The sequence below is a fragment of the Friedmanniella luteola genome, from assembly GCF_900105065.1.
Classification (GTDB): Bacteria; Actinomycetota; Actinomycetes; order Propionibacteriales; family Propionibacteriaceae; genus Microlunatus; species Microlunatus luteolus.
Genome location: NZ_LT629749.1, coordinates 1 through 226,983, shown reverse-complemented (window position 1 = coordinate 226,983; position 226,983 = coordinate 1). Strand labels below are relative to the sequence as shown.

The 226,983-nt window shown below is 72.0% G+C and carries 206 protein-coding genes, 6 tRNA genes and 3 pseudogenes; 106 read left to right on the top strand and 109 right to left on the bottom strand.

What is annotated here, in order from left to right:
• Nucleotides 1–107: 107 nt before the first annotated feature.
• The 3 genes from BLT72_RS01060 to BLT72_RS01050 are packed head-to-tail and all read left to right on the top strand — an operon-like array spanning nt 108 to nt 1,430.
• Nucleotides 108–704: a helix-turn-helix transcriptional regulator gene (locus BLT72_RS01060; RefSeq protein ID WP_091416392.1), complete on the top strand. Its 597-nt coding sequence runs from the start codon at nt 108–110 to the stop codon at nt 702–704.
• A complete protein-coding gene (cutA, locus tag BLT72_RS01055; RefSeq protein WP_231930259.1) occupies nt 701–1,057 on the top strand; it encodes a divalent-cation tolerance protein CutA in 357 nt (118 codons plus the stop codon). Before BLT72_RS01060 ends, cutA begins: the two co-directional genes overlap by 4 nt.
• Nucleotides 1,044–1,430, top strand: a complete 387-nt coding sequence (locus BLT72_RS01050) for a VOC family protein (protein WP_091408925.1) — start codon at nt 1,044–1,046, stop codon at nt 1,428–1,430. The genes cutA and BLT72_RS01050 overlap by 14 nt, the downstream gene beginning before the upstream one ends.
• A 1,257-nt stretch (nt 1,431–2,687) precedes the next feature.
• Here the strand turns inward: BLT72_RS01050 and BLT72_RS22020 are convergent.
• The 3 genes from BLT72_RS22020 to BLT72_RS01035 all read right to left on the bottom strand — a co-directional run bounded on the left by BLT72_RS22020 (nt 2,688) and on the right by BLT72_RS01035 (nt 12,660).
• Entirely contained in the window at nt 2,688–9,182 is a 6,495-nt protein-coding gene (locus BLT72_RS22020; protein WP_157720217.1) for a hypothetical protein, read from the bottom strand.
• Between the two features lie 745 nt (nt 9,183–9,927).
• Nucleotides 9,928–11,430, bottom strand: coding sequence for a hypothetical protein (locus BLT72_RS22015; RefSeq protein ID WP_157720215.1), 1,503 nt, complete (start codon nt 11,428–11,430; stop codon nt 9,928–9,930).
• 636 nt (nt 11,431–12,066) lie between these two features.
• The gene (locus tag BLT72_RS01035) at nt 12,067–12,660 is read right to left on the bottom strand and encodes a class I SAM-dependent methyltransferase (protein ID WP_091408915.1); all 594 of its coding nucleotides are present in this window, start codon (nt 12,658–12,660) and stop codon (nt 12,067–12,069) included.
• Between the two features lie 257 nt (nt 12,661–12,917).
• Between BLT72_RS01035 and BLT72_RS01030 the strand changes: the two genes are divergently transcribed.
• Together BLT72_RS01030 and BLT72_RS01025 are read left to right on the top strand one after the other, a co-directional pair.
• Nucleotides 12,918–13,460, top strand: a complete 543-nt coding sequence (locus BLT72_RS01030; RefSeq protein ID WP_091408912.1) for an NADPH-dependent F420 reductase — start codon at nt 12,918–12,920, stop codon at nt 13,458–13,460.
• A 66-nt stretch (nt 13,461–13,526) separates the two neighbouring features.
• The gene (locus BLT72_RS01025) at nt 13,527–14,477 is read left to right on the top strand and encodes a quinone oxidoreductase family protein (protein ID WP_091408908.1); all 951 of its coding nucleotides are present in this window, start codon (nt 13,527–13,529) and stop codon (nt 14,475–14,477) included.
• Here BLT72_RS01025 and BLT72_RS01020 read toward each other — a convergent pair.
• On the bottom strand, nt 14,467–14,970 hold the full coding sequence (locus BLT72_RS01020; RefSeq protein ID WP_157720214.1) for a MarR family winged helix-turn-helix transcriptional regulator: 504 nt from the start codon (nt 14,968–14,970) through the stop codon (nt 14,467–14,469). The genes BLT72_RS01025 and BLT72_RS01020 overlap by 11 nt on opposite strands.
• Before the next feature lie 182 nt (nt 14,971–15,152).
• On the opposite strand from BLT72_RS01020, the gene BLT72_RS01015 reads away from it, so the two are divergent.
• Nucleotides 15,153–18,161: a hybrid sensor histidine kinase/response regulator gene (locus BLT72_RS01015; RefSeq protein WP_091408901.1), complete on the top strand. Its 3,009-nt coding sequence runs from the start codon at nt 15,153–15,155 to the stop codon at nt 18,159–18,161.
• 34 nt (nt 18,162–18,195) lie between these two features.
• Here the strand turns inward: BLT72_RS01015 and BLT72_RS01010 are convergent, their stop codons facing one another.
• Nucleotides 18,196–18,618 (bottom strand): response regulator, encoded by a 423-nt coding sequence (locus BLT72_RS01010; RefSeq protein WP_091408897.1) that lies wholly within the window; start codon nt 18,616–18,618, stop codon nt 18,196–18,198.
• 242 nt (nt 18,619–18,860) lie between these two features.
• Nucleotides 18,861–19,148: a hypothetical protein gene (locus BLT72_RS01005; protein WP_091408894.1), complete on the bottom strand. Its 288-nt coding sequence runs from the start codon at nt 19,146–19,148 to the stop codon at nt 18,861–18,863.
• A gap of 323 nt (nt 19,149–19,471) precedes the next feature.
• Between BLT72_RS01005 and BLT72_RS01000 the strand changes: the two genes are divergently transcribed.
• The 3 genes from BLT72_RS01000 (at nt 19,472) to BLT72_RS00990 (ending at nt 23,401) form a co-directional block, all read left to right on the top strand.
• The gene (locus BLT72_RS01000; RefSeq protein ID WP_197677150.1) at nt 19,472–20,539 is read left to right on the top strand and encodes a glycoside hydrolase family 172 protein; all 1,068 of its coding nucleotides are present in this window, start codon (nt 19,472–19,474) and stop codon (nt 20,537–20,539) included.
• Between the two features lie 76 nt (nt 20,540–20,615).
• Complete coding sequence (locus BLT72_RS00995; RefSeq protein ID WP_091408892.1) at nt 20,616–21,962, top strand: MFS transporter; 1,347 nt, start codon at nt 20,616–20,618, stop codon at nt 21,960–21,962.
• A complete protein-coding gene (locus tag BLT72_RS00990; RefSeq protein ID WP_091408889.1) occupies nt 21,959–23,401 on the top strand; it encodes a pyridoxal phosphate-dependent decarboxylase family protein in 1,443 nt (480 codons plus the stop codon). Before BLT72_RS00995 ends, BLT72_RS00990 begins: the two co-directional genes overlap by 4 nt.
• Before the next feature lie 39 nt (nt 23,402–23,440).
• Here BLT72_RS00990 and BLT72_RS00985 read toward each other — a convergent pair whose 3' ends face one another.
• Entirely contained in the window at nt 23,441–23,635 is a 195-nt protein-coding gene (locus BLT72_RS00985) for a hypothetical protein (RefSeq protein WP_091408885.1), read from the bottom strand.
• A 374-nt stretch (nt 23,636–24,009) separates the two neighbouring features.
• Between BLT72_RS00985 and BLT72_RS00980 the strand changes: the two genes are divergently transcribed.
• Complete coding sequence (locus BLT72_RS00980) at nt 24,010–24,234, top strand: hypothetical protein (protein ID WP_091408881.1); 225 nt, start codon at nt 24,010–24,012, stop codon at nt 24,232–24,234.
• An 81-nt stretch (nt 24,235–24,315) separates the two neighbouring features.
• On the opposite strand, the gene BLT72_RS00975 is transcribed toward BLT72_RS00980, so the two are convergent.
• A complete protein-coding gene (locus BLT72_RS00975; protein ID WP_091408879.1) occupies nt 24,316–26,010 on the bottom strand; it encodes a helicase HerA-like domain-containing protein in 1,695 nt (564 codons plus the stop codon).
• 58 nt (nt 26,011–26,068) lie between these two features.
• Here BLT72_RS00975 and BLT72_RS00970 point away from each other — a divergent pair, with 58 nt between their 5' ends.
• Complete coding sequence (locus tag BLT72_RS00970) at nt 26,069–26,362, top strand: type II toxin-antitoxin system VapB family antitoxin (RefSeq protein ID WP_091408876.1); 294 nt, start codon at nt 26,069–26,071, stop codon at nt 26,360–26,362.
• Nucleotides 26,363–26,479: 117 nt separating this feature from the next.
• Nucleotides 26,480–27,007: a LytR C-terminal domain-containing protein gene (locus BLT72_RS00965; RefSeq protein ID WP_091408873.1), complete on the top strand. Its 528-nt coding sequence runs from the start codon at nt 26,480–26,482 to the stop codon at nt 27,005–27,007.
• Nucleotides 27,008–27,014: 7 nt separating this feature from the next.
• Here BLT72_RS00965 and BLT72_RS00960 read toward each other — a convergent pair whose 3' ends face one another.
• The 3 genes from BLT72_RS00960 to BLT72_RS00950 all read right to left on the bottom strand — a co-directional run bounded on the left by BLT72_RS00960 (nt 27,015) and on the right by BLT72_RS00950 (nt 30,254).
• Nucleotides 27,015–28,517, bottom strand: coding sequence for a potassium/proton antiporter (locus tag BLT72_RS00960; RefSeq protein ID WP_231930258.1), 1,503 nt, complete (start codon nt 28,515–28,517; stop codon nt 27,015–27,017).
• A gap of 64 nt (nt 28,518–28,581) precedes the next feature.
• Complete coding sequence (locus tag BLT72_RS00955; protein ID WP_091408865.1) at nt 28,582–29,232, bottom strand: prepilin peptidase; 651 nt, start codon at nt 29,230–29,232, stop codon at nt 28,582–28,584.
• On the bottom strand, nt 29,232–30,254 hold the full coding sequence (locus BLT72_RS00950; RefSeq protein ID WP_091408860.1) for a LacI family DNA-binding transcriptional regulator: 1,023 nt from the start codon (nt 30,252–30,254) through the stop codon (nt 29,232–29,234). The genes BLT72_RS00955 and BLT72_RS00950 overlap by 1 nt, the downstream gene beginning before the upstream one ends.
• A 118-nt stretch (nt 30,255–30,372) precedes the next feature.
• Between BLT72_RS00950 and BLT72_RS00945 the strand changes: the two genes are divergently transcribed.
• From BLT72_RS00945 to BLT72_RS00935, 3 genes are read left to right on the top strand one after another with little or no spacing between them, the layout of a single operon-like run.
• Entirely contained in the window at nt 30,373–31,707 is a 1,335-nt protein-coding gene (locus tag BLT72_RS00945) for an MFS transporter (RefSeq protein ID WP_091408857.1), read from the top strand.
• 4 nt (nt 31,708–31,711) lie between these two features.
• On the top strand, nt 31,712–33,994 hold the full coding sequence (locus BLT72_RS00940; RefSeq protein ID WP_091408853.1) for a glycoside hydrolase family 3 C-terminal domain-containing protein: 2,283 nt from the start codon (nt 31,712–31,714) through the stop codon (nt 33,992–33,994).
• Nucleotides 33,991–34,353 carry a universal stress protein gene (locus BLT72_RS00935; protein WP_091408849.1) on the top strand — a complete coding sequence of 121 codons (363 nt, stop codon included), beginning with the start codon at nt 33,991–33,993 and terminating at the stop codon, nt 34,351–34,353. The genes BLT72_RS00940 and BLT72_RS00935 overlap by 4 nt, the downstream gene beginning before the upstream one ends.
• A gap of 51 nt (nt 34,354–34,404) precedes the next feature.
• On the opposite strand, the gene BLT72_RS00930 is transcribed toward BLT72_RS00935, so the two are convergent.
• Nucleotides 34,405–35,496 carry an SGNH/GDSL hydrolase family protein gene (locus BLT72_RS00930; RefSeq protein ID WP_091408847.1) on the bottom strand — a complete coding sequence of 364 codons (1,092 nt, stop codon included), beginning with the start codon at nt 35,494–35,496 and terminating at the stop codon, nt 34,405–34,407.
• Nucleotides 35,497–36,219: 723 nt separating this feature from the next.
• On the opposite strand from BLT72_RS00930, the gene BLT72_RS00925 reads away from it, so the two are divergent.
• From BLT72_RS00925 to BLT72_RS22910, 8 genes and pseudogenes are all read left to right on the top strand, one after another.
• Nucleotides 36,220–37,206: a LacI family DNA-binding transcriptional regulator gene (locus BLT72_RS00925; protein ID WP_197677149.1), complete on the top strand. Its 987-nt coding sequence runs from the start codon at nt 36,220–36,222 to the stop codon at nt 37,204–37,206.
• 181 nt (nt 37,207–37,387) lie between these two features.
• A complete protein-coding gene (locus BLT72_RS00920) occupies nt 37,388–38,209 on the top strand; it encodes a sugar phosphate isomerase/epimerase family protein (RefSeq protein ID WP_091408844.1) in 822 nt (273 codons plus the stop codon).
• Nucleotides 38,210–38,351: 142 nt separating this feature from the next.
• Nucleotides 38,352–39,512 (top strand): substrate-binding domain-containing protein, encoded by a 1,161-nt coding sequence (locus BLT72_RS00915; protein WP_091408841.1) that lies wholly within the window; start codon nt 38,352–38,354, stop codon nt 39,510–39,512.
• A gap of 38 nt (nt 39,513–39,550) precedes the next feature.
• On the top strand, nt 39,551–41,068 hold the full coding sequence (locus BLT72_RS00910) for a sugar ABC transporter ATP-binding protein (protein WP_231930257.1): 1,518 nt from the start codon (nt 39,551–39,553) through the stop codon (nt 41,066–41,068).
• A complete protein-coding gene (locus BLT72_RS00905; protein ID WP_091408838.1) occupies nt 41,065–42,042 on the top strand; it encodes an ABC transporter permease in 978 nt (325 codons plus the stop codon). Before BLT72_RS00910 ends, BLT72_RS00905 begins: the two co-directional genes overlap by 4 nt.
• 2 nt (nt 42,043–42,044) lie before the next feature.
• Nucleotides 42,045–42,713 (top strand): gluconate 2-dehydrogenase subunit 3 family protein, encoded by a 669-nt coding sequence (locus tag BLT72_RS00900; protein ID WP_157720213.1) that lies wholly within the window; start codon nt 42,045–42,047, stop codon nt 42,711–42,713.
• 2 nt (nt 42,714–42,715) lie between these two features.
• Nucleotides 42,716–43,549 (top strand): annotated as a pseudogene (locus tag BLT72_RS23440) (FAD-binding protein); the annotation flags it as partial.
• Between the two features lie 143 nt (nt 43,550–43,692).
• Nucleotides 43,693–44,349, top strand: coding sequence for a GMC oxidoreductase (locus BLT72_RS22910; RefSeq protein ID WP_231930255.1), 657 nt, complete (start codon nt 43,693–43,695; stop codon nt 44,347–44,349).
• 355 nt (nt 44,350–44,704) lie between these two features.
• Here BLT72_RS22910 and BLT72_RS00890 read toward each other — a convergent pair whose 3' ends face one another.
• The 4 genes from BLT72_RS00890 to BLT72_RS00875 all read right to left on the bottom strand — a co-directional run bounded on the left by BLT72_RS00890 (nt 44,705) and on the right by BLT72_RS00875 (nt 49,228).
• Nucleotides 44,705–45,889 carry a S1C family serine protease gene (locus BLT72_RS00890; RefSeq protein WP_091408831.1) on the bottom strand — a complete coding sequence of 395 codons (1,185 nt, stop codon included), beginning with the start codon at nt 45,887–45,889 and terminating at the stop codon, nt 44,705–44,707.
• Nucleotides 45,890–46,056: 167 nt separating this feature from the next.
• On the bottom strand, nt 46,057–47,838 hold the full coding sequence (locus BLT72_RS00885) for a carbohydrate-binding domain-containing protein (protein ID WP_091408829.1): 1,782 nt from the start codon (nt 47,836–47,838) through the stop codon (nt 46,057–46,059).
• Entirely contained in the window at nt 47,835–48,626 is a 792-nt protein-coding gene (locus BLT72_RS00880) for a polyphosphate polymerase domain-containing protein (protein WP_091408826.1), read from the bottom strand. Before BLT72_RS00880 ends, BLT72_RS00885 begins: the two co-directional genes overlap by 4 nt.
• Complete coding sequence (locus BLT72_RS00875; RefSeq protein ID WP_091408823.1) at nt 48,623–49,228, bottom strand: DUF4956 domain-containing protein; 606 nt, start codon at nt 49,226–49,228, stop codon at nt 48,623–48,625. The genes BLT72_RS00880 and BLT72_RS00875 overlap by 4 nt, the downstream gene beginning before the upstream one ends.
• 253 nt (nt 49,229–49,481) lie before the next feature.
• Between BLT72_RS00875 and BLT72_RS00870 the strand changes: the two genes are divergently transcribed.
• Genes BLT72_RS00870 through BLT72_RS00855 form a run of 4 tightly spaced genes read left to right on the top strand, consistent with a single transcriptional unit; the run spans nt 49,482 to nt 53,533 of the window.
• Nucleotides 49,482–50,438: a phosphodiester glycosidase family protein gene (locus BLT72_RS00870; protein ID WP_091408820.1), complete on the top strand. Its 957-nt coding sequence runs from the start codon at nt 49,482–49,484 to the stop codon at nt 50,436–50,438.
• An 11-nt stretch (nt 50,439–50,449) separates the two neighbouring features.
• Nucleotides 50,450–51,511: a bifunctional glycosyltransferase family 2/GtrA family protein gene (locus BLT72_RS00865; protein ID WP_091408816.1), complete on the top strand. Its 1,062-nt coding sequence runs from the start codon at nt 50,450–50,452 to the stop codon at nt 51,509–51,511.
• Between the two features lie 5 nt (nt 51,512–51,516).
• Nucleotides 51,517–52,272, top strand: a complete 756-nt coding sequence (locus BLT72_RS00860; RefSeq protein ID WP_157720212.1) for a phosphatase PAP2 family protein — start codon at nt 51,517–51,519, stop codon at nt 52,270–52,272.
• A 55-nt stretch (nt 52,273–52,327) separates the two neighbouring features.
• Nucleotides 52,328–53,533, top strand: a complete 1,206-nt coding sequence (locus BLT72_RS00855) for a pyridoxal phosphate-dependent aminotransferase (protein WP_091408810.1) — start codon at nt 52,328–52,330, stop codon at nt 53,531–53,533.
• A 74-nt stretch (nt 53,534–53,607) separates the two neighbouring features.
• Here the strand turns inward: BLT72_RS00855 and BLT72_RS00850 are convergent, their stop codons facing one another.
• From BLT72_RS00850 to BLT72_RS22905, 10 genes are all read right to left on the bottom strand, one after another.
• On the bottom strand, nt 53,608–56,079 hold the full coding sequence (locus BLT72_RS00850) for an HAD-IC family P-type ATPase (protein ID WP_197677146.1): 2,472 nt from the start codon (nt 56,077–56,079) through the stop codon (nt 53,608–53,610).
• Between the two features lie 170 nt (nt 56,080–56,249).
• On the bottom strand, nt 56,250–57,665 hold the full coding sequence (locus BLT72_RS00845) for a HupE/UreJ family protein (RefSeq protein WP_157720211.1): 1,416 nt from the start codon (nt 57,663–57,665) through the stop codon (nt 56,250–56,252).
• Nucleotides 57,666–57,709: 44 nt separating this feature from the next.
• Complete coding sequence (locus BLT72_RS00840) at nt 57,710–58,909, bottom strand: DUF3500 domain-containing protein (RefSeq protein WP_197677145.1); 1,200 nt, start codon at nt 58,907–58,909, stop codon at nt 57,710–57,712.
• A 483-nt stretch (nt 58,910–59,392) separates the two neighbouring features.
• Nucleotides 59,393–60,580, bottom strand: coding sequence for a HupE/UreJ family protein (locus BLT72_RS00830; RefSeq protein WP_197677144.1), 1,188 nt, complete (start codon nt 60,578–60,580; stop codon nt 59,393–59,395).
• A gap of 154 nt (nt 60,581–60,734) precedes the next feature.
• Nucleotides 60,735–61,742: a DUF3500 domain-containing protein gene (locus BLT72_RS00825; RefSeq protein WP_091408792.1), complete on the bottom strand. Its 1,008-nt coding sequence runs from the start codon at nt 61,740–61,742 to the stop codon at nt 60,735–60,737.
• A 279-nt stretch (nt 61,743–62,021) separates the two neighbouring features.
• Nucleotides 62,022–63,428, bottom strand: a complete 1,407-nt coding sequence (locus tag BLT72_RS00820; RefSeq protein WP_091408789.1) for a ferredoxin reductase family protein — start codon at nt 63,426–63,428, stop codon at nt 62,022–62,024.
• Nucleotides 63,425–63,787, bottom strand: coding sequence for a hypothetical protein (locus BLT72_RS22010; RefSeq protein ID WP_157720210.1), 363 nt, complete (start codon nt 63,785–63,787; stop codon nt 63,425–63,427). The genes BLT72_RS00820 and BLT72_RS22010 overlap by 4 nt, the downstream gene beginning before the upstream one ends.
• 185 nt (nt 63,788–63,972) lie before the next feature.
• A complete protein-coding gene (locus tag BLT72_RS22620; RefSeq protein ID WP_091408786.1) occupies nt 63,973–64,311 on the bottom strand; it encodes an SHOCT domain-containing protein in 339 nt (112 codons plus the stop codon).
• 55 nt (nt 64,312–64,366) lie between these two features.
• Nucleotides 64,367–65,161 carry an FAD:protein FMN transferase gene (locus BLT72_RS00810; RefSeq protein WP_231930254.1) on the bottom strand — a complete coding sequence of 265 codons (795 nt, stop codon included), beginning with the start codon at nt 65,159–65,161 and terminating at the stop codon, nt 64,367–64,369.
• A complete protein-coding gene (locus BLT72_RS22905) occupies nt 65,158–65,388 on the bottom strand; it encodes an FMN-binding protein (protein ID WP_231930253.1) in 231 nt (76 codons plus the stop codon). Before BLT72_RS22905 ends, BLT72_RS00810 begins: the two co-directional genes overlap by 4 nt.
• 40 nt (nt 65,389–65,428) lie before the next feature.
• Here BLT72_RS22905 and BLT72_RS22900 point away from each other — a divergent pair, with 40 nt between their 5' ends.
• A complete protein-coding gene (locus tag BLT72_RS22900; RefSeq protein ID WP_231930252.1) occupies nt 65,429–65,608 on the top strand; it encodes a hypothetical protein in 180 nt (59 codons plus the stop codon).
• 64 nt (nt 65,609–65,672) lie between these two features.
• Here the strand turns inward: BLT72_RS22900 and BLT72_RS00800 are convergent, their stop codons facing one another.
• Nucleotides 65,673–67,082: a ferredoxin reductase family protein gene (locus tag BLT72_RS00800; RefSeq protein WP_091408783.1), complete on the bottom strand. Its 1,410-nt coding sequence runs from the start codon at nt 67,080–67,082 to the stop codon at nt 65,673–65,675.
• Between the two features lie 316 nt (nt 67,083–67,398).
• Between BLT72_RS00800 and BLT72_RS00795 the strand changes: the two genes are divergently transcribed.
• Nucleotides 67,399–68,613, top strand: coding sequence for a sensor histidine kinase (locus BLT72_RS00795; protein ID WP_157720209.1), 1,215 nt, complete (start codon nt 67,399–67,401; stop codon nt 68,611–68,613).
• On the top strand, nt 68,610–69,269 hold the full coding sequence (locus BLT72_RS00790; protein WP_091408777.1) for a response regulator: 660 nt from the start codon (nt 68,610–68,612) through the stop codon (nt 69,267–69,269). Before BLT72_RS00795 ends, BLT72_RS00790 begins: the two co-directional genes overlap by 4 nt.
• A 410-nt stretch (nt 69,270–69,679) precedes the next feature.
• On the opposite strand, the gene BLT72_RS00785 is transcribed toward BLT72_RS00790, so the two are convergent.
• Together BLT72_RS00785 and BLT72_RS00780 are read right to left on the bottom strand one after the other, a co-directional pair.
• The gene (locus BLT72_RS00785) at nt 69,680–70,750 is read right to left on the bottom strand and encodes a Gfo/Idh/MocA family protein (protein ID WP_091408775.1); all 1,071 of its coding nucleotides are present in this window, start codon (nt 70,748–70,750) and stop codon (nt 69,680–69,682) included.
• A 6-nt stretch (nt 70,751–70,756) separates the two neighbouring features.
• Complete coding sequence (locus BLT72_RS00780) at nt 70,757–71,644, bottom strand: sugar phosphate isomerase/epimerase family protein (protein ID WP_091408773.1); 888 nt, start codon at nt 71,642–71,644, stop codon at nt 70,757–70,759.
• 223 nt (nt 71,645–71,867) lie between these two features.
• On the opposite strand from BLT72_RS00780, the gene BLT72_RS00775 reads away from it, so the two are divergent.
• Nucleotides 71,868–72,902 (top strand): Gfo/Idh/MocA family protein, encoded by a 1,035-nt coding sequence (locus BLT72_RS00775; RefSeq protein WP_091408770.1) that lies wholly within the window; start codon nt 71,868–71,870, stop codon nt 72,900–72,902.
• 20 nt (nt 72,903–72,922) lie between these two features.
• Here BLT72_RS00775 and BLT72_RS00770 read toward each other — a convergent pair whose 3' ends face one another.
• The 9 genes from BLT72_RS00770 to iolB form a co-directional block, all read right to left on the bottom strand.
• Nucleotides 72,923–73,975 (bottom strand): zinc-dependent alcohol dehydrogenase, encoded by a 1,053-nt coding sequence (locus BLT72_RS00770; protein WP_172826002.1) that lies wholly within the window; start codon nt 73,973–73,975, stop codon nt 72,923–72,925.
• Nucleotides 73,976–74,024: 49 nt separating this feature from the next.
• Nucleotides 74,025–74,435 (bottom strand): universal stress protein, encoded by a 411-nt coding sequence (locus BLT72_RS00765; protein WP_091408763.1) that lies wholly within the window; start codon nt 74,433–74,435, stop codon nt 74,025–74,027.
• Between the two features lie 150 nt (nt 74,436–74,585).
• Nucleotides 74,586–75,356, bottom strand: coding sequence for an SDR family oxidoreductase (locus tag BLT72_RS00760; RefSeq protein ID WP_091408760.1), 771 nt, complete (start codon nt 75,354–75,356; stop codon nt 74,586–74,588).
• Between the two features lie 37 nt (nt 75,357–75,393).
• Complete coding sequence (locus BLT72_RS00755; protein ID WP_091408756.1) at nt 75,394–76,209, bottom strand: ATP-binding cassette domain-containing protein; 816 nt, start codon at nt 76,207–76,209, stop codon at nt 75,394–75,396.
• Nucleotides 76,210–76,211: 2 nt separating this feature from the next.
• Nucleotides 76,212–77,276: an ABC transporter permease gene (locus BLT72_RS00750; RefSeq protein WP_091408753.1), complete on the bottom strand. Its 1,065-nt coding sequence runs from the start codon at nt 77,274–77,276 to the stop codon at nt 76,212–76,214.
• A 68-nt stretch (nt 77,277–77,344) separates the two neighbouring features.
• A complete protein-coding gene (locus BLT72_RS00745) occupies nt 77,345–78,331 on the bottom strand; it encodes a substrate-binding domain-containing protein (RefSeq protein ID WP_231930251.1) in 987 nt (328 codons plus the stop codon).
• 68 nt (nt 78,332–78,399) lie between these two features.
• Nucleotides 78,400–79,878, bottom strand: coding sequence for an NAD-dependent succinate-semialdehyde dehydrogenase (locus BLT72_RS00740; protein WP_091416367.1), 1,479 nt, complete (start codon nt 79,876–79,878; stop codon nt 78,400–78,402).
• 5 nt (nt 79,879–79,883) lie between these two features.
• A complete protein-coding gene (gene iolD, locus BLT72_RS00735) occupies nt 79,884–81,758 on the bottom strand; it encodes a 3D-(3,5/4)-trihydroxycyclohexane-1,2-dione acylhydrolase (decyclizing) (protein WP_172826001.1) in 1,875 nt (624 codons plus the stop codon).
• 51 nt (nt 81,759–81,809) lie between these two features.
• Nucleotides 81,810–82,652, bottom strand: coding sequence for a 5-deoxy-glucuronate isomerase (gene iolB / locus BLT72_RS00730; RefSeq protein WP_157720208.1), 843 nt, complete (start codon nt 82,650–82,652; stop codon nt 81,810–81,812).
• Nucleotides 82,653–82,849: 197 nt separating this feature from the next.
• Between iolB and BLT72_RS22895 the strand changes: the two genes are divergently transcribed.
• The 14 genes from BLT72_RS22895 to BLT72_RS23435 all read left to right on the top strand — a co-directional run bounded on the left by BLT72_RS22895 (nt 82,850) and on the right by BLT72_RS23435 (nt 97,307).
• Nucleotides 82,850–83,443: a Gfo/Idh/MocA family protein gene (locus tag BLT72_RS22895; protein WP_231930250.1), complete on the top strand. Its 594-nt coding sequence runs from the start codon at nt 82,850–82,852 to the stop codon at nt 83,441–83,443.
• A complete protein-coding gene (locus tag BLT72_RS00720; RefSeq protein WP_425349254.1) occupies nt 83,337–84,038 on the top strand; it encodes a Gfo/Idh/MocA family protein in 702 nt (233 codons plus the stop codon). The genes BLT72_RS22895 and BLT72_RS00720 overlap by 107 nt, the downstream gene beginning before the upstream one ends.
• Before the next feature lie 77 nt (nt 84,039–84,115).
• Nucleotides 84,116–85,063: a transketolase gene (locus BLT72_RS00715; RefSeq protein ID WP_231930248.1), complete on the top strand. Its 948-nt coding sequence runs from the start codon at nt 84,116–84,118 to the stop codon at nt 85,061–85,063.
• Nucleotides 85,060–86,001: a transketolase family protein gene (locus tag BLT72_RS00710; RefSeq protein WP_091408733.1), complete on the top strand. Its 942-nt coding sequence runs from the start codon at nt 85,060–85,062 to the stop codon at nt 85,999–86,001. The genes BLT72_RS00715 and BLT72_RS00710 overlap by 4 nt, the downstream gene beginning before the upstream one ends.
• A gap of 45 nt (nt 86,002–86,046) precedes the next feature.
• Nucleotides 86,047–87,063 carry a Gfo/Idh/MocA family protein gene (locus BLT72_RS00705; RefSeq protein ID WP_091408730.1) on the top strand — a complete coding sequence of 339 codons (1,017 nt, stop codon included), beginning with the start codon at nt 86,047–86,049 and terminating at the stop codon, nt 87,061–87,063.
• Entirely contained in the window at nt 87,060–87,965 is a 906-nt protein-coding gene (locus BLT72_RS00700) for a sugar phosphate isomerase/epimerase family protein (protein WP_091408727.1), read from the top strand. The genes BLT72_RS00705 and BLT72_RS00700 overlap by 4 nt, the downstream gene beginning before the upstream one ends.
• Nucleotides 87,962–88,960, top strand: a complete 999-nt coding sequence (locus BLT72_RS00695) for a Gfo/Idh/MocA family protein (protein ID WP_091408724.1) — start codon at nt 87,962–87,964, stop codon at nt 88,958–88,960. Before BLT72_RS00700 ends, BLT72_RS00695 begins: the two co-directional genes overlap by 4 nt.
• Before the next feature lie 261 nt (nt 88,961–89,221).
• Complete coding sequence (locus BLT72_RS00690) at nt 89,222–90,001, top strand: IclR family transcriptional regulator (RefSeq protein ID WP_091408720.1); 780 nt, start codon at nt 89,222–89,224, stop codon at nt 89,999–90,001.
• Nucleotides 90,001–90,741, top strand: a complete 741-nt coding sequence (locus BLT72_RS00685) for an IclR family transcriptional regulator (RefSeq protein ID WP_091408716.1) — start codon at nt 90,001–90,003, stop codon at nt 90,739–90,741. The genes BLT72_RS00690 and BLT72_RS00685 overlap by 1 nt, the downstream gene beginning before the upstream one ends.
• Before the next feature lie 623 nt (nt 90,742–91,364).
• A complete protein-coding gene (locus BLT72_RS00680) occupies nt 91,365–92,159 on the top strand; it encodes a pyruvate, water dikinase regulatory protein (protein WP_280949267.1) in 795 nt (264 codons plus the stop codon).
• Between the two features lie 27 nt (nt 92,160–92,186).
• Entirely contained in the window at nt 92,187–94,601 is a 2,415-nt protein-coding gene (ppsA, locus tag BLT72_RS00675; protein ID WP_091408711.1) for a phosphoenolpyruvate synthase, read from the top strand.
• 62 nt (nt 94,602–94,663) lie between these two features.
• A complete protein-coding gene (locus tag BLT72_RS00670) occupies nt 94,664–95,221 on the top strand; it encodes an adenylate kinase (RefSeq protein ID WP_091416364.1) in 558 nt (185 codons plus the stop codon).
• A 37-nt stretch (nt 95,222–95,258) separates the two neighbouring features.
• Complete coding sequence (locus BLT72_RS00665; RefSeq protein WP_091408707.1) at nt 95,259–96,665, top strand: NAD-dependent malic enzyme; 1,407 nt, start codon at nt 95,259–95,261, stop codon at nt 96,663–96,665.
• Nucleotides 96,666–96,854: 189 nt separating this feature from the next.
• A complete protein-coding gene (locus tag BLT72_RS23435) occupies nt 96,855–97,307 on the top strand; it encodes an IclR family transcriptional regulator (protein ID WP_091408703.1) in 453 nt (150 codons plus the stop codon).
• An 810-nt stretch (nt 97,308–98,117) separates the two neighbouring features.
• Here BLT72_RS23435 and BLT72_RS00655 read toward each other — a convergent pair.
• The 7 genes from BLT72_RS00655 to BLT72_RS00630 form a co-directional block, all read right to left on the bottom strand.
• Nucleotides 98,118–98,579: a hypothetical protein gene (locus BLT72_RS00655; RefSeq protein WP_091408700.1), complete on the bottom strand. Its 462-nt coding sequence runs from the start codon at nt 98,577–98,579 to the stop codon at nt 98,118–98,120.
• Nucleotides 98,580–98,831: 252 nt separating this feature from the next.
• On the bottom strand, nt 98,832–98,960 hold the full coding sequence (locus BLT72_RS23240) for a hypothetical protein (RefSeq protein ID WP_280949240.1): 129 nt from the start codon (nt 98,958–98,960) through the stop codon (nt 98,832–98,834).
• 140 nt (nt 98,961–99,100) lie between these two features.
• Nucleotides 99,101–100,012, bottom strand: a complete 912-nt coding sequence (locus tag BLT72_RS00650) for a sugar phosphate isomerase/epimerase family protein (RefSeq protein WP_231930243.1) — start codon at nt 100,010–100,012, stop codon at nt 99,101–99,103.
• A 35-nt stretch (nt 100,013–100,047) separates the two neighbouring features.
• Nucleotides 100,048–100,464: a hypothetical protein gene (locus BLT72_RS00645; RefSeq protein WP_172825999.1), complete on the bottom strand. Its 417-nt coding sequence runs from the start codon at nt 100,462–100,464 to the stop codon at nt 100,048–100,050.
• A gap of 124 nt (nt 100,465–100,588) precedes the next feature.
• Nucleotides 100,589–100,676 (bottom strand) — tRNA-Ser (locus tag BLT72_RS00640).
• Between the two features lie 52 nt (nt 100,677–100,728).
• Nucleotides 100,729–101,157 (bottom strand): tRNA adenosine(34) deaminase TadA, encoded by a 429-nt coding sequence (gene tadA, locus BLT72_RS00635; protein WP_091408696.1) that lies wholly within the window; start codon nt 101,155–101,157, stop codon nt 100,729–100,731.
• 44 nt (nt 101,158–101,201) lie between these two features.
• The gene (locus tag BLT72_RS00630; RefSeq protein WP_091408693.1) at nt 101,202–101,840 is read right to left on the bottom strand and encodes a tRNA adenosine deaminase-associated protein; all 639 of its coding nucleotides are present in this window, start codon (nt 101,838–101,840) and stop codon (nt 101,202–101,204) included.
• Between the two features lie 121 nt (nt 101,841–101,961).
• Here BLT72_RS00630 and upp point away from each other — a divergent pair, with 121 nt between their 5' ends.
• The gene (gene upp, locus BLT72_RS00625) at nt 101,962–102,603 is read left to right on the top strand and encodes a uracil phosphoribosyltransferase (RefSeq protein ID WP_091408689.1); all 642 of its coding nucleotides are present in this window, start codon (nt 101,962–101,964) and stop codon (nt 102,601–102,603) included.
• 311 nt (nt 102,604–102,914) lie between these two features.
• Here the strand turns inward: upp and BLT72_RS00620 are convergent, their stop codons facing one another.
• From BLT72_RS00620 to BLT72_RS00575, 10 genes are all read right to left on the bottom strand, one after another.
• Nucleotides 102,915–103,826 (bottom strand): 1,4-dihydroxy-2-naphthoyl-CoA synthase, encoded by a 912-nt coding sequence (locus BLT72_RS00620; RefSeq protein ID WP_091408687.1) that lies wholly within the window; start codon nt 103,824–103,826, stop codon nt 102,915–102,917.
• A gap of 20 nt (nt 103,827–103,846) precedes the next feature.
• The gene (locus BLT72_RS00615; protein WP_231930242.1) at nt 103,847–104,254 is read right to left on the bottom strand and encodes a VOC family protein; all 408 of its coding nucleotides are present in this window, start codon (nt 104,252–104,254) and stop codon (nt 103,847–103,849) included.
• Complete coding sequence (locus BLT72_RS00610) at nt 104,178–104,756, bottom strand: DedA family protein (RefSeq protein ID WP_231930241.1); 579 nt, start codon at nt 104,754–104,756, stop codon at nt 104,178–104,180. The genes BLT72_RS00615 and BLT72_RS00610 overlap by 77 nt, the downstream gene beginning before the upstream one ends.
• A 27-nt stretch (nt 104,757–104,783) precedes the next feature.
• Entirely contained in the window at nt 104,784–105,689 is a 906-nt protein-coding gene (locus BLT72_RS00605) for a hypothetical protein (RefSeq protein ID WP_091408680.1), read from the bottom strand.
• Nucleotides 105,690–105,817: 128 nt separating this feature from the next.
• Nucleotides 105,818–106,561, bottom strand: coding sequence for an SDR family oxidoreductase (locus BLT72_RS00600; RefSeq protein WP_091408676.1), 744 nt, complete (start codon nt 106,559–106,561; stop codon nt 105,818–105,820).
• Nucleotides 106,562–106,647: 86 nt separating this feature from the next.
• Complete coding sequence (locus tag BLT72_RS00595) at nt 106,648–107,442, bottom strand: sugar phosphate isomerase/epimerase family protein (protein ID WP_231930240.1); 795 nt, start codon at nt 107,440–107,442, stop codon at nt 106,648–106,650.
• Nucleotides 107,439–108,497, bottom strand: coding sequence for a zinc-dependent alcohol dehydrogenase (locus BLT72_RS00590; protein WP_091408673.1), 1,059 nt, complete (start codon nt 108,495–108,497; stop codon nt 107,439–107,441). The genes BLT72_RS00595 and BLT72_RS00590 overlap by 4 nt, the downstream gene beginning before the upstream one ends.
• A 72-nt stretch (nt 108,498–108,569) precedes the next feature.
• On the bottom strand, nt 108,570–109,475 hold the full coding sequence (locus BLT72_RS00585) for a carbohydrate ABC transporter permease (protein WP_091408670.1): 906 nt from the start codon (nt 109,473–109,475) through the stop codon (nt 108,570–108,572).
• Nucleotides 109,475–110,365, bottom strand: a complete 891-nt coding sequence (locus BLT72_RS00580; protein ID WP_157720205.1) for a carbohydrate ABC transporter permease — start codon at nt 110,363–110,365, stop codon at nt 109,475–109,477. The genes BLT72_RS00585 and BLT72_RS00580 overlap by 1 nt, the downstream gene beginning before the upstream one ends.
• 31 nt (nt 110,366–110,396) lie before the next feature.
• The gene (locus BLT72_RS00575; RefSeq protein ID WP_157720204.1) at nt 110,397–111,695 is read right to left on the bottom strand and encodes an ABC transporter substrate-binding protein; all 1,299 of its coding nucleotides are present in this window, start codon (nt 111,693–111,695) and stop codon (nt 110,397–110,399) included.
• Nucleotides 111,696–111,882: 187 nt separating this feature from the next.
• Here BLT72_RS00575 and BLT72_RS00570 point away from each other — a divergent pair, with 187 nt between their 5' ends.
• Nucleotides 111,883–112,929, top strand: a complete 1,047-nt coding sequence (locus BLT72_RS00570; protein ID WP_172825998.1) for a LacI family DNA-binding transcriptional regulator — start codon at nt 111,883–111,885, stop codon at nt 112,927–112,929.
• A gap of 22 nt (nt 112,930–112,951) precedes the next feature.
• On the opposite strand, the gene BLT72_RS00565 is transcribed toward BLT72_RS00570, so the two are convergent.
• Nucleotides 112,952–114,475 (bottom strand): MDR family MFS transporter, encoded by a 1,524-nt coding sequence (locus BLT72_RS00565; protein WP_091408656.1) that lies wholly within the window; start codon nt 114,473–114,475, stop codon nt 112,952–112,954.
• A 253-nt stretch (nt 114,476–114,728) separates the two neighbouring features.
• On the opposite strand from BLT72_RS00565, the gene BLT72_RS00560 reads away from it, so the two are divergent.
• Entirely contained in the window at nt 114,729–115,181 is a 453-nt protein-coding gene (locus BLT72_RS00560) for a (deoxy)nucleoside triphosphate pyrophosphohydrolase (protein ID WP_091408653.1), read from the top strand.
• Entirely contained in the window at nt 115,178–116,272 is a 1,095-nt protein-coding gene (locus BLT72_RS00555) for an alpha/beta hydrolase family protein (RefSeq protein WP_091408649.1), read from the top strand. The genes BLT72_RS00560 and BLT72_RS00555 overlap by 4 nt, the downstream gene beginning before the upstream one ends.
• Nucleotides 116,273–116,289: 17 nt before the next feature.
• On the opposite strand, the gene BLT72_RS00550 is transcribed toward BLT72_RS00555, so the two are convergent.
• Nucleotides 116,290–117,573, bottom strand: coding sequence for an alpha-amylase family glycosyl hydrolase (locus tag BLT72_RS00550; protein WP_091416356.1), 1,284 nt, complete (start codon nt 117,571–117,573; stop codon nt 116,290–116,292).
• 125 nt (nt 117,574–117,698) lie between these two features.
• On the opposite strand from BLT72_RS00550, the gene BLT72_RS00545 reads away from it, so the two are divergent.
• Both BLT72_RS00545 and BLT72_RS00540 read left to right on the top strand, forming a co-directional pair.
• Nucleotides 117,699–118,484 carry a maleylpyruvate isomerase family mycothiol-dependent enzyme gene (locus tag BLT72_RS00545; RefSeq protein WP_091408645.1) on the top strand — a complete coding sequence of 262 codons (786 nt, stop codon included), beginning with the start codon at nt 117,699–117,701 and terminating at the stop codon, nt 118,482–118,484.
• 98 nt (nt 118,485–118,582) lie between these two features.
• Nucleotides 118,583–118,777 (top strand): hypothetical protein, encoded by a 195-nt coding sequence (locus BLT72_RS00540; protein WP_091408642.1) that lies wholly within the window; start codon nt 118,583–118,585, stop codon nt 118,775–118,777.
• A 9-nt stretch (nt 118,778–118,786) separates the two neighbouring features.
• Here the strand turns inward: BLT72_RS00540 and BLT72_RS00535 are convergent, their stop codons facing one another.
• On the bottom strand, nt 118,787–119,725 hold the full coding sequence (locus BLT72_RS00535) for a lysozyme (RefSeq protein ID WP_231930239.1): 939 nt from the start codon (nt 119,723–119,725) through the stop codon (nt 118,787–118,789).
• Between the two features lie 151 nt (nt 119,726–119,876).
• The gene (locus BLT72_RS00530) at nt 119,877–120,419 is read right to left on the bottom strand and encodes a hypothetical protein (RefSeq protein WP_091408638.1); all 543 of its coding nucleotides are present in this window, start codon (nt 120,417–120,419) and stop codon (nt 119,877–119,879) included.
• 344 nt (nt 120,420–120,763) lie between these two features.
• Between BLT72_RS00530 and BLT72_RS00525 the strand changes: the two genes are divergently transcribed.
• The 5 genes from BLT72_RS00525 to BLT72_RS00505 all read left to right on the top strand — a co-directional run bounded on the left by BLT72_RS00525 (nt 120,764) and on the right by BLT72_RS00505 (nt 126,929).
• A complete protein-coding gene (locus BLT72_RS00525; RefSeq protein ID WP_091408635.1) occupies nt 120,764–123,451 on the top strand; it encodes a S8 family peptidase in 2,688 nt (895 codons plus the stop codon).
• 57 nt (nt 123,452–123,508) lie between these two features.
• Nucleotides 123,509–124,351, top strand: a complete 843-nt coding sequence (locus BLT72_RS00520; protein WP_091408631.1) for a sugar phosphate isomerase/epimerase family protein — start codon at nt 123,509–123,511, stop codon at nt 124,349–124,351.
• A gap of 170 nt (nt 124,352–124,521) precedes the next feature.
• Nucleotides 124,522–125,307, top strand: coding sequence for an aquaporin Z (aqpZ, locus tag BLT72_RS00515; protein ID WP_091408627.1), 786 nt, complete (start codon nt 124,522–124,524; stop codon nt 125,305–125,307).
• A gap of 297 nt (nt 125,308–125,604) precedes the next feature.
• Nucleotides 125,605–125,829, top strand: coding sequence for a DUF1918 domain-containing protein (locus BLT72_RS00510; protein ID WP_091408623.1), 225 nt, complete (start codon nt 125,605–125,607; stop codon nt 125,827–125,829).
• Between the two features lie 377 nt (nt 125,830–126,206).
• Complete coding sequence (locus BLT72_RS00505; RefSeq protein WP_091408620.1) at nt 126,207–126,929, top strand: GAF domain-containing protein; 723 nt, start codon at nt 126,207–126,209, stop codon at nt 126,927–126,929.
• Nucleotides 126,930–127,076: 147 nt separating this feature from the next.
• Here BLT72_RS00505 and BLT72_RS00500 read toward each other — a convergent pair whose 3' ends face one another.
• From BLT72_RS00500 to BLT72_RS00470, 6 genes are all read right to left on the bottom strand, one after another.
• Nucleotides 127,077–127,814, bottom strand: coding sequence for a GAF and ANTAR domain-containing protein (locus tag BLT72_RS00500; RefSeq protein WP_197677143.1), 738 nt, complete (start codon nt 127,812–127,814; stop codon nt 127,077–127,079).
• A gap of 1,141 nt (nt 127,815–128,955) precedes the next feature.
• Entirely contained in the window at nt 128,956–129,600 is a 645-nt protein-coding gene (locus tag BLT72_RS00490) for a GNAT family N-acetyltransferase (RefSeq protein WP_091408612.1), read from the bottom strand.
• 201 nt (nt 129,601–129,801) lie between these two features.
• The gene (locus BLT72_RS00485) at nt 129,802–130,185 is read right to left on the bottom strand and encodes a hypothetical protein (protein ID WP_091408608.1); all 384 of its coding nucleotides are present in this window, start codon (nt 130,183–130,185) and stop codon (nt 129,802–129,804) included.
• 263 nt (nt 130,186–130,448) lie between these two features.
• Nucleotides 130,449–130,973: a cupredoxin domain-containing protein gene (locus BLT72_RS00480; protein WP_157720203.1), complete on the bottom strand. Its 525-nt coding sequence runs from the start codon at nt 130,971–130,973 to the stop codon at nt 130,449–130,451.
• Between the two features lie 1,034 nt (nt 130,974–132,007).
• Nucleotides 132,008–133,270, bottom strand: coding sequence for an RNA polymerase sigma factor (locus BLT72_RS00475; RefSeq protein ID WP_091408601.1), 1,263 nt, complete (start codon nt 133,268–133,270; stop codon nt 132,008–132,010).
• Nucleotides 133,267–133,623, bottom strand: coding sequence for a YciI family protein (locus BLT72_RS00470; protein WP_091408598.1), 357 nt, complete (start codon nt 133,621–133,623; stop codon nt 133,267–133,269). The genes BLT72_RS00475 and BLT72_RS00470 overlap by 4 nt, the downstream gene beginning before the upstream one ends.
• A gap of 667 nt (nt 133,624–134,290) precedes the next feature.
• Here BLT72_RS00470 and BLT72_RS00465 point away from each other — a divergent pair.
• Genes BLT72_RS00465 through BLT72_RS00435 form a run of 7 tightly spaced genes read left to right on the top strand, consistent with a single transcriptional unit; the run spans nt 134,291 to nt 142,331 of the window.
• The gene (locus BLT72_RS00465) at nt 134,291–134,518 is read left to right on the top strand and encodes a hypothetical protein (RefSeq protein ID WP_091408594.1); all 228 of its coding nucleotides are present in this window, start codon (nt 134,291–134,293) and stop codon (nt 134,516–134,518) included.
• A gap of 5 nt (nt 134,519–134,523) precedes the next feature.
• Complete coding sequence (locus BLT72_RS00460; protein ID WP_091408592.1) at nt 134,524–134,976, top strand: hypothetical protein; 453 nt, start codon at nt 134,524–134,526, stop codon at nt 134,974–134,976.
• Entirely contained in the window at nt 134,976–137,777 is a 2,802-nt protein-coding gene (locus BLT72_RS00455) for an ATP-binding protein (RefSeq protein WP_091408590.1), read from the top strand. Before BLT72_RS00460 ends, BLT72_RS00455 begins: the two co-directional genes overlap by 1 nt.
• Nucleotides 137,774–139,885: a hypothetical protein gene (locus tag BLT72_RS00450; protein ID WP_091408587.1), complete on the top strand. Its 2,112-nt coding sequence runs from the start codon at nt 137,774–137,776 to the stop codon at nt 139,883–139,885. Before BLT72_RS00455 ends, BLT72_RS00450 begins: the two co-directional genes overlap by 4 nt.
• Nucleotides 139,872–140,444, top strand: a complete 573-nt coding sequence (locus BLT72_RS00445; protein WP_091408584.1) for a hypothetical protein — start codon at nt 139,872–139,874, stop codon at nt 140,442–140,444. Before BLT72_RS00450 ends, BLT72_RS00445 begins: the two co-directional genes overlap by 14 nt.
• A gap of 4 nt (nt 140,445–140,448) precedes the next feature.
• Complete coding sequence (locus BLT72_RS00440) at nt 140,449–141,969, top strand: M23 family metallopeptidase (RefSeq protein WP_157720202.1); 1,521 nt, start codon at nt 140,449–140,451, stop codon at nt 141,967–141,969.
• Nucleotides 141,966–142,331 (top strand): hypothetical protein, encoded by a 366-nt coding sequence (locus tag BLT72_RS00435; RefSeq protein WP_091408579.1) that lies wholly within the window; start codon nt 141,966–141,968, stop codon nt 142,329–142,331. Before BLT72_RS00440 ends, BLT72_RS00435 begins: the two co-directional genes overlap by 4 nt.
• 115 nt (nt 142,332–142,446) lie before the next feature.
• Here BLT72_RS00435 and BLT72_RS00430 read toward each other — a convergent pair.
• Nucleotides 142,447–142,522 (bottom strand) — tRNA-Arg (locus BLT72_RS00430).
• Nucleotides 142,523–142,812: 290 nt separating this feature from the next.
• Here BLT72_RS00430 and BLT72_RS00425 point away from each other — a divergent pair.
• Nucleotides 142,813–144,027: an inorganic phosphate transporter gene (locus BLT72_RS00425; protein ID WP_091408575.1), complete on the top strand. Its 1,215-nt coding sequence runs from the start codon at nt 142,813–142,815 to the stop codon at nt 144,025–144,027.
• Nucleotides 144,024–144,245: a hypothetical protein gene (locus tag BLT72_RS00420; protein ID WP_091408572.1), complete on the top strand. Its 222-nt coding sequence runs from the start codon at nt 144,024–144,026 to the stop codon at nt 144,243–144,245. The genes BLT72_RS00425 and BLT72_RS00420 overlap by 4 nt, the downstream gene beginning before the upstream one ends.
• A 36-nt stretch (nt 144,246–144,281) precedes the next feature.
• Here the strand turns inward: BLT72_RS00420 and BLT72_RS00415 are convergent, their stop codons facing one another.
• The 5 genes from BLT72_RS00415 to BLT72_RS00395 form a co-directional block, all read right to left on the bottom strand.
• Nucleotides 144,282–145,868 (bottom strand): N-acyl-D-amino-acid deacylase family protein, encoded by a 1,587-nt coding sequence (locus BLT72_RS00415; protein WP_091408568.1) that lies wholly within the window; start codon nt 145,866–145,868, stop codon nt 144,282–144,284.
• On the bottom strand, nt 145,865–146,644 hold the full coding sequence (locus BLT72_RS00410) for an SDR family NAD(P)-dependent oxidoreductase (protein WP_091408566.1): 780 nt from the start codon (nt 146,642–146,644) through the stop codon (nt 145,865–145,867). The genes BLT72_RS00415 and BLT72_RS00410 overlap by 4 nt, the downstream gene beginning before the upstream one ends.
• A 26-nt stretch (nt 146,645–146,670) precedes the next feature.
• Nucleotides 146,671–148,026 carry a type III PLP-dependent enzyme domain-containing protein gene (locus tag BLT72_RS00405; RefSeq protein WP_231930238.1) on the bottom strand — a complete coding sequence of 452 codons (1,356 nt, stop codon included), beginning with the start codon at nt 148,024–148,026 and terminating at the stop codon, nt 146,671–146,673.
• 1 nt (nt 148,027) lies between these two features.
• Nucleotides 148,028–148,429 carry a RidA family protein gene (locus tag BLT72_RS00400; protein ID WP_091408563.1) on the bottom strand — a complete coding sequence of 134 codons (402 nt, stop codon included), beginning with the start codon at nt 148,427–148,429 and terminating at the stop codon, nt 148,028–148,030.
• Between the two features lie 124 nt (nt 148,430–148,553).
• Nucleotides 148,554–148,647 (bottom strand) — tRNA-Ser (locus BLT72_RS00395).
• Nucleotides 148,648–148,823: 176 nt separating this feature from the next.
• Between BLT72_RS00395 and BLT72_RS00390 the strand changes: the two genes are divergently transcribed.
• On the top strand, nt 148,824–150,407 hold the full coding sequence (locus tag BLT72_RS00390) for an LCP family protein (protein ID WP_091408560.1): 1,584 nt from the start codon (nt 148,824–148,826) through the stop codon (nt 150,405–150,407).
• A 36-nt stretch (nt 150,408–150,443) separates the two neighbouring features.
• Here the strand turns inward: BLT72_RS00390 and BLT72_RS00385 are convergent, their stop codons facing one another.
• A complete protein-coding gene (locus BLT72_RS00385) occupies nt 150,444–150,920 on the bottom strand; it encodes a hypothetical protein (protein ID WP_091408558.1) in 477 nt (158 codons plus the stop codon).
• A 241-nt stretch (nt 150,921–151,161) separates the two neighbouring features.
• Between BLT72_RS00385 and BLT72_RS00380 the strand changes: the two genes are divergently transcribed.
• Together BLT72_RS00380 and BLT72_RS00375 are read left to right on the top strand one after the other, a co-directional pair.
• Complete coding sequence (locus tag BLT72_RS00380; protein WP_091408555.1) at nt 151,162–151,464, top strand: hypothetical protein; 303 nt, start codon at nt 151,162–151,164, stop codon at nt 151,462–151,464.
• Nucleotides 151,461–151,670 (top strand): hypothetical protein, encoded by a 210-nt coding sequence (locus tag BLT72_RS00375; RefSeq protein WP_091408552.1) that lies wholly within the window; start codon nt 151,461–151,463, stop codon nt 151,668–151,670. Before BLT72_RS00380 ends, BLT72_RS00375 begins: the two co-directional genes overlap by 4 nt.
• 41 nt (nt 151,671–151,711) lie before the next feature.
• Here the strand turns inward: BLT72_RS00375 and BLT72_RS00370 are convergent.
• Nucleotides 151,712–151,798: transfer RNA gene (locus BLT72_RS00370), tRNA-Ser, on the bottom strand.
• A 74-nt stretch (nt 151,799–151,872) separates the two neighbouring features.
• Between BLT72_RS00370 and BLT72_RS00365 the strand changes: the two genes are divergently transcribed.
• The 3 genes from BLT72_RS00365 (at nt 151,873) to BLT72_RS00355 (ending at nt 155,032) form a co-directional block, all read left to right on the top strand.
• Nucleotides 151,873–152,847, top strand: coding sequence for an NAD(P)H-quinone oxidoreductase (locus BLT72_RS00365; protein ID WP_091408550.1), 975 nt, complete (start codon nt 151,873–151,875; stop codon nt 152,845–152,847).
• Between the two features lie 81 nt (nt 152,848–152,928).
• Complete coding sequence (locus BLT72_RS00360) at nt 152,929–154,281, top strand: HNH endonuclease signature motif containing protein (protein ID WP_091408546.1); 1,353 nt, start codon at nt 152,929–152,931, stop codon at nt 154,279–154,281.
• A 25-nt stretch (nt 154,282–154,306) separates the two neighbouring features.
• The gene (locus BLT72_RS00355) at nt 154,307–155,032 is read left to right on the top strand and encodes a Type 1 glutamine amidotransferase-like domain-containing protein (RefSeq protein ID WP_091408543.1); all 726 of its coding nucleotides are present in this window, start codon (nt 154,307–154,309) and stop codon (nt 155,030–155,032) included.
• A gap of 131 nt (nt 155,033–155,163) precedes the next feature.
• Here BLT72_RS00355 and BLT72_RS00350 read toward each other — a convergent pair whose 3' ends face one another.
• Nucleotides 155,164–155,448, bottom strand: a complete 285-nt coding sequence (locus tag BLT72_RS00350; protein WP_091408541.1) for a zinc-ribbon domain-containing protein — start codon at nt 155,446–155,448, stop codon at nt 155,164–155,166.
• Between the two features lie 72 nt (nt 155,449–155,520).
• The gene (locus BLT72_RS00345) at nt 155,521–155,985 is read right to left on the bottom strand and encodes a hypothetical protein (protein WP_157720201.1); all 465 of its coding nucleotides are present in this window, start codon (nt 155,983–155,985) and stop codon (nt 155,521–155,523) included.
• A 124-nt stretch (nt 155,986–156,109) separates the two neighbouring features.
• On the opposite strand from BLT72_RS00345, the gene BLT72_RS23630 reads away from it, so the two are divergent.
• From BLT72_RS23630 to BLT72_RS00320, 5 genes and pseudogenes are all read left to right on the top strand, one after another.
• A complete protein-coding gene (locus BLT72_RS23630; protein ID WP_091408535.1) occupies nt 156,110–156,679 on the top strand; it encodes a molybdopterin-binding domain-containing protein in 570 nt (189 codons plus the stop codon).
• A gap of 12 nt (nt 156,680–156,691) precedes the next feature.
• A pseudogene (gene fdh / locus BLT72_RS00335) lies at nt 156,692–159,520 on the top strand (formate dehydrogenase); the annotation flags it as partial.
• Complete coding sequence (locus BLT72_RS00330; protein WP_091408528.1) at nt 159,517–160,671, top strand: 4Fe-4S dicluster domain-containing protein; 1,155 nt, start codon at nt 159,517–159,519, stop codon at nt 160,669–160,671. The pseudogene fdh and the gene BLT72_RS00330, both read left to right, overlap by 4 nt.
• Nucleotides 160,668–161,978: an NrfD/PsrC family molybdoenzyme membrane anchor subunit gene (nrfD, locus tag BLT72_RS00325; RefSeq protein WP_231930237.1), complete on the top strand. Its 1,311-nt coding sequence runs from the start codon at nt 160,668–160,670 to the stop codon at nt 161,976–161,978. Before BLT72_RS00330 ends, nrfD begins: the two co-directional genes overlap by 4 nt.
• 7 nt (nt 161,979–161,985) lie before the next feature.
• Entirely contained in the window at nt 161,986–163,299 is a 1,314-nt protein-coding gene (locus tag BLT72_RS00320) for an L-lactate MFS transporter (RefSeq protein ID WP_091408524.1), read from the top strand.
• Between the two features lie 78 nt (nt 163,300–163,377).
• Here the strand turns inward: BLT72_RS00320 and BLT72_RS00315 are convergent, their stop codons facing one another.
• The 3 genes from BLT72_RS00315 to selD are packed head-to-tail and all read right to left on the bottom strand — an operon-like array spanning nt 163,378 to nt 165,886.
• Nucleotides 163,378–164,025, bottom strand: coding sequence for an MSMEG_6728 family protein (locus BLT72_RS00315; RefSeq protein ID WP_172825996.1), 648 nt, complete (start codon nt 164,023–164,025; stop codon nt 163,378–163,380).
• Between the two features lie 36 nt (nt 164,026–164,061).
• The gene (locus tag BLT72_RS00310; protein WP_091408521.1) at nt 164,062–164,871 is read right to left on the bottom strand and encodes a DNA-formamidopyrimidine glycosylase family protein; all 810 of its coding nucleotides are present in this window, start codon (nt 164,869–164,871) and stop codon (nt 164,062–164,064) included.
• Between the two features lie 16 nt (nt 164,872–164,887).
• Entirely contained in the window at nt 164,888–165,886 is a 999-nt protein-coding gene (selD, locus tag BLT72_RS00305) for a selenide, water dikinase SelD (RefSeq protein ID WP_091408517.1), read from the bottom strand.
• Nucleotides 165,887–165,923: 37 nt separating this feature from the next.
• Between selD and BLT72_RS00300 the strand changes: the two genes are divergently transcribed.
• The 3 genes from BLT72_RS00300 to selB all read left to right on the top strand — a co-directional run bounded on the left by BLT72_RS00300 (nt 165,924) and on the right by selB (nt 169,250).
• A tRNA-Sec gene (locus tag BLT72_RS00300) sits at nt 165,924–166,019 on the top strand.
• Between the two features lie 93 nt (nt 166,020–166,112).
• Nucleotides 166,113–167,459: an L-seryl-tRNA(Sec) selenium transferase gene (gene selA / locus BLT72_RS00295; protein WP_091408514.1), complete on the top strand. Its 1,347-nt coding sequence runs from the start codon at nt 166,113–166,115 to the stop codon at nt 167,457–167,459.
• A complete protein-coding gene (gene selB, locus BLT72_RS00290) occupies nt 167,460–169,250 on the top strand; it encodes a selenocysteine-specific translation elongation factor (RefSeq protein WP_091408510.1) in 1,791 nt (596 codons plus the stop codon).
• A gap of 120 nt (nt 169,251–169,370) precedes the next feature.
• Here selB and BLT72_RS00285 read toward each other — a convergent pair whose 3' ends face one another.
• The 4 genes from BLT72_RS00285 to BLT72_RS00270 form a co-directional block, all read right to left on the bottom strand.
• A complete protein-coding gene (locus BLT72_RS00285) occupies nt 169,371–169,895 on the bottom strand; it encodes an HAAS signaling domain-containing protein (RefSeq protein ID WP_091408507.1) in 525 nt (174 codons plus the stop codon).
• On the bottom strand, nt 169,892–170,245 hold the full coding sequence (locus BLT72_RS00280) for a PadR family transcriptional regulator (protein WP_091408503.1): 354 nt from the start codon (nt 170,243–170,245) through the stop codon (nt 169,892–169,894). Before BLT72_RS00280 ends, BLT72_RS00285 begins: the two co-directional genes overlap by 4 nt.
• A gap of 108 nt (nt 170,246–170,353) precedes the next feature.
• Nucleotides 170,354–172,282, bottom strand: a complete 1,929-nt coding sequence (locus BLT72_RS00275; protein ID WP_091408499.1) for an ABC transporter ATP-binding protein — start codon at nt 172,280–172,282, stop codon at nt 170,354–170,356.
• Nucleotides 172,279–174,270: an ABC transporter ATP-binding protein gene (locus tag BLT72_RS00270; protein ID WP_091408496.1), complete on the bottom strand. Its 1,992-nt coding sequence runs from the start codon at nt 174,268–174,270 to the stop codon at nt 172,279–172,281. Before BLT72_RS00270 ends, BLT72_RS00275 begins: the two co-directional genes overlap by 4 nt.
• A 110-nt stretch (nt 174,271–174,380) precedes the next feature.
• On the opposite strand from BLT72_RS00270, the gene BLT72_RS00265 reads away from it, so the two are divergent.
• The 4 genes from BLT72_RS00265 to BLT72_RS00250 all read left to right on the top strand — a co-directional run bounded on the left by BLT72_RS00265 (nt 174,381) and on the right by BLT72_RS00250 (nt 178,455).
• Nucleotides 174,381–174,977 carry a bacterial proteasome activator family protein gene (locus BLT72_RS00265; protein ID WP_425349217.1) on the top strand — a complete coding sequence of 199 codons (597 nt, stop codon included), beginning with the start codon at nt 174,381–174,383 and terminating at the stop codon, nt 174,975–174,977.
• A 7-nt stretch (nt 174,978–174,984) separates the two neighbouring features.
• Nucleotides 174,985–176,160, top strand: coding sequence for a lycopene beta-cyclase CrtY (gene crtY, locus BLT72_RS00260; protein ID WP_091408492.1), 1,176 nt, complete (start codon nt 174,985–174,987; stop codon nt 176,158–176,160).
• A gap of 84 nt (nt 176,161–176,244) precedes the next feature.
• Nucleotides 176,245–176,886, top strand: coding sequence for a WhiB family transcriptional regulator (locus BLT72_RS00255; RefSeq protein ID WP_091408489.1), 642 nt, complete (start codon nt 176,245–176,247; stop codon nt 176,884–176,886).
• Nucleotides 176,887–176,931: 45 nt separating this feature from the next.
• A complete protein-coding gene (locus BLT72_RS00250; RefSeq protein WP_091408485.1) occupies nt 176,932–178,455 on the top strand; it encodes an AAA family ATPase in 1,524 nt (507 codons plus the stop codon).
• Nucleotides 178,456–178,493: 38 nt separating this feature from the next.
• Here the strand turns inward: BLT72_RS00250 and BLT72_RS00245 are convergent, their stop codons facing one another.
• Nucleotides 178,494–179,261 carry an HAD family hydrolase gene (locus BLT72_RS00245; RefSeq protein WP_172826156.1) on the bottom strand — a complete coding sequence of 256 codons (768 nt, stop codon included), beginning with the start codon at nt 179,259–179,261 and terminating at the stop codon, nt 178,494–178,496.
• A 53-nt stretch (nt 179,262–179,314) separates the two neighbouring features.
• Nucleotides 179,315–180,589 carry a serine--tRNA ligase gene (serS, locus tag BLT72_RS00240; protein WP_091408478.1) on the bottom strand — a complete coding sequence of 425 codons (1,275 nt, stop codon included), beginning with the start codon at nt 180,587–180,589 and terminating at the stop codon, nt 179,315–179,317.
• 86 nt (nt 180,590–180,675) lie between these two features.
• On the opposite strand from serS, the gene BLT72_RS00235 reads away from it, so the two are divergent.
• Complete coding sequence (locus BLT72_RS00235; RefSeq protein WP_091408474.1) at nt 180,676–182,343, top strand: bifunctional phosphatase PAP2/diacylglycerol kinase family protein; 1,668 nt, start codon at nt 180,676–180,678, stop codon at nt 182,341–182,343.
• A gap of 129 nt (nt 182,344–182,472) precedes the next feature.
• Here the strand turns inward: BLT72_RS00235 and pheA are convergent, their stop codons facing one another.
• Genes pheA through BLT72_RS00215 form a run of 4 tightly spaced genes read right to left on the bottom strand, consistent with a single transcriptional unit; the run spans nt 182,473 to nt 184,886 of the window.
• Nucleotides 182,473–183,402, bottom strand: a complete 930-nt coding sequence (gene pheA / locus BLT72_RS00230; protein ID WP_091408469.1) for a prephenate dehydratase — start codon at nt 183,400–183,402, stop codon at nt 182,473–182,475.
• Nucleotides 183,403–183,418: 16 nt separating this feature from the next.
• Complete coding sequence (locus BLT72_RS00225; protein WP_091408466.1) at nt 183,419–183,880, bottom strand: hypothetical protein; 462 nt, start codon at nt 183,878–183,880, stop codon at nt 183,419–183,421.
• On the bottom strand, nt 183,835–184,356 hold the full coding sequence (locus BLT72_RS00220) for a DUF2510 domain-containing protein (RefSeq protein WP_091408462.1): 522 nt from the start codon (nt 184,354–184,356) through the stop codon (nt 183,835–183,837). The genes BLT72_RS00225 and BLT72_RS00220 overlap by 46 nt, the downstream gene beginning before the upstream one ends.
• A gap of 35 nt (nt 184,357–184,391) precedes the next feature.
• Nucleotides 184,392–184,886 carry a DUF4188 domain-containing protein gene (locus tag BLT72_RS00215; RefSeq protein ID WP_157720200.1) on the bottom strand — a complete coding sequence of 165 codons (495 nt, stop codon included), beginning with the start codon at nt 184,884–184,886 and terminating at the stop codon, nt 184,392–184,394.
• Between the two features lie 76 nt (nt 184,887–184,962).
• Between BLT72_RS00215 and BLT72_RS00210 the strand changes: the two genes are divergently transcribed.
• Together BLT72_RS00210 and add are read left to right on the top strand one after the other, a co-directional pair.
• Nucleotides 184,963–185,565: a MerR family transcriptional regulator gene (locus BLT72_RS00210; RefSeq protein ID WP_091408459.1), complete on the top strand. Its 603-nt coding sequence runs from the start codon at nt 184,963–184,965 to the stop codon at nt 185,563–185,565.
• A 51-nt stretch (nt 185,566–185,616) separates the two neighbouring features.
• Nucleotides 185,617–186,633 (top strand): adenosine deaminase, encoded by a 1,017-nt coding sequence (gene add / locus BLT72_RS00205; protein ID WP_091408456.1) that lies wholly within the window; start codon nt 185,617–185,619, stop codon nt 186,631–186,633.
• Here the strand turns inward: add and mptB are convergent.
• Both mptB and BLT72_RS00195 read right to left on the bottom strand, forming a co-directional pair.
• The gene (gene mptB, locus BLT72_RS00200) at nt 186,596–188,290 is read right to left on the bottom strand and encodes a polyprenol phosphomannose-dependent alpha 1,6 mannosyltransferase MptB (RefSeq protein WP_172825995.1); all 1,695 of its coding nucleotides are present in this window, start codon (nt 188,288–188,290) and stop codon (nt 186,596–186,598) included. The two genes, add and mptB, sit on opposite strands and share 38 nt — an antisense overlap.
• Entirely contained in the window at nt 188,287–189,081 is a 795-nt protein-coding gene (locus tag BLT72_RS00195; RefSeq protein ID WP_091408452.1) for a glycosyltransferase, read from the bottom strand. The genes mptB and BLT72_RS00195 overlap by 4 nt, the downstream gene beginning before the upstream one ends.
• A gap of 78 nt (nt 189,082–189,159) precedes the next feature.
• On the opposite strand from BLT72_RS00195, the gene BLT72_RS00190 reads away from it, so the two are divergent.
• Nucleotides 189,160–190,362, top strand: coding sequence for an arginine deiminase (locus BLT72_RS00190; RefSeq protein ID WP_091408449.1), 1,203 nt, complete (start codon nt 189,160–189,162; stop codon nt 190,360–190,362).
• A gap of 11 nt (nt 190,363–190,373) precedes the next feature.
• Here BLT72_RS00190 and BLT72_RS00185 read toward each other — a convergent pair whose 3' ends face one another.
• The 4 genes from BLT72_RS00185 to aat all read right to left on the bottom strand — a co-directional run bounded on the left by BLT72_RS00185 (nt 190,374) and on the right by aat (nt 193,196).
• Complete coding sequence (locus tag BLT72_RS00185) at nt 190,374–191,168, bottom strand: glycerophosphodiester phosphodiesterase (protein WP_280949239.1); 795 nt, start codon at nt 191,166–191,168, stop codon at nt 190,374–190,376.
• A 115-nt stretch (nt 191,169–191,283) separates the two neighbouring features.
• Complete coding sequence (locus BLT72_RS00180) at nt 191,284–191,592, bottom strand: rhodanese-like domain-containing protein (protein ID WP_197677141.1); 309 nt, start codon at nt 191,590–191,592, stop codon at nt 191,284–191,286.
• Between the two features lie 26 nt (nt 191,593–191,618).
• Entirely contained in the window at nt 191,619–192,482 is an 864-nt protein-coding gene (locus BLT72_RS00175) for an Fpg/Nei family DNA glycosylase (RefSeq protein ID WP_091408442.1), read from the bottom strand.
• 30 nt (nt 192,483–192,512) lie between these two features.
• Entirely contained in the window at nt 192,513–193,196 is a 684-nt protein-coding gene (aat, locus tag BLT72_RS00170) for a leucyl/phenylalanyl-tRNA--protein transferase (protein WP_091408440.1), read from the bottom strand.
• Nucleotides 193,197–193,400: 204 nt separating this feature from the next.
• Here aat and BLT72_RS00165 point away from each other — a divergent pair, with 204 nt between their 5' ends.
• Together BLT72_RS00165 and BLT72_RS00160 are read left to right on the top strand one after the other, a co-directional pair.
• Nucleotides 193,401–194,075: an EcsC family protein gene (locus BLT72_RS00165; RefSeq protein ID WP_091416335.1), complete on the top strand. Its 675-nt coding sequence runs from the start codon at nt 193,401–193,403 to the stop codon at nt 194,073–194,075.
• A 52-nt stretch (nt 194,076–194,127) separates the two neighbouring features.
• On the top strand, nt 194,128–194,511 hold the full coding sequence (locus tag BLT72_RS00160; protein ID WP_091408436.1) for a hypothetical protein: 384 nt from the start codon (nt 194,128–194,130) through the stop codon (nt 194,509–194,511).
• Between the two features lie 152 nt (nt 194,512–194,663).
• Here BLT72_RS00160 and BLT72_RS00155 read toward each other — a convergent pair whose 3' ends face one another.
• Nucleotides 194,664–195,428 carry an SDR family oxidoreductase gene (locus BLT72_RS00155; RefSeq protein WP_091408433.1) on the bottom strand — a complete coding sequence of 255 codons (765 nt, stop codon included), beginning with the start codon at nt 195,426–195,428 and terminating at the stop codon, nt 194,664–194,666.
• 168 nt (nt 195,429–195,596) lie between these two features.
• On the opposite strand from BLT72_RS00155, the gene efeU reads away from it, so the two are divergent.
• From efeU to efeB, 3 genes are read left to right on the top strand one after another with little or no spacing between them, the layout of a single operon-like run.
• Nucleotides 195,597–196,478 carry an iron uptake transporter permease EfeU gene (gene efeU / locus BLT72_RS00150; protein ID WP_091408429.1) on the top strand — a complete coding sequence of 294 codons (882 nt, stop codon included), beginning with the start codon at nt 195,597–195,599 and terminating at the stop codon, nt 196,476–196,478.
• A complete protein-coding gene (gene efeO / locus BLT72_RS00145; RefSeq protein ID WP_091408427.1) occupies nt 196,475–197,686 on the top strand; it encodes an iron uptake system protein EfeO in 1,212 nt (403 codons plus the stop codon). The genes efeU and efeO overlap by 4 nt, the downstream gene beginning before the upstream one ends.
• Nucleotides 197,686–199,032: an iron uptake transporter deferrochelatase/peroxidase subunit gene (gene efeB, locus BLT72_RS00140; RefSeq protein ID WP_091408424.1), complete on the top strand. Its 1,347-nt coding sequence runs from the start codon at nt 197,686–197,688 to the stop codon at nt 199,030–199,032. The genes efeO and efeB overlap by 1 nt, the downstream gene beginning before the upstream one ends.
• Before the next feature lie 19 nt (nt 199,033–199,051).
• Here the strand turns inward: efeB and BLT72_RS00135 are convergent, their stop codons facing one another.
• Nucleotides 199,052–199,849, bottom strand: coding sequence for an SGNH/GDSL hydrolase family protein (locus tag BLT72_RS00135; RefSeq protein WP_091408420.1), 798 nt, complete (start codon nt 199,847–199,849; stop codon nt 199,052–199,054).
• A 124-nt stretch (nt 199,850–199,973) separates the two neighbouring features.
• On the opposite strand from BLT72_RS00135, the gene BLT72_RS00130 reads away from it, so the two are divergent.
• Entirely contained in the window at nt 199,974–201,200 is a 1,227-nt protein-coding gene (locus tag BLT72_RS00130) for an RNA polymerase sigma factor (protein ID WP_091408417.1), read from the top strand.
• Nucleotides 201,201–201,211: 11 nt separating this feature from the next.
• On the opposite strand, the gene BLT72_RS00125 is transcribed toward BLT72_RS00130, so the two are convergent.
• From BLT72_RS00125 to BLT72_RS00110, 4 genes are all read right to left on the bottom strand, one after another.
• A complete protein-coding gene (locus BLT72_RS00125; protein ID WP_091408413.1) occupies nt 201,212–201,427 on the bottom strand; it encodes a hypothetical protein in 216 nt (71 codons plus the stop codon).
• Nucleotides 201,428–201,573: 146 nt separating this feature from the next.
• Complete coding sequence (locus BLT72_RS00120) at nt 201,574–202,203, bottom strand: DUF1684 domain-containing protein (protein ID WP_197677140.1); 630 nt, start codon at nt 202,201–202,203, stop codon at nt 201,574–201,576.
• Nucleotides 202,200–203,123: a homocysteine S-methyltransferase gene (gene mmuM, locus BLT72_RS00115; protein ID WP_091408409.1), complete on the bottom strand. Its 924-nt coding sequence runs from the start codon at nt 203,121–203,123 to the stop codon at nt 202,200–202,202. The genes BLT72_RS00120 and mmuM overlap by 4 nt, the downstream gene beginning before the upstream one ends.
• Nucleotides 203,120–203,926 carry an LLM class F420-dependent oxidoreductase gene (locus BLT72_RS00110; protein WP_091408403.1) on the bottom strand — a complete coding sequence of 269 codons (807 nt, stop codon included), beginning with the start codon at nt 203,924–203,926 and terminating at the stop codon, nt 203,120–203,122. Before BLT72_RS00110 ends, mmuM begins: the two co-directional genes overlap by 4 nt.
• A 118-nt stretch (nt 203,927–204,044) precedes the next feature.
• Between BLT72_RS00110 and BLT72_RS00105 the strand changes: the two genes are divergently transcribed.
• Nucleotides 204,045–204,491: a Rieske (2Fe-2S) protein gene (locus BLT72_RS00105; RefSeq protein WP_091408399.1), complete on the top strand. Its 447-nt coding sequence runs from the start codon at nt 204,045–204,047 to the stop codon at nt 204,489–204,491.
• 12 nt (nt 204,492–204,503) lie between these two features.
• On the opposite strand, the gene BLT72_RS00100 is transcribed toward BLT72_RS00105, so the two are convergent.
• Genes BLT72_RS00100 through BLT72_RS00090 form a run of 3 tightly spaced genes read right to left on the bottom strand, consistent with a single transcriptional unit; the run spans nt 204,504 to nt 207,711 of the window.
• On the bottom strand, nt 204,504–205,394 hold the full coding sequence (locus BLT72_RS00100) for a carbohydrate ABC transporter permease (RefSeq protein ID WP_231930235.1): 891 nt from the start codon (nt 205,392–205,394) through the stop codon (nt 204,504–204,506).
• Nucleotides 205,391–206,314: a carbohydrate ABC transporter permease gene (locus BLT72_RS00095; RefSeq protein WP_091408395.1), complete on the bottom strand. Its 924-nt coding sequence runs from the start codon at nt 206,312–206,314 to the stop codon at nt 205,391–205,393. Before BLT72_RS00095 ends, BLT72_RS00100 begins: the two co-directional genes overlap by 4 nt.
• The gene (locus tag BLT72_RS00090; RefSeq protein WP_091408391.1) at nt 206,314–207,711 is read right to left on the bottom strand and encodes an extracellular solute-binding protein; all 1,398 of its coding nucleotides are present in this window, start codon (nt 207,709–207,711) and stop codon (nt 206,314–206,316) included. The genes BLT72_RS00095 and BLT72_RS00090 overlap by 1 nt, the downstream gene beginning before the upstream one ends.
• A gap of 173 nt (nt 207,712–207,884) precedes the next feature.
• On the opposite strand from BLT72_RS00090, the gene BLT72_RS00085 reads away from it, so the two are divergent.
• Nucleotides 207,885–209,108: an ROK family transcriptional regulator gene (locus tag BLT72_RS00085; protein WP_091408388.1), complete on the top strand. Its 1,224-nt coding sequence runs from the start codon at nt 207,885–207,887 to the stop codon at nt 209,106–209,108.
• 85 nt (nt 209,109–209,193) lie between these two features.
• Nucleotides 209,194–212,211, top strand: a complete 3,018-nt coding sequence (locus tag BLT72_RS00080; RefSeq protein WP_091408383.1) for an alpha-mannosidase — start codon at nt 209,194–209,196, stop codon at nt 212,209–212,211.
• Between the two features lie 81 nt (nt 212,212–212,292).
• On the opposite strand, the gene BLT72_RS00075 is transcribed toward BLT72_RS00080, so the two are convergent.
• On the bottom strand, nt 212,293–213,981 hold the full coding sequence (locus BLT72_RS00075; protein WP_091408379.1) for a DUF885 domain-containing protein: 1,689 nt from the start codon (nt 213,979–213,981) through the stop codon (nt 212,293–212,295).
• A gap of 156 nt (nt 213,982–214,137) precedes the next feature.
• A tRNA-Leu gene (locus BLT72_RS00070) sits at nt 214,138–214,220 on the bottom strand.
• 176 nt (nt 214,221–214,396) lie between these two features.
• On the opposite strand from BLT72_RS00070, the gene BLT72_RS00065 reads away from it, so the two are divergent.
• From BLT72_RS00065 to BLT72_RS00035, 7 genes are all read left to right on the top strand, one after another.
• Nucleotides 214,397–215,149: an FHA domain-containing protein gene (locus BLT72_RS00065; RefSeq protein ID WP_091408375.1), complete on the top strand. Its 753-nt coding sequence runs from the start codon at nt 214,397–214,399 to the stop codon at nt 215,147–215,149.
• Nucleotides 215,150–215,152: 3 nt separating this feature from the next.
• A complete protein-coding gene (locus BLT72_RS00060) occupies nt 215,153–215,632 on the top strand; it encodes an FHA domain-containing protein FhaB/FipA (RefSeq protein WP_091408371.1) in 480 nt (159 codons plus the stop codon).
• 4 nt (nt 215,633–215,636) lie between these two features.
• Nucleotides 215,637–216,992, top strand: coding sequence for a PP2C family protein-serine/threonine phosphatase (locus BLT72_RS00055; protein WP_091408368.1), 1,356 nt, complete (start codon nt 215,637–215,639; stop codon nt 216,990–216,992).
• Nucleotides 216,993–217,011: 19 nt separating this feature from the next.
• The gene (locus BLT72_RS00050) at nt 217,012–218,391 is read left to right on the top strand and encodes an FtsW/RodA/SpoVE family cell cycle protein (protein ID WP_091416327.1); all 1,380 of its coding nucleotides are present in this window, start codon (nt 217,012–217,014) and stop codon (nt 218,389–218,391) included.
• Nucleotides 218,388–219,824, top strand: a complete 1,437-nt coding sequence (locus BLT72_RS00045; RefSeq protein ID WP_091408365.1) for a peptidoglycan D,D-transpeptidase FtsI family protein — start codon at nt 218,388–218,390, stop codon at nt 219,822–219,824. Before BLT72_RS00050 ends, BLT72_RS00045 begins: the two co-directional genes overlap by 4 nt.
• A 148-nt stretch (nt 219,825–219,972) precedes the next feature.
• On the top strand, nt 219,973–221,784 hold the full coding sequence (gene pknB / locus BLT72_RS00040) for a Stk1 family PASTA domain-containing Ser/Thr kinase (RefSeq protein ID WP_091408362.1): 1,812 nt from the start codon (nt 219,973–219,975) through the stop codon (nt 221,782–221,784).
• A gap of 43 nt (nt 221,785–221,827) precedes the next feature.
• Complete coding sequence (locus BLT72_RS00035; protein ID WP_091408358.1) at nt 221,828–222,460, top strand: alpha-ketoglutarate-dependent dioxygenase AlkB; 633 nt, start codon at nt 221,828–221,830, stop codon at nt 222,458–222,460.
• 24 nt (nt 222,461–222,484) lie between these two features.
• On the opposite strand, the gene BLT72_RS00030 is transcribed toward BLT72_RS00035, so the two are convergent.
• Entirely contained in the window at nt 222,485–223,132 is a 648-nt protein-coding gene (locus BLT72_RS00030; protein WP_231930225.1) for an aminodeoxychorismate/anthranilate synthase component II, read from the bottom strand.
• Nucleotides 223,133–223,181: 49 nt separating this feature from the next.
• Nucleotides 223,182–223,652, bottom strand: coding sequence for a DUF881 domain-containing protein (locus tag BLT72_RS22880; protein ID WP_231930717.1), 471 nt, complete (start codon nt 223,650–223,652; stop codon nt 223,182–223,184).
• On the opposite strand from BLT72_RS22880, the gene BLT72_RS22875 reads away from it, so the two are divergent.
• The 3 genes from BLT72_RS22875 (at nt 223,624) to BLT72_RS00015 (ending at nt 225,796) form a co-directional block, all read left to right on the top strand.
• Nucleotides 223,624–223,791: a hypothetical protein gene (locus BLT72_RS22875; protein WP_231930231.1), complete on the top strand. Its 168-nt coding sequence runs from the start codon at nt 223,624–223,626 to the stop codon at nt 223,789–223,791. The genes BLT72_RS22880 and BLT72_RS22875 overlap by 29 nt on opposite strands.
• A gap of 324 nt (nt 223,792–224,115) precedes the next feature.
• Nucleotides 224,116–224,385, top strand: coding sequence for a cell division protein CrgA (locus BLT72_RS00020; protein ID WP_091408354.1), 270 nt, complete (start codon nt 224,116–224,118; stop codon nt 224,383–224,385).
• Between the two features lie 85 nt (nt 224,386–224,470).
• The gene (locus BLT72_RS00015) at nt 224,471–225,796 is read left to right on the top strand and encodes an MATE family efflux transporter (RefSeq protein WP_091408350.1); all 1,326 of its coding nucleotides are present in this window, start codon (nt 224,471–224,473) and stop codon (nt 225,794–225,796) included.
• Between the two features lie 32 nt (nt 225,797–225,828).
• Here the strand turns inward: BLT72_RS00015 and BLT72_RS21995 are convergent, their stop codons facing one another.
• Together BLT72_RS21995 and rplI are read right to left on the bottom strand one after the other, a co-directional pair.
• On the bottom strand, nt 225,829–226,419 hold the full coding sequence (locus BLT72_RS21995; RefSeq protein WP_157720199.1) for a hypothetical protein: 591 nt from the start codon (nt 226,417–226,419) through the stop codon (nt 225,829–225,831).
• Between the two features lie 94 nt (nt 226,420–226,513).
• Nucleotides 226,514–226,962 (bottom strand): annotated as a pseudogene (gene rplI / locus BLT72_RS00005) (50S ribosomal protein L9).
• Nucleotides 226,963–226,983 lie beyond the last annotated feature (21 nt).

Below are 226,983 nucleotides of genomic sequence, written 5' to 3'. Positions count from 1 at the left end.
GTGAGGACGTATCAGTCACAATAAAGGCAGTATAAGTCCCAGGGCAAGGACTGATCCTGCCTCGATGGGACATTTCTGGTTCGGTCGGCCAGAATGGGCGCGTGGACATGGCTGACGTGATGAGAGAGCGGAGAGCCGCGCTTGGGCTGTCGCAAGCCGAGCTAGCCGGCGTCGTCGGCCTCGACCGACGTCAGATCCGCCGCTACGAGGCTGGCGAAGCACAGCCGACGCTGCCCGTCGCTAAAGCCATAGCCCAGGCCCTGGGGATCAGCATCGACGAGCTCGCCGGGCAGACCGAGCAACGGTTGAAGATTACGGGCGAGTGGTGGGCCGGTTGGCAGACGTGGAAGGACGGTCAGGAGGTCCACACCTCCCAGCCGATCCAGATCAGGCAACGAGGCTCGGAACTCGACATCGTCGCCCTCGATCGCGGCATCAGCCCTGAGGAGGGCGGCTACCTGTGGCGCGGCCAGCTCCGCCTGTGGGACAACGAGATCCTCATGGGCTGGTACGCCGCAGACGACCAAGCCGTCCGCTCCAAGGGCACCCTTTACCTGGTCGTCCATCCGCACGGCCACCAGCTGCACGGCCGCTGGACCGGCCTCAGTTATGACGGCCCGGTCGTCACCGGATGGTCAGCCATCGCCCGCTCGGAGGAGGCCGCCCAGCAGCTGCTCACGCACCTGAGCGAGAACGACCAGTGACCGCCGATCCCGAAGAGGTGTGCGAGGTCGTGATCACCGCACCTGACGAGGCATGGCTGCTCAACTTCACCCGCCAGCTGGTCGACGCTCGCCTTGCCGCCTGCGGACACCACACTGCGATCCGCTCCATCTACACCTGGGCTGGAGCCGTCCACGACCGAAGCGAGACCCGCGTAGCGCTCCACACGCGCACCAGTTGCGTGCCGGCCATCATCGCCATCACCAACGAGGAGCACCCTTACGACGTCCCCTGCGTCATCAGCCTGCCAATCACCCGAGCAGACCCGAATTACCGCGCCTGGATCCTCGACTCCACGACGTCCGAGAGCGAGCGAGCGCATGCAGACCTATGATCACGGCACCTTCCTGATCGTCCTCGACTGCGCCGACCTCGACCGCTCAGCCAACTTCTGGTGCCCCGCCCTCGGCTACGACTGCCCGTACCCTCAGTCCGGCCCCTACCTACAACTCGTAGCCGAAGCCCGAGGCGGCGTCGAACTGCTCCTCCAACAGGTGCCCGAGACCAAGAGCGACAAGAACCGCCTCCACCTAGATCTACGCACTCGCGACCTCGACGCCGAAGTCAAACGACTCACGCAGCTCGGAGCCACCGTCATCACCGACGAACCGCTACTCGAGCACGACTGGCTCTGGCACGTACTCGCCGACCCTGACGGCAACGAGTTCTGTGTCCTGCAACCACCCGACGACTTCCCCTGGCCCTGAGCGTTGAGCGGCGACGCGCCAAGTCAGCGGGGATGACGACCGGAACAGCGGACATGCTAAGACGCAAATCACGGACCGAGCAGACCTGGACGGCCCCCTGCTCAGCCCCAAGCTTCCGCGGCTCATCTGGGAATATGACCTCGCGAGCCAGGTACAGCCGGGAGACCGGGTGCTCCACTGGTCGACGCGTGGCGAGGCCCTGGGACTCGTCGGGTGGTCGGAATTGCTAGAGCATGCGACCGTCGTCCCCCAATACACCGGGTTCCCCGGCCCGGACTCGAGCGTACGACGCCGGGATGGACGGCCCGGCTTGACCCTGTTCATGACTTCCCAACTCGGATCACCTCGGTTCAACTGCCTCCCTTGTCAACCAGATCGTTGCTTTGGACGAGGATCTGGCCGCGGAGCACAAGGGCACCTTCTACTTTCCGCTGACTCGATACGGAGCGAATCGCCCCGAGCATCAGCGAACCTTCAGACGCAACGGGAGACGGCGAGGGCGCGTGCTAAGACCCACTTCGACTGGCACTCAAACGGTCGAGATCCGATAGAAGCTGCGCACACCGTTCAATCGCCGTCCGAAGTGCAGTGCGCAGGACATCTTCAGGTCCAGACCTTTCGGCAGAGCCCGGACTATCGCCAAACTCGGATGGAAGCGCGTCCAGCGCGAGCACGTTCGCCTCTGTGCCGGAGGTCCCGTCGTCTGGGTCAGACTCCGTGGAGTATTCGGATGCAAGTTGGCGATACCTCCGCAATTGCCGTTGTAAGAGCCGAAGGGCGTCGTCTACCTCGGTGCCTCCGAGCGCGATACCCGCCATAACCCACGGCTCCTCACGATCCATGGCTTCTTCTGAGGCCAGGGCTACCGCAAGGCGCACAAGACTCCCGAACTCGCGATCTGCGTCGCAGGCGGCCCGCAGGATCGGGTAGTGGCTGAGGTCCTTCGCAGTTGGCTGCTCCTCAGGCGACAAACTCCGGTAGTACCCCCAAGGCGGAGGGTCGGGTTCGAGGCGGGAGAGCGCGGCGAGAACGGGCTGAAGGTACTCCAGAGGTGTGCGCCGAAACCGTCCCCCCGCCTTGTGTTCCCACAGTTTCAGTATGACCTGTCTGGTTTCTGCAGCGAGCGTCTCGTTCTCAGGCTCTGCCTCGCACCGAGTAAGCAGATCCGCCAGGTGATGCGACATCCACCGACCAACCAGGTCGCTGTGGTCCAGCGCAGCCGCCATGTCACGACCAAGCCGCATAACAGGGTCAGCATCAGAGTTCATGCAGGGCTCCGTCGAAGTCGATCAAGAAGTACTTAGTGTAAGGGTCTAGATGCTCCAACCGCTCCTCATCATTGCTAGGCATGCCATACGAACGCGAGCTGCTGGAACTGACGTTCCGCTGGATCTCTACTTCGATGATCAGCCAGCGACGCAGGCTTTCGAGCCGCGCTCCGAGCGTCATCTCGTCCGCAAGCAACTCGAATCCTTGGACGCTTTGCGGCGAAGTACCGCCCTGGGATTCATCCCAGACGCGCGACACGAAGGCGATTCGATTCCTGGCGTCCGTCCACAGCCTCATGTCGGCGTCCGGGACGAGATCGTCAAGGCCAGCCATCCCGGTGTACGGGCGCTCCGGCGGGAAGTTGACACCGCTTGCGAATGGATCCTTAGAATCTAGTCCCTCCGAGTAGTTCTGTGGCTCCAGCCAACCGGTAAGCTCGAACCCGTGCACCGCCGATGAGTAGTCACGGTCGGTGGCGTCCGGGATCCGATATGCGCGCTTGTCTGGGGAGGTTTGTAAGGCACGAAGCAGTGCGGGGGCCGTACCTGGCGTCACCAAGGCGCTCATCACACGGACCGTCTCGCTCCTGTCGTAATCTCGAGTAGAGCGATAAGCCGACACGGCGAGGCGACCGGGTTCGGCTAATAGCTCGCGCTGAAAGCTCTGGACATCGATATGGGAGACCCACTCGCTATCCTCGCTTTGAGCGCGGCTAGCCATGCCTGATCCTGACCGGATCATTGCGTAAGTTGGTGGTGCATCTCTACGGTCCGCGAGCCACCGGCCATCACTACGAGTGGGCGTATGGCGGGCCAGGAATCGCGAGTATGCCGTCTCCCCTGACTCTAGGTCCTCGTCGTAAGTCTGAGCGACCGGTAGTAGTTGCAATAGGCTTCCGGCCACCTCATACAACCCTTGAATGGCCAAGTAGAAGTCTAGATCCTCTTCCTTGGGCCAATCGCTCTTGTAGGTCTGACGGCCTTCCGAGTACAGCCGAAGCTCGGCGCGAGGATCATCCTCGGAGCGGCCCCGCGAAGCGATCTTCCACCGCTCAAGCAGAACCTCTTGCACGAGCCTTTGGATCGACATACCTGTCAGGCCAAACGCTTCACCGAGCTCATCACACCAATATTGGCGAAAGTCGAAGAAGAACCTAAATTGGTTGTCGTCTTCGTCGTCCTCGTTGTTACTGTCCTCGAATCGAGCTTCGATCGCATCTCTGTCTGGGGAACCGAGGCCCTCCTCCGAGTTGACGTTCCCCGTCGGGTCATCCAAGGAGTAAGCCGCCGCCATTCCGACCAAATCTGCGAATGCTCTAACGTTCAACTGACGGGCTCGAATCGTGCGACGTACTACTCCGATCTGTGCACCGCGCTTTTGCAGGCCGTTGTACTCTTGCGGGTCACCCGAAAGCAAATTGCACCTAAGAAGGAGCAGCAAGATCTCTCTGGCCATGGGGGTATTAACCGCGTGCGGAGCGCTCTTTATGACCTTGGTCATTATTGGAGCGAACCTCGCGAAACTCCTCGGCGACGCATCGCGGGAAGCTCTTGAGACTGCCATCACAAGCCACTGCGTTGCATGCTTCTCGTAGAACGGCAGCCTCGAGTCCCTGAAAGGAACGGTAGAGACGGTGCCAATCGCCACCTCGCAGAGACGATCAGCCAAGTTCGACAGGTCATGCGAGACGATTAGTCGTACTGCGTGCGCCGCTCGCCAACGAGTCTCAGGAGCCGGGTCGCCCAGAGCCGCCCAAATCAGACAGGCCACCGCCGTGGCGATGTCCACAGCTCCCGCCATCCCAATGGGGCGATGTCCGCCAAACCGGTCCAGTGGCACCGCGTCGTCAAACAGACTGGTAGCAGCGTCGAGGAGATCGAGCCTGTCTGTTGGACCGAGTCGAGCTGCAAGGTGCCCCGCCAGAGCGAACGCTTGCTCCGCGCTGAAGGTGACCTGATTCGCCAAGGCGCGGCTCGCCACCCGCTCGTAGTCAGTGTCGAATCCGGTGAGGCGACGCATGAGCGAGACATCAACCAGACGATAGGACACGAGTAGATGGGCGGCACCCAGCCGGGACAGTAGGTCTTGCAGCGCTGCGTCCAGGGCTGCCTGAGCACCCATCGAGAGGTCCGACTTGACCAATGAAGCAAGAAAACGCGACAGATCCCACTCGGTGACCGCAGGACATTTACCGAACGCCGCGATGACCGCCGGAGACGGCGAACCACTCATCACGTGGTTGAAGAGGCCGGCAGTGTCATTGGCGCTATGGGCTCGCTGCAGAGCCCCAGCCCACCCACCCGTGGTTTGTAGGTCAAACTCGCCGTACATCGGACGAGCCAAATCGTCGTCCCTCCTACTACCCCAGTCTCGTGCAATGGAGTTAGGGATGATTGGCCCTTGGCCGTCCCTCAGGGTTTGCGGCAGCAGGGAGGGATCCGCTGCAGCGATGATGGCTCGGGAGAGGCCGACTTCCGTCAGTAGCCAGTCTAGCGATTCGGGCGGGAGGGGCCTTGCGCGCAGGAAGTGTAGAAGCGACATGATGGCTTCACCTGGCGGCGCGGCGGAGGCTTTGAGGGCGGTCGCCAGAACCTCCAACTCGGGGTCACGGTCGCAGAGCGGCAATAGTGCGAGCACGATAGCCGGGTCCTGGAGCACCAACGCACTACCGCCGCCACAGAATGCTTCAGCGAGGCGACTGACTGGAGCAACGCGTCGATCTCTCCAGCGCGACGCGAGCGCCAAGGCCTCCGGAAGATGAAGGCCCGCGGCGATCCTTGTTACTCGCGTGTAGTCCAGAGAGTCTCCGAGGTAGGCCTCAATCCCCTCCGCAATCTGGCCTAGCCTGTAGGCGCGTCCGGGCTCGTCACCGCTGGTCTCGCCCGCAACTTGGGCCACTTTGAGCAGTGCCTCCCACCGCTCCCACACGTCGTCCCCAATGGCATTGGAGGTCTCTAACGCTGCCTGGAAATGAACGGCAGCCTCATGGGCAGATGTTCGGAGAGTGGCGCGCGCCAGCATGACCAGATCCTTTGCCTTCTCGTACGCGTCTTCTCGGGCCGTAGCCAAATCCGCATGAACTTGGCGGGCCAGTCTCGCAGCGGTTACAGCGAGTACGGGGCTGGAGCTGGCCTGCTGGGTGAGGAGGATAAGAGTCGATCTCCAGAGACGTGCTCGGTTGCGCTCGCAGAACTCTATAACTTCCTGAGCGGGCACCAGAGTCGAATTCCCGACAAGCAGAGCAACAATTACGGACACGGTGATGTTAAGTTGAGGTCCATCAACTTCCTCACCGGGAAACTCGCTTCTCCTCTGCCGAGCCAGAAAGGATCTCGCTCGCTCCGATACTTCGAGCAACCGTTCTGGGGTTGGCTCCAAGTGGTACTTGGTCCACAGCGTCGCCCAGGACACCAGCGGCGTCACGTTGGCTTCATACGCGCGGAGGACTCGCGAGGACTCGTACTTCTCTCGTCCTCTTGCTTTGCTGACCGCCGCGCCTTCGATTTCGGTCGCTGTCAGTTCATGGCCCTCTAACCAAGCACGTAGCGCAAAGCCGAGTACAGGCTGCCACATGTCATGCCGGTGGAACTCGCCTGTTCGGTAGCCCATGTCGGTAGGAAGATAGAGGTTCAATACGCGCAGAGCCTCGACAGGTGTCACAATCCCTGCCGATAGCGCTTGCGTCAGGAGCCAAGTCGTCGCTGTGAGACCCTGCTCGACTTGCTCGTTCAAGGGCGCCGCCCCTGGCTGGTCGACGTGCCGGCTAGGTGAGAGTCGCTTGCGTCGGCGCACCAAGCATGCCAGTAGGCGCCTTGTCACATCCGGAGGGGTGATCAAGTTTCGTTCAGCACAGACTTGGGCGATAGCAAACTTTAGGTGCTTTCCCCGGGCTTTGAGAGCCAGCGAGTGAATGTCGTCCTGACGTCCTGCGTCTGCCAGCCTGCGAGCGACCTGAACTCCCACATCGAAGGCAAGAGTCCGCGGTTTCCACCGTCGAAGGTACTCGACACAAGCTCCCGGCCCATCGGTGTTGATCAGACCCCAAGCAATCTGCAGGATGTCCTGTTCGGTGATGCTTGAATCAGTACCGTCGCGCATCGCTTGTTGCGTCCACGCGCGGACCCAGGTGGTGGCGCTGCGAAGGCGATTCCGGGCTTGATCCGTCTGACCTGGGGCGCCGGCGAGAAGTGCGCCCTCGTACAACAGATTGGAATTTGGCCAAGAGCGAAGGATGCTTCGATTGGCAACCAACTGCTCCAGCAAGTGAGGCTCAAGGAATTGGGCTGCGAGATCGGTGTTATCAGCTATTAGCGATAGTCGTCGAGTGCGGCCTGCGGTGAGCGCACCCAGGCGAAGCGCAAGCTTGGCTGCGGCGAGATCGCCATCTTGACGCAGCGCGGCCGTGAGCGCGAAATGCGTCCTCTGTTGAGCGATTTCGCGTCTCTGAAGTTCGTTGCGCTGAGTGGGCGGAAGCATATTGTCGGGAAGTGCGTCATCAGATAACGCGAGGTCTACCAGGTCATCGAACCGTCGCGCCTCGAAAAGAAGCGCGGGCAGCGATGTTGCAACGTAGGCATCATGATTTGCTAGCGGAGTAAGGCGATCGAGGAAAGCGTCGAGTTGAGCACCCTTCGGCCGGTAGGTGATTCGAAACCACGTTTCAGTGGGTTCGTCGCGGAACTGAACAGTTCCGCCATCGATGAGCAAAGGCCCCCTCAAGTCCGCAACGAAGCTGAGCACGACCGACTCGTCGACGCCTGCGAGCTCGCCGAGTACCCGGGCAGGGATCATTGGACGAAGTGCAGCGAGCCCAGTGCAGATCTCGTCGACTTCGGCGGTCGAGATGTGATGGCTATCTCGTACGGCCGCCACCTGTCGTCCAATGATGGCGTCGAGTGCGACGCTCGCGGAAACGGGCGTTGGTGCGAGCCAGTCAAGAGCCTCTTGCAGACTTGTCGTCGCGTCCAGCACAGTCGCCTGTACACGGGGGTTATGACTTGTTCGAGTATGAAATTCGGCTGCGTCGGCGGTGGATACTGAGGGAAAGGTCAGCTCCAGATGTGCCCGAGTCTCGTCGAGCTCGAACCCACGGAGGGACAAATCTAGGTGATTCGCCGGAAGTCGGAGGAGGTGCCTTCGTTCAGTACGGCAGGTCACAACCAGCCTGACATTCACGGGGAGGGACTCGCGGAGCAGGCCAATCACGAATGACCGGTCACCCAGGTCCTCAGCAATCATCGCGGCGTTATCTGCCGCGTCGATTACAATAGTAAGCAGAGCATCAGGTGCGCCTGCAGCAAGCGCCGCCGCCGCCCTTTCAAGACGTTGGAGAAAGGCCCTGGCGTAGTCCGAGTCGTCGGCGGTCGCCGAGGGGATCAGGGGTTCACACAGAGCCCGGGAGGCGAACTCATTAGCGAGCTGGATCAACCCCTGCTTCGCTTGATGCCTAGCAGCACTCGGCCGTCGGTAGGAGCCATTACCGAAGCAGTCATAGACGAATGTTGCGGATCCAGGAGAATCGGTTCGCTCGAGAGTCATCGACAAGACGCTCTTTCCGACACCTCCAGGGCCGTGAATGACGACGGGACGCCCCTGGGCGGAGCGTATCTCTCTACTGACGTGCTCAAACTGGTGTCTGTTGACGGAATTGGCACGCGCGCTGATCAGGTTTGGCGCGGGTAGAAGCTGATCCTCCGAGGTCTTCAGCGCGGCTAGGACGTCTTCGCGACGAACCGCCGGTTGGTGGCCAACGATCGACGTGGCGCGGCTCGCGATCATCTCGCGCAAGAGGAGGTCCTGATCGCCTGGAGCACCAGGAAGGAAGTCTGCGACTTGCACCGCTAGTAGTGCGCGCAGCTTTCGCAATGACGACGCTTGATCGTCGACCTTGATCTGACCGGCGAATCTTGCGATATCCTTTCCGTCGATGACACTCTCTAGTTTTTCTCGCACAGTGTCTGAGGCTCGCGAACTCTTCGCCTGCCGGAGCTCCTCAAGGAGAATCGAGGCTGAATCGGCTATCGGACGATTCGTGACGAATTCGAAGGAGACGTTGGCCAACGCTGCAGGGTGATCTCTACTGAGGACTCGATACTTTCGCGCAAACCCTAGGATCGTTTTAGTGAGAAATGAGAAAGTCCAGGGTTCATCAGGATGGACAGTCGAGTGCTTGAACTGTCGGTACACGACCTGGTCGGCGTTGTCGATATCGCTGGATCCCCAATACTCGGCTAGGTCGATCACCTCATCGCCGGTGGACGACGTTGAGGCCTCGTCCTCGTCCCGCAGCTGTTCATCCGTTGCGCCCGGCTGATCCAGGCGCTGATCGCTCTGACGTCGATGCTCGCTCGGGTCAACGGCTTCTACGAGAATCGCTGCTAGACCGGAACTCGCGTCCAGTAACCGCAGCGACTGGCGCGCCGCCCAGGTGTAGTGGAACTGATCCCCGTCTCTGCTGGCACGAAGAGTGTCTGGCCTCACCACGGATGATATCCCACTGTTGCCGCCGATGCTTCGATCAGGGAAATGCTCTCACTCATCATCTGCCCGTCCGATCGTCCTGCACCGTCTTGCCGGATTAAGACCGAGACCGTGCTTGTGCGTGGAGCTGGTCAGGGCCCACATGTCGTTGCGAGAGGATATTCACGCCAGATTAGCCATTCGTCCGGTTCCACAACTTCGCGTTGCAAACTCCTGCAAGTGGCGTCCGCTGCCGATAGCAAGAGAGGGTACAGCAGCGCCCGTCGGTCAGGGTCGGCTAGGGGCTCGAAGCAACACTGGCTCGGGAGATGTTAGGGCTCCTTCAGGTGAGGTGAAGACCCTGCTGGTGGTCGCGCCAGGAGTTTCGCACCTCGCCTCTGCCGATTTTGGCTCTACTAGATCAAGCTCGCTCGCTGCGCTCGGGCCGCTCCGCGTGTCCTCGCTTCGCTGCGGGCCGCTTCGCGGCCGCCGCCTACCACTCCCGATTAAGATTGATAACTATACAGATAGAGAGTAGGCGGGAGAAGCGCGTTGATGATCCCGGGTTAAAGGATCACCCAGCGAGTGCTTAACTTTTAGGGGGAAGGAACGATCTATCCTGCGAATAGGTGCGTCCTGCAACTTGACGAGGCACAGTTCAGGTTATTGCTAGTACCTGATCGGCTTGAGATCGAACGCACATACGTTGCATTTCGGCCCGCTGAACAACGCACGTTAAGGGCATCTCCTGCTCGGCCACTCGGGCACCTCAGGTCAGCGACTTGGCGAGGGCAATGGCTCCTGTCGCAACGATAGTTGCATGATCCTCAGTTAAGGACACACCGGTCCTCAACGCTTTCCCGGGATGGATGAAGTTGCGCCATTGGCGCAAAGTATTATCGAGCAAGTCGAGCATGGCCTCGTCCGAGACGAGGCCTTCCTTCCTCACAGCCTCTACTAGCTCGTGCAGTCCCATGTTGCGGAGACGATTGACGGGAAGCGATGTCTCCTGTTCGAGCAACGCTAGCAACATGGCCTCAACGGCTGCTCCTGCCATAACAACAGCTGCCTTGTGATTCTTGCCGGCCAAACTCGTCTCCGATTCCCTGAGATCCTCAAGGATGCTGAGACGAAGTGCACTATCCGTCAACCGTCCGAGCGTCTTGGACATCGCCAACGCTGCGATATCGAACTCAGATCCGAAATCTGGCGACTTCCACCAACGGTCGCTAACCTGCGCGAAGAGTGGCTGTTTCTGGTCGATTTGCTCCACGATGCGCGAGTTATTGGCTTGGATCATGTCGAATTGATCAACTAGACGATGAGAGTCCACCAACAACTGCCATGCAAGTCGGTTAGTGTAACTCTGAGCAAGCACCGCATCCGGATACATCAGGAAGGACCGAATCTGCGCATAAATGTAATCTACGAAGTTCTCCCGTCCATGGCGATTCTGTGGGAATTCCTCAAGGAACAGCTGGAAAACTCTCACAAGTTCGATTAGATCAAAGTTGCGCGAGAACCGGACCCTAGCATCACCCGCTCGAGACTTACGGTCGGCGAGCAGGAGAAGGCCCTGCTTATTGAGCAACAGCAGTTGCCTGCTGTCCTTCGCGTTTAATTCTCGATTCTCATACAAGATGTCAGAAACTAGAGTCGGCTGTAGGGAATCTGGCTCGCTAGCGCCGATTAGAAGAGCCACTACTCTTCTTTCGTAGTCCACATCTAGGTCGTCTAGGCGACGCCCCCGCTGGTCTGCGTCATATGACAAGTGATAAGCCGGCACCACTCGGAGATTCATACCTTCACTGGGACGCTTATGTTCACCTGAATCCACGATTCCCGCGACGATACGTGCGTACTTGCGGAGGCCTTCACTCATCGCTCGTAGTGAGACTAAGTTCTGGAAACTCTCCTCAAGCAAGCCGGTTACGGCGGAGACGACCGTGATTGTCATCACCAAGATGTTGGGTGTATAGAGCCGCAGCTGGATCGAAACAGCACAGTCCCCTAGGCCAGGGAGTGTTGTCCGCGGACTCTTGGACGCGAGCTCCTCAAGACCCGTCCCCCGCAGATGACTTCGCAGAGCCTGGTAGAAGGTTGCGGTCGGGATGAGCGCGAGAGGAATATATGACCGGTTGAGCGGCAGGGAGAACTGAGAGTAGATACCGGTGCTCGGCTGGGCAACGAAGGCAACGGTCTCGAGATCGGCGGGTCGTCCGACCTCGCGGCTGAGCCGCGTCAGCACCTTCCATCTCAACGTCGTGCTCACTTAGGTCACCTTGTCTTGGATGCGAGCGCGGAGGGGTCGAACCTCGTCCTAGATCAATGATCTACGACCCCCACCATCGGGGCACGCTCGACGTCAGCGATCTGGGTCCGGACGTTATCAGGTGGAGCCCGCTACGGCCGCCGGACCCGCCATCGATACTCGCTCTGGGCTGTAGGGCAGGCCTGCGCCGCCTGGCCGTCCGCTGCTGCTCACCTGGTAGCAGTTCCGGGACATGAGGACGCCGTTGTCCTACCACCGTGACCTGGGGAGATCGCCACTGGGTCGGTCAGGCATCGACGTGCCCTGACCCATCGGGCTCGGCAGCCCCTCCGCGCACTAGCGCCGTTCCAGCCGGGACAGTGGGAAACGAAGCCCTGGGCAGTCTCACTTCTAGTCTCAGTTGAGGGAGTCCGTCCCCGTACATGTAGGCCCACGGTGGCTTCCATCCCGGCTCGTGCGACGCTCCTGGTGCTTCCGAACCGCCGGCTAGGGGACTTGGAAAGCGGGTTGGGTGTGAAAGCCCTCACGAGTTCGAATCTCGTATCCTCCGCCAGTTCACCAGGTCGGACGCCCCGCCGGAGCGTCCACCTGCCGGGGGGCTCCGGCGGTCCCGGTCCTGCTCTTCGTGCCGCCGCGCTACTCCTCGTCGCCGACCGGCCGCGGCTCCGGCAGGGCGAGGTAGAAGGTCCGGTCGGGCACGACGTACGGGTGCGCCTCGAGGACCACCGGGTAGCCGTGGTCGGCCAACATCTGGTGCAGCGTCTCGGGCGTGGGCCAGAACGAGCGCTCGTTGATCCACGAGGACGTCAGGCGGCCCGGTTCCCGGTAGTAGCTGCCGGTGTACGGACCGAAGGTCTGCCGCTCGCTCAGTGGATGCTTGCCGCCCCCGTTGTCCACGTGCGTGTCCAGGATCAGCGGGGTCCCGGCGCAGCGTCGGAGCAACGCGAGCTGGTCCTCCAGCTCCAGGTGGTAGAACAACCCCAGGCAGGCGATGACGTCGTACGGGGCGAGGTCCACCTCGCGGATGTCCGTGATCTGCCACGTCACGGTGGGGTCATCCGGGATCCGGTCGGCCCGGGCGTCCACCCCGGTCACCTGCCAGCCCTGCTGAGCGGCCCGCAGGGCGAAGGCCCCGTGCCCGGTGCCGAGATCGACGAGGCGACCCCTGGGCAGCAGCCCGAGCATCGAGTCGAACAGCTGGTATCGACGCACGAGGATGGCTGACGGCATGTTCCGCACCCTAGCGGGACGTTCTCCCGCCTCCGGGTGACCGCAGGAGCTGGGCCGCCCGGACCTCCGGAGCTCGTGAGGACGAGCCGCCAGCAGCTGACGGCCGGGTCGGCCACGACCACCTGAGGCCGTCGGCGTCGGCGCCGGAGGCACGCACCCGGCGCACCGCGGGGCCGCCGAGCAGCCGAACCGGTTGACATGTGAACCAAAGAGCGTAGGGTCTGGTTCACACATCAACCAATCTGGAGGGAGACGCCGTGAAGATCACCACGATCGGACGGGGCACCATCGGCGGCGGGCTCGGCCGCCTCTGGAGCGGCGCCGGTCATCAGGTCACGGGCCTCGGGCGCGACGGCGGCGACGTGTCGGACGCCGACGTGGTCCTGGTCGCCGTGCCGGGCGCGCGCATCTCCGCAGCGCTGAGCGCGGTGACCGGGCTCGCCGGCAAGACGGCGATCGACGCGACGAACGTCCTGCCCGCCCGGCACGGCGGTTTCGACTCGTACGCCCACGAGGTCCAGTCCTTCACCCTCGCGCCCGTCGCCAAGGCGTTCAACATGAACTTCGGCCGCCTGCTGGACGTCGTGCGCGAGCAGCGGGTGCGTCCGAGCACCCTCTACGTCGGTGACGACGGCGCCCGCGAGGTCACGGAGCGGCTCGTCCGCGACGCCGGCTTCGACCCGGTCCGTGTCGGCGACCTGTCGCGCGCCAGGGACTTCGAGGACGCGGTCTGGCTCCTGATGGGCGTGCAGCCCGTCGGCGGCGTCTTCTACCGGTTCGCCACCCCCGGCCAGCTCTGACCACCCGATGGCACGACACCCGCTCGTCCTCACCACTCCCGTGCCCGCACTGACGTCGGGGCTCTCGTGAAGGCCGCCGTCGTCCTCGGCCCGGACCAGCCGCCCGTGTACACCGACTTCGACGATCCTGCTCCGCGCAGCGGGTTCACCCTCGTCGACGTGACCGCGTCCGCACTCTCCACCGCCACCCGGGCGCGCGCGATCGGGACCCACTACCTCGCGGACGGCGCGTTCCCGCTCGTCCCCGGCATCGACGGGGTGGGCCGGACCGACACCGGTCAGCGGGTCGGCTTCCTGCTGCCGGAGCCGCCGTTCGGCGGCATGGCCGCGCGGACGCTGGTGCGCGACGCACTCTGCCTGCCGCTGCCGGACGACGTCGGCGACGTGCCGGCCGCGGCCCTGCTCAACCCGGGCACCTCGCCCGTCGCCGCGCTCCGGACGCGCGCCGGCCTGCGTCCGGGTGAGACCGTGCTGATCAACGGCGCGACCGGGATCACCGGGCAGGTCGCCGTCCAGATCGCCCAGCACCTCGGTGCCGGCCGGGTCATCGCCACCGGTCGCGACGCCACTGCCCTGGCCCGGCTCGCCGAGCTCGGCGCCGACGACACCGTCGACCTGACCCTCGAGCCCGACGCCCTCCACGCTGCGCTGCGGCGCCACACCGGAGACCTCGACGTCGTGCTGGACTACCTCGCCGGCTCCCCCACTGAGGCCGTCCTGGCCGCCATCGCGGGCCGCCACAAGCGTGGCGCACCGCTGCGCTACGTCGTGGCCGGTGCCGCCGCCGGCGCAGCGCTCACCGTTCCGACGAGCGTGCTGGCCACGACCCCGATCCACCTGATGGGGAGCGGGATCGGCGCGCTGCAGGTCCCGGAGCTGCTGCAGGCGGCAGCCGACGTCCTGCAGATCGCCAGCACGACCGAGCTCCACATCGACGTCGACGAACGACCGCTGAGCCAGGTCGCCGAGTCCTGGGCCGCCACGCAGGACCGGAGGCGCGTCGTCTTCACCCCCTGAGGCGCGGCGGCCTGCTCCCGCCGAGGTCGGCGTCGCCAGGACGGTCTGCTCCCTCCCCGCTGGTCTCGTCCCCGTCGGTGCGTCCACGTCCGAGCTGCTCGACCCGCTCGCGGACCTTGTCGCCGACCTGGATGAGCAGCTCCAGCTCCGCCTCGCTGAGGTGGTCGATGAGCACCTCCCGGACGTCCGCCACGTGCTCGGGGGCCGCTTCCTCGATGCGCTCGCGACCGAGCGGGCTGATCGCGATGACGGCTCCCCGCTGGTCGGTGGCGCAGCGCGAGCGCACGACCAACCCGCGCGTCTGCATCCGGCCGAGGTGCTGCGACAGCCGGCTCTTCTCCCAGCGGAGCAGCCCGCCCAGCTCGAACGAGCGCAGCTGACCCTCGGGCGCCTCGGACAGGTGGGCCAGGACCTCGTAGTCGGCGCGCGAGAGCCCCGACCGCTGGCGCAGCTTGCGGTCGAGGAACTCGGGCAGGTCCTCCTGGACGGTCATGAGGCTCCGCCAGGCCCGTTGCTCACGCGCGTCCAACCACCGCACCGTCATGGCTGCGACCCTACGCCCGGTGCACGTGTGAACCATCGGCACGCAGCTCTGCGGGAGGCCGCGAGATCTCCGAAGTGCAGCGTCCGGCCGGGGCGGAACTGGTAGAACCGTGGCGAGGAGGTGGGGTCGTCATGGAAGCGGCGCGGATCGCCAACGCGGTGCTGTTCGGCGTCCTCGGTGCCGCCTCGCTCGTGCTGTGGTCGCGCCGGCGCGATGCCGCGACGGCCTGGCTCGCCGCCTCGCTGAGCTGTCTCGGCCTGGGCACCCTGGTGGGGCTGGCGCTGCCGCAGACCTCGCCCGAGCGCCTGGTGGGGTGGCGGCTCTGGCTGGGCAAGGTCGGCGTGCTGCTGCCGCTCGTCCTGTACCCGTACTGCCTCCTGCGGTTCGCCGCCTCCTTCGACCGCCACCGGGCGCTCTCCCGGGTCGCGGCGGCGGTCACGGCCCTGGTCGCCGGCGCCATGCTGGCGTTCCCCTACCTGCCCGCCGCCGGTGAGCAGCCGTGGTGGGTGTCGTGGTGGCTCGGCCTGTTCCTCGTCCAGTTCGTCGGGCTGTCGACCGTCGCCGCTCTGCGGCTGCTCCGGGGCGGCCGGCGGGAACCGGCGGTCACCAAGCGCCGGATGCAGCTGCTGAGCTTCTCGGCCACCGCGCTGTCGGCGGCCATCCTGCTGTCCCTCCTCACCCAGACCGCCGTGTCCGAGCTCGTCCGCACGGCCAGCACCGTGCTGGTCCTGGGCGCCGGGGGCGCCGGGCTGCTGGGCCTGGTCCCTCCGGCGTGGCTGCGGCTGCTGTGGCGGCGGCACGAGCACCGCAGGATCTACGACCTGCAGCTGGCCCTGATCAGTGCCGGCAGCCGGGAGGCGGTGGCTCAGGCCGTGCTCCCGGTGCTCTCCACCCTCCTCGGCGGCGGCGCGGCCGCGATGCTCGACGCGCGAGGACAGGTCCTCGCGAGCCGGGGGTCGGAGGCGGACGTCGCCGACCTGGTGCGGTCGGTCACCGGCGGTGACCAGAAAGATCACGACCGGGCGGGCGTGGCCCACTCCACGCTGCACTCGGGCTCACTCGTGGCCGGCTCCGGTCGCTACGCGCCCTCGCTCGGCTCCGACGAGCGCCAGCTGTTCGACAGCATGTCGCTGATGGTCGAGACCGCGCTGAGCCGCATCCGCGGCCGCGAGGAGCTGGCGCGCGCGCACGCCGGTGCGCTCGAGGCGTCCCGGTTGAAGTCGGAGTTCGTGGCCAACATGAGCCACGAGATCCGGACCCCGATCAACGGGGTGATCGGCATGACCGAGCTGTTGTCCCACACCGCCCTGGACGCCGAGCAGCGCGAGTACGTCACCACCATCCAGACCTCGGCCGACGCCCTGCTCGACGTCATCAACGACATCCTGGACTTCTCCAAGATCGAGGCCGGCAAGCTCGAGCTGCACGCGGAGGACTTCGACCTGCGGAGCACGGTCGAAGAGGTCGCCTCGCTGCTGGCCGGCGCCCCGCACAGCGACCGCATCGAGCTGGCCCTCCAGCTCGACACCCAGATCCCCGCCGTCGTCCGGGGCGACCCGGGCCGCATCCGCCAGGTCCTGCTCAACCTCGCGGGCAACGCGGTGAAGTTCACCGAGCAGGGCGAGGTCGTGATCCAGGTCGCGGTGGTGGCCCCGTCCGCGACCGCCGGAACGCTCCGCGTGCGGTTCGAGGTGGCGGACACCGGCCCCGGCCTCGACCCCGCCACGCTGCCGCACCTCTTCGACAGCTTCGCCCAGGCCGACTCCAGCTCCACCCGACGGCACGGCGGGACGGGCCTGGGCCTGGCGATCTCCAAGCGACTGGTGGAGCTGATGGGCGGCACCATCGGCGCCGTCACCGAGGTCGGCGAGGGGAGCACCTTCTGGTTCGAGGTCGACCTGGTGGCCCCGGCGACCGCGGCGCCGGTCCAGGAGCAGGGGGGTGACCTGCTCAGCGGCCGGAGCGTGCTGGTCGTCGACGACAACGCGACCAACCGCACCATCCTCGCCAGCACCCTGCGGGAGTGGCAGATGGAGCCGGTCGCGGTGATCAGCGCAGCCCAGGCCCTCGCCGAGCTGCGCCGGCGGCACGACGCCGGCGGCCGCTTCGACCTGGCGCTGATCGACTACCAGATGCCGGGGATGGACGGCACCGGGCTGGTCCGGGCGATGGCGGCCGACGCACGCTTCTCGGCGACGCCGCGCGTCCTGCTCACCTCGACCGGGGACCGCGCGAAGCTCGGGGACGCCGAGGTCGACGGGGTGCTGACCAAGCCGGTCCGGCCGTCGATCCTGTGGAACCGCCTGACCCGGATCCTGAGCAGTGCCGACTCCTCGTCGGCCCCCGGCCCGGCGGCCCCGCGACCTGGTGGGCGGGACCCAGACCGGCCCCGGCCGGCCACGCGGGTCCTCGTGGCGGAGGACGACCCCGTCAGCCAGGCCGTGGCGCGGAAGATGCTGGAGGCTCTCGGCTGCACCGTCGACGTCGCCGGGACCGGCACCGAGGTGCTGGCCGCGGTCGGGCAGCACCACTACGCCCTCGTCTTCATGGACTGCCAGATGCCCGAGATGGACGGCTACGAGGCGACCCGGGCCCTCCGGGCCCAGGAGGACGGCCGTCACACCCCCGTCGTCGCCCTCACCGCAGGGGCGATGGAGGGCGACGCCCAGCGTTGTCTTGACGCGGGCATGGACGCCCACCTGACCAAGCCGGTGCGCCTCGACGACTTCGTCGGCGTGCTCGACCGCTGGGTCCCCCGACCCGCCCCGCCCGCAGCGGCTGACGTGGACGAGGCCCGCCACGTCGACCCGACCAGGCCGCTGGTCGACCTGGACGCGATGGCTGCGCTCCACGGCGACGGCACCCGGGGGCTCGTCGAGCTGTTCCTCGTCTCCACGACCCGACAGCTCGGGGAGATGCGCGCGGCGGTGGCGACCGGCGACACGACCACGCTGCGGCGGCTGGCGCACAGCCTGCGCGGGAGCGCGCTCTACCTCGGCGCCCAGCAGCTGGCCGAGCGGTGCGAGGACCTCGAACGATGCCTCGACCAGGCACAGCCGGACCCGCGCGGGCCGGTCGAGGCCGTCGCCGGAGCGTTCCGCGACGTCGAGGAGCACCTGGACCGCCAGTTCGTCGGCTGAGGCCGCGGACCCGGACCGGTCCGGCAGGGCGCGGTCAGCGGCCCGGCTCGGCCTCGTTCGTCGGCGGCGTGAACGTGGGCGGCCAGGCCGTTCCGCCGGCGGCGACCGCGCGCACCGCCTCGAGGAGGTGCGCCGGCTGACCCTTCAGGATGTAGCCGACGGCTCCGGCCCGGGCGGCCATCGCCGGACCCCCGCCCGTGACGACCGAGACGCTCAGGATGATCACCCGCAGGTCCGGGTGTCTCGACATGAGCTGACGCGTGGCCTCGAACCCGGACTGGACGGGCGTGTCGACGTCCATCACGATGACGTCGGGTTCCAGGGCGTCGGCCACCTGCACCACCTCGGCGCCGTCCGCGCACTGACCGACCAGCTCGACCCCCTCGGCCGACTTCAGCAGCTCCGCCACCCCGGCCCGGACGAAGGGGTGGTCGTCGGCGACGAGCACGCGAATCATCGGGAAGCTCCCCCGTTCCTCTCCAGTCGCCGCACAGCCGTCCGCCACGAGCGCTCCAGCCACCCACCGACGTCGGGGGACGCCGACCCGAGCGTGCGCCCACCCAGGTGGGGACACGCATTCAACCACGCGACCCACCCGCCTGTTCGACGGTTGGCGGCCCGATCCCGGGGGGCGCCGCTGGCGTCGTGAACCCACCACCGGCACGGCCCCCGACGACCCGGGCGGCGGCCGCCAACCCCTCAGTCCCCACCGGGCAGCACCCCGTCGACGATCACGGTCGCTCCGGCCCGGCGGGCCTCGTCCTCGTCCAGCAGGTCGTGCAGCCGGGCCACCATCGCCCCGTCGCCGGCCGGCACTGCGACGCTGACCGGCGTCCCCGGGCTGGCGTCGCAGTCCAGCAGAGCCTCCTCGACCAGCGCGGCGCTGCGGCTGGCGGGCTGCGGTCCGGCGTCGGCGTGCACGGAGACGCGCAGGACGGCCTCCGGCTGCCGGTCGTCCGGGGTCTCGGGGTGCTCTGAGCTGGGCATGCGGTCCTCCACGGGTGCTCGGCGCTGACGGGCGCCCGTCACCACGGTCGGCGACGAGCGGACTCCCGGACCGGGGCCGGGGGGGCCGACCGGGCCGGGAGCCTGGAGCGAGCAGGGCTCGCGCCACGAGCGGCCGGAGGGGATGGAACTCGGCCGCTCACCGAGCGAAGACGCCTCGGCCACCCGTCGAGAACGCGGGCCGCGCTGTGACGGCCGTCACGCTGCCGGTCCGCCCGGACCGCCCACGCGGCGCGACGGCCCGTCCCCTAGCGTCAGCGTCGGAGGCCTCGCCGACGACGGTGGGGCGGAGCAGGAGGTGCGCGGTGACGTCCAGCAGCAACCGGTCCCTGGCGCGGTTGCGCGCGGTCCAGACCCGCTCGATCAGCCCCGAGAACCCCGACGGTCGTCCGGGCGGCGGCGCCCGGGCGACCGAGGGCACCGGGGCTGCCGCGGCGCGGGACCTGGGGCCGGGGTGGAAGATCTCGCCGAGCGTCGTCGTCGAGCCGGGTCAGACCTTCATCCTGGCCGACGTCGACGGGGCGGGCGTCATCACGCACCTCTGGGCGACGACGCACACCGACCACTGGCGCACCCTCGTGCTGCGCGCCCACTGGGACGGCGACACCGAGCCGGCGGTCGAGGTGCCCTACGGCGACTTCTTCGCGCAGGGGTGGGGCCGGTTCGCCCAGGTCAGCTCACAGGTGGTCGCGGTCAACCCCAACGGCGGCTGCAACGCCTACTGGCCGATGCCCTTCCGCGCGGGTGCGCGGCTCACCCTGGAGAACACCGGGCCGACCAGCGCCGTCGTCTACTACCAGCTCACCTACGAGACCGGGGGCGACCACGGCGACGACGGGTACCTGCACGCCCAGTGGCGGCGCAGCAACCCGCTGGCCGACCGCACCCCGCACGTCCTGCTCGAGGGCGTCGAGGGAGCCGGCCACCACGTCGGCACCTACCTGGCCTGGGGCGTGCACAGCAGCGGCTGGTGGGGTGAGGGCGAGCTCAAGCACTACATCGACGACGACACCACGCACCCGACCATCTGCGGCACCGGCACCGAGGACTACTTCGGCGGCGCCTGGAACTTCGACGTCCCCGGCCAGGGCTACACCCCCTACTCCACCCCCTACCTCGGCCTGCCGCAGGTGATCCGTCCCGACGGGCTCTACGCCAGCCAGCAGCGGTTCGGCCTGTACCGCTGGCACCTGCCGGACCCGGTCCACTTCGCGACGCGACTGCGGGTCGACCTCCAGGCCCTCGGCTGGCGCGACGGCGGCCGCTACCTGCCGCTGCGGGACGACATCGCCTCCACCGCGTTCTTCTACCTCGACCGCACCTCCACCCGGCGGCCGGTCGCCCCGACCTTCGACACCATGGAGATCCGCTGACGGTCCCCGCCCCGCTCCTGAGAGCGGTCCGCCGCTCCGGGCGCGTTCGGCGCGTCGCGGCCCGCCGACTGCCAGGATGGCGGGCGTGGCCACCACGCTGAGCAGACGGCTGCGCGTCGGCTACGCCAGCGGCGGTGTGGCCACCGGCTCCTTCGGCACCGTGCCCGGTCTGCTGCTGCTCCCGTACCTGACCGACGCCCTCGGCGTCGGGGCGCTGCTGGCCGGGGCCGTCGTGTTCCTGCCGAAGGCCCTGGACGTGCTGCTGAACCCGGTCACCGGCCGGCTGAGCGACCGGCTGGCCGGCCGGCACGGACGGCGGCCGTTCCTGCTGGTCGGTGGGCTCGGCCTGGCCGTCGGCTTCGTGCTGTTGTTCTCCGGTCCGCCGGCGCCCGAGGCGGTCGCCGTCGCCTGGGTCGTGGTGGCCTTCGCCCTCTGCGCCGTCGCCTACTCGGCCTTCCAGGTGCCCTTCGTCGCCCTGCCGGCCGAGCTGACCGACGACCCGCACGAGCGGACGGTGCTGCTCACCTGGCGGGTGGCCGTGCTGGCCGTGGCCATCCTGGTCAGCGGGGCGTCGGCGCCGGCGATCCGCGACGCCGTCGGCGGGACCGCGGGCTACCGCGCGATGGCGGTGGCGGTCGGCCTGCTGATCGCGCTGGGCGCGCTGGGCGCCTGGGCCGGCACCCGAAGCGCCGCCGGGAGCGTCGTCCCCGCACCGCCCGGTGGCCTCGGCCGGCACCTGCGGCTGGCGCTCGGCGTGCACGACTTCCGGGTGCTGCTCGCCACCTTCGTCCTGCAGGCCCTGGCCATCGGCTGCATGCTGGCAGCCGTCGACTACCTGGCCCGCGAGGTGCTGGCCCGTCCCGGCGCCTCGGCGGTGCTGTTCGCCTGCTTCGTCGGTCCCGCGCTGCTGGTCACGCCGCTGTGGGGCCGGCTCGCCGACCGGGCGGGCAAGAAGCGGGGCTACCAGCTGGCCAGCGCGCTGCTGGGGCTGGCGGCCGCCGGCGCGGTGCTGGCCGGCCGGGTGCCCGTCGGCGTGGTGTTCGCTCTGGCGGCGGTGGCGGGCGTGGGCTACGCCGGCTGCCAGCTGTTCCCGATGGCCATGCTGCCCGACACCGCCGCGGACGACGCCCGCCGGACCGGGGAGAACCGCGTCGGCGTGCTCACCGGGGTCTGGACGGCCGGGGAGACGCTGGGCCTCGCCCTCGGCCCCGCGGTGCTGGCCCTGCTGCTCGCCGTCGGCGGCTACGTCTCCACCCGCGGCGACGACGTCGGGCAGCCGCCCGGCGCGCTGACCGCGATCACCCTCGGGTTCTCCCTCGTCCCCGCCGTGCTGGTCGCGGTCAGCCTGCTCACGCTGCGCGGCCACGGCCGCGACGCGGTCCCCTCCCCCGCCCCGACCCCGTCCCTCGAGGAGCCCCGGTGAACCCCGACGAGGTGCGTCGTCAGCTCGACGCCGTGCGCGCCGACGACCTGCCCACCCACGGCGGCCGCACGCTGGCCTACGTCTACGACTCCGGGCTGGCCGAGGCCGACGCCCTCGGCCGGGAGGCCCTCGCGGCCTTCGGCGGCACCAACGGGCTGGACCCGACGGCGTTCCCGTCCCTGCTGCGGATGGAGCAGGACCTCGTCGGGATGGCGGCTGACCTGCTGGACGGCCCGCCGGGCACGGTCGGCTCAGTGACCTCCGGGGGGACGGAGTCCCTGCTGCTGGCCGTGCAGACCGCCCGCGACGCCCGTCCGGACGTGAGCCGACCGACCCTGGTGATGCCGAGCTCGGCGCACGCGTCGTTCCACAAGGCGGCCCACTACTTCGGCGTCCGACCGGTGCTGGTCGACGTCGACCCGCAGACGGGCCGCGCGGTCGCCTCCGCGATGGCGGACGCGATCGACGCCGACACCGTGCTGGTCGTGGCCTCGGCGCCCTCCTACCCCCACGGCGTCGTCGACCCCGTCACCGAGATCGCCACCCATGCCCAGGCGGCGGGCGTCCGCTGCCACGTCGACGCGTGCATCGGCGGGTGGCTGCTGCCGTTCCTCCGCCGCGACGACCCGGAGCTGCCGGCGTTCTCGTTCCTGGTGCCCGGGGTCACCAGCATCTCGGTGGACCTGCACAAGTACGGCTACACGCCCAAGGGGGTGTCGCTGCTGCTGCACCGCAGCGCCCAGCTCCGCCGGCCCCAGCTGTTCGCCAGCGCCGCGTGGCCCGGCTACACGATGCTCAACACGACGACGCAGTCGACGCGCTCCGGAGGACCGATCGCGGCCGCGTGGGCGATCACCCGGCTGATCGGCGACGACGGCTACCTGGCCCTGGCCCGCCAGGTCCGCGACGGGCTCACGAGCCTGGTGGACGCGGTGCAGGCCCGCCCGCACCTGCGGGTCGTCGGGCGACCGTCCTCCAGCCTGGTGGCCCTGGCGTCGGACGACGCCTTCGACATCTTCACCGTCGCCGACGAGCTGCTCGCCCGCGGCTGGTACGTCCAGCCCCAGCTGAGCTTCGGTCCCTTCCCGCCCACCCTGCACCTGTCGGTCAGCGCCGCGACGGTGCCCCGGCTGCCGGAGTTCCTCGACGCCCTCGACGCGGCGGTGGCCGCGGCGGTGGCCGCGGGCCCGACGACGGCGGACCCGGGCCTCGCCGGGGTGCTGGCCGAGCTGGACCCCACCACCCTGGACGACGCCGGTTTCGACCAGCTGCTGGCGATGGCGGGGCTGGTCGACGGCTCCGGCACCCCGACCCTGCCCACCCGGATGGCACCGGTGAACGCGACCCTGGACGTCGCCCCGCCGTCGCTCCGGGAGGCCCTCCTGCTCGGCTACCTGGACCGGATCAGCCGACCGGTCCGGGCGGCCGACCGGGGATGACCTCGGGGTCCTCGACGGCCCCGAGGCCACCGCGACGCGCTACTGCTCGTCGTCGGTCAGGTCGACCGGCTGCTCCTGGTCGAGGAGGTCGGCCTCGTCCACCTCGAGGCTCCCGGTCGACCGCCCGGTGACCGGGTCGCCCGGGCTCTCGGCCGGCGGACCGGCCTCGGTCGCCTGCTCGGCCCAGTCCTCCGGGGGCACCTCGTCACCGGGTGCGCCTGCGGGCACGGCCATCTCGCCACCTCCTCAGATCTTGATCAGAACCAGTCCCACCCTGCCAGACAAATGCGTTGCGCCCCTCGGCGGGCTTCCCTAACGTCTCCCCTGCGGCCACACCGGCCGCCACGATCATCCGACCGGGAGGAGGTGTCCGAACTTTGCTGATCATCACTGCGCCGAAGCCGATCCACGGCGGCCCCCTGGCCCCGTGCGACCTGCTCGCCCGCGACCTGGACGCCGCTCACCGGCACGCTGCCTGAGCGCGCCTCTCCCGGGACCAGGTCCCGCCGAGCTCCATGATCACGTCCGCCCTCCGGGCCCGACGTCGATCCCGCTCCGCCTGCCCGTCCACGCCGACGGGTCCTCGTCATGATCATGAAGGAACCACCATGTCGTACGCGCACGTCCACCTCCACGACCCCACGGGGCAGCCGCTGGTCGGCCCCTCCTCGCTGGTCACCAGCCAGGCCGCCGCGCGGACCTACGCGCTGCAGCAGGCCGTCGCCGAGCTCCGGAACCGGCCCCGCACCCCGCGCCCGGCGCGGGTCCCGCTCTGGGGACGCGTCCGCCGCATCGCCAGCCGGCCCGCACCGCGGTTGACCGCCCGACCATGATCATCCGGCTCGCCGGATGACCCCGCCCGACCCTGACGTCCCCGCCACCCTGGGTGGCGGGGACGTCGTCGTCGGAGGTCCTCAGCGCCGGCGCGCGGTGCCGAAGAGGCTGCGGACGATCTCCCGACCGGCGGTCCGGGCGAACTGCTTGAACACCGAGGACTCCACGACCTTCTCGACCACGGACCGCTCGGCCCGCGGAGCCGGCCGCCGAGGTGCGCCCGACCGGGTCCTCGAGGTGTCGCGCGTCTGCGGCCGGTCCGCGCGGTCCTCCCGAGCGGACCGCTCCTCCTGGGCGCGCTGCGCCGCCGCGGCCTCCGCCGCGCGGCGCTCGTCGGCGGCCGCCGCCGCACCGGCCTCCAGCCTGCGCGCGAGCATCTCGCGGGCGGAGTCCCGGTCCACGGCGGCGCCGTAGCGCCCCATCAGCGACGACGCGGCGATGCCGGGGGCCAGCACGTCGGCGGGTGTCGGCGCCATCAGCGACTGCGGCGCCAGCATCCGCGTCCAGGCGACCGGGGTCGGGGTGCCGTCGGGGTCCATCACGGTGACGACGGCCTCGCCGATCCCCAGCTCCTGCAGCGTCTCGGCCAGGTCGTAGCCCGAGCGGGGGAAGGTGGCCACCGTCTGCTTCAGTGCCTTGGCGTCGTTCGGCGTGTGCGCGCGGAGCTGGTGCTGGACCCGGGAGCCCAGCTGCGCCAGCACGTCGTCGGGGACGTCCTCGGGCGTCTGCGTGACGAAGAAGATGCCGACACCCTTGCTGCGGACCAGCCGGACCGTCTGGGCGATCGCGTCGAGGAAGGCCTTGGACGCGCCGTCGAACAGCAGGTGGGCCTCGTCGAAGAAGAAGACGAGCTTGGGCTTGTCGACGTCCCCCACCTCGGGCAGGTCGTGGAAGAGGTCGGCCAGCAGCCACATCAGGAAGGTCGAGAACAGGGCCGGCCGGTCCTGCAGGTTGGGCAGCTCGAGCAGCGAGACGACGCCCTGGCCGTCACCGGTCACCCGCAGCAGGTCGGCGGTGTCGAACTCCGGCTCGCCGAAGAACGCGTCGGCACCCTGCGCGGCGAAGGTGACGAGCGAGCGCAGGATCACCCCGACGGTGGCCGCGCTGAGCCCGCCGACGCCCTTGAGCTCGGCCTTGCCCTCGTCGCTGGTCAGGTGGGTCAGCACGGCCCGGAGGTCGGCGAGGTCCAGCAGCGGCAGCCCGGCGGCGTCGGCGTGGTGGAAGACCAGGCCGAGCGAGGACTCCTGCACGGCGTTGAGCCCCAGCACCTTGGCCAGCAGCACCGGGCCGAACGACGTCATCGTGGCCCGCAGCGGGACGCCCAGCCCCTGCCCGCCGAGGGCGAAGAACTCCGTCGGGCAGCCGCGCGGCCGCCAGTCCTGGCCGAGCGCGCGGGTCCGGGCCGTCAGCTTGTCGCTCGGCCGGCCCGGCGAGGCGATCCCGGACAGGTCGCCCTTGATGTCGGCGGCGAAGACGGGGACGCCCGCCGCCGAGAGCTGCTCGGCCATCAGCTGCAGCGTCTTGGTCTTGCCCGTGCCGGTGGCCCCGGCCACCAGCCCGTGCCGGTTGAGCATGGACAGCGGGATCCGCACGCCGGCCGTCGGCACGGGCTCGCCGTCGTGCACCACGACGCCCAGCTCGAGGGCGGGTTCGTCGAAGGTGTAGCCGGCGGCGATCGTCGCGACCGGCTCCGGGAGCGGCGGGGCCGGCTCCGTCGGCGTGGCGGCGGCCGGCTCCGGGACAGGGGCGGCAGCGGTCGCGGCAGGGTCCGTCATGACCGAATCGTAACGACGCCCGTCTGCGGCCCCCGGCTTTCCTGACTACAGTGGCCAGGTGATTTTCAAGCGCGTGGGTGACGTCCGCCCGTACCCCGACCACGGGTACGTGCAGAAGCAGTGGGCGGCCATCGCCCCTCACCAGGTGCGCTTGGACCAGCTGGTGACCACCAAGCGGACGCTCGACCTGGAAGCGCTGCTGGAGGAGGACTCGACGTTCTACGGCGACCTCTTCGCCCACGTCGTCGCCTGGCGCGGTGACCTGTACCTGGAGGACGGGCTGCACCGGGCGCTCCGGGCCGCCCTGCAGCAGCGGCAGACCATGCACGCCCGCGTGCTCGACCTGAAGTAGCCGCGACCCCGTCCGGGTGGGCGCGCCCGACCGGGCGCCGTCCGCCCGGCGGGTAGGGTTCCAGCACCGGAGGTGGGCGGCTGACCGCTCGTCCCGCCGCCCAGACGAGGAGGAGCGTTGCTCGGTCGCATCTTCCGCGCGGTGCGCACCCCGTTCACGCTGCTCGTCCTGCTCGGCGTCCTCTGCTACGGCGCGTGGTGGGGGTGGAGCAACGTCATCCGCGAGGTGCCGCCGGCCCCGCCGGCCCCCTGCGTGCAGCAGAAGCTGCCGAAGAACCAGCTGAAGTCGAGCCAGGTGACCGTCAGCGTCTTCAACGGCGGCGACAAGCGCGGCCTGGCCGGCGACGTCGGCCGCTCCCTGCGGGAGCGCGGTTTCAAGGTGCAGACCACCACCAACACGCTGCAGAAGGTGCAGAAGACGGTGATCGTGGGGGCTGGCACCAAGAACCCCGAGGTGCTGCTGGTCAAGGCGTTCTTCAAGGACGCCGACGTCAAGGCCGACAAGCGGGTCGACGGCTCCGTCGACGTGCTGGTCGGCAACCGCTACGGCGGTTTCAACAAGAAGGCCAAGACCACCTACACGGTGAAGAGCTCGAAGGCCTGCCTGCCGGCGCAGCCCTCCCCCACCCCGACGCTCGGCAGCTGAGCCGGCCTCAGGGCGCCCGGCCGCCGTCGCGCCAGCGGGCCAGCCGGCCGCCGCGGCCGATCGCCCGCAACCGGTCCTCGGTGACCTCCCGCTGAGCGGTCGGGGTGACCACCAGGAGCTCGTCCCCCACCCGGATCCGCTCGCGCGGGGCCGGGTTGAACGGCTGGCTCCCCCGGATGATCAGGGTGACCACCGTGTGCTGGGGCAGCCGCAGCTCGCCGATCTCCACCCCGGCCAGCCGGGAGCCCTCGGGGATCCGCACCTGCATCAGGTCGGCCGAGATGCGGTCCAGCGGCGCGACCTCGACCTCGACGTCGCTGGCCGCCCGGTCGTCGAGCAGCCCCAGCCGGCGCCCGACGAAGGGCAGCGTCGGGGCCTGCAGGCAGGTGAACACGATGACGAAGACGAGCACCACGTCGAAGAGGAAGACCGCACCGGGCACGTCCTCCGACAGCGGGATGGTGGCGAGCACGATCGGCACCGCGCCGCGCAGGCCGGCCCAGGACAGGAACAGCTGGTGCCGGACCGGCACCCGGAAGCCGACGGCGGACACCCAGACCGACAGCGGCCGGGCGACGAAGGTCAAGAACACGCCGGCCAGCACGGCCACCACGACCGCGTACAGGGTCACGCGACCCGGCGAGGCGAGCAGTCCGAGCATGACGAACAACCCGATCTGGGCGATCCAGCCGATCCCCTCGACGAAGGACCGGGTGGCCGTCCGGTGCGGCAGCTGGGCGTTGCCCAGCATCAGCGCGCACGCGTAGACGGCGGCGAACCCGCTGGCGTGCACCAGCGCTCCCATCCCGTAGGCGAAGACCGCCCAGACCAGGGCCGCGAGCGGGTACAGGCCTGACGACGGCAGCGCGACCCGGCGCAGGATCTGCACCCCGAGCCAGCCCAGGCCGACCCCGACCGCCAGCCCCGCGGCCAGCTCGAGCAGGATCAGGCCGACGAGGCCGGCCACACCGCCGTGGGTCGGCTGGCCGATCGCGACGGCGCTGGCCAGCGAGACCAGCAGCACGGTGGGGGCGTCGTTGAGCCCCGACTCCGCCTCGAGGGCACCGCGCAGGGCGTGCGGGATGGGGACGTGCCGCAGCACGGAGAAGACGGCGGCGGCGTCGGTGGGCGAGGTGACCGCCCCCAGCAGCACCGCGATCCACAGGTCGAGCCCCAGCACGTAGTAGCCGAACGCGGTCATGAGCCCGACGCTGATCCCGATGCCGACGGTGGCCAGCACCAGCGCGAGCAGGGTCGAGCTGCGGATGTCGGCCCAGCGGGTGGTCAGGCCGCCCTCGGCCAGGATGATCACCAGAGCACCGAAGCCCAGGGCCCGCGCGAGGTCGGCGTCGTCGAAGCGGACGCCGAACCCCGACTCGCCGAGCACCATGCCCAGGCCGAGGAACAGCAGCAGCGACGGCAGGCCCGCCCGGGCGCCGATCCGGGCGGCGACGATGGCCACGATGACGACGACAGCCCCCACGAGCAGGAGGCGGTCGAGGTCGATCACACCGCCCATCCTCCCCGACCTGTGTGACCGTCAGGCAACGCGCGGTCGGCCTGGACGGCGGCGGTCAGGTGAGCGGCGCGCTCAGCAGGGCGAGGTAGGCGCCCAGCAGCAGGGCGGGGCCGAGGGCGATCGCACCGCGCCGGTCCACCCGGCGGGCCACCAGCAGCACCAGGGCGCCGAGCCCCCCGAGCACGAACCCGCCGAGCAGCCCGAGGAGGGCGTCGGACCAGCCCCACCAGCCCAGCAGCCCCCCGAGCACCCCGGCCAGCTTCACGTCCCCCAGGCCGAGGCCCTGACCTCCCGGGCTCAGCAGCGCGACCAGCAGGAAGCCGAGGACTCCCGCCCCGGCGCAGGTGAGGGCCCGCAGCAGCGCGAGCGGCTCGCCGGTGACGACGCTGCAGGCGGTCAGCAGCAGGGCGGCGACGGGGTACGCGGGCAGCACCAGCCGGTCGGGCAGCCGCCGCACCTCGAGGTCGACGACGGCCAGCACGACGGCCCAGACCAGCGCCAGCACGAGCGTGCCCAGCACGACCGCCGGCTGGTCGGCGAGGAACGGCCCGGCCGCGACGGCGCCGAGGACCGCCAGCACCGGGACGCTCCAGGGGCGCACCACCAGGTGCTGCTCGTCGTCGGGACGTCGGTAGCCGCGGCCCCGCAACCACAGACCGGCCAGGGCGCCCAGCAGCCCGGCCAGGGCCGGCCAGACCCAGGGCACTAGGCCGACTCGCGTCGGATGACGGCGTGGATGTCGGAGCCCGGGCGTCGGCTCACCGGCCGCCCGTCGAGCTTGCGCCGGATCGACTCGGCGATGTGCCCGGCCAGGGCCGCCGTGTCGGCTCGGACCGTGGTCAGGGTCGGCAGGGAGACCGCGCTCGCCGGGATGTCGTCGACACCGACCACGGCGAGGTCGCCCGGGACGTCCACACCCACCCGGCGGGCACCGGCCAGCAGCGCGAGCGCGACCTCGTCGTTGTAGGCGCAGATCCCGGTGACGGCCGGCTCCCCGGCCCGCCACGCCCGCACGGCGCCGGTGACGCCCTCGGGGGTCAGCGGCACCGTGACGACCTCCGGCTCGGGCAGCCCGAAATCGGCGCAGGCGTGCCGGACCCCCTCGAGCCGCGGCTGGGCGAACGTCAGGACCCGCGGGTCGTCCGGCCAGGCGTAGCCCAGCCGCCGGTGGCCGGCGGCCGCGAGGTGCTCGGCCTGCAGGCGGCCCGTCCGCTGCTCGGGGATGTCCAGGGCCCGCCCCCCGCGGCGGCCCCCGAACAGGGCGACGGCCAGCTCCACCCCGGCCGCCTCCAGCTTCGTGGTCTCCGCGTCGTCGAGCTGCTCGAAGGTGATGACGGCGGCCGGCGTGATCGCCTTCCACACGTCGGACACCGGACGTCCGGTCGAGCGCGGGTGGGCGACGAAGGTGAGGCCCAGCTCGGCCAGGGCCGACGAGAGGCTCTCGAGCAGCTCACCCACGCTGGGTCCGATGGGCCAGTCCGGCAGCAGCAGCAGGACCACCTCGGAGTGGCCGTTGCGCAGCGCGCGACCAGCCGCCGACGGCGTGTAGCCGAGCTCCGCCGCCGCGGCGAGCACGCGCTGGCGGGTGGGCTCGGGGATGGCCTGGTGCGGGGTGTCGTTCAGCACGTAGCTGACGGTGGCCCGGGACAGCCCGGCCCGGCGGGCGACGTCCGCCCCCGTCGGGCGGCGCGGTCGCCCGCCCCCGTCCCCGTTCGAAACCGTTGCCATGCTCGCCACGATGCCCTACGGTACTGACACGCGCAACTGGCGCGTGTCACTGACGCGTGTAACTGCAGGAATACGCTCGTCAGCAACTCAGCAACCCAGGAGCGAAGGAGCACCTGCCATGAGCACGCACGACGACCCCTACGGGGGCACACCACCCAGCGACGGATCACCGGGCGCCGTGGACCTGGCGAACCCGCACGAGCACCACTGGTTCAAGGAGCCCACGAAGGAGGTCGGGCCGAAGTTCGTCGGCGGCCTGGTCTTCGCGCAGCTGATCTTCTTCATCGCCCTGCTGGGGCCGGCGATCATCGGCATCGGCCTCAAGGTGCAGTCGGTCGTCCCGCTCGCGGAGCAGACGACGGCCGTGGGGATCATCGCCGGGTTCGGCGCGCTGTTCGCCGTGATCGGCAACGTGCTGTTCGGCCGGCTCTCCGACCGGACCACCTCCCGCTTCGGCCGGCGACGCCCCTGGCTCGTGGCGGGCACGGTCGTCATGACCATCGCCTTCGTCGTGATGGCCCTCGGTCAGAGCGTCCCGGTGATCACGGCCGGCTGGTGCCTGGCGCAGCTGGGCGCGAACGCCACCCTGGCGCCGTTCATCGCCACCATCTCCGACCAGGTGCCCAAGTTCCAGCGCGGCAGCGTGTCCGCCCTGCTGGGCATCGCGCAGAACGTCGGCATCCTGGGCGGCACCTACCTCGCCCAGCTGTTCCAGGACCACCTGGTGATCCTGTTCGTGGTGCCCTCGCTGTTCGCGATCGGCGCCATGCTGCTGTTCGCGGTCATCCTGCCCGACCAGCGCCTCACCGTGCACCCGCCCAAGATGACGGCCGGGGAGTGGGTCACCACCTTCTGGCTGAACCCGCGGAAGCACCCGGACTTCGCCCTCGCCTGGTGGTCGCGGTTCCTGATCACGCTGGCCACCTTCATGTTCACCACCTTCCGGCTGTTCTACCTGCGCGACGAGCTGGGCCTGGCGGAGAGCGACGCGCCCGCGGCGGTGACCGTCGGCGTGCTGATCTACACGATCGCGCTGGTGGCCTCCGGGTGGATCGCCGGCAAGATCTCCGACCGGACGGGCCGGCGGAAGTTCCTGGTGGCCGGCTCGACCCTGCTGTTCGCGGTGGGGATCGTCATGCTGGCCCACGTCGACTCGGTGACCGGCTTCTACGTGGTCGAGGCGGTGCTCGGCGTCGCCTACGGCATCTACGTCGGCGTCGACCTCGCGCTGGTGGTCGACGTGCTGCCCAACCCGGACGACGCGGGCAAGGACCTCGGCGTGTTCAACATGGCGAACGCCCTGCCCCAGACCGTCGCCCCGGTGATCGGCGCGGCGCTGCTGGCGGTCGGCGTCAGCGGGGTCGACAAGAACTACGAGCTGCTCCTCTACACAGCCGGCGTCGCCGGGCTGATCGGCGCCGTGGTCGTGCTGTTCATCAAGAAGGTGAAGTGACCCGATGACCCTCGACATCGACCACTTGCTGACCGAGCTCACGCTCGAGGAGAAGGCGTCCCTGACCAGCGGCTCCGGCTTCTGGTACACCGCACCGGTGGAGCGGCTGGGCATCCCCCGGATCATGGTCTCCGACGGCCCGCACGGCCTGCGGGCCCAGCCGGGCGAGGGCGACCACGTGGGGCTGGGCGGGTCGCTGCCCGCGACCTGCTTCCCGACCGCATCGGCCATCGCCTCGGCCTGGAACCCGGAGCTGCTGCACCGGGTGGGGCGGGCGCTGGCCCAGGAGGCCCGGGCCTGCAACCTGTCCGTGATCCTCGGCCCCGGCGTGAACATGAAGCGGTCACCGCTCTGCGGCCGCAACTTCGAGTACTTCTCCGAGGACCCGTTCCTGGCCGGCGAGCTGGCCGTCGGCATCGTCGACGGCATCCAGTCGCGCGGCGTCGGCACCTCGGTGAAGCACTACGCCGCCAACAACCAGGAGACCGACCGGCTCCGCGTCGACGCCCAGATCGACGAGCGCACCCTGCGCGAGATCTACCTGCCCGCCTTCGAGCGCGTCGTCACGGCCAGCCAGCCGTGGACGATCATGTGCTCCTACAACAAGGTCAACGGCCGCTCGGCGTCGGAGAACCCCTGGCTGCTGCAGACCGTGCTGCGGGACGAGTTCGGCTTCGAGGGCCTCGTCGTCTCCGACTGGGGCGCGGTCTACCACCGGGTGCCCGCGCTGCTGGCCGGGCTGGACCTGGAGATGCCGCCGGCCCTGGGCCGCAGCCCCGAGGAGGTCGTCGCCGCGGTCCAGGCCGGGGAGGTGCCGACCGAGGTCCTCGACGCCCGGGTCCGGACGGTGCTCGAGCTCGTCGCCAAGGGCATGCCCGTGCTCGACGTCGACGAGTCGTTCGACGCCGACGCCCACCACGCCCTGGCCCGGGAGGCGGCCGCCGAGTCGATCGTGCTGCTCAAGAACGACGGGCTCCTCCCGCTGGCCGCGGGGACCTCGGTCGCCGTGGTGGGCGAGTTCGCCCGCACCCCGCGGTACCAGGGGGCCGGGTCCTCGCAGGTGAACCCCACCCGCGTGGACACCCTCCTCGACGAGCTGCGGGCCGGCCACGGCGACGTCACGTTCGCTGCCGGCTACGGCATCGGGGAGACCGCCGACGACGACGCCCTGCGGGCCGAGGCCGAGCAGGTGGCCGCGGCGGCCGACACCGTCGTCATGGTCATCGGACTGCCCGGCGCCGACGAGTCCGAGGGCTTCGACCGCACGCACCTGGACCTGCCGGCCAACCAGCGGGCGGCTCTCGCGGCGGTGGCGGCGGTGAACCCCGACGTCGTGGTCGTGCTGGTCAACGGCTCGACGGTCGTCCTCGGCGACGTGGTCCCGCACGCGCGGGCGCTCGTCGAGGCCTGGCTGGGCGGGCAGGCGGCCGCCGGCGGGATCGCCGACGTGCTCACCGGCGCCGTCAACCCCTCCGGCCGGCTCGCGGAGACCATCCCGCACCGGCTCGAGGACAACTCGTCCTACCTGAATTTCCCGGGCGACTCCCAGGTGGTCCGGTACGGCGAGGGCCTGTTCATCGGCTACCGGGGCTACGACAAGACCCGGACCGACGTCGCCTTCCCGTTCGGGTTCGGGCTCTCCTACACCAGCTTCGCCCTGTCCGACCTCACGGTCGCCACGGCGGGCTCGGTCGAGGCGGGCGACCTGAGCGCGACCGTCACCGTCACCGTCACCAACACCGGTGACCGGGACGGCGCCGAGGTGGTGCAGGTCTACGTCCAGGACGAGGAGTCGACGGTCAGCCGCCCGCTCCGCGAGCTCAAGGGCTTCACCAAGGTCGTCCTCGCGGCCGGGGCCTCGGAGACGGTGTCGGTCGCGCTGGACCAGCGGAGCTTCTCCTTCTGGTCCAGCCGGCTCGGCCGCTGGGCGGTCGAGGCGGGCACCTTCGTCATCGGCGTCGGGCCGAGCTCCCGCGACCTCCCGCTGAGCGAGACCGTCACGATCGACGCGCCGAGGCTCGCCAGCCCGCTCACCCGGGACTCGACGCTGGAGGAGTGGATGGGCGACCCCGTCGGTCGCAGGCTGGTCGAGGGCGAGATCGCCGGCGGCCAGGCGGCCGTGGTCCTGGACGAGGAGCTGCTCACGGTGATCGGCAACATGCCGATGAGCACGCTGGCCAGCTTCGGCGGCATGAGCCTCGACCACGACGCGCTCGACCGCATCACCGAGCAGTGGCAGCAGGAAGTCCCCACCACCTCCCACCAGATCAGGAGCACCAAGGCATGAGCGTCTGCGTCGCCGTCACCGACAGCAAGGAGGGCCTCGCCGCCCTCGAGGCCGCCGGCCAGGAGGCCGTCCAGCTGGACGTCCCCCTGGTGGCCATCAACCTCACCGGCTCCGACCTCGACACCACGGTCCTCGCCGCGGGGCTGGCGGTCGAGGTCGTCGTCCCCTCCAGCCCCTCCGCCCTCGACGAGATCGAGCAGGTGCTGCAGGTGCTGGAGGACCGGCCCGACATCACCCGGCTCGTCGTCGGCGTGCGCAAGCGCACGCCCGTCGGCAAGGCGGTGCTCGGCAGCATCCCCCAGCGCCTCATCCTCGAGGCGCCGGTGCCCGTGCTGTCGGTGAAGGCCAGCCAGCCCTAGCCGGGAGGGTCCGCGGGTGGAGGAGGGCCGGCGACGGCCCTCCTCCCCCGTTCACCGCTCGGCCCGGCCGGCGACCTCCCGGCCCGGGCGAGGAGCCCGGTCGCCTCGGGCCCTGGCCTGCTGCGCGCTGTACCGGCGGTCGGCGGCATCGATGCTCGCGCGGCTCGACAGGCGCACCCCGGCCCGCGCCGCGGCCCTCCTGATCGCGGGGCTGCCGAGGTCGGGCACCGCGAACCGCTGCGGGGTGATCGTGCGGTCCTGCGCGGCGTACCGGCGCTGCCGCGCCGCCAGCGGTGCAGCCGAGGCCTCCGCCGCCCGGACGGTCGCCGGGCTGACCGCGACCCACGACCCGGTGAGGGCGGAGCCGACGAGCGGCGCCTGTCCCGAGGCGTGGCCGGCCCGGTTCGGGTGGAACGACTCCGCGACGGGGCGGGACAGCCCGTTGAGCCAGGCGGGGCGGTCGCAGACCGCGTGCCCGTCGAACGCGGGGACGGGACTGCGGAACAGCAGGCCGGCCTCAGCGGCGGCGGCCGCGAGCCGGGCGTCGAGCAGGTCGGCCAGGGCGTTCAACCGCGCCTGCTCCGCCGGGGAGAACCAGGTGAAGGCGTTGCAGTCCTCGCCGTTGAAGATCCGCGGGTAGCCCAGCACCACGACCTCGGCGCGGGGCGCGCGCCCCCGGAGGGCGGAGAACAGCGCCGCGAGCCGCCCCGGGAGCCGACCGTTGACGACGTCCCGGGCGCGGTCGACCGCGGCGTTGCAGTGGCTGGCCCAGGCGGGTTTCGCGCACTCCGTCAGCACCGCGGCGAAGCCGGCGTCGTTGCCGCCGACCGAGATGGAGGCGTGCGTCGTCGCGCCGCTGAGGGCGCCGAGCTGGAGGGCCGCCACGTCGGCGGTCGTGGCGCCCGAGCAGGCCCGGAAGTTGAGGGCGAGCCCCCGGCTGGCGGCGACCAGCGCCGGGTAGGCGTACACCGAGCGCTGGCAGGAGGTGCCGTCGCCCAGGTAGCGACCCGTCCCGGTGCCCGAGGCGTAGGAGTCGCCGAGGGCGACGTAGCTGCCCGAGGCGGCCTGCGCGGGCGGGCTCACCAGCGCGAGGAGCACCGCCGCGGCGGCGAGGACGGCTGACCTGCGGGTGGTGGGGCGCATCACGAGATCCCTCACTGCTGTGCTGATGGCCCGAGACGACGGGCCGCGAGGCCCGCGCCCATCCAACAGGACGGCCTCGACCCCGTCCAGGGCGGCGCCCGCCGAGCGCCGGATGCTCGGGGTGCAGGACCCCGGACCCCGGACGCGGCGGCGTGGAGGGCCAGGACGCCAGAGGCCGGCGCCGCCCCTCGGGCAGCGCCGGCCACTGGTCGGTCAGCCTGGCGGTGGCGGAGAGAGTTGAACTCTCGGAGGTTTCACCCTCACGCGCTTTCGAGATCTGCCGCCCGCTCTCGGGTCGGGTACAGCGAAGTTCGATCAGGCGGGCAGCGAACCCTGCGGACGGACGATGAACGCGGTTGAACGTCGCCGGACGAGACCAGACATGAGACTGGCCGAGTTGAGGTCGCTCGAAGGCCCGCCTGGAGGTCGACACCACCCCGTCTGCTGCCACGTTCTGCAGCCTGTCAGGCGTGGTCTGCCTCCCTCTCAGACCAGGCAGTTGTACCGTTCTCCGACTGTCCCGTTCCCGGACGGAGTCTCGGCACCTCTTGGACACAGACATGGCCCGGGCATACTCGGACTCGAGTGAAGGTGCTCAAGCGGACCGAGGATCGGAGGCGGGTGGCGAAGGCAGGGGCAGAGGGTACAGCCGAGAACGTGCCCCGCGGCGGTCATCGCCCGGCGCGAGTGGCGTCAGTCCGGCGGAAGCCGAGCATCACCGACGTGGCCCAGGTGGCCGGTGTGTCGTACCAGACGGTTTCTCGTGTCATCACGGGGTCGCCCTCGGTGAGCTCGGCGACACGCGCGCGGGTGCTCGAGGCGATCGCCGAAGTCGGTTACCGCCGCAACAAGGCGGCGACAGCGCTGGTGACCAACCGATCGACCACGATCGGGATCGTGACCGACGGCTCGCCTCGCTACGGTCCGGTGGCGACGTTGCTGGCGCTGGAGAGCGCGGCGCGCGAGGCCGGGTACGGCTCCGCGGTCGTCGGGGTGAAGGAGCCGTACGACCGGACCGTACCCGAGGCGATGGGATCGCTGGGGGACACCGGTGTGGACGGCATCATCGTGATCGCCCCCCTGCGGGCGATGGCCACCGCGGTCCGGAAGGTGCACGCGGATGTCCCGGTGGAGATGATCGCCGCGGGGGTGTCCTCGTCAGGGCGCGAACGGCTCTTCACCTTCTCGGAGAACCAGGAGCTCGGGGCTCGCATGGCCACGCAGCACCTGATCGACCTGGGCCATCGCGACATCGCCCACGTCGGCGGCTCGCTGGCCTGGTTCGACGGCCGGGTCCGCAAGCGGGGGTGGGAGTCGGCGTTGCGGGAAGCGGACCTGACGCCGGGGTTCTACGCCGAAGGGGACTGGAGCCCCCTGTGGGCGTACCGAACGGGGCTGCGACTGGTGCGCGAGGGTGTGCCGGAGGCCATCTTTGCGGCCAGCGACCACACAGCACTCGGGTTGATCCGGGCGTTCGTCGAGAGCGGGATTCGGGTGCCGCAGGACGTGAGTGTCGTGGGCTTCGACGACATCGAGGGCTGCGACGTCTTCCTGCCTCCGCTCACGACTGTGCGGCAAGACTTCCCGGCGCTCGCGCAGGCCAGCATCTCAGTCCTGATCGGCTCGATCGAGGGCATCGAGGTGGACCGCACCCCCATCCCGCCGGCCCTCGTGATCCGCAACAGCACGACCGAACGCCGGCGCGGCTAGCTCTCGCGCCGCGCCCGCGCCCGCGCCCGCGCCCGGACACCCATGCGGCCCGGAGCGTCGAGCGCTAGCGACCCCGGAAGTAGCGCGAACTCGTTGACAACCACGGATGCGAACGTTCACACTTGGCGAACGTTCACATCTGCGAACGTTCACACCGCGACAGAGTTGTCGAAGGAGAAGCATGGATCTCGGGTACCACACCATCTGCTGGGGCGGGGTCGTCGGAGACGCGACCGGGGTCACCAGCGTCAAGGACCTCTACTACCGGACCCCCGGATCGATGGAGACGGCCATCTCGGACATCTCTGCGGCGGGCTACACCGGGATCGAGATGTTCGACGGGAACGTCGCGGACTATGCCGATCAGCCCGATGTGCTGCAGGGGCTCCTGGCTGCCGCCAGCCTTGAACTGGTCTCGGTCTACACCGGCGGCAACTTCGTCTACGGCGACCTGCTCGAGGACGAGCTGCACCGCGTCTCACGCTCCGCAGATCTGGCCCGACAGTTCGGCGCCCGCAACCTGGTCGTCGGAGGAGGAGCCCGGCGAGCCTCCGGCACCACAGAAGCCGACTACGCCGCCCTCGCTGCCGCCCTCGACCAGGTCACCGACATCGCGGAGCAGCGCGGACTCACCGCCTGCTACCACCCGCACCTGACGACGATCGTCGAGAGCCCCGACGAGCTGGACCGGCTGATGCCGCGGACGCGGATCGGCTTCTGCCCTGACACAGCCCACCTCGTCGCTGGCGGCGGCGACCCCGCGGAACTGATCCGCCGCTATCCAGACCGGATCCGCCACGTGCACCTCAAGGACGTCCGCCTCGATCCGTTCGCGTTCCTACCGCTGGGCCAGGGCGTGGTCGACTTCAGCGACGTCCGAGCGGCGCTCGGTGAGGTCGGCTACGACGGCTGGCTGATCGTCGAGCTCGACTCCTACGAGGGCGATCCCGCTGAGGCAGCGCAGATCAGCAAGGCCTACCTCGAGCAGCTGCTCGCTTCCTGAGCCCGCGCTGACTCCGGACCCTCCGGGTCAGCAGCAACATCTCGCCGTGCCCGCCTCGCCCCTCGTCTCGAGAGATACCCGCACGGCACCACCCGCCCGAACCCACATCCGCACGACCCTACGGATCCAGACGGAGCAGATCATGAATCAGACCAAGCTGACCGCGGTGGCCGCCCTCGCCGCCTCGACCTTGATCGCCTTCAGTGGTTGCACGAAGGCCTCCACGACCACCACCACGTCCGAACCGGGTGTGTCCCAGCAGGCCGACAGTGCGCTGCAGGAGGTCACCGGCAAGGTGCTCTCCAAGGGCCCCAACGGCGAGGCCCCGTCGCCGGCCTCCTCGGCCGACCTGACCGAGGACGAGATCAACCAGGTCAAGGCCAAGAACCTGAAGGCCGCCATCGTCATGCACTACGGCGGTAACGACTGGGCGAACGCCCAGGTCGCCGGCCTGAAGGACCAGTTCGCCAAGCTCAACATCGAGGTGGTGGCCACCACCGACGCCAACTTCAAGCCCGACAAGCAGGTTTCCGACCTGGAGACGGTGATGAGCAAGGACCCCGACATCATCGTGTCCATCCCGACCGACCCGGTGGCCACGGCGTCGGCCTACAAGAAGGCCGCAGCGGCTGGCGTCAAGCTCGTGTTCATGGACAACGTGCCCCAGGGCATGACTGCAGGCAAGGACTACGTGTCCGTGGTCTCGGCCGACAACCTGGGCAACGGTGTCGTCTCGGCGCACCTGATGGCCAAGGCCACCGGCGGCAAGGGCGAGATCGGCCTGATCTACCACGAGGCCGACTTCTTCGTCACCAAGCAGCGCTACCAGGGCTTCAAGGACACCATCACCGCTGACTACCCCGACTTGAAGATCGTGGAGGAGAAGGGGATCGCCGGTCCGGACTTCGCCGGTGACGCCCAGGGCGCCGCGAACGCGATGCTCGCCAAGCACCCGAACCTCAGCGGCATCTGGGCCGTCTGGGACGTGCCGGCCGAGGGCGTGATGGCAGCGGCGCGGGCCTCCGGTCGCGGCGACCTGAAGATCGCCACCGAGGACCTGGGCAAGAACGTGGCGATCGCGATGGCCAAGAACGAGCTCGTCGTCGGTCTCGGCGCTCAGGTGCCGTTCGACCAGGGCGTGACCGAAGCCAACCTGGCTGCCGGCGCCGCTCTCGGCAAGGAGGCTGCCCCCTACGTCGCGCTGAGTGCCCTGCCCGTCACCCACGACAACGTGCTCGACGCCTGGAAGCAGGTCTACCACGAGGACCCGCCGGCCGACCTGCAGTCCTCCTTCAAGCAGTGACCAGGAGAGCGACGCAGGAGACGGAGACGGAGACAGCGATGACAGACCAGGCATCGCCGGACCCGGCGATCGAGATGATCGGCATCAAGAAGAGCTTCGACGGTGTGGTCGTGCTGAAGGGCGTCGACTTCGAGGTCGTTCGGGGGGAGATCCACGCGCTCGCGGGCGGCAACGGAGCCGGCAAGTCGACCCTGATGAAGATCTTGCAGGGGGTCTACACCAAGGACGCCGGGAAGATCGTGATCAACGGCGGAGAGGTGGACCTCACCTCGATCCAGGCGGCCAAGGCGGCAGGCATCGGGATGGTGTTCCAGGAGTTCAGCCTGGTGCCCAGCCTGACGGTCGCGCAAAACATCTACTTGTCGGCCGAACCGATGTCTCGAGGTCTCATCGACGACCGGGAGGCGGTCCGTCGAGCGCGGCAGGTGTTCACCGACATGGGCGTCGAGGTCGATCCGCGGGCCCGGGTCAGCGAGCTGAGCACCGCCTACTGGCAGCTCACCGAGATCGCGAAGGCGCTGGCCCAGGACGCTCAGGTGTTGATCATGGACGAGCCGACGGCCAGCCTCGCCCGACACGAGACCGAGGCGCTGTTCGAGCTGATCGACCGGCTGAAGGCTCGTGGCATCGCGATCGTCTACATCTCGCACCGGATGGACGAGGTGTACCGGATCGCGGATCGCATCACCATCCTGCGTGACGGAAACCGGCTGCTCACCGAACGGCTCACCGACATCACCCCCGCTCAGATCGTGGAGGGCATCGTCGGCAAAGAGCTCGGCGCAGAGATGGCGTACCGCGAACGCGGCCACGAGGCGGCTGGGGAGATCCTGCTCGAAGCGAGAAACCTGAGCGCCCCACCACGCGTGAACGATGTCTCCTTCACGCTCCAGGCGGGCGAGATCCTCGGTCTGGCCGGACTGATGGGCAGCGGCCGGACCGAGCTGGCCCGGGTGCTCTTCGGTATCGACGCCCCCCGTTCTGGCGAGATCACCATCAGAGGTCGCCGGGTGAACCTGTCCTCACCGCAGCGGGCCATCTCGGCCGGCCTCGCGCTGATCCCGGAGGACCGCCGCGAACAAGGGCTGGTGCTGGACCACTCGGTGCGGGAGAACCTGCTGCTGCCGCTGCTCAAGAAGGTGCAGAACGGCGTTCTGCTGAGCAAGGACAAGGGCCGAAGACTCTCCGACGACCTGATCAAGCAGTTCACGGTCAAGGTGGCCCACCCCAACCGGCCAGTGCGCCTCCTCTCCGGCGGCAACCAGCAGAAGGTGGTGCTGGCCAAATGGCTGGGCACCGATCCAGACGTGCTGATCTTGGACGAACCCACCGCTGGTGTGGACATCGGCACCAAGAGCGAGATCCTCGAGATGATCCGCGACCTGGCTGACGCCGGCAAGGGCGTCATCGTCATCTCGTCGGAGTATCCCGAACTGCTCGCGGTCAGCGACCGCCTCATCATCCTGCGCGACGGGGCTGTGGCCGCCGAGATGCTGCGCAGCGACATCGCCGACGAGGAAGCCCTCCAGCTAGCCGTACAAGGAGTCGCAGCATGACCACCACCGTCACCACCCCGAGTGAGACCCGGGACAGCGTCGCCGCGCGGATCAGGACCCTCGACTGGCGCCGCTACGTCATCTACATCGGATTCGTCGTGATCTTCGCCTTCTTCGCCATCCTGCTCGGAGACGAGGGTTTCCTGTCGGCGAACAACCTGCTGAACATCTTCCGCCAGACCGCGACGATCACCGTCATCGCCGTGGGCATGACCTACGTCATCGCTTGCGCCGAGATCGACCTCAGCGTCGGCTCGGTGGCGGGACTCTCGTCGGTCTGTGCCGCCATGGCGATCTCCGCCTACGGGTTGATCCCCGGCATCCTCGCCGGCCTGCTCGTCGGTGTGGTCATCGGCGCGGTCAACGGTGGACTGGACAGCTTGCTGGGCATCCCGTCCTTCCTGGTCACCCTGGGCATGCTGGGCGTGGCCGCCGGCCTCGCCCAGTGGATCACCCGGTCCGCACCGCAGCCCATCCTGGACGACACCTTCATCGTGATCTTCGGCGGCGGCAACTTCGGCCCCCTTCCCGGCCTGCTGGTGTGGAGCGCGATCTTCGTGGTCCTCGGCGCCGTGGCCATGAACAGGACTCGCTTCGGCCGGCAGGTGCTGGCCACCGGTGGCAACCGGACGGCGGCCCAGTTCACCGGCGTGAACACCAAGCGGATCAAGTTCCAGGTGATGCTCCTCTCCGGCATCGTCGCCTCCGTCGCCGGCATGCTCTACGCCGGCCGGCTGGAGTCCGGGCGGTTCCAGTGGGGCGCCGGGGACGAGCTGTCCGCCATCGCGGCGGTGATCCTGGGCGGCACCAGCCTGTTCGGCGGCGCCGGCTCCGTGGTCGGCACGCTCTTCGGTGCGCTGCTGATCGGCCTGATCAACAACGGCCTGATCCTCGCCGGGCTGGATTCCAGCCAGCAACAGGTCGTCCGCGGAGCCATCATCATCCTGGCCGTCGCGCTCGCCAGGAAGAAGTGATCGTGACCGAGGCAATCCAGACCCCCACCTTCTTCGATCAGCACCAGCGGGCCACCGTCGAGGCGGCGATGGCGCGCATCATCCCCACCGACGACCTGCCGGGTGCTCGGGAAGCGGGGACCGTGGACTTCGTCGACCGCTACCTGTCCGGGATCGACTACATCTACGCCAAGCCGGACGGCAGCGGATTCGAACCGCTGTCCGGGCGCAGCGCCGCCGCCTGGCAGCGGCGAGTCGAGCTGGCTCGGCGCAAGTACGTCGACGGCGTGCGCGAACTGGACCGGCGGGCCCAGGCGGTGGCGTGCAAGGACTTCGTCGGGTTGACCGAGACGCAGCAGGACCAGATCCTGACCGAGCTCGAGCGGGGCGTGGAGGCTGGCCCCGAGCTGGCCAAGCCCGAGGTTCCCTACGGCATCGAGCCGGCCCTGCAGCAGACCAACGCGGAGTCCGAGCTCGACTTCTTCTCGCTCCTGGTCACCCACACACGACAGGGCTTCCTGTCCGACCCGATCTACGGCGGCAACCGAGACCGGATCGGCTGGCAGGTGATCGGATTCCCCGGGCCGGCTTCGCTGGCCGAGGTCCATACCGGTCGCTACAGCACCTTGGACTACTTCGCGGACGACCGCCGCCACCCCCAGCAGCAGAGCCACCAGGGCCAGGAGGACTGATCATGAGTACGCCCGTGCGCAAACCCGAGCGAGTCGACGTGTGCATCATCGGCGCCGGCGCCACCGGAGCCACGGCCGCCAAGGTGCTGACCGAGGCAGGCCGCACGGTGGTCGCCCTCGAGAAGGGACCTTGGCGGACCAAGGAGACGTTTGGCGGCGACGAGCTGGCCAACGTCAACCGCTACAACCTCTGGCCCGACCCGGCTCAGGACCCGCGGACGGTCCGGACCACGGCTGACGAACAGGCCCACGAGGAGCTGTTCTGCCCGGTGCCGCAGATGGTCGGTGGCGGAACCGTGCACTGGCAAGGTTGGCTGCCTCGGTTCACCCCTGAGGACTTCCGGCTGCGCAGCATCGCCGGCGAGCTGCCCGGCACCACGCTGGTCGACTGGCCGATCAGCTACGACGACCTCGAGCCGTACTACACGAAGGTGGAGTGGGCGTTCGGCGTCTCCGGCCAGGCCGGGGCGAACGCCTACGAGGGCGGGCGAAGCCAGGGTTACCCGTGCCCGCCGATGCCGCAGTCCCGGTACGCCGAGAAGTTCCACAAGGGCTGCGCAAACCTCGGCTGGAACTCCTTCCCCACGCCGCAGGCCGCCCTGTCCCGGCCCTTCAGCGGCCGCCCGGCGACCGTGGTCAGCGCCTTCGCGCAGCAGCACGGCGACCCCAGCGGCACCCGGTCCAGCGCCCTCAACGTGTTCATCCCCGATGCCCTGGCCACCGGCCGCTACGACCTGCGGCCCGAGTCCTACGTCCGCGAGCTGGTACTCGACAGCCGGGGGCACGTGCGGGCCGCGGTCTACGTCGACGCCGACGGGAAGACCGTGGAACAGGAGGCGGACCTCTTCATCCTGGCGGGCGGCGCGATCGAGTCCGCACGGCTTCTCCTCATGTCCCAGTCCTCCCGCTTCCCAACGGCCTCGCCAACGGCGGCGACCTGGTCGGCCGCAACGTCACCTTCCACGAGTACTCGGCATCCGTGGGGACCTTCTCGGACCCGATCAACGCCTGGGCCGGCGGCGGCTACGTCAGTGCCAGTTCGTTCGAGTTCTACAACCACGACGCGTCCCGGGACTTCGTCAGCGGCGGTCACATCGCGGCAGCCGGCGTCGGCATCCCGTTGCCGATCAACTGGCACCTCCCCGGCCGCCCGACCTGGGGCGCCGAGGCGAAGAAGATCGACCGCGAGCTGTTCAACCACACCATGGCGGTCGCGATGGTGCTGCACGACATGCCCCAGCACGACAACCGCGTCGACCTCGATCCCCACGTCACCGACGCCTGGGGGTTCCCGGTAGCCCGGATCACGCTGAAGACGCACCAGAACGACCTGACTCAGGGCCGTTTCCTGGTGGACCGCTGCGGCGACATCCTCGAAGCAGCGGGTGCCACGACCGTGGACAAGGTGTACCCGACGCGGGTGACGGGCAACTGCTCCCACCAGCATGGCACCACCCGGATGGGCACCGATCCTGACTCCTCCGTGCTGGATGCGAACTGTCGAGCCCACGAGGTCGCGAACTTGTTCGTCGTCGATGGGGGCCCGCTCCCGACCGCCACCGGAGCGAACCCCACGTTGACCATGATGGCCAACGCCTGGAGGGTGGCGGACGCCATCATCGCCGGACCGGCCTGACCGGGCCGGCGGGAGGCCTCGGGGCGGTCGCAGCGCACGTGCGCGACCGCGACCGCGACCGCGACCGCGACCGCGACCGCGAGGAAGGCTGACCGCACTCAGCGCAGCTGCAAGGGTGGAGGGCTCTGGCCGCGTGCGTGACCGCGACCGGAGCCCTCCAACCCCCGGGGGGGACCCGCGTTCGGTCCTGCTGTCCCGCAGGACGCGCTGTCGCCCCGTCGACACCTACGGCTGGTTACGGCCCCGGCTTGCGGGGACTACATGTGGCGCAAACCGACCTGGTACACGAGGCGACCGACCCGCAGCGCGGGCCGGAGGCATGTCAGAACGCCGCTCGGTGATGACCGATGGCCAGTCAGGCGGTCGGGCTCTCGGCGAGTGTGGCGGGGGCGGTCTGTGTCGTCCCGCTCGCGCCGGTCCAGGTCACCTCGACCTGCTCGCCGACGTGGCGGCCGTCGAGAGCCGCACTGAGGTCGGCTGCCGAGCGGACTGCCTCGTCGCCAACCGCGGTGATCGTGTCCCCGGCAGCCAACCCCGCTCTTGCAGCGGGTGAGCCGTCGACAACCACGGCGACGGCCGCTCCGCCGCCGCCTGTCGAGGTGGCGGCCTCGGTACCCCAGGCAGTGCCCGGATACGCCGATGCGGAGTCGGCGACCTGGACGCCGAGGAAGGCGGAGGCGCCGACCTGAACCGTTGGGGTGGAGGTGCCGGAGGCGATCTGGTCGATGACTACCAGGGCGTCCTCGATGGGGACGGCGTAGCCGTCGATGACCGAGCCGCTGGAGGCGGCGGTGTCGATGCCGACCACCTCGCCCTCCGCGTCGACCAGCGGACCGCCCGAGTCTCCGGCCACGACGTCGGCGTCGGTCTCGATCAGCCCGGTAAGCCGCTCGGCGGCCACCGAACTCTCGGCTGCCGTGGTGATGGACGCCTCAAGGGCGGTGACAGTGCCATCGGCCGCAGTGAGGGTGCCGGTACCGCCAGCGTTCCCGACGGCGGTGACGGAGTCACCCAGCGCCACGGTGTCGTCGTCGATGGTGGCGGGGGTCAGCCCGCTGGCGTCCTCGAGCTGCAGCAGCGCGATGTCGGCGCTGGCGCTGTGGCCGACGACGTCCGCGGTGTAGGTCGCGCCGGTGCTGGCCACCGTCACCTGGATGGCGGTGGCGCCCTCGACGACGTGGTAGTTCGTGAGGATCTCCCCGCCGGAGGTCAGCACGATGCCGGTCCCCGCGCCGGCGGCGTTCTCGTACCCGAGCTCGGTGTTCACCAGCACCACTCCCGTTGACTCGGCGGTGGTGGCTGGGTCGGAGTCGACCGTCGTGTTGCCGGTGCTGCTCGAGAGGTCGGAGCCGCCCGGGTAGCCGGGGTACCCCCAGTCCCTGCCGCCGCCGGAACCCCGGCTCCAGTCAGCGAGTGCGACCACTCGGGTTTCGAAAGTACTCGCCGCCGCCGCGGTGACTGGGAGGCTGCCCAGCCCCACGGTCAGCGTCAGGGCTGTCGTCCCGCCGACTCGTCGTACCCACCCGTACGTGCGTCCCATGATGTTTCTCCTACTGATCGGCTTGTGTCTCTGAGCCGATCGCAACTGCCGGTGAGCAGGATGGGCATTGGCTGTGCGTCGGCGAGGCGGAAGGTTGCTGGATGAAGATGGCAAGGCCGTGGTCGCACTGTCGGGCTTTCGCGCTATTCCTACTGGTGGGCGCGAGGTCAATGGTGACCCTGCCCTCGACCGCCGCCAGCAGCCTCCACCCCCGCCGTGCCGCTCCCGGCTGCAGTCGCTGAGCCCAGGTCACCGCCCGTGCTGAGGCCACCGATGCTGGTACCCGAGGCTGTCCCGCCGATGTAGACGGTGTAGACATCCCCGTCGGTGATCGCGTCGGAGGAGAAGACGACGTTCTGGGTCGTCTTGCTGGTGACGAAGGTGGCCACCACGTCGTCGTCAGCGTCGACCAGGTGCAGCGTGGTGCCCGCGGCGACGGCGGAGTTCAGGGTGACTGTGACGAAGCTCTGGCTGGAGTCGGTGTCAGGGGTGACGACCATGCCGGCGCTGCCGGCGGCCAGCAAAGTGCCTCCGCTGACGCTGAGCGTGCCGTTGACGTCGAGTGCTCCGTTGCCGGACTGCTCGGGGCCGTTGACCACGACAGTGCCGCCGGTGATGGCCGCGTTTCCGTTGGAGTCGAGCCCGTCGCCCTCGGAGTCGATGGTCAGGGTGCCGCCGTTGATGGTGACGGTGGCGTCAGCCACTTCCTCACCCCCACCTCCACCTCGGCCGAACCCGCCGCTGTCCGTACTGGTCGTTCCTTCGGTGGCGTTGACGCCGTCGTCGGAACTGACGACGGTGACGTCGCCGTCGTCGACGGTGATGTCCTTGGCCTCCAAGCCCTCGACCGAGCGGGTGACCGCGACGTTGCCGCTGCTGATCAGCACGGCGCTCTCGGCGTGCAGGCCGTCGTCCCCGGACGCCGCGCGGACCTCGGCGCCCGCGACGTGCACCGACCCGTCGCTGTGCACCGCGTCGTCGGAGGCGTCCACGGTGATCGTGCCGCCCTCGAGGACGGTGATGGTGCCGGACTTCAGGCCCTTGGCGGAGGCGTCCTCGGCGGGCGCGACCTCGCTGCCGCCGCCGCTGGTGACGTCCAGGGTGCCGCCGCTGACCAGCAGGTCGGAGGCGGCGTCGACGCCGTCACCGCCGGCGTCCACGGTCAGCGAGCCGCCGGTCATGGAGACGTAGCCGGCGTCGGCGTCCTCGGTGTTGTCGGCCTTGACCCCGTCGCCGCCGGCGGACACGTTGACAGTGCCGCCCTCGACGACGACGTAGTCCTTGCCGCGGATCCCGTCGTCGGCAGCGGTCACGCTCAGGTCACCGGACTGAAGGACCAACCCGTCCTTGCTGGCCACGGCATCGTTGCCGTTGGCCGTGACGTCCAGCGCGCCGGAGCCGGTGATCGTCAGGTCGCCGGCGCTGAAGAGCGCGGCGTTCACGTCAGCGTCGTCGGGATAGCTGTCGGTGTCACTCAGGGTGTTCGCGCTGCCATCGGCGAGCTCGACGACGAGCAGCTCGGCGTCGGTCGCGGCGATGGCGGCCGTCGTGGTGCTGGTGATGGTGGCGCCATCGAGGACCAGGCGCACCGTCGCGTCGGGGGCGGTGACGACGACCTGGCCGGCCAGCTCGCCGGTCAGCCGGTAGGTGCCGGCCGCGGTGATGGTGACGGTGGCCCCGTCGACGGTGACCCCGTCCCCGCTGCTGGTGGCGGAGTCGCCGGTGAGGGTGATGTCGACAGCGCCGCCCGTGCTGTCGGGGGTGGTGTGCACGGCGGTGTTCTCGGCCAGCGCGTCAGCGACGCCCTGGTCAGCGTCGACCGACACGGCGGCGGTGGTCGATGCACTCGTCGGGGAGGTGGCGGTGGTATCAGCGGCGCACCCGACGAGCGCGGTCGAGCCGATCGCCAGGGAGGTCAGGAGGGAGGCCAGCTTCAGGCGGAAGGTCATGTGGGTTCGCTCTCAGTGAGGAGGGTGGGAACAAGGTGGCGGCGGAGCACCGACTGCCAGCGGTTGGCGGGAAGGTCGGGCCGCAGGGCGGCGAGCCCGGTGCCGTACTTGGAGATCGCGCTGGGCCGGCGGCCCAGCGACCAGAGCAGCCGGTCGACCTCGGAGGTGCCGCAGCCGGACTTGGTCTCGATGACGGCGCGGCCGGTGGTCGCACCCGCCCGGCCGGTGCCGGCGAGGCTCCAGACCAGGCCGGTGTCGACGGTCAGCCGGCTGGAGCCGGTAGGCAACAGCAGCGTGGTGCGGTGATAGCGGGTGGTCAGCACCGGACCCAGCGCGGCCGCGTCGACCTGGAGGCCGAGCGACGCGAGCAGCGGGCCGAGCCGGTCGCGGTCGGCATCGTCCAGGGCGGTCCCGTCGCCGGCGTGGGGCAGCCGCTGCTTCACCGTCAGCCCGCGCGGGCCCCGGGTCTTGACCTCCAACACGTGCAGGCCGGCGTCCAGGTAGCTGCGGGTTCGCACCTTGAAGCGGTGGCGTCGGCGGCGGGCGGTGGCGTGGTAGCTGTGCAGCTCCGGGGTGTCGAAGTAGACGGACCGGTAGTCGAAGCGGCGACGGCCGTCGATCTCGAGCACGCGGGTGCCGGGACCCGTGCTGCTCAGCAGGACCTCGAGGTCCTCGGCGGGCAGCAGGTACTTGCGGTCGACGCGGGTGAGCAACGCGGCGGTGCCCACGAGCTCGTCGAGGCCGACGGCGGGCAGCCGGTCGACAGCGGCGCTCGTCACGGTGCTCATCGGGCGCCTGCGGCGGCGGCAACCCGGGTGACGGCCGAGGCGTCTGCCACCGCGTTGGACCGTCCGACCACGTAGCGGACCTCCACCAGGGTCGTGTCGTCGACGAGGTCGACATGCTTCACAGCGAGGTTGACCACCCGACCGCCCAGCAGCAACTCCAGGTGGGCACGGAGGGCGCCCTCGTCGGTGTGCGCGGTGTCCAGCAGCAGGCTCTGCTGCCGGTGGCGGCGGAACAGCGCGGGGTGGTCAGCCACGGCGAGTGCAAGCAGCAGCAAGACCATCAGACCGGTCGTGGTCGTGGTCGGGGCTGCGCTGAGTCCGGCGATCAGGCCGAGGGCCAGGGCCGCGAAGTAGTAGGCCACCTCGTGCTGGGAGATCTCGGTGGAGCGCAGCCGGATGATCGACAGCACGCCGAACAATCCGAGGCCCAGCCCGGCGCCCACCGTCGTCGACGCCAGCACCACCGACACCGCCAGGACGCCGATGTTGACGCCCAGGAAAGCAACGACGAGGTCGCGCCGGTGGTGGCGCGGGAAGTAGAGGCCGAAGGCGAGGATGGCGACGGCGACGAGGTCGGCCGCGATCATCATGAGCTGGTTCACAGGTGCTCCTGGTGGTGCGCACGGAAGAGGGACGGTGCCATCACCGTGCCGGTCGGGTTTGTGCCTGCCCAGTGACTTCGCTGTGAACGGAGGATGAACAAGGCTCCCGCTGCGCCATCTACTGGCCACTGCGAGCACGGCAGCCGCGCCCGTTCAAGGTCGTGAACTGGCTTGCGGGGCAGATTGCGCTCACATCGGCAGGCCAGGGTTCACTCACAGCCGACGCAAAGGACCAGCCCTTTCACTGGTCGGCATGAGCAAACCCGTCAGCGACCGGACCGGACGGTCGCACGAAGTCAGCCGCCGCGCTCTCCTCGGCGGCGGCCTCGGGACCCTCGCCGCCCTCGGCGGCACCGGAGTCTGGGCCGCAGACCGCTACCTCCTCGATGACGTCCAGGTGGCCAATGCCTCGACCCTCGAGTCCGACACGACGACGGTCGAGTCGCCGGGCACGGGCACCAGCACCGCCACCAGCTACACCAGCGACACCACCTCGATCACGATCACGACGGTCGAGTCAGGCTCGGGCGACGACGGGCTGACCTACTTCGTCGCCGACGTCACCGTGAGCGACTCGACGATCGTCCGCTCAGCCTTCGCCGAGGACGAGTTCGGCCAGAACATCATCGCCGACCCCTCCACGATCGCCGCGGACGTCGGCGCCGTGCTGGCGATCAACGGCGACTACTACGGGTTTCGCGACGCCGGCATGGTGATCCGCAACGGCGTGGTCTTCCGTGACTCGGGTGCTCGGCAGGGGTTGGCCTTCTACACCGACGGCCGCGTCCAGCTCTACGACGAGACCGCCACCTCGGCCGCGGCGCTGCTGGCCGACGGGGTGTGGAACACCCTCTCCTTCGGACCTGGCCTGGTGGACGCAGGCGCCGTCGTGCCGGGTGTCGACGAGATCGAGATCGACACCAACTTCGGCAACCACTCCGTGCAGGGTCGCCAACCGCGGACTGGTGTCGGGATGGTGACGGCGAATCATCTGCTGTTCGTGGTGGTCGACGGCCGCAGTGAGGGTTACAGCCGGGGCGTCACGATGACCGAGCTGGCGCAGATCTTCGTCGACCGCGGCGCCCAGGTCGCCTACAACCTCGACGGGGGCGGCTCCTCCACCATGGTCTTCAACGGCGACCTGGTCAACAACCCTCTGGGGCGCAGCGATGAGCGTGGCACCAGCGACATCCTCTACATCGCGGGCTGAAGGCGAACACCATGATCGTCCTCATACCCGCCTACGAGCCCGGCGCCGCACTGGTCGAGCTCGTCGCCCGGCTGCGCCGCCACACCGTCCTCGTCGTCGACGACGGCAGCGGCCCGCGTTACGTTCCCGTCTTCGCCGCCGCCCGCGCAGCCGGCGCCGAGGTGATGACCATGCCCTTCAACCAGGGCAAAGGGCGTGCCCTGCGGGCAGGCTTCGAGCACGCCCGTCGCCATCACCCGGGCGAACCGGTGGTCTGCGCCGACAGCGACGGCCAGCACCGGCCCGATGACATCGAGGCGGTCGCCGCCCGGCTGGCCGACGGTGACCCCGAGATGGTGCTGGGTGCACGTCGGTTCATGGGCGAGGTCCCGGGGCGAAGCCGGATCGGCAACCGCGTCACCCGGGCGGCGTTCAGAGCCACCACCGGACTGCCCCTGACGGACACGCAGACCGGTCTGCGGGCCTATCCGGCGCGGATGCTTCCCTGGCTGGAGGAGGTGAAGGGCGACCGGTTCGAGTACGAGCTGCGGTTGCTGGTCCGGGCAGCTCGAGAGCAGCTAGAGGTCGCCGAGGTGGAGATCGCCACCGTCTACCTCGACCACAACGCGTCCTCCCACTTCCGGCCGGTTCGCGACTCCTTGCGCGTTCTCGCCCCGCTGCTGGCCTTCGCCGCCTCGTCGCTACTCGGTTTCATCGTCGACACGGTCACCCTGCTGGCCCTGGTCGCGCTGACCGGCAGCCTGATGGCTTCGGCAGTCGGGGCACGAATGCTCAGCGCCGCGGTGAACTACAGCGTCAACCGGCGGTTCGTGTTCGCCACCGGCAACCGTGGCTCGGTCGTCCGCTACGTAGGGCTGGCCGCCGTGCTGCTGGCGACCAACGTGGTCTTGCTGGAGTCGCTGAGCGCGGTGACCGGATCGCTGCTGCTCGCCAAGGTCGCCACCGAGTTGGTGCTGTTGGCAGCCTCGTTCGTCGTCCAACGAAGCTTCGTCTTCCACCGGCGCCTCCGTCGGCCGGCGCAACCAGACCCCCTCCCCCGGGCCGCCGTCACACAGCCGGTGCCCGCCCGATGAGTGCCTTGGCGACGACGTCGGTCCCGACGTTCACCCTTCGTCCCTCAGCGGCTGGTTGGGCTGCGACCGGCTTCGTCCTGCTCTACCTCCTCAGCGTCGGGACGGCCGGGGGGCAACGGCTGGACGAGGCCGCGATGCAGTGGACGGCGGCCTCCGTCACTGAGGACGGTTGGGCGGAGGCCCTGCTCACCGGAGTCTCTGGCGGCAGCGTGTTGCTGGTCGGCGGCGCCCTCGCCATCGTGACCGCCCTTGCGCGCGGGCTCCGGGCGGGGGCCCTGGGTGCGCTGAGCGGCGCCGTGGTGCTGCTCGCCGCGGAAGTCCTCAAACTCACTCTGGCCCGACCGGACTTCACGGTCCAAGCGCTGGCGAACTCCTTCCCCAGCGGCCACGTCGCGGCCGTGACCGGGCTGGCGCTGGCGCTGCTGCTCGCCGCGCCCGCGGGCCGGTGGCGGTGGGCAGCCCTGCTGGCGGTCACTCCCGCGGTCGCCCTCACCGGTCTCGCCACCATCGCGCTCGAGTGGCATCGCCCCAGCGACGTCCTCGGGTCGGTGCTCTTGGGGGTTGTCATCGGTGCCACCGCCGCCGGCTGGGAATCGCGCACCGTCGGACGGGCACCAGCTGGCCGCTCGTCATCAGCCGACCCCAGGGTGAGCCGATCCGACCAGGCGCGCGAACCCCGCCCTGCCACCCCTACCGCCGACCTGGTCCTCGTCCCTTCCGATGCGCAGCCGGCCCACAGCGGCATCTCATCCAGCACCTAGCACAGCCGATCAGTCTTGATGTCGTCCACACCACCATCCCCCGAAAGGCCTTCACATGAGCACCGAGACCCCGCAGAGTCAGCGACGGGACCGATCCGGACTTCCTGAACTCGGAGCCACCGGCTCCTCACCTGACACGCCGAAGCCGCTGGACCTCGCGGCCACCGCACACAGCACCTCGTTCGCGACTCTCACCCGGCATAGCGGACCTGCCGCGAACATCGTGGACTTCTGCATTCCGTGCAACCCCTACTTCCCCACACCGACGATCTTCGCGCAGCTGGCCGCGGACCTTCCCAAGGTGCTGAAGTACTACCCGAGCGACTCCTCGCTGACCACGAAGAAGCTCGCCTCCATCCTGGGTCTCAACCCGCAGACCGTGGCGATGGCGAACGGCTCCACCGAGCTCATCACCTGGATCGACCACCTGCTCGTGCGCGACAGCCTGGCCATCCCGATCCCCACCTTCGGCCGTTGGACCGATCAGCCCCTGGAGACCGGCAAGCGGGTGGACATGTTCCCTCTTCAGGAGGAGGACGGCTTCGCACTAGACCTGGACGAGTACGCGCAGTTCATCCGGCGGCGCGGCTCCCGGGTGGCCGTCGTCTGCAACCCCAACAATCCCGATGGCGGTTACCTGCACAAGGAGGAGGTCGTGCGGTTCCTCGACGAGCTCGCGGACCTGGACCTCATCGTCGTCGACGAGTCCTTCATCGACTTCGTCGACGTCGAGCCAGAAGGCTCCGTAGCAGCTGAGGCGGCGATCCGACCGAACGTGATCGTGCTCAAGAGCTTGGGCAAGAACTTCGGTCTGCACGGCATCCGCTTCGGCTACATGGTTGCGAACCCCGCGCTGACCGCGACGGTCGCCCGCGCCTTGCCCAGGTGGAACGTGAATGCGCTGGCCGAGACGGTGGTGCACATGGTCGAGGACCACTGGGACGACTACGAGCACAGCCTCCGGCTCCTCGGTCGCGACCGTGACCAGATGCGCAGCCAGCTTGAGAGCATTCGGGGGCTCACTGTGTACCCGTCGACGGCGAACTTCGTCATGGTGAAGGTGCCGACAGGGTGGAGCGGGACGGGCCTGCGCGACCACCTGATGACCCATCACGGCGTGTTCGTCCGCGAGTGCGGCAACAAGCTCGGCATGACCAGCGACTTCCTGCGCCTGGTCGTCCGCCCCGCCGACGACGTCGCCCGACTCATCGCTGGACTGCAGGACTACCAGCACTCCCAGCGCACAGCGAGGGCCGCATGAAGGCCCTCTGAGCGCAGCCGGGCGCGCAGCGTCCGGTTGAGCCTCGGCTCAGCGGAGGAGCCGACCCCGGGCGGTCAGCCCTTCCGCAGGTCCTGCAGGCCCAGCAGCCGGTCCATGACGCGGAAGCGGTAGGCGGCGCCCAGGGCCAGGAACCAGAGCAGGAGGAGGGGCAAGGCGATCTCGTAGATGATCCCGACGGGTTGGGTGAGCCCGAAGTAGTTGCGGAGAGCGGGCACCACCAGCGCGGTGACCAGTCCCGCCAGCAGCACGGCGACGAGCACCACCGGCCGCTTGTCGGGGCTGGTCGTGGTCCAGGCGGCGAACAAGCGGGCGGGCGGTTCGAGGAAGAGGATGAGGAGGATGGAGGCCAGTGACACGAAGGTCGACAGGCCGGTCTGGGCTCCGAGGGCGGCCGCCGTCTGGACGAAGTCGGCGTCGACGCCGTAGGTGAGGCCGGTGTACGCCTCGAACTCGGCGACCATCCTGTCCCGGATGTCCGGGTCGTCGAAGCCGGCGGTCACGCTGGTGTAGAGGAAGGTGTAGACGGCGACGGCGAACCCCGCCGTGACCACGGCGGCGGGCAAGACGAAGCGGGCCAGGTTGAGCAGTAGGTGAGGGTCGGGCGCCCTGGGCCGGGCCCAGGCGGTCAGGAAGAGGGTCGGCAGGCCAACGGTGAACAGCGTGAGCCCGGTCTGGGCCGGTGAGTAGGGGAAGCCCAGCCCGAGCATGGTGACCGTGACGATGATCAGCGCCTGGGTGGCCACCCGGGTGAGGAACACCTGCGCCGAGATGGCGATGCCAGCGACGATGCGACGGCCCTCCCGGCGGGCAGGGAGCAGCGCGGCGAGGGAGTCCTCGAGCAGGATGACGTCGGCGACGTCCCGCGCGACGGAGCTGCCGCTCCGCATCGCCACCCCGACCTGAGCGGCTTTCAACGCGTGAGCGTCGTTGACCCCGTCGCCCACCATGGCCACGTAGTGGCCCTGCCGGCGCAGGGAGGTGACGATGCGCTCCTTCTGGTCGGGGGCGACCCGGCCGAAGACGGTGCTCCTCGCCACGACCGCGTCGAGCTCGGCGTCAGTGAGCTCACCCAGGTGCGCGGCGTGCACCGGCTCGGTGACCGCCAGGCTGGCACGGGTGGCGAGGGCGGCGACGGTGTCGGGGTCGTCACCGGAGAGCACCAACAACCCGATGCCCTCCTGCTGCAGCCGGGCGATCGTCTCGGGCACGTCGGGACGCAGCTCGTCGGCCAGAGCCACCACGGCTAGCGGCACCAGCGTGGGCAGCACGGGATGTCCGTCCTGGTCGCGCAGACCAGCGTCGTCGGCTGCGCGGGCGAAGACGAGCACCCGCAGCCCCTGAGCAGTACGCCGCTGCACCTCACCGGTCAGGTCAGGACCCTGGAGGGAGGCGGCGAGAGCCTCCGGCGCACCGAGGACCCACACCGCTGTGTCGGTACGGACAGCGCTCCACCGCAGCGAAGAGCTGAACGGCACCTCCTCCATAACCTGACAGGGCTTCCCGGGCAGGTGCGCGGCCAGCGCCGTGCTAGTGAGGTTCGCCGCGGCGGTGCTGCGCGCCATCGAGCCCAACGCCGCACTGACCAGGTCGGCGTCCTGCCCGCCGACAGGCACGACCTCGGCGACGGTGAGCCGTCCGGTGGTCAGGGTGCCGGTCTTGTCGGTGCACAGGACGTCGACGTTGCTCACCGACTCGACGGCGTTCACCCGTTGCACGAGTGCGCCGCGTCGGGACGAGGTGACCGCACCCGCTGTGTAGGCGAGCACGATCAGGAAGAACAACCCGTAGGGCACCAGACCGGACAGCACCGCGGCGCTCTGCACGACCCGCACCAGGGTGACGCCCTCCAATTCGGCCTGCAGCAAGATGGCGCCGCTCATCAAGACCACGACGACCATGACCAAGCGGACGCAGAAAGCAACCTGCCGTTGCAGTGGGGTCGTGTCAGTGACGGTCCTACGGGCCTCGGCTGTCAGACGGCTCGCGTAGCTGGCGGCCCCCACGTCGCGAGCCAGCTGGAGCCCCTCTCCACCTACGCTGTGACTGCCCGAGAGCAGGTCCTCACCGACGGCCCGAAGCTGCGCCACCGACTCCCCCGTCAGCAGGGACTCGTCGACCTCGACGGCACCCTCGAGGACCGGCCCGTCCACGACCAACTGGTCGCCGGGACGCACCCGGACGACGTCACCGCGCACGATGCTCTCCGGCAGAACCTCGGTGTCCCGGCCGTCGCGGACCACCACCACTGCGGTGCGACCCAGCAGCTGCAGCCGGTCGAGCTGACGCTTGGCGCGGATCTCCTGCACGGCGCTGATCACCGCGTTCAACAGTCCGATCGCCACGCTGATGAAGGCGTCGCTGTATCGGCCGAGCGCAAGCAACGCCGCCCCGATGGTGAACAGGATGCTGTTGTAGAGGTTGAAGACGTTGGACCGCAGGATCCGCGCACAACTTCGGGAGGAAGCGCTGACCGCCCTATTGCCCTCACCCCGGCGACGGCGCTCCTCCACCTCCCGGCTGGACAACCCTGAGACTCTCGGCGAGGCATCGGTCGAGACGGAGGACGGCTCTGACGCAGGCCTGATCACGGAGCCCATTCTGAGGTGCCACCACGTACTTCGAGGGTTGAACGCGGTGCCGACATCGCGTTCTCACCGACCTCTCCAGCGCCGGCGGGCAGGCACCCGACCAGTCTCTACCGCGAAAGATGAGGCCGTGGTGGGCCCCCTGCGGTCATCGGTGACTCTTGGACGATTGATGTGACAGGGCTGTCGGTGAGCACTTCCGCGTCGCGACGGTGGAGGTCGTCGAGGTGTTGCTTGACGGTGATGGCGATCGCGGCCAGCCAGAGTGCAGCGACGACCGGTAGGACGATGACGCCGAGCTCGTCAGCGGCAGTGGCGACGGGGTTGTCGACGCCGAGGCGTGCGCCGAGCCATCCGAGCGCGGCGACGCCGGTCGCGAGGGCCGCAACCACCCGGAGCTGACAGTAGCGGTTGGCGTGGGCCAGCAGGATCAGCGGCGGGAGGACGAGGGCGACGACGATCAGCTGCATGGCTTCGATGCCGAGGTTGAAGCCGAGGAGCGCGGTGGCGAGCCGGCCGCCGTTGAGGTCGAGCTCGCGTAGCGCCTCGGAGAACGCGAGCCCGTGGACGAGTCCGAACCCGGCGGCGACGAGGGCCTCTCGGCCGGGGAAGACTGGTCGGATCGCGTGCACCGCGGCGACGAGGATGCTGAGGGCGATGAGGGCTTCGACGAGCTGTTGCGGGACGGGGACGCCGAGGGCGCCGAGGGCGAGGGTGGCGGAGTGGCCGAGGGTGAATGCAAGGGTGATGCCGGCGAAGCGCCGGACGGCTGCCCGCGGTCCGACGGCGCCGGCCCACCGTCTGCCGGTGGCGAGCAGCGGGGCCGGGAGCAGCAGCGTGAGCAGGAACAGCTGGTGGTCGGTGCCCTCGGCGATGTGGTGCATCCCGAGGCTGACCATGCTGGAGAAGCCTGCCGTGCCGCTGCCGCCGGTGAGCCCGACGTGCAGGGCCTGGACGTCGCCGGTGACGGTGTCGCGGTGGATGGTGCCCAGCTGGTAGGCGCTGGTGAGGTCGGGGGCCGTCCAGTCGGAGCGGACGGTCACGATCACGACGTGGGTGGCGACCTTGTCGACGATGGCGGTGAAGGCGACGTCGAAGGAGCGTTCGTCCGTGCTGGCGGGAGGGGTCAGGGTGAGCGTGGTCTCGAGCTGCCGGTAGATGCCGGTCGTCTGCTGGTCACCGGCCTCGGACACGGTCAGCGCGCCGACCGTCATCGTCCACGGGGTGCCGTCGTCGCTGATCAGGGTGATGCGGTCCTGCAGGTAGGTGCGGATGCTGCTCGCCTCGGCGTCGATGTCGGCCTGGGATCCCTCGCCGAGGTCGACCCCGACAGCGGCCTCGACGTCGGTCACCGGGATGGCGAGGGCGGCGTCGATGACGCCGTCGCGGACGTCGAGCTGCAGCGTGGAGGTGGGCACGACGTGGGCCGAGGCAGCCGGTGCCGCCACCGCGAGGAGCGCGGCGGCGCACGCGAGCGCGAGCGCCAGCAGGACGGTCCGGACCAGCGCCGGGGACCGGCTCCTCACGGAGCCGGTCCCGACGCAACCCCGGACGAGGGTCGCGGTGTGCATCAGCTCTTCGTGCCGCCGTAGTCGGTGGTGCGGTCGCGCCACACCGAGTGCGGGTGGTTGCCCGAGAGCACGATGCCGTGCTGCATGGAGAACTCGATCCACACCGACGGGCCGTCGACGCGGACGTAGTCGTTCTGCTCCGTCAGGGCAGTGGTGCCGGAGTAGGCGAGGTAGGTGTCGTCCAGCTCGCTCTGGTACCTGGCCAGGATCGTCTTGGCGTCGGCGTCGGCGATGTCGTTGACGTAGGTGGCGATCGCGGCGAGGACGAGCTTCTTCTGGTCGGCGGTGAGGGTGGAGACCTGGACGCCGTCCTTGGTGGTGGGGAACGCCCAGTCCTGGCCGGGACCGAGCACGAGGTCGGTGAAGGTGTCGGAGAGCTTCGCGCTGGTCTGCTGGTCGGTGGACAGGCTGGCGAGCAGGGCCTGGAAGGCGGCCTCCTTCACTTTCAGCGGGGCGGGGTAGCTGGTGCCGTCCTGCTCGAAGTCGGTGTTCGGCTCGACCCCGCGGAAGGCCGGGGTGGCGCCGGCCAGCTTCCCGTCGGTGTAGGTGTTGGCGACGGCGAGGTGGTGGCCGCCGAACTGGAACTCCCAGGTGCCGGTGTCCTGCGGGCTGCCCAGCAGAGCCACGTAGAACTGGCCGCGCCCGTAGGTGTCCCCGCCGCCGTTGGCGCCCAGGTAGTCGTCCGCGGCGAGCTGCCACTCAATTTCCTCGTAGCCAAGCCCGGCCGTGGTACCGGTGGCGGCCTTCAGCAGTGGGGTGAACGCGGCCAGCTGCTCCGCGTTCAAGTCGGCCAGGGCGATGCCGACCCGGGACCCGCTGCCACCGCCGGCCCCACCGCCGGGCGCACCGGAGCCGTCACCACCGGGCTCGCCGCTCGGCATGCCCGACGGCTGCCCGGAGGCTCCCGAGGGGCGCCCGCCGGCTCCAGCGCCGCCGCCCATGCCGCCGGCCAGCAGCCCCTGCGGCAGGTTCGACCAGCGCTTGGCGCTGTCCAGGGTGTAGTCCAGCAGCACCGTCGGCTTCTGGTCGTCGGTCAACGTCTGGTAGAAGGCCTGCGCAAGGGCGGCCACACTGCCGGCGGCGGCCACGCCGTCGGCCGTCGCTGTCGTGGAGGACGACGGGGTGGCGGAGGTCGAGGTGGTCGGCGAGCTCGACGTGGTCGAGGTGCTCCCGCAGCCGGCGATGACGGCGGCAGCCACGGGAACCGCTCCCAGGAGCCACCGCCGCGAGACGGGACGGGGGCTGGAGCTCGGTGATGTGTTCATGGGAAGAAGCCAACCAAGGTCGGACAGCCGCGAGCGGTGAGCCCGCTGTGCGTCTCCTGTGAAGCGCAGCGGCTAGAGAGTCGCGGTTGACCCAGCTGTCGACAGCGAACACGGCCTAGACCTAGAGGTGGTCACTTACCGCGCATCGCGCTGCGATCTCGTGGTGCTGGCTGCGTTGGGCAGGAGCCCGGTCGTCGGGCGCGTCGGGGCATGACTGTCGGCACCCATCGAGGCATCCCACAGCTGCGGCTGTGGTGCATCAGCGTCCTTACACCGGCGAAGGGGAGGAGCGACTCCTCCGGCAGCACGGAGTGGGTCACAGAGCCACGGTGTTGACGTGCAGATGCATGGGTGCGACTGCCGGACCACAGCGTCAGCAAGATCCGCGCTTCAGACGTCCCTGCCCGTAGGCAGCTGTCACGGGGCGGTTGGACGGTCAGCAGGTGCCATCCTGTTGACTCGCCAGCCGGGCACTGCCCAGGCGATGGTCGCCGCGAGAGCGAGGCTGGCGACCACGACGAGCGGATGAGCCACGAGCGCGTCCGGGAGAGGTGCGAGCGGATTCGTCCTCAGCAGGGTCGTGCGTTCAGCCAGCCAGGCCGCGGCGAGGAGGACGCCGGAGCCGGCCTGGACCGTTCTCGCCGCAGGGTAGACCGAGGTGCGGCTGAGCACCATCAGCGACGGCATGACCAGAGTCACGACGAGCAGCTGCGTGAGCTCGATGCCGAGATTGAAGCCGAGCAGCTCGGTGACGAGGGAGCCGCGGCCGAGGCCGAGCTGGCCGAGGAGGGTGGCGAAGGCCAGGCCGTGCATCAGTCCGAAGCCAGCGGCGATCCAGGTGTCCCCGCCCCGGACGATCGGCTTGATGGCATGCAGACCTGCGACCAGGATCGAGACGGCGATCATGCTCTCGACCACGCGCGTGGGGGCGTGGACGTAGCCGAGAGCGGCCAGGGCGAGGGTGATCGAATGGCCGACCGCGAAGGCAGTGACGACGTGGACGACACGCCAGCTGCTGCGGCGCAGGTTCTCGGTGCGTTCCCACCGGCCTCGGCGGGCCAGCAGAGGAGCGGGAAGCAGCAACATCAGGACGAACAGCAGGTGGTCCGCGCCCTCGGTGATGTGGTGCGCGCCCAACCGCACCGCGGGCAGGAAGCCTTGATCGGCGGTCGCTCCCGCCGCAGGCACGGTGAGGTCCTGGGACTCCCAGTCGATCAGCCCGACAGCGGTGTAGGCCTGGGTGCTCGCTGGACGCGCCGACACGAAGACGCGGTGCGAGACGAGTCGGGTCACGATGGCGTCGTAGCTCAGGCGGAAGTTCGCCACCACGCCATCCGGCGGTCGCAGTGTCAGGTCGTAGACGAGGTGGTCGACGCCGTCGAGGGTCTGCACCCGCCCGTTGGCAACGGCAACGTCCCAAGGCTCTCCGTCGGTGGTTCCCGTAGCCGCTGTGTGCTCGGCCACGTACCGGCGGAACTCCTCGATCTTGCTGGGTTGGACGGCGATCTCCGTGGTGAGACCGGGTTGGTCCACGGCGATGGCGAGCCGGTCGATGGGCAGCTGGACCTGGCCGATGACCTCGTGGGACCCGACGTCGAGCAGCACTGCAGTGCTGCTCAGCGGGTGTGCACTCGCGGGTCCGGGCATCAGCAGGATCGAGGTGCACGCCATCAGCAGGCAGGCGATCAGGCCTGCAGCCCGGCCCCCCCACGGTGTGGGGAGGCCGCGGCGGCGGCGTTGTGCGGTGAGGATGGGCGCCTCAGCTCGTCGCGGGCTTGGTGCTGCCGTAATCGTTGGTCTTGTCGCGGTAGACGGTGTGGAAGTGGATGTCGGGGGTGCTCCGGCTACGGGTGTTGATGAACTCGATCCACACGCTCGGGCCGTCGATGCGGATGTAGCTGCTCTCGTCGGTCGGTCCGGTGTTGTTGGACCAGCCGATCGTGGTCTGGTCCAGCTCGGCCTCGTACTTGGCCAACAGCTTGGTGCTGGCGTCGGTAGCGAGATCCCCGGCGTAGGCCTCGACCGCCGTCATCACCGCCGCCTTCTGGTCAGCGTCCAGCTCTGAGACCGAGAGCCCCTCGGCGGTGGGGAAGTTGCCGGAGTCCTGACCGGGGCCCATCAAGAGGTCGTCGAAGGTGCCGGAGGTGATCTCAGCGGCCGTGCGCTGGTCGGCCGTCAGGGCGGACATGATGCCGAACATGCTGGTCGACTCCGCCTTCACCGGCTCGACGGTCGTGCCGTCGACCTCGAACGAGACTGGTTCAGAACCCACGAACTGCGGCGTCTGGCTGACCTTGTCGCCGTTGTAGGTCAAGGTGCGCGCCAGGTGGTGACCGCCGAACTGGATCATGAACGGGCTGGTCTCCGACGGCGTCCCGTAGACGGCGACGTAGTAGTCCTTGAGGGCTCCGAAGCCGTCGGCGCCCTGACCGCCGAGACTGTTCAGGTAGTCGTCCGCCTTCTGGATGTCGGCATCCTGGGTGGCTCCGGCCTCGCTGAGCGCCACCTCCAGGACTGCGTAGACCGCCTGGAGCTGGTCGGCGGTGAGGGCCGACAGTTCCACCCCCGGCCGCGCCACCGTGGTCGCGGGGAAGTTCGACCAGGTCTGGCGTGACTTGTTGTCGGTGAAGTCGTACTCGGCGATGTCCTTCGTCGGGTCGTCGAGGGTGGCGAGGAACGCGTTGGTCGCCTCGACCACGGCGGCGGTGTTCGCCCCGCCTGGGCTGGCGCCATCGGTGTTGAGGTTGACTGCGGTGACTTCACCCATGCCGCCGCCAGGACCGCCTCCGCTGGGCGGCCCGCCAGTCTGGGGGGCGGTCGAGGACGACGGCGCTGCGGAAGAGGTCGAGCCGGCGGTGTCGGAGCTGCAGCCGGCGACGGTCAGGACCGTTGCCGTCAGCAGACCGGCCGTGAGGGAGAGCGTCTTGTTCATCGAGGACTCCTGAGTTGAGAGAGGTGAGGTTCGGGCGCGCGGGGTGGCCGAGTGATTCGGGTGCTGAAGGGGGTGCGCGGGTCCGCGGCGCGCGGGTCGCGGCGTCGAGGTGGCTCAGAAGGCGAACCTCTCTTCGTGCAGCCGCTCGGGCGGAAGCCCCGCCTCCAAGACGGCTGCGCGGACCGCGTCGGCCATGCGCAGTGACCCGCAGAGGTAGACGTCGCGGTCAGTGAGGTCGGGTATTTCAGCCAGCAGACCGCCAGCGGTCAGGCAGTCGGGGTCGATGCCGAGCAGGTACCGCACTCGGGCCCCGCGGTCGCGGGCGATGGCTTCGAGCTCGCCTCTGAACGGCACATCGTCGAGGGTGCGGGCCCGGTAGAGGAGCGTGAGGTCCTGCCCGGCCGCCAGGGGCAGGGTCTCAAACAGGGCCCGCATCGGGGTGATGCCGACGCCACCGGCGATCAAGAGGACGTGACGTTGGGTTCGGCGAGCCGCTGTCATCGCCCCGTAGGGGCCCTCGGCCACCACCCAGGTGCCGACGGCGACGCTCTGCAGCTGGGCGCTGCCAGTGCCGAGGGCTTTCACGGTGAGCCGGAGCCGGTCCTTGGTCGGGGGGGCCGAGAGGGAGAAGGGGTGGGCGGTGAGCCAGGTGTCCGGGGTGAGGAACCGCCACCGGAAGAACTGGCCAGCCTCGGCCTGCAGCTCGTCCAGGTGCTCACCTTCGACCTCGATGCTGACCACGCCATGCCCTTCGGCGACAACAGACCTGACCCGGAGGCGGTGACGGGCTGCCTGCTGCAGCGGAGCCAGTACCCGGTATCGCAGCAGCAGCGCGAACACGAACGTGTAGAGCAGCGACCAGCCGACCTGCATGACGCGGTGCCCGGCCAGGTCGGGTCCGGCGAGCTGGTGCAGGAACGTCAGCGCGACCGCGAGGTAGGTGATCAGGTGCAGGCTGTGCCAGCTCTCGTAGGAGAGCCGACGGCGGGCCGCGCGGATGGACCCGGCCGCCACGCTGAGCAGCAGCAGGGTCCCCAGGCTGGTTGCGACCAGCCCTGGCAGTCCCAGCACCTGGCCGAGGGCGACGAGCGCGTTCTCCTGACGCGACTGCTGCCAGGCCAGCACCGCGGCCCAGGCATGCACGAGGACCAGGCCGACGACCACCCGTCCGCCCTTGCCGTGCCAGCGGGCGAGGACGTCGGCCCCGACACCCCGTTCCAGCGCGGGCGCGCGGGACATCAGCGCGAGCAGCACGACGACGCCAAAGCCGGCCAACATGCCGGCCACGTGGGCCAGCAGAGGGGCGAGCTGGAGCGGCTGTGGAGCCTGGAGTGCGAGGGCCAGGGGCCAGACGGCGACCGCGCCGGCCCCCAGCTGGATCGCCAGCAGGACCTGCCGCGGGCGTAGCCGCTTTCGGCTGGGTCCCGGTACGGGGGTGTAGAGCCGAGGCTCGACGTCGTCGGGCACGTCGGATGCGGGCGCCTGCCGGTAGGACTGCGGTTCGATGCTGGGGGAGGTCATCGGCGCCGACCCTGCTGGTCGAACGCGTCCAGGCGTCCGAACTGACCGTCTCCGCGACCTCGACCAGCCGGCGGCAGAGGATCGGCCGGGCCGGCGGTATCGGCTGGAGCATCGGCCTGACCGATCAGGGCGGGGCTCGAGACCGCCGGGACAGGAGGCGCCACCGGTGAGACGGCTGGTGCGCCCAACCCGAACCAGAGCCCCAGCACGGTGGCGGCCAGGGTGAGCACCACGTTCTGCCTGCGGCTGGTCGGACGGCGCACGGCCCGGCGCGTGGCGGCACCCACAGCTGCGGCGACCGAGTGGAAGCCGTCCGCCCGGGCCTCCGCCGAGGGCCGCCGCTCCTGGATGACCGTCATGCGACGTCTCGGCGGGACTGCGCAGGGGTGGCTGGGCTGCCGACGAACCCGCAGAGCAGGCGTTGGTCGACCAGACCGCCGGCGGCGCGGCCGGCACGGGGGCAGCTGACGTTCATGGGGACCTCCTGATGGGAGCCACAGTGTTCGAGCCCTTCGGTAGGCGCAGTGCGGCGAGTCGGAGCGGCTCAGCGGCCTGGACGGCGCTTCTTGCGGGGCTGGCGCGGTGCGGTGGTGTCGCTGCCCGGAGTCCAGTTGAGGGTGCTGGACCGCTCCATGAACTCGTCGGTGCTGATGTCCCCACGAGCGAAGCGGTCGGCGAGGATCTGCTTGGCCGCGTCTTCTGGTGAGCGGCGGGTGGCGAAGGTGGGCAAGGTGAGCTTGCCCTGGCGCCACAGGTAGAAGGCGGCCAGTCCGGCGAGCAGGACCAGCAGGAGGAAGAAGCTGCCCAGGAACGGCAGGACGGAGAAGCCTCCGTCGAAGCCGTGGTGGCCGTGCACCTCGAGCGGCAGGAGGGGAGGGGTCATGAGACGGGACCTTTCGGTGTGTGGGGTGGGTGGTCGGGATGGGTCGAAGACCGGGTCATCGGGCGGGGATTCGTCCGTCGAGAACCGTCGTGGTGGCGTCGGGCCAGACCACCAGCGCGGTCCGGCCTCGTCCTTGCAGCCACTCAGCGGCCCGCGGTCCGTGGGCGTACGCGGCGGTCGCGTCGATGTCAGCCCAGGTGAGCGAGCGGTCGATCACCGTGACGGAGGCGACCCCGGAGGCGGGGCGGCCGGTGCGGGCGTCCAGAAGGTGCTGGCCGCGATGGCGAGCGCCGGAGGTGGCGACAGCACCGGAACGGACAGGGACGACGGCGACCAAGGAGGTGGGGTCGAGCGGATGCTCGATGCCCACCCGCCAAGCCGGCCGGCCCGGGTCGGTGACCCGGCAGACCATGTCGCCGCCGGCGGACAGGCAGAAGTCGGTGTCCTCGAGCCCGGCGAGGTGGCGTGCGGCGCGTTCCACCGCCCAGCCCTTGACCACGCCGCTCGGATCGAGCCTTGGCCGTCCGTTGCTGTCGGGCAGGGTGATCGAGAAGGCCCCGCCCGACTGATCCTCGGCATCGCTGCCGAGCACCAGCACCTCGGTGACCTCGGCAGGGCACTGTTGGAGAGTGAGCTCGCCACGGTCGAGTCGGCTGATCATCGAGTCGGGCCGGTAGGTGCTGAACACCCGGTCGACGTCGCGCAGCTCCTCGACGACTGCCTGCCACGCGGCTTCTCCGTCAGGGGTCGTGCTGTGGTGGCCGCGGAGCGCAACGCTGACCGGCATCCCCATCACCTGCTCGACACGGCGGTGCGAACCGAGGCCCGCCACACCGACGACGGCGCTCACAGCCCGGCCTCGTCGAGAGCGGCCTGGAGCGACTGCACGTAGCCGGTGCTGGTCACCGTCGCTCCACTGACCATGTCGATGTCCGCGCTCTGGGCCGTCAGGGTGTCCTGCACCAGGACCGGCAGCGCGTAGTCGTTGATCTCGGCGTCCTTGGGGTTGCCGCTCGGCTGCTGCAGCACCGTGACCTCGGTGATCTTCCCGGCGGTGACGATGATCTGGACCTGCACCGGGCCCCAGCGGGTCGAGGCGACCGATCCGTCGTAGGTCGTGGGGGCGGCGGAGCTGCTGCTCGAGCTGGTCGAGGGCGAGGAGCTGCTCGGGCTGGTCGAGGGCGAGGAGCTGCTCGGGCTGGTCGAGGGCGAGCTCGCCGACGGGCTCGTGGTGGCCGGGCTGCTCGCGCTGCTCGGCGCCGTCGCGGCCGAGATGTCGTTGGTCGAGGTGTGGTAGCCGAACAGCAGCACCACGATGGTGATGGTCGAGGCCAACCACAGGACGATGCGTCTCATCAGGGTCACCAGCCAAAGCTCTCGGTGTGGATGCGGTCGGCGGGGACGCCGGCCGCGAGGACGAGGCGTTCCACGCCTTCGGTCCAGGCCGTCGGTCCGCACAGGAAAACGTCACGCTCGGCTAGATCCGGGATCCAGGACTGGAGGGCGCGGAGCTCGTCCCGGCCTGCAGTCGGACCGAGGACGGACCCGGGGGCCGCTCGCGGGCCGGGTAGGGCGAGCACCTGCAGGCCGCGCTCGTGGGCGAGAGCGCTGAGCTCGGGGGCGAACAGCGGCTGGCCGGTGTAGCGGTGCAGCAGGACCGCTTCGCCCGGCGCGTAGTCGAGGCCTTCAGCCAGACCGCGCAGCGGTGTGATGCCGACACCTGCACCGGCGAGCAGCACCTTCCGCTGCGTGCGAGTGCGGCTGCTGAGGCGCCCGTACGGGCCCTCGAACAGCACCCGGGTTCCAGGCTGCAGGTGCGCCAAGCGAGCGCTCCCCTCCCCCAGCGCCTTGGCGGTGATCCGCAGGCTGCGGCCGTCCGGGGCCGCTGACAGTGAGAACGGGTTGCCCCGGGTCCAGCCCGGCGAGGTGAGGAAGCGGACGGTCAGGAACTGCCCGGCCCGGACCGGCAGCCGGTCGAGCCGGCGCCCGGTCAGGTGCACGGAGACGACGTCGGAGGACTCGCGCACCACCCGGGCGACCCGCAGCTCGAATCGCAGGCTGCGCATGAGGGGCAGGCCGAGGCGCCACACGAGCACGGCGCCTGCTGCCGCACCCCACAGGGTCCACCAGTAGGCGGTGCGGCCGAGCGAGGAGAGGAATTCCTGCCCGGTCCAGAGCTGGTGCGGCAGGGCCAGGCCGACGCCCAGGTAGGCGTAGAGGTGGATCAGGTGCCACGACTCGTACCGCAACTTCCGCCGCGCCGCTTTGATGCTGGTCACCACGACCACGACCAGGCAGACCGTGCCGGCAGCCGACAGCAGCACGCCGCCGTAGTTGGTCAGCAGATCCCAGGTGGTGCCGGGCACCGCCGTCCACCGGCCGGATGCGTAGCCACCGATGATGAGCACGATGTGGGCGATCATCAGGTCGAAGGAGAGGAACCCGATCACCCGGTGGATCCGCGCCAACCGGTCACGGCCGAAAGCGTTCTCCAGCGGCGGCAGTCGCGACATCAGCAGCACCTGCACGAGCAGCAGATCACTCGACCACAAACCGGTCAGCCGGCCGACCGAGGTGAGACCGCTCTCCCAGCCCGTCAGGTCGGTGACCCCGCCGTCGCGATCCCACCAGTAGGTGACGAGCAGGAGTCCTGCCCAGAGCGCGACTGAGAAGACCAGCCGGACCGCGCTGTCACCTCGAGCCTCAGCGTCCAGGCGGGTGTCCCGCGTGTGCATCGGTACCGCCGGTGGCGCGGCGAGCACGGCGGTCATCGGGCCACCACCAACGGGCCGGCCTGGTGGGTCGGCCCGCCGGTAGCCAAGATGTGGTGGGCGGTCATGGCAGCAACCCTGTCCGGGCCGGTGCTGCTCACACATCCGCTCGGATGATGATCCTCGGCTACGCCCACTGACGTACGGCCACTACGTCAGCGAGCGGACGCACGGCGGGGGTCCAGCCGCCTAGGGTTGTGGGAGCGCGCCCGGCCCACCCTCCGCAACCCTCAGGAAGACGACACTGATGCCCACCCTCCACCTGCCTCGCGTCGTGGAGGACGCAGCGTTGGGGTTGGCGGTCGGATTCCTCTCATTGACCACCATCCACCTGCCCGACTTCGACAACCGGCGCGACCTGCGGACAGGCCGGGGCAGTGACGGTCCTGGGGACGGAGGACCCGGTCGTGGTGGCGGCTTCCCTGACACCATCGACTGGCTCCAGTTCTTGGCCACGCTCGGGTTGGTCGGCGCCCTGGCCCTCCGCCGTACCGCCCCCCGCGTCGCCTACGTCGGCGTCCTGGCGACCATGGCGATGTTCCTGCTGGCGGGCGGGCCGTACGCCCTGGTGCTGCTGGGGCCCGCACTCGCCGTGCACACGCTGATGACCCGCTACCCGCCCCGCCAGCTCCTGCTGCTCCTGCTGGCCGTGCCGGTCGCCCTCTCCGCCGGCTTCTGGACCCGGCCCTACGCCGGTCTGGACGACCCCGGCCTCTACCTCGCGGTGGTGCTCGGCACTGCCGGCATCCTGCTGCCCGGGCTGATCGGCCTCGTCCTCACCACCCGGCGCGACGCCCGACGCCGCGACGCCGTCGCCGAGCGCCGTCGCCACGCCGACGAGGAACGGCTGCAGATCGCCCGGGAAGTGCACGACGTGGTCGGGCACTCCCTCGCGGTGATCAACATGCAGGCTGGCGTCGCCCTGCACCTGCTGGAGAAGCGCCCCGACCAGTTGCGTCCGTCACTGGAAGCCATCAGGGGCACGAGCAAGCAGGCCCTCGCCGAGCTGGGCAGCGCCCTGGCGACCCTGCGCGGTGACGCACTGGCCGACATCCCGACGGGGACCGTTGCCGTCGAGCCACCGACCGGTTCGGCCGGCCTCGCCGGGCTGGACAACCTCGTTGCTGCACTTCGGGCCGCCGGCCGGACGGTCTACTACACCCGCCCGGCCACCGACCAGCTGCAGCTGCTGCCGGTCGCCGTCCAGCACGCCGCACTGCGGATCGCTCAGGAGGGGCTGACGAACGTCGTTCGACACGCCACCCCCGACGCGGCGATCACCGTGTCCATCACCAGCGAGGATTCTCTGCTGGTCGTGGAGGTCCTCGACGACGGCCGGCCGGGCCGGAGCACCCCTGTCGAGGGCAGCGGCATCGCCGGGATGCGCGCTCGGGCCCGAGCCGTCGGCGGCAGCGTCGTCGTCGGCCCGCTGCCCGAGCGCGGCTTCCGGATCCGCGCCGAGCTACCCGCGGCCAAGCGCCCCGATACGCCGACGCCTGCTGAGCCCGCCGAGCCGGCGGCACGCCCGTGAGCATCACCGTCGGTCTGGCTGATGACCAGCAGCTGATCCGGCTGGGACTGCGGACCCTGTTGGAGTCCGAGGACGACCTGCAGCTGGCCTGGGAGGCCGAGAACGGCCAGCAGGCCCTCGAACTCACCCGACGCTGTCCACCCGACGTCATCCTGATGGACATCCGGATGCCCGTCCTGGACGGCATCAGCGCCCTTCGGCAGATCGCGGCCGACCCCACCCTGGCGGCCGTCCGGGTCGTCGTGCTCACCACCTTTGAGTCCGACGAGCACGTCTTCGCCGCCCTGCGGGCCGGGGCCGCCGGGTTCCTCATCAAGGACGCCGAACCCGCTGACCTGATCCGAGCTGTTCGCCTCGCCGCCGCCGGAGAGTCGCTGCTCTCCCCCACCGTCACCCGCCGGGTCATCGACAGCCTCCGCGCCCGGCCCGGCCCACAGTCAACCGGCACCAACCCGGGCCTGGTCGAGCTCACGGACCGCGAACGCGAGATCCTCGCCCTGATCGGCCAAGGGCTGAACAACGACGAGATCGGCCGACGCCTCTACATCAGCCCCGCCACCGCCCGCACCCACGTCAGCCGCGCCATGACCAAGCTCGGCGCCCGCGACCGCGCACAGCTGGTCGTCATCGCCTACCAGTCCGGTCTCGTGACCTGATCCTCGTCGGGCAGAGGCAACTGGTTGAGGGTGCGGCCCACCTTCTGGGCCGCGACTCCTGGGGCGTCCTCTGCCTCATGGAAACGGACCTGAGACCGGGCGCTGTCGTACTAGCCGACGACGCGCACCGAGCGGCCCACTACCAGATCTACGTCCGTCACCTGATGAGTACGCCTCGCGCGTCAGACCGACGTGGCCCTGGGGATCTCGTGCCGCGCCCGTCAGGGAGCAAGTCGATAGCGGCTCGGGACTTCTGCACCGTGGTGACGATGGTGACGAGGCGCCGAGCGGAACTCATGATGGTCCTCGCACGCGATGACTGCTTCACCAAGCGACGCCGGCCCAACGTCAGCGCCGGTGATCGGGGCGCTCGATCCAGCTCCGGCAACCCGACCAGGGCAGGAAACTGCTCAGCTTGCGGCTGTCGACCTCTCCTGAGCGACGAGATCCCCGGTCAGGCGCCGCACCTCGTCCATGATGGCGATCGTGGCGATGCTGGTCGCCAGCGGGCGAAGTGGCGACTCGGTCTCTCCGCCAGCGATGCGTCGAGCGACTTCAGCGGCCTGGTAGTGGAGCCCGCCGAGATGAGCACTTCGCGGCTCCTCGTACCGCAGGCTGCGGTCCCGGTCGACGGTGGTCAGCGTGAATCCTCCGGGCTGGTAGAACGGCCCGTCGATGGTGATACCGGCGGTGGTGCCCACGAGGGAGGCACTGGTCGGTGTGTTGCCGAGGATGCTCGTGTGGAGGACCGCCTGCCGATCGCCGTAGCTCAGGACCATCGCGGTCTGGCCCGCGACCCCGCAGTCGAGCCTCGAGCCGCGGGCCACGATCTGGTCGGGGCTGTGCCCCAGGACCGTGACCACCAGGCTCACGAGGTAGGTCCCCAGGTCGTGCATGGGCCCGCCCGCCAGCTCCGGTCGGAAGATCCGGTGACCCGGCGGGAACCATTCACCGAAGTCGGCGACCACCGCCATGATGTCGCCGAGAGCGCCGGAGTCGAGCACCTGCTGCAGGACGTCGTACTTGGGCAGAAACGTCGTCCAGTGCGCCTCCATGCAGAAGAGGCGCCTGGCGGCTGCAGCTTCGGCGATCGTCCGGGCCTCCTCCGCGTTCAACGCGAGAGGCTTCTCGACGACCGTGTGTCTTCCGGCCTCGAGGGCCAGCAAGGCACAGTCGAGGTGCGTGTTGTGGGGCGTCGCGACATAGACGACGTCGATAGCAGGGTCGGCGACGAGGGCGTCGTAGCTCGGATGCGCTCGCTCGATCCCGAACCGCCCGGCGAACCGTTCCGCCGTGCCGGTGCTGCGCGAACCCACGGCCACGACTCGCTGGCTGGAGTGGGTCTGCAGCGACGCCACGAACCTCTCGGCGATCCAACCGGTTCCCATGACCCCCCATCGCAGAGGAGGTGCGGCGCCCGCGTCCGGTGTGCGCGCCGCCGGCAGCGACTCCGGGAAGCGAGGCGCGGTGTGGGTCGTCATGACGTCCTACAGGCAGCTGGAGAGGTAGGTGTAGGTGCGACGAGCGACGGGCAGCGGTCGGTCCGGGCTGCACGGGTACATGTCCTGCTCGACGATGGCGAATAGGTCCTGGGGCAGGTTCTTCGCTACCTGCAGCACCTCAGCGAGGTCGGGCACCCCCGAGGGCGGCTCCACCATGATGTCCATCCGGACCGTCTGGGAGAACGAGATGTCCTCGGCGTGAGCCCGGGCGGCGAGCTCGGCGTTGACCTGCTTGAGGTGGAGGTAGCCGATCCGGTCCGGGTACTTGCCCATCAGCTCGACGGAGTTCCCGCCGAAGTAGGCGATGTGGCCGGTGTCCAGGCAGAGGTTCACGTACCTCGGGTCGGTCGACTCGAGGAACCGCTCCACATCGGCCTGGTAGCCGACGTGGCTGTCCGCGTGCGAGTGGAACTGGGAGTGGACGCCGTACTCCTCGAGCATCCGTCGCCCCAGCTCGTCGTGACCCTGGGTCAGCGCCGTCCACTGCTCGGCGGTCAGCAGGCGTGACTCCTTCTCGTTCCCTGTCAGGTCATCGCGCCACAGATCGGGGATCACCACCAGGTGCTCCGCCCCCATGGCCGCCGTGAGCGAGGCGATCGGGGCGACCTGCTCCCACACGTCGTCGACCGTGCCGGGGTGCTGCAGTCGCGCGAACGTCGTCCCCCCCGACACCCTCAGCTGCCGCGAGTCGAGCTCGTGCCGCAACTGGGCGGGGTCGGTGGGCAGGTAGCCGAAGGCACCGATCTCGATCCACTCGTAGCCCGCCTGCACGACCTCGTCGAGGAACCGTTCGGCCGGGGTCTGCTGCGGATCGCTCGCGAACCAGATCCCCCACGAGTCCGGGGCAGTACCGATGACGACGTCGTTCGCCACAGAGGCTCTCCTTGGTTGAGCTGGGCGGATGGGTGGGTCCGCAGGCGGCGGTCACCGCCCTGCGCACGCTACTGCTCAGCGGACAGAGTGTCTATCTGGCGGTTTTTGTCCCAGACTTGTCCCGTAGGCTGCCTCGGTGTCTGCAGCCCGGTCGCGAGTCGGAGACACCTGATGCAAGCCTGCGTTGCCGCTCCCCATGATCTGACGAAGGACTCCACCTCTGATGAGACTCGGACTGATCGGTCTTGGCCGGATCGGCGCCTTCCATGCCGCCACCCTCACGAGCTTGGACACGGTGGACTCCCTCGTCGTCCACGACCAGGACCCCGCGGTCGTCAACTCCGTCGTCGAGCGTCACGCCTCGGTCGAGACAGCGCGGACGGTGGAGGCGCTGCTCGCGTCCGGCGTCGACGGCGTGGTGATCGCTGCTGCGACCGGAGCGCACCCGGAGCTCATCCTGGCCTCGTTGGCTGCGGGTCTGCCCACCTTCTGCGAGAAGCCGGTGTCGAAGGACATGGCCGCCGGTGCGGAGATCCTGCGGCAGACCCTGATCCGGGACGTGCCGGTGCAGATCGGATATCCGCGCCGATTCGACCGGGCCTTCGTCGAGGCCCGCCGGGCCGTGACTGCCGGCGAGCTCGGCTTCATCCACACAGTGCGGTCGACAACTTTGGACCCTGCCCCCCCTTCGGACGCCTACGTCGAGACCTCGGGCGGCATCTTCAGGGACTGCAGCGTCCACGACTTCGACGCAGTCCGCTTCGTCACCGGCCAGGAGGTCGTCGATGTGCTCGCCGTCGGCTCGAACCAGGGCTCCGCCGTCTTCGCGCGGAACGACGACGTGGACACCGCCGCGACGATCCTCACGCTGGGGTCAGGGACGCTGGCCGTGGTCTCGAACTCCCGCTACAACGGCCGCGGCCACGACGTGCGGTTCGAGGTGCACGGCTCGCGCGACAGCGTCGCTGCAGGCATCGAGCCGGGGTGGCCGATCCGCTCGACCGAGCCTGGTGCGACATTCCCCGGGGGCACCCCCCACGTCTTCTTCATGGACAGGTTCGCCGATGCGTTCCGCCGGGAGCTCAACGCCTTCACCGAGGTCGTCGCCGGCACGATCCCGAGCCCGTGCACCGTCGCCGAGGCCGTCGAGGTCGGTTGGATCGCCGAGGCCGCCACCCTGTCGCTGCACCAACGCCAGCCGATCCGGCTCGATGACCTCCGGGACCGGAAGACGGGCAGGGGCCTCGCCGCGGACTGAACGGGATGAGCCGTCCCGGCTCAGCCTCGAGGACTCAGGACGGAGGTCGGCTGGACGGCGATCTTCAGCGCTGCTCCTCTGCGGGCCGCGTCGACGGCCCCTCGGGCGTCGTCCAGGCCGAAGACCCCGATGGGCAGCCGGGACAGATCGAGCTGACCGGTGTCGATGAAGTTCACGGCTGCGGTCAGGTCGTCCGGTGTGTAGACCCGGGACCCGAGCACCGCTTGCTCCGCGAAGGTGATGGCGTGGAGGTCCAGGGGGGTAGGGTCCGGGTAGAGCGCTACCAGGACGATCGACCCGTGTTCGCGGACGAGGGCGGAGAGTTCGGCACTGAGCGGAGGGTAGGCGGCGCAGTCGAACAGGACGTCGCTCATGACCCCGTCAGTGAGGCTGGCGACCTCGTCGAGGAGAGGACGAGCCGGATCGAGGGTCTCGAACCCCAGGTCCTCGGCCAAGCCGCGGCGGTGTGCGTGCGGCTCACTGACCAGGACCCGCCCTCCTCTGCTCGACGCCACCAGCCCCGTCAGGATGCCGATCGGTCCAGCGCCGATGACGAGAACGGTCGCGCCGGCGACGGTTCCCACCCTCTCCACGGCATGGATGGCCACGGCGAGCGGCTCAGCGAGAACCGCCTCCGTCAACGGGACCTGCTGACTGAGAGGAACCAGGCTGGCAGCTGGGGCGACGGCCAGCTCGGCCAGACCACCGTCCATGTCGATCCCGATCAGCCGCAGCTGGCGGCAGGTGTGCGGCGCCCCGTGACGACAGGGCCAGCACTCACCGCACGGGAGAGTCGGCCGTAGGGCTACCCGGGACCCGGGCGCGAGGTTCGACTCGCGTGGATCTACCACGGTGGCCACGACCTCGTGGCCCAGCACGAGCGGCGCCCTCGCTCGACCGTGGTGGCCGGCGTCGATCGACAGATCTGTGCCGCACAGGCCGACGAGCTCAGGCTGGAGCAGCACCCAGCCCGGTGGGCACGCCGGGGAGGGCCGCTGCTCGAGCCGGAAGTCGTCTGGCCCGTGCCACACCGAAGCCCACATCATGTTCTCCTCACGCTGCTGGAACGCCAACGAACGCTCTCGTCGAGTACCTCGTTGCACGAGCGCTGCTGACGCCGGGCTACCGGTTCTCCTTGACCACCACCACCGGCATGTCCGCATCCAGGATGATCGTCTGCGTCACACTGCCCAGCAAGAACTTGCCGACCGGGGAGCGCCGCCGAGCGCCGATCACCAGGAGCTCGGCTCTCGCTTCGTCGGCGAAGGCGAGGACCGTGTTCGCGATGTCCTCGTTGCCACCGGCAGCCAGCTCGACCCGCCAGGGCACCTCTTGCAGGCCGCAGTCCGCGAGCACCTTCGCCACCTCGTCGGCGAGGCCGGCCCGGTGCGCCTCGGCGAGGTCCAGGTCGACGGACTCGACGACGTGGATGACCGCGAGGTCGGTCGCGCGCAGCTGGGCCTCGCGTGCGGCCTCGCGCAGGGCGACACGACCGATCGGCGAGGACGCTTGATGGGCGAGTGCGACAGTCATGGTTGGTCTCCTTGATCTCGTGCTCCAGCACGGGCGAGCGCTCGGTGATCACGTCGCCGGCCTGGTCGACCGGGCGAATCGTGCAGGTGGTGTTGTCGGACCGCGTCAGGGCCGCAGGCGGGTCAGCCTTCGGCCCCCGACGCCGCGCGGTCAGTCGTAAGGACCGATGACGACCTGGTCCCAGTCGATGACGGAACCGGTGACGACGCCGCTGCGATCGGAGATGAGGAAGACCACGAAGTCGGCGATCTCGTCCACCTGGCCCAGCTTCCCCATCGGGAGCTTGAGCGCCGCATCGGCGAGCCAGCCGTCATCGGCGTCGTGGAACTGGCGTTGGATCGCGTCCTCGCCCTCGGTCTGCGTCCAGCCGATGTTCAGACCGTTGATGCGGACCTTGTCCCAGCGGTGCGCGAACGCTGCGTTGCGCGTGAGACCCACCAGACCGGCCTTGGCTGCGGAGTAGGGGCTCAGGTAGGGCTGGCCGCCGTGCGCCGCCATCGAGATGATGTTGACGATGGTGCCTGGTGCGCCCCGGCTGACCATGTCCGACACGGCAGCCTGCATGGTGAAGAAGGGCGCCCGCAGGTTCACGGCGATGTGCTGGTCGAAGAGGCCGGGTGAGGTGTCCAAGAGGGTGCCGCGCGTCGTCAGCCCCGCTGAGTTGACGAGGCAGTCGACACGCCCGAAGTGGCTCACCACTCGTTGTACCGAGATGATCGCCTGTTCCGGGTCAGCGAGATCCGCCTGGACGAAGAAGGCGACATCTGACCCCAGCTCGTCGACGAGTCGATCACCGGTGCCGGGCCGGCGACCCGTGAAGGCGACTCGTGCGCCTTCACGGACCGCGGCCCTGACGATGCCGGCTCCAACTCCCTGGGTGCCGCCGCTCACGAGCAGCACCTTGTTCTGGAGGAGAGTCATCGCCGTCGCAACCCTTCCATCTTCTCGTTCTCGACCGTCAGCGCTGGAGCTCGTGGGAGAGCTCGGTCAGCTCGTCGCCGCCAGCCATCTGGCGGGTGAGCTCGTCAAGGGTCACCTCAGAGCGCTTCTTGTCCAGTACGGCCTGGCCCAGCTTCAGGATGATGAAGTGGTTTCCGACCAGGAACGCGTGGTGCGGGTTGTGGGTGATGAAGACCACCCCGAGCCCGGCGTCGCGCGCTGCTGCGGTGTACTTCAGCACCACTCCCGACTGCTTGACGCCGAGCGCGGCCGTGGGCTCGTCGAGGATGAGCACCCGGGCTCCGAAGTAGACCGCCCGGGCGATGGCGACGCACTGCCGCTGACCGCCGGACAGCTCGCCGATGGGCTGGTCAATGTTCTTCACGACGATGCCCATCTTGCGCAGCTCCTCGTCGGCAATGCGCTTCATGTCCTTGGTCTTCAACCCCGACAGCGGGAATCTGCTGCCCGTCATCTCCGAGCCGAGGAAGAAGTTGCGCCAGACCTCCATCAGACTCACCACGGCCAGGTCCTGGTAGACGGTGGCAATGCCGTGGGCCAGAGCCTCGCGCGGTGAGGAGAACGAGACGGGCTGCCCGTCGACGAGCACCTGGCCCTCATTGTGAGGGTGCAGACCGGCGATGATCTTGATCAGGGTCGACTTGCCGGCGCCGTTGTCGCCGAGGACACACGAGACCTCGCCCGCATTGACCGTCAGGTTGATGCCCTTGAGGGCTCGGATGGCGCCATAGGTCTTGCCCACGTCGACCATCTGCACCAGGGGCTCACCCTTGTGCAGGTTCGGGTCGGCATGCTCGTGCAGGGTGTCGGTCATCGTTAGCCCACCTTCCGGGCGGTCGAGAGCTTCTTGACGTACAGGTTGACCAGAACGGCTAGCAGCAGCATGACGCCGAGGAAGGCGCGGAACCAGTTGGGATCCCAGCCGGCATAGACGATTCCGAGACTCGTCATGCCGAAGATGAAGGAGCCGATCGCGACACCGATGGTGTTGCCGTAGCCACCGGTCATCAGCGTCCCGCCCACCACTGCGGCGATGATGTAGAGGAACTCGTTGCCCACGCCAAGCCCCGCCTGCAGGACGTTGAAGTTGTACAGCAGGTGCATGCCGGTGAACCAGCCCAGGAAGGACACGGTCATGAACAGGCCGATCTTGACTCGGGTCACCGGGACACCGACGGCCCGGGCGCTGGCTGCGTTGCCGCCGACCGCGTAGATCCAGTTGCCGATCCGGGTGCGCTGCAGGACGTAGGCCGCCGCCGCCGCGAAGATGAGCCACCAGATCACGGTGATGTTCAGCGCCACCGGGCCGATCTGGAAGACGTGGGCGAAGATGAAGTTCAGCGACGCGTAGCCGTCCATCTGGTTGGGATTGGGGCCGGACACCGAGCCGGTGACAAGCTTCGTGACCCCGAGGTTGGCGCCCTGCAGGACGAAGAAACTGCCGAGCGTGATCAAGAAGCTCGGGATTCCGGTTCGCATCACCATGTACCCGTTGAAGAAGCCGATGGCCAGGCAGAAGACGAGGCTGAGGATCGCACCGACCCACAGGTTGATCCCGAGCTGGAAGCAGAACATGGCGTTGAACAGGCCAGCGGTCGTCGTGATGACTCCGGCTGACAGGTCGAACTCGCCACCGATCATCAGCAGGCCGACCGCAACGGCGACGATGCCGATGACGGAGGACGCGTACAGCACGGTGAACAACGAGGACGGCGACCGGAACGAAGGCGCGACAACGAGGAAGAAGACGAAGATGACGATGGCTGCGACCAGCGCCCCGACCTCGGGGCGCGCGAGCAGCCGGTTGGACAGGCCCAGGGTGACGCGGTTCGACGCCTCTGCTGGTGCACCCGCCGGGGCGGTTCTAACAGTTTGACTCATACTCAGCTCCGAGGTGAGGGGTGGCCCGGTGACCAGGCTCCTACGTCCTGGCCACCGGACCCCGATGGCTAGCGGGTGTTCTGGTTGATGTACGGCAGGATCGCGTCGACATTGGTCTTGTCGACGAACGTCGGCCCGGTCAGCGAAGCCTTGCCGCCACCGAGCAGGTTGCCGTTCTGCTTGTAGAGGTAGAGCTGGGTGACGGCCAGGTAGCCCTGCAGGTAGGGCTGCTGGTCGATGCAGAACTGGATCTTCCCGGACTGCACGGCCTCCGCTGCTTCCTTGTTCAGGTCGAAGGTTCCGAGCTTGGCCGAGCTCTTCGCGGCGTCCATCGCCTTCAGGCCGTCCAACCCCTGGGCCGCACCGAGGGTGATGATCCAGTTGATGTCCTTGTCCTGGGCCAGCTTGGCCTGGATCGCCGACGTGACCGCCGCGTCGTCGGCCCCGTTGACCTGGATGTTCTCGGTGTTCGGGAAGGCGTCCTTCACACCGGCACAGCGGTCCTCCAGGGCTACCGAACCGGTCTGCTGGATGGTGCAGAGGATCTTGGTGGCGCCGTCCGCCTTGGCCTTCGCGCCGGCCTGTTGCCCCGCCAGCCTCTCGTCGGACGAGAAGTGGGCGATCGAGCCGGCCTGCTGATAGAAATCGGTGCCCGAGTTGAACGAGTCGACGGGGATGCCAGCGTCCACGGCCTTCTTGACGGTCGGGATCAGCGCGTCCGGCGTCACCAGGGTGGTGGCAATGCCGTCGACCTTGGCGTCGATCGCGCCCTGGATCAGGACAGCCTGCTTGGTGGCATCCGGGTCGGACGAGTACTTCAGGGTGGAGCCCGTGTCCTTGGCTGCCTGGTTCGCGCCGGCTTTGATGCGGTCCCAGAAGGTGTCACCGGGCGTCTCGTGCGTGATCATCGCGAAGGTGTATCCGCTGTTCCCGCCACCTCCGCCGCCCGACGAGTCGCTGGAGGGCGGCGCGCCGCCCCCACTGCAGGCGGACAGTCCCACCAGCACGGTCGCGGATACCGCGATCACCGCAGCGCGTGTCTTGACCATCTTCATTGATCGACCTTCCTCTCGGTTACTGCCAGGTTCACGGGGGGTGCCCGCCTCGTGCGGGTTGTGCTGCATCACCAGTCGACGGCGATGTACTTGCTCTCAGTGAAGGCCAGCAGTCCCTCGACGCCACCTTCGCGGCCGAGGCCGCTCTCCTTGACGCCACCGAAAGGCGCCGCCGGGTCGGAGACCAGCCCTCGGTTGAGGCCGACCATCCCGGCCTCGATCCGTTCGCTGACGCGCAAGCCCCGGGCGAGGTCACCGGTGTACACATAGGAGACGAGGCCGTACTCGGTGTTGTTGGCGAGTGCGACCGCCTCGTCCTCCGAGGTGAAGGTGGTGATGGGAGCGACGGGGCCGAAGATCTCGGTGCGCAGGATCTCCGCGTCGGCCGCGACGTCCGTCAGGACTGTCGGGGGGTAGAAGTAGCCCGAGCCTTCCGGCGTCTTGCCACCCAGCTGGAGGGTCGCACCACCGGCGAGGGCTGCGCCCACGAGGTCGGCGACCTTGGTCCTGGTGGCCTCGTTGACGAGAGGTCCGACCTTCACCGCGGAATCCGACCCGGGCCCCGTACTCAGCGCGCCCATGGCTCGGGTCAGGCGGGCGCCGAACTCCTCGGCGATGCCGGCCTCGACGTAGAAGCGGTTGGCCGCGGTGCAGGCCTCTCCCCCGTTCCGCATCTTGGCGACCATGGCGCCCTCGATCGCTCGGTCGAGGTCAGCGTCGGCGAAGACGAGGAACGGGGCGTTCCCGCCCAGCTCCATGGAGCAGTTGATGATGTGGTCGTTGGCCAGGTTGAGGAGTGTCCGGCCGACCTCCGTGGAGCCGGTGAAGGACAGCTTGCGCACCCGCGGGTCCGAGAGCATGGCAGAAACCACCGCGCTCGACCGCTTCGACGGCAGCACGTTCACCACCCCCGCCGGTAGGCCGGCCTCCTCCATCAAGGCGGCCAGGGCGAGCGCCGTCAGTGGTGTCTCGCTGGCAGGCTTGAGGATGGTTGTGCAGCCAGCGGCGAGTGCGGGAGCGATCTTGCGGGCGGCCATCGCGGCGGGGAAGTTCCACGGCGTCACCAACAGCGCGACCCCGACCGGCTGCCGGATGACGATGATCTTGTTCGTCCCACCGGGCGCTGTCTGGATCTCGCCGCGCACCCGAACCGCTTCTTCGGCGTACCAGCGGAAGAACTCCGCCGAGTAGAGCACCTCCCCGCGGGCGTCGGCCAGCGCCTTCCCGTTCTCGGCCGTGATCAGCAGCGCCAGTTCGTCGGCTCGGTCCACCATCAGCTGATAGGTCCGCTGCAAGACCTCCGAACGCTTGCGCGGGGCCGTGGCAGCCCACGCCTTCGCCGTGGCAGCAGCCGCCTCGACGCAGTCGAGAGCGTCGTCGACCGTGCCGTTGGCCACCGTGGCCAGGCGGAGCCCCGTGGCGGGGTCGAGCACGTCGAAGGTCGAGCCGTCGGAGGCGGGTCGCTGGGCCCCCGCGATGATGAGCTGGGTGGGGACCTTGGCGACGGCGTCGGCCACGATCTGCGTGTGCGTCTTGAAACGGTCCATGTCGCTCACAGGTAGAGCCTCTGGTTGATGACCTGCTCCTCGTACTCCTTGCGGGCCTGCTGGGTGCTCTCGAGCTCGGACACCTCCGAGACTGGGACGTCCCACCAGGCTCCCGAGCCGCCGAAGCGGCCCTTGGCGTCCACCTTGATGTAGATGACCACCGTGTTCTCGATCCCGGTGGCCTCCGACAACGCGCTCCTCAGCTCGTCGGCGGTCTCAGCCTTCAGCACGGTGGCGCCGTAGCTGGCAGCGTTGGCGGCGAGGTCGATGCCCACCCGATCGTCGGAGTACTGGCCGTCCTCGCCGCGATGGTTGAAGCGGCAGGCGAAGCCCTGCGACCCGCGGGTCTCCGACAGCGCGGCGATCGAGCCGTAGCCGTAGTTGTCGACGAGCAGGACGGTCAGCTTCAGGCCCTCCTGGACCGCCGTCATGATCTCCTGGCTCGACAGCAGGAACGTCCCATCGCCGATGAAGCAGAAGACGTCCCGGTCGGGGTCGGCCATCTTGCCGCCCAGGGCGCCGCCGATCTCGTAGCCCATGCAGGAGTTGCCGTACTCAAGGTCGTAGGCCTTGGGGTCGGACGGGCGCCAGAGCCGGTGCAGGTCGCCAGGCATCGAGCCGGCGGCGTTGACCACCAGGTGCTTGTCGCCCGCGACCGCGTTGACCAGTCCGATGGCCTCGGCCTGGGACAGGGTGGGCGCGTTCTGGACCTCGATGATGCGGTCGACTTCGGTCCGCCAGCTGTCGGCGGCCTGCTCGACCTCGGCCCGGTAGGCCGAGTCGACGCTGAAGCCGCCGAGCAGCTCGCCCAGCTCGACCAGCGTCTCGCGGGCGTCGCCGACCAGCGCGGTCCCCGACTCCTTCAGAGCGTCCATCTCGGTGACGTTGATGTTCACGAAGTGCACGTCCGGGTTGGTGAACATGGTGTTCGAGGCCGTGGTGAAGTCGGTGTAGCGGGTGCCGATGCCGATGATCACGTCGGCGGCGTTGGCGAGAGCATTCGCGAACACCGATCCGCTGGCCCCGAGCGCGTTGACCATCTGGGGGTGGTCGTACGGCAGGCTCGCCTTCCCGGCCTGCGTCACCCCGACCGGGATACCGGTCGTCGAGGCGAACGTGGCGAGTTCATCCGTCGCGGCGGAGTAGATGACCCCCCCGCCGGCGATGATCACGGGTCGCTTCGCGCCGCTGATCAACTGCGCGGCGCGGCGCAAGGCGGCACGGTCGGCCCGGGCACGGGCCACGTGCCAGGTGCGCTCCCGGAAGAGGGCGCTGGGGTAGTCCCACGCCTCGGCCTGGACGTCCTGCGGCAGGGAGATCGTCACCGCACCGGTGTCGGCCGGGCTGGTGAGGGTGCGCATCGCCTCGAGGAGGGCCGTAGGCAGCTGATCGGGCCGGTTGATCCGGTCCCAGTACTTCGAGACTGCCTTGAAGGCGTCGCTCGCCGAGTAGTCCCAGGAGAAGCTCGACTCGAGCTGCTGCAGGACCGGGCCCGTGCGGCGGCTGGCGAAGATGTCGCTGGGCAGGCACAGGACCGGCAGACGGTTCACCGTTGCCGTGGCGGCGCCGGTGATCATGTTGGTCGCCCCGGGCCCGATCGAGGTGCTGCAGGCCAGCGCGCCCAGGCGGTTCTTCGCCTTCGCGTAGCCGGTGGCGATGTGCACCATGCCCTGCTCGTTGCGGGCCTGGTAGAGGCGGAAGTCCTTGCGGTACTGCAGGAGGGCCTGGCCGACCCCGGCCACGTTGCCATGGCCGAAGATGCCGACGGCGCCGCCGAAGAAGGGCCGGGTCTCGCCGTCTCGCTCGACCTGCTGGGCGGCGAGGAACTTCACGACGGCCTGGGCGGTGGTGAGCCGCTGGGTGGGGTGGGAGTTGGGCACTGCGCGATCCTTAAGGGAGAGCACGGACGAGCGGGACGGGGACGAGACGGATCAGGTGCTGGGGTGGCGCGGGATGAACGGCAGCCGGCTGTCGATGCCCTCCGCCTCCCAGGCGTCCTGCGTTCCTCGGAGGCAGGGGTCCTGGAAGGCTTGCAGCGTCCGCTCGGGGGCCGGTCCCGCCAAGACGTTCAGGTAGTACAGGTCGTGGCCGTGCGCAGCGACGGTCGTGTGGTAGCCCCAAGGGATGAGCAAGAGCTCGCCGTCACGCACCGTCTGGATCAGCTCGAAGTCACGCTCCGGGCTGTAGACGCGCTGAACCGCCCAGCCGTTCTCGGGGTCGCGCAACCGGTAGTAGTAGGTCTCCTCGAGCTCGGACTCGCCCTCGACGTCGTGCTCGTGCTTGTGCGGCGGGTAGCTCGACCAGTTGCCCCCAGGGGTCCAGACCTCGACGACGTGCAGCCGGTCGGCGGGGAAGTCGGGCAGCATCAGGCTGCCCACCTGGCGGGAGGCGTTGCCCCCGCCGCGGAGCTCGATGCCGATGTCGTCGGGCGTGACCAGGACGGGCTCGTGCTTCTCCGTCGCCGGCGCCTCGGCGACGGCCAGCTCGAGCGCGGTCGTCGCGGTCACCGTCACCGCTGTGTCGCGGGGCAGGTAAAGGCAGTGGCCGAGGCCGTCGAACACGCTCTGCCGTCCGCCGAAGGTCCAGGACGCGCCGGCCGCGGTCGCCTCGGCAACGCCGGAGAGCGGGACGAGGGCACGCTCCTGGTCGTTGGCCAGCAGCTCCAGCGTCTCGCCCGGAGCCAGAACCTTTACCGCGAACGAGACATAGGTCCACCCTGCGTCTACGGGCTTGATCTGCTCCCAGCCCTTGGCCAGGACCTGCGGGGTGCTCATGGGTCGTGGACCCTCCGTTCGACGATGAACTGCTTCGGACATGCGCGGCCGGACTCGACTCGGGGTCGCTTGCTCACCGGACGCAAATGAACGTATCGTGGGACGGACGCAATGTCCACTCACCGGTAAGAAGAGTTTTCCACTCTCTCGCCCGCCGTGAGCAGAGCACCCTCGCAACCCAGATCTGGGAGTCACAGATGACCCTGCAAGAAGTCAGCTCGTCCGTCCCCGAGCTCGGCGTCGCCATGATCGGCAGCGGCTTGATGGCGAAGTCGCACACCATGGGGTACCGCAACGTCGAGAGCGTCTACGGCACCACACCGCTCCGGCCACGGTTCACGGTGCTGGCCGACGCGAGCGCGGATCTCGCCCGCAGGGGGGCGGAGTCCCTGGGCTACGAGCGCTGGACCACCGACTGGCGCGAGGCTGTCGTCGCCCCCGAGGTCGACGTCGTCGACATCGTCACGCCGAACTTCCTGCACAAGGAGATCGCCATGGCGGCGATCGAGGCAGGGAAGCACGTCTACTGCGAGAAGCCCCTGGCTCTCAGCGCCGCCGACGCGAAGGAGATGTACGAAGCCGCCGAGGGCCGCAGGCGTCAAGACCCTGGTGGGCTTCAACTACCTCCGCAACCCGGCCATCGCCGAGGCGCGCCGGCTGGTGCGCGAGGGCGTCCTCGGCGACATCTGGAGCTTCTCGGGGAGCTTCGTGCTCGACGCGTGCAGCGACCCCGACGTCCCGTTCACCTGGCGCTTCGAGCGGAAGCGCGCCGGCACCGGTGCGCTGGGTGACCTGGGAGCGCACATCGTGTCGCTCGCCCACGTCCTCGTGGGTCCGATCAGCGCGGTCTCAGGCCTGAGCAGGACCTTCATCAAGACCCGGCCCGAACCTACCGGGGTCTTCGGGTACGGCAGCGGGGCCGACCTGAGGGCGCCCCGCCACGAGGTCGAGAACGACGACGCGACAACCTTCCTCGTCGAGTTCGCCAACGGGGCCAGCGGCCACATCGAGGCCTCCCGGGTGGCTACGGGCCGCACCTGGCACCAGAGCATCGAGCTCATCGGCAGCAAGGGTGCCCTGCAGTTCGTGCAGCAGGACATCCACACCCTGCGGCTCTACGTCAGCGGCGACCCACTCGAGCGCAAGGGCTACCGGGAGGTCGAGCTGGGTCCCAGCCACGGCGACTACGGAGCGTTCTGGCCCTTCGCCGGCGTGCCGCTCGGCGTGCACGAACTCAAGACCATCGAGGTCCACGAGTGGCTGAACGCCATCGCCGAGGACCGGGCGGCGGATGGCGATTTCGAGGAGGGCTGGCGCGTCTGCGAGGTGCTGGACGCCGTGGAGCAGTCAGCGGCCGAGCGTCGCTGGGTCGACGTCCCCCACTGAGAACAATTATCGTCAGATGGACGTAACGTCCATAGGGCGATAGAGTATTACCCCACCACCCTCGAACAAGGATCCAGGTGACAGCCTTGAGTACCGACGTCGTCCAGCAGGAGCGAGACCCAGGCGAGCTCGCCGCCATCGCACAGCAGGCCCGCTGGCAGGTGATCAAGGCGGTGACCAACGCGAAAGCCGGCCACATCGGTGGTCCGCTGTCGATGATGGACCTGCTCGTGAACCTCTACTTCGACGAGCTGAACGTCGACCCCACCCGGCCCGACGACCCCGACCGCGACCGGTTCATCCTCTCCAAGGGGCACGCAGCCATCGGTCTGTACGCGGTGCTCGCGCTCAAGGGCTACCTGCCGCTGGACGAGCTCGCAACCTTCGACAAGGGCGACTCGCGGCTGCAGGGCCACCCCGACGTGACCCGGCTACCCGGGGTTGACTCGTCGACCGGCTCACTCGGTCAGGGGCTCTCAGTCGGCGTCGGCATGGCCCTGGGGGCGCGGCTCGGGAAGAAGGATTTCCACACCTGGGTGCTGCTCGGCGACGGCGAGATCCAGGAGGGCATGGTCTGGGAGGCGGTCCAGGCGGCGGCGCGCTACAAGCTGGCCAATCTGACCGCGATCGTCGACCGCAATGGGCTGCAGCAGTTCGGCCTGCCGTCCTCGGAGGAGACGAGCCTCACCGACCGCGGCGACCGCCGCGACCCGTGGTTCGGGGTCGACCTCGCCGCGGTGTTCCACGCCTTCGGCTGGCGGGTCGTCGAGATCGACGGGCACGACCACGCCCAGATCAAGAGCGCATACGACCTGGCTCGCGCCGGAGACCAGCAGGGCCGGCCGACCGTGATCCTCGCGCACACGGTCAAGGGCAAGGGCCTGTCCCTGGCCGAGGGCGTCTACACCTGGCACAGCATCGTGCCGACCCAGGAGGACTTCGAGCGCGCACGCCAAGAGCTCGAGGCCGACGAGCTCGACGTGCTCGACAACCACCAGCTCAGCAGAACGGGAGTGAAGGCATGAAGGCCATGCGAGACGTGTGGGGCGAGAAGCTGGTCGAGCTCGGTCAGAGCGACCCGCGCACGGTCGTGCTCGACGGCGACCTGGCGAACTCGACCAAGGTCGACAAGTTCGCCAAGGCGCACCCCGAACGCTTCTTCCAGATGGGCATCGCCGAGCAGAACCTCATCGGCGCGGCGGCCGGGCTCGCCAGTGTGGGCTACGTCCCCTGGACATCCTCCTTCACGGTGTTCTTCACCCACCGGGCGATCGACCCGGTCCGGATGCTGGTCGCGCAGAGCCACGCGAACGTCAAGATCGTCGGCTCCTACTCGGGGCTGCTGATCGGCGCCGTCGGCAAGACCCACCTCGACGTCCAGGACCTGGCCATCATGAGGGCCATGCCGGACATGACCGTGCTGGCGCCGGCCGACGGCCCCGAGCTGCTCGCGATGATGGACTGGGCACAGACCTACGAGGGTCCGGTCTACCTGCGCATCGTCCGCGACGCCGTGCCGGACCTGTTCGGGCCCGACCACACTTTCACCCCGGGCGCCGTGCACCGGCTGCGGGACGGCTCCGACGTGGCCCTGGTCTCCACCGGACCCCAGACCGGACGGGTGCTCGCCGCAGCCGACCAGCTGGCGGCGAAGCGGATCGAGGCCCGGGTCGTCCACGTGGGCTGCCTGAAGCCGCTGGACGAGGACGCCCTGCGCGCCGAGCTTGCCGGCTACGACCTGGTGGTCACCGCCGAGGAGCACTCGGTCCTGGGCGGGCTGGGCGGACTGGTCGCTGAAGTGCTGACGGCCACGGGCCCGGCTCCACGGATCGAGCGGATCGGCGTTCGCGACACCTGGGGCGAGTCCGCCGGGAACGACTTCATGCTCACCAAGCACGGACTCTCCGCCGAACTCGTCAGCAGGCGGGTCGCGGGCGTCCTCGGCTCCCGCGTTCCCGCCTGATCTGCTCCGCCCCCTGTTGTCCGTGCACTCGTCGAAGAGGTCCACATGCGTTTAGGTCTGATCGGTCTGGGGCGCATCGGAGCGTTCCACGCCACCACACTGAGCAGTCTCGACCAGGTCGAATCGCTCGTCGTCTACGACGCCGCGCCCGCCCTGGTGGCCCAGACCGTCGAGCGGCTCGGCGCGGGAGCCGCGGACAGCCCTGAGGTGCTGCTGCGGTCCGGGGTCGACGGGGTGGTCATCGCCGCTGCCACGAACGCGCACCCCGAGCTGATCCTCGCCGCGCTCGAGGCGGGTCTTCCCACCTTCTGCGAGAAGCCGGTCGCCAGCGACCCGCACGCGAGCGAGGAGATCCTGCGTCGGGCCGCGTCCTCCGGCGTCCAGGTCCAGATCGGGTACCCCCGCCGGTTCGACGCGGCCTTCGCCGCGGCGCGGGAGGCCGTCGCCGACGGCAGCCTCGGGTGGCTGCACACGGTGCGGTCCACCACGCTGGACCCGGCGCCACCGCCCGACGGCTACGTCCGGGCCTCGGGCGGGATCTTCCGTGACTGCAGCGTGCACGACTTCGACGCCGTGCGCTTCGTCACCGGGCAGGAGGTGGTGGAGGTGTACGCGACCGGGTCCAACCAGGGCGCGGCGATCTTCGCCGAGTGCGATGACGTGGACACCGCCGCCACCGTGCTCACGCTGGAGTCGGGGGCCCTCGCGGTCGTCTCGAACTCCCGCTACAACGCGCGGGGCTACGACGTCCGCCTCGAGGTGCACGGGTCGAAGGACAGCGTCGCCGCCGGTCTCGAGGAGCGCTGGCCCATCCGCTCCACCGAGCCGGGGGTGAGCTTCCCGGGCGGAACGGCGCACGCCTTCTTCATGGACCGGTTCGCCGACGCGTTCCGGGCCGAGCTGGACGCCTTCACCGAGGTCGTGTCCGGCAGCCGGACCTCGCCCTGCACGGTGGCTGACGCCGTCGAGGTCGGCTGGATCGCCGAAGCGGCCGACCTGTCGCGTCGCCAGCACCGCCCGGTGCGCATGGATGAGGTCCGTGCGAAGCCGAGTGCGCCGTGACGGGGGTCGCGCCTGACCTGATCGCCGCGTGCTGGACCTCCGCCGGCAACGTCGTACCCTTCCGGACCGGACCGCTCAGCCCGCTGGACGTCCTGACGCGGATCCGGGCGGTGGCCGAGGCCGGGTACACCGGCTTTGGCCTCACCCGCGAGGACCTCGTCGTGGCCCGCGAGACGGTCGGCCTGGGCACGGTCGCCTCGGCGCTGCGTGACCACGGCATCACCACCGTGCAGCTCGAGCGGCTGACGGACTGGTGGGCCGACGGTGAGCGGCGTCGTGCGGCGGACGCGGCCCGGAAGGACCTCTTCGAGGCCTGCCCGGCGCTCGGGGTCGACAACATCAAGGTTGGAGCGGACGACGAGGGCGCCCCGATCGAGTACGGGCCGTTCTGCGAGGCCTTCGACGCTCTCGCCGACGACGCCGCTCGGGCCGGGGTGAAGATCGGGTTCGAGAACACGCCCTTCTCCTACCGGATCCGGACCACCGAGGAGGCGATCGCTCTCGTCACCGAGGTCGGCAACCCGAACGCCGGGGTCGTTCTGGACATCTGGCACGCCTACCGCGGCGGTAGCGACTACCAGGTGATCGCCGATACCCTGCCGCTGGCGCACCTGTTCGGCGTCGAGCTCGACGACGGCGACGCCGAGCCGGTGGGCACCCTGCTCGAGGACACGTTCGACCGCCGACGTCCCTGCGGGGAGGGAGACTTCGACGTAGCCGCATTCATCCTCGCCGTCCGGGACATCGGCTGGACCGGGCCCTGGGGCGTCGAGGACATGTCCGTCACGTCGCGCTCGTTGCCGGTCACCGACGCCCTCGTGCGGGCCCGCGACGCAGCACTCGCCAGCTTTGCGGAGGCCGACCGGCGCGCCGGACCGGTCTCGGGGCAGGTGCCCTCATGAGCGAGCCGCTGCGGCTCGGCGTCCTCGGTGCGGCCCGGATCAGCGACGTCTCGCTGCTCGGTCCGGCTGCCGAGCTGGGGGTGCGCCTGGTCGCCGTGGCCACTCGCGACCGCGGACGCAGCGAGGCGTACGCGCGCGAGCACGGCATCGAACGGGTGCACGACAGCTACGCCGACGTCATCGCCGACCCCGAGGTCGAGGCCATCTACAATCCGTTGCCCAACAGCGCTCACGCGCCCTGGAACCTGGCCGCGATCGCGGCCCGGAAGCACGTGCTCACGGAGAAGCCGGCCGCCAGCAACGCAGCCGAGGCCGCCCGCGTCCACGACGCAGCAGCGGGAACGGGACTGGTCGTCCTCGAGGGCTTCCACTACCGGTACCACCCCCAGTTCGACCGGCTGGCCCAGATCGTGTCCGGTGAGGCCATCGGCGACTTCGAGCATCTCGACGTCACCATGGCGATGCCGGCACCCGACGAGGACGACCTGCGCTGGTCCTGGCCACTTTCCGGGGGCGCCATGATGGACTTGGGCTGCTACTGCGTTCACGTCATCCGGTCCGTCGCCGGACTACAGGGCGCCGAGCCGACCCTGGTGGCCGCCACGGCAACGCAGCGAGCAGGACGCCCCCAGATCGACGAGTCCTTCGAGGCCGAGCTCCGCCTTCTTGACGGCGTCCCGGCCTTCGCTCACGTGGACATGGCCGCGAGCGCCTTCACCATGACGATCGCGGCCACGGGGTCGCGAGGATCAGCGCTGTTCGCCGACTTCGTCCACCCTCACGATGACGACCGGCTGCTCATCACCGTCGACGGTCAGGACCGCGTCGAGCACCTCGACGCCCGCTCCACGTACAGCTACCAGCTCGAGACCTTCGTCGCCGCGATCCGGGACGGCCGGCCGTTCCCCACCACGACCGCGGACACCGTCGCGACCATGGAACTCGTCGACGCGTGCTACCGGACCGCCGGCCTCCTCCCCCGCGGGACAGCATGAACCCGGCCGCGCACTGCCCCCCCGACGGCGACGACAGTCGCCTCCTCCGCCGCCGCCTGGACCTCGCGCTCAGCACGGCACCACCAGCAGGAGATCAACCACGCCGAGGCCTGGAGCAGCAGCTGCAACAACACGACTGCCGTGCTGTCGACCCAACTTGAAGGTGGGAGAGCGTTGAGAGGACGTCCTGAGCGGCGAAACCTGTCCGCGCCGCCGCCTGCGACCGGAGACACCCAGGGCCGTGACAGACTTGCCCGTACTATGGATCCGGCTCGCGACTCCGGCGGCCTCGAGATCATCAGCAAGGTCGCCGCCGTCCTGCGAACCCTCGAGGATCGCGGCGACACGACTGCCGCCGACCTCGCCGCCACACTCCAGGAGCCCCTCAGCTCCGTCTACCGGCTCCTGCAGAGCCTGACGGCGACCGGGTGGGTCGACCGTGGCCCCAAGCGTGGGACCTATCGGCTGGGTCTCTCGCTCATGACGATCGGTGGGCTGGTCGAAGATCAGCTGGACATCCGCGAAGCATGCTTGCCCTCGCTCCGGACCCTGGTCGACGCGATCGGCGTCACCAGCTTCCTGTGCGTCCGCCGAGGCGCCCGCGCTGTGTGCCTCGAACGTCTCGAAGGATTCGCAGTCCAGTCCCTCGCCATGCAGCTCGGTGGCTCACTCCCCCTCTACGCGGGAGCGGCTCCCCGTGCCCTGCTCGCCTTCCTCGCGCCCGCTGAGCAGGACGCTGTCCTGTCCGACACCACCGGACGGCTCCGCGACGACCCACCGCCACCAGCACTCGCCACTCTCCGGGCTGATCTCGCCCAGATCAGAACCCAGGGCTACTCCATCTCCGACGGCGACGTCACCCCAGGCATCGCCGCTCTCGGCGCGCCGGTGTTCAACCACCGGGGCGAGGTCGACGGGTCACTGTCCATCAGCGGCCTCCGCGGCCAGGTCCTCGCGACTCCGGTCCTCGAGACCAACGTCACACTCCTCCTCAAGGCCGCCGCCCAGGCCAGCGCAGCTCTGGGCTGGGAGGACAGCTGATGCCGACGGAAGCGTTACCGATGGGCATCCTGCAACGCTCCTCGAAACTGGTGCAGCTGCTCGCCGAGCGTGGGCCGATGAGCACGGCCGACGCCGCCGAGCAGGTCGGCATGCCCAGACCCAGCCTCTACCGGCTCGCGGACGCCTTGACGCAAGCTCGGCTGATCGAGCCGACTCCGGACGGCCGGCTCCGCGTCGGCTTGCAGTGGCTGAGGCTGGCCGACGCCACCCGCACGGGCATGACCGAGTGGGCAGGCGCCCGGGAGGTTCTCGACGAGCTCGCCAGTGCCACCGGACAGACCGTCTACCTCAGCGTGCCGCGGGCGGACCGGGCCGTCTGCATCGACTGGTCCCGGGGCCGCGGGGTGAGCGTGCTGGCCCTCAAACCCGGCCGCACCCTGCCTCTCTACGCCGGCGCAGCCGGCCGGGTCACGCTCGCCTTCCGGCCGGAACCGCTCGAGGAATACCTGGAAGACGCGCCCTTTCCACCCTTCACCGAGCACACCCTGACCGGCGCGGATGAGCTCCGTGCTGACGTCGCGGCGACCAGGAGCCGCGGCTACAGCATCTCTGACGAGGACGTCACCCCGGGCATCGGCGCGCTCGGCGTCCCCCTCCTCCACGACGGAACCCTGAGAGGGGCTCTGTCCCTCGGTGGCCTCGCCGGCGACCTGCGCGCCAACCGCCCCGGCTTCACCGCGGCCCTGCAGTCGGCAGCGACGCGGCTGGCCAGCAGCTAGCCAGTCGCAGCGAGCCGTCCTCCACGCCGACAGTCAGCGCTGGAACCAGGACGCCGACGGCGCTCTGCGGACCCCCGAGCCGGAAGCATCGTCATCGAGGGCAGCTCCAACTCCACCGCGGCTTGTGCAACGCTCGAGCACACCACCAGGCCATCACCGATCTCGTCACGTTCGGCCGGACGCACCTCGGGTACCTGGCACCGAGGCGTGACCTCGACGGCGACGTCCTCGCGCCGGTCCTCATCCACCGGCGCGGTGAGGCTGCGCCGAGGGTCGACCTCGCACCTGGGCGTGGCGGGCAGCAGCGAGTAGGCCTTGGACTGCTCTGGCCCGGCCCGGGTGTCGACGACCTGAGAAGCGTCCGCGGCTCGCGTCTTATCGCGTAGTGTACAAACTGTCCGATAGGCGATAACCTATCGCCATCGCCTGGGGGCATCAGTCATCCATGCAGACCCTGGAGCAGGAGTGCCTGCCTCCGATCTCTCCATCGCGAGAAGGGCAAGCCCATGGACAGCAGCAGGCCCAGCCAGGCAGCGAGCGGCCCCGGCGACCCCGCTGCGGGCGAGAGCCTGACTGCTCTGCGGCACCACGCGTCCTCGGTTACCGACCGGCCCGCCGTCCCTGTGTTCTTCCTGTCCGACTCCACCGGGATCAGCGCAGAGACCATGGGGAACGCGCTCCTCATCCAGTTCCCCTACTTGCGCTTCGACCGACGACTCATCCCCTTCATCACCTCAGTCGATGAGGCGCGGAAAGTCGTCGCCATCCTCGACGCCGCCATGGACGGCGAGGTGACGCCGCTGGCGTTCGCCACCGCAGCGGTCGAGGAGATCCGGACGGAGCTGCACACGTCGCGCTGCCCCATCATCGACTTCTTCGACATGCACATGACCCGGGTCGAGGCGATCCTCGACGCCAAGGGTGAGCGGGTCGCCTCCCAGCTGCACGGCGTGGGAGACATCAAGCGCTACAACGCCCGCATGGCCGCCGTGGAGTACGCCATCGAACACGACGACGGTCAGAGCCTCCGTGCGCTCGGCAAGGCCGACGTCATCCTGGTCGCGCCGTCTCGGTGCGGGAAGACGCCGACCACCATGTACCTGGCCCTCCAGCATGGTCTCCTCGTCGCCAACTACCCGCTGGTCGAGGAGGACCTCGAGCAGACCGTGCTGCCTCGTCCGATCCGAGCGCTGCGGGACCGCTGCTTCGGCATCACCACCACCCCCGCGCGGCTCCGGCAGGTCCGGCAAGAGCGCCGCCCCCACTCCACCTACGCCTCCCTGGAGCAGTGCACCTGGGAGCTGCGTCGCGCCGAGGCGCTCTTCTCCACCCACGACCTGCCCACCATCAACTCCTCCGCCAAGTCCGTCGAGGAGATGTCCACGGTCATCCTGCAGCGCCTCGCCGCCAACGCGTGACCATCCCGATACACCGAAAGGAACGCCGTGAGCACCAACGTGCTGTGGTTCTCCGAGCTCGGACTTGCCGACCTCGAGCAAGTGGGGGGCAAGAACTCCTCCCTGGGTGAGATGGTCCAGAACTTGTCGAAAGCCGGCGTCAGGGTGCCCGACGGGTTCGCCACGACCGCCGAGGCCTACCGGCGGTTCATCGCCCACCAGGGCCTGGCCGACTTCATCGCCGAGCAGCTCCACGATCTCGACACCGACGACGTCCCTCGTCTGGTCGAGGTGGGTGGCCGCATCCGCGAGGCCGTGGTGGCCCAGCCCTTCCCCGCCGACCTGGAAGCGGAGATCCGCGTCGCCTACGGCGAACTGGCTGACGGAGATCAGGAGGCCTCCTTCGCCGTCCGCTCCAGCGCCACCGCCGAAGACCTTCCCGACGCATCCTTCGCCGGCCAGCAGGAGACCTTCCTCAACATCCGCGGCACCGAGGCAGTTCTCCAGGCCATCAAGGAGGTGTTCGCCTCGTTGTACAACGACCGCGCCATCGCCTACCGGGTCCACCACCACTTCGACCACGAGGCGGTCGCCCTCTCCGCCGGGGTGCAGCAGATGGTGCGTGCCGACGTCGGCGCCTCCGGGGTCATGTTCACCATGGACACCGAGTCCGGCTTCACCGACGCCGTCTTCATCACCTCCTCCTACGGTCTCGGTGAGGCCGTCGTCCAGGGTGCGGTCAACCCTGACGAGTTCTACGTCTACAAGCCGGCTCTCGCCGGGTCCCGCCCGGCCATCCTCAAGCGCAGCGTCGGGGAGAAGGCGGTCAAGATGGTCTACACCGGCGACTCCGCCGTCGGCCGGACCACCGAGTTCGTCGACGTCGAACCGGCAGAGCGTGCACTGCTCAGCCTCACCGACGCCGAGGTCACCGAGCTCGCCCAGCACGCCGTCACGATCGAGCAGCACTACGGCCGGCCCATGGACATCGAGTGGGCCCGCGACGGCCACGACGGCCTTCTGTACATCCTCCAGGCGCGCCCGGAGACGGTGAAGTCGCGCCAGACCGCCGGCCACGTCTCGCGTTACAAGCTGGTCGGGCGCGGCCTGTTGCTGTCCGAGGGACGCGCGATCGGGCAGAAGGTCGGGGCAGGCGCCGTGCGGGTCCTGGCGTCGGTGGAGGACATGCACACGTTCACCCCTGGCGACGTCCTGGTCGCCGACATGACCGACCCCGACTGGGAACCGATCATGAAACGCGCCGCCGCCATCGTGACCAACCGCGGCGGCCGCACCTGCCACGCCGCGATCATCGCCCGCGAGCTCGGCATCCCCGCCGTGGTCGGCACGGGCTCCGCCACCGCCGACCTGGCCGACGGGAGGTTGGTCACCGTCTCCTGCGCTGAGGGCGACACGGGATACGTCTACGACGGGCTGCTCGACTTCGCTGTCGAGGAGACCGAACTCACGACCATGCCCGAGGTCCCGGTCAAGATCATGATGAACATCGGCACCCCCGACCAGGCCTTCGCCTTCTCCCGGATCCCCAACGAGGGCGTAGGGCTGGCCCGGCTGGAGTTCATCATCAACCGTCAGATCGGCATTCACCCCCGGGCGCTGCTCGACTTCGACAAGCTGCGGGGGCCGGTCCGCGACCGCGTCGCCGCCGCTGTTGCCGCCTACCCCAGCCCCCGGGACTACTTCGTCACCCGGGTCGCCGAAGGCATCTCGATGCTGGCCGCCGCCTTCGCCCCGAAGCCGGTCATCGTGCGGATGAGCGACTTCAAGTCGAACGAGTACGCCAACCTGGTGGGGGGCGAGCTCTACGAGCCCGACGAGGAGAACCCGATGATCGGGTTCCGGGGCGCCTCCCGCTATCTCTCCCCCGACTTCGCCGAGTGCTTCGCGATGGAGTGCGAGGCCCTCAGCCACGTCCGCGACCAGATGGGCCTGACCAACGTCAAGATCATGATCCCGTTCGTCCGGACGGTCACCGAGGCACGCGGGGTCATCGACCTGCTCGCGCAGCACGGGCTCCGTCGAGGCGACAACCACCTCCAGGTGGTCATGATGTGCGAAATCCCCTCCAACGCCATCCAGGCCGACGAGTTCCTCGACCACTTCGACGGGTTCTCCATCGGCTCCAACGACCTCACGCAGCTCACCCTCGGATTGGACCGCGACTCCGGCCTGGTCGCCGCCGGCTTCGACGAACGCGACCCCGCAGTGAAGTTCCTCATCAGCCGCGCCATCCAGGCCTGCCTGGCCCGCGGCAAGTACATCGGCATCTGCGGCCAAGGACCCAGCGACCACCCGGACCTGGCCGACTGGTTGGTGGACCAGGGCATCGAGTCGATGTCGCTGAACCCCGACACCGTGGTGGACACCTGGACGCGGCTGGCCGGGCTCAGCCCCGCCACGACGATTCAGCGGGCGCTCCCGAACTGGCGCGACCTGCCGTGAGCAGCCCCGACCTGCTCACCGCACCCACACCAGCCCGCCGAGGACCCGCCCGGCTCCTCATCATGGGACCGCCCGGAGCCGGCAAGGGCACGCAGTCCAATCGTGTGGCCGACCGTTGCCGCGTCCCCGCCATCTCCACCGGCGACATCTTCCGCGCCCTGCAAACCGCGGACACCCCGCTGGCCGCGCAGGTCCGGGACACCATGGCCGGCGGCGGCTACGTCGACGACGACACCACCAACGCCATCGTCGCCGACCGGCTCGCCGGCACCGACTGCCGCCACGGGTTCGTGCTCGACGGGTACCCGCGCACCCTCCCCCAGGTCCGGACCCTCGACGCGATGCTCGCCGCCTCCGGTGGACCTCTGGACGTCGTCATCGCCCTGCAGACCGATGAGGAGGAGCTCGTCCACCGGCTGCTCCGCCGCGGGCGCGAGCAGGGCCGCACCGACGACACCGAGGGCACGATCCGTACTCGCCTCGCCTTGTACGCCGACCAGACCGCCCCCCTGATCGCGGAGTACCGCCAGCGCGGCTTGTTGGCCGAGGTCGACGGCCTCGGCCCCGTCGACCTCGTCACTCACCGCATCAACCAGGCTCTGACCGCGCTGCCCTCCTGACCCCTCCCCGGAGACATACGAACGCAAGGACCACATCATGGCCACGCTCAGCCCTGGGTACTCCATCACCGTCCGCGTCGAGGCACCGACCGACCCCGCCGCCACCGCACGGCTCTCCGGCGTCGTCGCCGAGGCCGGAGGGGCAGTCACCGCCCTTGACGTCGCCGAGTCACACCCGACCTCGATCGTCGTCGACGTCAGCTGCAACGCCAGCGACGTCGCCCACGCCGACACCATCACCAAAGCCATCGAGGCCCTCGACGGATTCACGGTCCGCAAGGTCTCGGACCGCACCTTCCTGATGCACCTCGGCGGCAAGATCGAAGTCACCCCGAAGATCGAGCTCAAGCACCGCGACGACCTCTCCCGCGCCTACACACCGGGCGTCGCGCGTGTCTGCCTCGCCATCGCGGAGAATCCCGATGACGTCCGCCGGCTCACCATCAAGCGCAACACCGTCGCTGTGGTCACCGACGGATCCGCAGTGCTCGGGCTCGGCAACATCGGCCCTGCCGCCGCCCTACCCGTGATGGAGGGCAAGGTCGCGTTGTTCAAACGCTTTGCCGGCGTCGACGCGTGGCCCGTCTGCCTCGACACCCAGGACGCCGACGAGATCGTCCAGGTCGTGAAGGCGATCGCCCCCGTCTACGGCGGGATCAACCTCGAGGACATCTCCGCACCACGATGCTTCGACATCGAACGTCGCCTCCGAGCGGAACTAGACATCCCCGTCTTCCACGACGACCAGCACGGCACAGCGATCGTGGTGCTGGCCGCCCTGATCAACGCACTCCGCGTCGTCGGGAAGAAGATTGAGGACGTGCGCATCGTCGTCTCCGGCACCGGAGCCGCAGGATCGGCCATCATCCAGCTCCTCCATCAGCAAGGTGCCACCAACATCATCGGCTGCGACAAAGACGGAGTCGTCCACGAAGCCGGTCCCCACGACGGCGCCACCCGGCACTGGCTCGTCGCCCACACCAACCTCGAACGGCGGACCGGTACCCTCCTCGACGTCCTTCCCGGCGCCGACGTGTTCATCGGCGTCTCTGCTCCCGACCTGCTTGCCGGCAGCGACGTCGCCCGCATGGCTGACCAGGCCATCGTGTTCGCTCTGGCCAACCCGGTGCCGGAGATCGACCCGTTCGACGCCCAGCAGCACGCCGCCGTGGTCGCGACCGGCCGCAGCGACTTCCCCAACCAGATCAACAACGTGCTCGCCTTCCCCGGGCTGTTCCGCGGACTGCTCGACGGCGGTCTCCGCGACATCACCGACGTCATGCTCAGCGCCGCGGCCAACGCCATCGCTGACCGCGTAGCCCCCGAGGAGCTCAACGCCAGCTACATCATCCCCAGCGTCTTCGACTCCTCCGTCGCGCCGGCGGTCGCCCAAGCCGTACGCCACGCCGAGACGGCGGCCCAGGATTCAGAGCTCGCCTGCTGATCCCTGATCTGACCGACCAGCGCGGAGGGACACAACCTGACAGTCCCAGTCGCTGACCGAACCCCTCACCGACCTCGACACCATCGCTCGTCCGACGGGAAGTCTCACTCTCCCCTGGGCCTCGCTGCCTTCATCGGTGGGGAACCTTCAACCGCCCAGACCACCCGATCCGCAGATGAAGGAATCCACATGCAGGAGACCGAGCCCCGCCGGACCGCGGTCCATCCGGTGGTGCGAGCCACCCGGCTCCTGGGCTGCTTCCGACAAGGAGAACCCTCGCTCACGCTGGCGGAACTCGTCCGAAGATCCGGATACTCCAAGACCGCCACATACCGGCTTCTCCTCACACTGGAGGGAGCCGGCTGGCTCGGAAGAGATGCAGCCTCAGCCTTCCGGCTGACCATCCGCCTCTTCGAGATCGGCGCCATCCTCGTCGACAGCCTCGACCTGCGACAACTGGGCCACCCGCTGATGAAGGGCTTGGCGGGGCGCTGCGGTCTCGCGGTCCACCTGGTCGTTCCGTCCGGCCCAAGAACTGTCTGCATCGAGCGCGTCGACCATCCTCGGAACGTGCGCATCCTGCACCTCGACGTCGGAGACTCACAGCCACTGCACCAGGGCGGTGCTCCCAGGCCTTGCTAGCGCACGATCAAGCGGCGTTGCTCTCAGAACTACTCCGGGCGGGACTGGAGGCCGAACCGCCAACAGTCGCCAGCTACGCGAAGTCGCGCTCGAAGACCTCGCCGCTGCGCGACTACAGCGTCGGCGACTTTGGCGACGCGGTCGGGGTTGCCGCGATTGGCGCCCCTGTCTTCGACAGGTCCGGACGCGCGATAGCGGGCCTCGGCGTCTGTGGGGTGCGAGAAAGGTCCTCCCCCGCGAACGTCTCCTCGCTGAGAGCGTCCAGCAGGCGGCCAGAGAGCTATCGACCGGTCTCGGCTGCCCGCCAGCAGCTGGCCCTCGGCCGCTTCACATGGGGGATCCTTGGCGGCTCGCTCAATAGGTCCTACGCGGCCGACGCGGCCGACGTCCTTGATACATGGGTCCCTACCTAGTGCCGAGGTATTCGGACTCTCACTACACGTCTTGTTGACCCAGCGCCAGAGCCGGCGCGGGCCACCCAATGATCGGCTCCCCTCGCGGACATGCACGTCAAACCGTCCGACACAGGAACCAACGCTTGATCGCCACCAGATCGAGGCTCACCTGAGAGGTTGTCTTCGGCTCGTAGGCAGCGAAGAGTCGATCGAGGGAAACTCGACTTGTTGATGGCAGCCGATTTGGCGTGACGGGTCGAGGACTCTGACATTCCGGAAGAACACGTTCCTCCCAGGTACCGACTGCCGTCACTCACAGCGCGAGCGCCAGTTCCGCAGGCGCGCACCTCTACCCCTCTGCGCCCGAGCCTGTCGACGGCCCCATGCCTAGGTCGACCCAACCCAAGTGAGCGTTTCAGATAGCAACGGCTGCGTTGAGCGGGTTGTTCTCCGCCGTCTCCTTCGTCGTCTCCAGCAGTTGCGCAACGAGCTGGAGGGTAAGTGCGTCCTGGTCGCTCATGCGCTGACCAAACGGCCCCCGCGCCCGGGCCAGCGCCATGCCGACGCGCAGCATGAACTCGCGGGCGTCTCTGCTGACCTCCGGCGAGACGCGTTCGAGCAACGAGGCGACCTCGTTCAGGCCTGAGACGATGGAGCGCTCGTCGAGCGTGAACTCGTCGAGCAACCACTCGCGGTTGCGAGTCATGGCTCGCATCAGCTGCCAGCCCAAGGGCGACTCCTGGGGTGCGTCATCGACGCCCTGCCAGAAGGCCGCCTGCTCAAGCGCGTCGAACCGATTGCGACCGACGAGCGCGCTGATGACCCATACCGGCCCCAGCTGCAGAGTCAGCCACTCCCCCTCAGACCACCCATCCACATGACCAAAGATATCCCGAGCCGCGGCGATGGGACATCGCCGCCGTTGCACCGCACGGTCATGTGCGATCCCAGTCTCGTTGTAGTCACCACGGACCTCGTCGACGCAGGGACTTGACGTGAAGAAGGACCGCCGTGGCGAAGTCGTGGGCCTCTACTTCAGCCGAATCCAATCGGAGGTCCTCGTGATTCCCGCTAGGCCTCGGTCACGCCTGCTCCGGGTCGAGCGGGTGCACGAGGGGCGACTCGCCGCTCACGTCGTCGACGAGGGTGGGGTGTCGCGGGCGACCGCCCACCAGTGCTGCGCCGCTGCCGAGCCGAAGGCGCCGCCGGCCCCCTGGCTCGTCGAGAGGCCGGGGGCCAGCCCGAGCCGCACCAGCACCGAGAGGGAGGGCGAGCGTGGCCCTCGGCCGCGACCGACGCCGCAGGCCGGCTCATCGGAGATGCCTGTCGGACTTCGGGCGGGCCCGCCGGCGCCGAGGAAGTCGGGGGTTGCGCGGCGGGTCGCGGGTCGTCCCTTGATCAGCCGGGGATGCCGGCGCGGCGGGCGGCGTCGAGGAGCACGTCGGCGGCGATCTCGAGGCCTTCGATGCGGCTGAGCGTGACGTCTTCGTGCTCGATGTTGACGAGCATGTCGGGATCGACTGCGTGCAGTGCGGCCAGCCAGGTCGACCAGTAGACGGGGTCGTGACCGCGACCGAGGGCGACGAAGTCCCAGGCAGCGTTCTTGGGCCACTCGTTGGCCCACTCGTCGCCGCCGACGTTCGTGCGGTCCTCGTCGGGGCCGAGCTTGCGGAACCGGTTGTCGAGTACCCCGTACACGGCGGCGGCCGGGTTGATCCGGACGTCCTTGGCGGCGGCGTGGAAGACGAGCGGGCCGAGGTCCTGGACGACCGCGACTGGGTCCATCCACTGCCAGAACAGGTGGGAGGCGTCGAGCTCGACGCCGACGTGGGTGGCGCCGGTCCGCTCGACCAGCTCCCTGATGCCGGCCGGGTTGAAGACGAGGTTCTGCGGGTGCAGCTCGAGGGCCACCTTGACATCGAGGTCGGCCGCCTCGCGGTCGATCTCTCGCCAGAAGGTCTCGGCGATCCCCCATTGGTGGTCCAGCACGTCGAGGGCCGCGGAGTTCCACGCGTTCACGACCCAGTTGGGCCGGATGCCGTCTGGCTCGCCGGCGGGCAGCCCGGACATGGTGACCACGCGGTGCTGACCGAGCCGGTTCGCGAGCCGGATGCTGCGACGGATGTCCTCGGCGTGCTGGCCACCGATCTTCGGATCGGGATGCAGCGGGTTGCCGTTGCAGTTCAGGCCCGCGATGCCCACCCCGGTGCCCTCGTGCCTCGTGGCGGCTCGGCGCCCGGGTGCGAGCAGAGCCGCAATCTGGGAGTACTCCTCGTCGATCAGGATCGCGAGGTCGCGGGGAGGATCCACGGACAGGGGAAGCACACGCAAGGGACGGCAGTCGGCTAGGTGCTCCCCGAAGACGCGTTGCTGCAGATCATCGAAAGGGTGATCCCAGCCCGAGCGTGGAGGTATAGCAGCTGCTCACTCACCTCGTTGAACCAGTGCTGCTCGTCGTCCCTCATGGCGTCGATGGGGCGAGGCGTTCCCGCCTCGCTGTCGCTGAGTTTGAGCGTGGCGCTGCTGGACGCCTGCCGGATGCAGGCCTCGAACTCGATGGACCTTCCCAGGTGCTTGTCGAACACTCGGACGCCGGCCTGAACGAAGGCGGCCTCGAGAAGCATCTCGGAGCAGTGCTGAAGGCTCAGCAGGACCTGAGTGACACGGCCATCATCCGAGGGCGAGTTGAAGGCCGTCGTGGCGACCGTCAGCGAGGAGAGCGCCCTGCGGTGCAGCACCCGAGCCTCCTGCTTGAGCTTCATGAGCCCACCCTCTTCAGATGCCGCGGCCCGTCGACAGGGGCCCCAACTGAGACTAGAACTGAGACTGAGGACCAGAACGCCGGCGCCGCCCTGAGGGCTGCGCCGGCGTCCTGCCTAGCCAGGCTGGCGGTGGCGGAGAGATTTGAACTCTCGGAGGTTTTACCCTCACGCGCTTTCGAGGCGCGCTCTTTAGGCCGCTCAGACACGCCACCGCCGTAGAGGCTACTCAACGGGAGGCCTGTCCCGCCAATCGAGGCCGGGGGCTCAGCGGGTGAGGAAGAAATCCCTCAGCAGGGCGCCGCACTCGGCGGCCAGGATGCCGCCGCGAACCTCGACCCGGTGGTTGAGCCGAGGGTCGCGGACCACGTCGAACAGGGAGGCGACGGCGCCGGCCTTGGGGTCGTAGGCCCCGAAGACCAGGGTCGGCACCCGCGCCAGCACCAGGGCGCCCGCGCACATGGTGCACGGCTCGAGGGTGACGACCAGGCTGCAGCCGGTCAACCGCCAGGAGCCCAGCACCGCCGCGGCCCGGCGCAGGGCCAGCACCTCGGCGTGGGCCGTCGGGTCGCCGGTGAGCTCGCGCTCGTTGCCGGCCGAGGCGAGCAGGGTGCCGTCCGGACCCAGCACGACGGCGCCGACCGGGACGTCCCCGTGCACCTGCGCGGAGCGGGCGTGCTCGAGGGCCAGACGCATCGACGTCGACCAGCCGCCTGCGGGCGCGGGCACGGGCGGGCCGCTCAGGAGTGCGCGGCCGCCTCGGCGACCTTGCGGAACTGCGGGTTGAGCTTGATCTTCTCGGCGATCTCCACGAGCATCTGGTCGCTGCCCAGGTCGAGGTCCTCGATCAGCGCGGCCATGTCGAAGTCGCTCATGCCGAGGTCGGCGACGATCCCGAGGTCACCCATCGGCTCGCTGTCGTCCTCGTCGGGGTCGGGGATGTCCTCGTCCAGGAAGTCGGCGACGTCGTGGGCGATCGGCCAGTCCCCGGCCGAGGCGCCGTCGCTCAGCAGCACCTGCACGTGCTGGCCGCGCACCCGCGCCACCACGAAGACCTCTTCGACGAGGCTGACGAACCCCAGCGCACCGGCGTCGCCCGGGAGCCGCCGCAGCTGCGCGATCAGCTCCTCGAGGTCGTTGGCTAGGTCGTTGTCCATGGCCTGGACCACCAGCTGGCCCTCCTCGCGGTACGCCGAGATGACGAAGTCGATCTCGTCGTCGGCGGCGTCCTCGAGGTCGTCGTCGTCGTCATCCTCGTCGTCGTCGTCGTCGACGTCGGGGGCCGCGGTCGTCGCGGCGGGGGCCGTCCCCGGCCGGGAGTCGGGAGCGGGTCCGTCCAGGTCGAACGACTCGTACTCGTCGTCGTCGAAGTCCGACACGCCGCCCCTCCATCACGCTCGTCCACCGGCGGCCGTCGGGCCGACCGCCCCATGGTGTCAGACATCAGGCCGGGGTACGACACCGATCCCCGACCGGTTCCGGAGCGCTAACGTTCACCCCGTGGACCTCCGCATCGTCGAGCACCCCCTCGTCTCTCACAAGCTCACCGTGCTCCGCGACCAGGCGACGGACTCGCCGACGTTCCGGCGGCTCACCGAGGAGCTGGTGACCCTGCTGGCCTACGAGGCGACCCGGGAGGTCCGGGTCACGCCGCAGGCGGTGCAGACGCCGCTGGCCACCACCGTCGGCGTCCGGCTGTCGACGCCGCGGCCCCTGGTGGTGCCCATCCTGCGCGCCGGCCTGGGCATGCTCGAGGGGATGACCCGGCTGATCCCGACGGCCGAGGTCGGCTTCCTCGGCATGGTCCGCAACGAGGAGACGCTGGAGGCGGCCACCTACGCCGAGCGCCTGCCGGACGACCTCTCGGGCCGCCAGTGCTACGTGCTGGACCCCATGCTGGCGACCGGGGGCACGCTGGCCGCGGCGGTCCAGTTCCTGGCGAAGCGGGGCGCGGACCACATCACCTGCATCTGCCTGATCGCCGCCCCGGAGGGCGTCGAACGGCTGCGCGGGCTGCTCGACGGGCTGGGCGTGCCGTGCACGGTCGTCCTCGCGGGGATGGACGAGAAGCTCAACGAGGTCGGCTACATCGTGCCCGGGCTCGGCGACGCGGGCGACCGGCTGTACGGCGTCGTCGACTGACCGCCGCGGCCGGCTGACCGGGCGGACGCCCGGCCCCTGCCCGACGGGGCCCCGCCTCCCCGCAGTGAGCCGACGCCCGGGGCCAGCCCGGCGACCCGGGCCCAGCCCGGTCCCCCACTTCACACCCCTGCGGTGGTCCGCGCACCCCTTGCACGGGGTGTGAAGTGCACAGCAGGGGTGTGAAGTGGGGGCGGGGCTCCGCCCCGGGGGTGGTCAGGCGCCCTGGCGGGCGGAGGGCGGCCGCAGGGCGGCCCGGGGAGTGGCCCGGACGACCGCGCGCCGGAGCGGCCGGAGCGGCCGGCTCCGGGCCCTCAGTAGTAGTAGGGGAAGGCCGACCAGTCGGGCGGGCGCTTCTCGAGGAAGGCGTCCCGGCCCTCGACCGCCTCGTCGGTCATGTAGGCCAGCCGGGTGGTCTCGCCGGCGAACACCTGCTGACCCACCAGGCCGTCGTCGACGGCGTTGAAGGCGAACTTCAGCATCCGCTGGGCCGTCGGGCTCTTGCGGCAGATGGCCTTGCCCCACTCCAGCCCAACGCTCTCCAGCTCGGCGTGCGGGACGACCCGGTTGACCATGCCCATCCGGAGCGCGTCCTCCGCCGTGTAGGTCTCGCCGAGGAAGAAGATCTCGCGCGCGAACTTCTGCCCCACCTGGCGGGCGAGGTAGGCGGAACCGAAGCCGGCGTCGAAGGAGCCGACGTCGGCGTCGGTCTGCTTGAACCGCGCGTGCTCGGCGCTGGCCAGCGTGAGGTCGCAGACGACGTGCAGGCTGTGCCCGCCGCCGGCCGCCCAGCCGCCGACCAGGGCGATCACCACCTTGGGCATGAAGCGGATCAGCCGCTGCACCTCCAGGACGTGCAGCCGGCCCGCGGCCGCCGGGTCCACCTGCGCGGGTGCCTCGTCCTGGGCGTAGGTGTAGCCGGAGCGGCCCCGGATGCGCTGGTCGCCACCACTGCAGAAGGCCCAGCCGCCGTCCTTCGGGGAGGGGCCGTTGCCGGTCAGCAGCACCGCGCCGACGTCGGAGGACCTCCGGGCGTGGTCGAGCACCCGGTACAGCTCGTCCACCGTGTGCGGCCGGAAGGCGTTGCGCACCTCGGGCCGGTCGAACGCGACCCGGACGACGGGCGCGTCGACGGCGCGGTGGTAGGTGACGTCGGTGAGCTCGAAGCCCGGGACCTCCCGCCACAGCGCGGGCTGGAACGGCTGGGCGACCTCGGGCTGGCTCACCGGCTCACCGTAGCCCGCGCCTACTCGACGTCGAACTCGTTGCCCTCGGGGTCGGTCATCGCGATCCAGTGGCCGCCGACCTCCCGCCACTCCCGGCCCTCCAGCGCGCCGAGCGCGACCAGCCGCTGGACCTCCGGCCGGATCCGCTCCTCGCCCACGTGCAGGTCCAGGTGCAGGCGGTTCTTCACCGTCTTCTCCTCCGGGACCCGCTGGAACAGCAGCCGCGGACCGGCCCCGCGGACCGCGACCAGGTCGCGCCAGTAGCGGCGGCCGTCGTGGACCAGGGTGTCGGACTCCTGCGCCCAGCCCTTCTCGAGGACGGTCGCGATCAGCTGGGAGTTGTCCTCCAGCTCACCGCCCAGCGCGGCGGCCCAGAAGTCGGCCTGCGCGTGCGGGTCGTGCGCGTCGATCGTGAGCTGCCAGCTCACCCTCCCCGGCTCCTGGGGCTCCATCGGGTTCCTCCGCTCGTCGTCGGACCTGCCAGGCGACGTAGCCCCCCAGGGCGAGAGCCAGCGCCACGAGCACCACCATGGCAGCGACCGGTGACAGTTCCCAGAGCAACCGCCACGCGGCGAGCCCGGCGGAGGAGACGGTGGCGTAGATGAACGCCCAGAGGGCGCCGCCGACGACCAGGGCCGGGAGGTAGCGCCGCAGGGGCATCCGGGCCAGCCCCGCCGCGAGGTTGACCAGCGTCTGCACCCCGACGGTGAGGAACGAGACGGTCACCACCGGGGCGCCCCAGCGGGCGACCAGCCGCTCGGCCCGGCGGAACCCCGGCCGCCGGACCAGCCGGGCCAGCCGGGAGTGCTCGGCCCCGGCGTGCGCCCCGCGACCCAGCGCGTAGGTGGCGCCGGCGCGCAGCAGCACGATCACGAACAGCGTGGCGAGGGCCAGCGGGTACGGCCAGCCGGCCAGGAAGTCCAACGCCACCTCGCCAGTGTAGGGAGCGGCTCCCCGTCAGCCGGCGGGTCGCGGGCGGGCCGGCAGGACCGGCGCGGAGCCCAGCAGGTCGGTGATCTCGCGCAGCCCGTGCTCCACCATCCGCAGCTGCTCGCGGCTGTCGTCCAGCTGCTGCGCGGCCAGCTCGTGCCGCGCCGACTGCGAGACGACGTCGAGGACCCGGTCGCCGAAGGCCTCCGCCTCGGGCAGCGCCCGCGAGACCCGCAGCACCGACTCGAGCCGGCGCACCTCGGCCTGGTAGGCCGTCAGCGCCTTGGCGCGCCGGAGGCCGTCGTCGAGCGCCCCGAGCAGGGCGTGCTCGTAGCCCGCGTAGGTCCGGGCCGCGGCGGACCCCGGCGGCAGCTCCCGCCGGTGACCCCGGACCTCGCTCAGCAGCCCCGTGACCTTGTGCAGGTGGTCGAGGATCTCGGCGGCCTCGGCGATCGGGTCGATCAGCAGCTGGTGGTCGGCGAGCCAGGGGTCGCGCCAGGCGGGTGAGGTGAAGATGGCGTAGGCGTCGGCCAGCGGGTGGACCGTCGTCCGCCGGTCCCGGTAGCCGACCGGCGGGGTGGCGGCGCGCAGCCGGTGCGCCTCGTCGAGGATCGCGAGCTGGTGCGGGGTGGCCCCGGCGGCCTGCCACTGGGCCCGGAACCGGCCCAGGTGCGGGTAGCCGGGCGCACTCGTCCGGACGACGAGGGCCCCGACGCCGGCGCCCAGCGCGGCGACGAGGAGCACGCCGCCGGCCGCCCCGAACGGGTCACCCCCCGCGCCGACGGCGGCGTCGGTGACCAGCAGGCCGAAGCCGCTCACGGCGCTGACGAGGGTGCCCCGGGTCAGCCAGCGACCGGCCCGGGCGGGCTCGGGGACGGCGCCGGCCAGCAGGGCGGGCAGCCGGTCCTGGGGCGGCGGGTGGGGGGCGGGCACGACGGGTCCGGGGTCAGAACCCGTCGGCGTCGCACGCGGCGGCGGTGACCGGCCTCGGGTCCTGCGGGTGGATCATGAGCCGAAAGTACACCCGGGCCGGACCCCGGGAGGCCGGCCGCGGACCGCTCTCAGCCCCGGCCCAGGAAGGGCATCGTGGTGGCCATCACGGTCATCTGCGGGACGTTGGCCGCCAGCGGCAGCGAGGCCATGTAGACCACGGCGCGGGCGACGTCGGCGACGTCCATCCGGGGCTCCGGCCGGCGGCTGCCGTCGGGCTGGAGGATGCCGTCGGCCATCAGCGCGGTCAGCTCGGTCGCGGCGTTGCCGATGTCGATCTGCCCGCAGGCGATGTCGAACGGCCGGCCGTCCAGCGCCGTCGCCTTGGTCAACCCCGTGAGCGCGTGCTTCGTCGCCGCGTAGGGCGCGGAGCGCGGCCGCGGGGTCGTCGCCGAGATCGACCCGTTGTTGATGACCCGGCCGCCGCGCGGGTCCTGGGCGCGCATGACCCGGAACGCCTCCCGGGTGCACAGGAAGGCCCCGGTCAGGTTGACGTCGACGACGGCCCGCCAGTCCTCGAGCGAGATCTCGTCGAGGCTCTGCTCGAAGGAGCCGCGGCCGGCGTTGTTGAACAGCAGGTCGACGCGGCCGTGCTCGGCGACCGTGGAGGCGAACAGGGCCCGCACCGACGCCTCGTCGGTGACGTCGGTGACCAGGGGGTGCAGCCGCTCGGGGCGGAGCGCCGCGACCTCGGCGAGGGCCTCGGGCCGACGTCCGGCCAGCACCACCCGCCAGCCGGCGTCGACCAGCGCGGTCGCCGTCGCCGCCCCGATCCCGCTGCCCGCTCCCGTCACGACGGCCACCTGTGCGTCCACGGCGCCAGCCTCCCACGCGGACCCTGCTGCGCCGTGCCGTGAGTACCCGGCACGGCGCAGCACCGTCCTCGGTCCCGGGACGCGGGTCAGCGGGCGCGGAGGATCTCCGCCACGCCGGGCAGCACGTCGCCCGTCGGGCCGCTGAGGCCGCACTCCATGGCCAGCCAGCCGTCGAAGCCGATCCGGTCCAGCGCGGCCAGGGTGGCCGGCCAGTCGTAGTGCCCGGCGCCCGGCTCCAGCCGGTTGCTGTCGCCCAGCTGGACGTGCTGGATGTGCGCACCGGCCGCCTCGATGGACGCCGCGCAGTCGGCCTCCTCGATCGACATGTGGTAGGTGTCCGCGATGACGGCGACCCCCGGCGAGCCGACCTCCTCCACGACGGAGACGGCGTCGGCCAGGGTGTTGACCAGGTAGTCCTCGTACCGGTTGAGCGGCTCCAGGAACAGCGTCGAGCCCTCCCGGACGGCGTGCTCGCCCAGCTCGACCAGCGCCTCGACGAGCAGCCGGCGGGACTCCTCCTGACTGCGCGGCGGGGTGAACGGGGGCAGCTTGCGGCTGAACACCCCGAACGCGTTGGGGCTGACGATGCCGAGCCCGCCCGCCTCGACGATGGTGCTCAGCAGCACCTTCAGGTCGGCGATCGCCGTCGCCCGGGCCTCCGGCTCGAAGCTGCCGAGGAAGGTCGGGGTGTGCATCACCGCCGAGCACATCTGCACCCCGGCGTCGCGGGCCCGGCGCAGCTCCGCGGCCCGCGCCCCGAAGACGCCGTCACCCCGACCGGAGAGCTCGATGCCGTCGAAGCCGCAGTCGAGGGCGAACTGGAACTGCTCCTCCAGCCGGGCGCCCGGCAGGGTGGCCTCCTGGGCCGCCAGCCGGATCACGCGGCCGCCTCGAGCGCGGCGTCGAAGCTGAGGACGACCTGCAGGGCCTGCTCCGGGTGCTCGTCGAGCAGCCGGAAGGCCGTGGGGGCCTCCGCCATCGGCAGGGTGTGGGTGATCAGCTCGGTCAGCCGCAGCCGGCCCGACACCGCCAGGTCCACCGCCGTCCGGGCCAGCCGGTAGCCGTCCCACCGGTGCTGCAGGGCCGGCGCGACGCCGGAGATCTGCGAGCAGACGAGCTGCACGCGGTTGTGGTGGAACTCCTCGCCGAGCCGCAGGCCCATCCCGTCGCCCTGCATGAAGCCGGCGGCGCAGACCCGCGAGCTGTAGGCCACCGAGCGGATGGCCTCGTGCAGCGCCCGGTAGCTGCCGGTCACCTCCAGGCAGACGTCCGCCCCGCGGCCCCCGGTCAGGTCGCGGATCCGCTCCGCGACACCGCCCTCCGTCGCGTCGAGGACGGTGTCGGCCCCGAGCTCGAGCGCCAGCGCGCGCCGGGACGGCAGGTTGTCGACGCCGATCACCCGCGCCCCGTTGAGCCGGGCCAGCTGCGCGGCGATCTGGCCGGGCACGCCGAGCCCGAAGACGGCGACGGTCTCGCCGATGTGGATGTCGGCGTCCAGCACGACGTTGAGCCCGATGGCGCCGATCTGGGAGAAGATCCCGACACGGGGGTCGGCAGCCGGGTCGAGCACCCGCTGGGCCGCGCGCTCCGCCTTCTGCACGGTGGCGGCGCGGTGGCCCCAGGTCCCCCAGACCCGGTCCCCCACGGCCAGCCCGCTCGCCTCCGCCCCCACCTCGACGACCTCGCCGACCTCCTCGTAGCCCCAGCCGTCGACGGGGTAGGAGAAGCTGGTCGAGCCGTCGACGAACAGCCGGGCGTCGTCGTCCCACCGCTTCGTCAGGTAGGGGTTGCTGCCCCGGTAGGCGGTCAGCTCGGTGCCCGCGGAGATGCCCGAGTAGAGGGTGCGGAGCCGGACCTCGTCCGGTCCGAGCGGACCGAGCGGCTCCTCGACCACCTCGGACTCGTGCGGGGAGGTGAAGCGGATGACGGCGGGCATGCGGGGGCTCTCTTCCTGGGTTCTGGTGCTGATGGTCGAACGGGGGTCGGGACGGGGCGGCTCTTCCTCGGACTACCCCTTGACGGCGCCGGAGATGAAGCCGGCGGTCACCTGCTTCTGCAGGACGACGAAGAGCACGATGATCGGCAGGATCGTGATCAAGGTGCCGGCCGCGAGCGGGGCGACGTCGACGGAGCGGCCGCCGGTGAAGACGTACAGCGCAGTCGTGAGGGGGCGGTAGCCGCCGGTGGGCAGGTAGAGCAGCGGCACGAGGAAGTTGTTCCAGGTGCTGATGAAGGTGAAGACCGCCAGCGCGCCGATCCCGGAGCTGACCAGCGGCAGCATCACCGAGGTGAAGATCCGCCACTCCGAGCAGCCGTCGATCCGGGCCGCCTGCTCGAGCTCCTCGGGGAGCTCGGAGAAGAAGGCCCGCATGAAGAAGGTGCCGAACGAGGTACCGGTCGAGGTCAGCACGAGGACGGTGCCCGTCAACGTGTCCAGCAGGCCCATCGAGCGCAGCTGGAAGTACAGCGGGATCATGTACGTGAAGAACGGGACGAGCAGCCCGAGGACCACGACGTAGAAGATCACGGTCCGGCCCGGGAACGGCAGCCGGGCGAACGTGTAGCCCGCCATGGTGGAGATCACGAGGATGAGCAGCGTGCTGGGGACCGAGAGCAGCACGCTGTTCAGCAGGTAGTCGCTGAACTGCCCGTCGGTCCAGGCGCTGACGATCGACTCCATCGAGAAGTCGGTGAAGAGCCCGAACGGGTCGACCCTGGCTTCGGCCTGGGTCTTGAGGGCCGTCGAGATCACGAGCAGCACCGGGATGATCGTCGTCACCGCGAGGACGATCAGCACCAGGTGCCGCACCACGAGCCCGGTCCGGCGGCGGCTCGACGCCCGGGTGGTCCCCGCGCCGCGCACGGCCGGCGGGAGCGCGGGCAGCAGCGGCGCCGGTTCGGTCGTCGTGGCCATCAGGCGCCCGTCCCCTGCAGCGAGAGCTTGCGCTGCAGCCGGTTGATCGCCACGGCGAACGGCACCGACAGCACGGTGATCAGCAGCGCCAGCGTCGTCCCGTAGCCGATCCGGCTCATCTGGAAGGCCTGCGCGTAGGCGTAGGTGCCGATGACGTTGGTGGCGTCGGCCGGCCCGCCGCCGGTCATGATGAAGATGATGTCGAACACGCTGAAGCCGCCCACCAGGGTGAGGGTCAGCACCATCAGGAACACCGGCATGATCTGCGGCAGGATCACGTACCAGAGCCGGGCCGGTGCCGCGGCCCCGTCGATCCGGCTGGCGTCCACCAGCTCGACGTCGACGTTGCGCAGGGCCGAGACGAAGATGACCACGGCGAACCCGGTCGCCCCCCAGATCGCGGTCACCAGGACGGCGTAGAGCGCCCAGTCGGGGTCACCCAGCCAGCCGCGGGCCAGCGACCCCAGCCCGACGGCGGCGAGGAGCTGGTTGAGCAGCCCCTGGACCGGGTCGTAGATCCAGCCCCAGACGATGCCGATGGCCACCCCCGGCAGCACGACGGGCAGGAAGAAGCAGAGCCGGTAGAGCACGCTGCCGCGCTCCACCCCCCACAGCAGCAGGGCCAGCAGCAGACCGATCGTGATGGGCGCGATCGTGCCGATCACGATCCAGATCGCGTTGTTGGACAGCGCGTGCCAGACCTCGTCGTCGGCGAACATCTCGCGGAAGTTCGCGAGGCCGACGAAGGGCGGGTTCGAGCTGACCCCGTCGAAGTCGACGACGGAGTAGACCAGCGCGTTCCCCAGCGGGAGCAGGAAGAACGCGACGGTGAGCACCGCCACCGGGATCACCAGGAGGACGCCCAGCCGGCGCTGGGCCCTCCTGGTCACCGCCGGGGCGTGGGAGACCAGGGTCGCCACCTCAGCTGGCCGGCTTCTTGTAGTTCTTCTGCAGCTGCGCGGCGACCTTCTCCGGGGTGGTCTGGTCGGTGAGCAGGCCCTGCATGCCCTTCCACATCGCGTTGTTGAACGTGTCGTTGGTGAGGACGTCGATGTTGTAGCCGAAGTCGCCGGTCCCCTCGGCGATCTTGGCGGTGTCGGCCAGGATCTGGGTGAACAGCGGGGACGCCTTGACGCCCGCGGTGTCGACCGGGAAGGCGGGGATGTCCTGCAGGTTCTCCACCGCCCAGCGGCCGTGCTCGGCGGTCATCCCGTAGTCGAGGAACTTCTCGGCGGCGTCGATCTTCTTGCTGCTGGCCGCGATGAAGGTGCCCGACCCCAGGCCGCCGCTGAAGATGCCCGGTCCGCTGGAGGACGGGAAGGGGATGAAGCCGACGTCGAACTTCACGTTGCGCTCGATGTCCAGGGCGAGCCAGCTGCCGGTCGGGTTGATCGCGGCCTTGCCGGAGTAGAACAGGGCGTTGCCGTTGTCGTAGTTGACCGCCGTGGGCGAGGGGGTCAGCAGGCCCTGCTGCGCCATGTCCGACCACACCTTGAGGGCGTTGACCACGCTGGGGTCGTCCCACGGCGTCTCCCCCGACAGCAGCTTGTCCATGCCCTCGCTGCCGACCTCGCTGGACAACGACATGCTCAGCAGGTGGCCGCCCTGCCAGCCGTCCTTGTCGTTGACGCCGATCGGGATGACCCCCGCCTCCTTGAGCTTGGCGGCGCCGGCCATCAGGTCGCCGAGGTTCTGCGGCTCCGCGATCCCGTTCTCCTCGAAGAGGTCCTTGTTGTAGAACAGCCCGACCTCCTCCATCTGGCTCGGGATGCCGACGAGCTTGCCGTCGAAGGTGACGCGCTGCTTGGCGAAGTCGTACACCGGCCACTGGTACTTCGCGTAGGCGCCGGTGAGGTCGTGCACCAGGCCGGCCTTGGCCAGCGCGCCGGCGAAGCCGGGGCCGGTGTCGTAGCCGAAGACGTCGGGCGCGTTGCCCGAGCGGAGCTGGGTCTGCAGCACGGTGCGGATGCTCTCGCTGGGCAGCACGTCGAGCTTGACGGTGATGCCACCGCTCTGGGCCTCGAACGCGGCGATGTCCTCCTTGATCAGCTTCAGGTCGGCCGCGTCCTCGGGCTGACCGATGAGGTACCGGATCTCGACCGGTCCGCTGGACACCTGCGGGGCGGTGGACTCCTCGGCGGCGGGCGATCCGCCGAAGCAGGCGGTCAGGGTGAGCGCGAGGGCGGGGACGAGCAGGAGCAGAGGTCTGCGTGCAGCCACGGTGACTTCCTTGTCAGAGGTGTGGAGGGCGTGCGAGAGGAGGGTGCGGCGGGGCGCGACCAGGACGCGGAGGCGCCGCCCCTGGGTGCGTCGGCGGGCTCCGTGGTCGCGCAGGTTCTAACGTTAGAAGACGATCGCGCCGAACCTGTCGGATTGTCAAGGACTCGGGTATGAACGTCGTATGCCCGTGACCGGATCGCCTGCCGCGCACCGCCCCGGAGCCGGTCGGCCGGCCCGCATCAAGGACGTCGCGGCGATGGCCGGGGTCTCGCTCAAGACCGTGACCAACGTCGTCCACGAGCGGCCCTACGTGAAGCAGGAGACCCGGGACCGGGTGCTGGCGGCGATCGCGGCGCTGGACTACCGGCCGTCCCGGGCCGGCCGTCAGCTGCAGAGCGGTCGCAGCAACCTGATCACCCTGGTGGTGCCGCGGATCGACGAGCCCTACCTGGGCGGGCTGGCGCACGCGCTGATCACCGCGGCCACCCCCCGGGGGCTCCGGCTGCTGATCGACGAGACGTCCGGGCGGGTGGAGCAGGAGCTGGAGGCGGCCAACGGCTACCCCGGCCACGGGATCGACGGGGTCATCTTCAGCCCCTTCGCCCTCAACCCCGAGCACCTGGCGGCGCGCAGCCACGACGTCGCGATGGTCCTGCTGGGCCAGTTCCTGCCGGACAGCACCGCCGACTACGTGGCCATCGACAACGTCGGCTCCGCGGCCGACGCCGTGCAGCACCTGGTGGCGCAGGGCCGTCGACGGATCGGGTTCCTGGGGGCCCAGCCGGGTCAGCCGGGCGCGCTGGGCGAGGTCCGGCGGGGCGGCTACGCGGCCGCGCTGGCCGCGTCCGGCCTGCGGCCGCCGGCCGGCGGGATCGCGCCGGGCGTCCGCTTCACCCGGGAGTCGGGCGATGCCGGCGTGCAGGAGGTGCTGGCCCGCGCACCGGACGTCGACGCCCTCGTCTGCGCCAGCGACCTGATGGCGATCGGCGCCGTCCGGGCCCTCCAGCGGCACGGCCGGCGGGTGCCCGACGACGTGGCCGTGCTGGGCTGGGACAACATCGTCGACGGCGAGTACGTGACGCCCAGCCTGACCACCGTCGCCCCGGACCTGCCCGCACTGGCCGACCTGACGCTGGACGCCCTGCTCCGCCGGATCGACGGCGACCGGACGCCGGGGCGGCAGTACGTCGTCCCCCACCGGCTGGTCGTGCGGCAGTCCACCGGCGGGAGCTGAGCCCCCGCCGGCGGACCGGTGGTCAGTGCGCCCGGGCGGCGTCCGCCGTGCCGGCCCCCTGCTCGCCGCCCTGCTCGACGGCGCCGGCGGGCCGGTCGTTGCGCAGGAACAGCGCGCACGCCACGGCGCCGAGACCGACCACCATGGCCACCGTGAAGGCGCTCTGCAGACCCTCGGTCTGCGCGGCGACGGCGGAGGTGCCGCTCGCGGCCAGCGACGCGCTCCGGCCGGCCATGATGCCGACCAGCAGCGCGGTGCCGGCGGCGCCGGCGACCTGCTGGAGGGTGGAGAGGATCGCGCTGCCGTGCGAGTACAGCGACGGCGGGAGCGGGTTCAGCGCGGTGGTGAAGGCCGGGGTGAACAGGCAGGCCAGCCCCAGCGACATCACCAGGTGGTAGCCCACCAGCAGCCAGACCGGGGTGCCGGCGTCGACCGTGCTGAGCCGCCACAGCGTCGCCACCAGCAGCAGCGACCCGAAGGTCGACAGGCCCCGGGGACCCCAGCGGTCGAACAGCCGGCCGACGACCGGGCCCAGCAGACCCATCAGCAGGCCGCCCGGCAGGAGCAGCAGGCCGGTCTGCAGGGAGTCGAGGCCGCGGACGTTCTGCAGGTAGATCGGCAGCAGGATGATCACGCCGAACAGCGCCACCATGGCGATGCAGAGCATGGTGAGGCTGACGCTGAACATCGGGAAGCGGAAGGCGCGCAGGTCCAGCAGCGGGTCGCCGCCGCGGGCCAGCCGCAGCTGCCGCCAGCCGAAGGCCACCAGGCACAGGACGCCGACGGCCAGGAACACGAGCGCCGTGCTCAGGCCCTCGCCGCTGCTCTCGCCCAGCCGGCTGAGGCCGTAGACCAGGCCGCCGAACGCCGGCACCGACAGCAGCACCGACACGACGTCCAGCCGCTGCCGGCCCGGCTCGCTGACGTTGCCGAGCAGCCGCGCGCCGAGGACCAGCGCCGCGAGGGCGATGGGCAGCACGATCACGAACATGAAGCGCCAGGACAGGTACTGCAGGATGATGCCCGAGACCGTCGGGCCGATGGCCGGCGCGACCGAGATGGCGATGCTGACGTTGCCCATCACGAGGCCGCGGCGGGCGACGGGCACCAGCGTCAGGATCGTCGTCATCAGCAGCGGCAGCATGATCGCCGTGCCGGAGGCCTGCACGACCCGGGCGGCCAGCAGCATCCAGAACCCCTGGGAGACCGCGGCCAGCAAGGTGCCGGTGGAGAAGAGGCTCATCGCCAGGATGAAGACCGTCCTGGTCGCCAGCCGCTGCAGCAGGAACCCGGTGGTGGGGATGACCACGCCCATGGTGAGCAGGAAGGCCGTCGACAGCCACTGCACGGTCGACGCGCTGACCCCGAGGTCGCTCATCAGGTGCGGCAGCGCGACGCCCATGATCGTCTCGTTGAGGATGACCACGAAGGTCGCCACCAGCAGGGTCATGATCACGGTCCGGTGCGCGGCCGGCAGCCGCTCGCCCCGGCCGTCACCGGTCCGGTCGCCGGCCCCGGTCTCCGTGGTTCTGTCGATCGCCGTCATGGCCCACCCGTTCTCGTCGTCGCTGCCTTCGTGTGCCGGCGCCGGTGCCGGGGTCGTCCGCCTGGTCTGCCACCCTGCGGACCGCCACCCCTCCGACCCCGGCCGGCGGTCGAACTCATCGGCGGGTGGCCCGGGCGGGGACCGGGCCACGCTAGGAGCACCGGCCGCGACCGGGCAAGCGCTTTGCGCCACCGCACGACGGCAGCGTGAACACCGGCCGGGACCGATCTGTTCCGCCGACTAGCGTGGCGGGGTGGAGCTCCCCCGCCTGGTCGTCGGCGCGATCCTCGTCGACCGTCTGGACCGGCCGTCGCGGGTGCTGGCCGCCCGCCGGACGGCCCCGCCGGCGCTGGCCGGCCGCTGGGAGCTGCCGGGCGGCAAGGTCGAGCCCGGGGAGCGGCCCGAGGACGCGCTGCACCGCGAGCTGGCCGAGGAGCTCGGTGTCGAGGTGCGGCTGGGCGCGGAGCTGCTGCCCGACGACGGCGGGACCTGGCCGCTGACGCCGGGGCTCGTCCTGCGGGCGTGGTGGTGCGAGCTGACCACCGGGGAGCCGCAGGCCGGTGTGGCCCACGACGCGCTCTGCTGGACCACGGCCGCCGACGTGGCCGACCTGGCCTGGCTCGACCCGGACCGGCCCCTCGTCGCCCGGATCGCGGCCGCGCTCGCCGCCCGCCGGACCGCGGCGGAGGGCAGACTCGGCCCATGAGACGCACGCTCGGCGCGCTGGCGGTCCTGCTGCTGGCCGTGACGGCCTGCACGACCGAGCCGGGCAGCGCCCCGGCCCCGGTCACGTCGTCGAGCGCTCCCGCCTCCGGCGGCCCCGCCGGCGCGTCGCCCTCCGCAGCACCGGCGGGCACCCCCTCCCCCACCCCGCGCACCCCGCCGGCCACCCCCACGCCGCGGCCGGAGCCGACGCCGAGACCGCACCCCATCTCGATGGCCGCTCTGGCCGAGCGCCGCTACGACGGGCGCGACCTGCGGGTGGGCCGCTCGCTCGGCGACGTCGGTCCCTACGAGCGGTTCCTCGTCAGCTACCGCGGGGACGGCCTGACGATCTCCGGCGTCATGGCGGTGCCGGACGGGAAGGGACCGTTCCCGGTCCTGGTGCTGAACCACGGCTACATCGACCCGCGGACGTACTTCCCGGGCCAGGGCATGCCGCGCGAGATGGACTTCCTGGCCCGGCAGGGCTACGTCGTGCTGCACACCGACTACCGCGACCACGCCGGCTCCGACCGCGACGACGACGTCGACCACCAGCTCCGGCTGCCCTACACCGTCGACACCATCAACGCCGTCAAGGCGGTGAAGTCGTCGGGGCTGCGGTACCTCGACGCCGACCGCGTCGGCTGGCTCGGCCGGTCGATGGGCGGGGAGGTGACGCTGCGGGCGCTGGCGGCCCAGCCCGGGCTGGTCGACGCGGCCGTGGTCTACGCCTCCACCAGCTCGCTGGCCGCGGAGAACTGGGAGCAGTTCTACCGTGGCGACGGCGACCGGGCCGCGACCAACCGGCGGATCGACCGCACCTACGGCCTGCCCGACGACAGCCCCGCGTTCTGGCGGGCGGCCTCGGCCCGGTCCGCGTTCGACCGGGTCACCGAACCGGTGCTGGTGCACCACGGCACCGAGGACGACACCTGCCCGCCCCGCTGGGCGCGGGCGACCGTCCGGGCCCTCGAGGCCGAGGGCGTCGACGTCACCCTGCGGATGTACGCCGGCGAGGGCCACACCTTCGAGGGTCGGTGGCAGACCTCGATCGAGCGCACCGCGGCCTTCTTCGCCGAGCACCTGGACTGAGGGACGGACGGGTCGGCTCAACCCTCGACGACCGCCCAGCTGTGCGGGGCGACGGCCCCGGCCAGCACGGGGGCGCCGGCCTCGAGCACCGCGCCGGCACCCTCGGGCAGCGGGGAGGGCGCGTCCCCCAGGTTGAGGGCCAGGGTCAGCCGGCCCCCGTCGGCGGCGGACCACGCGTGCACCCGCAGCTGCTCGTTGGCCACCCCGGAGGTGGCGGTCTCGGCCCGGGTGAGCCACGGGTGCCGGCGGCGCAGGCCGATCATCCGCTGGTAGACCGACCAGGTCCCGGCGTCGGCGTCGGCCACCTCGGACGGGGCGCCCGGCATCTCGGGCCGGATGGCGTCGTCGCCGCCGGCCCGGTCCTCCTTGAGGGCGCGCAGCCCGTACTCGTCGCCGTAGTAGACGCTGGGCACGCCGGGCAGGAAGAAGAGCAGGGCGACGGCGTGCGCGACGTGCCGCGGGTCGGCGACCTGGGTGGCGATCCGGGTCACGTCGTGGTTGCCCACGAAGGTCAGCGGCAGCAGGTCCGCCACCAGGTCTCGGTGCCGACCGAGCGTCCACTCGAGCTCGAAGAAGTTCCGCTCCCGCAGCGAGGACCAGACCGCCTTCCACAGCTCGTACTGCGTGATCGAGTCCAGGCCCGAACGGTGCACGTAGTCCTGGTAGTCGCCGTGGATCATCTCGCCGACGAACCACGCGTCGGGGAAGCGCTCCCGGACCCGCGGCAGCACCGCGGCCCAGAACTCCGGCGGCACGGCGTAGGCCGCGTCGAGCCGCCAGCCGTCGATCCCGCGCTCCAGCCAGGAGGTCATCACCTCGACGACGTGGTCCTGCACCTCGACGGAACCGTGGTCGAGCGCCACCAGCTGGTCGTGGCCCTCGAAGTAGTAGGGGTGGCCGTCGCTCCAGCGGATCCAGCGGCCGGCCTCGGAGCCCGCGCCGCCCTCCAGCGCCGCCCGGACGGGCGGGAAGTCCCGCCCGGCGTGGTTGAAGACGCCGTCCAGCAGCACCCGGATCCCGCGCTCGCGGCAGGCGGCCACGAGGGCGTCGAAGTCGGTCCCGTCACCGAGGCGGGGGTCGATCTCGAGGTAGTCGGTCGTGTCGTAGCCGTGCGTGCGCGAGGTGAACACCGGGCCGAGGGCGAGCCCGTTGGCGCCGAGGGCCACCAGGTGGTCCAGCCAGCCCTGCAGCCGCGACAGCTGGTGGGGGGCGGGCCGGGCGCCGGCCAGCTCCTTGTCGGCGCCGACGAAGCCGAGCGGGAAGACCTGCCACCAGATCACGTGCTCCACCCACGCACTCATCGACACCACTCTCCTCGCACCTGCCGGGACCGGTCTCCCAGCATCGCAGAGGTACCCCGGGGCGACGCCGCAGCGCCCCGGTCCGACCCTCGGGACGGCCGTCGGGGCGGACGTAGGGTCGCCCCGTGACCACACCGCCCACCCCGACCCTCGCCGAGGTCGAAGCTGCGCTGCACCGCTCCCAGGACCGTCTGGCCGCCGCCGTCTCCGTGCTCGCGGACGAGGAGCTCACCGGCCCGTCCTACGACGCCGGCTGGACCGTCGCCGACGTCCTGTCCCACCTGGGCTCGGGAGCCGCGATCACCGGGCTGAGCCTGGACGCCGGCCTCGGCCGCCGGGAGGCGCCGGAGTTCGAGGAGCTCGACGCGATCTGGACCACCTGGAACGCCAAGGCGCCCCACGACCAGGCCGCCGACGCCGTGGCCGCCAACGCCGCCCTGCTGGAGCGGCTCGGCGGGCTGACGGACGCCCAGCGCGGCGCCTTCGCCGTCGACATGTTCAACGGCCGCCAGGACCTGCTGGGCCTGCTGCTGCTGCGGCTGAGCGAGCACGCCGTCCACACCTGGGACGTCCTGGTGGCCCGCGACCCCGCCGCCCGCCTGGCGCCGGACGCGACGGCGCTCCTGCTGACCGGGCTCGACGAGCTGGTGTCCCGCGCCGGCCAGCGCAGCGAGGTCCCGCTGCGGGTGGCGATCCGCACCACCGGTCCCGAGGCGGCCTTCGTGCTGGAGGCCGACGGCGACGGGCCCCGGCTTACGGTGGGCCCCGGGGACGCCCCGGCCACGGCGACGCTGCCGGCCGAGGCGTTCATCCGGCTGGTCTACGGCCGCCTCGACGACGCCCACGCCGACCAGGTGCAGGTCGAGGGCTGCCGGCTGGCCGACCTGCGGGCGGTCTTCCCCGGCTTCTGAGCGCCCGGGGCCCGCGGCCGGCCAGCCCCCCGTCCTACGATGGGCGGACCAGAGCCGGTCAGCCTCGTGCGAGCCGGTCCCCGAGGTCAGGAGCTCCGATGTCGAACCAGGACGTGCCCACCGACGGCGCCGACGAGAGCGTCGACCCCGGCGCCCTGCCCGAGCCCGAGGGCTCCGGGCTCACCGACCCGGACGAGTACGGCAGCCTGTCGGTGGAGGACGACCCGGAGGGCACCGTCAACCCCGCCGACCTCGCCGGCGGGGCCGACGAGACCGACGAGGACGTCAGCTGACGCCCGGCCTCAGCCGGCGTCGGTGGCGAGGACGACCAGGCGGGCGTAGGTCGAGCTGAAGCGGTTCTGGTCGAGCGGGGTGTTGGTGTACTGCCAGAAGGTCGCCCAGGTCCAGCCGCCCGGCAGGGTGCCGGGGGTGGTGGCGTAGCGGGCGAGCCACAGCGGGTTGGTCGCCGAGAGGGCCTTGCTGTTCCCCGTGCACCGCGTCCACCAGTCCGTGGTCGTGTAGATGACCGCGTCGCGGGTGGTGAGCCGCTTGTACTCGGCGGTGAAGGACTTCACCCAGGCCACCATCGAGGCCTTGCTCAGGCCGTAGCAGGTCGACCCGTACGGGTTGTACTCGATGTCGAGGACGCCGGGCAGGGTGCGGCCATCGGGCGACCAGCCGCCGCCGTTCTTGGCGAAGACCTGCGCCTGCTTCTTGCCGCTGCTCGTGTTGGGGGTGGCGAAGTGGTAGGCGCCGCGGACCATCCCGGCGTAGTACGAGCCGGTGTACTGCGAGCGGAAGTACGGGTTCTTGTAGCCCGTGCCCTCGGTGGCCTTGACGTAGGCGAAGACCTTGCCGGACTTCACCTGGGCGTCCCAGTTGACGTCGCGCTGCCAGCTCGAGACGTCGATGCCGAGGACGCCCTTGGGCACGAAGGCCTTCTTCTTGACGGCCGCGGTCCGGGCCGAGGCCAGGGCCGAGCCGGCGCCGACCCGGGTGGTGGCGGAGGGGGCCGTGGTGGAGGGCAGGGTGGAGGCCGCGCTGCGGCCGGCCGTCGGGGACTGCTGGCGCCAGCCCATCGTCGCGTTGCCGGGCGTCACCCCGGCGGCTCTGGCCTCGGCGGTGAGCACCGGCCGGGTCGGCGCGGCGTCCGCGGTGGTGGTCTGGAAGGCGGTCAGACCGGCGACGGCCGCGGTGAGCAGGGCCGCGGCGACCCGCGGGGCACGGGGCAGGGGGAGCATGAGGGTCCTTCGGGGGAGGCAGGGCAGGGGGAGGTCCCGCCTTCTCGGCCCGCCGCACGGCGCGCCGCCCCCGAAGAGCCAGGACCGCGGTCAGCCTAGGCATGCCGGACGGCGGAGGGGAAGAGGACGAAAGACCTTCACAGGTCCGCGGTCAGCCGAAGTAGAAGCCCCGGACGTGCGTGGCGACGCGGCCGCCGCGGAACGTCACCTGCTGGGTGCTCCAGCCCTGGCAGGGCACCGGCTGCCACTCGTCGGAGCGCTTGAGGTCGAACTGCTTGCCCCGCAGCAGGTGGTCGGCCCGGGCGCGGGTCATCCCGTCCCGCAGCTGGTCGAACTCCGCGGCGGTCGTGCAGGTCGCGTCCCGCCGCTCACCGGCGTTGACCACGAAGGTGATCCGGCCGTCGTCGGCCTGGATCAGCATCGCCCGGGTGCTGCTGCAGGCCCGGGGGTAGGACTGCGACCAGACCCCGCGCTCCGGGCCCCACCAGACCGCCCGGCCGTGCAGCAGCCCGCGGGCCTGGGCCAGCGTCATGCCGACCTGGACCTCCTCCAGCGCCGCACGGCTCACGCAGCGTGCCGGCGGCTCGCCGGCCCAGGCCGCCGCGTCCGCAGGGAGCGCGCCGGCGCCGGCCACCAGTCCGGCGAGGGCCAGCAGCGGGGTCACGATCGCGCGGAGCCGTCGACGACGGGCCATGGGGCGTCCTTGGGTGCTCGGGGGAGGCGGGCGCGACCATCTTCGACCGGCTCGCGCCCCGGTCCCGCGTGCGACACCCCGGCGCACCTGGCCGCGCCGGGGGTCGGTACCAGATCGTTATGGCCCGGCGGCGGCCGGGCCGCCGGCCGGCCACAGGGCGCCCCGCGGTCGGTGATGTCGGCCGTGGTCAGGGGTGATGCACCCCGGGGCCGGATCCCGGACCCGTCCGGAGCCGTGCGGACCGCTCTCCGGCGGGCCGGGCAGGACGTGACCGGCCGCTAGTCTCCTCGCGACCTCGCACGTCGGCGCAGCCGGAGCCGGGGTCGTCCCCCGAAGGAGTTCCCGTGCGCCGTCGTCTCACCCTCGGCGGCCTCACCGCCGCCCTGCTCACCGGCCTGGTGCTGCCGGCCGCCGCGGCCCCGCCCGCCCCGACCCCGCCGCCCGAGGCGCCCGGCTTCGAGCGGACCGTGGGCCCGGCCGGCACCGGCCGGGTCACCGACCTGCCCGCTGCCCTGCGCCGGGACGCGGTGGTGACCGCGCTGGTCCAGCTGGACGGCGCGCCGGTGAGCGTGCGCACCCGCACGGCCGGCGTCGGCACCGCGACGGCGACCCGGCAGGTCGCCCGCCTGCAGGCCACGGCCGTCCCGAGGCTCGAGGCGGTGGGCGCCGACGTGCTGGGCCGGCTGAGCACCGTGCTGAACGCCGTCCAGGTCCGGGCGCGGGTCCGCGACCTCGACCGGCTGGCCGCCGTGCCCGGCGTGCGGACCGTCCAGGTCTCGCGGGTGGTGCACCTGACGAACGCGCGGTCGGACCGGGCCACCACCGCGGACGAGGTGTGGGACCGGCTGCACCTGACCGGTCGCGGCCAGGTGATCGGGGTCATCGACACCGGCATCGACTACACCCACGCCGACTTCGGCGGCCCCGGCACCCGCGCCGCCTTCCAGCGCAACGACGGCGCCACCGTGGAGCGCGGCACCTTCCCCACCCGGAAGGTGGTCGGCGGCTACGACTTCGTCGGCGACGACTACGACCCCGACGCCACCGGTCGCGCCGCCACGCCGAAGCCGGACAAGGACCCGCTGGACTGTGACGGCCACGGCTCGCACGTCGCCGGCACCGCCGCGGGGGCCGGCGTGACCAGCGGCGGCAAGGCCTACACCGGCCCCTACACCGAGGCGGCTCTGAAGAAGTCCTTCACGGTGGCCCCCGGCGCAGCACCGCAGGCGACCCTGCGGGCCTACCGGGTCTTCGGCTGCGCCGGTGGGGCCGGCGACGACGTCATCCTCCAGGCCATCGACCGGGCCGTCCGCGACGGCGTGGACGTCGTCAACCTGTCCTTCGGGTCCTCGTGGGGCACGGACGACGACCTGCAGACCCAGGCCGTCAAGGCCGCCACCGCGGCCGGTGTGCTGGTGGTCGCGGCGGCGGGCAACGACGGCTCCGGCCCGTACCTGGTGGGCAGCCCCGGCTCGGCGGACAGCGCCCTGGCCGTCGCCGCGGTGGACACCGAGCTGGTCGGCACGGCCCGGACCGCGAGCTTCAGCTCCGGCGGCCCGCGGCGTCTCGACTCGGCCCAGAAGCCCGACCTGGCGGCGCCCGGCGTCTCCGTGCCGTCGGTCGCGTCCGGGACGGGGAACCGCAGCACCCGGATGTCCGGCACCTCCATGGCCTCCCCGCACGCCGCCGGTGTCGCCGCCCTGGTCCGCCAGGCCCACCCGACCTGGAGCCCCCTGCAGGTCAAGGCCGTCCTGGTCTCGACCGCCTCGGCCACGCCGGTGGCCGGCTACGACTCCCGGCGCCTCGGCACCGGGTTGGTGCAGGCCCGGCGGGCGGCGTCGGGCCAGACCTACGCCTCCACCGGCGGAGGGCTCGACAGCCTGCGCTTCGGCCTGGACCAGCTCGGCGGGGCCCACACCGAGCGACGCTCCTTCGCCCTCACCAACCGCTCCTCCAGCACGGCCCGCTACGCGCTCGGCGCCACCTTCAGCTCGGCTCGGCGGGGGGCGACGCTCACCACCTCGCCGTCGTCGGTGACGCTGAAGGCCGGGACGTCGGCCACCGTGACGGCGACGTTGACGCTCAGCGCGGCCGCGGTCGCGGCGCTGCCCGGGGCGGCGGCCTCCGACCACGGGGCGCTCAGCACGGTGCACGGGGTGGTCGTGGCCACCCCGGCCAAGGCGACGGCGTCGCACCCCGGCCTGCGGATCGCGTTCCTCGCGGTGCCCGTGCCGCTGTCCGCGGTCGCGGTGACCCCAGCGGTGAGCGCCGGGAGCGCCGGCGACCCGGCACCGCTCACGCTCACCAACCGCGGACCGCACGCCGGTACGGCGTCGGTCTACCAGGCGCTGCTGACCGACCCGACGGGCGACGCGGGCGACGGCGAGGTCGCCGACCTCACCGACCTCGGCGTGCAGTCCCTGCCCGCACCTGGCGACGACCGGCTGCTCGTCTTCGCCGCAGGCCAGGCCACGGGCACGTCGACCCACGGCACCCGTGAGGTGGACGTCAGCCTCGACGTGGACGCGGACGGCGATCCCGACTACTACGTGTTCACCGAGGACACCGGCCTGCACGACGAGGGCTACCCCGACGGCACCCTGACCGCCTTCACCTACGCCGCCGACGCCCGGCCGGGCGACGCACCGGTGGACCGGCGCCGCACCTCCGCCCCGGCGAACGGCTCGACGGTGCTGCTGCCCGTGCTGGCGAGCAGCATCGGGGTGACCGCGGCCAGCCCCAGCCTGCGGATCGGCGTGCAGGGCTTCAGCGTCGTCGACAGCGGACAGGACGACGTGGCCGGCACCGCGCGGTTCCAGCCGTTCCGGCCCGCGCTCAGCCAGGGCTCGAGCGTCACCGTCGCCCCCGGCGCCACGGTGCACGTGCCGACCCACGTCGACCGGACCCAGCTCCCCTCCCAGACGGCCACCGGCTGGCTCGTCGTCACCCCGGACGACGCCGCCGGCCGGGAGGCGGACCGGGTGGCGCTGCAACGCCCCGCGCCCGCCCCCGTGGCGGCTGTCGGACGCTGAGCGGCAGCACCCACCCGGCGCCCCCGGCCAACCCGGCCGGGGGCGATGATGACCGGCATGCCCACCGCCGCGCTCTCGCCCGCCACCAAAGCCCTGCACACCTGGTCGCTGTTCCGCACCCTCGACCGCTACGTCGCCCCCGGCTCGATGCCGCTGGGCGGGCTGCCCGAGTCCCCAGGACCGGCGCCCGACCTGCTCGCCCTGCCCGCCGAGCTCGCCCGGCACGGCTACGGCAGCGCTCAGCTGTGCCACTTCTACCTGCCCCGGCTGGACCAGCCCTACCTCGCGGAGGTGCGCGCGGCGTTCGCCGAGGCGGAGGTGGTCCTCGAGTGCCTGCTGGTCGACGACGGCGACCTGGCCGACCCGGTCGAGGGTGACGCCCAGCGCGACTGGGTCTCCACCTGGCTGACGGCCGCCGGGGACCTGGGCGCCGTCCGGGCCCGTGTGGTCGCGGGCCAGCAGCCGCCGACCGAGGAGACGTTGACCGCGAGCGCCGGCCGGCTCCAGCAGCTGGCCGACCGGCACCCGGAGGTCCGGCTGGTGACGGAGAACTGGCACGCCCTGCTGCCCGACGCCGCGGCCGTGACGGGGCTGCTGGACCGGACCGGGGGGCAGGTCGGCTTCCTCGTCGACCTCGGCAACTGGAAGGGCCCGGACCGGCACGCCCAGCTCGCGGCCGTCGCCGGCGTGGCCGAGACCTGCCAGGCCAAGGTGCGCACCGACGCCGACGGCCGGCTGGACCTGGCCGAGTACCGCACCTGCCTGACGATCCTCGCCGACGCGGGCTACGCAGGGCCGCTCGCCCTGGTCCACGACGGCCCCGACCCCGACGAGTGGGGCCGGCTCGAGGACGCGCACGCCGTCGTGCGGTCGGTGTTCCCCGCGGGCTCGCCCGGCTGAGGCGGGCGCCGACCCCGTCCCGTCCACCGTCAGGACACGCAGCATTCACGTCGCTGAAGGGTTACAGGGCGAATTTCCTACCGCTAGTGTTCTGCTCACCCCGACCTCCGCTCCGGGTGCGCGGCCAGCGCAGACCCGGCCCGACCCGGAGCGACCCGAAAGGACACCGCATGCGTGAGCCCACCCTCGGCGCCAGGCTCGGCGCCGAGTTCCTCGGCACCTTCTGGCTCGTCCTCGGCGGCTGCGGCAGCGCTGTCCTCGCGGCCACGTTCCTCACCGAGGACGGCGTCCAGCTGGGCATCGGCTTCGTCGGCGTCTCCCTCGCCTTCGGGCTCACCGTCCTCACCGGCGCCTACGCCTTCGGCCACGTCTCCGGCGGGCACTTCAACCCGGCGGTCACGATCGGGCTCGCGGTCGCCAAGCGGTTCGAGTGGAGGGGCGTCGGTCCCTACATCGCCACCCAGGTCGTGGCCGCCTCCGTCGCCGGTGCGGTGCTCTTCGCCATCGCGTCCGGGAGATCCGGCTTCAGCGCCGTCGAGAGCGGCTTCGCCTCCAACGGCTACGGCGACCGCTCCCCGGGCGGCTACGGCCTGGTGTCGGCCCTGATCGCCGAGATCGTGCTGACCGCGGTCTTCCTCTACATCATCCTCGGCGCCACCGACGACCGCGCGCCCAAGGGCTTCGCCCCGATCGCCATCGGCCTCGGCCTGACCCTGATCCACCTGGTGTCGATCCCGGTGACCAACACCTCGGTCAACCCGGCCCGCTCGCTCGGCGTCGCGTGGTTCGCCGGCGGCGACGCCCTCAGCCAGGTCTGGTTGTTCATCGTCGCCCCGATCATCGGCGCCGTCATCGCCGGCGCCAGCTACGCCCTCATCACCGGCGCGAACGAGCCGGGGGCGGTGGACGAGGGGATCGCGAACAACCCCGACCTCGGCACCGCGCGCGCCGGCTGAGACGGACCTGGCCGTCCTCGAAGCCGTCGTCGACGCGTCCCATCGGGGTCACGGTCTGACGGGCTCGACCCCACCCGCGTCGGCGACGCGCGCGGAGCCCGAACGGCGGTCCCGATCCGCCGGAGGCGTCCTGGTCGAGGACCGTGCGGGCGCACCCGGAGAGGCCAGGCCCGCGCGACCTGCTGGCGGCAGGTCGGGGTGGAGGCGAGGCCGGGACCGGCGGGCGCCCGCGGCCGGAGGTCTTCCTCACGGCCGGGCCTGAGGCCAGACTGGGTCGCGAGAGGAGGGGAGGAGCACATGCGAGCAGCCGAAGGTGACCGGATCCACTTCGAGGGGAAGGTGGTCGGGACGCACGCGCACACCGCGGTCGTCGTCGAGGGCCGCGGGAAGGACGGCGCACCGCCGTACCTCGTCCGTCACGACGACGGGCACGAGACCGTGGTGTTCCCGGGGCCGGACGCGTGGATCGAACACCGGGAGGACGCCTCGACCTCACCGGGCCCCGGCGACGACCAGGGATGAGGCCCGGCGCCGGGCGGTGACCCTGCGGTGTCGGCGGAGGACGCGGGGACGAGCGCACCGCCTCCGGCCCAGGTCTCGCGGTCACCTCTGGAACGCCTGACGCCGGCGCACGTCGTCGGTCCAGCGCTCCGGTGCCCGGCCGCCGTGGTCCGCTGCGGCGTGCCGAGTTCCCGGCGCGGCCCGATCGCGGGGAGGCCCGATACGCTCAGCGCTACCGCGGGTACGTCGAGCAGGGTCTCCCCACCTTGTCGTCTTCGGTGGAACGCCGATGGCCGGCAGGTCGAGGACGGTGCCGTGAGTCCCAGGTCGAGCCCGTCTGCACCGGACCACCTGCGGGCGCCGGCGCCGGATGCTGCTCTGCTCGCCTCCGGTGGCGCGTGATGCTGCCGTTGCGGCAGCGCTACCGCGACGTGCTGCAGCGCTCGAACCTCGATGGACCCGGGGCGGCCGCGACGTTGCCGCAGATCCTCACCCTGGCGTGCGTGGAGGTGCTGCCGGTGGCCGGAGCCGGTCTGAGCCTCACGGGCGAGCTGCGGGTCCCCTTGAGCGCCAGCAACGTCGCGGCAGCCGAAGCTGAACGACTGCAGGTCAGCCTCGGGGACGGACCGTGCCTCGAAGCAGCCGCCGGCGCTCGGCCGGTCGCCGTCGACGCGGACCGGCTCGGCCGCCGGTGGCCCGTCTACGCCCACGAGCTGCGCCGCCGCACCCCGTTCCGCTCGGTCGCCTCCCTGCCGCTGACCTGGCCCACGGGCCGGGCCTTCGCCGCCCTCGACCTGTACTCCACCGACCCGTCGGGGCCGTTCGACGATCTGGCCGAGGTCCAGGCCGCCCTCGTCCCCGCGACGACGGCCGTGCTCCTGGAACAGCGCGACTGGCTCCTCGGCCCGGCCGAGCAGCCGGAGCACGACCCCGCCGCCGGCCGCCGGATGGCCGTCTGGAGTGCGGTCGGGATGCTGATGGTGGCCGCAGACGCCACCTACGACGACGCGCTCGCCCTGCTGCGCAGCTACGCGTTCAGCTGCGACCTGGACCTCGACACCGCCGCCCGCCTGCTCCTCCAGCACACCGTGACCACCGACGACGTCCTCACCCCGCCCTGACCCACGGTTCGGGGCCGCCCGGCGGATCCGTCGCACCCGTGGGGACCGACCCGCCGCGCGCCGCGATGGTGGCGGGAGCCGGACCCGTGCACCGTCAGCGTGCCGCCACCCGGCGCCTCGGGCGGCGGCGCTCCCGGATGGGCCGTCTCAGCCGTGCCGCGGTGTCCGGGCAGTCCGCACCGCCTCGTCCACGACGCTTAGGGCGACGGTGACGAGGTCGGTGCCCTCGTGCTGGCTGAGCGCGCGGAGCCGCTCCAGAGCCCGCCCCTCGCTGACCCCGCCGCGGCTCATGACGATCCCGACCGCCCGCTCGACGGCGACCCGGCCGTCCAGCGCGGCCTGCAGCTGGGCCACCAGCCGGCGGGCCTGGGCCAGGACGTGGGCGTTCTGCACCGCCACCGCGGCCGGCGCGGCGAACAGCTCGCCCAGCTCTGCGGCCCGCTGGTCGAACACGCCCTCCGAGTGGGCGTACACGTTCATCGCCCCCAGCACCCCGCCCGGGGTGACCAGGGGTAGGGACACCACGCTGTGCACCCCCAGCCGCACCACCTCGCGGCCGAAGCGGCGCCACCGCAGGTCTGAGCCCAGCGACCCCGCGACCACCGTCCTCGCCTCAGCGGCCGCGGTGATGCAGGGCCCTTCCCCGATCCCGTACTGCACGTCGTCGACCTCGCGCACGAACGGTGCGGTGACCACGACCATGGCCGTCCGACCGCCCTCCAGGAGCGTCAGCCCGGCCCCCTCCGCACCGGGGATCGCCTTCACCGCGAACCCGGCCACCCGGGTCAAGAGGGTCTCCAAGCCCAGATCGGCCGAGGCCAGCCTCGCCAGACCCGCCAGACCGGCCCGCAGGTCGTCGTCCTCGCGCGCAGGCCCGTCGGCCACCGGCTCATCCGTCCGACCAGCGCCCCTCGCCGTCCAGTCACCCATGCTCTCCCGCCCTCCGGCCATCACGACCACCCGCCTCCCAGCACCTCGGTCGACGTCCCCTCTCGTCGGCGACGGACACGGTCCCCGGCCAGCCCAGCGAGGGGGTGGCGACGGGGACCGGGCCTTCGGCACCACGGGCCGTCGGGCCCGCGTCGGCAACGGGCTCCCGCTCGGCGGTCGGGGCGCCGGTCGAGTCGAGCCACGCTGAGGAGCAGCAGCCAGCGACGACGACGACCAGGACGGGCCGTCGGCAGCGGGTGGCCGGGCGTCGAGAACGGCGACGTGGGTGACACCACCAGATGCGCCTCGGGATCGGGGCCTGCGCGTAGCTCTGGGCGGTGGACACGAGCGTCATCAAGGCCGCGGCTGCGCGGCGGCCCCGTTCCCAGACCGGCTGACGACCAGCGTCCCCACCGTAGCGCGATCGTGATCGTCCGACCGCCCCGGTCCCCTCACCGCCAGCATTGAGTTCGTCGGGGAGGTGGAGGATGATCGGGGCTCTGCGGTGCGGGGGGCGCTTGCACCGCCCCCCGTACCGCGCCGGCCACCGGTCTCGATCCAGAGAACCCCGGCCCGGACGAACGCGTACCCACCGGATCCGGCTTCACGCAGTCCGGCCTCGCGGTGGGACGCGACGGCGGCCACGACGCGCTGACAGCAGCGTCGACCCGGTGACGATGCGCCCGACCGACCGGGGTCTGCCGAGCGACCAGAACGCTGGGTTGACGGCGACGGCGATCCAGCTGGCGACGGGCTGGGCGTCCCCGAGGAGACCGCGGCCGAACGCGGTCGGGGCGAGGGTCGCCAGCCACGCGCCGGTCCAGACCGCCCTGCTCGCGGTCGAGAGGCCGTGCCACGTGTCCTGGTCTTCGCACGGCCGGGGCTGAGCCGCGCCGTCCCTCGCTCATCGCGGGAGGCTCCCGGCTGGCTGACGCGACCGCGGGTCGATCGGTGGGCGGGCGCCGCGGCGAGGATGACGAGGACGACCGCGCGCTCGAGTCGCCGGCCTCACCGGTGGGCTCGTCGACCGCGTCCGAGCGGTCGTGCCCGACGAGCCGAGTCCTGTGCCGTTCCGGAGGATCGCCCTGGGCGTGAGCTACAGGCCGAAGAACGGACGGCACCCCTCATAGCCGGCGATCTCGACCGTCTCCCGCTGACGGGAGGCCTCCCAACGGGTGCGAGACAACCGCAGATGCACCATCGTGTCCGCCCCCTGCCCGGTCTCGGTCCTGTGGCGGCTCACGCCGTTGTCCTCGTAGCCGACGGCGCGGCTCACTCCGAGCGAAGCGGCGTTGTGATGCCATGCGGACGTGACGGCGTACTCGGCACCGAGCGGCCCGAAGGCGAAGGCCAACACCGCGCGCCGGGCCTGCTTCCCCCAGCCCCGCCCGCGAGCATCCGGTGCGAGATGCGAAGCGCTGTCGACCGTCCGCAGCACGGGGAAGTCTTCCCCCTCGAGCGACTGCACGCCGATGATGCGACCGGCCAGCACGACGACGAAGTCGAGGCGCCAGTCGTCGACCGACCAGTTCCCCACCGCCTGCCAGTAGGACTGACGGGCCGAGACAGCGCTCCTCGTGCGCTGGTCCAGGCCGGTGAAACGGGGAAGGCTCGGGTTGCCGCTGACCTCACCCGAGAGCGTCGCTGCTATCGCGTCGAGATCCGCTTCCGTCGTGGGCCGCAGCAGCAGGTCAGGGGTCCTCAGGGTGATCCTGGTCAACGGCCACGCGTCACTGTCCACACCCGCGAGGTTAAGACCTCAGCCGTCCTCCAGGACCCGCAACCGTCGGGGACATCAGGGGATCACCAGCGACGGAACTCCGGCCGACGGGAGCCCGGAGATCACCACAGCTGTCGAGGGCGGGGCTCGGGGTCTCCGACGGTGACGAACACCCCGCACCCCCTGCGGGGGCTTCGTGCCGGTACCGGCTGGTCCACGGTCTCAGCCGACGATCACGGCGCTGTCGCTGGCGGCGCTCCCAGCGTTGAGCGGGCAGCGTCCCCGGGCCTCGCCGCTGGTGGCGGTCGCGCTCCAGTGCCACTGCGGCCCGACGGTCACCAGGAGGCTGCTGGGGATGCCGATGTGCAGCTGGTCGTCCATGACGTGGAGGTGGTCCTGGACGTTGCTCGCTGAACCCGAACCGGTCGGCGCTGTGAGCTGGAGCGAGACCGGGACGGCGGCGTGCACCGTGGCGGTGATGACCAGGGCAGGCTGGTCGTGCGCCGTCACCCTCGTCCCCGGGCTCGCGGTGAGCTGCACCGTCAGATCGGCGGAGATCGTCGTGGCCATGGTGAAGCCGATCACCAGCTGGTCGTCCTGCGTCATCAGGTCGACCGAGGTGATGGCGGCTTCTCCTCTCGGGACGGCGCCGGCTGGGGTGCAGGAGCTGGCGAGGTCCGCTGAAGCGGGCAGCGCGGTGGGTGCGGCGTGTCCGTGCGTGTGCGCGTCGGCCTCCGGGGCTGGCGCGGCAGGACGGGCAGACGCCGAGGTGCAGCCTGTCGCGGCGAGGGTGAGCAGGAGGGCGAGCGACGCGCCCCGCAGGCCCGGAAGGGGTCTGCGGGGACGCATCGCAGCAGAGGCGGTGTTGGTCACGACTTCTTCACGGTGACCGTCGTCCGCATCCACGGGTGGACCAGGCACTGGAACTTGTGGACACCGACCGCGGGGTGCTGAGCCGCGGACGAGGTGCCGGCCGGCACCAGCGTGCCGAGGAACTTGCCGAAGTCGCAGTTGTCGACCGTCTCCGTGACGGCCTTGTTCCACTCCTCCACACAGCCCTTGCCGAAGGTGTCGACCTCGGTGAAGGTGTGGATGATCCCTCCCACGTTCGTGGCCTCGATCGCATCACCTTGGTCGAGGCCGATGGCCCGCTGCCGGATCCACCATGCGCCATCACCACCGTCGGCCAGTTCCTCCCGGAACTCCGGCAGCGTGACGCTGCCGGTGGACCTGGTGCACAGGCCGGGGAACTCCACGTCCCAGCTCGCCTTGTCGCAGGCGTCCCGCAGTTCGAGGACGCGAGCCTTCGGCGAGTCGGCGTGCGCGGCCCCCGGTACCAGCAACGGCAGCATCGCCACAGCGAGCGCCGCGTAGACGGTCTTCTTGAACTTCACGCTGATCTCCATCGTGATGGCTCCGCCGAGAGGCAGAGGCGAGTGATTCCTCGCACGATCGGATGTGCGAAGAATGGATCCGTGCCGCGGCTTTCGGGAGGACCAGGACACGGGTGGCACAGCGGCTCGCATCGCACGCAGAACGCGTCGGGATACGAACCTGGCAGCTCCTTTCCCGGCCCTGAGATGAACCTTCAAGTGGAGTATCTCGGCGGACGTGGACGCCGCCCACCCTCAAAATGGGAGGTGCGACCAATGCATCGTTCGAAGGCGTTTCCTCGACGAGTTCGCAGCGCGATCTGCGCGGTCCCGGAGGCGGAGACGCGGCTTGCAGGCCGAGGCTCGCGCAGTGTCCACTCCTGCGCCCGTGGTCCTGGGACGACCGCTGCGGGCGCGACCTCCCGGCGGGCGGTGTGGTTCCACGGGCCTGGGTCGTACCGGCGTCGCGTCCGGGCTGCCCAGGGCAACAGCGATGGATCAGCTCCCGCGAACCCCGGCTCTCGGCCTGACCAGTTCGTCAGTTCGCCGGCCGCACGAGCACGGCTGGAGACAACCGTCTGACCCGCCGGCAGAGCTCATGAGGGGATGAAATTCACGGGGCCCAACGCGGTGAGTGCTTCCCGCCGTCGCGTCACACTCGTCATCGAGGCGTGGATGAGGCTCTGCTCGTGGTCTCTTCCTCATCCATCCACCCCCGGGCCGAACCCGCTTCAACCGCTTCGCCAGCACACCGCTGACGGCGGACGTTCTCGGGCCCCAGCCCACCCTGGTGCAGCAACTGCTCCTCGTCTCCAGGGACCGGTACGCCACGGTCACCGGTCACCAGCGGCGCACCACACCGCCCACCCCCTGACCGGGTACGCCCTCCGGACGCGGTGCTCTGGTCCACCGCGGTGTGGCCGGCGGCGTCGACCCCCCAGGACGGTGACGGGGGTTCGGCCTCAGGTCGACGCGCGAGGCTGCCGCCCGGTCCGAGGGCGTCGACCACGACGTGCGTCCCACACCGGGGTACTCGCGGGACGCTCAGGACCGGATCACTCGAGGGCTGCGATCTGGCGTTCGAGGAACCGTTGTTCCGCAGCGTTGTCGGTGAGGCTGCGGGCCCGTTGGTAGGCGTCCCGGGCTTCGGCAGGGCGGTCGAGGCGGTGGAGGAGGTCGGCTTCGACGGCGTGCAGGTAGTGGTAGCCGGCCAGTCGGCCTTCCTGGTCGAGAGTCCGCACCTCAGCGAGGGCCGCTGCGGGCCCGGCGATCTCGGCGAGGGCGACGGCGCGGTTGAGGGCGACCACGGGTGAGGGCCACACCTGGAGGAGAGCGTCGTACAGGCCGAGGATCTGGGCCCAGTCGGTGGTTCGGCCGTCGCGTGCGACGGCGTGCTGGCAGGCGATGGCGGCTTGGAGGGTGTGCCGGCCGGCGCGGGGGTGAGGCAGTGCAGCCATCACCAGCTGGTGGGCGCGTCGGAGGGCGAGGTGGTCCCAGCGGGTGGGGTCCTGGTCACGCAGCTGGATCAGCTGGCCGTGTTCGTCGGTGCGGGCCGCCCGTCGGGCGTCGGCCGCCAGCAGCAGGGCGAGCAGCCCCGCGACCTCGGGTTCGTCGGGCAGGAGCTCACGCAGGGTCTCGGCCAGACGAAGGGCAGCGTCGACGAGATCGGCACGGACCACGGAGGAGCCCGTGGGGGCGGTGTACCCGGTGGTGAAGAGCAGGTGCACGACGCCGAGGACACCGTCGAGCCGGTCGGGCAGCTCGGCAGCGCTCGGGAGGCGGAAGGGGATGCGGGAGCCGGTGATCTTCTTCTTGGCGCGGGTGATCCGCGCGGCCATCGTGGTCGCCGGTACCAGGAATGCGCGAGCGATGTCCACGGTGTCGACCCCGCACACCAACCTCAGGGTGAGCGCGACCTGGGCCTCCACCGCGAGGGCGGGGTGGCAGCACAGGAAGACCAGCCGGAGCCGTTCGTCCGGCACGGTGGTCTCGTCCTGGAGCCGTGGCTCCATGTCGGCCTCCCCTTCCGGAGACGTCAGGTGCGGTTCGACCAGCAGCGGCAGCTTCGCCTTCAAGGTCTGGTCCCGCCGGACGGCGTCGATCCCCCGCCGCCTCGCTGTGGTGGTCAGCCAGGCGGCCGGGCTTGCGGGGATCCCCTCGCGACGCCAGGACTGGAGGGCGGCGGTGTAGGCCTCCTGGACGCACTCCTCCGCGAGATCGAGATCGCGGACGGTGCGAAGCGTCGCGGCGACCACGTAGGCCCACTCGGCCCGGTGCGCCTGCGCCAGGGCGGCCTCGACCAGCGCCCGGTCGGTCACGCCGCCGGCTGCTCCAGGACGCCACCGCTGTGCACGGGCCGGACCTCGACCCCACCGCCGGCCTGCACGACCGGGTTGGTACCAGCGATGGCGAGTGCGGCGTCGAGGTCGGGAGCCTCCAGGATGTAGAACCCCGCGACGACCTCCTTGGCGTCGACGAAGGGGCCGTCGGTCATCCCGTCGGCGCGGATCGAGGTCGCCAGGTCGCGCGGGGTCAACGCATAGGCCAGCAGCATCGAGCCGGACCCCGCCAGCTCCTCGGCGTGCTGGTCGGCGGCTGCGGTGTCGGCCTCGGTCGCGTCGGGGGCGTGGACGGAGTCGTCGGTGTAGATGAGGACGGCGTACTGAGCCATGGTGGCTCTCCTTCCGGTAGGGCTGGATCGATCTCTACACCCCTCCGTCGGACAGCGACGCCGGAATCGACAGCGCCCGGAGATCTTCTCGTCACCTCTCGCAGGACGAGCTCTGCCGGATGCGAGGGTGCTGCGATCTTCGCCCCCGACTCCGCGGTCTGGGCCCGCCGGGTGGATCCGCTCGTGCCGGGGCACACCGCCGCGTTGCTGGTGCTGACACGGGATCGGCGGGACCACGCACCCACTGGAGCGCGCGGGCGCCTCGCGCGGACGTCTCGACGGCCGTCATGCGTTGACGTGCAGCGTGACGCGACCCTTAGGCTGCTCTCAGGACCACGACCAAGACCGGTTGCTCGTTCGGCGCGGTGGGGATCGTGGCCGGAGCGGGTCGGCGCTCGGAGCCGGCCTGGTCATCGTTGTCGCTGTTGGTGCGCTCGACCTGACTGGGGACCGGGACGGGCACGACGAAGGGCCCTCGTGGTGCCAGTTCCCCCGGTTGTGCGGCTACTGCGCCCCTGCCACCCCTGGCCGAGGTCCAGCCGAGCTGTCAGACCTCTCCGCTTGGCTCATGGACGAGCGTCGTCGCGCTGTCGCTCCCGGTTCATGGGCCCGACAACTCCCGCCTGCACGCTCCATCTGCTCGTATCCCCCTGGAAGGACCACTCTCATGTTCGATGAGGGCAAAGTTCAGACGCTCCTGCTCGCCGTCTTCGGTCTCGTGATCATCGTCGTGGGCATCGCGCTCGCGGCCGGCGCCCGGAAGGCGCAGTACAGCGAGACGGCGCGGGTCGGGTTCAACACCCTGGTCGCCATCGTCATCGTGGCCATCGGGATGGGCGCCATCGGCTTCGCGGCCTTCGGGCGCCGGATCCTGACCGCTCTCGGCATCGGCTGAGACGGGTGCCCGAGCTTCGCACCGACGACGGTCCGCGCAAGCTGCGCGCTGTCTGGCTGGGCCCGAAGGGTGCCACGCTCCCCTTCGAGTGGACCTACGTGCAGTGGTCGGTCACGCTGCTGATGATCCCGCTGGGGATCGCCCTGGTGGCCCTGCTGGTCGCGCTGGGCGGGCTGGTGACCATCGGTCACGCTCCGTGGTTCACCTTCTGGTTCGGTCTCATCTACGGTGCACCGCTCGCGATCTACCTGGCCGTGCGGCTCATGCGTGGGGTGACGTTCGACGAACCCCTGCGCTACAAGACGACGACGTTCCGCGAGGAGTTCGGGCGTCGGTCCCGCGACCGCGCTGAGGGCGTCACCCAGTGGGTGATGCCGTTCCCGAAGATCACCGAGCCCTCGGCGGTCGCGCAGGACCTGCTGGCCGGCCGCTTCTCGGGTGAGCAGGAGGAGCAGTGATGAGGCGGCGGCGGGGCGAGGACCTGGCGGTCGCCGACCGGGCTGGGGTCGACGAGGCACCCGACCCCGGTTCGCGGATCGTCCGGCAGGGTCGGGCCGCGCAGGGCTGGCTGCGCCGGCAGGTCACCTCGCAGCGAGAGGTCGTCTTCCCGCTCGCGACGGAGGAGATGGCGGGGCCGCTGCAGTTCACCCGCGGCGGCATGTTCGTCTGGTTCGTGCTGGGCGGTCAGTCGTGGGACTTCCGCACGCTCGACGACCGCCGGCGGCTGTGGGACCAGCAGACCTACCGCTACGGGCAGCTGGCGGCCTCCCGCCCGGAGGGCCGGCCGATCCGGCTGCGCGTCTCGACCCGCCCGTACCCCTCGTTCGAGTACGCGCGCTCGCTGGACGAGGAGACGCCGAACCCGCTCCCGCAGGTGCCGGGTGGTGAGTCGTGGAACGACTACCTCGGCCACGGCCAGCGCCGGCTGCAGTCGACGGGTCTGGACCAGAAGATCACCGCGCTCGGGGTCTGGGTCGGTCCCAACCCGAAGCCGGCGGTCCGCGAGCAGCTGATCCAGGGCACGGAGACGCCGTCGCGGGAGACCGTGCAGGTCATCGAGCAGATCCTCCAGGTGGAGAAGGTCGTCACGGGTCCAGGCTTCGACGCCCGTCGGGCGACCGCCCGGGAGATGGCTTTCCTCTTCCACCGGAGCCTGTCGATGGGCGTCCCGGCTCCCGTGCACGCCGGGGTCGGCGGGGACCGCTGGGAGCTCGAGGACCTGGCCGAGTTCACCGACCGCCGGGTGTGGCTGAGCGAGCCGTACGGCTCGTCGGTCCGGGTGGTCTCGGAGATCAAGGGCAGCCAGGTCAGCCGCGCCGTGGCGGTGCTGACGATGGGGATCATGCCCGATCGGACCTGGCCCGAGGACGGCCGCGACCCGTGGATGCTGGCCTCCAACCGGTTGGGCTTCCCGGTGGAGTGGTCGCTGTCGGGGACGCTGATGTCGGCGCGCACGCTCACCCGGGCGATCGAGTTCGAGCAGAACCGGGCCTCGGGGATCGCGGCGCACTACCAGGAGCACCAGATCACGCCCCCGCCCTCGGTCGGCCGGGCGATCCGGTCGGCGGCCGCGAACCTGGACGAGGTCACCGAGGGTGACAGCCGGACGTCGGCCCGCTTCCTGGGCACCGTCCGGCTGGCGGTCTACGGCCAGACCGAGGACGAGGCCCTCAAGCGGGCGCGCGACCTGGTCGACCTGTACGGCGAGCGGTTGAACATGCCGTTGCAGCACACCCGGGGGCAGGCTCGCGCGCTGCGGGAGTTCATCCCGGGCGAGCCCCGAGCCCAGCACGGGTTCCAGCGGCGGATGCCGGTCCGCTACCTCGCGTCGGCGCTGCCGAACGTCGACAGCGCGCTGGGCACCCCGACCGGCCCCTACCTGGGGTACGGCATCGGGTCCGCGCGGCGGGCTGCCCGCTTCGACATGCACTACGGCCCGGAGGTGCTGCAGACGCCGGGGCTGTTCCCGATCGTGGCGGAGCCGGGCGGCGGGAAGAGCGTGCTCATCGGGACGCTGGCCTACAACGCGGTGCGGGCGGGTCAGCCGACGATCATCTTCGACCCGTCGGGACCCCTGGCGCGGCTGGCGGCGCTGCCGGAGCTGGCGCCGTTCTCGCGGGTGCTGGACCTGACGGCGTCGAAAGCGGGCACGTTGTCGCCGTACCAGATGGTGCCGGAGCCGACGCGGGAGGCGTACACCGAGGAGAACGTCTTCAACCAGCTGGAGTACGAGCGTGCGCAGCGGCGGGGCGCGGCCGAACGACAGCAGCTGATGTTCGACGTCCTGCGGATGTGGCTGCCGGCCACCACCCTGCGGCTGCCCGGAACCGACGTGATGCTGCGGGACGCCCTGCGTCGGGTCTCGGAGCGGACGCGGAGCCGTGGGCTGCGGGACACCCGCACCAACCCGCGCTGGATCATCGAGGAGCTGGAGAACTTCCAGGAGTCGGGAGTGACCGAGCAGCAGCGCGAGCTCGCCCGTCAGATCGTCGACGAGCTCAGAGCAGCGGCGGAGTTCCCGCTCGGTGAGCTGATCATGCCGCCGCACCGCGGCCCCATCGACGACGAGGAGGTCGAGGACAAGACCCTCGTCATCGTGACGATGCCGGGCCTGTCGCCGCCCCCGGAGGCGGTCGAGCGGGAGTACTGGGGCTCGGAGGAGCGCTACACCCAGCCGTTGCTGCACCTGGCGGCGTTCTTCGCGTCGAAGTTCATCTACGGCCGGGCCCGTGACGTGCGCAAGAACGTGTTCCTCGACGAGAACCACCTGATGGGTCAGTGGGGGTCGGGGCGGGCATTCTTCGTCCGGCTGTCGCGGGACTCCCGGAAGTGGAACACCGCGATCGGCGCGGCGAGCCAGCACCCGGCGGACCACCTGTCGATCGGCCGGGTCGACGCCCTGATGGGTTCGGCGTTCGTGGGGCGGCTCACCAAGGCGGCGACGGCGGTGGAGGCCTGCCAGCTGGTCCAGTGCCCGGAGGCGTACGCACCGGTCATCCAGGCGCTGTCACCGAAACCGCGCGAGGGCCAGACGGCGGGTGAGACCGGCGAGTTCGTCTGGCTGGACCCGCTGGGCCGGCTGGGGAAGATCCGGATCGACCTGGACTGGCACCCGGCGCTGCGGGCCGCTCTGCAGACCACGCCGGGCCGTACGCGGCCGGCGGTGCGGCTGACCCCGCAGCCGACACCGTTCATCGACCCGGACCTCTTCGAGTCGGTGCCGCACATCCCGATCGACGACCACGAGGTGGCCGCATGAGCATGGCGCTCAAGTTCCGTCGTCCGCTGGTGCGGCTGCTGCTGGTCCTCGGCCTGGTGCTGGTGGCCGGGCTGGTGGCCGCCCGGCCTGCGGCGGCGGACATCTGCCAGGACGCGCCGGCGCCCATCGCGCCGAAGTCGGGGCTGCCGGGCATGCTGACGAACCAGCCGGAGAACGTGCCGGACGCCGCACCGGACCCGTTCATGGATCCGGCCGTCCCGATCGGGGACGTCTACGGCTACAACTGGAAGTGGTCGAACTTCGACCTCGGGTGCGGCAGCGACTTCCTCCGCGACCCGGTGGCGGTGACCAACACCCAGAGCGCCAACGTCGTGATGTCGGTGCTGGGCGGGGTCCTGGCCGGGCTGGGCTCCCTGGAGCAGATGGCCAAGACGTCGTCGCTGGGCTGGCTGACCGATGTCGTCAGCGGGGTGGCCGACAAGCTGAAGGGTCCGCTGCTGGCGGTCTGGCTGCCGCTGGCGATGCTGGGGGTCGGGCTGATCATCGGGTTCCGCGCGAAGCGGGCGAGCTACTCCGACACCCTGCGCACCGCGCTGATCATCGTCGGGGCGGTCGGGATGGCCACCTTCGCGCTGGTCTTCCCCGCGGTGGCCTCGTCGGCGGTCGACAAGGCGGTCGTCACGGTGGCGGACGCGGCGGGCCAGCAGTTCTCGGCCTCGGCGACGGACGCCGTGACCCGAGAGAGCGCGTACCGGACCTGGCTCACGGGCAACTTCGCGGATCCGGACTCCGCGGCGGCGCGGGAGCTGGGGCCGCGGCTGATGAGCGCGACGCACTACACGTGGTCGGACATGAAGCGCATGTCCGCCGACCCTGCGGCGAAGAAGCAGATCGACACCGCCAAGGCGGCGGAGTTCAAGGCGGTCGCCCAGGACCTCGAGACGCGCGACCCGGCGGCTTACGAGACCTTCACGGGTCGCGGCGAGCGGACCGCCCCGGCGCTGCTCGGGGTGCTGGTCGTGGTCTGCATGGGGCTGTTCATCGGCCTGGCCATGCTGATGGTCCTCATCGCCCGGGTGATGATGCAGGGCCTGGCCCTGGCCGCACCGCTGGCGGCGGTGCTGGGGGTGCTGCCGACCCACACGTCGGTGCTGTCCCGGCTGTGGGACCTGTTCACCGCGTCGATCGTGGCGGTGGCCAAGTTCGTGATCGCCGGCGGGGTGATGGCGCTGGTGCTCGCCGCCATCCAGTCGAACGACGCGTTGGGGGCGGGCGCGAAGCTGTTCTGGGTGGTGGTGGCCACCGTGGTGGCCCTGCTCCTGACGCGACCGATCCGCAGCTTCAAGACGATCGTGCCCGGACTGGACCCGAACCAGTCCTACCTGCGGACGGCGATGTCGGGGGTGGCCAGCTATTTCGGGGCGCGGATCGGCACCGAGGACGGGACCGCCGCCGGCGTCCGCAGCTCGTTCGCGGCGGCCGAGGACCAGGAGGGGTCGCGCGTCCCCGTGCCGTCGGTGTCCCCGGACACCAGCGAGTCGCTGGCGGCACTCCCCCAGCCGGTGTGGGCGTCGGCCGCCACCGCGGACCCGATCTGGACGCAGACGCCGGCCGCGGGAACGGAGACGGCGGGCCCCGACGCGGCCGCCAGTGCGGCCCCGATCAGCGCGGCCAACGCCACGGCTTGGTCTCGCGGGCAGTCCTGGCCCGGAGTGGTGAGCGGTGCACCCGCCCGTCCCGCCCTGCCGGCGGCCCCGCTGCGCCTGGGAGCAGCTCCGCTGGACGACGACAGCAGCGCGAGCCGGGGCGGGCAGCCGGGCCTCGTCCTCACCTCGTCCCAGGACACGGTCGTGGACGGTCCCGTCGTCGGGACCTCGCCGGCCTCCGCGTCGAACCCCTCGACCGCTGACTGGGCGCAGCGCCCGCGGCCGGTGGCGCCCGCCCAGGCGGGGACCGAGGTGGTGTTCCCCACCGGGATCATCGTGGCGGCCGAGGAGCACCCGCTCTACCAGCGCTCGACCACCGACGACCTGGAGCCGTCCGAGGTGTACCTGAACCTGCCGGACGCCGAGCTCGCCGAGGACGGCAGCGAGCACGAGATGGTCGCCTACTCGAGCGAGGCGGGCCGGTCGCGTGCCCCGGCGTGACCAGCTGACCTACGACCTCGGTGACTCCTCGTCGCGTGGCCCGGTGCCGTGGCTGCCCCTGGTGGTGCTCGTCGCCGTCCTCGGCCTGGTGACGCTGCTCGTGGCCGGCGTCGTCCGCAGCGGCGGCGATCCTGAGGCTGCCCCGGCCGCACCGGGGTCGACGTCGATCGCGACCGCGACGGCGGCTCCGTCCACCCCGGGGCCCGGCGTGAGCACCCCGCCGACGGGGTCGGACGCTGACGAGGCTCCCGCTGCGCCCGAGGGCAGCGAGCGAGCGGCCGTCGCCTTCGTCGACGCCTGGTTGGACCGGGACCCGAAGACCCGTCCCGCGGCTCTGGCCGCAGTCTCGGCCCCGGCTCTGGCCGAGGGGCTGATGCTCACCGACCCGGCGAACATCCCGAAGGCCACGCGGCGCGGTGCGCCGGAGCTGGTCGACGCGTCCACGTACAGCTCGCAGTTCACGCAGGCCCTCAGCACGGGTCTGACGATCGAGGTCTACCTGGTGGCTGACCCGGCCGCGCGCTACCAGTGGTTGGCCACCTCGGTGGAACAGGCCTGAGCCGATGGATCCCGTCTCCGCCAGGATGGCGTTGCAGCTCGGCGTCAGCCTGGTGCGGAACCGGGGGACGCGCTACCTCGTCGTGGGCCTGCTGCTGCTGACCCTGGCGACGAACGTCCTGCTGATCTTCAGCCCGTGGATGCTGACGGCGCAGATGACGGCCGCGCAGCGTGCGCAGCAGCTGTCCACCGCGGACGCCGGCTCCTGCGGCGGTGCGGCTGACACCATCGAGACGGACAACGCCTCCGCCGGGTCGATGTCCACCGAGCAGGTCGCCAACGCCCGGACGATCTGGCAGGTCGCCCAGCGGATGGGCACCGGCGACCGCGGGGCCGTGGTGGGCATCGCCACCGCGCTGCAGGAGTCCACCCTGCGCAACCTCGACCACGGCGACCGCGACTCGGTCGGCCTCTTCCAGCAGCGGGCCGGCTGGGGTTCTGCGGCTGTGCGGATGAACCCGGCGAAGTCGTCGGAGCTGTTCTACGCCGCCCTGAAGAAGGTGAAGGGCTGGCGCGACCTGCCGGTCACCGTCGCGGCGCAACGGGTGCAGATCTCGGCCTTCCCGACGGCCTACGCCAAGCACGAGAAACCGGCGACGGGTCTGGTGGCCCTGTTCCGCTCGAAGGCACCGGCGGGCAGTCCGGAGGCCGCGGCGGCGATGGGGTCGGCGATGTGCGGGGACGCGGACGCCGCCCAGTGCCCGCCCACCGGGATGGCCATGGAGGCCGGGCTGACCCCGGATGCGCTGCGGGTGCTGCGGTGCCTCCGGAGTGGCTGGTCGCCGTTGAGCAGCTTCGGCGGGATCGGTGACCGGCCGTCGAACGTCGACCGGGACCACCAGGAGGGCCGGGCCATCGACGCGATGATCCCGGACTACCAGTCGCCTGCCGGCCGTCGGCTGGGGCAGAGGATCGCCGACTGGGTGGTCACCAACCACGCCCGCTTGGGGGTCCGGTACGTCATCTGGAACGCGAAGATCTGGAACGTGCAGCGGGAGAAGGAGGGCTGGCGGTCCTGCGGTGCCGGTGGGAGCTGCTACTCAGGCCCTGACGACACCGCGGCCCACCGGGACCACGTCCACGTGTCCGTGTTCGGGAACCAGGCGGCGGTCGATCCCACCGGGCCGACGGGGCCCATCGTCCGGCCCGTCGACCGCTACACCCTCACCGCCCGCTTCGGGCAGTGCTCGTCGCACTGGGCGAACTGCCACACCGGGCTGGACTTCGCCGCGAGCACCGGCACGCCGGTCAGGGCGATCATGGGTGGCACGGTGGTCTGGACGAAGTGGGGTGGGGCCTACGGCAACCTCACGAAGATCCAGCACGCCAACGGGATCCAGAGCTGGTACGCGCACCAGGTGAGCAGAACGGTCGAGGTGGGAGATGTGGTGACGGCAGGACAGGTCATCGGCCGGGTCGGAGCCACGGGCAACGTCACCGGTCCCCACCTCCACCTCGAGGTCCGCACCAAGGGCACGCCCGTCGACCCGGACCGCTGGCTGTCGGCGCACGGGGTGTCGGCATGACCGAGCGCGAGAGCAAGTGGGAGGACCTGACCTTCGACGAGAACGGCCGCCTCGTCGACCTCGCGGGTCCGGTCGAGTTCGTCAGCTTCGGACCGCCGGCGCCGATCACCTGGGCAGCGGTCATGGACTTGGGCGAGGTGTTCGGCCGGCGCGCCGCCGTTCGCAACTCACGCGGGTCGACCTACGACCTGCGCATCGCCTCCGAGGCGTTCGAGGACGCCGGCGGCTGGTACGTGCATCTCGTGGGCGAGGACCAGTGGTGGGCCTGGCTGTCGATCGACGAGGAGCACCGGCCAGCGCGACCGGCGCGCGCGACGTGCTGGCCAACTCGCTACGTGTGGTCTGAGATCCGAGGCAGCTGAGCCAACCGGTCCAGGCGGCGGTGAGACGACCTCGACCGCGGGACTCGCGTGCAGGTCGTGCCCCAGGACCGGCCCGCCGCAGCAGTTCCGAGCCGTGCTCCACGAGGGATCTTGCTGGCGCACCCGGAGAGACTCGAACTCCCAACCTTCTGATCCGTAGTCAGATGCTCTATCCGTTGAGCTACGGGTGCTCGTCGCTGCGGCACGCCGCAGACAACGGTTGACCACTATACCCATCACCGCCGGGGGACGCGAACCGGACCGCTCGCCCTCGCTCGGACCCTCCTGGCACCCGCGGCGCCGGCGCGCGAGCACGTCGGCGGCGCACGGTCGGCAGCGCGTCCGGTCCGGGCAGACGTCAGCGGGTGCGGCGGCGGAGCCGTTTGACATCACCCGGCGTTCTCCTAGAGTTCATCCGACGGCTGCCCGTGCGTCGTCTCCAGGTGCCTGGGAGCACCCCGGCCCCGAGGGGAAGAGCGACGTGACCGTGCTGTTCGTCGTGATCGCCGTCGTCGTCGTCGCCCTGGTCTTCGACTTCACCAACGGCTTCCACGACAGCGCCAACGCGATGGCGGGCCCCATCGCCACCGGGGCGCTGCGCCCCCGGACCGCCGTGATCATCGCCGCGGTGCTCAACCTGGTCGGCGCGTGCCTGTCCACCGAGGTGGCCAAGACGATCTCCGGCGGCTTCTTCGACGAGTCGCTCATCACCGCGCCGATCATCCTGGCGGGCCTGGTCGGGGCGATCGTCTGGAACCTGCTCACCTGGCTCCTCGGACTGCCGTCGAGCTCCTCGCACGCCCTCTTCGGCGGGCTCATCGGCGCGGTCGTCGTCGGCGCCGGGATGAGCACGGTGCACGGCTGGGTCATCGTCTCCAAGGTGCTGCTGCCCGCGCTGGTGGCCCCCCTCGTCGCGGGCCTGGCCGCCGTCGCCGCCACCCGGATCGCCTACCGGATCAGCCGCGGGGCCGACCGCGCGCAGACCGACGCCGGTTTCAAGTACGGCCAGGCCTTCACCGCGTCGCTCGTCGCCCTCGCGCACGGCACCTCCGACGGCCAGAAGACCATGGGCGTGATCACGCTGGTGCTGATCGCCGCCGGCCTCCAGCAGGCCGACACCGGCCCGCAGTGGTGGGTGGTCCTCGCGGCCGGACTGGCCATCGGGCTCGGCACCTACTCGGGCGGCTGGCGGATCATGCGGACGATGGGCAAGGGCATCGTCGAGATCGAGACCCCGCAGGGGGCGGCCTCGGGCGCCGCCACCGCCGCGACGATCCTCGCCTCCTCCCACCTCGGCTTCGGCCTCTCGACCACCCACGTCAGCACCGGCAGCATCCTGGGCTCCGGCGTCGGCCGCGAGGGCGCGGAGGTGCGCTGGGGCGTCGCCCGCCGGATGGTCTTCGCCTGGTTGCTGACCCTCCCGGCCGCCGGCCTGGTGGGCGGGCTCTCGGCCCTCGTCGCCGAGCAGGGGACCGTCGGCGTCGTCGGCCTGCTGGTCCTGCTGACCGCCGCCTGCGCCGTCATCTACGGCTTCTCCCGCCGGCACCGCATCGACCACCAGAACGTCACCGACAGCGCGGAGGTGATGGTCTTCGCGAGCGCCAGCGGGCGCAGCTACAGCACCGCCCGGCAGCGGGACGACGCCGACCACGACCACGGCTCGCCGTCCTCGCGGACGGGGGCGGGCTCGCGGTGACCATCGACTGGTGGGCCCTGGTGCTGGTGGCGGTCGTCTCGACCGCCCTGTCGGTGCTGTTCGTGACCCTGCTGGCCGCCGGCATCCGGCTGGTGGTGACCGCCCGCGGGCGGACCGCCGGGGCGACGCTGACGCTCTCCACCGGTTACGCCCTGCTGGGGCTGGCCGGGCTGCTCGTCCTGTTCGGGCTGTACCTGATCATCCCCCCGTTCCACTGAGCCGGCCGCGCACCCGGGATGCCCCGGACGCGACGTTCAGCCGACGCCGCGCCGCAGCCCCCGGCCCGACGTCACCCCGGTGAGCGCGCCGTCCTGCAGCACCCGTGCCCCGTTGACCCAGACGTCGTCGACGCCCTCCGCCAGCGCGCGCGGGTCGGCGTAGGTCGCACGGGAGCGCAGCGTCGCCGGGTCCAGCAGCACCACGTCCGCGGCGGACCCGGGCCGCAGCGACCCCCGGCCGGCCAGGCCGAACCGCTGCGCCGGTGAGGTGCTGTGGTGCCGGACCGCGTCGGCCCAGCTGAGGTCACCGCGCTCTGCGACGAAGACCTGCAGGTAGAGGGCGAAGGTGCCGTGGCCGCGCGGGTGCGGGACCGCCCCGCGGTAGATGCCGTCCGAACCGCCGACGTGCGCCGGGTGGGTGAAGGCCAGGGCGAGCTCGGCGTCGCCGCGCTCGACCGGCGTCTGCATCACGACGCCCACCTCGAGGTCGGCTGCCGCCAGCACCCGGAGCCCCAGCTCCGCCGCCGAGGTGCCGGCGCGCTCCGCCGCCTCCGCCAGGCTCAGCCCGGGCAACCAGGCGTACCCGGGAGCGGCCACGTGGGCGTAGCGGACCTGGTCGGCCCAGCGCGGGCCCATGTCCGCCCGGGCCGCCAGCACCGGCACCCACGACGCGAGGACGTCGGCGCGGACGGCCGGGTCGGCGAGCGCGGCCGTGCACGCCGCCACCCCGGCCTGCAGCAGCTCGGGCGGGAGGAGCAGCATGCTCAGCAGTGACGAGCCGCGCGAGTACGGGTAGGAGTCGAAGGTGAGGTCGACCTGCGCCCGGGCCCGGTCCACCAGCGTGCGCACCAGGGCGGACCGGGCGTGCAGGTGGGACACGTGCCCGCGGACGCCGGCCGCCCGGCAGATGGCGACGACCTCGTCCAGCCCTGCCGCCGCGTTGTCCTCGTAACCGCCGCGCATGTGGGTGACGTAGAGCGCGTCGACGGCGGCGAGGGGACGGCAGAGCGCGGTGATCTCGTCGGTGCCGGCGAACAGGCCGGGGACGTAGTCGAGCCCGGTGGAGAGCCCGAGCGCCCCGTCGGCGAGCCCCGCGGCGACCAGGTCCTGCATCGCGGCCACCTCGTCCGGCGTCGCCGGCCCGGGCCGGAGCCCGCGGACCTGCTCGCGGACGGTGCCGGCGGGCACCAGGTAGCCGAGGTTGACCGGCGTCGTGCCGTCGTAGGCCGCCAGCAGCGCGGCCACGCCCGGGCCGCGGTAGGTCGGGTGCCGGCCGTTCAGGGCGGCGAAGTAGCGGCTGGCGAAGGCGCCGTCGCCGGGGGCGAACGAGACGCCGTCCTGGCCGGCGACGACGGTGGTGACGCCCTGGCGGAGCAGCGCGAGCGCCACCTCGGGCTCGAACACGGCCGCGTCGGCGTGGCTGTGGGCGTCGACCAGCCCCGGGAGCACCAGCCGGCCCGTGCAGTCGACGACCGTGCCGGCGCCGGCCGGGTCGCCGTCGACGACCCGGTCGCCCTCGAGCAGCAGGTCGCCCGGGCGGGAGCCGTCGGCGTCCACCAGGGTGCCGCCGCGCAGGGCGGTCCTGGTCGGCGGCGCGGCCCGGGTCCCGGCGGTCCCGGTCACGCGCCGCCCGCGGTGAGGTCGCGGGCCATCACGACCTGGCCCGTCATCAGCCCCCCGTCGACGGGCAGGGTCACGCCGGTGATCCAGGAGGCCTGGTCGGAGGCGAGGAAGGCGATGGCCTCGGCGACCTCCTCGGGCCGGCCGACCCGACCGAGCGGGTAGTAGCTGCCCATCCGCTCGAGGAAGCCCGGCTCGAGCTCGGCCCGCTCGGTCCAGGTCGGGGTGGCGATGGTGCCGGGCGCGACGGCGTTGCAGCGGACCCCGTCCCGGCCGTGCCGGGCGGCGACCGAGCGGGTCAGGCTCACCAGGCCCGCCTTGGCGGCGGAGTACACGTCGTTGCCGAAGTAGCCGAGGCCGTTGACCGACGCCACGTTGACGATGGCCCCGCGCCGCTGGCGGCGCATGGCCGGGAGGCAGACCCGGGTCATCCGGAACGCGCCGAGCAGGTCGACGTCGAGCTCGTCGAGCATGTCGGCGTCGTCGTCGCGCTCGTCCAGCTCGCCGGCCGAGATGCGCATGGCGTTGTTGACCAGCACGTCGACCCGGCCGAAGTCGGCCAGCACCTGGTCGACGACGGTGGCGGCGGCGGCCAGGTCCCGGATGTCGAGCGTCAGGGCGACGGCCCCGTCCAGCGCCTCGGCGGTCTCGGCGGCGCGGTCGCCGTCGATGTCGAGCACCACCACCTGGGCCCCCTCGGCGGCGAAGAGCCCGGCGGTGGCCCGGCCGATGCCGGACCCTGCGCCCGTGATCAGCACCACCTGCTCGGCGAAACGCATCGGAGGCCCTCCCGGGTCGGACGAGGTCAGAAGAAGGTGTGGACGGCGTCGACCACCACCGGGTCGACGTCCTGGGCGGACGCCACCACCGCGATCGTCCGCCACTTGTCGAAGGCGGTGCAAGGGTGCGAGAGCCCCAGCCGGACGACGTCGCCGACCGCCAGCGCGCTGGCGGGTTCGACCTCGACGTAGGCGTGCTGGTCGTTCAACCGGGTGACGGTGGTCGCGCCGGGCTCCACCGGCTCGGGGGTCGTCCCCGGGCCGCCGCGGCGGACCGCGGCGAGCACGACCGGCAGGTCGAGGTCGAAGGGCAGGTCGCGCTTGCCGGCGTCCAGGACCACGAGCCCGGGCTCGGGCCGGGACAGCACCTGCGCCCAGACGTGGATGGCCGGTCGCAGGACCGGGCCGCCGCCGCGGGTGCTGGGCGTCAGCCGAGCGTAGTGGACGTCGTCGTGGACGACGTAGGCCCCCGACCGGACGACGACGACCACCCGGTGCCCCCGGTCGCGGCCCTCCCCGTCGAGCGGACCCAGCACGTCGGCGACGGCGTCGAAGTGGGCGCTGCCGCCCGCCGTGAGGGTGACGACAGGCGTCTGGAACCGGTCGGCGAGCAGCCGGTAGGCCGCGGCGAGGCGCTGCAGGAACGCGCCGACGGCCGCGAGCCCCTCCGCCGTCCCGCCCGCGCCGGGGACGGCGCCCTCGTAGCCGCTGACGCCGGCCAGCACGCAGGCGGGCGAGGCGAGCACCCGCTCGGCGACCGCCACGACCTCCGCGTCGGACCGGGCACCGGTCCGGCCGCCGGGTGACCCGAGCTCGACGCAGACGGTCAGCGGGCGGCGTGGGAGCGCCCCGGCCAGCGCCGCGTCGAGCTGATCGACGGCGGCGACCGAGTCGACCCAGTGCAGCACCTCGAGGGCGGGATCGGCGTCCCGCGCGGCCGCCAGCCAGCGGAGCTCGCCCGGGGCGACCAGCTGGTTCGCGACCACCAGCGCACGGACGCCGAACGCGTGGGCGGCCCGCAGCTGCGCGGCGTTGGCGACGGTGATGGCGGTGGCCCCGGCGTCCAGCTGGGCCAGCCACAGAGCGGGCGCCATGGTGGTCTTGCCGTGCGGGGCGAGCCCGACGCCGCGCTCGGCGCACCACGCGGCCATGGCGGAGAGGTTGTCCCGCAGGGCACCGGCGTCGAGGGTCATCAGCGGGGACCCCAGGTCGGACAGCCGCAGCCCGGCCGCTGCCAGGTCGCGCCCGGCGAGCCGGCCCTCGAGCCCGCCGAACCCCTGCTGCCGCCAGTCGAGCGGCTCGCCGGCCAGGGCGCCGACGAAGGTCCGCAGCAGCGCGTGCGGGTCCGGCCGCCCGGCGTCCGGGTCGGGGCGGGCGCCCACCTCAGACGGTCCCGGGCTGCTCGTCGTCAGGCACCACCGCGACCACGTCGATCTCGACGAGGATGTCCATCAGCTGCGAGCCGACGGTCGTGCGCACCGGGAAGGGCGCGACCATCCGGCTCCGGTAGACGGCGTCGTAGCCCGCGAAGTCCCGCTTCAGCTCCGCCAGGTGGGTGGTGACCTTGACGACGTCGCGCAGCCCGCAGCCCGCCGCGGCCAGCGCCGCCTCGAGGTTGTCGAGGACCCGGGCGGTCTGCTCCTCGATGGTGTCGCCGACGTTCTGGTCGGTGGCCGGGTCGACGGGGCCGAAGCCGGCGGTGAACACCAGCTGACCGGCGCGGATGACCTGGGAGTAGCTGCCGCGCGGCTGGGGCGCGGACTCGGAGGTGAAGACCTGCCGCATGGACGTCTCCCGGAGGGTGAGGGTGGCCCGCAGCGTAGCGAGCGGGCCGACGACCTCCGCGCCCCGGGGATGGAGAAACCCCGACCGAACAGGCGTCGGACGGGGTCTGACCAGCTGGCTCGTGTGGCGGAGGCGGCGAGATTTGAACTCGCGATGGGCTTTAAGACCCAAACCCGCTTAGCAGGCGGGCGCCATAGACCGGACTAGGCGACGCCTCCCACACTGAGCGCCCACCGGGGCGAGCGCCCGGCAAGACTACCGACCGCACGCACCGCGAGGCAAAAGCCGCTCCGGGAGAGGCCGCCGCAGAACCTCCCGGCTGCCCGCCGGCCACGTACAGTGGGGAGCGCCCGTCCCCCCTGCCCTGTCACCGAAACGCCTTGTGGGAGCCCGCATGCCCGACCAGCCGCCCGAGCAGGGCCCGTGGACCTGGGACCTCCCCCCGTCGTCCGCGACGGCGGTGCCGCGCACCGGGCGGAGCTTCGGCCGGACCGCCGCCCTCACGGTCGCCGGGACGGTGCTGCCGGGTCTCGGGCTGATCGCGGCCCGCCGCCGGGTGGTCGGGGGCGTGGTGCTGGGCGTCTTCGCCCTCGCCCTGGTGGTCCTGGGCGTCTGGGCGGCGCTCGACTGGCAGGGCCTGCTGGCCCAGTTCGTGAAGCCGTCCGTGCTCTACGCCACCAGCTCGGTGCTCGTGGTGCTGGCGCTGGTCTGGGTGGGCGTCGTGGTCGCCAGCCACCTCAGCCTCCGCGGCCGGACGACGCGGACCCAGCGGGTGGCCGGCGGGCTGCTCGTCGGCGTCCTCGCCTTCGCGGTGGCCGCGCCGATGGCCGTGGCCGCCCGCTACAGCTACGACACCGCGTCCTCGGTGCAGGGCGTGTTCAAGAGCCAGGACGACAGCCGGAGCGCGACGCGGCCGACGCTGGGCGGCAAGCCCAGCAGGGGCGCCACCGCCAAGGCTGACCCCTGGGCGGACAAACCGCGGCTCAACGTGCTGCTGCTCGGCGGCGACGCCGGGGCCGGCCGGACGGGCACCCGGACCGACACGATCATCCTGGCCAGCATCGACACCCGGACCGGGGACACGACGCTGTTCAGCCTGCCGCGCAACACCGGTCGGATGCCGTTCCCCGCGAAGTCCAAGCTCAGCCAGTACTACCCGGACGGGTTCACCAACGGCGACGGCGACGACCCGGAGCACTTCCTCAACGCCATGTACGACAACGTGCCGAACGCGGTCCCGAAGGACGTGCTCGGCGAGACCGACAACCTCGGCGCCGACGCCCTGAAGCTGTCCGTGGGCGCCGCGCTGGGGCTCGAGGTGGACTACTACGTGCTGATCAACCTGCAGGGCTTCAGCAAGATGATCAACGCGCTCGGCGGCATCACGCTCAACATCAACAGCTACATCCCGATCGGCGGCAACACCGACCTCGGCATCCCGCCCGACGACTTCCTGGAGCCCGGGCCGAACCGCAAGCTCGACGGCCGCGGCGCCCTCTGGTACGCCCGCGGCCGCTTCGGCTCCGACGACTTCGCCCGGATGGACCGCCAGCGCTGCGTGATCAACGCGATCATCAAGCAGGCCAACCCGGCGAACATGCTGGCCCGCTACGAGGACGTCGCCAAGGCGGGCAAGCAGATCGTGCTCACCGACATGCCGCAGGAGGTCCTCCCGCTGATGGTGGACCTGAGCCTGCGCGTGAAGGACGGCAGTGTCCGGAGCATCGTCTTCAAGCACGGCGAGGACGGCTTCCTCAGCCCCGACCCGGACTTCGACCGGATGCGCCAGCGCGTCAAGGTCGCGCTCGGCGAGGCGAAGGCGACGGGTCCCTCGGGCGGCGCGACGACGAAGAAGCCGTCCGCCTCGGGCGGTGCCACCGCCGCCAAGAAGCCGAAGAAGACCGAGAGCGAGGACGTCACCGACTCGTGCGCCTACAACCCGGAGATGGCCGCCACCGCGACGCCGTACCGGGGCTGATCGGCCTCGACGGGCCGGCTCAGCGCGCGGCCCCGTTCACTCCAGCGGGCGGTAGCCGCGGTCGGTGTCGAGCCGCTGCCGCACGGCATCCACCAGGGCGGCGAAGCGCGGGTCGGCGGCACCGCGCGGGTTGGTGATGAGGAGACCGTCGGCCGGGTCCTCGGTGACGACCCGGAGCTGGGGGTGCTGGAGCGTGACCTCGGTGACGGCGCTCCAGGGCACCGACCGCGACCGGCCCGCCCGGGTGACGCCGACGGCGTCGGCGGTGAGCTCGACCACGGTGCGCAGCCGGCCGCTGAGCACGACGGCGGCGGCGAGCAGCACCGTGCCGAAGGCGAGCAGCAGGGCCCCGGCGACGGCGGCGACCAGGGGCAGGTCCAGCGCCTGCCAGCCGACCAGCAGCAGCGCGCCGAGCACCTCGGCGCCCGCCGCGATGGCGAGCGCGCGGACGGGCGGCGTGGCGACGAGGACGAAGCGCTCGACCGGCGGGCGGGCGGTGGGGTGCGGGCTCACCGGGAAACCCTAGCCACCCACCGTCCTCCTCGCCCCTGCGCGCGCCCGGAGCCGATCTTCACGTGTTCTGCGTGACGACGCGGGTGCGGGTGCTCCCGCTGATGAGGGTGGGGGCTCGCTCCGGGGTGCAGCGGGACGACGAGCGGGGGTCGCATGACCGAGCAGGCGACGCGGGCGCCCGACCGGACTGCGGCTCCGCGGTGTCGGCCGGGGCGCTGGTGGGGGGAAGGAGGGTGACGCCGTGGTGATCGTCGCGCTGGTCCTGGTGGTGAGCACGGTCGCCCTGGCCGCGGGCGTGCTGTGGTCCACCCTGTTCGCGGGTCCTCCCCGCGGGCCTGGGTTCCCCTCCGGTCAGGGCGGCCGGGACGCCCGGCTCGAGCCGCTCCCGGCCGAGCCCTACGCCGGGCACCGGTGGTCCGAGCGCCGGCCGCGTCTGGAGCTCACCGAGAGCGGGATCCGTCGCACGGGCCACCAGGTCCGCTTCTGCCTCGACTGCCCGGCCGAGAAGTCGGACGAGCTGCCCCGGCGGGAGGCCGCCGGATGAGCACCCGGGTGGGTCTGCAGGGCCGCCTGGAGGCGGAGAACCGGACCCTCCGGCACCAGCTGGAGGCGCAGCCGCCCACCGGCGGAGGCGGCCGGGGGGCGCGACGGCGCCGGGGGCGGGGCTGGACGGTGCTGGCGGCCGCGCTGGTCGTGCTGGGACCCGCCGACCACGGCGACGGGGGCAGTCAGGCAGAGGCCGTCGACTGACGCGAGGTCCCCGGGACGCGAGGTCCGGGGGACTGGGCGAGCGGCGAGGGTGGGATTCGAACCCACGGAACGGTCTCCCGCTCGGGCGCTTTCAAGGCGCCTGCACTAGTCCACTATGCGACCTCGCCCGCGCGCGGCGTCGACGACCCGGCCGCAGGACCACCGAAGCGTAGCCGACCGGTCCCGTGGCAGGCTCGGCGTCATGAGAGCTGTGGTGGCCCGTGAGGCGGGCGGACCCGAGGTGCTCGAGCTGGTCGAGGTCGAGGACCTGACGGTCGGTCCGGGCGAGCTGCTGCTGGACGTCACGGCGGCGGGGGTCAACCGGGCCGACCTCCTGCAGCGGCAGGGGCACTACCCCCCGCCGCCGGGGGCGAGCCCGCTGATCGGGCTCGAGGTGTCGGGCCACGTGGCGGTGGTCGGGGCGGGGGTCGAGGGCTGGTCGGTCGGCGACGCCTGCGTCGCCCTGCTCGCCGGAGGCGGCTACGCCGAGCAGGTGGTGGTGCCGGCCGGGCAGGTCGTCGCTCCCCCGCCGGGGATGGACCTCGTCGAGGCGGCCGGGCTCATCGAGGTGGCCGCGACGGTGGTCTCGAACCTCGACCTGGCCCACCTCAGCGCGGGCGAGGTGTTCCTGGTGCACGGCGGTGCGGGTGGCATCGGCTCGTTCGCGATCCAGTACGCCCGCAGCCTGGGCGCCACCGTCCTGGCCACGGCGGGCGCTGCGGAGAAGGTGGCCTACTGCCGCTCGGTCGGCGCGCACCACGCGTTCTCCTACCGGGACGACTGGGCGGCGCAGGTGCGCTCGCTGGCGCCCGAGGGGGTGGACCTGGTCCTCGACAGCGTCGGCGCCCGCTACCTGGAGACGCACCAGCAGCTGATGGCGACCGAGGGGCGGCTCGTGGTCATCGGGATGCAGGGTGGCGCCCGGGCGACCCTCGACCTCGCGGCGCTGCTGTCGCGGCGCGGGCTGGTCACGGCCACCTCGCTGCGGCCACGACCGCCGGCGGAGAAGGCGGAGATCTGCCGGCGGGTGGTCGAACGGGTCTGGCCGCTGCTGGTGGACGGCACGATCGCCCCGACGCCCCAGACCACGTTCCCCCTGGCCGAGGCGTCGGCGGCGCACGCCCACCTCGAGTCCGGCGACCACCTCGGCAAGCTGGTGCTGGTCGTCCGTCGCTGACGGTGTTGTCCGGTTCGCGCGGGTGTTGTCCGATCCGGCCAGGGCCTTCTATTCGAACACCCGTTCTCCTAGCGTGGCGCCATGGACCTGGAGCCCGGCACGACCCCGGTGGGGCAGCGGCTGACCGCGCTGGCGGACGCCCTGACCCTCCTGGTGGACGAGGTCGAGGCCGGCGGTCTGGACCACCTCGACGCCACGGGGCTGGTCGGCTTCCTGCAGGACCTTGAGGCGGTGCGGAACCGGCTGCCCCTGGTCGACCACCGGGCCCTCCGCGACGCCGCGCAGCGTGACGTCGCCGGAACGCTGGGCCAGGGCCGGCTCACCCGGCTGCTGACCCAGGCGCTGCGGATCAGCCCGGGCGAGGCGCACCGCCGGGTGCGGGCGTCGGAGCAGGTCGGTGACCGGGTGACCGGGCTCGGCGAGCACCAGGCGCCGGTCCGGGCGGAGCTCGCGGCGGCGCAGCGGACCGGTCGGATCACGCCCGAGCAGGTCGACATCGTCTGCCGCGGGCTGGCCAGGGTCGACCTGCCGGGCTACGAGCCCGCCGCCCTGATCCGGGGCGAGCACGACCTGACGGAGCTGGCCGCCCTGCTGGGACCGCGCGACCTGCAGGTCTGCACCGACCGCTTCGTCGAGCACCTGGACCCCGACGGCAGCCGACCGCAGGAGCAGCTGAACGAGGACCGGCGCCACGTCGAGCTCCGCCGCGGGCGGGACGGCAGCTGGCGCGGCGAGCTGCGGCTGACCGGGCCGCTCGGGGCCAAGCTGCGCGCCGTGCTGCTGCCGCTCACGCGCCCGCGGACCGACGTCGTCGCCGGCCCGCGCGGCGGCCTGGTCGAGGTGCCGGACGCGCGCACCCACGGGCAGCGGATGCACGACGCTCTGGAGGAGATCTGCGACCGCGTGCTGCGCGGGGGCGACCAGCCGGAGTCCGGCGGGGTTCCCAGCACGGTCCTGGTGACCATCGACCACGACAGCCTCCTGCAGCGCACCGGCTACGGGACCACCGACGAGGGTGCGCTGATCTCGACGTCCCAGCTGCTCGAGCTGGCCGCGGAGGCGGAGGTCATCCCGACGGTGCTGGACCGGTCGGGCGCGGTCCTGACGCTGGGCCGGACACGGCGGATCGCCTCCCGGAGCCAGACCCTCGCCCTCGCCGCCCGCGACGGTGGCTGCAGCTTCCCGGGGTGTGACCATCCACCACCCTGGTGCGAACGGCACCACATCGTCCCCTGGCTCGAGGGCGGCCCCACGAACCTCGACAACCTGACCCTGCTCTGCCGCTACCACCACCACAACTTCGCCGCGCGGGGCTGGACCTGCCGCCTCGGTGAGGACCGGTTGCCCGTCTGGATCCCCCGCGGCACGTCGACCGCACGCAGACGCCGGTGCGCAACACGCGGCTCACGATGTCCCGTCCGGGTCGGGCGGTGAGCGAGCCCGGACTTACGCTCACCGGATGACTGCCGACGGCCCCACCATCCTGGCCACCTCGGGCGGGATCCGTCCCGGCCGGCGCACCCGCTGGGAGTTCTCCGAGCTGACCGAGCACGCGCTCGAGCTGGCCGGGGTCTCCGATCGCGCCCCACGGATCTGCTTCCTGGCCACGGCCTCCGGGGACAACCCGACGGCCATCACCGGGCTCTACGAGGCGGCGATGCTGCGGGGGCTGCACGCCTCGCACCTCACCTCGTTCGGGATGCCCAACGTCGAGGACCCGGCGGCTCACCTGCTCGAGCAGGACGTCATCTGGGTGCTGGGGGGCAGCGTGGCCGGGCTGCTGGCCCTGTGGCGGCTGCACGGCTACGACCGGGCACTGGAACGCGCGTGGCGGGCGGGCGTGGTGCTGACGGGGGTGTCGGCCGGCTCGATCTGCTGGCACCGCGGCGGAACCACCGACTCGTTCGGTCCGGACCTGCAGCCCGTCACCAACGGGCTGGGGCTGCTGCCCTGGAGCAACGGCGTGCACTACGACAGCGAGGAGCAACGGCGCCCGCTGTTCCAGTCCCTGGTGCAGGACGGCACCCTGCCGACGGGTTACGCGACCGACGACGGGGTGGGACTGCTCTACCGCGGCACCGAGCTGGTCGAGGCGCTGACCGAGGAGGACGACAAGGCCGCCTACCACGTGGAGGCCGGGGAGGAGGCGGCTGTCGAGACCCGCCTGGACACGCGCCGGCTCTGAGACGTACCCGACCCCGGGACACGCGGAGGTACGGCACGACCTCCGGCGAGGTCGCGCTCCCGGAGGCCGCAGGCCTGGGGGCTCACCGCGCCGCGGAGGTCACGGCAGTGGAGATCACCGCAGCCGCGAGGTCACTGCAGCTCGGCTGAACCCTGGCCGGCCACGGCGGCCTCGGCGCGGTCGCGGGGGACGTCCATCGCCCGCCCGCAGAAGGTGCAGGTGTCGACGTACCGGGTGCCGACGGGGAAGATCGGGATGAAGAAGAACGTGAAGCGGCGCACCTGCTTGACCAGCTGGTGCGCGCCCTGGTTGCCGCACACCTCGCACACGTAGAACAGCGTCGCCAGGAGCACCTGCTTGCTGCTCAGACCGAAGATCAGCACGTCGTCCTCCCACCGCGTCCGCCGGTCGGACACCGGACCACCCTGTCACGCCAGGCCGGAGCCCCCGCACCGGCCCGACGGCGTCACCCGGCCAGGCCCCCGACGTCAGAAGCCCGGCTCACCGAAGACCTGGACGACCCCGACGATGATCACGGCCGCGACGATGACGAACACCACGATGATCAGCAGGGCCACCATCCGTGCCATCGGCGAGCGGTCGCTGCCGGCGACGACGACGTCGGCGCGCGTGGTCAGGTTGTGCACCCGCGAGGGCTCGAGGCGCCCGGACCGGCCCGGCTCGCCCGCGACCTCGACCCAGTCGCCGTCCCGGACGGTGCCCGCGATGCTGGTGCCGCGGAGCTCCACCTCGGTCGGCACACCGGACTGCGGGTCGACGAGCCGGAACCCGAGGACCGACTCGCTGCGCACGTTCGCGCCGTGACCCTCCACCCGGGTGGTCGCCCCCTCGACCCGGCCGACCCGGGCGCCGGGGACCGCCGGCCGGGGCGGCTTCCAGGTGGGCACAGCGGGCCACGACTCGGGCGGGCGGGGACCCTCGGGTTCGGTCACACGTCGATGATGCAGCACCGCCCCGGTCCGGCCCGGCAGCCCACCCGACGCGGGTCCGGCGCCGCTCCGGGCCACCGGCGTCCCGCCGGGCTCAGGCGGGGTTAAGGTGCACCTGGAGGCGAGAATGGACATCCGCAAGACATTCCTCGAGTGGCCGGTGCTCCGGCAGCTCACCGGCAAGGACCCGCTCGGCCGTGGCTCGGCCGTGCAGTCGGAGCGCACCCGCAACCTGACGCCGCGCACCAAGACGGCTGACCGCGTCGTGCAGAGCGTCTGCCCCTACTGCGCCGTGGGTTGCGGGCAGCGGGTGTTCGTGAAGGACGAGCACGTGGTCCAGATCGAGGGCGACCCGGACTCGCCCGTCTCCCGCGGGCGCCTGTGCCCGAAGGGGTCGGCCAGCGAGCAGCTCGTGAACGCCCCGGGCCGGGCCACGACGATGCTCTACCGCCGCCCCCGAAGCACCTCCTGGGAGAAGATCGGCGTCGACGAGGCCACCGACATGATCGCCGACCGGATGGTCGAGTCCCGCCGCCAACGCTGGCAGGACACCGACGCCGAGGGTCGTCCGGTGCGCCGGACGATGGGGATCGCCGCCCTGGGCGGCGCGACCCTGGACAACGAAGAGAACTACCTGATCAAGAAGCTCTTCACCGCGCTGGGCGCCATACAGATCGAGAACCAGGCCCGTATTTGACACAGTGCGACGGTTCCCAGTCTGGGAGCCTCGTTCGGCCGTGGCGGCGCCACCGGCTTCCTGCAGGACCTCCAGAAGGCTGACTGCATCGTCATCCAGGGCTCCAACATGGCCGAGTGCCATCCCGTGGGGTTCCAGTGGGTGATGGAGGCGAAGGCCCGGGGGGCCAAGGTCATCCACATCGACCCGCGCTTCACGCGCACGTCGGCCGTGGCGGACACGCACGTCCCGATCCGGGCCGGCAGCGACATCGTCTTCCTCGGCGCCGTCATCAACTACATCCTCAGCAACGAGAAGTACTTCCACGAGTACGTGCTCGCCTACACGAACGCGGCCACGCTGGTCAGCGAGGACTTCGTCGACGCAGACGACCTCGACGGCGTCTTCTCCGGCTACGACCCCGAGACCGGCACCTACGACACCACCAGCTGGTCCTACGAGGGCCAGGACGACGCCACGGCCAGCGACAGCAGCAGCGGCGCGGGTGACGAGGGCACGGAGTCCGAGAGCAGCCGGGGCGCCGGCCACGAGCTGGGCGGCCACGGTGCCGCCATGGACCCGAGCAACATCAAGCGGGACGAGACCCTGCAGCACCCCCGCTCGGTCTTCCAGGTGCTGAAGCGGCACTACGCCCGCTACACCCCGGAGATGGTGCAGGAGACCTGCGGCATCAGCCCCGAGCAGCTGCTCGAGGTGTGCGAGGCGGTGACCGAGAACAGCGGCCGCGAGCGCACCACCACGTGGGTCTACTCGGTCGGCTGGACGCACCACACCGTGGGTGTGCAGTACATCCGCGGCTCGGCCATCATCCAGCTGCTGCTGGGCAACATGGGCCGTCCGGGCGGCGGGATCCTCGCGCTGCGCGGCCACGCCAGCATCCAGGGCTCGACCGACATCCCGACCCTGTTCAACCTGCTGCCCGGCTACCTGCCGATGCCGAAGGCCGGACCGCACGACTCCCTCGACGAGTACGTCGCGGAGATCGCGAGCCCCGACCAGAAGGGCTTCTGGGTCAACGCCAAGACCTACACCGTCAACCTGCTCAAGGCCTGGTGGGGTGACGCCGCGACCGAGGAGAACGACTACGCGTTCTCCTACATCCCGAAGCTGACCGGCGACCACGGCACCTACGCGACCGTGATGTCGATGCTGCGGGACGAGATCGACGGCTACTTCCTGCTGGGCCAGAACCCGGCCGTCGGCTCGGCGCACGGGAAGATGCAGCGGATGGGCCTGTCCCACCTGAAGTGGCTGGTGGTCCGGGACCTGAACATGATCGAGTCGGCGACGTTCTGGAAGGACGGCCCGGAGATCGAGACGGGCGAGCTGAAGACCGACGAGATCGACACCGAGGTCTTCTTCTTCCCGGCGGCGGCGCACGTGGAGAAGGGCGGCACGTTCACCCAGACCCAGCGGATGCTGCAGTGGCACCACAAGGCGGTCGACCCGCCCGGTGACGCGCAGAGCGAGCTGGAGTTCTTCTACCTGCTGGGTCAGAAGATCCGTGCCCGGCTGGCCGGCTCGACCGACGAGCGCGACCGCCCGATCCTCGACCTGACGTGGGACTACCCGCTGGACGAGTCCGGGGAGATCTCGGCCGACGCCGTGCTGCGCGAGATCAACGGCTACCACCTGGCCGGGGAGAAGGCCGGCCAGATGCTCAACACCTTCAACGAGATGAAGCCGGACGGCACCACCAGCGGCGGTTGCTGGATCTACACCGGCGTCTACGCCGACGGGGTGAACCAGTCGATGCGGCGCAAGCCTGGCCGCGAGCAGTCCTGGGTCGCGCCCGAGTGGGGCTGGGCCTGGCCGATGAACCGCCGGATCCTCTACAACCGCGCGGCGGCGGACCCGGACGGCAAGCCCTGGAGCGAGCGCAAGGCCTACGTCTGGTGGGACGAGGAGCAGCAGAAGTGGACCGGGCACGACGTCCCGGACTTCGAGGTCGGCAAGGCTCCCTCCTACCGGCCGCCGAAGGGCGCGTCCGGTCCGGCCGGGCTGGCCGGGGACGACCCGTTCATCATGCAGGCGGACGGGAAGGGCTGGCTCTACGCGCCCAGCGGGCTGCTCGACGGCCCCCTGCCGGTGCACTACGAGCCGCAGGAGTCGCCCATCAGCAACCCGATGTCGCGGCAGCAGTCCAACCCGACCCGCGAGCTCTTCCCGCGCCAGGACAACCTGCAGAACCCCTCGGGGGACGAGCCCGGCTCGGAGCTCTACCCCTACGTGTTCACCACCTACCGGTTGACCGAGCACCACACCGCGGGCGGCATGAGCCGCTGGCAGTCCCACCTGGCCGAGCTCCAACCGGAGTTCTTCTGCGAGGTCTCCCCGGAGCTGGCCCGGGAGCGCGGCCTGGTGAACAACGGCTGGGCGACGATCATCAGCGCCCGGACGGCGATCGAGGCCAAGGTGCTGGTCACCGAGCGGGTGGCCCCGCTGCGGGCCGGCGGCAAGACGATCCACCAGATCGGGCTGCCGTACCACTGGGGCGTCGGGAGCGACGCCCTGGTCACCGGGGACTCCGCCAACGACCTCTTCGGCGTCACGCTCGACCCGAACGTGCACATCCAGGAGACGAAGGTCGGTTCCTGCGACATCCAGCCGGGTCGGCGCCCCCGCGGCGCCGCGCTGCTGGACTACGTCGCCGCCCACCGGGAGCGGGCCCACGTCACGCTTGCGACCGGCAACCAGCAGCGGACGCCACCCGAGGGTGCGGACGGCAAGCACGCCAGCCGCGACGGGGACCACGGCCACTCCTCGCAGGGCCAGGTCGCCGAAGGTCACGCCCCGAGCGGCCAGTACCTGAACCCCCAGAGCGAGGACGGAACCTCATGAGCCCGTACGGCGATCCCGCCCACCAGGGCACCGGCCACAGCCACGCCGACCCGGGCGACGGGCACCTCGGGCTCGACCAGGCCTTCACCTCGGCGGGTCCCTCCGGTCCGGCCGCGCACGCCGGGTGGGAGGCCCCGCCGCCGCGCAAGGGCTTCTTCACCGACACCTCGATCTGCATCGGCTGCAAGGCCTGCGAGGTGGCCTGCAAGGAGTGGAACGGGGTGCCGCAGGACGGCATCTACGAGCTGCTCGGGAGCTCCTACGACAACACCGGCGCGCTGGGCGCGAGCACCTGGCGCCACGTCGAGTTCATCGAGCAGCGCAAGCCGCTGGGGAACCAGGACAACGGCATCACCATCGGCGTGCCGGAGACGGTGCTCGGGCCCGACGTGTCGCTGAAGGAGATGGTCGAGGGCAACCCCCTGGACGCCCTCCGGCTGGCCCAGGGCCCGGGGCAGGGCGCCCAGGGCATGGTCGACCTCGGGATGCCGGCGTTCGACCTGCCCAGCGCCTCCCCGGACGCCGGTGAGCGGACCGACTTCCGCTGGCTGATGGCGTCCAACGTCTGCAAGCACTGCACCAACGCCGGCTGCCTCGACGTCTGCCCGACGGGCGCGCTGTTCCGCACCGAGTTCGGCACCGTCGTCGTGCAGGACGACATCTGCAACGGCTGCGGTTACTGCGTCGCGGGCTGCCCGTTCGGCGTCATCGACCGGCGGATCGGTGAGAAGGCCCCGCTGTTCGGCCACTCCGACAAGCCGACGACGAAGAACGCCGGCATCGCCCAGAAGTGTACGCTGTGCTACGACCGGCTGCTCGACGACCAGGTCCCGGCCTGCGCCAAGGCGTGCCCGACCCAGTCGATCCAGTTCGGCGACGTGGACGAGCTCCGCGAGCGGGCCGAGAAGCGGGTCGCGGACCTGCAGGCCGCCGGGGTCATGAACGCCCAGCTCTACGCCGAGGACCCGGAAGGCGGCGTCGGCGGGGCCGGGGCGTTCTTCCTGCTGCTGGACGAGCCCGAGGTCTACGGCTTCCCGCCCGACCCCATCGTCACGACCGCCGACCTGCCGCGGATGTGGAAGCACGCCGGGCTGGCCGCCCTGGGGCTGCTGGCGGCGGCCGCCGTCGCCTTCACCGGGGCCCGTCGATGAGCACCGGGGAGTACGAGAAGGGCGAGCAGGCCGTCGGCTCGGCCGCCAACCCGGACATCAACGAGGACGGTCCGAAGAACACCGCCGACGACATCAGTGCGATCCCGGGGTCGGCCGGCGGGACCAGCGCGGCCGCCACGGCTGAGCGCACCGCTGGCGGCGACCGGGGCAGCGCCGGACCCGGCCAGAGCCCGCGCGTCGGCGAGCACCTGCGGGGCGGCCAGGAGCACGGGGCCGGTCAGGTCAGCGACGCCGGCCGCGGGACCCCGCCGGGCGACGGCTCGCGGCGCCGCGGCGGCGGGGGTCGACGCAAGCGCCGTGCCGAGGAGCAGATGGTCCCGGACGCGACCTTCACCTCCTACTACGGCCGCCCGGTCGTCAAGGCCGCCCCCTGGGAGACGGCGATCCCGCTGTACCTCTTCATGGGCGGCATCGCCGGCGGCTCGTCGCTGCTGGCCGCCGGCGCGGACCTGACCGGACGGCCGACCCTGCGACGCGCGGCCCGGATCAGTGCCACCGGGGCGATCAGCGTCAGCCTCGCCGCCCTGGTGGCCGACCTCGGTCGGCCCGAGCGGTTCCTCAACATGCTCCGGGTGTTCAAGCCGACGTCGCCGATGTCGGTCGGCACCTGGATCCTCACCGCCTACGGCCCGGGCGCCGTCGTCGCCGGGGCGGCCGAGGTGGCCAAGCTGCTGCCGGTCCGCTTCGGGATCCTCAGCACGCTGCTCGACTGGGCCGCCCGCCCCGCCGGCCTGGCCGCCGCCGCCTTCGCGCCCGGGGTGGCGTCCTACACCGCCGTGCTGCTGACCAACACCTCCACCCCGGCGTGGCACGACGCGCACCGCGAGCTCCCCTTCGTCTTCGTCGGTTCCGCCGCCGCGGCGTCCGGCGGGCTGGGCATGCTGCTGTCCCCGCTGTCGGAGTCCGGGCCCGCCCGGCTCTTCGCCGTCGCCGGCGCGGCGGTCGAGCTGGCCGTCGAGCACCGGATGGAGCACTCGATGGGGCTGTCGGCCGAGGTGCTGCACACCGGGACCCCGGGTCGGCTGATGACCGCCAGCAAGGTGCTGACCGCCGCCGGCGCCCTCGGCGCGCTGCTGGTCGGTCGCCGGAGCCGGGTCGGTGCCGGCCTCTCGGGTGTGGCCCTGCTGGCCGCCTCGGCCTGCACCCGGTTCGGCGTCTTCGAGGCCGGGCCCGCGTCCGTCCACGACCCCAAGTACACGATCGTCCCGCAGCGGGAGCGGCTCGACCGGCGCCGGGCAGCGGAAGCCGCCGCCCGGGACGCCGACGCCGCCCCGCCCACCACCTAGGAGCTTCATGAGCACCGCCGCCAACGCTGGAACCAGGACCGGCACCGCCGGCGACAACCCCACGAAGGGCCGCTGGGGGCTGGTCATCGCCGCGCTGCTGCTGCAGCTGTCGCTGGGCGCCGTCTACGCCTGGAGCGTCTTCAGCTCCGCGCTGCAGAAGGCCGAGCCCTGGCAGCTGAGCAAGCCCGAGGCCACCGTCCCGTTCGAGGTCGCCATCGGGATGATCTTCATCGGCACCTACCTCGGCGGGCGCATCCAGGACCGCCGCGGCCCGCGCACCGTCGCGGTCATCGGCGCCGTGGTCTACGGCCTGGGCGTGATCGTCGCGTCCTTCGCCCGCGACGCGGACCAGCTCTGGCTGCTGGTCCTCGGCTACGGCGTGCTGGCGGGCTTCGGTCTCGGCCTGGCCTACATCGTGCCGATCGCCATGCTGCAGAAGTGGTTCCCCGACAAGCGCGGGCTGATCACCGGCCTCGCCGTCGGCGGCTTCGGGTTCGGCGCCGTCATCACCGCCCCGATCGCGCAGGCGCTGGTGCGGCGGAGCCCGGACGAGCCGACCTCGGTCTTCCTGCCCCTGGGAATCGCCTACCTGGTGTTCTCGGTCGCCGGAGCCCTGTTCTTCCGCAACCCGCCCGAGGGCTACACCGTGCCCGGCTACGAGCCCGCCACCAGCGGCAAGGTCGTCGACAGCGGCCGGGACTACACCCAGGGCGAGGCCCTGCGCACCTGGCAGTGGTACGCGCTGACGGCCATCCTCACCCTCGCCGTGCTCGCCGGCATCTCCTTCATCTCCCAGGCCGCGGCCAGCTTCACCGACATCGCGGGGTACACGGCCCTGGCTGCCGCCAGCGCCGTGGGCTTCCTGGGGCTGTTCAACGGGGCGGGCCGGATCTTCTGGGCCGCCATCTCCGGACGGATCGGCCGGATGCCCACCTTCATCGCGATCCTGGCCCTCGAGGGCGTCTGCCTCCTGCTCATCCCGCACGTCCACAACGCGCTGCTGTTCTTCGTCCTCTGCGCCGTCGTCTACCTCTGCTACGGCGGCGCCTTCGGCACCATGCCGGCCACCGCGGGCGACTTCTTCGGCGTCAAGAACGCCGGCGCCATCTACGGCCTGATGCTGATCGGCTGGAGCCTCGGCGGCGTCGTCGGGCCGCTGATCGCTGCTGCGCTCATCGGCGGGGACAAGAACTACACGACCGCCTACACCACCATCGGGATCATCGCGCTGGTCGCGATCGTGCTGCCGCTGGTGACCCGGCTGCCCCGGACCCGGACCGACGCCTCCGAGGGCAGCCTGGGAGCCTCCTCGCGCCGCTGACCGCCGGGGGATGGCCCGTGGCCTGAGCCGGTCGGGAGACCGGCTCGGGCCACGGGGGGGCGTGCGCATCCGGCGTTCTCAGGCGTCCGGCTCGGACGCTGCCGCGCGCTTCCTGGCCGCGGCGTTGGCGGCGCGGGTCCTGGCCGCCTTCTTGGCCGCGGCACTGCGCTTCCGCTGGGCGGCGGCCAGCTCGGCGAGGATCTTCTGCTCCGCCCGCTCCCGGCGCTTGAGGGCGTTCTGGCGCTGCTTCTCCTCGCGCTCGACGACGGCGGGCGAGCGGACCGGCCAGACGTACTCGAGGTCGGGCCGCACGTCGGGGAACGAGGCGCGGTAGAACGCCGGCTCCTTGCGGACGAGCGCCGACCGGTGGCTCTCCCGGACGGCGTCGTCGAACAGCCACGGCGGCAGCAGGCCGGCCTCCCGCAGCTCCGCCTCCGAGCGGATGTGCGGGACGCCGAAGGTGGCCAGGTCGGCCGCGATCGTCGCGGCGCAGGTGTCGCCGAAGCCGCGCTCGAGCCACACCTCGCACATGGCGAGCCCGTACCGGCCGAGCGCCTCCTCGTAGCCCTGCCACATCAGCACGGCCGGGTGCGACTTCCAGGCGTAGCCGGGCACGGTCAGCGCCCGGACGATCTGGATCACCTCGACGCGCTGCTTGCCCAGCCGCTTGGTGTCGAGCGCGCGCGCCGACTCCACGAAGTCGACGAAGGGGACGAAGGTCTGCATCACGGTCCTCGGTGGAGCGGTCTCGGGGTCACGGTCTCAGTCGGGCTGGCAGCGCGGGCAGGCGTAGGACGTCCGCCCCTGCAGGGTCGTGGTGACGACCGGCGTCCCGCAGTCGGCGCACGCGTCGCGCCTGTAGACCCGGCGGGAGACGGCCTCCGGCACGGCCAGCCGGTCCTCACCGGCGGGGACGTCCACGGTGATGATCCGGCCGTCCTCGACGGCCTGGCCCATCATCGCCGCCAGCCCGGACCAGAGCGCGTCGAACTCCGTGTCGCTGACCCGCGACGCCGGCCGCTCGGGGGCGATCCGCAGCGCGTGCAGGATCTCGGCCCGGAAGACGTTGCCCACCCCGGCCAGCACCGACTGGTCCATCAGCGCGACACCGACGCTCCCGCGGGAGGCCCGGAGCCGGCGGCGGGCCTCGGCCGCGTCGGCGCCCCGGGGCAAGATGTCGGGGTGCAGGGGGCCGGCGCGCAGGGGGTCGGGACCCAGCCCGGCGAGCAGCCGCTCCCGGCCGGCCGCGTCGAGCGGCTCGCAGGTGCTGGGGGCGATCAGGTCCCAGGCCACGTCCGCCGTGGCCAGCCGGAGCCGGACCTGAGGCATCGGCGCCCCGGTGACGGGGGCGAAGCGCAGCAGCTTGCCCCGCATCCCGAGGTGCACGTGCACCGTGGGGTGCTCCGCCAGGTCCACCAGCAGGTGCTTGCCGTACGCCTCGACGGCGGCGACGACCGCCCCGTCGACCGCCGCGGCCGGGAACCGGCCCTGCGGTGAGGCGGCCGACACCCGCTCGCCCACCAGCTCCTGCAGCTCACCGGCGAGCCGGTGCAGCGTGTGGCCCTCGGGCACGCTCGGCGTCCCCGGGTCAGCGCACGACCAGCGGGTGCGGCCCGGCGGCCACCACCTCGCCGACGACCGGCGCCCCCGGGATCTCCCCGACGACGAGCAGCCCACCGCTGGTCTGGGCGTCGGCCAGCAGCAGCAGCTCGTCCTCGTCCGCGCCGGCGTCGAGGAAGGGCCGGACCCAGTCCAGGTTGCGCCGGGTGCCGCCGCTGACGAAGCCGTCGGCCAGGGCCGCGCGGGCCCCGTCCAGGTAGGGCACGGCCGCCGCGTCCAGCCGGATCGTCACCCCGGAGGCGCGGGCCATCTTGTAGGCGTGGCCCAGCAGCCCGAAGCCGGTGACGTCGGTCGCGGCCCGGACGCCGGCGGCCAGCGCGGCCTCCGAGGCCGCCCGGTTCAGCTGCGTCATCAGCGCGACGGCCTGCGGGAACACCTCACCCGTCGCCTTGTGCCGGTTGTTCAGCACGCCGACGCCGAGCGGCTTGGACAGGCTGACCGGCAGCCCGGCGACGGCCGCGTCGTTGCGCAGCAGCCGGTCCGGGTCGGCCAGACCGGTGACGGCCATCCCGTACTTCGGCTCGGGGTCGTCGATGCTCTGCCCGCCGGCGACGTGCACCTGCGCCTCCCGGCAGACGTCCATCCCCCCGCGCAGCACCTCCCGCAGCAGCTCCATCGGCAGCACCTCGCGGGGCCACCCGACGAGGTTCAGCGCGACCAGCGGCGTCGCCCCCATGGCGTAGATGTCGGAGAGCGCGTTGGCGGCGGCGATCCGGCCGAAGTCGTAGGCGTCGTCGACGACGGCGGTGAAGAAGTCGGTCGTGCTGACCACCGCCCGGCCGCCCTCGATCCGCACCACGGCCGCGTCGTCCCCGGTCTCCAGACCGACGACCAGGTCGGGGGAGGTCCAGGGGGTCAGCCCGGCCAGCGTCTTCTCGAGCTCGCCCGGCGGGATCTTGCAGGCGCACCCGCCCCCGTGGGCGTACTGGGTCAACCGGTACGTCTGCTGCTGCGTCGCCAGGCTCATGCGCCCCACTCTAGGAGGGCCCGTTACCCTCCTGCGTGGAGGCGTACAGGTGCCTGGTGGCCCTCCCGGTCTTCAAAACCGGTGAAGCCGAGCAGCTCGGCTTGGCGGGTTCGATTCCCGTCCGCCTCCGCCACCCGTGCCGGACCCCGCCGGCCACGCTCCACCGTGCCGTCGCGGCGCGGTCGCCCGGGCCGGAGGACCTCCGAGCCCGGCATAGGATCGTGCGGTGACGACGGCGGAGGTCGACCCCCGACGACGCGTGCCCCGGACGGACGCCGTGCTGGCCGACCCCCGGCTGGTGGCCGCCGCCGGCCGGCTCGGCCGGGACGTCGTGAAGCAGCAGGTGGTCGCCGCCCAGGGTCGCGTCCGGTCAGGGGAGCTGGCCCCCGAGGACGTCGCCGACGCCGCCGTCGCCGCGCTGCCCGGCTCGCTCAGCAGCACCGACGCCGTGCTCAACGCGACCGGCGTCGTGCTGCACACCAACCTCGGCCGCGCCCCGCTGTCCCCGGCGGCGGTCGAGGCCGTGACCGCGGCCGCCGGCTACGCCGACGTCGAGTTCGACCTGGCGACCGGCCGGCGGGCCCGGCGGGGCCGCGGCGCCCTCGACGCCCTGGCGGCCGCCGTCCCGGCCGCCGGCTCCGTGCTCGCCGTGAACAACGGCGCCGCGGCCCTGGTGCTGGCCACGACGGCCCTGGCCGCCGGCCGGGAGGTGGTGATCAGCCGCGGCGAGATGGTGGAGATCGGCGACGGCTTCCGGCTGCCGGAGCTGATCGCCTCGACCGGCGCGCGGCTCCGCGAGGTGGGCACGACGAACCGGACGGCGGCCGCCGACTACGCCGCCGCGCTGGGCCCGGACACCGGCTGCATCCTCAAGGTGCACCCCAGCAACTTCCGCGTCGAGGGCTTCACCTCGGCGGCGTCGGTCGACGCGCTGGCCCGGCTGGGCGTCCCGCTCGTCGTCGACATCGGCAGCGGCCTGCTGGCCCCGGACCCGCTGCTGCCGGCGGAGCCCGACGCCGACAGCACGCTGCGGGCCGGCGCCGACCTGGTCACCGCCAGCGGCGACAAGCTGCTCGGCGGGCCGCAGGCCGGGTTGCTGCTGGGCCGCACCGACGTCGTCGAGCGGCTCCGCCGGCACCCGCTGGCCCGGGCGCTGCGCGTCGACAAGCTCACCCTGGCCGCCCTCGAGGCGACCCTGCGCGGGCCGGTCTCCCCCACCTGGGCCGCGCTGCGCGCCGACCCCGACGTCCTCCGAGCCCGCGCCGAGCAGCTGGTCGCCGCCCTCGCCGCGGACGGTCTGCCCGCCGCGGTGGTGCCCTCCGACGGGGCCGTCGGCGGCGGCGGCGCCCCGGGGCTGACCCTGCCGGGCTGGGCCGTCGCCCTCCCCGAGCACTACGCCGTCGCCCTGCGGACCGGCCGGCCCGCCGTGGTGGGGCGGGTGGAGCGGGGGCGCTGCCTGCTGGACCTGCGCTGCGTCGGCGCCGACGACGACGCCCGGCTGCTCACCGCCGTCCGCGCCGCCCGCCCCCGGGTCGAGGACCGCGGGACCGGCGACCCCGAGACGGTGCGCTGAGTGCACGTCGTCGCCACCGCCGGGCACGTCGACCACGGCAAGTCGACGCTGGTCCGCGCCCTCACCGGGATGGAGCCCGACCGCTTCGCCGAGGAGCAGCGGCGCGGCATGACCATCGACCTCGGCTACGCCTGGACGACGCTCGACGGGCCGCCGGGCAGCGACCGCACGCTCGCCTTCGTCGACGTCCCGGGCCACGAGCGGTTCATCGGGACGATGCTGGCCGGCCTGGGTCCCGCTCCTGCGGTGATGTTCGTCGTCGCCGCCGACGAGGGCTGGCGCCGGCAGTCCACCGAGCACCTGGCCGCCGTCGACGCCCTCGGGCTGACCGACGGGCTGCTCGTGGTCACCCGCGCCGACCTCGCCGACCCGGGCCCGGCCATCGCCGAGGCGCAGGCCCAGCTCGCGGCCTCGAGCCTCGGCCGGGTCCCGGCCGTCGCCGTCTCCGGCCGGACCGGGGCCGGCCTGCCCGGGCTCCGCGCCGCGCTCGCCGACCTCGTCGGCCGGCTGCCCGCGCCGCGCACCCACGGACGGCTGCGGCTGTGGGTGGACCGGTCCTTCACCATCCGGGGCGCCGGCACCGTCGTGACGGGGACGCTGGGCGCGGGCCGGCTCCGCGTCGGCGACACCCTCCAGCTGGGCGGTCGACGGGTCCGCGTGCGCGGCCTGCAGACCCTCGGCGAGACGGCCGGGAACGTCGCCGCGGTGGCGCGCGTGGCGGTCAACCTGCGCGGCGTCGAGGTCGACGAGGTGGGCCGCGGCGACGCCCTGCTCACCCCGGACGCGTGGCCCTCGACGTCTGCCGTCGACGTCCGGCTGCACCCGGCGACCGGCACCGTGGCGGACCTGCCGGCCGAGCTGGTGCTGCACGCCGGCACGGCGGCCGTCCCGGTCCGGCTCCGGCCGCTGGGCGGCAGCGCCGCCCGGCTGACCCTGCACGCCGCGCTGCCCCTGGAGCCGGGCGACCGGGTGGTGCTCCGGGACCCGGGCCGGCACGCGGTCGCTGCCGGCGCCGTGGTCCTGGACGCCGACCCGCCCGAGCTGCGACGCCGGGGGGCGGCCGCCGCCCGGGCCGACGACCTGGAGCGGGCCACCGAGGCCGCCGCGGGCGAGCAGCTGGCCGAGCAGGTCCGCCGGCGTGGCGCCGTCCGGCGGTCCGAGCTGGCCGCGCTGGGCGTGCCCACCGACGACGTCGGCCTGGTCGAGGTGAGCGGTGCGTGGTTGGTCGACCCGGGCGTCTGGTCCGGCTGGCAGCAGGCGCTGGGCGCCGCCGTCGACGCCCAGGCCCGCGCCCACCCGCTGGACCCCCGGCTCTCCGTGGAGGCGGCCCGCCGGGAGGTCGGCGTCCCGGACCGGGCCCTGCTGCTGGCGGCGGCGGCCGCGGCCGGTCTCGAGCACGCCGACGGCCGGCTGGCCCGCCCGGGTGCCGGCGACCACCTCGGACCGGCCGAGGCCGGGCTGGCCCGGCTGGCGGCCCACCTGGAGGCCGACCCGTTCGCCGCGCCCGAGAAGGGGGACCTGGAGCGGTGGGGTCTGGGCGTGGCCGAGCTGGCCGCCGCCGAGCGGGTGGGCCGGGTGGTCCGGCTGTCCCCGGACGTCGTGCTGCTCACGACCGGCCCGGCCCGGGCCATGCGGGTGCTGTCGGGGCTGGCCCAGCCGTTCACCCTGAGCGAGGCGCGGCAGGCCCTCGGCACGACCCGTCGGGTCGCGGTCCCGCTCCTGGAGCACCTGGACCGCCGGGGCTGGACCGTCCGGGTGGACGGCCAGCTCCGCCGCGTCAAGGGGCGCTAGCCGCGCCGCGAGCGTCGGAGCCGCGCGTCCTCGTCTGGACGACCGAGGGAGCGGACACGTCCCGCGCGGAGCGAGCTGGAGCGCACGTCCGTCCGCGAGCGAGGGAGGAAGGCGGGGACGTCAGCGTGGCGTGCGCGAGCTGCGCCGAGAAGACAGCACGTGCCAGGCCCGGCCGACCAGCAGGAAGACCAGCAGCGTCACGACCAGCGGCGCCCACGGCACACCGCTGAAGGTCGCTGCGACCCCGCCGCTCGACACCGCCTCCACCTGGGTGCCGAGGAAGCTGCCGCGGGCCGGCGTGGTCGTGCCGGTCGAGCCGAGCGCGTCCAGCATGCCGAGGGTGTAGAAGAGCGTGGCGTACAGCCAGGCTCCCAGCACGAGGCCCGCCGCGAGTGCCCCCTGGTTCCAGCGCGGTCGGGGCCGGGGTTCGGCCTCGAGGTACTGGCCGGCCAGCTGCCGGGGCGCCCCCAGACCGGCCAGGGCGGCGTCGAGACCGACGTCCGCCGTCGCCTCGTCGAGGTTCGCCCGCAGCTCGCCCAGCACGGCACGGCGGCGACGGCGCGGCATCGGGTCCAGCCACAGCTCGACGCGCTCCAGGAACCAGGAGCGGCGCCAGCGGTCGGTCAGGGACGGGGTGCGGCTCATCGGGACTCCTCGGTGTCGGGAAGCAGGCGGTGGACGACGTCGGCCAGGTCGGCCCAGGCCCGTCGGGCGTCGGCGAGCAGGGCCAGCCCGGACGGGGTGGGCCGGTAGTACTTGCGGGCGGGTCCGGCGGCGGAGGGGACGAGGCGCGAGCTGAGCCGGCCCTCCCGCTCCAGCCGGGTCAGCACCGGGTAGACGGTGCCGGTGGCGATGCCGTGCAGGCCCCCGTCCTGCAGGCGGGTGACGAGCTCGTAGCCGTAGGACTCCTCCCGGTCGAGCAGGGTGAGCACCAGCATCGGCAGCACCCCCTTGAGCAGCTGCGGGTCGCGTTCGACCACCTCGGCGACGTCCATGCTGAAAGGCTAAGCCTGCTATTCGGCTATGTCAAGTAGCGGACGAGACCGAGCAGCCAGGTCGACGCGGTGACCGGGACGTCGGCCAGCGGCGCGGCGGGCCCGGACTCAGGAGGTCCAGGCCCGCCAGAGCCGGGCGTACTCGCCGTCGGCCTCGACCAGCTCGGTGTGGCTGCCCAGCTCGGCGATCCGCCCGTCGATGACCACGGCGATCCGGTCGGCGTCGTGCGCGGTGTGCAGCCGGTGCGCGATCGCGACGACGGTGCGCTCCTCCAGCAGGGCCGCCATGGACCCCTCGAGGTGCCGCGCCGTCCGCGGGTCGATCAACGACGTGGCCTCGTCCAGCACCAGGGTGTGCGGGTCGGCGACGACCAGCCGGGCCAGCGCGATCTGCTGCGCCTGGGCGGGCGTCAGCTTCTGGTGGCCGGCTCCCAGCAGGGTGTCCAGGCCACGCGGCAGCCGCTCCACCCAGTCCCAGGCGTCGACGGTGCGGAGCGCCTCGACCACCGCCTCGTCGGGCGAGGACTCCCGCGCCAGGATGATGTTGTCGCGCACCGAGCCGACGAACACGTGGTGCTCCTGGGTGACCAGGGCCACCTGGGTGCGCATCACGTCCAGCGGCAGCGCCGTGAGCTCCACGTCGCCGACGGTGACCGAGCCGGTCCGCGGGCCGTTGATGCCCGCCAGCAGCCGGCCCAGCGTCGACTTGCCCGAGCCGCTGGGTCCGACGACGGCCAGCCGCTCCCCCGGCTGCAGGTCGAGGTCGATGCCGTGCAGCACGTCGTGCCCCTCGCGGTAGGCGAAGCGCAGGTCGCGGCCGACGAGGTGGTTGCCCAGCGGCAGCGCGTCCCCGGGGACGCGGTCTTGCGGCACCGAGGCGATCCCCAGCAGCCGGGCCGTCGAGGCGACGCCCACCTGCAGCCGGTCGACGTTGCGGATCAGCCGCTCCAGCGGCTCGATCAGCGCCTGTACGTAGAGCACGGCCGTGGTGATCTGGCCCAGCGTGACCATCCCGTTGACGTAGCCGAACGCGCCGACCAGCAGCACCAGCACCTGCGGGGTGTCGAAGGCGATGCCGAGGACGCCGAACAGCAGGTTCCGCAGCGCCATGGTGTAGCGCTCGGCCTGGGAGGAGACGGCGATGTCGTCGTCGCCGGTCCGGGTCCGGATCTCCTGCAGGCCCAGCGCCTCGACGGTGCGGGCCCCCTCGATGGTCTCGGTCAGCGTGGTGTTGATCCGCGAGTAGGTGCCGCCCTCGGTGATGTAGCCCTTCGGCGCCCGCGCCAGGTAGCGCCGGGTGGAGAACCACAGCAGCGGCATGCTCACCAGCAGCGGCAGGGCCAGCAGCCACGAGTTCAGCACCATCGCGACCACCGTCAGCGCCGTGGTCATGGCGGCGATGATCGCCTCGGGCAGGCCGAAGCGGACGGACTCGCTCATGGTGTGCACGTCGCGGGTGACCCGGGTGACGAGGTCGCCCGAGCTCGCGCTCTCCACCCGGCCCAGCGGCAGCCGCAGCACCGTGCGCACGACGTACTCCCGCGCCTCGGCCAGCAGGTCCTGGCCGAACCGGACCGAGGTCCGCAGGGCCAGGAACGTCAGCACGGCCTGGGTGAGCACGACGGCGACGACGGCCAGGGCCAGCCCGTCCAGGCGCGCGCCGAGGGAGCCCCCCGCGCCCGCGGCGTCGACCAGCTGGCCGAGGATCCGCGGCACCACGAGCCCGGCGAGGGCCGCCAGGGCGTGCAGCACGAGCAGCGCGACGACCAGGAAGCGCCGGCTGGTGAACAGGTCCTTCAGGAAGCCGACGACCTCCGGGCTGCCGGCCACCGGCAGGGCCCGGGCCGGGCGCCGCGACGTGCGGTAGTACGCGTCCGCCCGCTCCTCGCGGGCCAGGTGCCGGGCCCGCCAGGCGGTCAGCCGTTCCCGCGGAGCACCGCGGTAGGGGGGCTCCAGCACGGGCGGCACGGCGGGCGGCGGCTCTCCCGTGCGCCACGTCTCGGCCGAGCCCTCCAGCTCGACCCGCAGGTCGGTCATCGTCCCTCCCCTCCGCCGACGGCGTGCTCGGTCTCCCCGGCGACGGCCGGTCGGCCGCCGTCCTCGTCCAGCGCCCGGGCCACCACGGAGCGGTAGCCGGCCGAGGTCGACACCAGCTCCTCGTGGGTCCCGCTGGCGGCGACCACGCCGTCCTCCAGGTACGCGACCCGGTCGGCGTGGTGCAGCAGCAGCGGGGAGACGCTGGTGACGACGGTGGTGCGGCCGGCCCGGTGGTCGGCCAGCCGGCTGGCGATCAGCGCCTCCGTGTGGGCGTCGACGGCCGACGTCGGCTCCACGAGCACCAGGACGGGCGGGTTCAGGCCCAGCGCGCGGGCGAGCACGAGACGCTGCCGCTGGCCGCCGGACAGCCCCCGGCCGCGCTCGTCGATCGTGCCCTGCCAGCCACCGGGCAGGCCCTCGAAGACGTCCTCGGCCGCCGCGGCGTGCAGCACGCCCTCGGCCTCCGCGCGGGTCAGCCGGTCGTGCGGGTCGACCAGCTCCTGCAGGGTGCCGGCGAAGACCACGCTGGCGGCGTCGCTGACCAGGACCGTGCGACGGACCTCGGTGAGCGGCACGTCGGCCAGGTCCACCGGGCCCAGGCTGACGCCCCAGCTGCCGGAGGCCAGCCGGCGGTCCCGCTCGGCCAGCCGGACCCGGTCGGCCTGCTGCTGGGCCCGCGCCCGCTTGGCGGCCCGGCCCTTGACGCCCTCGACGTCCAGCGCCACCGGCTCGTACTCCGCCGGCAGGTAGCGGCCCAGCCGGTCGGCGAGGGCCGCGGAGTCGTCGGGCAGCGCGGAGACGACGAGGGTCAGCTCGCCCGGCCGGGCGGTGAAGCCCGAGCGCTGGTCGTGCAGCACGCCGTCACCCGGCAGCCGGAGCGGCTCGGCCGGCGGGGTCCACGGCGGCTGCTGCTCGAGGACGGCGATGGCCTTCCGCGCCGAGACCAGGCAGCGCACCCACTTCTGGGTGGACTGGAAGAAGGTCTGGATCGGCCACACCATGAAGACGGCGTAGCCGAAGAAGCTGACGAGCTGGCCGACGCTCAGCTGCCCGGCCACGACCTGGCGGGCACCCAGCCAGGTGAGCGCGACCAGGAACAGGCCCGAGAACAGCACGCTCGTCGCGTCGACGGCGGCCTGCCAGCGGCCGGCCGACAGCCCGGCCGAGCGGGTCAGCTGGGACTGGGCCGCGTAGTTGCGGGCGAAGGTCTGCTCGCCACCGATGCCGCGCAGGATGCGGAGCCCGGCCACGATGTCGGTGGCCAGCGAGGTCAGGTCCGCGGAGCGCGACCGCTCCGCCTCCTGCCGTCGCTGCAGCGGGCGGAGCAGGGGCAGGGCGAAGACCACGATCAGCGGGGCCGCGACCAGCACGACCAGGCCGAGCTGCCAGGACGTGGACAGCACCAGGCCGGCGATCACCAGGTAGGCGACGACGGCGCCGGCCAGGTTGGCCAGCAGCTCGTTCAGGCCGCCGAACTGGTCGGCGTCGCCGGAGGCCACGCTGAGCACCTCGCCCGTCGGCGTCCGCTGCGGCAGCACGTGACCCATCTGGGCCACCTTGCGGGTGACCAGCTTGGTGCTGCCGTACATCGCCACCAGCCAGGTGCGGACGATCAGGGTGTGGCTGAGCACGCCGGCCACCGCCCCGAGCACGACGAGCCCCAGCAGCACCGCGCACAACCGGACGACGACGTCGAGGTCCCGCGGCGAGATGCCGTCGTCGATGATCCGGCCGACGACGTAGGGGCCGACGGCGCCGGGCAGCCACTGCAGCACGGTGACGCCGGTCAGCAGGACGATGGCCGAGCGCTGCTGGCGCAGCAACCAGAGCAGGAACCGGCTGGGGCTGCGGGTGTCCGGGTGCGAGAAGTCGCCGCGGCTGCGGGGGTGCCGGGGTACGTCGGGACGCACGTCGGCCGCGGCCCGGCTGGTGGGGGTGGCGACCGCCGCGTCCTCGAAGTCCGGGACGACCGGCGGGAAATCTTGCATGACCGGCTCAGCCTAGGCGTCGGCTGTGACACTCTCCACCCGGTTTCGGTCCCCCGCCCGGGGCCGCGGGCGGCCGGGGTGGTGTCAGTGCCCGCACCTAGGATCGGGACATGACCAGCGAGCAGAGCAGCGACGAGCAGGGCAACGACGGGCCCGGCAGCCAGGCCGTGGCCGGGGCCACCGAGGACGGCCGCGTGTTCGTGGTGACGCCGCAGGCGATGGCCGTCGAGGGCCCGCCGGTCGAGCGGGTCGAGACCCCGGGCGACGCCGCGCCCCGGTCGGTCACCGAGATGGTCGAGCAGCCGGCCAAGGTCATGCGGATCGGCAACATGATCCGCCAGCTGCTCGACGAGGTGAAGGCCGCGCCGCTGGACGAGGCCAGCCGCGTCCGGCTGGCCCAGATCCACTCCGCCTCGATCGCCGAGCTCAAGGAGGGTCTCGCCCCCGAGCTGGTCGAGGAGCTGGACCGGATCGCGCTGCCCTTCAGCGCCGAGGAGACCCCGACCGAGGCCGAGCTCCGGATCGCGCAGGCCCAGCTGGTCGGCTGGCTCGAGGGCCTCTTCCACGGCATCCAGACCGCCCTGTTCGCCCAGCAGATGGCGGCCCGCGCCCAGCTCGAGCAGATGCGCCGCGCGCTGCCGGCCGGCCGCGGACCGGTCGCTCCCGAGGGTCCCCCGGGAGGCGGCAGCGGAGGCATGTATCTCTGACCGGGGCGTGCGGGGCGCGGGCGCCGAGGGCTCCGACGTCGACCTCGCCGTCCTGGGCGGCGGGCTGGCCGGCGGGCTGGTCGCCCTCGCCGTCGCGGAGCGGCACCCGCACCTCCGGCTCGCGGTCGTCGAGCAGGACCGGATCGGCGGCAACCACGTCTGGTCGCACTTCGCCGCCGACGTGGACGACGCCGACGCCTGGCTGGTCGAACCGCTGATCAGCCACCGGTGGGACGCCTACGACGTGGCGTTCCCCGGCTTCGCCCGCGAGCTGCGCGCGCCGTACCGCAGCATCACCTCCGAGCGGCTGGCCGAGGTGGTGCACGCCCGGCTGCCCGCCGGATCGGTCGTCCGCGGCCGCGTCGCTGACGCACGCCCCGACCGGGTGCGGCTGCACGACGGCCGGACCCTCCACGCCCGCGCCGTGCTCGACGCCCGGGGGCCCGGCGACCTCGGCCTGCTGCGGCTCGGGTACCAGAAGTTCGTCGGGCAGGTCCTGCACACCCGGGCTCCGCACGGCGTCCAGCGGCCCGTCGTGATGGACGCCACCGTCGAGCAGCGCGACGGCTACCGGTTCGTCTACCTGCTGCCGTTCGGGCCGCAGGAGGTCTTCGTCGAGGACACCTACTACAGCGACTCCGCCGACCTCGACGTCCGCGACCTGCAGCGCCGGATCGCCGCCTACGGGACCGCGCGCGGCTGGCAGGTCGAGCGCGCCGGCCGCACCGAGAGCGGGGTGCTGCCCGTCGTCGTCAGCGGCGACTTCGACGCCTACTGGGCCTCCACCGGCACCGAGCTGGCCAAGGCGGGCATGCGGGCCGGGCTCTTCCACCCGACCACCGGCTACTCGCTGCCCGACGCGATCCGGCTCGCCGGGCTCGTCGCGGCGGCCGAGGACCTCAGCCACGCCGCCCTGCTGGAGCTCACCCACACCCACGCGGCCCGCACCTGGCGGGAGCGCGGCTTCTACCGGCTCCTCGACACCATGCTGTTCGGCGCTGCCGAGCCCACCGAGCGCTACCGGGTGCTGCAGCGCTTCTACCGGCTGGACCCCGCGCTGGTGCAGCGGTTCTACGCCGCCGGCTCCACCCGCAGCGACCAGCTCCGGATCCTCTCCGGGCGGCCGCCCGTGCCGGTCCACCGGGCCGTCCGCGCCATCGCCGCCGCCCACGGACGGCGCTAGCGGAAACCTGCACCACCACGGAACCGGAGGCCGCGAGGCGCCGTCCCACCCGAGGCCTGACACCACGACACCTCGGAGCCGTCCATGACCACCTCGCTCGCCCCCCGCCCCCGCAGCACCGCCCCCGCTCCCGCCCCCCGGCCGAGCAGCACCACTCCCGCACCCCACGCCAGCACCCAGCCCGCCGGGCCCAGCTGCGTCCAGCTGCCCCGCGTCTTCCAGGACCCGCTGCTGGAGGAGCCGCCCGCCGCCGGGGCCCCGGCCGAGGACCGCCGCCGCTACGCCGAGCTGGTGGCCCGCGCGACCGCCGCCTGCCAGCGCTGCCCCCTCGTCGTCGCCTGCCTCGACCGCGCCGTCGTCGAGCACGACGTCGCCGGCTTCGTCGGCGGCACCACCGCCCGGCAGCGGGTGGAGATCCGCCGCCGGCTCGGCGTCGTCGTGCCGCCGGAGGACCTGGACACGCTGGCCGGGGTGCTCGGCGGGAGCCGCCCCGTCGACCACGACGAGGTGCTGCGGGTCCGGGCGGCCCACCCGGACGAGACGCTCGAGGTGCTCGCGGTCCGGCTCGGCTGCTCGCTGTCGACCGTCAAGCGGCACCTGCGGCGGGAGCGCGACCAGCCGAGCCCGCCCCGGCCGGTCGCCGCCCGGCCGAGCCAGCAGCAGGTCCTGGAGGCCACCCTGGCCGTCACCCGGCCCGTGTCCCGCGGGCACCGGGACGCCGCCTGACCCGGCCCCCGGGTCTACGGTGAGGGTCCCCGACGAGGAGGCCCCGTGGACGCCGAGACCCGCGAGTTCGCCCGCTCCTTCACCCGGTACGTCGACGCGATGGCGACGGTCGCCCGGGAGGCGGACGCCGCGGAGCACCGCCTGACCGAGGTGGGCCAGCTGGTGCAGGACTTCCTCGGGGCCGACCTGCAGACGGTGGAGCCGGTCACCGAGAGCTTCCCCGCCCACCAGGTCGTCGACCTCGATCTCGCGCTCGACGCCCTGCTGGAGACCTACCGCGGGGAGCGGCAGGGCATCAGCGGCGCCAACCGGGAGCACGTGGACAGCGTGTCGGAGTACCTGGTCCGCACCCACTCCGCGTTCAGCCCGGGTCCGGTCAGCTACCGGCGCCTGGCCACGGGGCCGGACACCGACCGCCGCGTCGTCACGCTGGGGATCGGGATGCTGCGCTTCGACGGCGTCCCGGTGGCGTGGCTGCAGCGCGGCGCGAACCGCCGGCACGGCCGCGACGAGCACACCCTCGAGCTGCTGTGCCCGGACCTGGACCGCGCCGAGGCGTTCATGCGGCTCGTCCGCGACGAGATGTCGCGGCTCAGCATCCTGCGCGGCCAGGTGATCTCGTTCGCCTCGGACGAGTTCGACTACCACGACCCGGGTGGGTCGCTCACCTTCCTGCGGCGCCCGGAGGTCGGCCCCGAGCAGGTGGTGCTGCCCGCCGGGGTGCTCGACCGGGTCACCCGGCACGTGGTGGGCGTCGGCGCCCACCGCGAGACCCTGCGGGCCGCCGGCCAGCACCTGAAGCGCGGCGTGCTCCTCTACGGCCCGCCCGGCACCGGCAAGACCCACCTCGTCCGCCACCTGCTGAGCCGGACCCCGGGCACCACCGCCGTGCTGCTCTCCGGCCGGACGCTCGGGCTGCTCACCACGGCGACGACGCTGGCCCGCGCGGCCCAGCCCGCCCTGATCGTGCTGGAGGACTGCGACCTGGTGGCCGAGCACCGCGGCGGCGACACCAACGCCGCCCTGTTCGAGACCCTGGAGGCGATGGACGGGCTCGCCGCCGACGCCGACATCACCTTCGTGCTGACCACCAACCGCGCCGACCTGCTGGAACGGGCTCTCGTGGAGCGGCCTGGCCGGGTCGACCTCGCCGTCGAGATCCCCAAGCCCGACCTGGAGGGTCGTCGGCGGCTGTTCGGCCTCTACGGCGCCGCCCTGCTCGAGGCCGGCGGGGTCAGCGAGGCGGCCCTGCAGACCGCGGCCGCCCGGACCGAGGGCGTCACGGCGTCCTTCGCCAAGGAGGCGATCCGGCGCACCGTGATCAACGCCGCCCAGCAGGGTCGCCCGCCCGCCGACATCGACCTCAGCCACGCCCTGGACGAGATGCTGTCCGACGCCGAGGCCCTCACCCGCAGCCTGCTGGGCGGTGAGGCCCACTCCTTCGGCGACGACGTCGACCCGGGCTCCGACGCCCCGGCCGGCCGCGCCTACGGCCGGACCGCCCGTCCGGGACTGCACCCGGGCGACGCGGGCGGGCCCGACTGGGTGATCAGCTTCGAGGGGTCCTGAGCTGCCCGGCGCCCTGACTGGCCGTCAGGGACCGGTCGTCAGCCGAACCAACGCCGCAGCTCGGCCACGGGCCCGCCGTCGGCGAACGTGTCGGTCACCGCGTCGGCCACCGCCTGCACCTCCGGCGGGGCGTCGCCGATGGCCACGCCCCGACCGGCCCAGCGCAGCATCTCCAGGTCGTTGCGGCCGTCGCCGAAGGCCAGCACGTCGACCGCGGTGAGGCCGAGGCCGGCGGCGACCTCGGCCAGCGCCGTCGCCTTGTTCACCCCGTCGGGCGCGATGTCCAGCCAGGCGCTCCACCCGACGAAGTAGGTCACGCCGTGCAGGCCGAGGTGCTGGGCGAGGGCGATGAAGTCCTCCGACGAGCGGGTGGGGTCCCGGAGGATCACCCGCGTCACCGGCAGGGCCCCGAGCTGCTCGGAGTCCTGGATGATCATCTCGCCGGTCAGGTCCTCCGCGGGGAAGTGGCCGTTGAGCCGGTAGCCGCGGCCGATCTCCTCCACCGCGATCAGCGTGCCGGGCGCGAACGCCTCCACCCGGTCGATGACCTCGCGCGGGTCGAACGTGATCGCCTTCACGACCTCCTCGGGCGGGTAGGTCACCGTCACCGCGCCGTTCGAGCAGACGGCGGGCCCGGGCGGCAGGCCCAGCAGGTCGATGAGGTCGCGGGTGCCGTGCCAGCTGCGGCCGGTCGACAGGACGACGGGGACGCCGGCCGCCACGACGAGGGCGATCGCGTCCTTCACCGCGGTGGGCAGGGCCCCGTTGCGGTCCACCACGGTGCCGTCGACGTCGAGCGCGACCAGCCGGGGGCGCCACCCGGCGTCAGCCGACGAGCTCGCGGGCGCGTTCTCGGCCCTCATCCGCGCGGGACCAGGGCAGCGCGGCCGCCCAGGAACGGGCGCAGCGCCGCCGGGAGCCGCACGGACCCGTCGGCCTGCTGGTGGTTCTCCAGGATCATGATGATCGTGCGCGTCATCGCGCAGAGCGTGCCGTTCAGGGTGGCCACCGGGCCGGTGCCGCCGTCCGAGCGGGTGCGGACGTTGAGGCGCCGGGCCTGGAACTCGGTGCAGTTCGAGGTGGACGTGATCTCGCGGTAGCGGTCCTGGGTGGGCAGCCAGCCGTAGCAGTCGTACTTGCGGGCGGCGCTGAGCCCGAGGTCCCCGCCGGCCAGCTCGAGCACCTGGTAGGGGATCTCCAGCGCCTCGATGAACTCCTTCTCCCACCCCAGCAGCCGCTGGTGCTCCGCCTCCGCGTCCTCGGGGGCGCAGAAGACGAACATCTCGACCTTGTCGAACCAGTGCACCCGGAAGATGCCGCGGGTGTCCTTGCCGTAGGAGCCCGCCTCGCGGCGGTAGCTGGGGCTGAAGCCGGCGTACCGCAGCGGCAGGGTGGACGCGTCCAGCACCTCGTCGGAGTGGTACGCCGCCAGCGGGACCTCGGCGGTGCCGACGAGGTAGAGGTCGTCGTCGGGCAGGTGGTAGACGTCCTGCGCGGCCTGGCCGAGGAAGCCGGTGCCCTCCATGGCGGACGCCTTGACCAGCGCCGGCGGGATCATCGGGGTGAACCCGTTCGCCAGGGCCAGACTCATGGCCAGGTTCATCAGGGCGAACTCGAGCTCCGCGCCCTGGCCGGTCAGGTAGTAGAAGCGGGAGCCGGAGACCTTGGCCCCCCGCTCGACGTCGATGGCCCCGAGCAGCTGCCCCAGCTCCAGGTGGTCGCGCGGGGTGAAGCCCTCGGCGGCGAAGTCGCGGCGCTCGCCGTGGGTCTCGAGCACGACGTAGTCGTCCTCGCCACCCTCCGGGACGTCGGGGAAGACCAGGTTGCCGACCTGCTTGAGCAGCGCGTCGAAGGCGACGGACGCCTCACCCGAGCTGGCCTCGGCCTTCCTGACCTCCTCGGCGAGCTCCCGGGTGCGGGACAGCAGGGCGGCGCGCTCGTCGCCGGCGGCCCGGGCGACCTGCTTGCCGAGACCCTTCTGCTCGGCCCGCAGCTCCTCGTACCGGCTGATCGCGCTGCGCCGCGCCGCGTCGGCGGCCAGCAGCTCGTCGACCAGCGCCACCGACTCGCCCCGCGCCCGCTGGGAGGCACGGACACGGTCGGGGTCGGTGCGGAGCACCTTGACGTCGATCACCGCCTCAGCCTAACCAGCCGGCCGGAGGCGCAGCACGTGAGTTGCGCCGGTCGAGCAGGTGGCGTCGGGCAGGGGATGATCAGGGCATGCCGCGCCGACCACCCCGCCCCGCCGCCGTGGTGATCCTCGCCCTGCTCGTCGTCGCGCTCGCCGTCTGGACGGCGCTGACCCTGACCTGGGCCCCGGTCCAGGCGCTGGACGACCGGCTGCTGCCCCGGGCGCTGGACCCGTCGTCCCCCGTCGCGCAGGTCGCGGCCGCCGTCGCGCTCGTGACCCTGCCGACGCTGCAGTACCTGGTGCTCCTCGCGGTCGCCTTCTGGGCGTCGCGGCGGCGCTTCCGCCAGCTGTCCGTGGCGCTCGTGCTGATGGCGGTGCTCGGCTGGGGGCTGACGGCCCTGCTGCGGCTGCTCGTCGCCCGGCCCCGGCCCGCCCAGGCGCTCGACCTGCTCAGCACCCAGGGCTCGGCCTACCCCGCGGCGCACCTGGTCAGCTCGACGATCACCGCGATCGGCGTCGGCGCGGTGTTCGCCGTGACCCGGCGGAGCGTCCGGGCCCGGTTCCTGTGGGAGTCCGGGGCCAGCGCCGTGGTGCTGCTGGTCGCGGTGGACTGCTGGCTGCTGGGGGCGCACCACGTCAGCGACCTCGTCGGCGGCCTGCTGCTCGGGGGGGCGGTCGCGGTGCTGAGCCTCGTCGTCAGCGGCGTGCGGGTGCCCGTGCCGCACGACCTGGTCACCGAGATGGTCCGCAGCCGGCAGCCGGACGACACCGACGGGCCGCCGGCCCGCCGCGCCGCGGTCATCGTCAACCCGTCGAAGGTGCTCGACTGGGTCACCTTCCGCCGCCAGGTCGAGTACGAGCTGCAGCAGCGCGGCTGGGGCCACCCGCTGTGGCTCGAGACCACCGTCGACGACCCGGGCCGGGCCATGACGCAGCAGGCCGTGGACGCCGGGGTCGACCTCGTGCTGGGCGCCGGCGGCGACGGGACCATCCGGGTCATCTGCTCGGGGCTGGCCGGCACGGGCATCCCGTTCGGGCTGATCCCCTCGGGCACGGGCAACCTGCTGGCCCGCAACATCGGCATCCCGCTGGACCGGGCCGCCGCGCTCGAGGTGGCCCTGGACGGCGCCGACAAGGGCGTCGACCTGGTGGAGATCCGGGTGGACGACGGCCCGCCCGACCACTTCGCCGTGATGGGCGGCATCGGCATCGACGCCGTGATCATGGAGGGCACCAACGCCGACCTGAAGAAGGCCGTCGGCTCGGCCGCGTACTTCGTGTCGGCGGCGCGGAACGCCAACCACCCGGCGCTGCACGCGACCATCCAGGTCGACGACGACCCCCCGCTCCGGCGCAAGGCGCACGTCATCGTCGTCGGCAACGTCGGCTACCTGCAGGCGAACATCCCCCTGATCCCCGACGCCAAGTACGACGACGGGCTGCTGGACGTCATGGTCGCCTCCCCCCGCACCGCGACGGACTGGGTCCGGCTCACCACCCGGGTGCTCACCCGGCAGCGCCGCTCCGACGAGCAGCTGGACCGGATCACCGGCCGCAAGGTGACCATCACCGTCGAGGAGCGTGACCAGTACCAGCTGGACGGCGACACCGTCGGCGAGTGCGGGCGGATGGTGGCCGAAGTCCAGCCCGGCGCCCTCGTCCTGCGGGTGCCCGGTGCCTCCGGCCAGGGCGGTGCCGAGCCCGCCGCCGCGCTGGCGCAGTCCACCCAGGACGACCTGGCGGGGACGAAGGCCTGAGCCGACCACCGCGACCTGAGCCCACCACCGCAGCACGGGCCGCCCACCGCGGCCTGAGCTTGTCGAAAGTCCTTCGACGAGCTCAGGGAACGGGTGGCCTTCGACAGGCTCAGGGAACGGCTGGCGGGCTCAGCCGTGCAGGCGGCGGAACCAGGACGCGGCGGCGGCGTAGTCGGCGTTCGTGGTGCCCACCCGGATCACCGGGCGCTGCTGGTCGGCGCGGGGGTAGCTGCCCAGGAACACGACGTCGGCGCAGACCCGGTGCAGGCCCATCAGGGCCTCGGCCAGCCGTGCGTCGTCGAGGTGGCCCTCGGCGTCGACGGAGAAGCAGTAGTCCCCCAGCGTCCGCTTCGTCGGCCGGGACTCGATCCGGCACAGGTTGACCCCCCGGCTGGCGAACTGCTCGAGGATCTCCAGCAGCGCGCCCGGGTGGTCCTCGCGCATGAAGATCACCAGCGTCGTCTTGTCCGCACCGGTCGGCGGCGCCACGGGACCCGGCCGGGAGACCAGCACGAACCGGGTGACCGCGTCGGGGTTGTCGGCGATGCCGGTGGCGAGCGGCGCCAACCGGTACAGCTCCCCGGCCACCTGCGCGCAGATCGCCGCGTCGAAGCGGGAGCCCGGGTCGGCGACCTCGGCCGCCGCGGCCGCCGTGGACCCGCCCTCGGTGACGGTGGCGCCGGGTAGGTGCGCGGCCAGCCAGCCGCGGCACTGGGCGGCGGCGTGCGGGTGGGTCAGCACCTGCCGCACGTCCCGCAGCGCCGTCCCCGGCCGGCCGAAGAGCGTGAACTGAACCGGCAGCAGGACCTCGCGGGTGATGACGAGGGGGTCGCCGTAGGTGAGGTTGTCCAGGGTGGCCGTCACCCCGCCCTCGACCGAGTTCTCGATGGGCACCAGGACCGCGGTCACCTCGCCGTCGCGGACAGCCTGCAGGCCCTGCCCGACGGTGGCGAAGGGGACGGGCTCACCGTGCTGGGCCGGGAGCGTCCGCAGGGCCTGGTGGGTGAAGGTCCCAGCGGGTCCGAAGTAGCCGTACTGGGCGGGCGGGACTCCTGGCACCGGCTCAGGCTAGCGGTCAGCGGGCCGTCATCCCGGCCAGCGACGCGTCGAGGACGGCGAGCGTGGCCCGGGGGGTGTCGTCGGGGCGGCTCGAGAACCAGAAGGCGTGGCCGCCGCTCTGCAGCTCCACCACGAGGACGCTCGTCTTGTCGTACCGGCTGGGGACGCCCGGGACCGTGTAGTGGATCTCGGCCGTCCTCGCCTCCGAGGAGCCGGTCCGGGAACCGTCCCAGGACTGCCGCACCGCCTTCTCCACGGTCGTCTCCTGGCCCGCGAAGAACTGGTCGCGGAGCGAGGCGAAGACGGCGGCCGCCGTGCCCTGCAGGTCTCCCCGGGTGACCAGGGCGTCCGGCACCAGTCCGATCCCGGTGGTGGCGGACCAGTCGCTGCCGTCCGCGTCGTAGTCGGCGTGCACGGGCGCGTTGCAGATCATCACCGAGGTGAACGTCGGCAGGGCGGGCTGGGGGAGGCGCTGCACGCGTAGGGCTCGACGGGCAGCACCAGCCGCAGCTCCTCGATCGACGCGGTCCGGGTCGCGGCGTCGTAGACCACGGCCGGCCCGCCCGTCTCGCCCGTGGGGGGCGCCACGGCCGGACCCGACGGCAGCCGCTGCGCGCTCGCGGACACCACGGCCCCGACGGCCACCACGGCGACGACGACGACGGCCGCCACGAGGGCGACCGCCACCGGGAGCCGGACCCCGGCCGGGCCAGGTGCCGCGGCCGGCGGCCCCGCCGACGCCGACGGGTCGGCCGGGACCCCGGCGGGCGGGGTCGGTGGTGGTCCCGCGGCGTCGGCCGGGTCGACCGGTGGCGCGAGGGTCGGCGCCTGCTCCGGAGGCCCGACGGTGGCGTCGCGGCTGAGCCAGCGGGACCAGGCCGCCCCGTCCCACCAGCGGAAGACGTCGGCGGAGCCACTGGGGTCGGCGTACCACCCGGGGTCCGGAGCGCTCACCCGGTCACCCTAAGCGCCTCCCGGGCCGCACGGGCTCAGGCCGCGGCGGCCTCGTCCTCGGCCCGGCCCAGCCGCTGCCGCGCCCGCTCCGACCGCGGGCCGACGGGGACGCTGCTCGTCGCGGCGGCCAGGCCCATCGGTGGCGTGCCGACGTACATGGACTCCGCCCGCTCGACGAGGTAGGTCTCGTGCCAGATCCCCACGGCGCCCGGCGCCGACCGCGCCCGCCGGTTGAACGCCGTCCAGGCCGGCCGGTGCTCGGCGTCCGGTTGCGAGGCGTAGGCGTAGAGCTTCTCGGTCGAGGACCAGTACTGCACCAGGGTCGGTCCGCCCGCCCCGACCAGCAACCGGGAGCCGAGCAGCCCCGACTCTGGGTCGCGGGCCAGCTCGGCGAGCATCTTCGGCATGGCGCCGAAGACCGGCAGCCACAGGTCCGGCCGCCACGGCCGGTTGATGCGCATGCCGATGAGGAAGACCACCAGCTCGCCCTCGTGGTCGTGGGTCATCCGTCCGGGGACGACAGGTGGCATGATGCTCTCCTTGGATAGTGGTGCTCCCCATTATTGGCGAGTGCTGATATCCAATGTCAAGAGCGAGAGGACGGGTGTGCGGATCTCGGAACTGGCCCGGACGGCCGACGTGCCGCTGGCGACCGTCAAGTTCTACCTGCGCGAGGGGCTGCTGCCCGAGGGCCGGCGCACGTCGGCCACCCAGGCGCAGTACGGGGAGGCACACCTGGAGCGACTGCGGCTGATCCGGGCGCTGGCCGGGCCCGGCGGGTTGTCGCTGGCCGCCGTCCGCCGGGTCGTCGGGGCGATCGAGCACCCGCCCGACGGCGTGCACGAACTGCTGGGCGTGGCCACGGCCGCGGTCGACGAGCCGCTCGCCCCGCGCGACCACACCGCGGTGCACGCCCTGCTCACCTCCTGGGGCTGGGCGGTGCAGGAGAAGGACTGCCCCAGTCACGACCAGCTGGCCGCCGAGCTCGCCGCCCTCGACGACGCCGGCTTCGCCCTGCCCGAGGGGGCGCTCGACGCCTACCGCCGGCACATGGAGGCGATCGCCACCCTGGAGGTGGACAGCGTCCCCACCGGCTCGGCGGCGGCCGCCGTCCGGCACGTGGTCCTCGGCACGGTGCTGGTCGAGCCGCTGCTGCTGACGCTGCGCCGGCTGGCGCACCAGGAGCTCTCGGCCCGCCGCTTCGGCTGAGTGCGGGAGCATCGGAGGCGGCGGCGAGCCGCCGGAGGCGAGGAGGACGTCATGGAGGAGTTCATCGCCGGCCTGCCCAAGGCCGAGCTGCACGTGCACCACGTCGGGTCCGCGTCGCCCCGGATCGTGGCCGAGCTCGCCGCCCGGCACCCGGGCACCGTGCCGACCGACCCCGCCGAGCTCGCCCGGTTCTTCGTCTTCGAGGACTTCCCGCACTTCATCCGCACCTACCTGGCGGTGGTCGACCTGGTCCGGACCGCCGAGGACGTCCGGCTGCTCACCTACGAGGTGGCCCGCGACATGGCGGCGCAGAACATCCGCTACGCCGAGCTGACCGTCACCCCCTGCACCTCCGTCACCGACGCGCTGCCGGTACCGGCGTTCCTGGAGGCGCTCGAGGACGCCCGCACCGCCGCAGCCCGCGACCTGGGCCTGGAGCTGCGCTGGATCTTCGACATCCCCGCCGACTTCGGCCTCCCGGCCGCCGAGCTCACCGCCTCGGCCGCCCTGGACCACGACGTGCCGGGCCTGGTGGGCTTCGGTGTCGGCGGGTCCGAGGTCGGCTTCCCGCGCTCGATGTTCCGCGACCAGTTCGACCGCGCCCGGGCCGCAGGCCTGCACAGCGTCCCGCACGCCGGCGAGACGACGGGACCGGAGACGATCTGGGACGCCGTGCTGAACCTGGGCGCCGAACGGGTCGAGCACGGGATCACCGCCGTGGGCGACCCTGCCCTGCTGGCCCACCTGGCCGAGCACGGCGTGGTCCTCGACGTCTGCCCCACCTCGAACGTCGCGCTCGGGGTGGTCCCGTCCCTGGCCGCGCACCCGCTGCCGGCCCTGGTGGCCGCCGGTGTCCGGGTGACGGTGAACACCGACGACCCGCCGATGTTCGGCACCGACCTGGACCGCGAGTACGCGATCGCCGCCGACCTGCTGGGCCTCGACGAGGCGGGCGTGGCCGACCTGGCCCTCGCGGCGGTCGACGGCTCCTTCGCCCCCGACGCTACCCGGGCCGCGCTGCGGGCCGAGATCAGCGCCTACGCCGCCCGGGCGACGCCGCCGGCTTGACCGCGCGTCCCGCCGGTCCGGCCGGCCGGCCGGGTCCGACGGCGGTGGGGACGGACCCTGCGTGCACGGTGGCGTCCCCCGACGCGCGCGCCGCGGGCGCCCGGAAGGGGAAGAGCTCGGGCCGCTCCGGGCGCCGCCACCACAAGACGATGGCCGCCAGCACGGCGAACTGGACGAGGGGCGAGACGGTGTCCCGCACGCGGTTGGCGGTGAAGTCCAGGGCCGGCCCGACGTCGATCGCCCGGCCCGGCACGTAGGCCAGCGACAGCGGCGTGATCCGCATCAGCATGATCCGGTCCAGCTTGTTGGCCGCCAGCACGGCCAGCGGCATCCAGGCGATCAGGTCGTACCAGCTGAGGGTGTACATCGACGTCACGAGCCAGGCGACGCTGAGCACCAGCGAGGTGCGCACGGCGATGGTCAGCGGGTCGTGCCGCAGGTCGGCGCCACGGGCCAGCCCGGGGACGGCCGTCCAGGGCACCGTCTTGGAGAGCATCCAGGCGATGACGACCAGCCCCGCGTAGGAGATGACGCCGACGACGACCTTGGCGTTGAAGCCGGTCATGAACAGGTCGAGGAACCGGAAGACGGGGTTGGCCCACGAGCCCACCGAGACGTAGCCGCCGTTGCGCAGCGCCTGAAAGAACGCCGTCGGCTGCCAGATGACGTAGGCCCAGCCCATCGGCAGGGCGGTGCCCAGGCAGAGCAGCAGGGCCTTCTTCGGCTCGCGCCGGTAGGCCCACAGCATGGCCAGGCCCCAGATGCCGATGCTGACCTTGGCGCAGCCCGCCAGCCCGATGCCGATGCCGGCCGCGAACGGGCTCTTGCGCATCATCATCAGCCCGGCCACGGCGAACATCACCGACAGGGCCTCGTTGTGGGCGCCGGCGACGACGGCCCAGATGAGCACGGGGTTGGCGATGGTCAGCAGCGCTGCGCGGGCCTGCCGGCGGGCGTCCCCGTGGGCCAGCATGACGACGCCGGCCCCGGCCAGGATGAACGGCACCACCGCGAACACCTGCAGCCAGAAGACGATGTCGTGCATGTTCTCCCCGCCCAGCCGGTTCGCCAGCAGCTGGAGCCAGGACGTGATGGGCCCGTAGACGCTGGGGGTGTCCTGCCAGGGGCGTTCGGTCCACCGCAGCACGGGGTCGAACTGCACGCGGAACACCTCGGCGGGGGTGAGCTCGTAGGGGTCGCGGCCGATGGCCTGCAGCCGGCCGTAGGCGGCGTACATGAGGACGTCGGCCGAGGTCAGCGGCGGCACGGTGATGGTGACCAGGCTCAACCCGGTGCCCAGCGCGAACAGCCGCCGGACCCGGGGCTGCCAGCCGTCGGCCAGCGCCCGCATGGCGACGAACAGCCCGGCCGCGCCGACGAGGATCGCGGACCAGACCAGCGAGGAGACGACCCACTCGTTCGGCTGGACCACGCCGGCGGGTAGGTACCACGGCGGCAGCAGCGAGCGCCGCGGACCCAGCGTGAGCGTCACCGCCGAGGGCCCGAGGAACCCGGCCAGCAGGGTCAGCGCGGTCGCCCCCACGATGCCGGCGACCCCGAACCGGTGGTCGCGGTGCCAGAGCACGGGCCGGTAGACCGGGGCGGGGGGCTTGGCGGGGTTGCCGGGACGACGACGACGACGGCGGCGCGCGCTCACCGGCCCCGGTCCCGCCGGGCCAGCAGCGAGGAGAGGCCCTTGGCCCGGAGCTCGTCGATCCCGGACTGCACCAGCCCGCGGGCGGCCAGCGCCCGGGTGACGTCGCGGAGCTGCTTGGCCCGGTGCAGCTGGCCGGCGAGGTCGCGGCCGGTGGCCCGGTGGCGCAGCGCGACGGGGATCTCCTCCACCACCAGCCCGGCCCGCAGCACGTCGACGGTCATCCCCACCTCGACGCCCCAGCCCGCGGCCAGCGGGCTGGCGAGCTCGAAGGCGCGCCGGGTCAGGCAGCGCTGGCCGGACAGCGGGGCCTGCGGCGTCCACCCGGTGAGCTCGGTGATGCCGCGGGCGGCCGTCCCCATCACGAGGCCGAACCCGCCGGGGCTGCCGCCGTCCTCGGTCTGCTGCTCGGGCAGCACCGCGATGGTGAGGTCGGCCCGACCCGCGACGACGGGGGTGATCAGCGGCGCGCAGGCGGCCGCGCTGGCCCCCAGGTCGGCGTCCAGCAGCAGCAGGGTGCCGCACTCCGGCCGCCCGTCGCGCTGCTCCATCCCGCCGAGCGCGTTGACCCCCGACTCGACGGCGGCGGCCTTGCCCCGGTTCCGGCGGTGGGTGACGACGACCGCACCGGCGGCGGCGGCGTGCTGGCCGGTGGCGTCGCTGCTGCCGTCGTCGCAGACCAGCACGAGGTCCACGTGGGGCAGCGCTCGGGCGGCGGTCACCGTGGCGGCGATCCGCTCCTGCTCATCCTTGGCGGGGATGATGCACGCGACGCGCGCCAGGGCTGAGCTCACCCGGCCATGCTAGTGCGGCCGGGCCCGCCGGGCCTCGCGCCCGGACCGCGCGCGGCACCCGGCCGGTAGGGTCCGGGCATGAGCGAGACAGCTGTCGCACGCCCGGGCGTGCGCTCCGAGGTCGGCCGTCTGCGGACGGTCATGCTGCACCGGCCCGGGGCGGAGCTGAAGCGGCTCACCCCGCGCAACAACGACGCCCTGCTCTTCGACGGGCTGCCCTGGGTGGACCGCGCCCAGACCGAGCACGACGCCTTCGCCGCGGTGCTGCGCAGCCGCGGCGTCGAGGTCCTCTACCTCGCCGAGCTGCTGACGCAGACGCTGGCCGGGGCCGCCGCCCGCGAGCAGGCGATCGCCCTGACCCTCGCCGACCTCCGGCTGGGTGACCGGCTCCGGGGCTACCTGCGCGGCATGGCGGGCGACCTCGACCCGGAGGCGCTGGCCGGGGTGCTGATGGCCGGGCTGCGCAACGACGAGGTGGACGGCTCCGGCAGCCTCGTCACCGCACTGCTCCCCGACCAGGAGTTCCTCGTCAACCCGCTGCCGAACCTGCTGTTCACCCGCGACTCCAGCGTCTGGGTGCAGGACCGGGTGACGATCACGTCCCTCGCGATGCACGCGCGGCGGCGGGAGACCCAGCTGACCGAGCTGATCTACACCTTCCACCCCCGCTTCGCCGGCGTGGAACGGATCCACGGGTGGCAGCAGGAGCACCTCGAGGGCGGCGACGTGATGGCCCTGGCCGACGGCGTGCTGGCGGTCGGGGTCGGCGAGCGGACGACCCCCGCCGGCGCGGAGCGGCTGGCGCGGACCGCCTTCGCCGAGGGCCTGGCCCACACCGTCCTCGCGGTGCCGATCGACCAGGACCGCGCGACCATGCACCTCGACACCATCTGCACGATGGTCGACACCGATGCGGTGGTGATGTACCCGAACGTCGCGCACCGGCTGGCCGCCCTGACGGTGCGGGCGGGCCGCGACGGCGACCTGGAGGTCGACGGCCCGGTGCCCTTCCTCGAGGCCGCGGCCCGGGCGATGGGCATCGACCAGCTGCGGCTGATCGACACCGGGTTGGACCCGGTGACCGCCGAGCGCGAGCAGTGGGACGACGGCAACAACACCCTGGCCATCGAGCCGAAGGTCGCGGTGGCCTACGAGCGCAACGAGGAGACGAACTCCCGGCTGGCGGCGGCGGGCATCGAGGTGCTGGCCATCGCCGGCTCCGAGCTCGGCTCGGGGCGCGGCGGCCCGCGCTGCATGTCCTGCCCGATCAGCCGGGACTGACCCCGGTCCGCTCAGGCGGCGGCGGAGGGCCGCAGCGGCTCGTCGAGCACCGCGTGGACCTCGGGCGGGCAGTCGGTGGTGAAGCCCGAGACGCCGAGGTCGCGCAGGAAGCGGACGTCGTCGGGGTGGTTGACGGTGAAGGCGTGCACCTCGCGACCCTGGCTGAGCAGGTGCTCGACGAAGCCGGGGTCGCGGCGCAGCAGGGTCAGGTCGACCCCCACGACGGTGACGTCGGGCAGCGCGCAGTCCCACCACGGCGTCAGGTCACGGTGCACCAGCAGGGTGCGCGGCACCCCCGGCAGCAGGCGACCGAGCCGCTCCAGGCTGTCCAGGTCGAAGGTGATCAGCCGGACGGGGGCGTCCGGGCCGTCCCACCCCCGGTCGGCGAGCATGGCCGCCAACCGGTCCTCGACGTCCAGCGCCCGCGGGTTGGGGTGCTTGGTCTCGATGGCCAGCGTCACCGCCGCCCCCGCCGCCCGCGCCTCCGCCGTCATGGTGAGCAGCTCGGCGAGCGTGACCAGCTCGCGCTCCTCGGGCTCGGGGCTCACCCGCACCCAGGAACCGAAGTCCAGCCGCTTGAGCTCGGCCACGGTGAGGTCCACGGGCCGGTCCGGCAGGCCGGCCGTGCGCCGCAGGTCCTCGTCGTGGAGGCACACGAGCTGGTCGTCGGCGCTGAACTGCACGTCGCACTCGAGCCCCAGCTCGGCGCCCGTCGTCGCTGCCCATCCGATGGCCGCCTGGTAGGCGGCTCGCGTCATCTCGGGATGCCTGGCGGACCAGCCCCGGTGAGCGAAGATCGCTGACACCTGTCCAGCCTTGCACCCGGTCCCGGACGGTGTGACGTTTCAACACCGCCAGCCGCTGGATGTGACCGAAGCCACATCCGGAGCCGGTTTGGAGCCGGTCCTCGAGGGGGACGGCTCAGGCCTCGATGGGCCCGCCGCCCGCCGCCCAGCCGTGCACGCCGCCCTCGACGTTGAGCGCCTCGCGGCCCTGGGCCCGCAGGTACTGGGTGACCCGCGCGGAGCGGCCGCCCACGGCGCAGACCACGAGCGTGCGGTCCTCGATCTCCTCCAGCCGGGCGACCACCTGGTCCATCGGCACGTGCTGAGATCCGGGGATGCGCCCGCTGGCCCACTCCTCGTCGGTGCGCACGTCGAGCAGCCGCCAGCCCTGCGCGAGCAGGCCGTCGACGTCGGCCGCGTGGATGGTCGGTACCTCGGAGGTCACGCGCCCACGATAGTTGCCGCGCCGCGCTACTTGAGCAGCTTGGACAGCCGGCGGTCGGCCAGCTTCTTGCCCCCGGTCTGGCAGGTCGGGCAGTACTGCAGGGAGGAGTCGGCGAACGAGACCTCCGCGATGGTGTCGCCGCAGACGTCGCAGGGCTGCCCGGCGCGGCCGTGCACCCGCAGCCCCGACTTCTTCTCCCCCTTGAGGTCCTTGGCCGCCAGGCCCTCGGCCCGGGCGATGGCGCCGCCCAGCTCGTCCTTCACCGCCCGGTAGAGCACGGTGAGCTCGTCCGGGGTCAGCGAGCTCGACGGCTTGAAGGGGCTGAGCTTGGCCGCGTGCAGGATCTCGTCGGAGTAGGCGTTGCCGATCCCGGCGATGGTCCGCTGGTCCTTGAGGACCCCCTTGAGCTGGGCCCGGCCGGCCCGGGTCAGCACGGCGCGCAGCGCGTCCTCGTCGAACTCGGGGCTGAGCGGGTCGGGCCCCAGCGTCGCCACCATGGCGATGTCCTGCGGGTCGGCGACCACGTGCACGGCGAGCTTGCGCTGGGTGCCGGCCTCGGTGAGGTCGAAGCCGGAGCCGTCGTCGAGCCGGACGCGGAGCGCCAGCGGCCCCTTGCCGGGCTTCGCCGGGGTGTCGGGCAGCGTGTCCTTCCAGCGGAGCCAGCCGGCCCGGGCCAGGTGGAACACCAGGTGCAGGCCCTGGGCCGAGACGTCGAGGTACTTGCCGTGCCGCTCGACCCCGTCGATCTCCAGGCCGTTGAGCGCCGACAGGGGCGGCTCGTAGGTCTTGAGCGCGCTGAACGCGGTCAGCTCCACCCGGGCGATGACCCGGCCCACGCAGCGCTGGCGCAGGAACACCGCGAGCGACTCGACCTCCGGCATCTCGGGCACGCCCCATCATGGCACTGCCCGCGCGATCTCTCAGGAGGTCGAGGGCACCCGCGGCCCCGGCGTCCAGGCCGGGGGGTCGAGGGGCAGCGCCGCCGCCAGCAGGCGCAGGTAGTGCGGCCGCGGCACCTCGACCACGCCGAGGCTCTGCAGGTGCGGTGTCGCCCACTGGACGTCGAGCAGCCGGGTGTCGCCGCCCGCCTCGCGCAGCAGGTCGACCAGCCCGACCAGCGCGACCTTGGAGGCGTCCCGGCCGATGTCGGGCCGGTGGAACATGGACTCGCCCGCGAAGAGGCCGCCGATGCTGACGCCGTAGAGACCGCCGGCCAGCTGGCCGTCCGGGGTCCAGGCCTCCACCGAGTGCACGGTGCCGGCCGCGTGCAGCTGCCGGTACACCCGGCGGACCGCGTCGTCGATCCAGCCGTCGGGACGCCGCGGGTCGCCGCAGCCGGCGAGCACGCCCTCGAAGTCGGTGTCGACGCGGACCTCGTAGCGGTGCGCCATCTTGCGGAGCGAGCGGCTGACCCGGAGGCCGTCGAGCGGCAGCACCGCCCGGTCCAGGGGCGACCACCAGCCCATCAGCGAGCCGCGCGCCGGCATGGGGAACAGGCCGCTGCGGTAGGCCTGCAGCACCAGGCCCACGTCGAACTCGCGGCTGACGGCGACGAGGTCGTCGTGCCGCCAGAGCTCGGGGGGTCCGAACGGTGACTCGGCCACGTGCCGATCATCCGCTCCGGGGAGGACCGGGGTGGGACCGGGGTCCGACCCGCTCCTGACGGTCCGGGCGGCACGTACGCTGGCCCCTGGTGCGGCACGCGGCCGGCGTGGCTTGACCACCGGCCCGCTGGACCACACCGCCCGGCACCGTGCGTGCAGCGACGAGGAGGAGACCCGATGCCCTCAGCCCAGGACGTGGGGAAGATGATCGTCCGCGGGATCGGCCCCGTCGCCACCATGGTGTCCCAGCCGCACGCCGCGGGCGGGGTGCTCCGCCGGGTGCTCGAGGTGGCCATCGACGGGTACGGCAAGGTGCCCGGCGCCAAGGCCAGCGCCGCCCGCCAGCTGCAGCGCCACGAGGGCTCGGTCGACCGGGCCGTCGAGGGGCTGATCGACTTCCACGTCCGGCTCGCCTCCGCCCAGGGCTTCGTGACCAACCTCGGCGGCGCCGTCGCGCTCCCGGTCGCCGTCCCGGCCAACCTGACCGGCGTCGCCGTCGTCCAGATCCGGATGGTCGCCGCCATCGCGCACCTGCGCGGGTACGACCTCGACGACAACCGCGTCCGCACGGCCCTGGTGATGTGCCTGCTGGGCGGTGAGGGGGTGGTGAAGCTCATCAAGGAGGGCAAGCTGCCGACCTCGCCGATGGCCGTCGCGACCGCCCCGGTGTTCGACCCCGAGCTGGACGCCCGCGTCGCCGACGCCGTGGTGACGGACCTGGCCAGCCGCGTCGGCGGCAAGAACCTCGCCCTGGTGCTGACCAAGCGGGTGCCGCTGGTCGGGGGCGGGATCGGCGCCGTCGTCGACGGCCTGGCGACCCACCAGATCGGCCGCTACGCCAAGTCCGAGCTGCTGCGCCGGCGCGCGCTGGGCGGCTGACCCGGCCCTGCCGGTCCGCGCCGTCGACGTCCCCTCTGGGACGATGGCCGGCATGAGGCAGCAGCGGGTGGTCGGCGCCGTCGCCCTCGCGGTGGCCGGCGTGCTGGCGGTGGTGCTCGTCGTCGGGGTGGTGGAGGCCCTGGGGTCCGGCCGCTGGGCGCTCGCCTCGACCGCGGCGGTGCTGGCCGCCGCCGCGATGAGCCAGTGGGCGGCGGGACGGGCCCGGAGCCGGGGCGGCCGGCTCCTCGCGGGGGAGATCGCGCTGCTGGTCGGGCTCGGGGTGCTGGGCCTGGTGCTCTGCGGCCTCGACTTCGTCACCGGGGACCGCGGCAGCCGCGCCTTCACCGTCCTCTTCGCCGCCGGGCTGATCGCCGTCGTCGGCGGCGTGGTCGGCTCCTACCGGCGGCCCTCCGGGCCGGGCACCACCGGGGCCTGACGGTCGGGGACCCGGCCTGACCGGGTCGCGACTCCGCGGCCGGTGCTCGTCCCGGCGGCCGCAGCGGACGCCGCACCGACGAGGAAGCGCCGCGGAGTGAGCACGGGGTCGCTGCCGTGCCCCTCCCGCAGCCCCCGGACGCGCGACCAGGCTCAGCCGGCGATGCGCCGGTACAGACCCAGCGGGACCAGCCGCATCGGCCAGGCGGCCAGCGCCCACGGCAGGGCGGGGACGTACGCCGTCGCCGGCTCCCGCTCGACCGCCGCGACGATGGCGCGGGTCGCGCGCTCGGGGTCGCTGGCCATCAGCATCCTCGGGAAGTGCGAGGCCATCGACGTCCGGACGTAGCCCGGGTGCACGGCCGTGACGGCGACGCCGGTGCCGGCCAGGTCCGAGCGGGCGCCCTCGGCGAGCGCCGAGACCCCGGCCTTGGTCGCGCTGTAGACGTTCATCGACCCGCCCATCCCGCGCAGCGCCGACATCGAGGAGATGAAGACGAGGTGCCCCGCGCCGGCGGGCCGGAAGAGGCGGAGCGCGGCCTCGGCCTGGTGGACGGCGCCCACGAAGTTCGTCAGCGCGGTGGTCCGGTTGGCCGCCGCCTGGTCCAGCCCCAGCGAGCCCCCGCCGGCCACCCCCGCGTTGACGACGACCCGGTCCAGCCCGCCGAGCGCCGCCGCGGCGTCGGCGAAGGCCGCGTCGACGGCCTCGTGGTCGGTGACGTCGAGCGGGTGCAGGCTGACCGTGATCGCGGGCGTGACGGCGAGCAGCTCGTCCCGCAGCCGCTCCAGCTCGTCCACCCGGCGCGCGCACAGGGCGAGGTCACGGCCCTGCCGCGCCCAGTGCCGCGCCATCTCCTGGCCGAGGCCGGCGGAGGCGCCGGTGACGAGCACGCGCTGGCGGAACCGGGGCAGGGGCACCGCTCGACCCTACGGCGGGGCCGACCACCGTCCCGCCGGCGTCCGCCCGACCGGCGGGCGAGGAGATCTCGCCGGGACGCCCCGCCGCTTGCGGGCCGAGGTTAGGCTGCCTTAAGTTAGGCCAGGCTCACTTGCCTGTGCGCCGGTAGAGGGCAGACGAGGACGGACATGCTCGCCAACTTCCTGATCGGCCTCCGCGAGGGGCTCGAGGCGGCCCTCGTGGTCAGCATCCTCGTCGCCTACCTCGTGAAGTCGGGTCGCCGCGTGCTGCTGCCGCGGGTCTGGGCGGGCGTCGGCATCGCCGTCGGGGTCTCGCTCGCCTTCGGTGCCGTCCTCACCTTCGGACCGAAAGGGCTGACCTTCGAGGCCCAGGAGCTCATCGGGGGCGGGCTCTCGATCCTCGCTGTCGGGTTCGTCACCTGGATGATCTTCTGGATGGCCGCGGCGGCCCGCGGGATGTCCGGGCAGCTGCGGGGCCAGATCGACCGGGCGGCCGAGGCGGGCCGGTGGTCGCTCACCGTCGTCGCCCTGCTGGCCGTCGGCCGGGAGGGCCTGGAGACCGCGCTGTTCCTCTGGGCCGCCACCCAGGCCGCCGCCCGGGACACCACCGGCACCACCACCCCGCTGCTCGGTGCTGCGCTGGGCATCGCCGTCGCGGTCGTGCTCGGCTACCTGATGTACCGGGGCGCCATCAGGATCAACCTGACCCGCTTCTTCACCTGGACCGGTGCCTTCCTGATCGTGGTGGCCGCGGGCGTCCTCGCCTACGGCGTGCACGACCTGCAGGAGGCGGGCGTCCTGCCCGGCCTGCACACGCTGGCCTTCGACGTCTCGCACGTCGTCCCACCCACCTCCTGGTACGGGACGCTGCTCAAGGGCGTCTTCAACTTCTCCCCCGCGACGACCACGCTGGAGGCCGCCGTCTGGCTGGCCTACCTCGTGCCCACGATGGCGCTGTTCCTGCGCGCCATCCACGCCCGGACCGCCGCCGTCCCCGCTCCGCCCGCGGCCGCTCCCGTCCCCGTCACCACCGGAAGGACCCGACCGTGACCGGTCACCACCCGCAGAGCCGGCGGCGCACGCGCCCCGGGCTCGCCCTCGCCTCGGCGTCGGCCCTGCTGCTCGCGCCGCTGCTGGCGGGCTGCACCGACAACGCCTCGGCCGGTGCGGCCGGCGACACCGTCGACGGCGACGGCCGCGCCCTCACCGTGCGGGCCACCGACGACGGCTGCCAGGTCTCGGCCGACACGGCGCCCTCGGGCAACCTGACGTTCTCGGTCACCAACGCGGGAGCCAAGGTCACCGAGTTCTACCTGTTGGCCGCCGACGGTCTGCGGATCGTCGGGGAGGTCGAGAACATCGGCCCCGGGCTGTCCCGCGAGCTGGTGCTCGCCGCACCCGCCGGCTCCTACTTCACCGCCTGCAAGCCGGGCATGGTCGGCGACGGCATCCGGGCGCCGTTCGCGGTCTCCGACTCCGGCGACGACCTCGCCCCGTCCGGCGACGACCAGCAGCTGGTCGACCAGGCCAACGCCAGCTACGCCTCCTACATCAAGGACCAGACCGAGCAGCTGGTCACCCGGACCGACGCCTTCGCCGCGGCCTACACGGCCGGCGACGACGCCGAGGCGCGCGCGCTCTACCCGCAGGCCCGCGTCCACTGGGAGCGGATCGAGACCGTGGCCGAGTCCTTCGGCGACCTCGACCCCAAGATGGACCTCCGGGAGGCCGACCTCGAGCCGGGCCAGAAGTGGACCGGCTGGCACCGGATGGAGAAGGACCTGTGGCCGGCGCGGGCGAAGGGCTACGAGCCGCTGAGCCCGGCCGAGCGCACGACCTTCGCGAAGGACCTGGTCAAGAACACGGCCACCCTCAACGCCCAGGTGCGCACGCTCTCCTTCACCGCCGACCAGATCGCCAACGGCACCCGCGGCCTGCTGGACGAGGTCGCCAAGAGCAAGGTCACCGGCGAGGAGGAGTACTGGTCGCGGACCGACCTCTGGGACTTCCAGGCCAACGTCGACGGCGCCCGGGTGGGCTTCGAGGGCCTGCGCCAGCTGCTCCAGCGCAAGGACCCCACGCTCGACACCGAGATCGACGAGCGGTTCACGGCCCTGCAGGCGCTGCTCGACCAGCACCGCAAGGGTGACGGCTTCGTCAGCTACGACGCCCTGTCCTCGGCGGAGGTGAAGGCGCTCTCCGACGCCGTCAACGCCCTCTCCGAGCCGCTGTCCAAGCTCACGGCGGCCGTCGTCTGATGTCCGTCGAGCCCCCGTCCACCCCCGGTCCCGAGGTCGGTCCGTCCGCCCCGGGCGGGACGGGCGCGAGCGCACGACCCGGCGTCTCCCGTCGGGGGCTGCTCGGCGCGGCCGGGGCCGCGGGCGTCGTCGGGGTGGGCGCGGGCCTCGTGGCGGGCCGCCAGCTGGGCGGCCCGGGCTCCGCCGTCGCCGAGCCGGCCCCCGCCCCGGACCGCTACCCGTTCCTCGGGGAGCACCAGGCCGGCATCGTCACCCCCGCGCAGGACCGGCTGCACTTCGCCGCCTTCGACATGGTGTCGAGCGAGCGCGCCGACCTGATCTCCCTGCTGCAGGACTGGACCGCCGCCGCCGCCCGGATGACCCAGGGCCACGACGCCGGACCGTTCGGCGCCACCTCGGGGCCCTACGACGCCCCGCCGGACGACACCGGCGAGGCGCTGGGGCTGCCGCCCGCCCGGCTCACGCTCACCTTCGGCTTCGGGCCGACGCTCTTCCGGCTGGCCGGCCAGGACCGGTTCGGCCTGGCCGCGCGGCAGCCCGCGGCCCTGCAGCGGCTGCCGCACTTCCCGGGCGACCACCTCGACCCCCAGCGCTCCGACGGCGACCTCTGCGTCCAGGCCTGCGCCGACGACCCGCAGGTGGCCGTGCACGCCATCCGCAACCTGGCCCGGATCGCCATGGGCCGGGCCTCGCTGCGCTGGTCCCAGCTGGGGTTCGGCCGCACCTCGTCCACCTCGACCAGCCAGGCGACGCCGCGGAACCTCTTCGGGTTCAAGGACGGCACGATGAACCTCAAGGCCGAGGAGCCGGACCTGCTCGACACCCACGTCTGGGTGCGACCCGACGGCGCGGCCGACCGGTGGCTGGCCGGTGGCTCCTACCTGGTCGCCCGGCGGATCAACATGACCATCGAGACCTGGGACCGCCAGCCGCTGCGGGAGCAGGAACGGGTCATCGGCCGGACCAAGGCGGAGGGGGCGCCGCTCTCCGGCGGCAGCGAGTTCAGCCAGCCGGACTTCGCCCTCCAGGGCCGGGGTGCCCAGCCGCTGGTGGCGCCCGACGCCCACATCCGGCTGGTGCACCCGGACCAGAACCAGGGCGCCCAGATGCTCCGCCGCGGGTACAACTTCGTGGACGGCAGCAACGGGCTCGGTCGGATGGACGCCGGCCTGTTCTTCATCGCCTACGTCAGCGACCCCCGCACGCACTACATCCCGATGCAGATGAAGATCGCCCGGGGTGACGGGATGAGCGAGTACCTGCAGCACACGGGCTCCGGCCTCTTCGCCGTCCCGCCCGGGGTGACGCCGGGCGGCTACCTCGGTCAGCCGCTGTTCGCGGCCTGAGCGCCGCCCGCCGGGCGCCTCACGACTCGGCCGGGACGTCGGCCGTGCGGGGGACCACGGTCGGCACCGGCCGCTTGGCCCGGACACCGGCGCCGTGCGGGACGCCGCGGAGGTTCCGGCCCAGCCAGGGGGCGAGGTGGTGGACCGCCCAGTCGAGGTCGGTCGCCAGCTGCTGGCGCGGGCGGGGCCGGACGAGCGTGTCCGGCAGCGGGTCGGCCCAGGACGCGTCGCTGCCGGTGACCCCCAGTCGCCAGGCGAGCGCGGACGCCACCTTCGCGTGCCCCAGCGGGTTGCCGTGCAGCCGGTCCTCGAACCACAGCCGCGGGTCCTCGGCCACCGGGTGGTGCTGGAAGTCCATCACCAGCACGCCGTGGGCAGCGGCCTCGCTCCGGATGATCGCGTTGAGGGCGTACATCCGTTCACGGAGCCGCCAGCCGAGCGGGTTGAAGGCCGCCGGGTCCGGCATCGTGAAGGTCAGCACGGTGCAGCCGAGCGCCCGGGCGGCGGCGAACACGGCCTCGTGGTCGGTGCGGATCGACGCGAAGTCGCAGTGCCGACCGATCACGTCGTTGACCCCGCCGAAGACCGTCAGCAGGTCGGGCGCCAGGTCCAGGGCGGGTTGCAGCTGGGTCTCACGGATCTCGTGCATCCGCAGCCCGCGGACCGCCAGGTTGGCGTACTCGAGGGGCTCGGGCTGGGCGTCGGCCAGCAGCTGGGCCAGCCGGTCGGCCCAGCCGCGGTAGCCGCCGACGCCGTCGGGGTCCTCGAGCCCCTCGGTGCTGGAGTCGCCGATCGCGACGTAGCGCCGGAAGGTCATGTGGCCATCATCACCGGTCCCCGGGCCGCGCGGGGGCGTCGAGCCGTCCCGGGCCCCGCTCGGCTCCGAACCGCTTCCAGGCCGGGAACGCCCGACTAGGATCGGCTCGAGAGGTGGTGCACCGATGGCGCCCGACGCTGCTGCGGCCGGCTCCGCCGACGCCTCGTCACGGGCGCTCGTCGGGGGCTGTGCCCTGCTGCTGGTCGGGGACGTCGCGCGCGCCGACCGGCTGAGCCAGACGGTGCTCGCCCGGCACGCGAGCGCGGCCGGGGCGCCCGTCCCGCTGCTCCGGGTCCTGCGCGACCTCGTCCGGGCCCGGCCCGGCGACTTCGAACCACCGTGGGTGGCCGCCGCGCGGGTGGAGCTGCGGGACACCGGGACGGGCCCGTCGACCTCCCCGCTGCTGGACGCGCTGCAGACCCTGCCGGCCGAGCCCCGGGCCGCCCTGGTGCTGCGCGGCTACGCCGGTCTGGGCGCGGCGGAGGTCGCCGAGGTGCTCCAGGTCGACCCGCCGACGGGGGAACGGTGGTCCGACCAGGCCAGCCAGGAGCTGGCCGCCCGGCGGCCCGACCAGTGGGCGCCCGGTCGGCTGGTGGCGGAGCTGCGGTCGGCGGCCGGACCCGCCGTCGTCGGCGGCACCGCGGCGACCGACCGGGCCCACGGCCGGCAGCTGGTCCGGCGCCGACGCGTCCGCCGGGCGGGCGCCGCGCTGGCGGCGGCCCTCGTGCTGGTGCTGGGCACCGTCACCGTCCTCGACCGCGGGGCCGAGGTCCCCCAGGCGGCGAGCTCCCCGGGAGCTCCCGCCCCGAGCCCGCCCAGCCCGACCCCGACCGGCCCGGAGCCGGTGACGGCAGCCTGCGACATCCACAACCCGTCCTGCCAGGCCACGGTGATGCGGCGCTGGCGGACCGCGATGAGCGAGGTGGTCGTCGCCCACCTCGACCCCGAGGGCTCCTACTTCACCGGCTACAGCTTCTCCTACGACCCGCGCTACGAGAGCCGGACGTTCTGGGCCGGCGGCGACGGCGCGCTGGGGCTGGAGGTGTTCCGGCTGCACGGTGGCGCCACCGAGGTCTACGTGCAGGTGGCCACCGGCTACGACACCGCCGTCCGCTGCGGGGCGACCACCCGCAGCCGCTGCGAGGGGCAGCGGTTCATGAACGGCAACCGCTTCACCCTCAGCACCACCACCCAGGTCGAGCGCGGGATCGAGGTCCAGCACCGCCCCGACGGCGACCAGGTGATCACCGTCGTCGCGCGCAACACGACGCGGGGCGAGGTCCTGGACGTCACCCGGGCCGACCTCGTCGAGCTGGTCCAGGACCCCCGGCTCCGGCTACCGGTCATCTGAGACCGGCGGCCTCAGGCCGCGAGGTCGACCGGCGGGTGCCGTCGCCGGGCGGCCAGCGGGACGGGCGCGGGGCCGACGGGGCGGGGCCCGACCGGGCGGGGCCCGACCGGGCGGGGCTCGTCGCGACCGGCGGCGGCCTCCATGACCGCGGGGATGACGGCCATGGCGCCCACGAGCACGATGCCGACGACGGCGGCGACGGTGATGACCAGCTGCGTGATGTCCATGTCCTCAGCGTCGCGCCGCCGGGTGTGCTGAGCATCGGTCCCCGGTCTGCGCTTCCTGTGAGCGCCCTCGGCCCACGGTCGGCGGCCCTCCGTCCCGGGTCGGGCCCGGCGCCCCTCGACCCGCGCCGCTCGCCGGGCCGCCGGGTTCAGGCCGTCGGCATCTGCTCGCCGGCGCGCACGGTCGCCGCGACGGTGTTGCCCGCCGGGGCCAGCGGGCAGAGCCAGCGGCTGTCGTAGCGGCAGGAGGGGTGGTAGGCGAAGTTGAGGTCGACGACGAGGTGCCCGTCGTCCCCGCCGAGGTCCGCGCCCTTCGCGGTGTCGAGCAGGTAGCGGCCGCCGCCGTAGCTGGAGAACCCGTCAGACACCCGCCCCGAGGAGCCGTCGCGCAGGGGCAGGAAGAGGCCACCGCCGTACTGCTGCAGCGACCAGACCTCCAGGCTGCCGCCCACCGGGTCGGGCAGCTCCACCCGGCCCACGGGCACCAGGTTCGTGCCCGCGTCGTCGCCGGCGTCCAGCTCCAGCCGGGCGTCGGGGTCGGACGCGGGGATCAGCGGCAGCACGAACCGCAGGCCCGCGTCGTAGGGCGCGCACGGCAGGCCGCTGGCCCGCAGCGGGTCATCGGCCGGCAGCGGGCTCTGCGGGTGCTCGCGGAACAGGGCGTCCCGACCGGCCCGCCAGCGCCGGTGCCCCGCGGCCGGGTCGTCCGCGTGCCGCACCTCGGCGTAGAGCTCGGCCACCCGGCGGCGCCAGTCGGCCAGCTCCAGCTCGACGCTCACCCGGCCACCGCGGCGGTGACCAGGGCGTGGACCGCCCCGATGTCGGCCGGGGTGACCCGGCAGCAGCCACCGACGAGCCGGGCGCCGTCGTCGAGCCAGCCGCGCACGGCGTCCGGCGCGAACGTGCCCTCCCCCGCCCAGCGGCGGCGCTCGGCGTCCCAGCCCTCGCCGCTGTTGGGGTAGACGACGACGGGCTTGCCGCTCGCCCGGGCGGCCAGCGCCACCAGCGCGCCGGCGTCGTCCGGGGCGGTGCAGTTGACGCCGACGGCGACCACTGCGTCGACGCCGCGGACGAGGGCGAAGGCCTCCTCGACCGGCTCGCCGGCCCGCGTCCGGGTCCCGTCGCAGGTCAGCGACAGCCAGGCCGGACGACCGAGGACGGCCAGCTCGGCCACCAGCGCCTCGGCCTCGGCGAGGCAGGGGACGGTCTCGCAGGCCAGCACGTCGGCGGCCGTGCCGGCCAGCACCTCCAATCGGGGCCGGTGCCAGCGGCGGAGGGCGTCGACGTCCAGGCCGTAGTCACCGCGGTACTCCGACCCGTCGGCGAGCGCCGCCCCGTAGGGCCCGACCGACGCGGCGACGTAGCGGGCGCGGTCGTCCACGGCCTCGGCGGCGTCCCGGGCGCGCTCGGCCAGGGCGACGCTGGACCGGAGCAGCGCCGTGGCCTCGGCCCGGTCGAGGCCGGCGGCAGCCAGCCCGCCGAAGGAGGCCTGGTACGACGCGGTGGTCGCCACCTCCGCGCCGGCGGCGAAGAAGGCGGCGTGGGCGGCGACGACGGCGTCGGGGTCCTCGGCCAGCAGCCGGGCCGACCAGAGGTCGGAGGAGAGATCGTGGCCCTCCGCCTCCAGCTGGGTGGCCAGTCCGCCGTCGAGGGTCACGACCCGCGTCGCCAGGGCGTCGGCCAGACGGGCCCTGGTCATCGGGCGTTGAAGGCGTCCCGGTAGGCCACCCAGTCCCGGGTGAGACCCAGGTCGAAGCCCGCGTCGCCGTCGGTGCTGAGGGTGATCAGCCGTTCGCCCAGCCCGGTGAGCGCGTCACCGACCGCGTCCGGGCTCTCGTCGGTGGCGGTGGAGCGCTCGATGGCGGCGGGGTCGCGGCCCACCTCCGCGCACCACCGGTCGAGGACGGCGTTCTTGTGCCGCAGCTCCTCGACGTCGCCGAAGCCGTGCCAGATGTCGGCGTGCTCGGCGACCAGCCGCAGCGTCTTGCGCTCCCCGCCCCCGCCGACCAGCAGCGGGATGGCGCGGACGGGCGGCGGGTTGAGCGCCGCGAACCGGTCCTTGATCCGCGGCAGCGCCTCCCCCAGCGCGGCGATCCGCCGGCCCGCGGTGCCGAACTCGTAGCCGTAGGCGGTGTAGTCGCGCTCGAACCAGCCCGCCCCGATGCCGAGGATGACCCGGCCGTCGCTGATGTGGTCGATGGTCCGCACCATGTCGGCGAGCAGGTCGGGGTTGCGGTAGGAGTTGCAGGTCACCAGGGCGCTGAGCTCCACCCGCTCGGTCTGCTCGGCCCAGGCCGCGAGCATCGCGTAGCACTCGAAGTTGCGGCCGTCGGCGTCGCCGAAGAGGGGGAAGAAGTGGTCCCAGGTGAAGATGACGTCCACCCCCGCCTGCTCGGCCGCGTCGACCGCCCGGCGCAGGTCGGCGTAGTCGGCGTGCTGGGGCTGGAGCTGGACGCCCACCCGCAGCGGGCGGTCGGCGTAGGTCGGGGCGGGTTCGGTCATCGGCACGGTCTTCCTGGGCGTCGGATGACCGGAGCCTAGACCGCGGCCCCGACGGCGCGGCAGCCACCTTCGGCGGCGCGGGCACACTGGGGTCCCACCGCTTCCCCGACGGAGACCGATGACAAGCACCGCCCACCCTGTCCGCCCCGCGCCGCAGCCGGCCGTCCCCGCGCCGTTCAGCCGGCGCGCCCTGCTGGTCGTGACCGGCCTCAGTGCCGCCGCGATCGGCGGGTTGACCGCCTGCGGCCTGCAGGAGCCCGCCGCCGACGGCGCGCCCGGCCCGCAGACCGCGTCCACGGGCGACGTCCCGGTGGGCGGCGGGAGGATCTACCCCGCCTCGGAGACCGTCATCACCCAGCCGACCGCGGGCCAGTTCCAGGCGTTCTCCTCGATCTGCACCCACGCCGGCTGCCCCGTCACCGAGGTGACGGACTCGATCGGGTGCCTCTGCCACGGCAGCCGGTTCAGCCTGGCCGACGGCTCCGTGCTGAGCGGTCCGGCGCCGGAGCCCCTGCCCGCGAAGACGGTCACGGTGAGCGGGACCACCGTCTCGGTCGCCGGCTGAGCCGGCTCGGCCTCAGCCCTTCACCCCGCCGCCGAAGGCGAACGCCCCGCCGAGCCGGCGGTTCAGCACCAGGTAGAGGAGCACCGAGGGCAGGGAGTACAGCAGCGCGTAGGCGGCCAGCTGACCGTAGACGACCTGCCCGTACTGGCCGAAGAAGGTGTAGATGGTCACCGACATCGGCTGCTTCTCCGGGCTGAGCAGCAGGATGAAGGGGACGAAGAAGTTCCCCCAGAGACCGATGAAGGTGTAGATGGCCACCACCGAGAGGCCGGGCGCCATCAGCGGCATGATGATCCGCCGCAGCCCCTGCATCGGGGTGGCGCCGTCGGTCCAGGCCGCCTCCTCGAGCTCGAGCGGCACGCCGTCCATGAAGTTCTTCGTCAGCCAGATCGAGATCGGCAGGGCCGTCGTCGCCATGAACACCATGGTGGCGAGCACCGAGTCGTCCAGCGCGAGCTGCACGAAGAGGCCGTAGACGGGGACCATGATCGCGGTGATCGGCAGGCCGGTCGAGAACAGGATCGTCACCAGGAACGGCCGCTTCAGCCGCGAGCGGTAGCGGGACAGCGGGTAGGCCGCGAGGGTGGCGCAGACCATGGTCACGACGGTGCCGCCGATGCAGAGCACCGCCCCGTTGAGCAGCGGGATGTAGGTCGTCTCCGGGGTCATGACCGCCCGGAAGTTGTCGAGCGTGAACGGGCTGGGCCAGCTGATCCGGATGCCCTGGCCCGGGTCGCCGTTGACGGCGGCGAGCAGCACCCAGAGCAGGGGCACGATGAAGGCGGCGGCGATCAGCAGGAGCAGCAGGCTAGCGACCAGCCGGCCGGTCAGCCGGACGCGGCGGGGCCGGGAGGTGGCCACCGGGGCGGGGGCGGCCACGGCGGGCAGCGTCGTGGTGGTCACCGGCCCACCTCCGACCCGCGCAGGGCCCGCAGGTAGACCACGGAGAACAGCCCGCCGATGAGCAGCAGCAGGAGGGCGATCGCGGTGCCGTAGCCCAGGTCGGCCGAGATGAACGCCTGGTTGTAGGCGAACAGCGGCAGGGTCATGCTCTTCTCGCTGGGCCCGCCCTTGGTCATCGTGTAGATCAGCCCGAACACCGACAGCGTCTGCAGCGTGATCAGCATGAGGTTGGTGGCGATCGTCCGCCGGACCAGCGGGACGGTGATGGAGAGGAGCAGCCGGAACCGGCCGGCGCCGTCGACCAGCGCCGCCTCCTCCAGCTCCCGCGGGACCTCCGAGAGGGCTGCGGAGTAGACCAGCATCGAGAAGGCCGTGCCGCGCCAGATGTTGGCGATCGAGACGGCGAGGATCGGCGTGGTGAACAGCCAGTTCTGCGCCGGCAGGCCGAAGAACCCGGTGATGGCGTTCCAGGAGCCGTCGGTGCCCAGCACCGCCGTCCAGAGGTAGGCCGCGACGACCTCGGGCAGCACCCAGGCGCCGATGACGACGGCTGAGGTGAAGGCCCGGACGACGGCGTAGCCGGAGCGCGAGAGCAGCGCGAGCACCATCCCCAGCACGTTCTGGCCGATGATCGCCGAGAGCAGCGTGAAGACCAGCGTCAACCAGAGGGAGGACAGGAAGGCCGGGTCGGTGAAGGCGCGGGTGAAGTTCTCGACGCCGACGAAGGAGGTGGTGGCCTGCCCGGTGAGGGCCATGTCGGTGAAGGCGGCGTACACGCAGTAGGCGATGGGTCCGGCCAGGAACACCACCAGCAGCACGACGGACGGCAGGATCGGCACGCCGCGCAGCAGCGTCCGCCGCGGGTGCGCGCGCACCCGGGGTGGCGGAGCCGTGGGACGGACCTCGGCCCAGCTGGCCATCAGATCGTGATGACCTTGTCCTGGCCGACGATCTGGGTCACGCCGTCGTCGTAGAACTTCGCGGCGGCGACGGGGTCGGAGGTGCCGGTCACGACCTTTTCGGTGGCCTGCTGCAGGAGCAGCGAGATCTTCGCGTACTCGGAGTAGGCCGGCCGGTAGATGGTGTTCTCGACCAGCTTGGAGAAGAACGCGTTGGTCGGGTTGGCCTTGACGTAGCTGGGGTCCTCGGCCACGTCGGTGCGGACCGGGATCTGCACGTTCTTGATGGCGTACTCGAGCTCGCCCTCCTTGGCGCAGACCAGGGTCATGAAGGCCCAGGCCGCCTCGGGGTTCTGGGCGTTCTGCGGGATGGCCCAGGTCCAGCCGCCCGAGAGCGTGACCTGCCCGTTCCCCTCGCCGTTCTGGGTGGGCATCGCCGCGTTGCCCATCGTCTTCTCCCACGCGGGCCACGGCGCGGCCCCGGACTCCAGCCAGTTGCCCGAGAGCCAGCTGCCGTCGACCGCGATCGCGAGCTTGCTCTGCGGGAGCAGCTCCTGCCCCACGGTGTTGCCCCAGGTGGGCGCCAGCGCCTGCTGGGGGGTGGGGGCCAGGCCGCCGCTGTAGATCTGCTGGTAGAAGGTCAGCGCGTCCTTGAAGCCCTGCGCCCCGACCACCCACTTCTGGCTGTCGGCGTCGAAGAGCGTGCCGTTCGGAGTGCCGTAGAGCAGCATCTCGAACCCCTGCATCGACGCCGCCTCGCCCACACCGGTCCCGGCGTAGACGTTCAGCGGGATGACGTCGGGCACCTTGTCCTTGATGGTCTGGGCGGCGGAGGTGAGGTCGGCCCAGGTCTTCGGCGCCCAGTCGGTGGGCAGCCCCGCCCGCTCGAACAGCGTCTTGTTGAACCAGATCGCCCGCACGTCGGTGCCGTCGGGGATGCCGTAGGTCTTGCCGTCCAGGGCGCGGGCGGCGCCCTTCGCCGTCTCCTTGAACTGGCTCCACTCCGACCAGGTGGCCAGCCGGTCGTCCAGCGGCGTCAGGTAGCCCGCCGAGATGTCGGAGTTGATGAGGAACGTGTCCTCGTAGCACATGTCAGGGGCGGTCCGCGGCGAGCGCATCGCCAGCTGGAGCTTGGTGTAGTAGTCGTTCTCCGAGGCCGTGATGGGCTGCAGCTTCACGCTGGCCTGCGGGTGCGCGGCGGTGAACTCGTCCGCCATCTTGCCGAGGAAGTTCGCCTGGATCTTGGAGTTGCCGAACTGCTGGAAGGTCACCTTGACCTCACCGCTGATCTCCCCGGTGCTGCTCGCGGCCCCGCTCGGGTCGGCTCCCCCGCTGCTGTTCCCCCCGCACGCGGTCAGCCCGCCGACGGCGGCGGCTCCCAGTCCGGCGGTGGCCAGCAGGAATTCTCGTCTGCGCACGTCTCTCCTTCGCCGAAGGGACCGATGGGCCGGACCGGTCGCGCCGCCGCGGCGCCGAGGCGCACGAGCGCGCGGGGGATCAAGTCACATCGATTGAGTTATTCGCACCGTACGATACGGTCCTGCCCTCGTCAACGGTCGGCGCTGGCGGTCCGACGAGCGGGAGGAGCCCCATGGCGCGCGGCTCCAACCTCAGCCGGCTGGGGGACTTCAACCAGACCGTGCTGTTCGACGCCATCCGCCGTGCCCCGGCGGGCATCAGCCGGGTCGAGCTGGTCAGCGAGACGGGGCTCACGGCCCAGACGGTGAGCAACATCGTGCGCCGGCTCCTCGACGAGGGGATGGTCGTCGAGGGGGGCCGTGTGCAGACCGCCGTCCGCGGCAAGCCGCGCACGCTGGTCCGGGTCCGGCCGACGGCGCGCTACGCCGTCGGGGTGCACGTCGACCCGGCCACCCTGACCTTCGTGCTCATCGACGTCGCCGGTCAGGTGCACCAGTACGCGCGCCGGCGCACCCCGCAGGCGCCGGGACCCGACGACGTGGTGGCGGTGATCCGCGACGAGGTGCAGCGGCTGCTCGCCGCCGCCGACCTGGCACCGGGCGCCCTGCTCGGCCTCGGCGTCGCCGCCCCCGGCCCGCTCGACGTGCTCGAGGGCACGCTCCTCAACCCGCCGCAGCTGGCGGGCTGGGCGCACGTCCGGCTGCGCGCCGACCTGCGGGAGGCGACCGGCCTGCACGTCCTCGTCGACAAGGACGTCACGGCGGCTGCCACCGGGGAGCGCTGGGCCCAGGGCGGGGCCCGGCACCACTTCGTCTTCTGCTACCTCGGCGCCGGGCTCGGGGCCGGGGTCGTGATGGACGACACCGTGCTGCGCGGCGCCAGCAACAACATCGGTGAGATCGGCAACATCCTCGTCGCCCCCGGGGCCGAGGACCTCGGGATCGGGCCGCCGGGGTCGCTGGCCGCGACCTGCCTGCCGCAGGCCCTCGTCGTCCGCGCCCAGCGGCTGGGCCTCGTCCCCGCCGGCGTGGGCAGCGAGGACTTCGTCGGCGTGGACGAGGTGTTCACCGAGATCTGCGAGCGCGCCTACGCCGGCGACGCCCGCTGCCTGGAGCTGATCGACGACGCCGCCGCCGGGCTGGCGGCCGGGCTGGCGGTGATGGTCAACTTCCTCGACGTCGACCGCGTCGTGCTGGGAGGTCCGATCTGGTCGCGGATCAGCAGCCGGATGCTCGAGGTGCTGCCCGCCCTGGTCCAGCCCCAGCTGGTCGCGGCCTCGGGGCCGCTGGTGATCGAGGGCTCGGCCGTCGGGGAGCACGTGGCGGCGCAGGGCGCGGCCGCGCTCGTGCTGGACCACTTCCTCTCGCCGCGGCCCGCGGTGCTGGTGATGGACTGAGCCCGGCGCGGGGCCTCCGGATCAAGTCCAATCGTTTGAGTTAGTGTGGGGCCGCCGACGACGCCAACCTGACGGAGAGCCCTCCATGCACGACGACCGCACCCTCCTCGAGGGCCGCCTGAGCCGGTTCACCGCCGACCACCTCGCCCCCGCCGTGCACCGCGATCGGGCCCCGCTCACGCTGACCGCCTGGCCGGTCCCCGGCGAGCCGGTGCCCTTCGCCGAGGCCGTCCAGCAGGAGTTCACGCCCATCGAGGTGGGGGCCGCGTGGGGCCGCCCCTGGAGCACCCTCTGGATCCACGTCACGGGCGAGATCCCGGCCGGCTGGGCCGACGTGCCCGGCACCGTGCCGGAGATCTCGGTCGACCTCGGCTTCGGCACCGGCGCCGGCTTCCAGTCCGAGGGCCTGGCCTGGACGCCGGAGGGCCGCACGATCAAGGCCGTCTCCCCCTACAACCACCACCTCCCGGTCACCCCCGGGGCGCCCGTGGACTTCTACCTGGAGTGCGCGGCCAACCCCGACGTCGCCAACACCGGGTTCCGGCCCACCCCGAACGGCGACCCGGCGACCGCGGGCACCGACCCGATCTACCGGCTCCGCCGGCTGGAGCTGGTGCTCCGGGACGTGGCGGTCTGGGAGCTGCAGGCCGACATCTTCACCCTCGGCGGCCTGATGGCGGAGCTCCCCCTCGCCTCCAGCCGGCGGGCCGAGATCCTGACGGCCCTCCAGCGGGCCGTCGACACCGCCGACCCCGACGACCTGGCCGGCACCGCCGCCGACGCCCGTGCCCAGCTGGCCGACGTCCTCGGCCGGCCCGCCTCGGCCAGCGCGCACCGCGTCGTCGCCGTCGGGCACGCCCACATCGACAGCGCGTGGCTGTGGCCGGTGCGCGAGACGATCCGCAAGTGCGCGCGGACCTTCTCCAACGTCCTCGAGCTCGCCGAAGCCGACCCGGACTTCCGGTTCGCCTGCTCCTCGGCGCAGCAGTACGCCTGGATGAAGCAGTACTACCCCGAGCTCTTCGCCCGGATCACGGCGGCGGTGCAGCGGGGCCAGTTCGTCCCGGTCGGCGGCATGTGGGTCGAGTCCGACACCAACATGCCGGGCGGCGAGGCGATGGCCCGCCAATTCGTGGCCGGCAAGGGCTTCTTCCTGGAGAACTTCGGCGTCGAGACCGAGGAGGTCTGGCTGCCCGACAGCTTCGGCTACTCCGGCGCCCTGCCGCAGATCGTCCGGGCGTCCGGCTCCCGGTGGTTCCTGACCCAGAAGATCTCCTGGAACCAGGTCAACACCATGCCCCACCACACCTTCTGGTGGGAGGGCATCGACGGCAGCCGGGTGTTCACCCACTTCCCGCCCTCGGACACCTACAACTCGACGCTGTCGGGGGCCGACCTCGCCCGCGCCGAGCGGCAGTACCGCGAGAAGGGCCGCGGCACCACCTCGCTGATGCTGTTCGGCTACGGCGACGGCGGCGGCGGCCCCAACCGCGACATGCTGGCCGCCGCGCACCGGCTGGAGTCGCTGGAGGGTTCGCCGACGCTCCGGCTGGACTCCCCGGCCGGCTTCTTCGCCGACGCCGAGGCGGAGTACCCGGGCGCGCCGGTGTGGAGCGGGGAGATGTACCTCGAGCTGCACCGCGGCACCTACACCAGCCAGGCCCGCACCAAGCAGGGCAACCGGCGCAGCGAGCACCTGCTGCGGGAGGCCGAGCTGTGGGCGTCGACGGCGACCGTCCGGCTGGGCCGGGCGTACCCGGCGGCCGAGCTCGCGGAGCTCTGGCAGCTGGTGCTGCTCCAGCAGTTCCACGACATCCTGCCCGGCAGCTCCATCGCCTGGGTGCACCAGGACGCCCAGCGGAACTACGCGGCCATCGCCGAGCGGGCGGAGCGGCTGATCGCCGACGCGGCGCAGGCGCTGGTGGGCGAGGGCGACCAGCCGCTGCTGCTCAACGCCGCCCCGCACGCACGGTCCGGCGTCGCGGCCCTGGCCGTCGACGTCGTCGCGGCCGACGCGGGGACGGTGTCCGTCGAGCAGGTCACCGACGCCGAGGGCCGGCCCGCGCACCGCCTGGACAACGGGCTGGTGAGCGTCGTCGTGGACGGCGCCGGTCAGCTCTCGTCCCTGGTCGACGCGGCCAGCGGGCGCGAGGCGATCGCACCCGGGGAGAAGGGGCTGCGGCTCCAGCTGCACCGCGACATCCCCAACCAGTGGGACGCCTGGGACGTCGACGAGCACTACCGCCGCACGGTCCGCGAGATCGACTCGGTGGACGCGCTGGCGCTGGAGAGCACGCCGGAGGCCGCGACGGTCGTCGTCACCCGCTCCTTCGGCGCCTCCCGGGTCGAGCAGCGGATCACGCTGGCCGCCGGCTCGCCGTCGGTCGCCGTGACGCACACCGTCGACTGGCACGAGAAGCAGAAGCTCCTCAAGCTGGGCTCGTCGTTCGACGTGCACGCCGACCGCTCCGCGTCGGAGACGCAGTTCGGGCACATCTTCCGGCCCACCCACGTGAACACCTCCTGGGAGTTCGCCCGCTTCGAGATCTGCGCGCACCGGTTCCTGCACGTCGGCGAGCCCGGCTACGGCGTGGCCGTCACCAACGACGCGACCTACGGTCACGACGTCGGCCGGCAGACCCGGGAGGACGGCGGCACCACGACGACGGTGCGGCAGTCGTTGCTCCGGGCGCCGCTGTACCCCGACCCCGCCGCCGACCAGGGCCTGCACGTGCTGACGACGACGATCCGGCCGGGCGCCGCGATCGGCGACGCGGTCGAGGAGGGCTACCGCACCAACCTCGCCCCGCGCGTCGTCCGGGGCGCGCACCCGGTCGCCCCGCTGGTGAGCGTCAGCAACCCGGCCGTGGTGGTCGAGGCGGTCAAGCTGGCCGAGGACGGCAGCGGCGACCTGGTGGTCCGGCTGTACGAGTCGCTGGGCGGCCGCGCGCGGGCCACCGTGACGGCCGACGCCGCCGCCGCCGGCGTCGTCGCGACGGACCTGCTGGAGCGCCCGCTGGCGGACGGGGCGACCGCCGACGGCGCGTCGCTGGACCTCGAGCTGCGGCCCTTCCAGCTGCTGACGCTGCGGTTCCGCCGCTGAGCCCGGCTCCGGCGCCGTCCGGGTGAGGAGTTCGACCGCGAGCACCCGGTCGAGTTCCTCACGGGTCGTCCGAGCCCGCGCTCAGAGGGCGGCGAGCGCCGCCACGAGGTCGTCGAGGCCGAGACTGCCCTGGCTGAGGGCGGCCATGTGCCACGCCTTGAGGTCGAACGCGTCGCCCCGGGCGGCACGGGCGGCCTCCCGCCCGGCCAGCCAGGCCCGCTCCCCCAGCTTGTAGCTGATGGCCTGACCGGGCAGGCCGAGGTAGCGGACCAGCTCGCTGTCCAGGAGCGCGGGATCGCTGCCGCAGTGCTCGCCGAGGAAGGCCCGGCCCAGCTCCGGGGTCCACGGCCGGCCCCGGTGCCCGGCCAGCACGCCGTCGGCGTCGTCGGGGACGGGCAGCCCGAGGTGCATCCCGATGTCGATGACCACCCGGACGGCCCGCAGCTGCTGCCCGTCGAGGTAGCCGAGCCGCTCGCCGGGGTCGGTGAGGAAGCCCAGCTCGTCCATCAGCCGCTCCGCGTAGAGGGCCCAGCCCTCGACGTCAGCCCCGACGGCCCCCACCGTGGTCTGGAAGGTGGACAGGCTGCCCGCCACGTAGGTCCACTGCGCGAGCTGCAGGTGGTGGCCCGGCACGCCCTCGTGGTACCAGGTGGAGACCAGGTCCCAGAGCGGGAAGCGGTCCTGGCCCAGCGTCGGCAACCACGTGCGGCCGGGGCGGGCGAAGTCCTGGGACGGCTCGGTGTAGTAGGGCGCCCCCGCGCTCCCGGGCGGCGCGATCATCGCCTCCACCCGGCGGATCGGCGGCGCCAGGTCGAAGTGCGTGCCGTCCAGCGCGTCCATCGCGTCGTCCATCATCTGCTGCAGCCGCTGCCGGATCCGCTCGACGCCGACGACCGCCTCGCCGTGCTCGCGGAGCCACTGCATGGCCTCCGCCGGCGCCGAGCCGGGGAGCACCTGCTCCGCCACCGCCTGCTGCTCGTCGCGGATCCGCCCGAACTCGGCCCAGCCGAAGGCGTAGGCGTCCTCCAGCGCCGAGCCGGCGGCGAGGTCGATCCCGTTCCAGGAGCGGGCGAACCGGGCGTACCGCTCCCGCCCGACCGCGTCGGGCGTGCCCACCGCCTGCGGCGCGTAGGTGTCGCGGAGGAAGGCGTGCACCTCCACGACCGCCGCGTCGGCGTCGGCGGCGGCCCGGTCGAGGACGTCGCGGAGCTCGGCCGGCCCGGCGGCGACCAGGGTGGCGAAGTAGGGGCCCGCCGACCACTCCGCGAGCTGGTCGAGGACAGTGTGCACCTGGCGGGGGGCGGCGAACAGCCCCTGCGCCGCGCCCTCGGCCAGGGTGCCGCAGAAGTCGCGGTAGGCCTGCGGGACCCGGGCCAGCCGGCGGGCGATCACCTGCCAGTCCTCGACGGTCTCGGTCGGCATCAGCTCGAAGACCTGCCGCACCTCGTGCACGGGCGAGGCGAGGTTCGACAGCGCCCGCAGCCCCTCACCCGCTTCGTGCAGCGCGAGGTCGGCGCCGAGCCGCTCGCGCAGCAGCCGGGCGCAGCGCTGCTCGACCAGGTCGTCGGCGGCCGGCCCGGCCAGGGCCTGGTCGAGCTGGGCCAGGGTCGCCCGTCGCAGCTCCGCGAGGGCCTCGAGCCCGGCGGGCGAGAGGTCCGGCAGGCCGTCCGGCGCAGGCGTGCGCCCCAGGGAGGTGGCCAGCGTCGGGTCGAGGACGCAGAGCCGGTCGACGTAGTCGTCGGCGACCTGGCGGGGGGTGGGCAGGGCCATCGCGAACCTCGTGACGTCGTCTCGACTCCGCGCGGTCCCCGCGCGTGGGGCACGCCGCACGCTACCCACCCCGGTGCCCCGGCCACCAGCGGCGAGGCCCCGGACGCACGACAGCCCGGCACCTCGAAGGAGGTACCGGGCTGCGCGACCGCACTGTGCGCGAGGGGGGACTTGAACCCCCACGTCCTTTCGGACACTGGCACCTGAAGCCAGCGCGTCTGCCATTCCGCCACTCGCGCTCGGCCCGGACGCACACGCCCGGACCAGCCGAAGAAGGCTAGCACGATCCGCCGGGGCCCCTCGCCACGTGCGTCCCGGGCGGCACCGGGCAGCAGCGGCGCGGGCGCGCGCGGGGCGGGTCCCCGGGGTCACTCCCACTACGATCTAGGTTGGACCGGACCAGGGAAGGAGGGACATGGGGATCTTCGGACGCTTCGAGAAGAAGGTCGAGGGCGCCGTGAACGGCGTGTTCGCCCGCGCCTTCAAGGGCGACGTGCAGCCCGTCGAGATCGCGGCGCGGCTGCAGCGGGAGCTGGACGCCGAGGCCAAGCTCATGTCCCGGGACAAGCGCCTGGTGCCCAACGACTTCACCGTCGGCCTGTCCCCGCACGACCACGACAAGCTGGCGCCCTACAGCAGCACCCTCACCACGGAGCTGGCCGCCGAGCTGCGCCACCACGCGTCGGAGATGGGCTACCAGTTCAACGGGCCGATCCGCATCCACCTCGCGCTCGTCCCGGCCCTGCCGACCGGGCGCTTCACCGTCGAGTCCGAGGCCGTCGCCGGCGTCGAGGAGCGGGGGGGCACCGACCGGCCCGCCCCGCCCACCCGGCGGCCCGAGCCCCCGCGGCCCGCCGCCCCGGACCTGCGCCAGCAGCTCGTCCTCGAGGTCAACGGCACCCGGCACGCCCTGACCCCGCCCGGCCTGGTCATCGGCCGCGGCACCGAGGCGGACCTGCGGATCAACGACCCCGGCATCTCGCGGCGCCACGCCGAGATCCAGGTGGAGGGTGTGGGGGCGTCGCAGCGGCTGCACATCGTCGACCTGGGCTCCACGAACGGGATCGTCGTCAACGGGCACAGGGTGCGCGAGGCCGCGCTGCAGGAGGGCTCCCGGATCGAGATCGGCTCGACCCGGATGCTCGTCCACGCGCCGGCCGGTCGATGACCTGTGTCCGAGATCGCGCTCACCGTCCTCAAGGTGCTGTTCCTGGCCCTGCTGTGGCTGTTCATCTTCTCCGCGGTCTCGGTGATCCGCACCGACCTCTTCGGCAAGGCGGTGCCGGCCCCGGACCAGCCCGAGGCCCGCGAGCTGGAGTCGCCCCTGCCGCCGGCGCGCCGCACCCGGCGGCCGCGCGGTGAGCCGCGGGTGCTCAGCATCGTCCAGGGCCAGCAGACCGGTGAGGCCGCCGAGCTCGTGCCGGGGCTCGTGATGATCGGCCGGGGGGCCGACTGCCAGCTGATCCTCGACGACGACTACGTCTCGACCCGGCACGCCCGCGTGGTGGCCGGCGAGAGCGGGCTCTACATCGAGGACCTCGGCTCCACCAACGGCACCTACGTCAACGGTGCCCGGATCACCGCCCCCACCGCCATCTCGATGTCGGACACCCTGCGGATCGGCAAGACGATCCTCAAGCTGGAGCCGTGACGCGATGGCCCTGACCCTGCGCTACGTCACGCACTCCGAGATCGGCCTCGTCCGCAAGAACAACCAGGACTCCGGCTACGCCAGCCCGCACCTGCTCGTCGTCGCCGACGGCATGGGCGGGGCGGCGGCCGGGGACCTGGCGTCGGCGGTGGCCGTGGAGGCCATCCGGCAGGTCGACGCCCCGACGCCGTCGGCCGAGATGCTCGACGTCCTGGCCCGGGCCCTGCGCCAGGCCAACGACCGGATCGCCGACCTGGTCGAGGCCGACCTCTCCCTCGACGGGATGGGCACCACCGTCACCGGCGGGCTGTTCGACGGCTCCGAGCTGGGGCTGGCGCACATCGGCGACAGCCGCGCCTACCTCTTCCGCGACGGCCGGCTGGAGCGGCTGACCCACGACCACAGCTGGGTGCAGTCCCTGGTGGACGACGGCAAGATCGACGAGGCCGAGGCCGCCGTGCACCCGCACCGCTCGCTGCTGCTCAAGGTGCTCAACGGCCAGCCGGCGAACGAGCCCGACCTCACCCGGACGACGCTGGCCGCCGGTGACCGGCTGCTGCTGTGCAGCGACGGCCTGTGCGGGCTGGTCGACGACACCGCCATCGCCGCGGCGCTCACCCTCGGCGACGCGGACCAGGCGCTCGACCGGCTGGTCGGCGAGGCGCTGGCCGAGGGCGGCATCGACAACATCACGGTGATCCTGGCCGACGTCGTCGAGGACGGGGGGAGCACCGAGCGGGTCGTGCTCGGGGCCGCCGCGGACCGGTTCCAGCCGACCACCCCCCTCGGCCTCCCCGGCCCTGGGGCCGGCGCGACCGGCCGGGACGCGGGCCCGTCTGGCGGCGCGAGCGCCGTGAGCCCCTCGGCCGTGGAGGACGAGGCCCGCTACAACCCGCAGCCGCCCGCCCGCCGCCGGCTGGTCCGCCCGCTGGTCGGCGTCCTCGTGCTGCTGCTGGTGGCCGGCGCCGGTCTGGCCACCGCCTGGTCCTGGACCCGGACCCAGTACTTCGTGGGCGCCCACGGCGACCAGGTGGCGATCTTCCAGGGGCTGCCGGACGACGTCGTCATCCCGCTCTCACGGGTCTACGAGGTGCAGCCGCTGCTGATCGCCCAGCTGCCCGCCTTCTACGCGACCCAGGTCGAGGCCGGCATCGAGGTCGGCAGCCTCGAGTCGGCCCGGCAGACCGTCGCCGAGCTGACCGAGGCGGCTCGGCGCTGCGAGCTGGCCCGGCCCACCCCGTCCCCGTCCCCGGCGCCGCGACCGAGCGGGACGGCCACCCCCCGCGCCACCCCCACGCCCGCGGCGTCGGAGGTGCCCGCCAGCCCCGACGCGTCCGCGACGACCGGGCCGGGCTGCTGAGGTGAGCGCCGCCACGCCGATGACGGTCGTGCCCCGCAAGCGCCGCGGCACCGAGCTCGCCCTGCTGGTCTTCGCCCTCGGCATCGGGCTGGCCGCCTTCGCGGTCGTCGACCTGAACGTCCTGGGCACGGTCTCCCCGCGGTTCCCGGTGGTCGCCGCGGTCTGCGGCGGGCTCGCGCTCGCCGCCCACCTCGCCGTCCGCTGGCGGCTCCCCTACGCCGACCCGGTGCTGCTGCCCTGCGTGGTGCTGCTCAACGGGCTCGGGCTGACGATGATCCACCGGATCGACCTGATCAACGCGCCCCCGCTCAACGGGGCCCGCCAGCAGCTCATCTGGACCGTGCTGGGCGTCGCCCTCTTCGTCGCGGTGGTCATGCTGCTCCGCGACCACCGTCCGCTCCAGGGCTTCACCTACACGATCGGGCTGGCCGGCGTGGTCCTCCTGCTGCTGCCCCTGGTGCCCGGGCTGGGGGTGGAGAAGTTCGGCGCGCGGATCTGGATCGCCGTCGGCCCCTACAGCTTCCAGCCCGCCGAGGCGGCGAAGGTGCTGTTGTCCATCGCCTTCGCCTCCTACCTGGTGGAGAAGCGCGACGTGCTGGCGCTCGCCGGCTGGCGGGTGCTGGGCCTCGACCTGCCCCGGGCACGCGACCTCGGCCCGATCCTCGTGATGTGGCTCGTCAGCCTCGCCGTGCTGGTCCGGCAGCGCGACCTGGGAACCTCGCTGCTGTTCTTCGGGTTGTTCGTCATGATGCTCTACGTCGCGACGGAGCGGGCCGGCTGGCCCGTGCTCGGCACCCTGCTCTTCGCGCTCGGCGCCTACCTCGGCTACCAGCTCTTCGGTCACGTCCGGGTCCGGGTCGGGGCCTGGCTGGACCCCTTCTCGGACTACGACGCCTACTACCAGGTGATCAACGCCCAGTTCGGCATGGCCTGGGGCGGTCTGCTGGGCACCGGGCTGGGCGAGGGCCGGCCCGGGCTGACCCCGCTGGCCCGGAGCGACTTCATCGCCGCCGCCCTCGGCGAGGAGCTGGGGATGACCGGGCTGATGGCGATCATCCTCGTCTACGGGCTGGTGGTGGCCCGCGGGCTCCGGACCGCGCTGCAGTGCCGTGAGCCGTTCGGCAAGCTGCTGGCTGCGGGGCTGTCCTTCGCCTTCGCGCTGCAGGTGTTCACGATCATCGGCGGCGTCACCCGGCTGCTGCCGCTGACCGGCCTGACCACGCCGTTCATGTCCCAGGGCGGATCGTCGATGATCTCCAACTGGATCGTCGTCGCGCTGCTGCTCGTCGTCTCGCACCAGGCGCGGAAGCCGGTGGTCACGGTGACACCGCTCGACCCCGACGCGGAGACCACCCAGCTCGTCCGGGCGCCCGCCGTGAGCGGCGGTGGACCAGCGTGAACCGGCCCATCCGCCGGGTGGCGTTCGTGACGATGCTGATGTTCGCGCTGCTGCTGGCCAACGGCACCTACATGACGCTGTTCCGCACGGGGTCGCTGGCCGCCGAGCCGCAGAACCGCCGCGTCCGGGACGCCGAGTTCGCGCAGGACCGGGGCGCGATCCTGGCGGCCGGCAAGACCGAGATCGCCACCACCGAGCCGTCGAAGGACCGCTTCCGCTACCAGCGCAGCTACCCGGCCGGGTCGCTCTACGCCCCGGTCACCGGCTTCTACTCCTACGACCACGGCAGCTCGGGCGTGGAGAGCACGTACAACAGCCAGCTCGCCGGCACCGCGGACGCCCTGTTCGTCCGGCGCCTGATCGACCTGACCACCAACCGCGCCCCGCAGGGGGCGAGCGTCCAGACGACGATCGTGCCCGCCATGCAGGAGGCGGCGGCCCGGGCGCTCGGTGACCAGAAGGGCGCGGTCGTCGCCCTGGACCCGCAGACCGGCGCCGTGCTGGCCCTGGTGACCAGCCCGACCTACGACCCGAACGACATCGCGAGCCACCAGATCGAGGAGGCCGGCCGGGCCTACGACCGGCTGGCCGGGGCGGAGGACCGGCCGCTGGCCAACCGCGCAGCCCGGGAGATCTACCCGCCGGGCTCCACCTTCAAGCTGGTGACGGCCGCCGCCGCCCTGGCCGACGGCCAGGAGCCGGACTCGAAGGTCGACAGCCCCGCCCGGCTGACGCTGCCCGGCACGAAGACGGTGCTGCCCAACTCGACGAACTGCGGCGGCACCTCGATCACGTTGACCCAGGCGCTCAAGGTCTCCTGCAACACCGCCTTCGCCAACCTCGGCCTCGAGCTCGGCCAGGACAAGCTCCGCGAGCAGGCGCAGGCCTTCGGCTTCGACCAGCGCCACCTCGCCGACCTGAACGGCGTGGCCAGCCGCTTCCCCGACGACCTCGACGACGCCCAGCTCGCCCTCAGCTCGATCGGGCAGTTCGACGTCGCGGCCAGCCCCCTGCAGATGGCGATGGTCACCGCCGGCATCGCCAACGACGGCGTCGTGATGGACCCCTACCTGGTCAGCATGGTGCAGGCACCGGACCTGAAGCCGCTGTCGACGCACGAGCCGACGGAGCTGTCGGAGGCGATGACGCCGGAGAACGCGCAGCAGCTGCAGCAGATGATGGTCGAGACGGTGGCCTCGGGCACCGGCCGCAACGGCGCCATCGCCGGCGTCGAGGTGGGCGGGAAGACGGGCACCGCCCAGTCCGACCCGTCGCGCAAGCCCTTCGCCTGGTTCACCTCCTTCGCCCCGGCGGACGACCCGCGGGTGGCCGTCGCGGTGGTGGTGGAGGACGCCGACATCCCCCGCCAGGACATCGCCGGCGGCCGGGTGGCGGCCCCGATCGCCCGCGCGGTGATGGAGGCCGGGCTGTGACCGGGTGCGCGACCTCGGGTCGCCCGGCCGCCGGGGCAGCACCCGCCCGTCACCTCGGTGCCCCACAATGGCGCGGGGCACGGGGAGCCCAGGAGGGGTGGGGGGCGGGCACGCAGGTCCGAGCGGCCACACGGAGAGGAACCACGAGATGACTGGCGAGCCGATCACCGTCGGAGGCCGCTACGAGCTGGGCGACGTGCTCGGCCGCGGCGGGATGGCGGAGGTCCGCGGGGCCGTCGACCGTCGCCTCGGTCGACCCGTGGCGGTCAAGCAGCTCCGCGCCGACCTGGCCACCGACCCGACCTTCCAGGCGCGGTTCCGCCGCGAGGCCCAGTCGGCCGCCGGCCTCAACCACCCGACGATCGTGGCCGTCTACGACACCGGTGAGGAGCCCGACCCCCACACGGGCATCTCCATCCCTTACATCGTCATGGAGCTGGTGGAGGGCTCGACGCTGCGCGACGTGCTCCGCGACGGCCGCAAGATCCTCCCGGAGCGGGCGCTGGAGCTGGTCCAGGGCGTCCTCGACGCGCTGAGCTACAGCCACAAGGCGGGGATCATCCACCGCGACATCAAGCCGGCCAACGTCATGCTGACCCCGACGGGCGGGGTCAAGGTGATGGACTTCGGCATCGCCCGGGCCGTCGCCGACACCTCGGCGACGATGACGCAGACCGCCGCCGTGATCGGCACCGCCCAGTACCTGTCCCCGGAGCAGGCCCGCGGGGAGACGGTGGACGCCCGCAGCGACATCTACTCCGCCGGCTGCCTGCTCTACGAGCTGCTGGTGGGCCGACCGCCGTTCATCGGCGAGTCCCCGGTCAGCGTCGCCTACCAGCACGTCCGGGAGGCGCCGGTGCCGCCCAGCCAGCTGGACCCGGTGATCACGCCGGACATCGACGCCATCACCCTCAAGGCCCTGGCCAAGGACCCGGCGGACCGCTACCAGTCGGCCCGGGAGATGAAGGCCGACATCACCCGCGTGCTGGCCGGGCAGCAGGCCACCGCCGTCGTCCCGCGGGTCGGCGCCGTGCCCGCGGACGCCGCCCCCACCCAGCTGGTGCCGGTGCCCGTCGCGCCGCCGCTGGACGAGGACGAGGAGGAGCCGCCCCGCCGCCGGGCCGGGGTGGTGGCGGCCGTCGTCGCCCTGGTGCTGCTGCTCATCGGGGCCGGCGCCTTCGGGCTGTGGCGCGCCTTCGGGCCCCAGGACCCGGAACCGGTGGCCATGGTCGAGGTGCCGGCGGTCATCACCTACCCCCAGGCGCTGGCGGAGGCCCGGCTCACCGAGGTCGGGCTGAAGGCCGAGGTCCGGCGGACGAACGGGGCGGACGGTGCCACCAAGGGCACCATCACGGCGCAGAACCCGATCGGCGGGACCCAGGTGCCGACGGGCAGCACCGTCGGCCTCACCCTCAACGTCGGCCCCAAGACGGCGAAGATCCCCGGCGACCTGGTCGGCACCGACGTCGACGACGCGGAGAAGGCCCTGGCGGACGCGGGTTTCACCAACGTCAGCACCGAGGCGGCCACCAGCGAGGACGCGGACGCCGAGGAGAACGAGGTCCTCGCGGTGGACCCCGGCGAGGGGGACACGGCCGCCCTCGACGACGAGATCGTCCTCAGCTACGCCACGGGTGAGTCGGCCGTGCCGGTGCTCACCGGGAAGACGCCCGAGCAGGCCCTCTCCGACGCGCGCACCGCCGGCTTCACCAACGTGAAGCGGGTGGACCAGGAGACCGACGACGAGACGGCCGGCGTGGTCTTCAAGCAGAACCCCGACGCGGGTGAGCGGGAGAAGCGGAGCAAGCAGATCACCATCACGGTCGCCGTCGCGCCGCCCCCGCCCGAGCCCGACCCGACGACCCCGCCGCCCACCCCGGAGGCCTCGGAGAGCCCGGCCCCGACGCCCGGCAGCACGCCGGGGGAGACCTCGCCGACGCCCGGCAGCACCCCGGGCTGACGCGCTAATAGAACACCCGTGCGATTGGTGCTAGCCTGGCGACATGACCAGCCTGGTCCAGACCTCGCTCTTCGACCTGCCCGAGCCCGACGACGGGCTCGGACCGCTGGGTGGGCTCGTGACCCGGCAGGTGCTGGGCCGCGGCGCGTGGGTCGACGTGCTCCCGGGGTGGCTGAGCGGGGCCGACACCCTGTTCGACACCCTGCTGGGCGAGGTGCCCTGGGTGGCGGAGCGCCGGCAGATGTACGAGCGGGTGGTCGACGTCCCGCGGCTGCTCTGCTTCTACGGGGAGGCCGACCCGCTCCCGCATCCCGCGCTCGTCACCGCCCGGGACGCGCTGAACGCCCACTACGGCCCCGAGCTGGGCGAGCCCTTCACCACCGCGGGACTCTGCCTGTACCGGGACGGCCGGGACTCGGTCGCCTGGCACGGCGACACCATCGGCCGCGGACGGATGGAGGACACCATGGTGGCGATCGTCTCCCTGGGGTCGCCCCGGCACCTCGTGCTGCGGCCGCGGGGCGGCGGCGCCTCGATCCGGCAGCAGCTCGGGCACGGCGACCTCGTCGTCATGGGCGGGTCCTGCCAGCGCACCTGGGAGCACGCCATCCCCAAGACCAGCAAGCCCGTCGGGCCGCGGATCAGCGTCCAGTTCCGCCCGCACGGCGTGCGCTGAGGCGCGCTCCCGCGCGCCGAGCCCTCAGCGCTCAGAACCCGCCGACATCAGCGGGGCCAGCCCGACGGCGCGGGCCGGCGCCTCGGTGTCGCCGCAGACGGCGAGCCAGTTCGCGAGCATCTGGTAGCCGCCCTCGGTGAGCACCGACTCGGGGTGGAACTGCACGGCCTCCACCGCCAGCTCGCGGTGCCGGACGGCCATCACGACGCCGCTCTCGGTGAGCGCGGTGACCTCCAGCACCGGCGGCACCGTCTCGGGCTCGATGGCCAGCGAGTGGTAGCGGGTGGCGGTGAACGGCTGCGGCAGCCCGGCCAGGACGCCGCGCCCCTGGTGCTCGATCAGCGAGGTCTTCCCGTGCAGCAGCTCCGGGGCCCGGTCGACCACCCCGCCGTAGGCGACGCCGATGGACTGCAGGCCGAGGCAGACACCGAAGATCGGCAGCACGCCCGCCTGCTGGCGGACGACGTCGACGCAGACGCCGGCGCCCTCGGGCGTGCCGGGGCCGGGCGAGAGCAGGATGCCGTCGAACCCGCGCACGAAGCCGGGGTCGGCGAAGCGCGGGTCGTCGTTGCGCCAGACCTCGACCTCGGCGCCCAGCTGGGCCAGGTACTGGACGAGGTTGTAGACGAAGGAGTCGTAGTTGTCGATCACCAGGATCTTGGCGGCGCTCACACCTGCCATCATCCCCCTCCGGCGGCGGCGCCCCCCGGGGTGACCAGCGTCAGCGCGGGGTCTCGTCGTCCTCGGCGGTCGGTGAGGCGCTGTTCCCGCCGGGCGGAGTGGCGAACTGCAGGTCGAGCGAGCCCTCGTGGGCCGGGAAGTCGGCCCGCCCGAGCGAGCGCTCCTGGTAGACCAGGCCGTAGGCGGCCACGTACTGCTGGTAGATCTGCAGGGCCGGGGAGCCGGCCAGCGCGGCCCGCAGCCGACCGGGATCGCCCAGCGCGCTCACCACGTAGGGCGGGGCGTAGGGGATGCCGTGCAGCACGACGGTGTTGCCGACGCACTTGACCCCGGTGGTCGAGATGACCCGCTGGCCCTGGATGGTCATGGCCTCCGCTCCGCCGCTCCACAGGGCATTGACGACGGCCTGGATGTCCTGCTGGTGGACGACCAGCAGGTCCGGGTCGACGCCATCGGCCGCCACCGTGTCGGGGGCGTCGTCGATGGTGACCGAGACCGCAGGGCCCGTCAGGGCGGTGAAGGCGGCCGCCGCGGACGCCCGCTCCAGCCGGGGCCTGGAGGGCCGGGTCGGTGTCCTCGACGCTCGCCAGCGCGTCCACCTGGGCGCGGACCTCGCTGACCTGCCGGGCGAGGTCGGCGTTGCGGCGTGACTGGGACTGCACCAGGCTCACCAGATCGGTGTTGCGGCCGGGCCGCAGGTCGGTGCCCCGGGCGTTGACCGCGCTCACCACCACCATCAGACCCGCCAGCAGGCAGACCGCGGCCGTGAGCACCCGGCCGGCGGGGCGGCGGGTGGCGTCGCGCCGGAGCTGCGCGGTCCGGGCGCGGCGCAGGGCGCGACGGACCCGGTGGCCCGGTCCGACCCCCTGCTCCCGCTCCACCCGGCTGCCCTCCCGACGCGTCGTGCGGCCCCGACGAGATGGCTCCGGCCGGGTTCGCCGACTACGCTACCGACCGACACCGAGGAGTTGAGCGTGCCAGAGTCGAGAACCCGCAAGTCCGCCGACGCGAAGCTGCGTCGGGCCCGCCAGGAGGCCAAGCCGGCCAAGGTGAAGGCCCCGTCCAGCCGGCGGTGGGTCCCGCCGACCTTCATCACGGTCGGGCTGCTGGGTGTGATCTGGCTGATCGTCTACTACGTCGCGGGGCCGAGCATCCCCTACATGAGCGACCTCGGCAACTGGAACATCCTGATCGGCATGGGCGGCATGGCGGCCGCCTTCGGCATCGCCACGCTCTGGCGCTGACCCGTCCTCCACCCGTCGAACTACACCTGTGTGATTCGTCCACAATGGGGATAACTCCTGTGGACGACGCCCCGGCACCGCCCGCGTGACCCGGTCCACCCCCACGCGGCGGCTGGACCGGGAGATCTTCGGGCTCGCCCTGCCCACCCTGGCGACCCTGGTCTCGGAGCCCCTGCTGCTGCTGGCCGACTCGGCGATCATCGGCCACCTGGGCACCGACGCCCTCGCGGGGCTGGGGATCGCCGCGAACGTCCTGGGGGTGCTCACCGGCCTGTGCATCTTCCTGGCCTACGGCACGACCGGGACCGTCGCCCGCCGCATGGGGGCGGGCGACCGCGCGGCCGCGCTGGCCGGCGGCTTCGACGGGCTGGTGCTGGCCGTCCTGCTCGGCGTGCTGCTCTGCGCCGCCCTGCAGCTCGCCGTGCCGGCTCTCGTCGGCGCGTACGGGGCGTCGCCGGCGGTGACGGCGGGGGCGACGACCTACCTGCGGGTCGCGGCCTTCGGCCTGCCCTCGATCCTGCTGCTGCTGGCCGGCACGGGGGTGCTGCGCGGGCTGCAGGACACCCGGACACCGCTGCAGGTCGTGATCGCCACCAACCTCGTGAACATCGTGCTGAACCTCCTCCTCGTCCACGGCGTCGGCCTGGGCATCGCCGGCTCCGCCCTGGGGACCCTGCTGGCCCAGACCGCCGCGGCCGTCGTGGTGGCCGTGGTGGTCGTCCGCCGGATGCGGGCGGTGCACGCCCGGCCCCGCTTCGCGCCCGGCGGCGTGCTGCGGGCGGCCCGGTCCGGGACCTGGCTCGTGCTGCGCACCGCGACCCTGCAGGGCGCGGTCACCCTGACCACCCTGGTCGCCACCACGAGCGGGACCGTCGCGCTGGCCGCGCACCAGGTGGTCAACAGCCTCTGGGTGCTGCTGGCCTTCGCCCTGGACGCCCTGGCCATCGCCGGCCAGGCGATCATCGGGCGGGCGCTGGGCGCGGGCGAGGCGGAGCTCGGCCGGGCGATGACGCGGCGGATGGTCGGCTGGGGCGTGCTCGCCGGGGTGGTCTTCGGCCTCCTCGTCTGGGCGGCCCGCCCGCTCTACGTCGGGTTCTTCTCCCCCGACCCGCAGGTGCAGCAGCTGGTCGGCGCCGTGCTGCTGGTCGTCGCGGTGGTCACCCCGGTGGCCGGGGTGGTCTACGTCCTCGACGGCGTGCTGATCGGTGCGGGCGACAGCCGCTACCTGGCCCTCGCCGGGTTGCTCGCCCTGCTGGCCTACGCACCGCTGGCGCTGCTGGTGCGTGCGGAGGGCGCCGGTCTGGTCTGGCTCTGGGCCGCGTACGGGGTCTTCATGCTGGCCCGGATGACGACGCTGGTGCTGCGGGTCCGCACCGGTGCCTGGGTGCGGACCGGCGCGGCCGTCCGGTAGGTCGCCGGTCGGCAGGCCCCGGGACCCGCCGGTCAGCCGTTGAGGTCCGGCTTGGTCCAGTACCAGGTGCTGTCGAGCCGCTTCCGGGCCTCCAGCGCCCCGAGGACCATGACCACCCCGGCGACCAGCGCGAACACCCAGGCGACGCCCAGCCGGGAGGGGACGCCGGCCGCCTCGAGCTGGTTGTAGCCGGTGACCACGAGCACGGCGCTGGCGGCCAGCAGCCACCCGGACAGCAGCGCCAACCGGCGGACCCAGCGGCCCAGCGTGGCCGCGGCCAGCGACCAGAACGAGCCGAGCCCGGCCAGCAGGCCGATCTGCTGGGCAGCCAGCCCCAGGTAGGTGATGTCGAGGCCGAAGGCGAGCCGGCCGCGGTGGACCGCGCCGAAGCCCTCGGCGTCCGGCTGGGCGGCGACGAAGAAGCGGGTGGCGCGATCAGCCCGCGCCCGTAGGCGTCGAAGGCCTGGATCCCGACGTGCGGGAGGACGGCGCTGAGGACCATGGACACCGCCGCGATGCCGGCGACCACGCCGCGGCGCTGGTAGCCACGGCGGCGGCGGAGGCGGGCCTCCTCGGTGGGCAGGATCACGGGCCGACCCTACGTGACGCGCAGCGGCGTCCACCGGACCCGGCGCCGCGGCCGGTACCCGCCCGCGGACAGCACGACACCCCGGGGCGCAGGGGCCCCGGGGCGTCGTGGTCGAGCAGGTGCGTCGCTCAGGAAGCGGCGACGACGGCGAGCTGGACGTGCGCGGTGACCGCGTCGTGCAGCTTCACGCCGACGGTGTGGTTGCCGATCGACTTGATCGGCTTCCGGATCTCGACCGAGCGCTTGTCGACCGAGACGTTGCCGACCTTCTTGATGGCCCCGGCGATGTCGGCCGCCGTCACGGCGCCGAACAGCTTGCCGGTGTCACCGGCCCGCACCGGGAGCTCGACGCTCAGGCCCTCGAGCTGCGTCCGCACCTCCTGGGCGTGGTCGATGCCCGGATCTCGCGGGCCGAACGGCTCCGCTTGATGCCGTCGATCTGCTTCTCGCCGCCACGGGTCCAGCGGATGGCGAAGCCACGCGGCAGGAGGTAGTTCCGGCCGTAGCCGTCCTTGACCTCGACCACGTCGCCGGCGCCACCGAGGTTGTCCACGGCAGCCGTCAGGATGAGCTTCATCTGGGCTTCCCTCCTCAGCGA

What these genes read in the sequence shown, in the direction of transcription:
- BLT72_RS01060 (WP_091416392.1), top strand. Translation starts at nt 108, where the DNA reads ATGGCTGACGTGATGAGAGAGCGGAGAGCCGCGCTTGGGCTGTCGCAA.
- BLT72_RS01050 (WP_091408925.1), top strand. Translation starts at nt 1,044, where the DNA reads ATGCAGACCTATGATCACGGCACCTTCCTGATCGTCCTCGACTGCGCC.
- BLT72_RS01035 (WP_091408915.1), bottom strand. Translation starts at nt 12,660, where the DNA reads ATGCCGTCAGCCATCCTCGTGCGTCGATACCAGCTGTTCGACTCGATG.
- BLT72_RS01020 (WP_157720214.1), bottom strand. Translation starts at nt 14,970, where the DNA reads ATGACCGTCCAGGAGGACCTGCCCGAGTTCCTCGACCGCAAGCTGCGC.
- BLT72_RS01015 (WP_091408901.1), top strand. Translation starts at nt 15,153, where the DNA reads ATGGAAGCGGCGCGGATCGCCAACGCGGTGCTGTTCGGCGTCCTCGGT.
- BLT72_RS01010 (WP_091408897.1), bottom strand. Translation starts at nt 18,618, where the DNA reads ATGATTCGCGTGCTCGTCGCCGACGACCACCCCTTCGTCCGGGCCGGG.
- BLT72_RS01005 (WP_091408894.1), bottom strand. Translation starts at nt 19,148, where the DNA reads ATGCCCAGCTCAGAGCACCCCGAGACCCCGGACGACCGGCAGCCGGAG.
- BLT72_RS00995 (WP_091408892.1), top strand. Translation starts at nt 20,616, where the DNA reads ATGGCGGGCGTGGCCACCACGCTGAGCAGACGGCTGCGCGTCGGCTAC.
- BLT72_RS00985 (WP_091408885.1), bottom strand. Translation starts at nt 23,635, where the DNA reads ATGGCCGTGCCCGCAGGCGCACCCGGTGACGAGGTGCCCCCGGAGGAC.
- BLT72_RS00980 (WP_091408881.1), top strand. Translation starts at nt 24,010, where the DNA reads ATGTCGTACGCGCACGTCCACCTCCACGACCCCACGGGGCAGCCGCTG.
- BLT72_RS00975 (WP_091408879.1), bottom strand. Translation starts at nt 26,010, where the DNA reads ATGACGGACCCTGCCGCGACCGCTGCCGCCCCTGTCCCGGAGCCGGCC.
- BLT72_RS00950 (WP_091408860.1), bottom strand. Translation starts at nt 30,254, where the DNA reads ATGGCAACGGTTTCGAACGGGGACGGGGGCGGGCGACCGCGCCGCCCG.
- BLT72_RS00945 (WP_091408857.1), top strand. Translation starts at nt 30,373, where the DNA reads ATGAGCACGCACGACGACCCCTACGGGGGCACACCACCCAGCGACGGA.
- BLT72_RS00940 (WP_091408853.1), top strand. Translation starts at nt 31,712, where the DNA reads ATGACCCTCGACATCGACCACTTGCTGACCGAGCTCACGCTCGAGGAG.
- BLT72_RS00935 (WP_091408849.1), top strand. Translation starts at nt 33,991, where the DNA reads ATGAGCGTCTGCGTCGCCGTCACCGACAGCAAGGAGGGCCTCGCCGCC.
- BLT72_RS00930 (WP_091408847.1), bottom strand. Translation starts at nt 35,496, where the DNA reads ATGCGCCCCACCACCCGCAGGTCAGCCGTCCTCGCCGCCGCGGCGGTG.
- BLT72_RS00920 (WP_091408844.1), top strand. Translation starts at nt 37,388, where the DNA reads ATGGATCTCGGGTACCACACCATCTGCTGGGGCGGGGTCGTCGGAGAC.
- BLT72_RS00915 (WP_091408841.1), top strand. Translation starts at nt 38,352, where the DNA reads ATGAATCAGACCAAGCTGACCGCGGTGGCCGCCCTCGCCGCCTCGACC.
- BLT72_RS00910 (WP_231930257.1), top strand. Translation starts at nt 39,551, where the DNA reads ATGACAGACCAGGCATCGCCGGACCCGGCGATCGAGATGATCGGCATC.
- BLT72_RS00905 (WP_091408838.1), top strand. Translation starts at nt 41,065, where the DNA reads ATGACCACCACCGTCACCACCCCGAGTGAGACCCGGGACAGCGTCGCC.
- BLT72_RS00890 (WP_091408831.1), bottom strand. Translation starts at nt 45,889, where the DNA reads ATGGGACGCACGTACGGGTGGGTACGACGAGTCGGCGGGACGACAGCC.
- BLT72_RS00885 (WP_091408829.1), bottom strand. Translation starts at nt 47,838, where the DNA reads ATGACCTTCCGCCTGAAGCTGGCCTCCCTCCTGACCTCCCTGGCGATC.
- BLT72_RS00880 (WP_091408826.1), bottom strand. Translation starts at nt 48,626, where the DNA reads ATGAGCACCGTGACGAGCGCCGCTGTCGACCGGCTGCCCGCCGTCGGC.
- BLT72_RS00870 (WP_091408820.1), top strand. Translation starts at nt 49,482, where the DNA reads ATGAGCAAACCCGTCAGCGACCGGACCGGACGGTCGCACGAAGTCAGC.
- BLT72_RS00865 (WP_091408816.1), top strand. Translation starts at nt 50,450, where the DNA reads ATGATCGTCCTCATACCCGCCTACGAGCCCGGCGCCGCACTGGTCGAG.
- BLT72_RS00855 (WP_091408810.1), top strand. Translation starts at nt 52,328, where the DNA reads ATGAGCACCGAGACCCCGCAGAGTCAGCGACGGGACCGATCCGGACTT.
- BLT72_RS00825 (WP_091408792.1), bottom strand. Translation starts at nt 61,742, where the DNA reads ATGGGTGAAGTCACCGCAGTCAACCTCAACACCGATGGCGCCAGCCCA.
- BLT72_RS00820 (WP_091408789.1), bottom strand. Translation starts at nt 63,428, where the DNA reads ATGACCTCCCCCAGCATCGAACCGCAGTCCTACCGGCAGGCGCCCGCA.
- BLT72_RS22010 (WP_157720210.1), bottom strand. Translation starts at nt 63,787, where the DNA reads ATGACGGTCATCCAGGAGCGGCGGCCCTCGGCGGAGGCCCGGGCGGAC.
- BLT72_RS22620 (WP_091408786.1), bottom strand. Translation starts at nt 64,311, where the DNA reads ATGACCCCTCCCCTCCTGCCGCTCGAGGTGCACGGCCACCACGGCTTC.
- BLT72_RS00800 (WP_091408783.1), bottom strand. Translation starts at nt 67,082, where the DNA reads ATGACCGCCGTGCTCGCCGCGCCACCGGCGGTACCGATGCACACGCGG.
- BLT72_RS00785 (WP_091408775.1), bottom strand. Translation starts at nt 70,750, where the DNA reads ATGACGACCCACACCGCGCCTCGCTTCCCGGAGTCGCTGCCGGCGGCG.
- BLT72_RS00775 (WP_091408770.1), top strand. Translation starts at nt 71,868, where the DNA reads ATGAGACTCGGACTGATCGGTCTTGGCCGGATCGGCGCCTTCCATGCC.
- BLT72_RS00765 (WP_091408763.1), bottom strand. Translation starts at nt 74,435, where the DNA reads ATGACTGTCGCACTCGCCCATCAAGCGTCCTCGCCGATCGGTCGTGTC.
- BLT72_RS00760 (WP_091408760.1), bottom strand. Translation starts at nt 75,356, where the DNA reads ATGACTCTCCTCCAGAACAAGGTGCTGCTCGTGAGCGGCGGCACCCAG.
- BLT72_RS00755 (WP_091408756.1), bottom strand. Translation starts at nt 76,209, where the DNA reads ATGACCGACACCCTGCACGAGCATGCCGACCCGAACCTGCACAAGGGT.
- BLT72_RS00750 (WP_091408753.1), bottom strand. Translation starts at nt 77,276, where the DNA reads ATGAGTCAAACTGTTAGAACCGCCCCGGCGGGTGCACCAGCAGAGGCG.
- BLT72_RS00745 (WP_231930251.1), bottom strand. Translation starts at nt 78,331, where the DNA reads ATGAAGATGGTCAAGACACGCGCTGCGGTGATCGCGGTATCCGCGACC.
- BLT72_RS00740 (WP_091416367.1), bottom strand. Translation starts at nt 79,878, where the DNA reads ATGGACCGTTTCAAGACGCACACGCAGATCGTGGCCGACGCCGTCGCC.
- iolB (WP_157720208.1), bottom strand. Translation starts at nt 82,652, where the DNA reads ATGAGCACCCCGCAGGTCCTGGCCAAGGGCTGGGAGCAGATCAAGCCC.
- BLT72_RS22895 (WP_231930250.1), top strand. Translation starts at nt 82,850, where the DNA reads ATGACCCTGCAAGAAGTCAGCTCGTCCGTCCCCGAGCTCGGCGTCGCC.
- BLT72_RS00710 (WP_091408733.1), top strand. Translation starts at nt 85,060, where the DNA reads ATGAAGGCCATGCGAGACGTGTGGGGCGAGAAGCTGGTCGAGCTCGGT.
- BLT72_RS00705 (WP_091408730.1), top strand. Translation starts at nt 86,047, where the DNA reads ATGCGTTTAGGTCTGATCGGTCTGGGGCGCATCGGAGCGTTCCACGCC.
- BLT72_RS00695 (WP_091408724.1), top strand. Translation starts at nt 87,962, where the DNA reads ATGAGCGAGCCGCTGCGGCTCGGCGTCCTCGGTGCGGCCCGGATCAGC.
- BLT72_RS00690 (WP_091408720.1), top strand. Translation starts at nt 89,222, where the DNA reads ATGGATCCGGCTCGCGACTCCGGCGGCCTCGAGATCATCAGCAAGGTC.
- BLT72_RS00685 (WP_091408716.1), top strand. Translation starts at nt 90,001, where the DNA reads ATGCCGACGGAAGCGTTACCGATGGGCATCCTGCAACGCTCCTCGAAA.
- BLT72_RS00670 (WP_091416364.1), top strand. Translation starts at nt 94,664, where the DNA reads ATGGGACCGCCCGGAGCCGGCAAGGGCACGCAGTCCAATCGTGTGGCC.
- BLT72_RS00665 (WP_091408707.1), top strand. Translation starts at nt 95,259, where the DNA reads ATGGCCACGCTCAGCCCTGGGTACTCCATCACCGTCCGCGTCGAGGCA.
- BLT72_RS23435 (WP_091408703.1), top strand. Translation starts at nt 96,855, where the DNA reads ATGCAGGAGACCGAGCCCCGCCGGACCGCGGTCCATCCGGTGGTGCGA.
- BLT72_RS00645 (WP_172825999.1), bottom strand. Translation starts at nt 100,464, where the DNA reads ATGAAGCTCAAGCAGGAGGCTCGGGTGCTGCACCGCAGGGCGCTCTCC.
- tadA (WP_091408696.1), bottom strand. Translation starts at nt 101,157, where the DNA reads ATGCGTCTGGCCCTCGAGCACGCCCGCTCCGCGCAGGTGCACGGGGAC.
- BLT72_RS00590 (WP_091408673.1), bottom strand. Translation starts at nt 108,497, where the DNA reads ATGCCCGCCGTCATCCGCTTCACCTCCCCGCACGAGTCCGAGGTGGTC.
- BLT72_RS00585 (WP_091408670.1), bottom strand. Translation starts at nt 109,475, where the DNA reads ATGGCCACGACGACCGAACCGGCGCCGCTGCTGCCCGCGCTCCCGCCG.
- BLT72_RS00565 (WP_091408656.1), bottom strand. Translation starts at nt 114,475, where the DNA reads ATGACGGCGATCGACAGAACCACGGAGACCGGGGCCGGCGACCGGACC.
- BLT72_RS00555 (WP_091408649.1), top strand. Translation starts at nt 115,178, where the DNA reads ATGAGACGCACGCTCGGCGCGCTGGCGGTCCTGCTGCTGGCCGTGACG.
- BLT72_RS00550 (WP_091416356.1), bottom strand. Translation starts at nt 117,573, where the DNA reads ATGAGTGCGTGGGTGGAGCACGTGATCTGGTGGCAGGTCTTCCCGCTC.
- BLT72_RS00540 (WP_091408642.1), top strand. Translation starts at nt 118,583, where the DNA reads ATGTCGAACCAGGACGTGCCCACCGACGGCGCCGACGAGAGCGTCGAC.
- BLT72_RS00535 (WP_231930239.1), bottom strand. Translation starts at nt 119,725, where the DNA reads ATGCTCCCCCTGCCCCGTGCCCCGCGGGTCGCCGCGGCCCTGCTCACC.
- BLT72_RS00530 (WP_091408638.1), bottom strand. Translation starts at nt 120,419, where the DNA reads ATGGCCCGTCGTCGACGGCTCCGCGCGATCGTGACCCCGCTGCTGGCC.
- BLT72_RS00520 (WP_091408631.1), top strand. Translation starts at nt 123,509, where the DNA reads ATGCCCACCGCCGCGCTCTCGCCCGCCACCAAAGCCCTGCACACCTGG.
- aqpZ (WP_091408627.1), top strand. Translation starts at nt 124,522, where the DNA reads ATGCGTGAGCCCACCCTCGGCGCCAGGCTCGGCGCCGAGTTCCTCGGC.
- BLT72_RS00510 (WP_091408623.1), top strand. Translation starts at nt 125,605, where the DNA reads ATGCGAGCAGCCGAAGGTGACCGGATCCACTTCGAGGGGAAGGTGGTC.
- BLT72_RS00485 (WP_091408608.1), bottom strand. Translation starts at nt 130,185, where the DNA reads ATGACGCAGGACGACCAGCTGGTGATCGGCTTCACCATGGCCACGACG.
- BLT72_RS00470 (WP_091408598.1), bottom strand. Translation starts at nt 133,623, where the DNA reads ATGGCTCAGTACGCCGTCCTCATCTACACCGACGACTCCGTCCACGCC.
- BLT72_RS00465 (WP_091408594.1), top strand. Translation starts at nt 134,291, where the DNA reads ATGTTCGATGAGGGCAAAGTTCAGACGCTCCTGCTCGCCGTCTTCGGT.
- BLT72_RS00455 (WP_091408590.1), top strand. Translation starts at nt 134,976, where the DNA reads ATGAGGCGGCGGCGGGGCGAGGACCTGGCGGTCGCCGACCGGGCTGGG.
- BLT72_RS00450 (WP_091408587.1), top strand. Translation starts at nt 137,774, where the DNA reads ATGAGCATGGCGCTCAAGTTCCGTCGTCCGCTGGTGCGGCTGCTGCTG.
- BLT72_RS00440 (WP_157720202.1), top strand. Translation starts at nt 140,449, where the DNA reads ATGGATCCCGTCTCCGCCAGGATGGCGTTGCAGCTCGGCGTCAGCCTG.
- BLT72_RS00435 (WP_091408579.1), top strand. Translation starts at nt 141,966, where the DNA reads ATGACCGAGCGCGAGAGCAAGTGGGAGGACCTGACCTTCGACGAGAAC.
- BLT72_RS00410 (WP_091408566.1), bottom strand. Translation starts at nt 146,644, where the DNA reads ATGCGTTTCGCCGAGCAGGTGGTGCTGATCACGGGCGCAGGGTCCGGC.
- BLT72_RS00400 (WP_091408563.1), bottom strand. Translation starts at nt 148,429, where the DNA reads ATGCGGCAGGTCTTCACCTCCGAGTCCGCGCCCCAGCCGCGCGGCAGC.
- BLT72_RS00390 (WP_091408560.1), top strand. Translation starts at nt 148,824, where the DNA reads ATGCCCGACCAGCCGCCCGAGCAGGGCCCGTGGACCTGGGACCTCCCC.
- BLT72_RS00375 (WP_091408552.1), top strand. Translation starts at nt 151,461, where the DNA reads ATGAGCACCCGGGTGGGTCTGCAGGGCCGCCTGGAGGCGGAGAACCGG.
- BLT72_RS00365 (WP_091408550.1), top strand. Translation starts at nt 151,873, where the DNA reads ATGAGAGCTGTGGTGGCCCGTGAGGCGGGCGGACCCGAGGTGCTCGAG.
- BLT72_RS00360 (WP_091408546.1), top strand. Translation starts at nt 152,929, where the DNA reads ATGGACCTGGAGCCCGGCACGACCCCGGTGGGGCAGCGGCTGACCGCG.
- BLT72_RS00355 (WP_091408543.1), top strand. Translation starts at nt 154,307, where the DNA reads ATGACTGCCGACGGCCCCACCATCCTGGCCACCTCGGGCGGGATCCGT.
- BLT72_RS23630 (WP_091408535.1), top strand. Translation starts at nt 156,110, where the DNA reads ATGGACATCCGCAAGACATTCCTCGAGTGGCCGGTGCTCCGGCAGCTC.
- BLT72_RS00330 (WP_091408528.1), top strand. Translation starts at nt 159,517, where the DNA reads ATGAGCCCGTACGGCGATCCCGCCCACCAGGGCACCGGCCACAGCCAC.
- nrfD (WP_231930237.1), top strand. Translation starts at nt 160,668, where the DNA reads ATGAGCACCGGGGAGTACGAGAAGGGCGAGCAGGCCGTCGGCTCGGCC.
- BLT72_RS00320 (WP_091408524.1), top strand. Translation starts at nt 161,986, where the DNA reads ATGAGCACCGCCGCCAACGCTGGAACCAGGACCGGCACCGCCGGCGAC.
- BLT72_RS00315 (WP_172825996.1), bottom strand. Translation starts at nt 164,025, where the DNA reads ATGCAGACCTTCGTCCCCTTCGTCGACTTCGTGGAGTCGGCGCGCGCG.
- selD (WP_091408517.1), bottom strand. Translation starts at nt 165,886, where the DNA reads ATGAGCCTGGCGACGCAGCAGCAGACGTACCGGTTGACCCAGTACGCC.
- BLT72_RS00285 (WP_091408507.1), bottom strand. Translation starts at nt 169,895, where the DNA reads ATGAGCCGCACCCCGTCCCTGACCGACCGCTGGCGCCGCTCCTGGTTC.
- BLT72_RS00280 (WP_091408503.1), bottom strand. Translation starts at nt 170,245, where the DNA reads ATGGACGTCGCCGAGGTGGTCGAACGCGACCCGCAGCTGCTCAAGGGG.
- BLT72_RS00275 (WP_091408499.1), bottom strand. Translation starts at nt 172,282, where the DNA reads ATGACCGACCTGCGGGTCGAGCTGGAGGGCTCGGCCGAGACGTGGCGC.
- BLT72_RS00270 (WP_091408496.1), bottom strand. Translation starts at nt 174,270, where the DNA reads ATGCAAGATTTCCCGCCGGTCGTCCCGGACTTCGAGGACGCGGCGGTC.
- BLT72_RS00265 (WP_425349217.1), top strand. Translation starts at nt 174,381, where the DNA reads ATGACCAGCGAGCAGAGCAGCGACGAGCAGGGCAACGACGGGCCCGGC.
- BLT72_RS00255 (WP_091408489.1), top strand. Translation starts at nt 176,245, where the DNA reads ATGACCACCTCGCTCGCCCCCCGCCCCCGCAGCACCGCCCCCGCTCCC.
- BLT72_RS00235 (WP_091408474.1), top strand. Translation starts at nt 180,676, where the DNA reads ATGCCGCGCCGACCACCCCGCCCCGCCGCCGTGGTGATCCTCGCCCTG.
- BLT72_RS00215 (WP_157720200.1), bottom strand. Translation starts at nt 184,886, where the DNA reads ATGCCACCTGTCGTCCCCGGACGGATGACCCACGACCACGAGGGCGAG.
- add (WP_091408456.1), top strand. Translation starts at nt 185,617, where the DNA reads ATGGAGGAGTTCATCGCCGGCCTGCCCAAGGCCGAGCTGCACGTGCAC.
- BLT72_RS00190 (WP_091408449.1), top strand. Translation starts at nt 189,160, where the DNA reads ATGAGCGAGACAGCTGTCGCACGCCCGGGCGTGCGCTCCGAGGTCGGC.
- BLT72_RS00165 (WP_091416335.1), top strand. Translation starts at nt 193,401, where the DNA reads ATGATCGTCCGCGGGATCGGCCCCGTCGCCACCATGGTGTCCCAGCCG.
- BLT72_RS00160 (WP_091408436.1), top strand. Translation starts at nt 194,128, where the DNA reads ATGAGGCAGCAGCGGGTGGTCGGCGCCGTCGCCCTCGCGGTGGCCGGC.
- efeU (WP_091408429.1), top strand. Translation starts at nt 195,597, where the DNA reads ATGCTCGCCAACTTCCTGATCGGCCTCCGCGAGGGGCTCGAGGCGGCC.
- efeB (WP_091408424.1), top strand. Translation starts at nt 197,686, where the DNA reads ATGTCCGTCGAGCCCCCGTCCACCCCCGGTCCCGAGGTCGGTCCGTCC.
- BLT72_RS00135 (WP_091408420.1), bottom strand. Translation starts at nt 199,849, where the DNA reads ATGACCTTCCGGCGCTACGTCGCGATCGGCGACTCCAGCACCGAGGGG.
- BLT72_RS00130 (WP_091408417.1), top strand. Translation starts at nt 199,974, where the DNA reads ATGGCGCCCGACGCTGCTGCGGCCGGCTCCGCCGACGCCTCGTCACGG.
- BLT72_RS00125 (WP_091408413.1), bottom strand. Translation starts at nt 201,427, where the DNA reads ATGGACATCACGCAGCTGGTCATCACCGTCGCCGCCGTCGTCGGCATC.
- mmuM (WP_091408409.1), bottom strand. Translation starts at nt 203,123, where the DNA reads ATGACCAGGGCCCGTCTGGCCGACGCCCTGGCGACGCGGGTCGTGACC.
- BLT72_RS00110 (WP_091408403.1), bottom strand. Translation starts at nt 203,926, where the DNA reads ATGACCGAACCCGCCCCGACCTACGCCGACCGCCCGCTGCGGGTGGGC.
- BLT72_RS00105 (WP_091408399.1), top strand. Translation starts at nt 204,045, where the DNA reads ATGACAAGCACCGCCCACCCTGTCCGCCCCGCGCCGCAGCCGGCCGTC.
- BLT72_RS00095 (WP_091408395.1), bottom strand. Translation starts at nt 206,314, where the DNA reads ATGGCCAGCTGGGCCGAGGTCCGTCCCACGGCTCCGCCACCCCGGGTG.
- BLT72_RS00085 (WP_091408388.1), top strand. Translation starts at nt 207,885, where the DNA reads ATGGCGCGCGGCTCCAACCTCAGCCGGCTGGGGGACTTCAACCAGACC.
- BLT72_RS00080 (WP_091408383.1), top strand. Translation starts at nt 209,194, where the DNA reads ATGCACGACGACCGCACCCTCCTCGAGGGCCGCCTGAGCCGGTTCACC.
- BLT72_RS00075 (WP_091408379.1), bottom strand. Translation starts at nt 213,981, where the DNA reads ATGGCCCTGCCCACCCCCCGCCAGGTCGCCGACGACTACGTCGACCGG.
- BLT72_RS00065 (WP_091408375.1), top strand. Translation starts at nt 214,397, where the DNA reads ATGGGGATCTTCGGACGCTTCGAGAAGAAGGTCGAGGGCGCCGTGAAC.
- BLT72_RS00055 (WP_091408368.1), top strand. Translation starts at nt 215,637, where the DNA reads ATGGCCCTGACCCTGCGCTACGTCACGCACTCCGAGATCGGCCTCGTC.
- BLT72_RS00050 (WP_091416327.1), top strand. Translation starts at nt 217,012, where the DNA reads ATGACGGTCGTGCCCCGCAAGCGCCGCGGCACCGAGCTCGCCCTGCTG.
- pknB (WP_091408362.1), top strand. Translation starts at nt 219,973, where the DNA reads ATGACTGGCGAGCCGATCACCGTCGGAGGCCGCTACGAGCTGGGCGAC.
- BLT72_RS00035 (WP_091408358.1), top strand. Translation starts at nt 221,828, where the DNA reads ATGACCAGCCTGGTCCAGACCTCGCTCTTCGACCTGCCCGAGCCCGAC.
- BLT72_RS22875 (WP_231930231.1), top strand. Translation starts at nt 223,624, where the DNA reads ATGGTGACCGAGACCGCAGGGCCCGTCAGGGCGGTGAAGGCGGCCGCC.